Genomic DNA, 226,989 nt, shown 5'->3' with positions numbered 1-226,989 from the left:
TGATGGAGCTGCTGGTGCTGATCGACGCGCTCAAGCGCGCCAGCGCCCAGTCCGTCACCGCGGTGATCCCGTATTTCGGCTATTCGCGCCAGGACCGTCGCATGCGCTCCTCGCGCGTGCCGATCACCGCCAAGGTCGCAGCCAAGATGATCTGCGCGATGGAGGCCGACCGCGTGCTGACGGTCGACCTGCATGCCGACCAGATCCAGGGCTTCTTCGATGTGCCGGTGGACAACGTCTATGCCTCGCCGCTGCTGCTGGCCGATATCTGGCGCGCTTACGGCACCGACAACCTGATCGTGGTGTCGCCGGACGTGGGGGGCGTGGTGCGTGCGCGCGCCGTCGCCAAGCGCCTGGATGACGCCGATCTGGCCATCATCGACAAGCGCCGTCCGCGCGCCAACGTCGCCACCGTGATGAACATCATCGGCGACGTGCAGGGCAAGACCTGCGTGCTGGTGGACGACCTGGTCGATACCGCCGGCACCCTGTGTGCGGCTGCCGCTGCGCTCAAGCAGCGCGGTGCGCTCAAGGTGGTGGCCTACATCACCCACCCGGTGCTGTCCGGTCCGGCGGTGGACAACATCAACAGTTCGCAGCTCGACGAGCTGGTGGTCACCGACACGATCCCGTTGAACGAAGCGGCGCGGACCTGCCCCAAGATTCGTCAGCTGAGCGTGGCCGAACTGCTGGCCGAGACCATTCGCCGCATCGCCTTCGGCGAATCGGTCAGCTCGCTCTACGTCGACTGATCTCCCATTCGGTGCCCGGATCTCCCGGGTGCCGGTACCACGTCTCTCCTGGTCGCGGGTGAGACGCTTCATCGCCGCGAGGCGGTATTCCAAACTAGGTAGTGAAACAACATGGCAAAGACTCACGAAATCAAGGTCGAGCGCCGCGCAGACGAGGGGAAGGGTGCGAGCCGCCGCCTGCGTCACGCTGGCGTCATTCCGGCCATCGTCTACGGTGGCGAACTCGAGCCGGTCAGCATCCAGCTCAACCATGAGCAGATCTGGCTCGCCCAGCAGAACGAGTGGTTCTACTCGTCGATCCTGGACCTGAACCTCAATGGCGACGTGCAGCAGGTGCTGCTGCGTGACATGCAGCGCCATCCGTTCAAGCAGCTGATCATGCACATCGACTTCCAGCGCGTCAGCGCCAACGAGAAGCTCAGTGCCGCTGTGCCGCTGCACTTCATCAACGAAGCAACCTCGCCGGCCGGCAAGTCCAGCGAAGTGGTCGTCACCCACGAGCTCAACGAAGTCCAGGTGGTCTGCCTGCCGAAGGACCTGCCGGAGTTCATCGAAGTCGACCTCGGTGCCCTGGAAGTGGGCAACGTGATCCACCTGTCCGAGATCAAGCTGCCGGCCGGTGTTGAAATTCCGGAACTGAAGCTGGGCAAGGAACACGACGTTGCCGTGGTTGCTGCCAAGCACGTGCGCGTCGAGGAAGAAGACGCTGCCGGTGAAGAAGGCAGCGAAGGCGCAGAGACCAAGTAATCCGTTGGCCGATTCCTCGCAGCACGCGGGGAATCGGCTGCGGTCACTGGCATGTCTGCACTTCGTCTGATCGTCGGGCTGGGTAATCCAGGTCCCGAACACGCGCAAACCCGGCATAACGCCGGGTTTCGTTTCGTCGATGCCCTCGTCGAGCGCAGTGGCGCCCGCTGGGGCCTGGACAGCAAGCTGTTCGGCGAGGCGGCCAGGGTCGATATCGCGGGCCAGCCGGTCTGGCTGCTCAAGCCGGCGACGTTCATGAATCTCAGTGGTAAATCGATCACCGCCGCATTGCGGTTCTGGAAGATCGAGCCGGAGCAGATGCTCGTCGCCCACGACGAACTGGATCTGTCACCCGGCACGGCACGGCTCAAGTTCGATGGCGGACATGGCGGCCAGAACGGTCTGCGTGACACCATCCGCCTGCTCGGCCATGGCAAATTTCACCGCTTGCGCGTCGGCATCGGTCATCCCGGTCACAAGGACCGCGTGGTGCCCTGGGTGCTGGGACGGGCAGGGCGCGAGGACGATGTGGCGATCGGTCAGGCGATAGATGCGGCCATCGACGTGCTGCCGCTGGCAATGGATGGCAATTTCAACGAGGCGATGAAGCGCCTGCATACGGAAAAATAGAGAATGGGGAATCGGGAATGGGAGGAGTGTTGCTCTTGCCATTCTCGATTCCCGATTCTCCATTCACTGGAAAACCCATGGGTATCAAATGCGGCATCGTCGGCCTGCCCAACGTCGGCAAGTCGACCCTGTTCAACGCGCTGACCAAGGCGGGCATCGCTGCGGCCAATTTTCCGTTCTGCACCATCGAGCCCAACGTCGGCATCGTGCCGGTGCCCGATCAGCGCCTCAACCAGCTGGCCGAGATCGTCAAGCCACAGAAGCTGATTCCGACCGCGGTCGAGTTCGTCGACATCGCCGGCCTGGTGGCCGGTGCGGCGAGCGGTGAGGGCCTGGGCAACAAGTTCCTGGCGCACATCCGCGAAGTGGATGCGATCACCCACGTGGTGCGTTGCTTCGAGAACGATGACGTCATCCACGTCAACAACAAGGTCGACCCCATTTCCGATATCGAAACCATCGATACCGAGCTGGCGCTCGCCGACCTGGACAGCGTGGAAAAGGCGCTCAATCGCGCCGAGCGCAGTGCCAAGGGCGGCGACAAGGAGGCTGCGGCACGCAAGCCGGTGCTGGCCAAGCTGCAGGCGGCGCTGGCTGATGGAAAGTCGGGGCGTGCGGCCGGCCTGGATGAGGAAGAGAAGGCGCTGGTGCGCGATCTGTTCCTGCTCACGCTCAAGCCGGTGATGTACATCGCCAACGTGCTGGAGGACGGTTTCGAGAACAATCCGCACCTGGATGCCGTGCGCGCGCACGCTGCTGCCGAAGGTGCAGAAGTGGTGCCGGTCTCGGCCGCGATCGAAGAAGAGCTGTCCCAGCTGGACGACGAGGACCGCGATACCTTCCTGGCCGACCTCGGGCTGAGCGAACCTGGCTTGAATCGCGTCATTCGCGCCGCTTACACGCTGCTCGGCCTGCAGACCTACTTCACTGCAGGCGTCAAGGAAGTGCGCGCCTGGACGGTCAGGGCCGGCTCCACCGCGCCGCAGGCGGCGGCCGTCATTCACACCGATTTCGAGAAGGGCTTCATCCGCGCCGAGACCATCGGTTTCGATGATTTCATCAAGTATCGCGGCGAAGCCGGTGCGCGCGACGCGGGCCGCCTGCGCCTGGAAGGCAAGGAATATCGCGTCCAGGAAGGCGATGTGCTGCACTTCCGTTTCAACGTCTGATCCGATGCACGCGGCGTCGTTCGCCGCGTGCTGTCGGGTGTGACGAATAGTTCAAAATTTTTGTTGACACCAGGTGCGTCCCACAACAAAATAACGGGCTGCTTCACCCCGAACCGATTCGCTTCACCGCGCAACGGTCCGGTAGTAAAAGCTGGAGGGATACCCAAGCGGCCAACGGGGGCAGACTGTAAATCTGCTGGCTTACGCCTTCGGTGGTTCGAATCCACCTCCCTCCACCAGTTTCACGTTGTGGCATGCAGTTCCCGGCGCGGGAGTAGTTCAACGGTAGAACCTCAGCCTTCCAAGCTGATGGTGCGGGTTCGATTCCCGTCTCCCGCTCCATTGAACGCAAATGCATGGCATAATGCAAAACTCGCTCACGTAGCTCAGTCGGTAGAGCACCTCCTTGGTAAGGAGGAGGTCGAAGGTTCGATTCCTTTCGTGAGCACCATTACTCAATCGTCTTAACTCCAAACGATTACCGAGAACTTGCACCCATGGCAAAAGCTAAATTCGAGCGCACCAAGCCGCACGTGAACGTCGGCACCATCGGTCACGTCGACCATGGCAAGACCACGTTGACCGCCGCGCTGACCAAGATCGGTGCAGAGCGTTTCGGTGGCGAGTTCAAGGCGTATGACGCGATCGACGCAGCGCCGGAAGAAAAGGCGCGCGGCATCACGATTTCGACCGCGCACGTTGAATACGAATCCCCGATTCGCCACTACGCACACGTTGACTGCCCCGGCCACGCCGACTACGTCAAGAACATGATCACCGGTGCGGCGCAGATGGACGGCGCGATCCTGGTGTGTTCGGCCGCTGACGGCCCGATGCCGCAGACCCGTGAGCACATCCTGCTCTCGCGTCAGGTCGGTGTGCCGCACATCGTCGTGTTCCTGAACAAGGCCGACATGGTCGACGACGCCGAGCTGCTCGAGCTGGTCGAAATGGAAGTGCGCGAGCTGCTCAGCAAGTACGACTTCCCGGGCGACGACACCCCGATCATCCACGGTTCGGCCCGTCTGGCGCTGGACGGTGATCAGAGCGAGATCGGTGTGCCGGCCATCCTGAAGCTGGTCGATGCCCTGGACAGCTTCATTCCGGAGCCGACCCGTGACGTCGACCGTCCGTTCCTGATGCCGGTCGAAGACGTGTTCTCGATCTCCGGCCGCGGCACCGTGGTGACCGGTCGTATCGAGCGCGGCATCATCAAGGTGGGCGACGAAATCGAAATCGTCGGCATCCGCGACACGCAGAAGACCACGGTCACCGGCGTGGAGATGTTCCGCAAACTGCTGGACCAGGGCCAGGCAGGCGACAACGCCGGTCTGCTGCTGCGCGGCACCAAGCGTGACGACGTGGAGCGTGGCCAGGTGCTGTGCAAGCCGGGTTCGATCAAGCCGCACACCGAGTTCGAAGCCGAAGTCTACGTGCTGTCCAAGGACGAGGGTGGCCGTCACACCCCGTTCTTCAAGGGCTACCGTCCGCAGTTCTACTTCCGCACCACCGACATCACTGGCGCGTGCCAGCTGCCGGAAGGCGTGGAGATGGTGATGCCGGGCGACAACGTCAAGATGGTCGTGACCCTGATCAACCCGGTCGCGATGGACGAAGGTCTGCGCTTTGCAATCCGTGAAGGTGGCCGCACCGTCGGCGCCGGCGTGGTTGCCAAGGTCATCAAGTAAGCAGTGCCTGCAGTCGGCGGCGTTTGCCGCTGACGTAGCACGGAAGGGTCGGCGCAAGCCGGCCCTTTTTATTGCCCCTCGGCCTAGATTGATCTACCGGCATCCGGCCGCAGGTTCTGCGCTTGCGCGCTGAAATTTACGTCGCTATAATGCGCGGCTCGGTGTCCCTGGGTAGGGCGCTGGGTTACAGCGAAAAGAACGGCAGGACGCCGCTCGTGTTCGCCAGACCGGGAAGGTCGTGTTGCATGGAGCACTCAACAACTCATCCGTTGTTGACCGTGCTCTAGCTGCGCATTATACTTTTCCGTCTGGGCAGGCCGGTTTACCGGGCTGCCTCAGTTTTTGGGCGGAGGAAAGCCCTCGTCGGCAGGAAGTACGACGATTTCACCAACGCAGGAATATCGGGGCAGGTATCCCAGAGGCCTTGCCCGTCGCTCTTTTAACGAAGGAAGCTTCCGTCATGTCGGAACAAAAGATCCGGATTCGGTTGAAGGCGTTCGATCATCGTTTGATCGACCGTTCGGCCAGCGAGATCGTCGAAACGGCCAAGCGGACCGGCGCGCAAGTGCGTGGCCCGATCCCACTGCCGACCAAGATCGAACGTTACACCATCCTCGTATCCCCGCATGCCGACAAGGATGCGCGTGACCAATACGAAACCCGCACGCACAAGCGTGTGCTCGATATCGTCGACCCCAACGACAAGACCGTGGACGCGCTGATGAAGCTCGAACTCGCGGCTGGCGTCGACGTCCAGATCAAGCTCACCTGAGGACTACGACCATGACGAAGAAATATTCGTTGGGCTTCGTGGGCCGCAAGGCTGGTATGAGCCGCGTCTTCACTGAAGACGGTCGCTCGGTACCGGTCACGCTGATCGAAGCAACTCCGAACCGCATCGCGCAGATCAAGACCGTCGAAGTTGACGGCTACAGCGCCGTGCAGATTACCGTTGGCGCGCGTCGCGCCGCACTGGTCAACAAGCCGGCCGCCGGTCACTTCGCCAAGGCGAAGGTCGAAGCGGGTCGTGGCTTGTGGGAATTCCGCGTTGAAGATGCGCAGCTCGGCGATTTCGCCGTCGGCGGCGAAATCAAGGCGGACATCTTCGAGGTCGGCCAGAAGGTCGACGTCCAGGGCGTCACCAAGGGTAAGGGTTTCCAGGGCACCATCAAGCGCTACAACTTCCGTATGGGCGATGCAACTCACGGTAACTCGCTGTCGCATCGCGCGCCGGGTTCGTTGGGTCAGCGCCAGACCCCGGGTCGTGTTTTCCCGGGCAAGAAGATGTCGGGCCACATGGGCGCCGTGCAGCAAAGCACGCAGAACCTGGAAGTGGTCAAGGTCGACGTCGAGCGTGGTCTGATTGCTATCCGCGGCGCCGTGCCTGGCGCAGCTGGTGGCGACGTGATCGTCCGTCCGGCGAGCAAGGCATAAGGAGAGATGACGATGGAACTCGTTATCACGGGTAGCAACAACAAGGTCTCGGTCTCCGATGCCGTGTTCGGTCGCGAATTTAGCGAAGATCTGGTTCACCAGGTCGTCGTGGCTTATCGCAATGCCGGTCGCGCTGGTACCAAGGCACAGAAGACGCGTTCGGAAGTTGCGGGCACGACCAAGAAGTCGAAGAAGCAGAAGGGCGGCGGCGCGCGTCATGGCGCACTGACGGCTCCGATCTTCGTCGGCGGCGGCGTGACCTTTGCGGCCAAGCCGCGCAGCTTCGAGCAGAAGGTCAACCGCAAGATGTACCGCGCGGCCATCTGCGCGATCTTCTCCGAGTTGAACCGTCAGGGTCGTCTGATGATCGTCGACGCGTTCGACCTCGAAGCGACCAAGACCAAGGGTCTGATCGAGAAGCTGAAGGGACTGGATGTGGGCAAGCGCCCGCTGATCGTCACCGAAGAAGCCTCCGAGCACCTGTATCTGTCCGCCCGCAATCTGCCTTACGTGCAGGTGCGTGATGTGCAGGGTCTGGATCCGGTCGCACTGGTCGGGGCCGATACGGTCGTGATCACCGCCGATGCGGTCAAGAAGGTCGAGGAGTGGCTGGCATGAGCAGCAACGAAAAAATCTTCAGCGTGCTGCGTGCTCCGCGAGTCTCCGAAAAGACCGCGCGCCTGCAGGAAATCTCCAACCAGTATGTCTTCGAAGTTTCGAACGAAGCCACCAAGGCCGATGTAAAGGCCGCGGTTGAGCAGCTGTTCGACGTCAAGGTCAAGGCAGTCAACGTGGTCAACGTCAAGGGCAAGAGCAAGTCCTTCCGTAACCGTGCTGGCAGCCGTGGCAATTGGCGCAAGGCGTACGTCCGCCTGGTTGATGGTCAATCCATCGACGTAACGGCCAAGGCCTGAGGTCCATCCCATGCCATTGATGAAGTTCAAACCCACCTCTCCCGGCCGTCGTTCCGCCGTGCGCGTGGTTACTCCCGATCTGCACAAGGGCGCACCGCACGCGGCGCTGCTCGACTCGCAGAGCAAGTCCGGTGGTCGTAACCACCACGGCCGCATCACCGTGCGTCACGTCGGTGGTGGCCACAAGCAGCACTACCGCATCATCGACTTCAAGCGCAACAAGGAAGGCATTCCGGCGCGTGTGGAGCGGATCGAATACGATCCGAACCGTACCGCTCATATCGCCCTGCTGTGCTACGTCGATGGCGAGCGTCGCTACATCATCGCCCCGAAGGGCCTGAAGGCTGGCGACCAGGTCATTGCCGGTGCGAATGCGCCGATCAAGACCGGTAACACGCTGCCGCTGCGCAACATCCCGGTCGGTACGACGGTTCACGGTATCGAGCTGAAGCCGGGTAAGGGCGCTCAGATCGCACGTGCTGCCGGTGCAGCCGTCCAGCTGGTCGCTCGCGAAGGCATCTATGCCACGCTGCGTCTACGCTCGGGCGAAATGCGCAAGGTGCCGGTCGAATGCCGCGCCACCATCGGTGAAGTCGGCAACGACGAGCACAACCTCGAGAAGCTGGGCAAGGCCGGCGCCAAGCGTTGGCGCGGTGTTCGCCCGACCGTTCGCGGTGCGGCCATGAACCCGGTCGATCACCCGCACGGTGGTGGTGAAGCGAAGGCTGGTCAGGGTAATCCGCATCCGGTCACCCCGTGGGGTGTTCCGACCAAGGGTTACAAGACGCGCAAGAACAAGCGCACCCAGCAGTTCATCGTCCGCGATCGTAGGGGCTAATCGACCATGGCACGTTCACTTAAGAAGGGCCCGTTCGTCGATCACCACCTTGCAAAGAAGGTGGAGTCCGCTGCGGGTAGCAAGAAGCCGATCAAGACCTGGTCGCGCCGTTCGATGATCCTGCCCGAAATGGTAGGCATCACCATCGCCGTGCATAACGGCAAGAACCACATTCCGGTGCTCGTCAACGAGAATATGGTCGGCCACAAGCTCGGCGAATTTGCCGTCACCCGGACCTTCAAGGGTCACGGTGGCGACAAGAAGTCGAGCAGGTAAGGAGAGATGACGATGGAAGCGAAAGCAATCCTGCGCACCGCGCGCATCTCCCCGCAGAAGGCCCGCCTGGTCGCTGATCAGGTGCGTGGTTTGTCCGCCGAGCGTGCGGTCAATCTGCTGAAGTTCTCGGACAAGAAGGCTGCACACCTGATCAAAAAGGTGGTGGAGTCGGCTATTGCCAATGCCGAGAACAATCAGGGCGCGGATGTCGACGAGCTGAAGGTCAAGACCATCATGGTTGATGAAGGTCCCTCCCTGAAGCGTTTCATGGCGCGGGCGAAAGGCCGCGGTACCCGCATCCTCAAGCGCACCAGTCACATCACTGTGATTGTCGGCGCCGCCAAGTAAGCGGAAAGGAAAAGACCATGGGTCATAAAGTTCATCCGACTGGAATCCGTCTTGGTATCTCCAAAGACTGGAACTCCAAGTGGTACGCAAACAAGGGCGACTTCGCCGGTTACCTGGCAGCCGACCTGAAAGTGCGTGAAATGCTGCGCAAGAAGCTCGCGCAGGCAGGTGTCAGCAAGATCTTGATCGAGCGCCCTGCCAAAACCGCCCGCGTCACCATTCACACCGCCCGTCCGGGCGTGGTGATCGGCAAGCGTGGTGAGGATATTGAAAAGCTGCGTAAGGAAGTGAGCGAACTGATGGGCGTTCCGGCGCACATCAACGTCACCGAAGTGCGCAAGCCGGAGCTGGATGCGCAGCTGGTCGCCGAGTCGATCGCGCAGCAGCTCGAGCGTCGCATCATGTTCCGCCGCGCAATGAAGCGCTCGGTCGGTAACGCGATGCGCTTGAGTGCCCTGGGCATCAAGGTCAACGTGGCTGGCCGCCTCAACGGTGCAGAAATCGCCCGTTCGGAGTGGTACCGCGAAGGTCGCGTGCCGCTGCACACGCTACGTGCCGACATTGATTACGGTTTTGCCGAGGCGTCCACGACGTACGGCATCATCGGGATCAAGGTCTGGATCTATAAGGGCGAGGTTTTCGACTTCTCCCAGGTTGGCCAGGAAAAGCAGGACGACAGCCCGCGCAACGATCGTAACGATCGCGGCGACCGTGGTGACCGCCCGTCGCGCCCGGCTCGTGAAGCGAGGTAACGGCAATGTTGCAACCCAAGCGAACCAAATATCGCAAGATGCACAAGGGCCGTAATGACGGCCTGGCATGGAGCGGAAACGCCGTCAGCTTCGGCGAATACGGCCTCAAGGCCACGGCGCACGGTCAGCTGACTGCGCGCCAGATTGAAGCAGCACGCCGCACGATCAGCCGCCATGTCAAGAAGGGCGGCAAGATGTGGATCCGTGTGTTCCCCGACAAGCCGATCACCAAGAAGCCGATCGAAGTCCGCATGGGCTCCGGTAAGGGCAACGTGGAGTACTGGGTCGCGCAGATTCAGCCGGGCCGCATGATCTATGAAATCGAGGGGATTCCCGAAGAGACCGCACGTGAGGCATTCCGCCTTGCCGCTGCCAAGCTCTCGGTGACGACCACTTTCGTGACCCGGACGGTGCGCTGATGGATATCAAACAACTCCGCGAAAAGTCGGCTGACGAACTGAAGGCCCACCTGACCGACCTGCGTAAGGAGCAGTTCTCGCTCCGTATGCAGCAGGTCACCGGCCAGCTGCCGAAGACCCACGAAACCCGCCGGGTGCGCCGCGAGATTGCTCGCGTCAAGCACCTGCTCGGCAGCACCAAGTAAGGACGGCCGCGATGAGCGACAATAACGAAAAGCAAACGCTGCGCACGGTCGAAGGCCGTGTCGTCAGCAACAAGATGGACAAGACGGTCACCGTGTTGGTGGAGCGCCAGGTCAAGCATGCTCTGTACGGCAAGTACATCAAGCGCTCGACCAAGCTGCACGCACACGATGCCGACAATGCCTGCAATGAAGGCGATGTCGTGCGCGTAACCGAAATTGCTCCGATGTCCAAGACCAAGAACTGGCGGGTGGTGGAAATCGTCACCCGTTCGGCCGAATAAGGGAGATCTGAATCATGATCCAGATGCAGAGCTACCTCGATGTCGCCGACAATTCGGGTGCCAAGGAAGTGATGTGCATCAAGGTGCTGGGCGGCTCCAAGCGCCGCTACGCACACATCGGTGACATCATCAAGGTGACCGTCAAGGACGCCATTCCGCGTGGCAAGGTCAAGAAGGGCGAAGTCTACGACGCCGTCGTGGTGCGTACCCGCAAGGGTGTGCGCCGTCCCGACGGTTCGCTGATCCGCTTCGATGGCAATGCCGCTGTGCTGTTGAACAACAAGCAGGAGCCGATCGGGACCCGCATCTTCGGGCCGGTGACGCGCGAGCTGCGTTCCGAGAAGTTCATGAAGATCGTCTCGCTCGCTCCCGAAGTGCTGTGAGCGGAGGACATACACATGGCTAACCGTATCAAGAAGGGCGACCAGGTCGTCATCAACACCGGCAAGGACAAGGGTAAGCAGGGTGAAGTGGTGCGTGTGGACGGCGATCGCGTGATCGTCTCCAACGCCAACGTCATCAAGCGCCACACCAAGCCGAACCCGCAGGCGGGTGTCGCCGGCGGCGTGGTCGAGCGTGAAGCGTCGATCCATATCTCCAACGTCAATATCGTCAACCCGGCAACGGGCAAGGGCGAGCGCGTTGGCTTCAAGGTGCTGGAGGATGGACGCAAATTGCGTGTGTTCCGCTCCAGCGGTGAGGCGCTCGACGCCTGAGGAATGAGATCATGAACACTCGTCTCGAAAAGTTTTACAAGGAAAACGTGGTGCCGGCCCTGATGAAGGAATTCGGCTACACCAATCCGATGGAAGTGCCGAAGCTGGTCAAGGTCACGCTCAACATGGGTGTGGGCGAGGCGGCTACCAACAAGAAGATTCTGGAAAATGCGGTCGCCGACATGTCCAAGATCTCCGGCCAGAAGCCGGTGGTCACCAAGTCGCGCGTTTCGGTCGCATCGTTCAAGATTCGTGACGGTTGGCCGATCGGCTGCAAGACCACCTTGCGTCGCGCCAAGATGTACGAGTTCCTGGATCGCCTGATCAACATCTCGTTGCCGCGCGTGCGCGACTTCCGTGGTGTGTCCGGTCGCTCCTTCGACGGTCGTGGCAATTTCAACATGGGTGTGAAGGAACAGATCATCTTCCCGGAAATCGACTTCGACGCCGTCGACGCGATCCGCGGTATGGATATCGCCATCACCACCACCGCCAAGACGGATGCGGAAGCGAAGGCGCTGCTGGCAGCGTTCAAGTTCCCGTTCCGTAACTGACCATAGAGGACATCCGAAATGGCAAAGACCTCCATGATCCACCGCGACATCAAGCGCGCGAAGCTGGCCAAGAAGTTCGCCGGCAAGCGTGATGCGCTGAAGAAGATCCTCTCCAGTCAGGATGCGTCCTACGAAGAGAAGATCGATGCGTCGACCAAGTTGCAGAAGCTGCCGCGCGATTCGTCGCCGAGCCGCCACCGCAACCGTTGCGAGCTGTCGGGTCGTCCGCGCGGCGTCTACCGCAAGTTCGGTCTGGGTCGCAACATGCTGCGCAAGGCCACGATGAACGGCGACGTTCCGGGCCTGCGCAAGGCAAGCTGGTAACAGCAGCCGGCCGCTCGCGGCCGGTTTGAGCAGGATTGTTCTGTTCAACAAGGGAGTCCGACGCAAGTCGGGCTCTTTTGTCGTATACTTCCGCTTCTGTCTTGCCCGTGCGGGTATGACGTGGCGTCAAAGGTCCTGGCCCATCCCCAGGAAAACACAAGATTTTCGCGAAAGCGGATATCGGTGCACTCAAAGGTACTCATATGAGCATGACTGATCCCATCGCCGACCTGCTGGTTCGCATCAAGAATGCGGCCGCGGTTGGTAAGCAGACGGTGAAATTGCCGTCGTCCAAGATCAAGGTTGCGATCGCCCAGGTCCTGAAGGACGAGGGTTACATCACCGACCTGCGCGTTACGGCCACCGAAAACAACAAGTCGGAGCTGGAAATCGTGCTGAAGTATTTCGAAGGCCGCCCGGTCATCGAGACCCTGAAGCGTTTCTCGCGCTCGGGTCTGCGCCAGTACCGCGGCAAGACCGAGCTGCCCAAGGTCCTGGGTGGCCTGGGTATCGCCATCATCTCCACGTCGAAGGGCATCATGACCGATGCGCAGGCTCGCGAAGCCGGCGTTGGTGGTGAAGTCCTGTGCTTCGTGGCCTAAGGGAAGGAATCGAACATGTCCCGTGTAGCCAAGAAGCCTGTGTCCCTTCCGAAGGGTGTTGAGCTCAACGTCCAGCCTGAGCTGGTCAGCGTCAAGGGCCCGAAGGGCACCCTGACCCTGCCCAAGCCGGTGGGTGTGGAAATCTCCATCGATGGCGACGTCGCCACGCTGTCGGCCAATGATCCGTCGCAGATCGCCATCACCGGCACCGTGCGCGCCATCCTGGCCAATATGGTCAAGGGTGTGTCCGAAGGCTTCGAGCGCAAGCTCGAGCTGGTCGGCGTCGGTTACCGTGCCGCCATGCAGGGCAAGGATCTGAGCCTGGCGCTCGGCTTCTCGCACCCGTTGGTGTTCGTGGCGCCGGAAGGCATCACGCTGTCGACCCCGACCCAGACCGAAATTGTGGTCCAGGGTGCCGACAAGCAGCGCGTTGGCGAAGTCGCCGCCAAGATCCGCGGTTTCCGTCCGCCGGAGCCCTATAAGGGCAAGGGTGTGAAGTACGCCGGTGAAGTCATCATTCGCAAGGAAGCCAAGAAGGCGTAAGGCAGGTCCCTCTGCTAGGAGCCCGGCCATCCATGGCCGGACTTCTCAATGCACAGCCTGTCTTCCTTCAGCTTCCGTAGGACACTTATCATGAGCATCAACAAGAATATTGCCCGCCTGCGTCGTGCCAAATCGACCCGTGCACACATCCGTGAGCTGGGCGTCGCCCGTCTGTCGGTGCTGCGCACCGGTCAGCACCTGTACGCGCAGGTCTTCACTGCCGACGGCTCCAAGGTGATCGCTGCTGCGAACACCCTGCAGGCCGACGTCAAGGACGGCCTGAAGAACGGCAAGAACAGCGATGCGGCCGTCAAGGTCGGCAAGCTGATCGCCGAGCGCGCCAAGGCTGCTGGCATCGAGAAGGTCGCCTTCGACCGCTCGGGCTATCGCTATCATGGCCGCATCAAGGCGCTCGCCGACGCAGCTCGCGAAGGCGGCCTGCAGTTCTAAGTACTGCTGCGGATGTGGTCATTGATTACATTCGCGATACCGCCGGCAGGGAGATGCCGGACCGACCCGTTCTTTTGCAGCGGCATCGGGATCACCGCGTGACTCCACAACCATAAGCGGCTTCGAGCCGTACATACTCAATCAATCAAGGAATCAAGATGGCAGAAGAACGTGCACCGCGGGGTCGTGATCGCGACCGTAACCGCGAAGAGAAAGTCGACGATGGCATGATCGAAAAGCTGGTCGCGGTCAACCGCGTCAGCAAGACGGTCAAGGGCGGCCGCCAGTTCACCTTCACCGCGCTGACCGTGGTCGGCGATGGTCTGGGCAAGGTCGGTTTCGGTTATGGCAAGGCGCGCGAAGTGCCGGTTGCCATCCAGAAGTCGATGGAGCAGGCGCGCAAGAACCTGGCCACTGTCGATCTGAATAACGGCACCTTGTGGCATGCCGTCAAGTCGGGCCATGGCGCAGCACGCGTGTACATGCAGCCGGCTTCGGAAGGTACGGGCGTCATCGCAGGCGGCGCCATGCGCGCAGTGCTGGAAGCGGTCGGCGTCAAGAACGTGCTGGCCAAGGCTGTTGGTTCGCGTAATCCGATCAACCTGGTCCGTGCAACCCTGAAGGGTCTGTCGGAAGTGCAGTCGCCGGCGCGTGTTGCGGCCAAGCGCGGCAAGAAGGTGGAGGAGCTCAACCATGGCTAAGGACACCAACAAGACCGTGAAGGTGCGCCTGGTGCGTGGCCTGCGTGGAACCCAGTCGCGTCACCGTCTGTCGGTGCGTGCGTTGGGCCTGAATAAGCTCAACGATGTGCGTGAACTGAAGGACAGCCCGCAGGTGCGTGGCCTGATCAATACGGTTCACTACCTCGTCAAGGTTGAGGAGTAATCCCATGACTCTGCGTCTTAATGACCTCAAGCCCGCCGATGGCGCACGTACCGAGCGTACCCGCGTCGGTCGTGGTATCGGTTCCGGCCTCGGCAAGACCGCTGGTCGCGGTCACAAGGGTTCGTTCGCTCGTAAGGGTGGCGGGAAGATCAAGGCCGGCTTCGAAGGCGGCCAGACCCCGATGCAGCGTCGTCTGCCGAAGATCGGTTTCCGCTCCAAGATGGCGCGCGACACCGCTGAAGTGTTGTCGTATCAGCTGGACAAGCTGGACGCCGGTGATGTCGATTTCGCAGCGCTGCGTGCGGCCAATCTGGTCCCGAGCCGCGCCAAGAAGGCGAAGATCGTGCTGAAGGGCGAGCTGAGCAAGAAGTTCGTACTGAAGGGCGTTGCGGCAACCGCAGGCGCCAAGGCAGCAATCGAAGCTGCCGGCGGCAGCGTAGAGGAGTAATCGGCAGATGGCGCAGGCTGGCATTGGTAACCTCGGTGGCGGGCTCGGCAAGTTCACGGAACTTCGCCAGCGGCTGCTGTTCGTCCTCGGGGCATTGATCGTCTATCGCATCGGCTGCTATGTGCCGGTGCCGGGCGTGAATCCCGATGCCATGCTTTCGTTGATGCAGGCGCAGGGCGGCGGCATCGTGGACATGTTCAACATGTTCTCGGGCGGCGCCCTGCACCGTTTCAGTATTTTTGCGTTGAATGTGATGCCGTATATCTCGGCGTCGATCGTGATCCAGTTGGCCACGCACATCTTTCCCGCGCTCAAGGCGATGCAGAAAGAAGGTGAGTCCGGCCGACGCAAGATCACCCAGTATTCGCGTATCGGTGCGGTGCTGCTGGCAGTGGTGCAGGGCGGCAGTATCGCGCTGGCGCTGCAGAATCAGACCGCGCCGGGTGGCGCTCCCGTCGTGTATGCGCCGGGCATGGGTTTCGTGCTTACCGCGGTAATTGCGTTGACCGCCGGTACCATCTTCCTGATGTGGGTTGGCGAGCAGGTGACCGAGCGTGGCATCGGTAACGGTGTATCGCTGATCATCTTCGCGGGCATCGTGGCGGGCCTTCCGTCTGCTGCGATCCAGACGGTCGAGGCGTTCCGCGAAGGCAATCTGAGTTTCATCTCGCTGCTGTTGATCGTCATCACCATCCTGGCGTTTACGCTGTTCGTGGTGTTCGTCGAGCGCGGGCAGCGGCGGATCACGGTCAACTACGCGCGCCGCCAGGGCGGTCGCAATGCGTACATGAACCAGACCTCGTTCCTGCCGTTGAAGCTCAACATGGCCGGCGTGATCCCGCCGATCTTTGCATCCAGCATCCTGGCATTCCCGGCGACGCTGTCGATGTGGTCGGGTCAGGCGGCGTCGGGTAGCGGTGTGGGCTCGTGGTTGCAGAAGATCGCCAACGCGCTGGGTCCTGGCGAGCCGGTGCACATGCTGGTGTTTGCGGCGCTGATCATTGGTTTTGCATTCTTCTACACCGCGCTGGTGTTCAACTCGCAGGAAACTGCCGACAACCTCAAGAAGTCGGGCGCGTTGATTCCGGGCATCCGTCCGGGCAAGGCGACGGCCGACTATGTGGATGGCGTGCTGACCCGTCTGACCGCAGCCGGCTCGTTGTATCTGGTGATCGTCTGCCTACTGCCGGAAATCATGCGCACGCAGCTCGGCACTTCGTTCCATTTCGGCGGTACCTCGTTGCTGATTGCGGTGGTGGTGGTGATGGACTTCATTGCCCAGATCCAGGCGCACCTGATGTCGCATCAGTATGAGAGCTTGCTGAAGAAGGCCAACCTCAAGGGCGGCTCGCGCGGCGGTCTGGCGCGCGGTTAAGTGGTACACTAGATCTTCATTACGTGAAGACGGCCTGGTTCCCGGGCCACGATCTTCCGATCAGAAGGGCGGCTCGCGCGACGTCTCGCGCGCGGGTGTGACGGGGTGGTCCTGTGCGGGAGTAGCACAGGCGATTCGGAGAGGTTTTCTGGATCAACACCGTCCGGCGCCGGAGCGAGGGCACACTCCCCACGCCGGGTCCATGGAACCTCTGGTTCCACGGGCTTCAAAGCAATCCGAGGCCTTGCTATAATTCCGAGTTCACTTTTGATCCATCCTGCCGGATGGCGCCTGGGCGCTGTCGGGCCATCACTCAGTTGGAGAATCGCGTCATGGCGCGTATTGCAGGCGTCAACCTGCCAGCCCAGAAGCACGTCTGGGTCGGGTTGCAAAGCATCTACGGCATCGGCCGTACCCGTTCGAAGAAGCTCTGCGAATCCGCAGGCGTTACCTCGACCACGAAGATTCGTGATCTGTCCGAACCCGAAATCGAGCGCCTGCGCGCCGAAGTCGGCAAGTATGTCGTCGAAGGCGACCTGCGCCGCGAAATCGGTATCGCGATCAAGCGACTGATGGACCTGGGCTGCTATCGCGGTCTGCGCCATCGCCGTGGTCTCCCGCTGCGTGGTCAGCGCACCCGTACCAACGCCCGCACCCGTAAGGGTCCGCGCAAGGCGATCAGGAAGTAAGGGATAGATCATGGCCAAGCCAGCAGAAAAGAAAACGAAGAAGAAGATCAAGCGCGTCATCACTGACGGCGTCGCTCACGTCCACGCTTCGTTCAACAACACCATCGTCACCATCACCGATCGCCAGGGCAATGCACTGTCGTGGGCTACGTCCGGCGGCGCCGGTTTCCGTGGTTCGCGCAAGTCGACCCCGTTCGCTGCTCAGGTTGCCGCCGAAAAGGCTGGCCGCGCTGCGCTCGATTACGGCGTGAAGTCGCTGGAAGTACGTATCAAGGGTCCGGGTCCGGGCCGTGAGTCGGCCGTGCGTTCGTTGAACAACGTGGGCTACAAGATCACCAACATCATCGACGTGACGCCAATCCCGCACAACGGGTGCCGTCCGCCGAAGAAGCGTCGCGTCTAAAGGGAGCGATAAGAAATGGCTCGTTATATCGGTCCTACCTGTAAGCTCGCCCGCCGCGAAGGCGCCGACCTTTCCCTCAAGAGCCCGGCGCGTGCGCTGGACTCCAAGTGCAAGCTTGAGCAGAAGCCCGGCCAGCACGGCGCGGCTCGCAAGGGCAAGCTCTCCGACTACGCCACCCAGCTGCGTGAAAAGCAGAAGGTCAAGCGTATCTACGGTCTGCTGGAACGTCAGTTCCGCAACTACTACAAGAAGGCCTCGACCAAGAAGGGCAACACCGGCGAGAACCTGCTGCAGTTGTTGGAAACCCGTCTGGACAACGTGTGCTACCGCATGGGCTTTGCAGTCACCCGTCCGGCCGCGCGCCAGCTGGTGTCGCACCGTGGCGTGCTGGTCAATGGCAAGTCGGTGAATCTGGCCTCGTACCAGATCAAGGCTGGCGATGCGATCACGCTGTCGGAAAAGGCACAGAAGCAGCTCCGCGTGCAGGAAGCCCTGACCGTGGCTGAGCAGCACGACATGACGCCGTCGTGGGTTGAAGTCGATTCGAAGAAGTTCAGCGGCGTGTTCAAGGCCGTTCCGGATCGCGCTGACCTGCCTTCGGATATCAACGAAGCGCTGATCGTCGAGTTGTATTCGAAGTAATTCACATTGGAGAGCCTCCGGCATTGCCGGAGGTTCGCAGGAGACCCCGCAACATGACGGTTACCGCCAACCAGGTTCTGCGCCCCCGTGGTCCGCAGATCGAACGTCTTACCGACAACCGTGCCAAGGTCGTGATCGAACCCTTGGAGCGCGGTTACGGGCACACGCTGGGCAATGCCCTGCGTCGTGTGTTGTTGTCGTCGATCCCCGGTTTTGCGATCACCGAGGTCGAGATCGACGGCGTGCTGCACGAGTACACCACGGTCGAAGGTTTGCAGGAAGACGTGCTTGACGTCCTGCTGAACCTGAAGGATGTGGCCATTCGTATGCACAGTGGCGATAGCGCCACGCTGTCGTTGTCCAAGCAGGGTCCGGGCACGGTCACTGCGGCCGACATCAGGACCGATCACAACGTTGAGATCATCAACGGCGACCACGTGATCTGCCACCTGACCAAAGACACCGCACTGAACATGCGCCTGAAGATCGAGCGTGGGTTTGGCTACCAGCCGGCTGCTGCGCGTCGTCGTCCGGACGAGGAGACCCGTACCATCGGTCGCCTGATGCTGGATGCGTCGTTCTCGCCGGTGCGTCGCGTTGCTTACGCCGTGGAAGCTGCACGCGTCGAACAGCGTACCGACCTCGACAAGCTGGTCATCGATATCGAAACCAACGGCACGATCGATGCCGAGGAAGCCGTGCGCACCGCCGCCGACATCCTCAGCGATCAGCTGTCGGTGTTCGGCGATTTCACCCACCGCGATCGCGGTGCGGCCAAGCCGGCTGCCAGCGGCGTGGATCCGGTGCTGCTGCGCCCGATCGACGACCTCGAGCTGACCGTGCGTTCGGCCAACTGCCTGAAGGCCGAGAGCATCTACTACATCGGCGATCTGATCCAGAAGACCGAAGTGGAGCTGCTCAAGACCCCGAATCTGGGCAAGAAGTCGCTCACCGAAATCAAGGAAGTGCTGGCACAGCGCGGCCTTGCACTGGGCATGAAGCTGGAGAACTGGCCGCCGGCCGGCGTCGCCCAGCACGGCATGCTTGGTTAATGCATCAAGGCATGGGCGTCTTCGGGCGCCCATGCTGTTTTTTACATCGACGGGCCAGAGCCCGCGATGACATCCGGTCAAAGGACGTCCGGCTCGGACCAACCGCAGTCCATTCAACAGCGCCAGGATGGCGACAACGTCTCTCAAAGCAGTCTCAACATTCTTTAGGAAATCACACTCATGCGTCACCAGAAATCCGGCCGTAAGTTCAACCGCACCAGCGCGCACCGCGAAGCCATGTTCCGCAATATGGCCGCTTCGCTGTTCAAGCACGAGCTGATCAAGACCACCTTGCCGAAGGCCAAGGAACTGCGTCGCGTCGCCGAGCCGCTGATCACCATCGGCAAGGTCGATGGCGTTGCCAATCGTCGTCTGGCGTTTGCCCGCCTGCGCGACAAGGAAGCAGTGGGCAAGCTGTTCGTCGAACTGGGCCCGCGTTACGCGACCCGTCCCGGCGGCTACCTGCGCATCCTGAAGGCCGGCTTCCGTGCCGGTGACAATGCGCCGATGGCGTATGTCGAGCTGGTCGACCGTCCGGTCGTGGCAGAGGAAGTGGCCGAGTAATCGGATCGCACCTGCAGGATTCTCGAAAAGCCCGGCTGATGCCGGGCTTTTTGTTTGGCATGTACTTGGCATGTGCGGCAGGTGTCCGTCAGCGCGTTTAGGATGCTGCGCGAGGGGTATTGCCCTGCTCCGTACGTGGACTGCGGGCGCGTTTGGGGTGCGTGCCGTCGATCGCCAGAGCGCAGTGGCCGGATGCAGACTGAGTCGTCAGGCTGGCCTGCGGCGTTCTTCGCAGCATGCGACGGGGCACGTGGAGGCATGCGTGGTCACGGCCGCGGCGATGACTGATAATCGGGGCTCGAACCTAGGCAAGCAGTAACGATGAATCCATTTCGTTGGGGTTTTCGGGCGCAGTTTCTGTTGGGCTTTCTCGCGTGTGCAGGACTGCTGGCCTATGCGATCTATGTGCAGTTGCACCTTGGACTCGAACCATGCCCGCTGTGCATCTTCCAGCGCATCGCGTTTGCCGCCCTGGCCGTGTTCTTCCTGCTGGGCGCGTTGCACGGGCCGCGGCGCGCTGGGGCGCGCAAGGTCTACGGGGTGTTGAGCTTCATTGCGGCAGGCGTGGGCATGGGCATCGCGGCGCGGCATGTCTGGGTGCAGATCCGCCCCAAGGACATGATGTCGTCGTGCGGTCCGCCGCTCAGCTTCCTGAGCGAGACGATGGGGCCATTTGAAGTGTTCCGTACCGTGCTGACCGGCACTGGTGACTGCGGCAACATCGATTGGCGTTTTCTGGGCTTGAGCATGCCGATGTGGAGCATGGTCTGGTTTGTCTCGCTTGCGCTGTGGGCGCTGTATGCCGGCTTCAAGGCACGACGCAGCTCGGTTCACCACTGACGCGTGGTGTGCGGTTGAATGTATGGCGGTAGCGGCCGGAGCCTGGCGGCGGAGGCCTGCCACTGAACTGAAAACGCGGTAGCCCGTGGTTGCCCCGCGCTTTAGCACAGACGGTATTCAGCTCGGTGATCTGCGGGGCGGTAGCTTCGGCGACGATGGTGGCGGCCGAGACGGAGGACGGCAGGATGGAGGCGATGGGAGCGGAGAGCGTGCAGGGGGCAGGGCGGTCGCACGATTGACCAGTGGGAGGATGTGTAACCCTTAACCTTGTGCTCCAGAGCGGTGTTGGCGTAGATGGGAAGTCGTGCCCGCTGTGGGCGCTTTGCCTGCCGTTCAGTCGCGTCCGCCGTAGCGGTGCAGGTTCTGATAGCGACGGCGCCCGATGCTGGCGGCGGACTTCGCATCGCTGCTTTGCCTGACGCGCCCGGCTCTGCCACCATCACGGGCTGTCCAGGAGCCTCGTCATGAATCTTTCCGCCCCAACTTCCGTTTCCGATGCCGCTGCCTCGTCGTGGGCGCCCGGCAGCTGGCGCGGCAAACCTGCGCTGCAGCTGCCGGTGTATCCGGACCAGGGCGCGTTGCAGGCGGCCATGGACGAGTTGGGACAGCTGCCGCCGCTGGTGACCTCATGGGAGATCTTCGCGCTCAAGCGCCAGCTGGCCGAAGCCCAGGAAGGCAAGCGCTTCCTGCTGCAGGGCGGCGACTGTGCGGAAAATTTCAGCGATTGCGAATCGGGCACCATTTCCAATCGTCTCAAGGTGCTGCTGCAGATGAGCCTGGTGCTGGTGCACGGCCTGCGCCTGCCGGTGGTAAGGGTGGGCCGCTTTGCCGGGCAATACGCCAAGCCGCGCTCGGCCGATACCGAAACCCGTGATGGTGTGACCTTGCCGAGCTATCGCGGCGATGTGATCAATGCGCCTGCCTTCACCGAGGCGGCACGTGTGCCCGATCCGCGCCGCATGATCACCGCGCATTCGCGCTCGGCGATGACGATGAATTTCGTGCGCGCCTTGATCGACGGCGGCTTCGCCGACCTGCACCATCCCGAGTACTGGAATCTGGACTGGGTGGGCTATTCGCCGCTGGCCGCGGACTACCAGAAGATGGTGGCTTCGATCGGCGATGCGGTGCGCTTCATGGAGACCTTGTCCGGCTCGGAGGTGTACAACCTCAATCGCATCGACTTCTACACCTCGCACGAAGCGCTGCTGCTGCCGTACGAAGAAGGCCTGACCCGGCAGGTGCCGCGCCAGTGGGGCTGGTTCAACCTCAGCACACACTACCCGTGGATCGGCATGCGCACCGCGGCGCTGGATGGCGCGCACGTGGAGTACCTGCGCGGCGTGCGCAATCCGATCGCGATCAAGGTGGGGCCGTCGGTGCAGCCGGACCAACTGCTGCGCCTGATCGATGTGCTCAACCCCGAAGACGAGCCGGGACGTCTGAGCTTCATCCATCGCATGGGTGCGGCACAGATTGCCGAAAAACTGCCGCCGCTGCTGGACGCGGTCAAGCGTGACGGGCGCCGCGTGCTGTGGGTGTGCGATGCGATGCACGGCAATACCGAGAGCACCGGAAATGGCTACAAGACCCGGCGTTTCGACAATATCCGCAGCGAAGTGGAGACCTCGTTCGACCTGCATGCGGCAGCCGGCACGCGGCTGGGCGGCGTGCATCTGGAACTCACCGGCGAAGATGTCACCGAGTGCACCGGTGGCGCGCGCGAGTTGACCGAGCGCGATCTGGAGCGCGCGTACCGCTCCAGCGTGGATCCGCGGCTGAACTACGAACAGTCGCTGGAAATTGCGATGGCAATCGTGCGCAAGCAGCAACAGGTGGCGTCGCAACCGCTGGGCGCATGAGCGGCGTGTGCGCATGACGTGACGCTCATGCCGCTTGCGGCATGCTCTGGCAGCCATCCCTCTCTCCCCCCACAGGAGGAACGGTTTGACTGCCGATTGGAACGTCATCCGCGAATACGCAATCCCGCTTGGCGCCGCGCTGCTGGCCGGTGCTGGCACCTGGGCGCTGATGCTGTGGCTGTTTCGCCGCATGCAGGGCCGCGACTACCGCCGTGCGCGCATCATCCGCGTGATCACGCTGCCGGCGGCGTTCATCCTGCCGCTGTTGTTCCTGGGTGTTGCCACCGAGGCCACGCCGCTGACCGGCAAGGCGCTGGCGGCAGTGCAGCATCTGTTGCATGTCGGCATCGTCGGCTGCGTAACCTGGTTGCTGGTGCGCGCGGTGGCGGCCGGCGAAGCGGCGATCCTGCGCAGCAATCCGATCGAAGTCTCCGATAACCTTACCGCCCGACGCATCCAGACCCAGACGCGGGTGCTGAGCCGCGTCGTGATGGGCACGGTGATCCTGCTTGGCATTTCGGTAGTGCTGCTGGGCTTTGAGCAAGTACGCCAGATCGGCAAGACCTTGCTGGCCTCGGCCGGCATCATCGGGCTGGTGGCCGGTATTGCGGCAAAGCCGGTGTTCGGCAACCTGATCGCCGGATTGCAGATCGCGCTGACCCAGCCGATCCGTCTGGACGACGTGGTGATCGTCGAAGGCGAGTGGGGCCGTATCGAAGAGATCGGCAGTTCGTATGTGGTGGTGCGGATCTGGGATGAGCGGCGCATGGTGGTGCCGCTGACCTGGTTCATCGAAAACCCGTTCCAAAACTGGACGCGCGCCAGTGCGGACCTGCTCGGCACCGCGTTCCTCTGGCTGGATTACCGCACGCCGATCGCGGCGGTGCGCGCGGAACTGGAACGCATCTGTCAGAGCGAGCCGCTGTGGGATGGCCGCGTCTGCGTCACCCAGATCACCGATACCAGCGACAACACCATCCAGGTGCGATTGCTGGTAAGCGCGCGCAATTCCGGCGATGCGTTCGATCTGCGCTGCCTGGTGCGCGAACGCATGATCGACTTCCTGACCCGCGAGCACGCCTATGCGCTGCCCAGGATCCGCGCCGAGATTGCGGCGCAGGAAAAGCCGGTGTCGCGTGCCGCAGAACCGATCTCGCCAGAGAGCGTGCGTTCGCCGGGTGCGGAAGACGGCGAGCCTGCGGCATCGATCTAGCGTTGCCGGCAGACATGCCTAATCGCGTCGGTGTGCGTTGGCGGCCAAGCGGTTCCATGCTGCGCATCGGACGGACGACGGTGCGCAGCTGCCTGGGCGGCAAGAAGCGCGACAGCCGGGTGAGGCTGTCTCATGGCGTCGATGCCCATACCTCCGCCACGTTGCCTTGCGATGCGGTCAGTCGGCCGTCTTCGGTTGCGATGCGCCCGGTGCCGCCGGCGGTGCGCTCGGCGCGTAGCCGGGCGCGAACCGCGCGTGGCTGCGTTGCTCGTAGGCATAGGCCAGTTCGATCAGGCGCGGCTCGCTCCAGGCAGCGCCCATGAACAGCAGTCCGAGCGGCAAGCCTCGGGTCTGCCCCATCGGCACGCTCAGGCTTGGATACCCGGCCACTGCCGCGGCGCCGTAGCCGGCACCGGGAAAGGTGTCGCCCTTGCCGAGCGTGGTGACCCAGGCGGCGCCGGTGGTCGGCACGATCAGGGCGTCCAGACGGTCGGCCTTCAAGGCCGCGTCGATGCCTTGTTCGCCGGCGAGCCGTCTGGCGCTGGCACGCGCGCGCAGATAGCCCGGGTCCTCCAGGCTCGGGGCAGCCTGCGCCTGCTCGAACAACTCCTGGCCGAAGTAAGGCATTTCGCGCTGCGCATTGGCGCGATTGAAGGCAATCAGGGCCTCCAGATCCTTGACCGGCGCGGCATGGCTGCGCAGGTAGGCATTCAAGCCGGCCTTGAATTCGACCAGTAAGACCATCTGCTCAGCAGCATCCCACTTGCCATCCGTGACCAGGGCAGTCTCAACCACCGTGGCACCTGCCGCGCGCAAGGTCTGTACGGCGCGATCCAATGCGGCGGCGATCGCGGGATCCTCGCGCAGTGGATTGCGCAGCAGGCCCAGGCGCGCGCCGCGCAGGCCGTCGGGTTTGAGGTGGGCGAGATAGTCTGGAGTGGACGACGGCGCAGTGCGCGTGGCCGGGTCCTGCGGGTCGGGTGCGACGATGGCCTGCAGCAGCGCGGCCGCGTCGGCCACGCTGCGCGTCATCGGCCCGGCAGTGTCCTGGCTGGCCGAGATTGGAATGATGCCGTCGCGGCTGACCAGGCCCACCGTCGGCTTGAGTCCGACCAGGCCATTGACCGCGGCCGGGCAGGTGATGCTGCCATCGGTTTCGGTGCCGATGCCGAGCGTGGCCAGGCTGGCGGCGATCGCCGCGCCGGTGCCGGCGCTGGAGCCGCACGGGTTACGGTCCAGCGCATACGGATTGCGGGTCAGCCCGCCACGGGCGCTCCAGCCGGAACTGGACTGGGTGGAGCGGAAGTTGGCCCACTCGCTCAGGTTGGTCTTGCCCAGGATCACGGCGCCGGCGGCCCGCAGGCGCTGCACCAGGAAGGCGTCGCGTGTCGGGCGGAACCCGGCCAGGGCCAGCGAGCCGGCACTGTTGACCATGGGCAGCGCATCGATGTTGTCCTTGAGCAGCACCGGAATGCCATGCAGCGGCCCGCGCACGCGGCCGGCGCGGCGCTCTGCATCCAGCGTGCGCGCATCGGCTTCGGCCTGCGGATTGAGTTCGATCACGGCGTTGAGCTGCGGGCCGGCGCGGTCGATGCTGGCGATCCGCTGCAGATAGCCGCGCGTCAGCGCCAGGCTGGTGGTGCCGCCATCGCGCATGCGGGCCTGCAGGCCGGCGACATCGGCATCGACCAGATCGAGCGTAGTGGTAGACGGGGCGGCTGCGGCTGCCGGGCGTGCCGGGTCATCGGCATGCGCGCAGCTGCACAAGGCCAGCAACAGCGCAAAGGACAGGACGGTGGATCGCATGGATGGTCTTCCCCGGGAACTGTCCGCAGGCTAACGGCGCTGCGTCGGGGTGACAACGGATAAGACGTGCCCGCAGACGGGCAGGGCGGGTCAGCGGCGCCGACGCCGGACCAGATCGCGCGCCAATACGCCGACCACGATCAGATTGATCGCCAGCACGGCCCAGGCGGTCCAGCCGGGATGGCGGACGATGGCGTAGATATCGAAAGGCAGATAGATGGCCGCCGACAGGCAGCCCAGCACCGAGGCCCAGGCCCGGGCACGCCACAGGCCCCACGCTTCGACCACATGCAGCAGGCCATAGGCCAGCATGGCCGCGGCAGCCAGGTGTACGGCATCGGGGTTGATGGTCTTGAGCAACGACGGCAGTGCGCCGTGGTCGGGGTCCAGATTGAAACGGCGGATCAGCGTACTGACCGCATGCTGCAACGGAAGCGGGCCCAGAATTTCCAGGCCCGTCGCCGCCAGCAACGCAAGCGCGCCCTTGACCGCCTCCAGCAAGGCGATCGCGTGGAGGCCCGGATGCGCGCGCGCACCCGGGCTGTAGGGCGTGTTGCTCACGACAGTGGTCGTCAGTGCTTAGCCGGAACGGCCAGCGCGCTTACGGTCGCTTTCGGTCAGGAACTTCTTGCGCAGGCGGATTTCCTTCGGGGTGACTTCCACCAGCTCGTCGTCCTCGATGAAGTCCAGCGCCTGTTCCAGCGTGTACTTGATGGCCGGGGTCAGCTTGATCGCATCGTCCTTGCCAGACGCGCGCATGTTGGTCAGCGGCTTGGTCTTGATCGCGTTGACGGTCAGATCGTTGTCCTTGGAGTGGATACCGATCAGCTGGCCTTCGTACACGTTGTCGCCTTCAGCGGCGAACAGGCGGCCACGCTCTTCCAACGGCCCCAGTGCATAGGCCGGCGTTGCGCCCGGTGCATTGGCAATCATCACGCCGTTCTGGCGCTTGGCGATGGCGCCCTGTTCCTTCGGACCGTAATGGTCGAACACGTGGAACAGCAGGCCCGAGCCCTGGGTCAGGGTGCGGAATTCGTTCTGGAAGCCGATCAGGCCACGCGCCGGGATCATGTAATCCAGACGCACGCGGCCCTTGCCGTCCGGCTCCATGTTCTTCAGCTGGCCCTTGCGGGTGCCCAGCTTTTCCATCACGCCGCCCTGGTGCTGTTCTTCGATGTCCACCACCAGCTGTTCGATCGGCTCCATCAGCTTGCCGTCGATTTCCTTGATGATGACTTCCGGGCGCGACACGGCCAGCTCGTAGCCTTCGCGGCGCATGTTTTCGATCAGCACCGACAGGTGCAGTTCGCCACGGCCGGAGACCAGGAACTTGTCGGCGTCGGAGCCTTCCTCGACCTTCAGTGCCACGTTGTGCACCTTCTCGCGGTCCAGACGGTCGCGCAGCTGGCGGCTGGTCAGGAACTTGCCGCCGGACAGGTCCTTGTTGCCGGCGAATGGCGAGTTGTTGACCTGGAAGGTCATCGAGATGGTGGGCTCGTCCACGGTCAACGCCGGCAGCGATTCGGGGTGATCGAGCGCGCACACCGTGTCAGAAATGGTCAGCTCGGCAACGCCGGAGATGGCCACGATGTCGCCGGCCTCGGCGGTGTCCTGCTCGATGCGTTCCAGGCCCAAAAAGCCCAGCACCTGCAGCACCTTGCCCTGACGCTTCTTGCCTTCGCGGTCGATCACGCTGACCGGCATGTTCTTCTTCAGCACGCCGCGCTGGATGCGGCCGATGCCGATCACGCCGACGAAGTTGTTGTAGTCCAGCTGGCTGATGCGCATCTGGAACGGGCCGTCCGGGTCAACGTCCGGGGCCGACACGTGCTGCATGATCGCTTCGTACAGCGGGGTCATGTCGCCGTCGCGCACGTCCGAATCCAGGCTGGCGTAGCCGTTCAGTGCGGAGGTGTAGACGATCGGGAAGTCCAGCTGTTCGTCGGTGGCACCGAGCTTGTCGAACAGGTCGAACACCTGGTCGATCACCCAGTCCGGGCGTGCGCCGGGACGGTCGATCTTGTTGACCACCACGATCGGCTTGAAGCCCATCGCGAAGGCCTTCTGGGTCACGAAGCGGGTCTGCGGCATCGGGCCGTCCATCGCGTCGACCAGGATCAGCACCGAGTCCACCATCGACAGCACGCGCTCGACTTCGCCACCGAAGTCGGCGTGTCCCGGGGTGTCGACGATGTTGATGCGGTTGCCCTGCCAGGTGATGGCGGTGTTCTTGGCCAGGATCGTGATGCCACGTTCCTTTTCCTGGTCGTTGCTGTCCATCACGCGCTCAGCCAAGACGGTGCGTTCGGACAGGGTGCCGGACTGCTTCAGCAGGCAGTCGACGAGGGTGGTCTTGCCATGGTCGACGTGCGCGACGATGGCGATATTGCGGAGTTTTTCAATGGACATGCGGAAAGGGCCCCTGTCTGGCGCCAGTCTTGAGATGAGGTAAGCCCGACATTATAGCGGTTTCATTGCGCTGCCGTTGCCAATTGACCAAACTTGATTCAGATCGCCCATTCAGCCAGCGTGACGGGCCGGGGGATGTGGCAGGCAGGAGCGTTGGACCATGGTCGTATCCGCACGGTCGTCCACGCGCCCGGGTGTATCCTAACGGGCTGTTGATCACCCCAGAACCTGCAAGGATTTCCATGTCCCTGATCGCCACTTTCGACACGTCCCGCGGCCCGATCATCGTCGAGCTGTACCCGGAGAAGGCGCCGCTGACCGTTGCCAACTTCGTCAACCTGGCCAAGCGCGGCTTCTACAACGGCCTGAGCTTCCACCGCGTCATCGCCGACTTCATGATCCAGGGCGGCTGCCCGGAAGGGTCCGGTCGCGGCGGCCCGGGTTACCGGTTCGAAGACGAGACCAATAACGGCGTCGGCCACGAGCGCGGCGTGCTGTCCATGGCCAATGCCGGCCCCAACACCAACGGCAGCCAGTTCTTCATCACCCACACCGCCACGCCGTGGCTGGACGGCAAGCACACCGTGTTCGGCAAGGTCACCCAGGGCCTGGACGTGGTCGATAGCGTTGCGCAGGGCGACACCATCAACACCCTCACCATCGAAGGCGATACCGACGCCGTGCTGGCCGCCAAGGCCGACCGCGTTGCGGAGTGGAACAAGATCCTCGCCGCCTGATCGCATCCTGTCGAACGGCCGCCCTGTGCGGCCGTTTGCTTGTCAACGCGCGCCGCCAGGCCCTGGGCCCCGCCAGCGCGCCACCCCCACCAACGCTTTTTAGCAGAGGAAACACCCCATGAAAGCACCTGTTCGTGTTGCTGTGACCGGCGCCGCCGGCCAGATCGGCTATGCCCTGCTGTTCCGTATCGCCTCGGGCGAAATGCTGGGCAAGGATCAGCCGGTCATCCTGCAGTTGCTTGAACTGCCGCTCGAGAAGGCGCAGGCCGCCCTCAAGGGCGTGATGATGGAACTGGAAGATTGCGCGTTCCCGCTGCTGGCCGGCATGGTCGGTACCGACGACGCCGAAGTGGCGTTCAAGGACGTCGATGTCGCCCTGCTGGTGGGTTCGCGTCCGCGCGGCCCTGGCATGGAGCGCAAGGACCTGCTGCTGGCCAATGCGGAGATCTTCACCGCGCAGGGCGCGGCGTTGAACAAGGTCGCCAGGCGTGACGTCAAGGTGCTGGTGGTCGGCAACCCGGCCAACACCAATGCCTATATCGCGATGAAGTCGGCGCCGGACCTGGACCCGAAGAATTTCACCGCCATGCTGCGCCTGGACCATAACCGCGCGCTGAGCCAGCTCTCGGCCAAGCTCGGCAAGCCGGTCGGCGGCATCGAAAAGCTGGTGGTGTGGGGCAACCACAGCCCGACCATGTACCCGGACTACCGTTTCGCCACCGCTGACGGCGCCTCCATCGGCGATGCGATCAACGACCAGGAATGGAATGCATCCACCTTCATCCCGACCGTGGGCAAGCGCGGCGCGGCGATCATCGAAGCGCGTGGCCTGTCCTCGGCTGCGTCGGCTGCCAATGCTGCCATCGATCACGTGCGCGACTGGGTGCTGGGCAGCAACGGCAAGTGGGTCACCATGGGCGTGCCGTCGGACGGTTCCTACGGCATTCCGGAAGGCGTGATGTTCGGTTTCCCGGTCACCACCGAAAACGGCAAGTACACCATCGTCAAGGATCTGCCGATCGACGACTTCAGCCAGAAGTACATCGACAAGACCCTGGCCGAGCTGGAAGAAGAGCGCAGCGGCGTGTCGCACCTGCTGGGCTGAGTCATACGTGTGTCGCAAGTAAAAAACGCCGGGCACTGCCCGGCGTTTTTTTGTGGCCGCATGCCGCTGGTTTCGCCAAGCGATGCGATGCGCGGCGATGGCGCGCCTGAGGCGGGGTGCCTTGCGACGTGCATCTTCAGCGATGCACATCGCTGGCAGCCACGTCGCGTCACCAGGCAGCGGTGGCGTTTACGCCAGGCCTTCGGCCGACAGCGCAGCCTGCACATCGGCGTCGGCCTGCATGCGCTGGAAGAAGGCATCCAGTGCGCTCAGCCCGCTCAGATCCACGCCTGCCTTGTTGGCCCAACGCACCGTCACGAACAGATAGGCATCGGCTCCGGTATGGCTGTCGCCGGCCAGCCACTGGCGGTCTTGCAGATGTGCATCGACGCGGGTGTAGAGCGTGCGCAACTTGCTGCGTGCATCGTCTTGGCTGCGCGCAATCAAGGCCTCGTCCTGCAGATAGGCGGTGCTGCCGAAGATGGGCTTGAAGGCCGGATGCACATCGGCATTCGAAAAGGCGATCCAGCGGTTGATCTCGGCGCGGCTGCGCGCGCTGCCATCGCCGCCCAGGCCGGTAAGCGGGGCGATGTCGGCGATGTAGTTGAGGATGGCGGCATTCTGGGTCAAGGCCCAGTCGTCGACGACCAGCAGTGGCACCGCACCGGCCGGGTTCAGGCGCAGATACTCGGGCGACTTCATGGTGGCTGCATCGACCACGACCAGGTCGAAGGGCAGCCCGGACCAACGCAACACGATGTGATCTGCCAGCGAACAGGCGCCCGGCTTGGTGTAAAGCTTCATGGTCAATCCAATGAGGGACAGGTGCGCAAGCTTAGAGCAGCCAACAGAACGTAGCGAGCAGTCGTCAGGTAGCTGTGGACAGCGCGCTCGGAACCGAAGTACGCGTGGTACATGCCGATTCCGGGCGCCGACCGCCCCGCCTGACGGCTGCACAGTGGTGTTGTCAGCCCCTCTTAGGCGGCGTATGCCGCTGCCGTGCGGTCGTCCGGCCGGCAGCGAGCGTGGTGCGGGCGGCTGCGTGTGGCCATCGAATGCGCATGCAAGGCGAGCCAGGTGGCGCATGTAGGGCGCCGCCGGCTCGATGCGACGAGAGAAAGAGCTAGACGTCTTTGCTGCGGTGTCCTGCCAGGCGCGTGGGAGGTCGCGTGCTCGATCGAACGACATGCCTCGCCGATGCGGTGCGCGCGCCGATTTAAGTTCCAGCCAGCTACTACGAGGTGATCGGCGTAGCCTTTGCCGCGTCGCATTTTCTGGCGTTTCCCCTTGAACGACTCTGCTCCCACCACGCAATCACGCGCGGCGATTCCGCTTGTCCCCTCGTTGGGCGCCGCGCAGGTGCAGGCCCACTTGCCGCAGCAATCTCCACCGCTGGAACGTCGCGTGATCTGGATCGCCAGCCTGAGTGTGCTGCTGGCGTTCGTGGTGGCCGGCGTGGCGCAGGTGCTCACCGCGTTGATCGGACTGGTGACCAATCTTGCGTACTTCGGGCGCCTGCGCACCGAGATGGTCAGCCCGGCAGGACACGCACTGGGTGCCTTGGCCATTGCAGTGCCGGTGATCGGTGGAGTGATCGTCGGCATCATGGCCCGCTATGGCTCGCGCGCGATTCGCGGGCACGGCATTCCCGAAGCGATGGAACAGGTGTTGCGCAACGACACCCGCATTCCGCCGATCATGACCTGGCTCAAGCCGACATCGTCTGCGGTGGCGATCGGGACTGGCGGGCCGTTTGGTGCGGAAGGGCCGATCATCGCCACCGGTGGCGCGCTCGGTTCGCTGCTGGGGCAGCGGCTGCATGTCACTGCCGACGAGCGCAAGACCTTGCTTGCCGCAGGTGCAGCCGCAGGCATGGCCGCGATCTTTGCGACACCGATCGCAGCGGTGGTCCTGGCGATCGAATTGCTGCTGTTCGAACGCCGCGCGCGCTCGTTGATTCCGGTGGCATTGGCTGCGATGGTCGGCGCTGCGATGCATGCTGTGTTCGAAGGCAGCGGGCCGGTATTTCCGATGCCGGCATTGCCGCCGGCGATGCTGAGCGCGTTGTTCGCCTATGTCGCGATGGGCGCGCTGGTCGGTGCGATCAGCGTTGGGGTGACGCGTCTGACCTACGGCATCGAAGACGCGTTCGAGCGGATTCCGCTGCACTGGATGTGGTGGCCTGCGATTGGTGGCCTGGTCGTCGGCATTGTCGGCTATTGGGTGCCGCGCACGTTGGGTGTGGGCTACGACAACATCGTTCTCGTGCTGGGCGGCAGCGCGGGGCTGGGCACGATGCTGGTGCTGTGCGTTGCCAAGCTGGTGTCCTGGTCGGTGGCGCTGGGCAGCGGCACGTCCGGCGGCACGCTCGCACCGTTGTTCACCATCGGCGGCGCATTGGGTGGCGTGCTGGGGATCGCGTTGGCGACGTATGCGCCCGCCCTGGGCGTGGATCCGCGAATGGCGGCACTGGTGTGCATGGCGGCGATGTTTGCAGGCGCATCACGCGCATTTCTGGCGTCGGTGATCTTTGCCTTCGAAGCCACGCAGCAAACGCACGGGTTAGTGCCGTTGTTGGGTGCCTGCGCGGCGGCGTATCTGGTGTCGGGCCTGATGATGCAGCACACGATCATGACTGAAAAAATCGTGCGTCGCGGTGTTCGCGTTCCATCGGACTACAGTGCGGATCACCTGGATCAGATTGCCGTGCGTACCGTGTGCAGCCGCGACGTGGTGAGCCTGCATGAGACGCAAACCCTGCACGAGGTACGCCAGTGGTTGAGCAGTGGCGCAGCAGGCATCACCCATCACGGCTTCCCCGTGATCGGATCCGACGGTGCGCTGCGGGGCGTGCTCACACGCCGCGATCTGCTCGATTCCCGCCACGCAGACGACCTGCCGCTCTGCGCACTCGTGCAACGCGCCCCGGTGGTAATCGGTGAAGAGCATTCGTTGCGCGATGCCGCCGATCACATGAGCGATGCCGGGGTGGGGCGGTTGGTGGTCGTCGACGGGGCGCAAACATTGCGCGTGCTCGGTATCGTCACGCGCAGTGATCTACTGGCGGCGCACCGCGGACGCCTGCGTGCATCACGCGATATCACGTGCAGCGCGATGCAGTAAATCGTTATCCGTGGGAACGGCGGCAAACACTGCGTGCATGCGGGCGGCGGTAACGACACGCCGCAGCGCACTGCAAGGCAGGGATGTCGGTCAAGACGCAGTGCGCGGACGCAGCTTCTGCACGCGGTAGAACGTGTGGTCGCCGATGGTGGCAACCTGATAGGCGTTACGCCAGCTCGGGTTGGCGATTGCACTGGCGGCGAAGTGGCTCGCGCCTGGCACGATCTCCTTGCGCTGCCCCACGGGCAACGCCCAGTTGCGTTCCGCAGCCAGGGCCACGCCCAATGCCTTGTTCCAGGCATCGTCATTCTTCAACTGCGTACCCGGAGAGACGATGGTGGGTGCGAACTGCTTGCGCGCGGTCACCACCTGGCACATCGAGTCGCCCCACAGTCCGCTATCCAGCCGACGCAACGCAACTTCTGCAACGGCCTGCTGGCCACGCAAGGTCTGGTCGCGCGCTTCCAGGTAGACGGTGGTACTCAAACACAACGAATCTGCAGCAGGCTGCGGCAATAATTGCGACAGCCAGAGTATCCAAGCCAGTTTCATAGAACTCCTTGCTCCGTATGGGCCGATCCGCAGAGCGCCCAATGTGGGTGCACCAGTGCGAAGGGCTTGGCGTCATGGGGAGGCGACCTGTCACGGGCCGCCCGGTCTCCGGCGAAGAGAGATCTACCGGAGGTGCCCACCAAGTGGGTGGGTCAAAAAGTTGGCGCAAGGTAGGCGCCGATCACACAATCGTGGCTGAATGGGCGGGGTTGACGTGGCGTCAGCGCGGCCACGCCTACGTTGTGCAGGTGTCGGCTCACGCATCGCAACACGCTGCACGCTTCGCATCGGCAGAGCGACACGCGCGCTTTGCGAAACGGCGGGCGATGCAGCGCAGCACGATAGCGCGCGCTAATTTTTTAGTTCACGCGGCCTGCACGCAATGCGTGTTCGACAGCGAACACACATGCGCGTTTTCTGTCCCATGAGACCGTTGCAACCGCGATGTCATTGCGCACGGCGCACGACAAAAGCACTTACGTCGGCAAGGACGCGTTCCGGCATACAAGCAGAAGCCGCATGCGCTTGATCGTCAGATGCACAATGACCGAAGCTGCGCCACGGCATGAAGGCAGCTCTCGGCGCACTGGCGTCGTTCGAGTTGGGTTGTTTACAACGTGGCAGCGAGTCGGCTGGCCTGGTTGATGGCACGCTTGGCATCCAGTTCGGCGGCCACGTCTGCGCCGCCGATCAGATGCGGTTGCTGACCGTTGGCCTGCAGCGCGGCAAGCAATTCGCGCCGCGGCTCCTGACCGGCGCAGACCACCACCGTGCCCACGTCGAGCAGTTGCTCGCTGCCGTCCACGCGGATGCGCAGGCCGGCATCGTCCACCCCCAGGTACTCCACACCACCGAGCATCTTGACGCCTTTGGCCTTGAGCGTTGCGCGGTGGATCCAGCCGGTGGTCTTGCCCAGCCGCGCGCCGGGGCGCCCGGGGCTGCGCTGCAACAGCCAGACCTGGCGGGCAGGGCGCTCAGGCTGCGGTTTGCACAGCGCGCCGCGGGCCTCGAAGGTCGGATCCACGCCCCATTCGGCCATCCAGCGCTGTGGATCCAGCGATACCGACGCACCCTCGTGCACCAGGAATTCGCCGACATCGAAGCCGATTCCACCGGCTCCGATGATCGCCACCTTGCCGGCGGCGACGTGGCGGCCCAGCACCACGTCCAGATAGCTGACCACCATCGGATGATCGGCGCCGGGAAAGTCCACCTTGCGCGGCTCGATACCGGTTGCCAGCACCACCTCGTCGAAGTCCTTCAGGTCGTCTGCCTGCGCGCGCGTCTGCAGTCGCAGCTGCACGCCGGTGGCCTCGATGCGGTGGCTGAAATAGCGCAGCGTTTCAGTGAATTCTTCCTTGCCGGGAATGCGTTTTGCCACGTTGAACTGGCCGCCGATGGCGCTGCTCGCATCGAACAGCGTCACCCGGTGACCGCGTTCTGCCGCCACCGTCGCGCACGCCAGGCCCGCGGGTCCGGCGCCGACCACGGCGATGCGCTTGGGCGTGGCCGTGGGTGCGTAAACCAGCTCGGTTTCGTGCACGGCGCGCGGGTTGACCAGGCAGGTGGCCAGCTTGTTTTCGAATACATGGTCCAGGCACGCCTGATTGCAGGCGATACACGTATTGATGGTGTGCGATTGCCCGGCGCGCGCCTTGTTGGCCCACTGCGGGTCGGCCAGCAACGGCCGTGCCAGCGACACCATGTCCGCCGCGCCGTCGGCGAGGATGCGCTCGGCCACCTCCGGCATGTTGATGCGGTTGCTGGCCACCACCGGAATGCGCAGGTGCGGTTTGAGCTTGGCGGTCACGCTGGCGAATGCGGCGCGCGGAACCGAGGTGGCAATGGTCGGAATGCGCGCCTCGTGCCAGCCGATGCCGGAGTTGATGATGGTCGCGCCGGCCGCTTCGATCGCCTGCGCCTGTGCCAGGATTTCCTGCCACTGGTTGCCGTCCTCGACCAGGTCCACCAACGACAACCGGTAGATGATGATGAAGTCCTCTCCGCAGGCCTCGCGGATGCGGCGCACGATCTCCACGGCAAAGCGCATGCGTTTGGCTGCGTCGCCGCCCCAGGCGTCGCTGCGCTTGTTGGTACGCGCGGCGGTGAACTCGTTGATCAGATAGCCTTCCGATCCCATCACCTCCACGCCGTCGTAGCCGGCCTCGCGTGCCAGCCGCGCTGCGCGGGCATACGCGGCAATCTGCCGATCTACTGCCGATGCCGACAACGCGCGCGGGGTGAAGGGGTTGATCGGCGCCTGCAGTTTGGAAGGCGCCACTGACAACGGATGGTAGGCATAGCGCCCGGCGTGCAGCAGTTGCAGGCAGATCTTGGCGCCGTGCGCGTGCACCGCCCGGGTGACCTGGCGATGCGGGCGTACTTCCCAGGGCCACGACAGCTTGCCGCCGAAAGGTTTGAGCCAGCCCACCACGTTCGGCGAGAAACCGCCGGTCACGATCAGGCCGACACCGCCCTCGGCGCGCTCGGCAAAATACGCGGCCAGCTTGGGGAAATCGCGCGCGCGGTCTTCCAGCCCGGTGTGCATCGAGCCCATCAGGACCCGGTTGCGCAGTTGGGTGAAGCCCAGATCGAGCGGGGTGAACAGGTGCGGGAAGGCGGAAGGGCCGGTGGCGGGCGACATGAGATGGATACGCTGGCGTACGGAGTGCGCACGATGCCGTCAAACGGGCGTGGCGGCAAGCCCTGGTAGCGGATTTCGCTTCGCGACGGCACCGCAGGCACCATCGCGCCTTCCGTGCGCGCCACCGCCTTCTTGCGTACCGTCTGCCCATGCAGCCGCAGCGGGGCCAGATCCTGGCGCTCGTTGTCACCGGATGGCAGGCGTCGGCAGCGTGCCGCGCGTCCGCTGCCTCTGCCGTGCAAGCGGTGGCGTAGCCGCCGATGCGCTTACCAGCCGGCCAGCACCAGCTTGCCGATCGTGCTGCCGCTTTCCAGGCGCCGATGCGCCTGGCGCAGATTCTCGGCGTTGATCGGCGACAGCGTCTCGGTGTGCGTCGAGCGTAGCTCGCCGGCATCGATCAGGCTCGCGGCGCGGTTGAGGATGCGGTGCTGTTCCACCATGTCGCCGGTCGCATGGCGCGCCCGCGCGAACATGTGCTCCCAATGGATGCCGATGCACTTGGACTTGTAGGGGCCGCCAATGGTCAGCGCACCGCGCGGCTCCACGATCAGGCCGACATGTCCTTGCGGTGCCAGGACTTCGCCCAACTGCTGCCAGTAGCGGTCGGTATCGGCCAGGTTCAGCGCCGCGTCCACGGTCTGCAGGCCCAGTGCCTGTAACTGCGCGTGCAGCGGCCGATGGTGGTCGATCACATGATGAGCGCCCATTTGCCGGACCCATTCGATGCTCTCCGGGCGCGATGCAGTCGCAATCACCGTGAAGCCGGCGTGCCGTGCCAACTGGATCGCGATCGACCCAACGCCACCAGCACCGCCGGTGATCAACAGGTGCCGGCCGCGTTGACGCGCGCCGTCGAAGGCGAAGGGCATGCGCTGGAACAGCAGCTCCCAGGCCGTCAGGGTGGTCAGCGGCAATGCCGCTGCCTGCGCAAAGCTGAGCGAGGTCGGCTTGCAGCCGGCAATGCGTGCATCCACCCACTGGAACTGCGCGTTGCTACCCGGCCGGCCGACATCGCCGGCGTAATACACCTCATCGCCTATCGCAAAAGCGGTCACCTCCGGACCGACCGCTTCGATCACTCCGGCCGCGTCGTAGCCCAGGATCATCGGCTCGGGCAAGGCCTGCGGCGTGGACGCGCGTACCTTGGTGTCGACCGGATTCACGGAGATCGCCTCCACCCGTACCAATAAGTCATACCCCGAGGGCGCTCCGGGGCTTGGTAGCTCGATGTCAAGCAGCGATGCGGGGTCGTCGATCGGCAAGTATCTGGTGAGGGCGACGGCTTTCATCGGGGCGCTCCTGATGGGAAGTTCAGGGTGCGTTGTGAAGTCAGTGCGCTGCAACCACGCACCCCACAATTCAGCTCGCACGGGGCCTGGCGTTCACCTATGTGGTTTTCCTGCCACGCTGGGGCACCGGAAAGTGCCTTGCATGGAACCGTCTTCAATCGCCTCGATTCGGCTGATGTTCATGTGCTTCGATAAGCGAAAGTGAGCGCCGGGCCCTTTTCTTCATGAAACTGTATACGTAATATCGAGTGGGCTCGGCGGCCCTGGCGATTGCTTTCACATGTTATATGACCGTTAACGCGATCTTCACCGAGGCCGGCTTAATCTGCGCCCCGATGGCTCTGGATGTGACGAGCATCTTTACCAAGAACACCGCCTCTATCGGTTTTATCTCCCAAAGAAGGAGCTGTATAAATGAACAAGAAAATTCTCACTGCCGCGTTGCTCGGCGGTCTGGCAGTGGCCCAGGCTGCTTCCGCGCAGGAGTTCGATGACCGTTGGTACCTGACCGGTAGCGCTGGCTTCAACTTCCAGGACAGCGATCGCCTGACCAATGATGCTCCGTTCGTCACCCTGGGCCTGGGCAAGTTCGTCAGCCCGAACTGGTCGATCGACGGTGAACTGAACTATCAGAACCCGAACTTCGACGCCAACCAGGACCAGAACTGGAGCCAGTACGGCATCTCGTTCGACCTGCGTCGCCACTTCATCCAGGAAGGCCGCGGCTGGAACCCCTACCTGCTGTTCGGTCTGGGCTACCAGCGTTCGGAAGAAGAATTCGACGCGACCCCGAACCCGGTGTCGCCGGGCCAGCAGAAGGACGGCAACTTTGCCGCCAAGGCTGGTGTCGGTCTGCAGACCACCTTCGACAAGCGCGTCGCCGTGCGTGCTGAACTGGCCTACCGCGCCGACTTCAACGACCAGAGCGTTGCTGCTCCGCAGGAAGATTGGTTCGGCGACGTGCTGGCTTCGGTCGGCGTCGTGATCCCGCTGGGACCGGCTCCGTCGACCGCTCCGCCGCCGGCTCCGGCTCCGGTTGCTCCGAGCTGCGCCGATCTGGATGACGACGGTGACGGCGTCAACAACTGCGACGACAAGTGCCCGAACTCGCAGCCTGGCCAGACCATCGGTCCGGACGGTTGCCCGGTTCCTGTCTCGATCGACCTGAAGGGCGTGAACTTCGACTTCAACAAGTCGACCCTGCGTCCGGATGCCGTGTCGATCCTGAGCGAAGCGACCGAAATCCTGAAGCGTTACCCCGACCTGAAGGTCGAGGTTGCCGGTCACACCGACTCGAAGGGTACCGACGCGTACAACCAGAAGCTGTCCGAGCGTCGTGCGACCACCGTGTACGACTACCTGACCAAGAACGGCGTCGATGCGTCGCGTCTGGTTGGCCCGATCGGCTACGGCGAGAGCCGTCCGATTGCTCCGAACGCCAACCCGGATGGTTCCGACAATCCGGAAGGCCGTGCGAAGAACCGTCGTACCGAGCTGAACGTCCAGAACTAATCTGGCCGCTGGCTTGCTCCATACAAAACCCGGCCTCGTGCCGGGTTTTGTCTATGTGTGATCCGAAAACTCCCGAATTCAGCCGCAGCCGGACCGCCAGCTGTCTGCGTTGCCATCGATATGCGGTTCCTGTTGAAACAGCGTTCATCGCTGCCTACACTCGCCGCGTCGACACCATACTTTTACTGGAAGAACCACGATGCTGCGTACCGCTTCGGCAGGATTGCTCTGTCTCACCTTGATTCCCGCCGCCTACGCCGCACCGAACTGCGCCGGCAACACGGTCTCCCAGCCGCTGCCGTTGCCTGCCACCGTCATCGCGCCGGCCGCTGCCGAGTTCTATGCCCGCAGCGTGCAACTGGGCATGCCCACCGGCGTGCTGGCACAGCCGTACAGCAGTGATCAATCGGTCGACCGCGTGCTGCTGCGCCTGCGCGTGGAAGGCTGCCAGGACCTGGCCAAGGTCATTCCACCGGGCGGCACCGTCAACCCGAACGATCCGGCGGCCTACAAGGCCACGACCGCTTTCGACAACACGCCGTGGCGCTTTGACATGAGCCAGAACGGCAAGCGCATGACCGCCGAAGAATTCGATGCCTGGATGAAGGCGCGCGGCGTGCGCGTGGTCAAGGCGCGTCCGGTGGCCGCACCGGCGCCGGACGCGCCTGCTGCCGACGTCAAGCCGGTCGAAACCAAGTAAGCCGCACGGTCGGGACGGCATGACCCGGCGACCACCGCCGGCGACGTCCCGGCCTCGTCAGCGCGCCCCGGCGGCACCGGTGCGCGGCGTGCGTGCATCGGCTGCAGGTGCCGATCACTCTGCGCCACGCCATGGGCTGGCGCGGGTGTTGTCCAAGCTGGGTGTGTGTTCGCGCACCGAAGCGGCGCGCTGGATCGCCGATGGGCGGGTCAGCGTCGCCATGCGGGTGATCCGCGACCCCGAGTTTCCAATCCGCACCGACCAGCAGGCATCCATCACCGTCGATGGTCAGCCGCTGGCCGGGCCTGCGCGCCTGTACCTGATGCTCAACAAACCGCGCGGTGTGGTGACCACGGCCCGCGACGAGCAGGGCAGGGACACCGTTTACCGCTGCTTCGATGGCGCCGGTCTGCCGTGGATCGCGCCGGTGGGGCGGCTGGACAAGGCCAGCGAGGGGCTGCTGCTCTTCAGCAATGACCCGCAATGGGCTGCGGCAGTGACCGACCCGGGCAGCGGGCCAGACAAGACCTATCACGTGCAGATCGATTGCCGTCCGAGCGCCGAGCGGCTGGCGCAACTGCAGGCCGGGGTGGTCGACCCCGACCCGGACGGCGGCGGGGCGTTGCTGCGCGCCAAACAGGTGCGCTTGTTGCGCGAAGGCGAGCGCAATGCGTGGCTTGAAATCGTGCTGGACGAAGGCCGCAACCGGCAGATCCGCCGGCTGCTGGCGGCCGTGGATATCGGTGTGCTGCGGCTGGTGCGCGTGGCGATCGGTTCGCTGGCAATGGGGGCGCTGGGCAAGGGCGCCTGGCGCGAGCTCAGTGCGGCGGAAGTCCGGGCGCTGATGTCGGCTCCCGCCAGCGCGCCAGGCGCGCGCTGAGCAAGGCGCCGACCACTTCGACGGCGCGCGCATCGCCAGCACCGTTGGCGTCATGGCGCCGGCCCTTGGCGTGGTTGCAGCCGGCACAGGCCAGCGCGAGATTGCGTGCGTCATTGGGGGCGTCGCCGACCAGCGCGCAGAGCGCGGCGGCGGCGCGCCGGCCGAACCAGGCCTGCGGCACCACGTGTTCCAGGGTGGTGTGGCCGAGCGGCTCGCCGTCGGCACGGACCTGCAGGCGCCGCCGGCAATGCAGGCAGCGGGTTTCCCAGCGATCGGCAAGCCGCTGCGCCTGGGCATCGGTCTGCGCCGCGAGCAGGAGCCGTTGGCGCAGGACCGTGCGCATGCTCAGGACTTGATGACGTCCAGTTCGCGGCCGATCTTGATGAAGGCCTCGATGGCCTGATCCAGGTGCTCGCGGGTGTGTGCGGCGCTGATCTGGGTGCGGATGCGCGCCTGCCCCTTGGGCACCACCGGGAAGAAGAAGCCGATGGCGTAGATGCCTTCTTCGAGCAGGCGCTCGGCAAACTTCTGCGCCAATGGCGCGTCGTAGAGCATCACCGGGCTGATCGGGTGCACGCCGGGCTTGAGATCGAAGCCGGCCGCGGTCATGCGCTCACGGAAGTAGCGGGTGTTCTCCACCAGCTGCGTGCGCAGCTCGCCGGCCGCGTCCAGCATCTCGAACGCCTTGATGCCGGCGGCCACCACGTGCGGCGGCAGCGAGTTGGAAAACAGGTAGGGTCGCGAACGCTGGCGCAGCAGTTCGATCACTTCGCGCCTTGCGGTGGTGAAGCCGCCCAGTGCGCCGCCCATGGCCTTGCCCAGGGTGCCGGTGAAGATGTCGATCTGGTCCAGCACGCCCTTGACCTCGGCCGAGCCACGACCGCTGGCGCCCAGGAAGCCGGTGGCGTGGCATTCGTCGATGTGCACAAGCGCGTTGTACTTGCGGGCCAGGGCAGTGATCTCGTCCAGCGGGGCGATGAAGCCGTCCATCGAGAACACGCCGTCGCTGGTGATCAGCTTGGTCTTGCAGCCGGCCGCGTCGGCGGCCTGCAGTTGCGCTTCCAGGTCGGCCATGTCGCAGTTGGCGTAACGGAAACGCTTGGCCTTGCACAGGCGCACGCCGTCGATGATGGAGGCATGGTTGAGCGCGTCGGAAATGATCGCATCCGCTTCGCCGAGCAATGGTTCGAACAGGCCGCCGTTGGCGTCGAAGCAGGCCGCGTAAAGGATGGTGTCTTCGGTGCCGAAAAACTCGGCGATGGTGCGTTCCAGTTGCTTGTGCAGGTCCTGGGTGCCGCAGATGAAACGCACCGACGCCATGCCGAAGCCATGCGTGTCCAGCGCGTCCTTGGCGGCCTGGATGATGTCCGGGTGGTCGGCCAGGCCCAGGTAGTTGTTGGCGCAGAAGTTCAGCACGCTGCGGCCGTCTGCCAGGGTGATCCGGGCCGACTGCGGGCCGGTGATGATGCGCTCGGACTTGAACAGGCCCTGGGACTGGAGGGTCTCCAGTTCGGCGGCGTAGTGGGCGGTGAGCGCGGCAGGCGGACGGGTCATGGCGGTCGCTGTGGCAAAGAAAGAAGCGCAATGTTAACGATCACAATGGCATACCACTACGTCATGCAAAATCGGCATAAGCGGCGACGTGGATGTCATTTCACCGCCCGCGTGCCGCTGCGCAGCATGGCATGCTTGCTGTTCAGCTGCGCCCACCGGCCAGGAGATCGTTGTGACACACCCCCGTATCCGTCTTGCTTCCCTGTTCTGCACGCTGCTGGCGCTGGCCGGCCCGGCCGGCGCGCGCGATATCGGGCTGCTCAACGTGAGCTACGACCCCACCCGCGAGTTCTACCGCGACTACAACACCGCCTTCGCAGCCCAGTGGAAGCAGCAGCATCCGCAGGACACGGTGACCGTGGAAACCTCGCATGGCGGGTCGGGCAAACAGGCGCGGGCGGTCATCGACGGCATCGAAGCCGATGTGGTCACCCTGGCGCTGGCCTACGACGTGGACGCGATTGCCGAAAAGGCCAAGCTGATCGACAGCGATTGGGAAAAGCGGCTGCCGGACAACAGCGCCCCTTACACGTCGACGATCGTGTTCCTGGTGCGCAAGGGCAACCCGAAAAATATCCACGACTGGCCGGACCTGCTGCGCTCGGGCGTGGCGGTGGTGACGCCGAACCCGAAGACCTCCGGCGGTGCGCGCTGGAACTATCTGGCCGCCTGGGCCTATGCCGACCACATCTTCAAGGGCGACCGCGAGCGCATCCTGCGCTACATGCAGGCCCTGTTCCGTAACGTGCCGGTGCTCGATACCGGTGCACGCGGCGCCACCACCACCTTCGTCCAGCGCGGGATCGGCGATGTACTGCTGGCCTGGGAAAACGAGGCGCTGCTGGCGCGCGAGGAACTGGGCAAGGACAAGTTCGAGATCGTGGTACCGAAGCTGTCGATCCTGGCCGAGCCGTCGGTGGCGCTGGTGGACAAGAACGTGGACAAGCACGGCACCCGTGATGTGGCCGAGGCCTATCTCCGTTACCTGTATGCACCGGAAGGCCAGAAGCTGGCTGCCAAGCACTTCTATCGCCCGCGGCATCCGGAGTTCGCCGATCCGGCGGATGTGGCCCGCTTTCCCGACATCAAGCTGGTGACCATCCAGCAGGCCTTCGGCTCGTGGGACAAGGCACAGCAGGAACACTTTGCCGACGGCGGTCTGTTCGACCAGATCCAGGCCAAGAAGTAGCCATGCAGACATCGGTTGCATCCGGCACGGTGTCGCCATCGCGCCGGCGCGTGATGCCGGGGCTGGGCCTGAGTCTGGGCATCACCCTGACCTGGCTGGGCCTGATCGTGCTGATCCCGCTGCTGGGGATTTTCATCAAGACCAGTGGGCTGGGCTGGGAGGGGTTGTGGAAGGTCTGGAGCGAGCCGCGCGTGCTGTCGGCATTGCAGGTGAGCTTCGGCACCGCGTTTGCGGCCGGTGCCTTCAATGCGGTGATGGGCACCTGGGTGGCATGGGTGTTCGTGCGCTACAGCTTTCCGGGCAAGCGCTTGTTCGATGCGGTGATCGATCTGCCGTTCGCGTTGCCCACGGCAGTGGCCGGTATTGCGTTGACCGCGTTGTATGGCGGCAACGGCTGGGTCGGGCGTTGGCTGGAGGCGATCGGCATCAAGGTGGCCTACACTCAGCTGGGCATCGTGCTGGCGCTGGTATTCGTGGGCCTGCCGTTCGTGGTGCGGGTGGTGCAGCCGGTGCTGGCCGAAAGCGAGCGAGAGCTGGAAGCGGCTGCCGCCACGCTGGGCGCCTCGCGCTGGCAGACGGTGTGGCGGGTAGTGCTGCCGGGGCTGTGGCCTGCGGTGCTGACCGGCTTTGCGCTGGCGTTTGCGCGCGGGGTGGGTGAGTACGGCTCGGTGATCTTCATTGCCGGCAACCTGCCCAATGCCACCGAGATCGCGCCGCTGCTGATCACCATCCGGCTGGAAGAATTCGACTACGCCGGCGCCACCGCGATTGCGGCGGCCATGTTGCTGCTGTCGTTCGTGATCCTGCTGCTGGTCAATACGTTGCAGGCACGCCTGCTGCGCTATCAACGGAGGCCCGCATGAGCGATGCTGTCTCATCGTTGCCCTCCCTGTTGCAGACACGCACGATGACCGAGCAGGCGCGCCGCATCACCGACTCGGCCACCAACGAGCCGCGCTGGGTGCAGTGGTTGATGATCCTGGGCGCGTTGGCCTTCCTGCTGGCGTTCCTGCTGCTGCCGCTGGTGCTGGTGTTCGCCGAGGCGTTGCGTGGCGGCTGGGATACCTTCCTGCGCGCAGTGGTCGACCCGGATGCGTTGTCGGCGATCAAGCTGACGCTGATGGTGACCGCGATCGTGTTGCCGCTGAACCTGGTCTTTGGCGTCGCTGCGGCATGGGCCATCAGCAAGCATCAGTTCCGGGGCAAACGCCTGCTGGTCAGTTTGATCGACCTGCCGTTCTCGGTGTCGCCGGTGGTGGCGGGCCTGATCTTCGTGCTGATCTTCGGGCGCAGTGGCTGGGCCTGGCCGCTGATCGACGAAGGGTGGCGGGTGCAGCTGCCGGCGCTGGGCGAATTCGTGATCCAGCTGCCGCGGATCGTGTTCGCGTTGCCTGGCATCGTGTTGGCAACGACGTTCGTCACTTTCCCGTTCATCGCGCGCGAGCTGATGCCGCTGATGGAGCAGCAGGGCAGCGATGAAGAGCTGGCTGCACTGAGCCTGGGCGCGAGCGGCTGGCAGATGTTCTGGCGGGTGACCCTGCCCAATATCCGCTGGGGCCTGCTGTACGGCGTGCTGTTGTGCGCGGCGCGCGCGATGGGCGAGTTCGGCGCGGTATCGGTGGTGTCCGGGCATATTCGCGGGCGCACCAACACGCTGCCGCTGCACGTGGAAATTCTCTATAACGAATACGCCTACAGCGCCGCATTTGCCTGCGCCTCGCTGCTGGCCTTGACCGCGCTGCTGACGCTGGCGTTGAAGACATATCTGGAATGGCGGCACGGCGATGCGCTGGCCGCCAACCACCGCCATTGAGGTGACCATGGGCATCCGCATCCACCGCCTGCGCAAGCAGTTCGACACCTTCACCGCGCTGGACGACATCACCCTGGACGTGCGCCAGGGCGAGTTGCTGGCCCTGCTCGGTCCCTCCGGTTCGGGCAAGACCACCTTGCTGCGGATCATGGCCGGGCTGGAGCATGCCGATGGCGGGCAGGTGCTGTTCGGCGACGAAGACGCCACCCGCATGAGCGTGCAATCGCGCCGGGTCGGCTTCGTGTTCCAGCACTATGCGCTGTTCAAGCATATGGACGTGTTCGAGAACATCGCCTTCGGGCTGCGCGTGCGGCGTGGCAACGAGCGCTGGGCCGAAGTGCGCATCCGTGCACGCGTGGAAGAGCTGTTGGCGCTGGTGCAGTTGCAGGGCCTGGAGCAGCGCTATCCCACCCAGCTCTCCGGCGGCCAACGGCAGCGCGTGGCATTGGCGCGCGCGCTGGCGATCGAGCCGCGCGTGCTGCTGCTGGACGAGCCGTTCGGTGCGCTGGATGCGCAGGTGCGTCGCGACCTGCGCCGCTGGCTGCGCGAGCTGCACGAGCGCACCGGCCTGACCACGGTGTTCGTGACCCACGATCAGGAAGAGGCGCTGGAACTGGCCGACCGCGTGGCCATCCTCAACCGCGGCCGCATCGAGCAGCTCGACACGCCGGCGATGATCTACGACAAGCCGGCCTCCCCATTCGTGTATTCGTTCGTGGGGGCGGTGAACCGCATTCCCGGGGTGCTGGCGCAGGGGCAGATCCAGGTGGCCGGGCATGCGCTGCCCGCGGCCAATGCGGCCCTGGCCGCAGGTCCGGTCGAGGTGTACGTGCGTCCGGAAGACCTGGTCCCCGACGAGGCGGGCTGGCCGGCCAGGGTGGCCTGGTCGCAGCGCAGCGGCGCGCGTCTGCGCCTGCGCGCGACGCTGGAGCCGGCAGGCAACGAGGTGGAAGTGGAACTGCCGGCGTCGGCCGGAAGTTTTCAGCCAGGGCAGCAACTACGCCTGGCCGCGCGCCACTACGGCGTGTTTCCGGCCTGACCAGGCCGGCTGGTACCAGCCGGGAATCGGGATGGGCGATAGGGGATTGGAGCACGGCAGGGATTCTCTTCGCTGTGGCCAATCCCGAATCCCCAATCTCCACTCCCGTCCCATCAAGATTCGGCTCTGCCGGTCGATGAGACGGAGGCCTGATCGGCGTCATCGGCTTGTGCAGGATGTGCGCTGGATCCAGCGAGCGCGACGTTCATGTTGCGCTGCAATGACAGTTCGACTAAGAAGTCAGTGCAGCTCGCTTCGCGCCATCCGCCCGCCCATCGCTCCAGGAGATGCCCCATGAAGCAGACCCCGCTCGCCTGTTGTCTGTCGTTGCTGTTGTTGTCTGTCGTGCCGCTGGCACAAGCGCAGGAGGAAGACGCGACTGCCTCGCCACTCAGCGGGACCTTTGCGGTGACCAGCGACTACCTGTTCCGCGGTATCTCGCAGACCAACGAAGACCCGGCGTTCCAGGCCGGGCTGACCTACAAGTTGCCGTATGGCTTTTACGTCGGCACCTGGGGTTCCAATGTCGACTACGGCGCTGGCGATCCGGATTGGGAAGTGGACGGCTTCGTCGGCTACAACACCGACCTGAGCGCCAACTTCAACCTGGATGTGATGGTGAACCGCTATCAGTACCTGGGCGCGGGCGCATCCAACTACGCCGAGCTGATCACCAAGACCACATTCCTGAAAACCTACAGCCTGACCCTTGCCTACACCAACGATCTGTACGGCACCGACACGGACGGCTACTACTACGCGCTGGATGCCAATTGGGCATTGCCGCACAACTTCACCATCGGCGCCCATGCCGGGCACAGCATTTATACCGCCGCACTCAGCAAGGTGGACCACGACTACAACGATTTCGGCGTCAACGTGGGCAAGACCTTCGGCCCGCTGGGCTTGACCGTGGGTTATTACGACACCAGCGAAGCGGCCGAATTCGGTTTTGGCCGGCAGAATTCGCAGAACCACCTGGTGGCGACGGCGACGGTCACCTGGCCGTGATGGCGATGGACTAAACAGCGGCTCTGACGAGTCGGCTGTGAAGGGGTGAGGCGGCAAGAGTGGCTACGTGGATTCTTCGCCGCCTGTTTAAACGACGCTTTGCTTTAAATCTTGGTTGTTTTGTTTTGGCGTGATTGCATCGTGCGGATCGATCACCCGTAGAGCGGTTGATCTGTGTCTTGGCTGCAGGGCCCTTGCCCGCCCACCATCACGGGACACGCTGCAAGTACGTCCATGTAGCTCCGTGGCGGCATCCATGCCGCCAAGGGTCCCGCGACGGTGGGCGGGCAAGGACCAGTTGAGACGGTCCTTGCGTCGCGTTTTCAAAAAGCACCAGTAAACCGTCTGATGCGGGTTTCGTTCTTCAATGAAGCAATCAGCAAACTGGCGGCAGCGGTGTTTTGTTGTTCAATCAAGCAACCAGCAAGCCGTGTGACGCGGTGTTTTTTTTCAATAAAGTAACCAGCGAACTGTCTGGTGCGGTGTCCTCGCCGCTTGCGGGACCGTTGGCGGCATGGATGCCGCCATCGAGTCCCCATGGACGGGTTAACGGCGTGTCCCGAAGGCGGTGAGGGCACCGCGCACTCGACCGGCTGAGCTTTGTCTGCATCCTCGCCGACGTCGCGTGTATTGAAGCGCTCGCCTGCATCCAAGGATCACCCGCTGCGTTTTAAGCACTTCTGAAGACCGAAATACAAAAGGCGCCTCGCGGCGCCTTTTGCGTATCTGCACCATTAGCCAATCAATTCCAGCTCAACACAACCTTGCCGGCCTTGCCTTCTTCCATCAGGTCGAAGCCTTTCTGGAAATCGTCGATCGGCAACTGATGGGTCAGCACCTTGTGCAGCGGGAAACCCGACAGCACCAGCTGCGTCATCTTGTACCAGGTCTCGTACATCTTGCGGCCGTAGATGCCCTGCACGGTGAGACCCTTGAAGATGATCTTGTCCCAGTCGCAACCGGCGCCGCGCGGCATGATGCCGAGCATGGCGATCTTGCCGCCGTGGTACATGCAGTCGAGCATGTCGTTGAACGCGCGCGGGTTGCCGCTCATTTCCAGGCCCACGTCGAAGCCTTCCATGTGCAGGTCGGCCATGACGTCCTTGAGCGAGGTCTTGGAGACGTTGACCACGCGCGTGGCGCCCATGTCGGCGGCCAGTTTGAGGCGGAAGTCGTTGACGTCGGTGACCACCACGTTGCGCGCACCGATGTGCTTGCAGATGCCGGCGGCAATGATGCCGATCGGGCCGGCGCCGGTGATCAGCACGTCCTCGCCGATGACATCGAATTCCAGCGCGCAATGCGCGGCATTGCCGTACGGGTCGAAGAAGGCGGCCAGCTCGGACGGAATCTGGTCCGGAATTGGCCACAGGTTGGACGCCGGCATCACCATGTATTCGGCAAAGGCGCCGTTGACGTTGACGCCGATGCCGACCGTATTCGGGCACAGGTGCGGACGGCCGCCGCGGCAGTTGCGGCAGTGGCCGCAGACGATGTGGCCTTCGGCCGAGACGCGCTGGCCAACCTGGTAACCGGTGACCGCCGAACCGAGCTCGGCCACGCGGCCGACGAACTCATGGCCGATGGTCAGGCCGGGGGTGATGGTGCGCTGGCTCCACTCGTCCCACAGGTAGATATGCAGATCGGTACCGCAGATGGCGGTCTTTTCCAGCTTGATCAATACCTCGTTGGGGCCTGGCGTGGGCACGGGAACCTGTTCCAGCCAGATGCCTTTGTTCGCTTCGCGCTTGACCAGCGCCTTCATCGTCTGCGCCATCTGGCGGGGCCTGCTGAGTGAAAGATAAGCCGCCGATTATATGCGGGGGCCAGGCGTATGCATGTGGCGGTGCAGGAGCAATGGTCCCGGCGCAGTCCGGGTCGGGTGGTGGTGGTGATGGGTGGGGGGCAGACAGGATGCGTCTGTTGACGGGCGTTGCCCCCATCCGCCCTTCGGGCACCTTCCCCCGCAGGCGGGGGAAGGGCAGGGAAGTCGAGCGAGAGAGAAGTCGAGGTACAAGGGAGTCGAGCGACAGAGAAGTAGAGCTACAAGGAAGTCGAGCGACAGGGAAGTCGGCAAGCAGGGACGTCGACAAGGAGGAGGGGGCCGCTGTGCAAGACCGGCCACCGCTCGGGTAAGGCAGAGAGGAAAAGCGGAGAAGGCAAAAAGTAGATGAGGCCGAGAACGGCAGGGAAGACAGAAAGCAGGTGAGGCGAGATACGGATAAGCCGAGCAAGTGTGAACGTATGGGAACGGACGCTGCGGACCGGCTTGAGGCGTCAAGACGCTGCCGGCCTGCCTTCTCCCGCGCGCGGGAGAAGGTGGCGCGTAGCGCCGGATGAGGGCGCTTTCAGGCGGTGCAGCGCTACTTAAAACTTCACATCCAGGCTCATGAAGTACTGCCGTGGCGCACCCACCACCATGGTCTGGTTGTAGCCGTTCGGATCGGAGGCGACGTAGCCGTTGGTGCCGGTGCTGGCGAAGTAGCGCTTGTCGGTGAGGTTGGTGATGTTGAGGGCGAGCGCGACATTCTCGACCGGGCCCACGCGGCCGAAGTCGTAGCGTGCGCCGGCGTTGAACAGCCAGTACGACGGCACCTGCGAGTCGTTGAGGAAGGTGATGTAGCGCTTGTCGACGTACTTGCCGTCCAGGTCCAGGCGCAGGTTGCCAAGCTGGTAGCTGGCGCTGGAGGAGAACATCAGCGCCGGAATGCCGACCACGTCCTTGCCGGAGGTGGCGACCACGCCGTTGTTGAGGTAATCGTCCTGATAGCGCGAGCGGTTCCACGACAGCGAGTTCAACCAGCTCAGGCCTTCGACCGGGCGCCACATCAGCGCCAGATCCGCACCGGCGCTGTGCACCGCACCGACATTGCTCAGGATCGAGGCGCAGGTCTGCACCGCGGTGCACGGCGAGGTGGTCAGCAGGCGGTTGGAGAACTTGGTGAAGTAGGCGTCAGCCGAGAGCTGGAACTGCTCGTCCTGCAGGCGGTACCCCATCTGCACGGTTTGTGATTCTTCCGGCTCCAACGTGGAGCGGCTGCGGTCGAAGGCGGCCTGCGAGGTGGCGAACGGAGTGAAACCGAAGGCGGCGATGTTCTTGCTGTAGGACGCGTAGATGTCCTGGCGCTCGTCGAGTTTGTAGTTCACGCCCACCTGCGGCAGGAAGTTGTCTTCGGCGCGGATGCGGCCCTGCGCCAGTGCGGTGGTCGGCACCAGCGATTGCGCACGCGTAGTGGTGTCCAGCGCCTTTGCGCCGTAGTTCAGCGTCAAGCGGTCATCGAGCAGGCGCACGGTGTCCTGCAGGTACAGCATGCGCGTCTGGGTGGTGTAGCGCTGCTGGAAATCGCGGCGGAACGGGGTCTGTGCTTCGTAGACGTTGTACAGCGAGGTATAGCCCTCGTTGCCGAGCGCGAAGTAATTGCGGCCCTGCGTGGTGCGCGCGTTTTCCGCCCATGCACCGACTTCCAGATCGTGGTTGCCCCACGACCACTTCAAGGCGCTGGTGCCGCCAAAACGGTCCAGGCCATAGTCGGTGGTACGCATCGACACCGGAATCTGTGCCGAGGTGGCCACGTACGGCGTCACCCATTGCCCTTCGCCACGATTGGCGTGGTAGTAGCCGGTGGCATCGAGCGTTGCGCCACCGAACACGAAGGTGCCGGACAGGCCGGCAAGATTGTCGCGACGCAGGCCGCCGCCGGCGTAGTAGCTGGCATCGAGCCAGCTGTAATCGCTGGGCAACCCGGCCAGCGATTGCGGGTAACCGTTGGCCACGCCGCTGGTGGCGCCGGTGTTTTGATACGCGCGCGCCATCTGCACGGCGGTGGCCCAGTCCGGCTGCAGATAGTCGTAGTCCCAGCCCAATGCGCGCTGGCTGGTCAACGACAGATCCATGTAGTCGTATTCCTTGCGCCGCGAGGTATCCACGAACAGGCTCAGGCGGTTGCCGTCGCCCCACTGGTACACGGTCTTGAGGTTGGCCTGTTCGGAGGTCTGGTCGCCGAAGCCCTTCCACTTGTCGGTGCTGGCGTTGGCGTAGGACAGGTACGCCGACAAGCCGTTGCGTTCGCCGGTGTCGGCGCGCACGAAGGTGCGGCGCGTCGCATCGCTGCCCACCGTCTGCACCAGCCGCGCGCCGGGCGTGGTCTGCGGATCGGCCGAATAGAACTGCATGGTGCCGCCGAGATTGGTATTGGAGGCGGTGCCAAGCGCGCCGGCACCTTGCGCGATTTCCACCGAGCCAAGGTTTTCCGAAATGATGGCGCGGGTGATGTGCAGGCCGTTGGTGACGCCGTAACTCATGTTGCCCAGCGGGATGCCGTCGAGCGTGTAGCCCAGACGGCTCTGATCGAAGCCGTGCAGGGTGACCTGCGTGGACCACTCGTAAGTGCCGAACGGGTCGGCGGACTGGAATTGCACGCCGGGCAGTTTTTCGACGGCCTTGAAGGCGCTGCTGCCCGGTGTGAGTTGTTCGATGTCCTGGCGGCTGATGCGCTGCACCTGCCGCGTACTGCCCTGCGAGACCACGTTGATGGCGTCCAGCTGCGTTGCATTGCCTGTGGCATCGGCCGGCGTTACCGGTGCGTCGGCCACGCTGGCGGTCACCGGGTCGGCGGCCTGCGCCATGACGGGAAGCAGCGCGGCCAGTGCGAGCGCCAGCGGAGTGACATCAAAACGACGAGCGGAAGTCATGGGGGAATCCTGTTCGAGCACGGCTGAGGGCGGACGCGCGGTGCAACACCGGCGTTTCGCGACGCAGGGTGTCAACGGCTCATGAAACATTGATGACGGCGGCTGTCGCAAAACTGTCGCGCTTGCCCGCTATACACGTGTTCTGCAGCCGCATCGCGCGCTGCTTTACACGGGCTTCGCCAGGATTTTGGTCATGACGTCATCTGCTTCGCGCCGCGATTTCCTCAAGCGGGTTGCTGCACTCACTGCGGCCGGAGCGCTGCCTTCGTCGATCGGGCGCGCGCTGGCGCTGCCGGCCAATTCGCGTACCGGCACGTTGCGCGACATCGAGCATGTGGTGATCCTGATGCAGGAAAATCGCTCGTTCGATCATTACTTCGGCGCACTGCGTGGCGTGCGCGGATTCGGCGACCCGCATGCGTTGCAACTGCGCGACGGCAACCCGGTCTGGAGCCAGCCTGCGGCCGATGGACGGCGCCTGTTGCCGTTCGCGTTCGATTCGCACACCACCTGCGCGCCGCTGATCAAGAGCCTGGACCACTCCTGGAAAGCCGGCCACGGGCAGGACCCGGCACGCTGGGCCGAATACGACACCTGGGTGCCGTATAAGGGCGAGCTGACGATGGGGTATTTCCAGCGTCAGGACATCCCGTACTACCACGCGCTGGCCGACGCCTTCACCATCTGCGATGGCTATTTCTGCTCGATGCACGGGCCGACCAATCCCAACCGCATGTACCTGTTCACCGGCACCAGCGGCCTGAGCGTGGGCGACCTGCGCGCACAGGTGGCCGACAACGCCGACGATGGCAACTGGACTGCCGACATGGCGCGCGACAAACCCGGTTACGCGGCGATGGGCTGGACCACGTATGCGCAGCGGCTGCAGGCCGCCGGCATCGATTGGCGCGTGTATCAGGAATACGACAACTTCGGCTGCAACTCGCTGGCGTATTTTGCGCACTACCGCGGGCTCGATCGCGCCGACGAGCGCTATATGCGCGCACGTGCCTGCGTGCCCGGGTCCACCGCAGAAAACGCGCCCCACACCCAGGCCGATCACCTGATTGCGGCCATTGCAGCCGATGTGCAGGCCAATCGCCTGCCGCAGGTGTCGTGGATCATTCCGCCCACCGCGTATTGCGAGCATCCCGAAGCACCGCCGGCCTACGGCGAATCGCTGGTGGCGCGTTTGATCGATGCGCTGACCTCCAATCCGGAGGTCTGGGCCAAGACTGCGTTGATCATCAATTACGACGAGAACGACGGCTTCTTCGATCATGTGCCGGCACCGCTGCCGGCGCTGGATGCACGCATGGGGCGCAGCAATGTCGATGTGCGCGGCGAGTCGTATAACGGTGTGCCGGTCGGCCTGGGCATCCGCGTGCCGATGTTGGTGATCTCGCCTTGGACGCGGGGCGGCTGGGTCAATTCGCAGGTGTTCGACCACACCTCTGTGCTGCGCCTGCTGGAGCGTCGCTTCGGTGTGGCCGAGCCGAATATCAGCCCATGGCGTCGTGCGGTCAGCGGCGATCTCACCAGCGTGTTCGACTTCCGCAAGCCGGACGATTCGGCGCTGAGCGCCTTGCCCTCCATCGACGACTACCGTGCGCGCACGGCTGCGGTGCGCAACAAGCCGCTGCCGGCGCCACCGGCCACGGCGCGCATGCCGCGCCAGGAGCCGGGCCAACGTCCGGCACGCGCGTTGCCCTACGCCCTGCAGGTGCACGCGCGCGAGCACGCGGGCGATGCGCTGCAGCTGCAGTTCGTCAACACCGGCACCGCGGCGGCGGCCTTCAATGTCTACAGTGGCGCCGCCAGTGGCGGGCCCTGGTATTACACCGTGTTGCCGGGTACGCAGCTCGACGATGTGCCGGTGGGCGCTGCACCCGATGGCGCGTATGCCTTGCGCGTGCACGGGCCCAATGGATTTCTGCGCGAGTTTGCAGGCGTCGTGCGGCCCGCATCGGCGCAGCAGGCGGCGCCGTGGCTGGAAGCGCGGCAGGAGGGCGATGCGCTGGTGCTGGAGATCGGCAATGCCGGGCAGCAGGCCTGCACGCTGCAACTGCGCGCGCTGGACCACGGCGACTCCAGTCCACGCTCGCTGCAGCTGGCCGGTGGTCAACGCCAGACCATCCGGCTGGCGCTGGCGGCAAGCGATCACTGGTACGACGTGATGGTGGAGCAACCGGGTTCGGCATTTCGCCGCCGGCTGGCCGGTCATCTGGAAACCGGTCGGCCAAGTCGCAGCGATCCGGCGTTGGGACGCGCCTGAGCGGAGGCCTGCCGCTGCGTGCGTCAGCGGGCGTGGCGTGGCTTCCACGCTGGATGGCATGGCCGCCAAGGACACCCGCGCCGCCTCGTTCAACGCGCTCAAGCCGTTGCCGGCGGCGGTCAGGGCCAAGCGCTGCCGGGTTCGAAGACAAGCGCCCGGGCTCGGTGCCGGTCAACCTCGTGTCGGAGCTGGACATCAGTGGCGGCAGCGCCGGCGTGCCAGTAATGGATGCGCAGGGCAGTTGGTCGGTCTGGGGTTCGACGGCAACCGGGAGTCGGTGAGCAGCGACTGGACCTTCGACCCGGCGATGACCCGCTCGACCGCTGCACAAAGCGATCTGCGCTGGATCATGACCGCGGTGGCGCCCGCATTGCAGGTCCCGAAAGCGCCGGGTGTGCGCTGGGTTGGCCGGGCAGGGGGCGGGGAGCGGTTATGATGCGGTCCGGTTTCGCCGCAGCGAGCCGGCCCCTCCCCCAAGGAACTCTCAGCGCATGCGCATCCTGCTTGCTCGTCACGGCGAGACGCCGTGGAACGCCGAAGGCCGTTACCAGGGCCAGATCGATATTCCGCTGTCGCCGGTGGGCGAAGGGCAGGCACGTGCGCTGGGCGAACGGCTGCACACGCTGCAGATCGACCGCGCAGTGGCCTCGCCGCTGTCGCGCGCGCAGGCCACCGCCAAGGCTGCGTTGGGTGCATCGCGCGAAAGCCTGCTGCAGACCGATGCCGACCTGCAGGAAATCGCCCATGGCGAGTGGGAAGGTTTGCTGGCCAGCGAAATCAACGACAAGGATCCCGCCCGCCTACGTGCCTGGCGCGAAGAACCGGACACCGTGCTGATGCCGGGCGGCGAATCGTTGCGTCAGGTGCTGGACCGCAGCTGGCGCGGCCTTGCGCGTGCCGCCGACGGGCTGGGCGCCGACGACACCTTGCTGGTGGTCGCGCACGACGCGGTCAATCGCGTGATCCTGTGCAAGATCCTCGGCCTGCCGCTGTCCAAGCTGTGGAGCTTCCGCCAGGCGCCCACCACGCTCAACCTGCTCGAAGGCGACGATGTCGACCACCTCGAAGTGGTCCGCTTGAACGACTGCGCCCACCACACGCCGTTTTTCGGTGAGGCCAAGCATCGGGCGTTGTAACGTCTCGCAACGCAGCGTAGGTCTACCAGTACGGAGACGTATCATCATAGACAGCGCGACATATCAGTAATTTGGTAATGATGCGCCGTCCTGCCGGATGGCGTTATCTCGCTGCTTAAGCGATGGCGCAAACTCAAGATGGAAAATGGTCAGGCAGGCGATGACTCATTTGCGTCCAGAAGTAGCTCCGCGAACATCCAAGTTATTCGCCTGGAGCAAGGTCATATTGCTTTGTGCACCGATAGCTCTGGTGCCGCTGAGTCTGTTCGTCGATTTTGCACCCGCTCCATTTTTAAGGTCTGACCTTTGGTTCTGGCCGATGACGGCCCTAGGTGCTGTGCTGTGCGTGCTATTGCAGAGGAATGCACGTCGGCATGGGCGCGAGGGAATTTTCAATCAACACAGCCGGTTGTTTTCGGTATTCATGATAGGCGGCGCACCGATATTGTTGGGCTGTGTATGCTTGTTACTGTTGTGCAAGCTGTTGCCGTGGTTATTCACCCTGGCGGTGGGCGAATCATTCGAACACACATATGTGATGCAGACGCATTACCAACATGATCGAAAGCTTTGCGAGTACCGGTTAACTGGCGGACCGATGGAAGGTGCCGTGCCCAGCTATCTTTGTATCAACGCGTCTTCTTATCGGCGTCATCCGAAGCAACCGGTGCAGGTGCTGTTGACCGGTCAGCGGTCTGTGTTGGGTCTGCGGATCGAAGGCTTTTACGAAAAATAGCCACGCAAAGCCAGGATTGCAGCGGGGATAGCCCCTGGCGGGGTTGTCTTCCGTGTGGGAATACTGCCGCAGTTTCTTCATCGCGGCCAAACCATCGCTTCCCTGATCAACTGTGCGCTGCATTGGCGATAATGCCCTCCAATGCGCATGACATCAGGTAAATTCAGTGACTACCCCCACAGTACTCTCCGACTGGCTTGCCTACATCGAGCAGCAGCATCCCAGCGCCATCGACATGGGCCTGGAGCGCGTGCGCGAGGTTGCGGCGCGCCTGCAGATCGAAGCGCCCGCCAGGCACGTCATTGTCGTGGGTGGTACCAACGGCAAGGGCTCGACGGTGGCCTTCATCGAGGCGATCGGGCGCGCGGCCGGCTGGAAGGTGGGTGCCTACACCTCGCCGCATCTGCTGCGCTACAACGAACGCGTGCGCATCGACGGCAATGAGGCCAGCGACGCGCAGCTGGTCGAAGCGTTTGCTGCCGTCGAGGCGGTGCGCGGTGATACCACGCTGACCTATTTCGAATACGGCACGCTCGCCGCGCTGTGGCTGTTTCAGCAGTCCGCGCTGGAGTTGGCGGTGCTGGAAATCGGCCTGGGTGGGCGCCTGGATGCGGTCAACATCGTCGATTCGGACGTGGCGGTGATCACCACCGTGGATATCGACCACACCGACTGGCTGGGCGAGGATCGCGAGGCCATCGGCACCGAGAAGGCCGGCATCATCCGCGCCTGGAAACCGGTGGTGCTGGGCGAAATCGACCCGCCGTCCAGCGTGCTGCGACGCGCTTACCAATTGGGCGCCAATGCCATCCGTGCCGGCAGCGATTACTTCTTCGAGCCGATCGACGCCCGGCAATGGCGTTGGCGCGATGTGGCCGTGACCCTGGAGCTGCCGATGCCGGCCCTGCTGGCGCCGGTGCAGCTGGCCAATGCTGCCGCTGCGATCGCCGCGCTGCAGGCCTTGCCGGTGGACGTGCCCGCAGCGGCCTGGGCGCAGGGCATGACCGACGCGCAGGTGGTGGGGCGCCTGCAGCGCATGGACGTCGCCGGCGTGAAGGTGCTGCTGGATGTGGGGCACAACCCGCAGGCTGCACGCGCTCTGGGTCAGGCACTGGCTGCGCAGCCGATCGCCGGCGTCACCCATGCCGTCTATGCCGCGCTGGCGGACAAGGATGCGGTGGGCGTAGTGGAGGCAGTGGCGGCGCAGGTGGATCACTGGAGGCTGGCGGGGCTACAAGGCGTCCGCGCCCAATCGGCGCAGGCCTTGCAGCAGCGTCTGCAGGGCACGGCCGCGGCCCAGGCGGCGTGTCATGCCGATGTTGCGCATGCGCTACGCGCGGTGCTGGCCGCCGCCCGGCCCGGCGACCGTGTATTGGTCTTTGGCTCCTTTCTTACCGTTGCCGACGCGCTAACCGCACTTCGTTCAGCCCACTAGGGTCGGCGGGGTGGCGCCGGCCTTATAATCGCCGCGGCACCCCGCCACGCCGCCTTTAGCTCTCTTCTGTGGACACTGCTCTGAAACAGCGACTGATTGGCGCCATCGTTCTGGTGGCACTTGCCGTGATCTTCCTTCCGATGCTGGTCAAGGGCCCCGCGCCAGCCAGCGGCGTGGCCGATGTCCCGCTCGAAGCACCTGCCGCGCCCGGCAATGGCGAATTTGAAACCCGTGAATTGCCGCTGGTCACCCCGGGCAATGCACCGGCTGGTGGCGCCTTGGGCATGGCCGGTGCCCCCAGCGCGCCTGCAGCGGTGCAGGACAACCCGGACGCCGCCGATCTGGCCAACCCCTCCAGCGCGCCGTCGGCGCCAGAAGTGGCGGCCGGTAACTATGCGGTGAATTTTGGCGCGTATGCCACCAGCGCCGATGCCGATGCGGTCATTGCGCGGCTCAAGCAGGCGCAGTTGCCTGGCTTCAGCGAGAAGACCCAGATCGGTGGTCGCCCCGCCTGGCGCGTGCGCGTGGGGCCGTACGCCGATCAGGCCCAGGCCGAATCGGCCCGCCTGCAGGCAGTGAAGGTGCGTAGCGACGTCAATGCGCAAGTGGTGACGCTGGACGCGAATGCCGCCGCACCGGCGCCGGTCGCGACGCCGACGCCCGCGCCGGCTGCTAAACCGAGCAGCACCGTGGCCGCTGCCAGCGCGCCGGCTGCGCCAAAGACCGAGAGCCTTCCGCCGGAACCGGCCAAGCCGGTCGCAGCGGCACCCAAGCCGGCCGAAGCGCCCAAGCCGACACCCGCCCAGCCAGACGTTGCCAAGGCAGCGCCGGCCAAGCCAGAACCTGCCAAGCCAGAACCTGCCAAGCCCGAAGTTGCCAAGCCGGTCGCCGCTGCACCGACCGCGCCGCCAGCACCTGCCGCCAGCGGTGTCGGGTTTGCCGTGCAGCTGGGTGCATTCGGTCGCGCCGAAGATGCCGACGCGCTGCGCGACCGCGTGCGCGCCGCCGGCTTCAGCGCCTTCGTCGAACAGGTCCGTACCGACAAGGGCGCGCTCAACCGCGTGCGTGTCGGGCCGGTGGCCAATCGCGGCGACGCCGAGCAGTTGCGTGCGCAGGTCGCCGCCAAGGTCGGCATTTCCGGCATGGTGCGCCCGCATCCATAAACGCCTGCGCCGGCCGCAAGCAAGCGCGGCCGCTGCGTGTGTGGCAGCCGCTCGTACACTGCACGGCTGGCGCACTGCCCTGTGTCAGCTGGTTGCCTGCACCGTGCTGCGGGCAGCGGCTGGATTTCCAAACGCCTCGCACCCATGGAGGGGAAGGCCATGATCATCACGCCACGTTGCACAGGCGGCGAGCGCGCCGCGCGGAGACCTCGCCAATGATCGACATGGTGCTGGGCGTCATCATTCTGGTGTCGGCGCTGCTGGGCTTGCTGCGCGGCTTTGTCGCCATCGTGGTCGGCACCTTGTCGTGGCTGCTGGCCGGCTGGGCCACCTTTCTGTTCGGCGGCGCGGCGGCGCGCTGGCTGGCCGATGGCAAGCACCCCTCGGCCACCGAGTCGTTCGGTGGCTACGCCATGGTGTTTGTCGGCGTGCTGATCAGCGTGGCGGTGATCGGCATGGTCATTCGCGCCGGCGTGGACGCGGTCAAGCTTGGCGGCACCGACCGCATGCTCGGCTTCGGCCTGGGCGTGGTGCGCGGCGCGTTCTTGGCCAGCGTGCTGGTGCTGCTGATGGGCTTCACCCCGCTGCCGCGCGAGCCGTCCTGGCGCCAGTCGGTGCTGCTGCCCATGCTCCAGCCCGGTGCCGGCTGGATGCGCGCGCAACTGCCGGCCTGGCGGATGCCATCGATGGAGATGCCATCGATGGAACTCGGCAACTTGTCAACGGAGTTGGGGAAGTTGCCCTCGGCAGGCGATAATACGGACTTGGGCAAGGCACTTGGCGGTTCCGGCCTGAGCGACACCATCACGCGTGCGCTTGGCAAACCCGGCAAAGCTGCCAGCGACGGACGCGATCCGACGCAGGCAATGCCGGCCAATATCGATCCGGCGCAGGTTCGCGGCGGAGAAAGCGACCCGGCTCGGGTCGAATCCCAAGGCCAGGCACGGCCACCTTCACAGTAACGGCGCAAGCCGAAGCGGAGAACGCGCACCATGTGTGGCATCGTCGGTATTGTCGGCAACCAGAACGTCGCCGGGCAGCTGTATGACGGCCTGACCGTCCTGCAGCATCGTGGGCAGGACGCCGCAGGCATCGCCACCGCAGATGGCACGCGCCTGCGCGTGCAAAAAGCCAATGGCCTGGTGCGCGACGTCTTCGACGAAAAGAAGATGGCGGTGCTGGAAGGCCGCGTCGGCATCGCGCATTGCCGCTACCCGACCGCCGGTTCGGAAGGCATGGACGAGGCGCAGCCGTTCTACGTCAATTCGCCCTACGGCATTGCATTGGCGCACAACGGCAACCTGATCAACACCGAGGCCTTGCGCCAGCAGGTGTTCGAAGCCGACCGCCGCAACATCAATACCGATTCGGACAGCGAGGTGCTGCTGAACGTGTTCGCCTACGAGCTGGACGCGCAGCGCATGCTCACCCCCGAAGCGGCAATCCGCGCGGTGGCCGGCGTGCACCGCCGCTGCAAGGGCGGCTACGCGGTGGTCAGCGTGGTGCTGGGCCTGGGCCTGGTGGCGTTCCGCGACCCGCACGGCATCCGTCCGCTGGTGCTGGGCAAGCGCGAGCACGCCGAAGGCACCGAATACATCGTGTCCTCCGAATCGGCCGCGCTGGACATCCTGGGCTATCAGCGCGTGCGCGACGTGCGCCCGGGCGAAGCGCTGGTGATCACCGCGCGCGGCGAGCTGTTCTCGGAAGTGTGCGCTTCGCCGACCAACAATGCGCCGTGCATTTTCGAATACGTGTATTTCGCGCGTCCCGATTCGATGATCGACAACATCTCGGTGCACAAGGCGCGCATGCGCATGGGCCTGAAGCTGGGCGAAAAGATCCTGCGCCTGCGTCCGGACCACGACATCGACACCATCATTCCGATCCCGGACACCTCGCGCGATGTGGCGCTGGAAATGTCCAACGTGCTCGGCGTGAAATACCGCGAGGGGTTCGTCAAGAACCGTTACGTGGGCCGCACCTTCATCATGCCGGGGCAGGGCGAGCGGCAGAAGTCGGTGCGTCGCAAGCTCAATCCGATCCATCTGGAATTCCGCAACCGCGTGGTGCTGCTGGTGGACGATTCCATCGTGCGCGGCACTACCAGCCGGCAGATCGTGCAGATGGCGCGCGACGCTGGCGCACGCAAGGTGTATCTGGCCTCGGCCGCGCCGCCGGTGCGTTACCCCAACATCTACGGCATCGACATGCCGGCGGCAGAAGAGCTCATTGCGCATGGCCGCAGCGAGCTGGAAATCCAGGAATTTCTTGGCTGCGACTGGCTGATCTACCAGGATCTGGAAGACCTGGAAGTGGCCGTGCGCGAAGGCAATCCGGAGATCAAGCAGTTCGATTCCTCGTGCTTCAACGGCGAGTACATCACCGGCATCGAGCCGGGGTATTTCGAACGCATCCAGCAGCTGCGCTCGGACGATGCCAAGAAGCGTCGTCGCGCCTGAGTCATCGCGGTGGCGCGGCCGATTGGCCGCGCTGATGCTGCCAGCAGGCCGTGCAAGACAGCACGCCTGCGGGCGCTTGCTGGCGTACTGGGTGTCTGCTGCAAGCGGTCACTCGTGGCCGACGGCATGAGCATCGGTTCGTTCGAAAGCGCCGATCTCTTCTCTGCTGCGCGCCAGTGTCTGGACCAGGCCGACCCGCTGCAGAAAGTCGCACTGACCCAGCAGTACGCCGCGGCCTCTCGCGCAGGCCATCTCATGATCGATTCGGCGGCGCCTGCGCCCGAACCGATCCGCATGCCGGGGCGGCCGCCAACACCAATCCTGGTGCATCCACGCGAGCTGCCGCGACGCGGATTGGGAACACCGGAAGGGCGCGCCGCGTTCATCCATGCCATCGCCCATATCGAGCTCAACGCCATCGACCTGGCCTGGGATGCGGTGTATCGCTTTCGCGGGCTCCCCGAGGGGTTCTATGCCGATTGGGTGGCAGTTGCCGACGACGAATCGCGCCACTTCATGCTGCTGCGCGCGCGCCTGCAGGCGCATGCCCGCGACTATGGCGATTTTGCCGCGCATAACGGCTTGTGGGAAATGTGCGAGAAAACCGCGCACGACGGCCTGGCACGCATGGCCCTGGTGCCACGCGTGCTCGAAGCGCGTGGCCTGGACGTAACGCCGGCGATGATCGTCAAGCTGCGCTCGCTCGGCGATGCGGCAACCGCCGACGTGCTGGACATCATCCTGCGCGAAGAAGTGGCCCATGTCGCGGCCGGCTCGCGGTGGTACCGCTGGTATTGCGAACAGGCCGGCATCGAGCCGCGTGCGCGCTTCAAGGCCCTGTTGCGCGAGTACGCCGGCGGCTACCTGCATGGGCCGTTCAATATCCAGGCGCGGTTGCTCGCCGGGTTCGATGAGGATGAACTGGCCGATCTGGTAGAGCAGGCCGGCTGATCGCTGCGCCGATACGCAGACGAGACGGGGTGGCATGCGTGCCGACACCGCGCGGCCGACCGCGTGCACCGATCAGCCAGTGTCGCTGTCATTTGGTTTGACCGAACGCCAAGCGGTGCGCCGATCGTATCGCGCTGCCGTTGTCCCGCGCTGCGCATGCTCCAACGCAACGCCCCCGCACGCAGTGGGGGCAGCGTGCTGCCCAAATTCTGCACGTGTCCTCGCCGCTGCGTTCCCCCGGTGCCGCGACTCACACACCGGACTGTGCGCTGGTTCCTTCCATGTCGCCGCCGGAATCGCATCCAGTCATCGGCAAACATCACAAAACGGTAATTTTCCTTTGTAACAACTTGCAATCTGTCCTTTGGGGCGCGCCCTAATGACGTCCCGGGGGCAGGGGCCCGGTGTTTCGCATCCGTTACTTCCATGTCTTAGGAGAGAGAGACGATGAAGTCGAAGTCGATGTGCACCACGCTGGGCCTGGTGGCCATGTGCCTAGCCGGGTCGGCCGCCGCTGCCGGCAAGCCGCTGTACCAGACCGGCCCGGCGCTCAGCCGCAGCGCCACTGCCACCGCTGCAGCCGAACCTGCGCTGCAACGCCTGCTGACCGCCCCGTCCACTGCCAACGCACAGGTGGTCCAGCTCGACGCCGGCGCGGTGACCGCGACGGAAAAACTGCTGGAACTGCAGCTGGACGGCCAGACCATCACGGCCACCCAAGCCAAGGTGGATGCGCTGGAAGGCGGCGACAGCGTCTGGTACGGCAACCTCGGCCCGCGCGCCGGCACCCGCGCGCGCACGTTGTCGGGTGTGGACCCGTTGAACTCGGCCATCCTGGTGCGTAGCGGCGACACCGTCACCGGCACCATCCGCTACGCCGGCAAGCTGTATCGCCTGCGTCCGCTCGCCGATGGCCGCCACGTGCTGGTGCAGGTGGACGAGCAACGCATGCCGCAGGAGCATCCGGCCGAATACAGCCTGCTGCCGAAGTTCGACATGCCCAGCGACGGACGCGTCACTGCCGCCGCCGCATCGTCCGGCAGCCCGGCCACCATCCGCGTGCTGGTGGTCGCCACCAACAAGGCCGTTACTGCCTATGGCGGCAACATGCAGTCGCTGGTGCAGCTGGCGGTGGCCGAGGCCAACCAGGGCTACATCAACAGCAACGTGGGCATCACCTTGCAGCTGGCGCGCTACGAGACCACCAGCTACACCGAAACCGGCAACTTCACCACCGACCTGCAGCGCTTCCGTGTGACCAACGACGGCTACATGGACAGCATCCACACCAGCCGCAACACCTACACCGCCGACGTGGGCGTGATCGTGCTGGACAACAGCAGTTACTGCGGGCTGGCGTCGGGGATCGGCTCGACCGCTGCAAGCGCCTTCGCCTCGGTGTACTGGGATTGTGCCACCGGCTACTACAGCTTCGCGCATGAAATCGGGCATCTGCAGAGCGCACGCCACGATGCCACCAACGACCCGAGCACCTCGCCCTATGCGTACGGCCACGGCTACCGCTACGGCAACAGCTGGCGCACCATCATGGCCTACGACTGCACCAGCGGCTGCCCGCGGTTGAACTACTGGTCCAACCCCAACATCAGCTACAACGGCGTGCCGATGGGCAATGCCAGCACCGCCGACAATCAGCGCGTGCTGGTCAACACCAAGGCCACGATCGCCGGCTTCCGCTGATCCCGTTGCACGTTCACACGGCCCGGCACCGGCAGGTGCCGGGCCAATGCGCTACACCCGGGCGCGGTGATCGCGCAGACTAGACGCACCGCCGGCCGCTGCCGGCCACGTCCTGTCGAGCGGAGCCCTCATGTCCACTTTCCTGCGTTATGCGCTGCTGTGTCTGGTCGCACTGGCCGCTGCCGGCTGCCGCCAGCAACCGGCCGAGCCCGCCGCCACCGCACCCACGCCCACCGTGGAAACCCCGGCGCCGGCGACCAGCAACGATGCCCGGGCCCGCGCCCTGCATGTGCTCGAAGCGCGGTTGCAGAGCGACCACGCCTACCCGGATAACTGCATCAGCATCATCGACGAAGACGGCGATGCGCCGTCCACGGACGCCTTCGACTTTGCGGTGCGCGAGCGCCACGGCGACGGCTGCCCCGGTGACCCGCAGACCAGCCCGGTGCGTGACCGCTTCCGCGTCCAGGCCGATGGCACATTGCTCTGGTACGACGTGGTCAATGCCGATTTCGTCGACTACGCCGAGCGTGCACGTAGCACGCAATGATGTCGTGCACTCAAGTGGCTCGCGGCTCCACCGCCGAGCCGGGCTGGTTGAACAGCGTATAGCGCCCCGAACGCCCGATGCCTGCGCGCGCTGTCGCTGCGCCGCGTGGACTACAGCGCCAGCTGCTCCAGCGACACGCCATCGGCATCCACGCGCAGCACCGAACCTTGTTCGTACCAGTCGCCCAGCACGATGCGCGTGCAGGTCTGCCCGCCTGCCTGCAGCGTGTGGATCGCGGGACGGTGGGTGTGCCCGTGAATCATTCGATCCAGTCCGTAGCGGACAAAAGTGGCCTCCACCTCGGCCGGCGACACGTCGGTGACCGTCTCAAAGCGCGACTGGTCGCCTTGTTTGAGTTCGGCATGGCGTGCCTGGCTGGCTGCACGTGCCTGCTGCGCGAACGCCACGCGCGCGGCCAATGGCTGGGCCAGGAACTGCGCCTGGAACACCGGGTCGCGCGTCTGCGCGCGGAACGCCTGGTAGGCGGTGTCGTCGGTGCACAGCAGGTCGCCATGCATCAGCAGCGTCGTATGGCCGTACAGATCGATCACGCTGGGGTCGGGCAGGATGCGGAAGCCCGCGCGCTGCGCGTAGGTATCGCCGACCAGGAAGTCGCGGTTGCCCGCCATGAAGAACACCGGCACGCCGGCGTCAGCCACTGCATGCAGTGCCACCGCGACCGCATCGGCAGCGGTGGAAGGAGTGTCATCGCCGATCCAGGCTTCGAACAGATCGCCCAGGATGTACAGCGCGTCGCTGCCGGGCACCTGCGTGCGCAGGAAATCCAGAAACAGCTCGGTGATTGCCGGCCGGGCCGGGTCCAGGTGCAGGTCGGAAATGAACAGGGTCGTCATTGCGCCATTGTACGGCGGCAGGATGGGGCGGGAATGGGGAATGGGGAATGGGGAATCGGGAATCGGGAATCGGGAATCGGGAATCGGAGAAGCGGAGAAGCGGAGAAGCGGAGAAGCGGAGAAGCGGAGAAGCGGAGAAGCGGGAAGCGGGAAGCGGAGAATCGTTCGGCTGCGCAGCGATTGGTGTGCGAACGATTCTTGCAACTACGCCGGAGGCTGGCGATCGCCTTTTAGACATCCTGCAGGTCGCACGCCGTGGGACGTGTGCGTAGGTGGGCAGCTTTCTGTCAGCTCACCGCATACCTTCAGTGCAAGATCCCCTCTCCCTGCGGGAGAGGGGTAGGGGTGAGGGTACGGGGCGAAGCCACGCGCTGAAGTCGCAATTGCTGCGTCATGGCTCTTTTCGACTTGTGCGAAACACCAATCGACGGCAAATGAATGAGGCTTGCGCACGGACACTCATCCGCCCCTGCGGGGCACCTTCTCCCCCATGAAGGAGGACAATGTCCCGGCAAGAGAAAGCCGCGGCGCAGAAGCCTTGCTGCTTACTTGCCACCGTTCTGGTAACTGTCCGTTTGTCCTTACGCTTACCTGTCAGCAAGCCGCCCTCACGCAAACCGCCAGCGCTTACCCCAACATCGCCGGCAGCCCCCATAACGACAGGCTTGCCAGCAGCACGCCGATCGCCGTGGCCGCCAGCACATCGCTGGGGTAGTGCAGGCCCAGCACCACCCGCGACAGCGCCACGCCGGCCGAAAACGGCACCAGCAGCGGGGCAAGCCACGGGTAGTACGCCAGTGCCACGATGCTGAAGGACACCGCGTGCAAGGTATGGCCGGACGGAAAACTGAACTCGTCCAGCGGCGCCACCCACGCGCGAATGCGCACATCGGCCGCGTACGGGCGCGGGCGTCGGGTCCAGCGCTTGAGCGCCTTGTACAGCGTCAATGCCAGCACGCCGGTGGCGGCCATATGCGCCGAGGCGCGAACCCCGTCCATGCCGTCGAGCACCACCAGCAGGCCCATCAGGCTGTACCAGAACACGCCATCGCCCAGCCGGCTGATGGTGGCGAAGGCGCGCCGTACCGGGTGACGCCGGCACCAGTGATTGGCGCGCCGGCACCAGCGCGCTTCGTGGCCGCGCAAGACCTCAAGCCGCGTTGACGACATAACGCCCCCTTGCCGCAGTGATGCCCAGCAACAAGGCTTCGAAATCGGACACCACGTTGTCTGGATGCAGGCGTTTCATTGCCTGCGCTGCGGCCGTACCCAGGCGTTGGCGCAGTGCGTCGTCCTGGGTCAGCGCAACCGCGGCCTGGATGAATGCATTATCGGAGTCCACCGCTGCGCCGTTCTGGCCGCTGCGCAGATATTCGCGTGCGGCACCGTAGTCGAAGGCGACCGTCGCCACGCCGCTGGCCATCGCTTCCAGCGTCACGTTGCCGAAGGTCTCGCTGCGGCTGGGAAACAGAAACAGGTCGCCGCTGGCGAAGTGGCGCGCCAGCGCCTCGCCGCGCTGGATGCCGCAGAAGATGAAGTCGGGGTGCTCTTGCGCGATCTTCTCGCGCGCCGGACCATCGCCCACCCAGACGAAGCGCGCCTCGGGGCGGGCCCGCTGCAGCGTGCGAAATGCCTGGATCGCCAACGGCAGATTCTTTTCGTTGGCGATGCGTCCGACATAGATCGCCGCAAAGCCGTCGCCGTCGATGCCCCATTCGGCGCGCAGCGCGGGATCGCGACGGCGCGGATCGAACTGCTGGCTGTCCACGGCACGCGCCAGCAACTGCACGCGCGCAAAGCCGTCGTTGCGCAGAAACTGCAGCAGCTCGCGCGTGGGCACCAGCGTGGCATCGGCCTGGTTGTGGAAACGCCGCATCCAGCGCAGCGCGGTGCCCTGCAGCCAGGCCGCGCCGTAGTCGGGCAGGTATTCGTCAAAGCGGGTGTGGAAGCCCGAAGCGACCGGAATGCCCAGCCGGCGCGCCGCACGCATCGCCGACCAACCCAACGGGCCTTCCGTGGCCACGTAGATCGCATCCGGTTGCGTCGCGCGCCAATGGCGAATGAGGCGATGAGTGGCCGGCAACCCGAATTTCAGCCCCGGGTAGCGCGGCAGCGATGCGCCGCGCACCAGCAGCGCTGCGCTCGGTACGGTGTCGGCGCTCTGGCGTGGACGTACCACATCCACCTGGTGTCCGCGTGCGCGCAGACCGGTTTCCAGTCCGTGCACGGTCAGTGCAACACCGTTGACTTCGGGGGGATAGGTTTCGGTAACGATCGCGTAGCGCATGCCCGTTCTCCCGTTTTGACTAGCTTCCGGGCATGCGATGGCATGGATGTTGCGCCGATAAGACGTGGCGGTGACAGGCGACGGGAATCGGGAATCGGGAATCGGGAATTGGGAATCGTCGACCGCGGGAACTGACCCGCCTCGACTTCCGTCGTGAAGCCTACCGACGACAGATCAACGCTTTTGCGATTCCCGATTCCCGATTCTCCATTCCCACCTGGGGCCTCAGGTCACAAACGGTTTGAACGCGATCCCCAGGCCGGCCATGCTTTCGACTTCGCCGATCAGGTCGGCGCGCAGCAGCGGGCGTGAGTCGATCCAGCTTTGCGACAGGATCAACGACAGCCGCGTGTCGTCGGCGGTGAGTTCCAGGGTCGGAATCGGGTCCGATTCGTGCGCGCGGTGCAGCAACACCGCCAGCCGCAGCAGCGCGGCCTTGCGGCGGGTGGGCAACAGCAGGCGGTCGGGCAGGGCCTCGAACGCGGTCTTGGGCACGTTGCGCCGATGCGTGCGCACCAGCGAGGCCAGCACCTGCTGCTCCTGCCGCGAAAATCCGGCGATATCCGAGTGCTCCAGGATGTAGCTGCCGTGCACGTGGTACTGGCTGTGCGCAATGATCAGCCCCAGCTCGTGCAGGCGTGCGGCGCGGCGCAGCACCTGCGCATCGTCGCCGTCCAGTTGCCAGGATTCGCAGACCTGGTCGAACAGCCGGCAGGCAGTGGCTTCCACGCGCTGCGCCTGTACTTCATCGATGCCATAGCGCTGCACCAGCGAGGCCACCGAGCTGTCGCGCGGGTCGTTTTCGCCACCGCGGCCGAGCATGTCGTACAGGATGCCTTCGCGCATCGCTGCCTTGCTGACCATCAGCTTCTCCAGCCCCAGTGCCTGAAACGCGGCTTCCAGCACCAGGATGCCGCCGGCGATGATCGGGCGGCGCTCGGCAGCAAGGCCGGGCAACTGGATGTCTTCGATGCGTTTGGCCTTGAGTAGTTCATCGCGCAGCGCCGGCAACGCCTGCGCGGTGATCGCGCCCTTGGTCAGCTTCATCGCCGCGCAGATCTCGCCGATGGCCTTGTGCGTGCCGGACGAGCCGATCGCCTCATGCCAGCCCAGCGCCTTGTACTGGCCGGCGAACTGCTGGAACTCGGCGCCGATCTCGGTCAGCGCATCCTTCCATTTCTTCTTCGATAATTTGCCGCCGGGGAAAAACCGCCGCGTACTGGCAATGCAACCGGCCTGCAGGCTTTCGCGTTCCAGCGTCTGGAAGCCGCGGCCGATGATGAACTCGGTCGAGCCGCCGCCGATGTCGATCACCAACCGGCGTTGGTCGGGCTTGGGCGGCTGCGCATGCGCCACGCCCAGGTAGATCAGGCGCGCTTCCTCGCGCCCGCTGACCACTTCGATCGCATGGCCCAGCGCGGTCTCCGCCGGCATCAGGAAGGCCTGCGGCGAGCGCAGCTGACGCACCGTGTTGGTCGCCAGCGCACGCACGCGCAGCGAAGGAACTTCGCGGATGCGTTGACCGAAACGTGCCAGGCATTCGAGCGCGCGCTGGCGCGCCTCGTTGGACAGGCCACCCTTGCCATCCAGGCCGTCAGCCATGCGCACGGTCTCGCGCAGGCGGTCGACGACGCGCAGCTGACCCATCAGGTAGCGCGCAATGACCATGTGGAAGCTGTTGGAGCCTAGGTCGATGGCGGCGAGAAAATCGCCATCGCGCAGGGGCGGAATCGTGGGGGAGGGCATTGGCATGGCCGCATGGTAGCCGATGGGCCGTTGGCCACGTGAGAGGCCACGGCCGCGGCCTCTCAGATCCGGTCGAGCAGGGTCATCTGCGCCGAATGTGCCGGCTCGCCCGGTGCCGGCGTGCGCTTGTGGTACACGCCCTCGGCATCCAGTTCCCACGCGCTGACGTTGTCGTCCAGGTAGTTCTGCAGCACTTCGCGGTAGACACGCTTGGCCAGGTCCGGGTCCAGGATCGGGAAGCAGGTTTCCACACGGCGCAGCAGGTTGCGTTCCAGCCAGTCGGCACTGGCGCAGTACAACTCGGCCGCACCGTCATTGCCGAACCAGTACACCCGGCTATGTTCCAGGAACCGCCCTACGATCGAGCGCACGCGGATGTTGTCCGACACGCCAGGGACGCCGGGCCGCAGCGTGCAGGCGCCGCGCACGATCAGGTCGATCTGCACGCCGGCCTGCGAGGCGGCATAAAGTGCACGCACCACTTGCGGCTCGTTGAGCGCGTTCATCTTGGCGATGATGCGGCCGGGGCGGCCATTGCGGGCCAAGCGCGTCTCCCGTTCGATCCGCTTCAGCACGCCGGCATGCAGCGTAAACGGCGATTGCAGCAGCTGATCCAGCTTCATGCGCGGAGCAAGACCGGACAACTGCTGGAACAGCATGTGCACGTCGTTGCCGATCTCCGCATCAGCGGTGATCAGGCTGATGTCGGTGTACACGCGTGCGGTGCCGCTGTGGTAGTTGCCGGTGCCCAGGTGCACGTAGCGTTTGAGCTTGCGTCCCTCACGGCGCACGATCAGCAGCATCTTGGCGTGGGTCTTGAAACCGACGACGCCGTAGACCACCTGCACGCCGGCTTCCTGCAATTTGTCGGCCAGGCCCAGGTTGGCCTCTTCATCGAAGCGCGCGCGCAGCTCCACCACCACGGTGACGTCCTTGCCGTTGCGCGCGGCCAGAATCAATGCATCGACAATCAGCGAATCCTTGCCGGTGCGGTACAGCGTTTGCTTGATCGCCAGCACATTCGGGTCGACGGCGGCCTGACGGATCACATCCAGCACCGCGGTGAACGCATCGAAGGGGTGATGCAGCAACACATCGCCCTTGCTGACGATCTGGAAGATGCCCTCGCTGTCGCGCAAGGTGCGCGGATTGAACGCGGGGTACTTCAGCTCCGGGCGCTGCACCAGGTCGTAGACCTGGGTGACGCGGCTCAGATTGACCGGCCCGACGATGCGGTACACCGCGTTCTCGTTCAAACCGAAGTTCTGCAGCAGGGTGCGCATGATCGGCGCCGGGCAATCGTGCGCGATCTCCAGCCGCACGGCCGGCCGGTAGCCGCGCGTGACCAGCTCGTCACGCAGCGCAAGCGCGAGATTTTCGACTTCTTCCTCGTCCACCACCAGTTCGGAGTTGCGGGTGACGCGGAACTGGTACGAGCCCTTGACCTGCATTCCCGGGAACAGCTCGTCCACGAACTCGGACAGCACCGAGGACAGGAACACGAAGCTCTGCGCGCCTTCCGGGGACAGGCTGGCCGGCAACTGGATGATGCGCGGCAACGAGCGCGGCGCGCGCACGATGGCCAGATGACCGGCGCGCCCGAATGCGTCCTGGCCTTCCAGCACCACCACGATGTTCAAGGTCTTGTTGAGGATCTTCGGGAACGGGTGCGCCGGGTCCAGCCCCAGGGGCGACAGCACCGGCATGATCTCGTTGCGGAAGTAGGCACGCAGCCAGCGCTTCTGGCGGGAATTCCACGTCGAGCGACCGAGCACGGCCACGCCGGCATCTTCCATCGCCGGGCGCAGCACTTCATTCCATGCGTGGTACTGCTGCTCGACCAGCTTGGCCGCACGGTCGTGCACCGCGTTGAGGATGGCGGTCGGGCTCAGCCCGTCCGGGGCCGGCGGCAGGCCGAACTCCTGCGCATGCCGCACGGTGGCCGCGCGGATCTCGAAGAACTCGTCCAGATTGGTGCACGAGATGCACAAAAAGCGCAGCCGTTCCAGCAGCGGAACCTGCTCGTCCAGCGCCTGCGCCAGCACCCGGAAATTGAAATCCAGTTGCGACAGTTCCCGGTTGATGTACAGCGCCGGATCACGCAACGGATCGGTGGCGATGTCCTCGGACGGTGTGATGTCGTGCAGTTGTTTGGCGTGGCCCATGGAGTCGGTCATCAAGACGGAGATGGTGTGCGTGGTCGCCGCAAGCGCATCGCCCTGCGGCGCGGACAGGCTGTGTCGCGCAGCTGCAGCGCGGCCGGTGGCGACAGTCGCTCCCTACATATCACGCCGAGCGTGACAGTGGCAGGGAGTGCTCGCGCTGCACGATGCGTGCAGCGACGAAATGACACGAGAATTCGCTGCCGCGTCCCACTTCGCTTTCGATCTCCAGGCGCGCCTGGTGCAGGCCCAAGATGTGCTTGACGATCGACAGCCCCAGCCCGGTGCCGCCACTCTCGCGCGAGCGGCTGCTGGACACGCGATAGAAGCGCTCGGTGATGCGCGGCAGATGCGAGGCGGGGATGCCGTAACCGGTATCGCGCACCGCCAGCGCCGCGCCGTCGCCTTCGCGCACGAAGCGGATAGTCACCGTGCCGCCGCCGGGCGTGTAGCGCACCGCGTTGGTCACCAGGTTGGAAAACGCGCTGTGCAGTTCCTTGTTGGAGCCGAGCAGATCCACCCCGGCCTCGTCGATCACTTCCACCGTGTGCCGGCCCTGGCTATGCGCCTCGGCCTCGCGGCGCAGGGTGGAGAGCATCGGCGCCATCGCCACGTGTTCTTCGCCGAGCTCTTCCTGCGATTCCAGTCGCGACAGGGTCAGCAGGTCTTCCACCAGCTGCGCCATGCGCTGCGATTGCTTGCGCATCTCCGCCAGCATCGGTCCGGAGTCCGGGAAGTCTTCCGGGTCGAGCATGTCCAGGTAGCCGTGCACCACCGTCAACGGCGTGCGCAGCTCGTGCGAGACATTGGCTACGAAATCGCGGCGCACCTGCTCCAGGCGCAGCAGCTTGCTGACATCGCGCGCCACCAGCAGCCAGTAGTCGTCCGAGTACGGGATCAGGCGCAGGTTCAAGCGCAGGTCCGGGTCCACGGGCGAGGGCGCATCCAGCATCGGCTCGGCATTGCGGCCGGCCGCCAGCCAATGTGCCAGCGGCAGCGGTTGCAGGCGTTCCACCACCGACACGCCCATGTCGCCGGGATGATGCAGCCCAAGCAGGCCGCCCGCGGCCTTGTTGAACCACTGCACGCGCTGGCTGTTGCGGTCCACCACCACCACTGCGTCCGGCAACGCCTGCGCGGCGGCGCGGTAGGTGCGCAGCATGTCGATCAGGCGACGCTTGCGCCCGCGCATTTCGGCCTGGCTGCGATACAGCAGCCGGTCCAGCTCGTTCCAGGCGCCGACGCCGGCGGCCGGTTCGGCACGCTGGCGTGCGGTGAGCCGGCGCAGCACCTGACGCAGCCGCCAGTAATGCCAGGCCAGGACGCCCAATGCAGTGAGCGTCAGCGCCATCCATACATGCCCGATCAGCAGGCCGGCCACGACGGCCGCGCCCAGCAACAGCGCAAGGGTGCCGAGCGTCTTGAGCCAGGCGGAACGGATATGTTGGGGCATGGAAGGCGTGATCACGATGCGTCAGGTGGGCAACCGCCCCGGCCAGAGTGCGGCCGGGCGGCTTGGCGGCACGTCAGGTCGCCGAAGAAAAACGATAGCCCGAGCCACGCACGGTCTGCACCATGTTCTCAAGGCCGAACGGCTCCAGCGTCTTGCGCAGGCGGCGGATGTGCACGTCGATGGTGCGCTCTTCCACATACACGCTGCCGCCCCAGACATGGTCCAGCAGCTGGGTGCGCGTGTATACGCGCTCGGGGTGGGTCATGAAGAAATGCAGCAAACGATATTCGGTCGGGCCGATCGGCACCGGCGCATCGCCGGCGAACACGCGGTGCGCGGCGCCATCGATGCGCAGCCGGCCCACGGCCACGCTGCCGTCCTCGTCGTCCTCGCGGGTGCGCCGCATCACCGCACGGATCCGTGCCAGCAGCTCGCGTGCCGAAAACGGCTTGACCACGTAATCGTCGACGCCGGCTTCCAGGCCGCCGACGCGGTCGTTCTCTTCGCCGCGCGCGGTGAGCATGATGATCGGAATCTCGCGGGTCAGCTGCTCCTTGCGCCAGCGGCGGGCAAGATCCAGGCCGCTGGTGCCGGGCAGCATCCAGTCCAGCAGGATCAGGTCGGGCACGCGGTCGGCGATGGCGGTCTGCGCCTCGCGGGCGTCGCCGGCGTGGATGGGCTCGAACTCGCCCTTGCGCAGCGCGAACGCCACCATGTCGCGGATCGCGGGTTCGTCATCGACGATCAGAATGCGTTTCTGCACGCGGGGCTTACCGTCTGGCTTTGGTGATCGCCAGTAGACTACGGTTTTGTGACTCTAATGTGACATGCCGGGCGCAGGCTGCAGCCAGACTGCGATTCTGTGAAGCGGGCTGGGCTGATAGTGCGGCGGCGGCATAGACGGTTGCAGGATGCGGCGGTCGGGCCGGCTCGTCGCACCCCGGCGACATCAGCGCGTGGACAGGTCCGGGTCGCGGATGCCCTGACGGCGCAGCTCCAGCACCGTTGGCGTGATCGCGGCGATGCGGGCATCTACGCGCGCCCGTGTCACATAGTCCAGGTCCTTCTTCTTCAGTGCTTCCAGCTGGATCAGCGCCTGCTCCGGGCGCCCATTCAAGTAAGCAGACTCGGCATAGGCTTCGCTGGCGCGCAGATGGTCGCCGGCCAGCTCGCAGGCACGCGCATAGGTCTGCTGCAGCAGCGGGTCCTCGCCACTGCGGTACAGCAACGGTTCCAGCACCTGCCGCGCGCGCTGGCCGGACTCCTTGCTGGCCTGCTCGTTGAGCGCGCCGGCATAGGTCAGTGCCACCGCGCGGTTGCTCGGCAGTTGCTTGAGCAGCGCATCGAAGCGCGCATTGGCCGCTTCGCGCTGCCCCACGCGCGCCTGCGCCTCGCTCAGGCCCAGCGCCAGCCACAGGTTGTCCGGGTGCGTCTCGAGCAGGCTGGTCAGCTCGGCCACCGGCTCGCTGGGCCGGCCGCCGCTGTTGCGCAGCCGCGCCAGCGCCAGCCCGTAGCGCTGCGCATCGCTCAGGCCCTGCTTGGCGCTGCGGCGCAGGTTTTCGTACTCGCGAATGGCTGCGTCCGGGGTGCTTGCACTGAGCACGCGCAGGCGTTCCTTGGCCCAGTCGAAACCCTGCTGGTCGCCGCCGCGGCTGAGCGCATCCACCGGCAGCCGCAGCGTATAGGGAAGCAGTGCGTTGCCGTTGCGACTCAGCGGCTCCGACAGGCTCGGGTCTGCCGGGTCCACGCGTTCCTGGCGCGTTCCGCCCGGCACCGAGGTGGTCAGCACCACGGTGTTCTTCTTCATCTGCTCGGCGCGTGCCTTGGCCTCGCTGATGCGGGTGGTGGTGACCGGGTGGGTCTGCAGGAAGTCCGGGGCGCTGTAGCCGCCCTCGTTGGCACGCATCGCCACCGACATGCGCTCGAAGAAGCCGGCCATCGCGTCCACGTCGTAGCCGCTGCGCACCAGCGTGCGGATGCCCAGTCGGTCGGCCTCGGATTCGTTGGAGCGGGTGTAGTCGATCTGGCGTTGCTGCATCAGCCCCATCGCACCGGTGATGGTGGCCATGGTGGCATCGCCCTTGGAGTTGCCGCCGGCCTGCTGCGCGGCGACCACCGCGGCCAGCATGCCGAGCAGGATCGGGATCTGGTCGCGCTGGGCCCGCTCCACCCCGCGCAGCACATGCTGCTGGGTGACGTGGGCGATTTCGTGCGACAGCACCGCCGCCACCTCGTCCTCGCGCTCGGCGGTCAGCACCAGCCCGGCGTTGACCGCGATATAGCCGCCCAGGGTGGCGAACGCATTGATCTGGCGATCGCGCAACATGAAAAACGTAAACGGCTGCTGCGGTTGATCACTGTTGGCGCCCAGCCGGGTGCCCATGGTCTGCAGCCAATCGCCGATCAGCGGGTCGTCCAGCACGTAGTCGTAATTGCGCAGCTCGGCCAGCATCATCTTGCCGTACTCGGCCTGACGCGCCGGGGTCAGCAGCTCGCCGGCCGAGGAACCGATATCGGGCAGGCGGCTTTCCTGCGCGGGTGCCACGCCCACGGCGACGGCCAGCGTAAGGGCGGTGGCGAGCGGAAGCAGGCGCAAGTGGAACTCCCAGGTGATGCGCGGAGCATGCGGGCAGCGCAGCGCAGCGGCGTGAATCGGCAATTAATCCACAGTGTTGCGGTGACGACATGGAAATTCCAGTCGCCCGCTACCATGTGTCAGACCTCAGACCAACCACGGAGTTTCCCGTGAGCCAAGACCATACCGTGCAGGACGCCGCCGGCGGCCCACATATCACCCTGTATTCCACCGCCATCTGCCCGTATTGCGTGGCCGCCAAGAACTTCCTCAAGAGCAAGGGCCAGACCTGGACCGAGGTGCGCATCGACCTGGACCCGGCCGAGCGCAACAAGATGGTCGCCCTGGCCAAGCGCACCAGCGTGCCGCAGATCTTCGTCGGCGACGTCCATGTGGGCGGCTACGACGACATGATGGCCCTGCATCGCGCCGGCAAGCTCGAGCCGCTGCTGGCCGGCAGCACGGGCGGGCAGGCATGAGTGGTTCCGACGACGGCAGCGCCGACCGCCTGCGCGAGTTCACCGAATTCCGCCAACGCATGAATCAGCGCATCCTGGCCGAGCCCAACCAGGTGGTGCGGCGTTTCTTTGCGCTGGATACCCAGACCTACCAGGCCGGTGCGCTGGACGTGAAAACCAAGGAGCTGCTCGGGCTGGTGGCCTCGATGGTGCTGCGCTGTGACGACTGCATCAGCTACCACGTCGCACAGTGCAAAGAGGCTGGCGTGAGCCGCGAAGAGTTCTTCGAAACCTTCTCGGTCGGGCTGGTGGTCGGCGGCTCCATCGTGATCCCGCATCTGCGCCGCGCAGTGGATTTCCTCGACCAGCTCGAAGGCGGCGCGCAGGCGCCGGTGCAGCACGCGCACGAGTGAGGGGCCGAGCCGGGCGGCTGCATGCCGCTCGGGATTGGCGACTGACGACCGGGAATTGGGAATTCGTCAAAGGTACGTCGCGCGCCGCTGTCAGGGCGGCGCGTTGCGTTTGGGTGCTCGGCCGCCCCACGTCGACAGCATGCGTGGCCAGCGTGCCCGCGGCGGCGTACGCATTGGTTGGGGTCCGCTGTGCTGTCGAAGTACCGCGCAGGGTGGTCGGGTGCTCGGGGCGGGCAGGGGTTTGGCGGCAGGTTGACGCGTTGATGTCGGGGTCTCGGTAGGCGACAGTCTTCGCACAGCGGCCGGCACCTGTGGTTTGCGTCGTCGCGCATGCGCCCGCCAGGCAGCCTGGCCTGGCAAGGGTCGGAGGCGTCCGCATCCGTCGGCCGCGCAGCGACTGCCGCGCCCTGCCTGCGCCGTGCCTGCCGCTCTTAGACCAAGGTCGGTTTGGGCGCCTTCACCGGCATCGGGCATAATTGCCCGTGAAACCTCCTTGCGCCGATCTGCCGGGTTCGACGGCTGGCGCTCCCCCCTTCAAGTTCGGAAACCCAACGATATGACGCAGACAATCACGGTCATCCGCGGCGACGGTATTGGCCCGGAGATCATGGATGCCACGCTGTTCGTGCTCGATGCGCTGCAAGCTGGCCTGACCTACGAGTACGCCGACGCTGGCCTGGTCGCGCTGGAAAAGCACGGCGATCTGCTGCCCGAGTCCACCCTGGCGTCGATCACCAAGAACAAGGTGGCGCTGAAAAGCCCGCTGACCACGCCGGTCGGCGAAGGTTTCAGCTCGATCAACGTCGCCATGCGTCGCAAGTTCGACCTGTACGCCAACGTGCGTCCTGCCAAGTCGTTCCCGAACACCAAGTCGCGTTTCGCCGATGGCGTGGACCTGATCACCGTCCGCGAGAACACCGAAGGCGCCTACCTGAGCGAAGGCCAGACCGTGTCCGAGGATGGCGAGACCGCGTTCTCCGGCACCCGGATCACCCGCAAGGGCTCCGAGCGCATCGTGCGCTACGCCTTCGACCTGGCGCGCGCCACCGGCCGCAAGAAGGTCACCGCGGTGCACAAGGCCAACATCATCAAGTCGACCTCGGGCCTGTTCCTGAAGGTGGCACGTGACGTGGCCGCGCAGTACCCGGAAATCGAATTCCAGGAAATGATCGTCGACAACACCTGCATGCAGCTGGTGATGCGTCCGGAGCAGTTCGACATCATCGTGACCACCAACCTGTTCGGCGACATCATCTCCGACCTGTGTGCCGGTCTGGTCGGCGGCCTGGGTCTGGCCCCGGGCGCCAACATCGGTCTGGACGCGGCGATTTTCGAAGCCGTGCACGGCTCGGCGCCGGATATTGCAGGGCAGGGCAAGGCCAACCCGTGCGCGTTGCTGCTGGGTGCCGCGCAGATGCTGGACCACATCGGTCAGCCGCAGAACGCCGAGCGCCTGCGCGAAGCCATCGTGGCCACCCTGGAAGCCAAGGACTCGCTGACCCCCGACCTGGGCGGCACCGGCAACACCATGGGCTTTGCCAAGGCCATCGCCAGCCGCCTCTGAGCGCACTGGCAACGCCGCACAAAAAAGAAAGGGCGCCCAGGGCGCCCTTTCTTTTGCTTGGAGATGTCTGAAGCCACTCCATGTCATCGATCGCAGGAAACGCTCTTGCGATTCCCCAATCCCGATTCCCGATTCCCGGCTTAGTTCCGCGACTGCAGCTTCGACAGCAAGCGCAGGAACTCGATGTACAGCCACACCAGCGTGACCATCAGGCCGAACGCGCCGTACCACTCCATGTACTTGGGTGCGCCCTGCTCGACACCGCTCTCGATGAAGTCGAAATCCAGCACCAGGTTCAGTGCCGCCACCACCACCACGAACAGGCTGAAGCCGATGCCGACCAGGCCCGAGTCGTGGATGAAGGGAATCCGCACGCCGAAAAAGCCCAGGACAATCGTCGCCAGATACACCAGCGCAATGCCGCCGGTAGCCGCCACCACGCCCAGCTTGAAGTTCTCGGTTGCCTTGATCATGCCGCTGCGGTACGCGAACAGCAGCGCGAACATGGTGCCGAAGGTCAGCAGGACCGCCTGGAATACGATGCCGTTGAAGCGTGCTTCGTACACGGCCGAGATCGACCCCAGGAAGAAACCTTCCACCAGTGCGTACAGCGGCGCGGTGATCGGTGCCCAGGTCGGCTTGAAGCTGGTCGCCAGCGCGAACACCAGTCCGCCGATCGCACCGGCAATCATGTAGATACGTGCGGCCGGCAGCGGGACGCCGTCGGCGCCAAGCGATTGCGACCACGCGAACGCGGCGGTGAGGACCGCCATCAGCAACAGCAGGCCGGTCTTGTTGACCGTGCCGTTGAGTGTCATCGCCTGACCATCGCGGGTGACCACCGAGCCGGAGCCGAGGTCGAGGAACGTGGATTCCCGGAGGGCCGGGTTACCGCTACGCATGCGTGTTCTCCATGAAAGTAGGTGCTCGCCGAGTTGGCGAGCGTTGTTGCGAGGATACCGGATCGTCCAATTTACACAGGGTGATTGACAGCGAGGCCAATCGTTCCCAAAATAGCCGACCTTTCCAGCCTTCGGGATTGAAAGGTCCCGCCGGGGTATAGCGCAGTCTGGTAGCGCGCCTGCTTTGGGAGCAGGATGTCGGGGGTTCGAATCCCTCTACCCCGACCATTCCGAGCTCCTGGCGGCGTGGGAATGCGAAGTTCGGTCCGGGCGCCCGTAGCTCAACCGGATAGAGCACCGGCCTTCTAAGCCGGTGGTTACAGGTTCGAGTCCTGTCGGGCGCGCCATCGGCGGTACGGTAGGAAGCAGGTTTTCAGTGGTGGCTGTAGCTCAGCTGGTTAGAGTACTGGATTGTGATTCCAGATGTCGGGGGTTCGAGTCCCCTCAGCCACCCCACTGAATGCCAAGCAAGTGCAGGAAAGTTTGACCCGATGCGTCGCGGGGTGTTGCAACGAAGCAAAAACGCAAATACAATGTGCGACCAGTTTCAGGGCCGTTAGCTCAGTTGGTAGAGCAGTTGACTCTTAATCAATAGGTCCAAGGTTCGAATCCTTGACGGCCCACCAGACAGGCAGCCACTCAGCGCAAGTTGAGTGGCTGTTTTTCTTTGCGCAGATGCTTGTCGCAGACGCAGGCAATCTTGGCCTGCGTGGCATCCGGCGCGTCATTGCTGTGTGCAATGACTGCCGGCGCGTCGGGCGCCAAATCAGTGGCGCCCGGCTTTTTCATCCTGGCAACGGCATCGTCGCTGTGCAGACGGCGGCAATGCGCTGCGCGCCGTCCTGGTGTTGCGTGCGTCCCGGGCCGCTGTGCGCAAGCGCCTGCGCTCAGCGTTGCTTGTCCAGCAACTGCTGGCGCACGGCGATCATGCAGCTTTCCTTGCTGGCCAGATGTGCCAGGGCATCGTTGTCGGCGGGATCGCCGCTGCCCACATCCACCACCGAGACCTGAGTGCTGCCGCGGCGCTTGAAGGCGTCGATGGCGGTGCTCGCGTTCTTCAGTGGCACGGTGGCGTCATTGGAGGAGCCGCAGAGCAATGTGCGCGTCCGTGGCGTCCAGTCCAGCAGATCGTTGCGCACCAGGTCCTGGCGGAACCGGTTGTTGGGGTTACGCAGGAAGTCCTTGTAGAAGCTCGGCTGGAAATAGCTGCCGACCTTGTCGATCGTCGGCAACAGTCCGCCGACGGCCAGATCGATCAGATCGTTCTTGCCCGGGAAAAGGCCTTCGACTTTTCCCGCCCACGGGTCCTGGAACACCTGTGACGGCGAGAGGTAGACATTCTGGTAGGCGTGCTGCATGCCGACCAGGGCGTAGGTCACCAGCACCAGGCCGAACGTGCTTTCGCCAACGGCATTGCGTCCGCTCCAGCTGTCCAGGAAGGTCTGGCTCAATGCATACGGGCCGGAAATCGGCGCGCTGGCGGCCAGCTTGAACTCGTTGGGATAGTGCGCCTCGATTTCGCGCTGGGTTGCCATGGCGGCGTGACCACCTTGCGAGTAGCCCGACAGCATCACCTTGCCCGACAGCGGGGTGTTCAGCCGTGCCAGGACCTGGCGGGCGGCGCGCATCGCATCGATGGTCGCGCTGGCTTCGCTGTCCGCGTGCAGGTAGGGGTGGAATGGATAGGTGGACTTGCCCAGGCCCAAATAATCGGTGCTGACCACCACGTATCCCCGGCCGGCCAGTCGGGTAACGATCGGGTCATCGCCCTTTGCGTCACGAATCTCCTTGGCCTGCTCTGCGGCACGTTGCGGTTCGGTGCCTGGGTCCCAGCTCAGCAACGGATAGGGGCCTGTGCAGCTGGCACCACCTGGCACGAGCAATACGCCAGACGCCGTGGTCGGTTCGCCCTTCACGCCGACCGTTGCATAGGTGAACTCGGCCACCCTGACATCGCATTTGGGCAGGTCGCTGGCCTTGTCGTTGGGCAGCAATGCAGCAAGCGCGGTGCGGGTATAGCTGGTGAGGAAGTTGCTGTTGAGCAGGGTGCCACGCGCAGGCGATGCCATCGCGATCACGGGCAGGAAGGCCAGCGCAGTTCCAATGGCGGTGAACAGACGTGATGCATTGCGATTTCGTTTGTTTCCCATGGCGGATGTCCTGATGTGCGACCGCAGGTGAATGCGGCTGCGTGGGGGAGTGGTGGGACGCTTCAAGGTGTCGGCTGCGACAGTGGTGGCATGGATCGCATGCAATCGGCGCTTTGTCAGCGGGGTGTGTGGATCGAGGCAAACGCGGTGCCCTGATCGGCAGTGACGGCGTTGCGACAGGTAATGGATGGGTGCTGGCGAGGCCCTGACTGTTCAGGAGGCCAGACTATGGGCCTGTGGATCAGGGCCGCATTCCGCAACAACGAAGCGCGCACTCCCGGCGCGAATGCGCGAGGTGTCACGCACGCCTTTGCCTCTATCGATTCATCGGATGTTGGGCGCGGCTGCCTGGGTGCAGGCCTGCATCAGTGCGCCAGCGGCAGCCGCTTTCCGGGTGCAAGGGCCAGTCGGGACGAGTCGGCGTCACCAGACGGTTCGATCGCCATCCAGGCTGCGCGGCAAGTGACTGGCAAGGCTGCATCCGTCACAAAGTGGCTGGATGACTCTCAGCGCGAGCGCATGTCATCGTTGCAGACGTCCCGCCGACTTCTTGAAGTACATCCGCATGGTGCCGACATGGCCGAGGTAGTGCCGACGGGCGGCAGTAATCGGCCTGTGGCATCGGTGATGCGGTGCGCCGCATTACGCAACGGTTTACACCGGTATCTCACTTGCTTGCGGCGCAATGCAGTGCGCCGGCTCCCGCACCCGCCGATCAGATGCTAAGCCTGATCCACGCGTGGAAACGCAAGCAGGAAGCGCGCGCCTTCACCCGGCGCCGAAATGACTTCGACAAAACCGCCTGCCTGCCGCACGGCGCTGTAGACCTGCGCCAGGCCCAGGCCGGCGCCGCGGTCTGCACCCTTGGTGGTGAAGTAGGCTTCGAACAGCCGTGACTGCACCTGTTGATCCATCCCATGGCCATTATCGGCGACGGCGATGGTGACGTAGGCCCCGGCGGGTTTGGTCAGGCTTGCGTCGGCCTCGGTCACGCGTGCGTAGCCCGTCTCGACACGGATGATGCCGCCGCTGTCGCAGGCATCGCGCGCATTGATGACCAGGTTCAAGATCGCGCGTTCCACCGTGTGTCGGTCGACCATCGCGCAGCATCCGCCCGCATCGCTGTGCAATTGCAGCTGCAGGTCCGCGCCGATCACCTGCTCCAGCAGCGGGTTGAGCTGTTCGGCCAGGGCGGCCAGGTCGACCACTTCGGGGCTGTACGGATATTGGCGCGAAAACCCGACCAGGCGCTGCGCCATGACCGAGCCGTGTTGAAGCGCCGCATCGGCGACGGCGAGCAGCTTGGCATCCTGTGCATCGATCTGCCCGCGTTGCACCACCAGATCGATCGCCGACGTGGCGGCCTGCAGCACGTTGTTCAAGTCGTGCACCACGCCGGCAAGCAATTGACCAACTGCCTCGCCTTTCTGCGCCTGCTCGGAAATCTTCTCCGCAGCGCCCTGCGCGGCACGCGCGATATCCAGGTCGCCTTCGGTGCGCTCGTGCAGGTCGCGCAAGGTATGCAGCTCGGTCGACAGCGAATGCTCGCGCGTGCGTGCCAGCATCAGCGCGCCGGTGGAGAATTCACGCTCTGCCTTCAGGGTGCGGTCCAGCGTGTGGAAGGCCGCCTCCAGTGCCCGGCGGTCAGAGATGTTCTTGCTGACCGCCAGGATGGCTTCGACGTCGCCGAACTCATCGAACAACGGGCTGGTGACCACCTGCCAGGTCTGCCGGACGCCAACGAAATTGACGCAGGTCGCCTCGAACTCGTGCACCGCGCCGTCGATCGATGCTGCCATTGCCGCATCCACCAGGTGCACGGACTCCGCCGGCCATAACTCGCGCCATGGGCGGGAGAGCAACTGGTCCTGGTGGCTGGCGCCAAGGACGGTCAAGCCGTTGACGTTGACTGCCGTGATCCGCCCGTCGAGGTCGATCTCTTTGATGCAGTCTCGCGACAGTGCCACGATCTGCCGATACCGATCTCTCATCGCGGCGGTTGTCTCTCTCGGCTGATTAACGGAATTTTCGCAAACATTGCCGTCGCCGTGCGCAAGAACACGGCATTGCTTCATCCTGCAGCAGGGCGCCACGCTGAACCATTCACCGGACTCTAGCGTACTGGTAGATGTCGGGAGCGCTGCGAAGAGGGAGCCAACGGCCGCCAGGTAAGGTCAGAAATGGCGCCAGACCGCCCTGGACAGGCAGCAGCGCTTTTTCTTTGCCAGCATCCCTGCAACAATGGCGGGCGCGTACAGCATTGCGAAAGTGGCGGAATTGGTAGACGCACCAGATTTAGGTTCTGACGCCGCAAGGCGTGGGGGTTCGAGTCCCCCCTTTCGCACCAGTGCAGCGCGGCCGTGAGTGTTCCGGCCGCCGACGCCCATGTAGACCACAGGTTTTTCTCGCCAGGCGTGCCATTGCACGCATCCCGCTGGCAGCGGCCGCCGTTATCGGCGAAACTACAAGGCTCGGCGGCTTTCTCGCCATCCGTCAACCCGCCTCTTCCATCTCGTGCCGACGCCGTGCGCTGTCGGTGGCAGGAGTCAACATGCAAGCATCGATCGAATCCACCGGCAATCTGGAACGCCGCCTGACCTTCACCCTGCCGCAGGAGCGCCTGGAGACGCATGTCGGTGGCCGGCTGCGCGAACTTGCGCGGACCACCCGCATCAAGGGCTTTCGTCCCGGCAAGGTGCCGACCAAGGTCATCGAGCAGCGCTTCGGTCAGCAGGTGCGTGCCGAAGCGATGGAAGGCCTGCTGCGGGAGACCTTCGATTCGGCCGTGCGCGAGCACTCGCTGCGTCTGGCCGGCAACCCGCGGATCGACCAGGGCGAGAGCGACTTCGATTTCGTCGCCACCTTCGAAGTGGTGCCGGATTTCGGCGACATCGACGTGAGCCAGCTGTCGGTGGTGCGTCATACCGCCGAAGTGACCGATGCCGACATCGACCAGATGATCGAAAACCTGCGCCTGCAGCGCCGCACCTGGAACCCGGTCGAGCGCGGCGCGCAGGTCGGCGACCTGGTGGCGCTGGAGACCTGGTCGCAGGCCGGCGACGAGCGTCTGCCCGCCGAAGGCGTGGAGACCGGCAGCAGCGTGCTGGGCTCGGGCGTGATGTTCGACCAGATCGAAAAGGGCCTGGAAGGTCTGACCAAGGGTGAAGACAAGACCCTGACCATCGATTTCCCCGCCGAGTGGCGCGTGCCGCAGCTGGCCGGCAAGACCGTGCAGGTGCACGTCAAGGCGGTCGAGGTGTCCGAGCCGGTGCTGCCGGTAGTGGACAAGGAGTTCATCAAGAGCTTCGGCGTGAAGAGTGGCGATGCCGAGCAGTTCCGCGCCGACATCCGCACCAACCTGGAGCGCGAGCTTAAGGGCGCGCTGATGAACCGCCTGCGTCGCGAAGTCGGCGAGCAGCTGATTGCCGCCTATGCGCACGTCGAAATGCCGCCGCGTCTGGTCGAGAACGAAGCGCGTTCGATGCTGGCCCAGCAGGTTGAGCAGGTCCGTCGCAGCGGCCGCGATCCGGGCCAGGTGCCGGACGACGCGCATCAGGGCTTCATGGACGCGGCCGCCAAGCGCGTGCTGGTCGGTCTGCTGGTGGGCGAGGTGGCCCGTCGCAATGAACTGCGTCTGGAATCCAAGCGCGTCAGCGAAACGCTGCGTCTGATCGCCTCGACCTACGAAGAGCCCGAACAGGTCATTGAGATGTACCGCAACGACCCCCAGTTGATGGGTGGGCTGCAGAGCCGTGTGATGGAAGAGCAGGTGATCGACTGGATCGCCGAGCGCGCCCAGCACACCGAGCAGCCGCTGTCGTTCCAGGACGCCATTCGGGTCTGAGGCGGTAGCAAGAGAACCGCGCCCTGCCGTCGTCAGGGTGCGGATATCGAACACGGGCGTCGGCACAGGCCGCTGCCACAACAGGAAGACCGATGAGCATTGTGACCAAAGCCCTGAACCTGGTGCCCATGGTGGTCGAGCAGACCAGCCGTGGCGAGCGTGCGTACGACATCTACTCGCGTCTGCTGAAGGAGCGTCTGATCTTCCTGGTCGGTCCCATCGACGACCATATGGCCAACGTCATCGTGGCCCAGCTGCTGTTCCTGGAAGCGGACAACCCGGAAAAGGACATCAGCATCTACATCAATTCGCCCGGCGGCGTGGTCACGGCCGGCATGGCGATCTACGACACCATGCAGTACATCAAGCCGGACGTGAGCACCATCTGCGTCGGTCAGGCGGCCTCGATGGGCGCGCTGCTGCTGGCATCGGGTGCGGCCGGCAAGCGTTACGCGCTGCCGAATTCGCGCGTGATGATCCATCAGCCGCTGGGTGGTTTCCAGGGCCAGGCGACCGACATCGACATCCACGCCCGCGAAATCCTGACCCTGCGCTCGCGCCTGAACGAGATCCTGGCCAAGCACACCGGCCAGTCGCTGGAAACCATCGCGCGCGACACCGAGCGCGACAACTTCAAGAGTGCGGTCGACGCGCAGGCCTATGGTCTGGTCGATCAGGTGCTCGAGCGTCGTCCGGAAGAGTCGATCCAGCCGTCTTGATCGCCAGGTCGCTGAAATTGCAGGAAAAACCGGCAGGGTCGGGTGGGGCGAATGTCCTCCCGACCCTGTGCTATTCTCGAAATCGAACCCCCGTACATCGGGTGGGGTAACTGGGTAACAGAAGCATGAGCGAAGACCGCCAAGGTCGTTCCGGCGACAGCAACAAGATTCTCTACTGCTCGTTCTGCGGTAAGAGTCAGCATGAAGTCCGTAAGCTGATTGCCGGTCCCAGCGTGTTCATCTGCGATGAGTGCGTTGAGCTGTGCAACGACATCATCCGCGAGGAACTCGAAGAGAAGGCGCAGTCGGCACGTTCCAGCCTGCCCAAGCCGCGCGAGATTCTCGAGGTTCTCGATCAATACGTGATCGGGCAGTTGCGCGCCAAGCGCACGCTCGCGGTGGCGGTGTACAACCACTACAAGCGCATCGAGAGCCGCAGCAAGAACGACGACGTCGAGCTGGCGAAGTCCAACATCCTGCTGGTCGGTCCGACCGGGTCGGGCAAGACGCTGCTGGCCGAGACGCTGGCACGCCTGCTCAATGTGCCGTTCACGATCGCCGATGCCACCACGCTGACCGAGGCCGGCTATGTCGGCGAGGACGTGGAAAACATCATCCAGAAGCTGCTGCAGAAGTGCGACTACGACGTCGAGAAGGCGCAGCAGGGCATCGTCTATATCGACGAAATCGACAAGATCTCGCGCAAGAGCGAGAACCCGTCGATCACCCGTGACGTGTCCGGCGAAGGCGTGCAGCAGGCCCTGCTGAAGCTGATCGAAGGCACGGTTGCCTCGGTGCCGCCGCAGGGTGGCCGCAAGCATCCGCAGCAGGAATTCCTGCAGGTCGACACCAAGAACATCCTGTTCATTTGCGGCGGCGCGTTCGCCGGCCTGGACAAGGTGATTCAGCAGCGTTCCAACGACGCCGGCGGCATCGGCTTTGGTGCCAAGGTCAAGAGCAGCGAGCGCAAGCAGGAAGTCGGCAAGATCCTGGCAGAGGTCGAGCCGGAAGATCTGATCAAGTTCGGTCTAATCCCCGAGTTCGTCGGCCGCCTGCCGGTGGTCGCCACGCTTGAAGAGCTGGACGAGCCGGCGCTGATCAAGATCCTGACCGAGCCGAAGAACGCCATCACCAAGCAGTTCAAGAAGCTGTTCGACATGGAAGGCGTGGAACTGGAGTTCCGCGCGGATGCCTTGTCCGCGATCGCCAAGAAGGCGCTCAAGCGCAAGACCGGTGCCCGTGGCCTGCGCACCATCGTCGAATCGGTCCTGCTGGACACGATGTACGAGCTGCCCTCGCAGGAAAACGTCAGCAAGGTGGTGGTGGACGAGTCGGTGATCGAGCACAAATCCGAGCCGTATCTGATCTACCAGGCGCAACCGGCCCCGGCCAAGGCCGCATCCGGCGACTAAGCCCTGCGGCCGCGTTGCCCGGGCCTGGCCCCGCTCGCGGCTAAAGGCTTTCCGAGCGCTACTTGCAACACCTCGCCGATGGCCCCATAACGGGGCCATCGGCTTTTTTGTGCCTTTAAACCCCCATTCCTGCGGAGCGCCCCATGGCCCAGTCCCAATCAGAAGTTCTCGATCTGCCGGTGTTGCCGCTGCGCGACGTGGTGGTGTTTCCGCACATGGTGATCCCGCTGTTCGTCGGCCGTGACAAGTCGATGCGCGCGCTGGAAAAAGCCATGGAAGCGGACAAGCGCATCCTGCTGGTAGCGCAGAAGTCGGCCGAAACCGACGACCCGGCGGCCGGCGATCTGTATACCGTCGGCACCCTGGCGCAGGTGTTGCAGCTGCTCAAATTGCCCGACGGCACCATCAAGGTGCTGGTCGAAGGCCTGTCGCGCGTCACTGTCGACAAGGTCGTCGAGCAGGACGGCGCACTGCAGGGCCAAGGCACCGAGGTCGAAGCCAGCGATGCCCGTGAGCCGCGCGAGGTGGAAGCGATTGCGCGCTCGCTGATGTCGCTGTTCGAGCAGTACGTCAAGACCAACCGCAAGCTGCCGCCGGAACTGCTGCAGACCCTGGCCGGCATCGACGAGCCGGGGCGCCTGGCCGACACCATTGCCGCGCATATCGGTGTGCGCCTGGCCGACAAGCAGCGCCTGCTGGAGATCACCGATATCGGTGAGCGCCTGGAGCTGCTGGTTGGCCTGGTGGACGGCGAAATCGACGTGCAGCAGTTGGAGAAGCGCATCCGCGGCCGCGTCAAGTCGCAGATGGAAAAGAGCCAGCGCGAGTACTACCTCAATGAACAGATGAAGGCGATCCAGAAGGAACTGGGCGACCTAGACGACGCGCCGGGTGAGCTGGAAGAGCTTGCCCGCAAGATCGCCGAGGCAGGCATGCCCAAGCCGGTCGAGACCAAGGCCAAGGCCGAGCTCAACAAGCTCAAGCAGATGTCGCCCATGTCCGCCGAAGCGGCGGTGGTGCGCAACTACCTGGACTGGCTGCTGGGCGTGCCGTGGAAGAAGCGTACTAAAGTGCGCAAGGACCTCAAGGTCGCCGAAGACACGCTGGACGCCGACCATTACGGCCTGGACAAGGTCAAGGAGCGCATCCTTGAATACCTGGCTGTGCAGTCGCGCGTGAAGCAGATGAAGGGACCGATCCTGTGCCTGGTCGGGCCGCCGGGTGTGGGCAAGACCTCGCTCGGCCAATCGATCGCCAAGGCGACCAACCGCAAGTTCGTGCGCATGAGCCTGGGCGGCATCCGCGACGAGGCCGAGATCCGCGGCCACCGCCGGACCTATGTTGGCTCGATGCCGGGCCGTTTGGTGCAGAACCTCAACAAGGTCGGCAGCAAGAACCCGCTGTTCCTGCTGGACGAGATCGACAAGATGTCGATGGACTTCCGTGGCGATCCGTCGTCGGCATTGCTGGAAGTGCTGGATCCGGAGCAGAACAACTCCTTTAACGACCATTATCTGGAAGTGGATCTGGATCTGTCGGAGGTGATGTTCGTCGCCACCTCCAACTCGCTGAATATCCCGGGCCCGCTGCTGGACCGCATGGAAGTGATCCGCATCCCCGGCTACACCGAGGATGAAAAGCTCAATATCGCCATGCGGTATCTGGTGCCCAAGCAGATCAAGGCCAACGGTTTGAAGCCGGAAGAGATCGAGATCGGTGGCGATGCGATCCAGGATGTCGTGCGCTATTACACGCGTGAGTCGGGCGTGCGTAACCTTGAGCGGGAAATCGCCAAGATCTGCCGCAAGGTGGTCAAGGAAATCGCGCTGGCCGGCCCGCAGCCGGCGGGCAAGAAAGCCGTGGCCAAGAAGGGCAAGCCAAAGGCGCTGGTAACGGTTAGTTCGAAGAATCTCGACAAGTATCTGGGTGTGCGTCGTTTCGACTTCGGTCGCGCCGAAGAAGAAAACGAGATCGGCCTGGTGACCGGTCTGGCATGGACCGAAGTCGGCGGCGAGTTGCTGCAGGTCGAATCCACGCTGGTGCCGGGCAAGGGCAACCTGATCCTCACCGGTCAGCTTGGCAACGTCATGAAGGAATCGGCATCGGCTGCGTTGTCGGTGGTACGTTCGCGCGCCGAGCGGCTGGGCATCGACGTGGATTTCCTGCAGAAGCAGGACGTGCACGTGCACGTGCCCGACGGTGCCACCCCCAAGGATGGCCCGAGCGCGGGCATTGCGATGGTGACTTCGCTGGTGTCGATCCTGACCAAGGTGCCGATCCGTGCCGATGTGGCGATGACCGGCGAGATCACCCTGCGTGGCCGCGTCTCGGCGATCGGCGGGTTGAAGGAGAAGTTGCTGGCGGCATTGCGCGGCGGTATCCGCACCGTGTTGATCCCGGACGAGAACCGCAAGGATCTTGCCGACATCCCGGCCAACGTCACCCGCGATCTCAAAATCGTGCCGGTGAAGTGGATCGACGAAGTGCTGGACCTGGCGTTGGAGCGCCCGCTGGCACCGAAGAAGGCCGGCAAGGAAAAGGCGCGCAAGACCGCATCGCGCGTTGCCGTCCGCGGTAAGTCGCGCACCACTCCCGGCACGCGCGTCAAGCACTAACGCGCGCTGTCTAGGACATCCCGAAACAAGCCAAAACCCGCGTCGTTATTGGGTTTTGGCTTGCGTGCTGTTGGGGGCGCTGGTATAAATGCACGACTCGTGGGCGCGGCAAAATGTGATGCGTCACGCGATACCACTTGTGTCGGGTTCTTCGCTAACGGCAAGAGCGCCGATTGTCGATTCCGCGGCATCTGCCGCAAAGGGAGTTTCAAGAATGAATAAAACCGAATTGATCGATGGCGTTGCCGCTGCCGCTGACATCTCCAAGGCTGAAGCTGGCCGTGCTGTCGACGCGGTTGTGAGCGAAATCACCAAGGCGCTGAAGAAGGGCGACGCCGTCACCCTCGTTGGCTTCGGCACCTTCCAGGTCCGCGAGCGCGCTGAGCGTACCGGCCGCAATCCGAAGACGGGCGACAGCATCAAGATCGCCGCTTCGAAGAATCCTGCATTCAAGGCTGGCAAAGCCCTGAAGGATGCAGTAAACTAATCGACTCGCTAGGGTGCTTAGCTCAGCGGTAGAGCGTCTCCCTTACACGGAGAGGGTCGGGGGTTCGAAACCCTCAGCACCCACCACTAAGCACCAGGCAAAGTTTCAAGCGCGGAGCGGTAGTTCAGCTGGTTAGAATGCTGGCCTGTCACGCCGGAGGTCGCGGGTTCGAGTCCCGTCCGCTCCGCCAGTTACACCGAAGCCCCTGAGCGATTGGGGGCTTCGTTTTCTCCACAACATTCGCGCTGCGAATGCGGTGGGGGAAGATGTCCAAGTTTAAAGCGGAGCGGTAGTTCAGCTGGTTAGAATGCTGGCCTGTCACGCCGGAGGTCGCGGGTTCGAGTCCCGTCCGCTCCGCCAGTTATACCCAAGCCCTCGGCCTTGTGCCGGGGGCTTTTTTTATGGTGTCTGTCTCGCAGTGGGTTTGGCGGTTGCAGCGCTGCAGACAAATGGCCTGGGCATGGCGGAGCGGGTGCCATGTCTGTCCTTCTCTCCACCACGTCCAAGGCGCCACGGCTTCTGCGCCGGGATCCAGTTTATGCATCGCCGCGCTGCGGCAGCGGGCGTCGGGCTGGGTGCTTGGCGTCAGGCGGGTTACACTGCGCGGCTCGCCCACAGGCCGTGATTTGCCAATGCTGCAGAAACTTCGCGACAAGACGTCAGGCTGGATCGCTACCGCCATCCTGGGGTTGCTGATGATTCCGTTCCTGTTCGTCATCGACAACAGCTACCTGGGCGGCATTGGCGCCAACAACGTGGCCAAGGTGCAGGCGCCACCGACGTGGTGGAAATCGGCACCGTCATGGTGGCCGGTCTCGCTGCTGTGGCAGCACCATGAAATCAGCACGCAGGATTTCCGTGCACGCTTCGAGCAGGCGCGCATGCAGCAACGTCAGCGCCAGGGCGAGAATTTCGACCCGCGCACGTTCGAATCCCGCGAGAACAAGCTGCAGGTGCTCGACCAATTGGTCGACGAACAAGTGGTGCGTCTGGGCGCGGAAGATGCCGGCATCGTGATCGGCGATGCGACGGTGCGCGACTACATCACCAACATCCAGGCGTTCCAGGTCGACGGCAAGTTCAGCCCTGACCAGTATCGCGCTGCGCTGGCACAGGGCACGCCGCCGCGCACGCCTGCGCAGTTCGACGCGCTGGTACGCGACAGCCTGCAGCAGTCGGTGATCCCGCAGGCCGTGGCCGAATCGGGGTTTGCAACCAAGGCCGAGTTCGAGCGCCTGCTCAAGCTGATGGGTGAGACGCGCGATGTGGAGTTGGCAATGCTGCCGGCGCCGGCGGCCGATACCGCACCCGTCAGCGATGCGCAGGTCAAGCAGTGGTACGACACGCATGCGCAAGACTTCCGTCAGCCCGAGACGGTGACCATCGAATATGTCGAGCTCAATGCCGCCACGATGCCGCCTGCCACGGCAGCCGACGAGGCGACGTTGCGCAAGCGCTACGAGGAAGAGAAGGCGCGCTTCGTCGAGCCGGATCAGCGTCTGGCGTCGCATATCCTGATCAGTGCCGGCAGCGATGCTGCCGCGCAAAAGGCGGCCGAGGCGAAGGCGGCAAAGCTTGCAGCGGAAGCCAAGCAGCCAGGCGCCGATTTTGCGGCACTGGCCAAGGCCAACTCGCAGGACCCCGGTTCCAAGGCTGCCGGTGGCGACCTGGGTTGGGTCGAAAAGGGCACCATGGTCAAGCCATTCGAAGACGCACTGTTTTCGATGAAGGCGGGCGACGTGGTCGGGCCGGTCAAGAGCGAATTCGGTTACCACGTCATCCAGTTGCGTGAGGTCAAGGGTGGCCAGGGCAAGTCGTTCGAGCAGGTGCGTGACCAGCTGGCCGCCGAGCAGCTCAAGGCAGACGCCGACAAGGCATTTGCGGACGTGAGCGGCAAGCTGGTGGATCAGGTCTACAAGAACCCCACCGCGCTGGAGCCTGCGGCCAAGCAGGTCGGCCTGCCGGTGCAGACGCTGGGCCCGTTCTCGCGGACCACGGCCAGCGGCATTGCCGCCAACCCGGCGGTGCTGCGTTCGGCGTTCTCCGAAACGCTGGTGCAGGACGGCACGGTGAGCGACCCGATCACCATCGCGCCCAACCACAGCGTGGTGCTGCGTGTAACCAATCACACCGCCGAACAGGCGTTGCCGTTGGACAAGGTACGCGACAAGGTGATTGCCGCGGTCCACACCGATCGCACTGAAAAGGCGGCTGCTGCTGCGGCCGATGCGCTGCTGGCGCGCGTGCAGAAGGGCGAGACCCTGCAGGCACTGGCTGCAAGTGAGAAGCTGCAGGTGCAGCCGATCCCGGGGTTGCCGCGTACCGCGCCGATTCCGACGCCGGCTGCAAACCGCGCAATCTTCAGTGCCCCGCGTCCGACTGCAGGCAAGCCGTCGGCAGGGAAGGTGGAGCTCGATGGCGGTCGTTTCGCGGTCTTCGTCATCAGCAAGGCGACGCCGGGCGACCTCAAGCAGATGCCGGCCGAACAGCAGACGATGCTGCGCGAGCAGCTGAGCCAGATCGATGGCAACAATGCCGCCCAGGCCTATGTCAAAGAAATGCGCAAGCGGTACAAGATCCAGATCGAAGAAGCGCAGCTGTAAGGTCGCGCTTCCGAATGGTGTCAGGAACGAGCCCGGGTAACCGGGCTTTTTCTTTGCCTGTCACTGTGCTGTGCGAACAGTCCGAGGGTGCGGTGGTGTGCTCGCCTGTGCCAGCGCTTGGCGCATGCAGGGGCCCGCTGCCTGGATTCGGAAAGACGCTTCCAGGCAAGGCCGTTCAGTGGCAATGGCGCGCATGGCCCGCGCTCGGGCGGCGTTGCAAGCTATCCAGTGCAGGATTGCCGGCACGAGCGGCCGGCCGGGTCGTTACGCACTGCGCGTAGTGTCGTGCTTCTGCAAGAGCGTAATGGCTATGGCGGTTGGGGAGTTCGGCACCCGGAACGGTGGGGGCGCCCGACCGGTGCGCCCTCAGGGTGCGTCGTTGAACGACAGCACCATGCCCGGCTTCAGTACCGCGCGCTTGTCCAGACCATTGCTGGCAAGCAGGGTGGCCACGGTGATGCCGTAGCGGCGGGCAATGGCCCAGGCAGATTCGCCGTTGCGAACCGTGTGGGTCCGGGCGGGCGCGCTGGACGCCTTGGCTATCGCAGCACTGGTGGTGGCAGCGGCGCCGTTATCCGTTGCCATCATCGGAGTCGTCGAGGCGACGACGGCACCGCTGGATCCGGGTTGCGCGGGCGCTGCCGGAGCCAGGACATGGACGCCCCTGGGGGCCGCGCGCGCTCCTGCCACCGCAGGGTTCAGGCGAGCCAGCAACTGCGGCTCGATGGCACGTTGCCCTGCCCAGGTGTTGAGGCTGGTACCGGCGGGGAGTGCGTGCTCGGTCAATACCGGCACCTGGCGGTCCAGCGAGGTCAGTAACGTGCCCTGTTGTTGCGCGTGGTCCAGGACACAGGCCAGCGCATGCAGTTTTTCGACGTAGTCGTAGGTGACCTTGGACATGCCGGGCAGTTGCGACGGGCTGGCATTCTGGGCATTCACCCCGGCGCTGCGCATCGCCTGCAGCACGCGGTACTCGCCGGCGTTGTACGCCATCAGCGCCAGTCGCCAGTCGCCACCGAACATGCCGTACAAGGTCTTGAGATAGCGCACCGCCGCAGTGGTGGAATCCACCGCCGACAAGCGGCCATCGTATTGCGCGCCGACCGGTACATGGTGGTTACGTGCAGTGGTGGCGACAAACTGCCATAGGCCCGCAGGGCCGCTGCCGTTACGTGCACCGGGGCGATAACCGCTCTCGACGAAAGGAATCAGCGCGAATTCCGTCGGCATGTCGGCGGCGCGCAGTTCATCGACGACATAACCGAACAGCGGCAGGACATCCTGTGCATCGTCGGCCAGGCGGGCCGGGGCGCGTGAGAAGTGCTGCTCCCAGCGCGTGTCACTGTGTTCGCTGTCGCAGCCGGGATCGGCGCGGCCGTCCAGGAATGCCGAAAAGATCTCCCGCCCGTTACGCATGCTGGGGGCGGTGGGCGATGCGGTGGGGCCGTCTGTGGGTTTCAGGCGGGCTGCGTCGTTGGACGAGGCCGCCGCCGGTGCAGTGGCCGCAAACGCGGCCAGCACTGCCAACACCAACCGCCTCATGCGCGAAATTCGTCTTTCCAGCGCCGAAGTTCGGCGAATACATCTACTTCGGAGGATACCGCTGCAGTCACGCGCAGTGTGACTGCGGCGCGGATCTCGGGGCGGTTGGTGCGTAAAAACGGATTGGTGGCCAGTTCACTCTTGAGCGAAATCGGCAGGGTAGGACGGGCTGCATGACGCATGGCCTGGGCTTCCTGTTGACGGCGCTGCAAGGCAGCGTTGGTGGGATCGACATGCAGCGCAAAGGCCGCGTTAGCCAGGGTGTATTCGTGGCCACAACACACAAGCGTATCGCCGGGCAGGGAGGCCAGGCGCTGCAACGAGTCGAACATCTGAGGAGCGGTACCTTCGAACATCCGCCCACAGCCTAGGCTGAACAGGGTATCACCGCTGAACAGGTGGGTGTCCGTTGCAAACGCGATGTGGGTGCGGGTGTGGCCGGGAACCTCCAGCACCTCGAATGCCGTCCCCAGTAGCGCCAGGCGCTCGCCCTGACCAACCCGATGCGCGTTGCCGGGAATGCGCTCGTCGTCAGGCCCGAACACCTCCAGGTCCGGCCAGCGCTGCTGAAGCGTGGCCACGCCGCCGACATGATCGGCGTGATGGTGGGTCAACAGGATGGCCGTGGGTACCACGCCATCGTGCTGTGCGGCGGCGATGACCGGCTCGGCCTGACCGGGGTCGACAATGATGGCGCGGCCATCCGCGGCGACCAGCGCCCAGATGTAATTGTCATCGAATGCGGGCAGGGCGATCAGTCGCATAGAATTGGGACCATGCCTGCCCCGCCATTCTCCCGTCAAGCTGGTGTCTCATCCTGGTTTGATACGGGGGCAGGACGCGGCCTGCTCCAGTCCGAGCGTCGCCTGGCACTGGAGGCGCTGCAGACGCGTCCCTCCCAGCCGTGGTTGTGGCTGACGCCGACCAGGGATCTGCCACCACGCGAGTCGCTGGATGGGCGCGGGCTGCGCCTGTTCCGCAGTGCGGGGCGGTTCGCCGGCGATGCCCGCTGCGCCATGCCGTTCCCGCTGCCAACCGAAAGCCTGCAGGCCATCGTGGTGCAACATGCCGTGGTCGGCGGTGCGGCGGATTTCCTGAGCGAGTGCGAGCGGCTGTTGATGCCGGGTGGCCGGCTGTGGCTGTTTACGCTCAACCCGCTGAGCCCTTACCGGTTTCATTGGGCGCGCCGCGGCCCGGTGGCCTTGCGGCCGGATCGCTGGCGGCTGCTGGCGCAGCGCGCCGGCCTGCAATGCGTGGAAACAGAGCGCTACCTGGGGCCGATCTGGCGTGTCGGGCGCGGCTCCTCCGATCCTGGCCGCGCTCCGTGGCGCGCGGTGTATTTACTTGAAGTGGAAAAGCGCGCCTCGGCACCGATCGCGCCCACACCGATTGCGCTGCCGTCGCGTTGGCCGCAACCGGTGGCCACGATCTGACCTTCGCCTCATTGCAACTCTTGGAAACTGATGAAATCAATTGAAGTGCATACCGATGGCTCCTGCCTCGGCAACCCCGGGCCGGGTGGCTGGGCAGCGCTGCTGCGTTACAACGGCCGCGAAAAGGAACTGGCCGGCGGCGAAGCGGTGTCCACCAACAATCGGATGGAGCTGATGGCGGCGATCATGGCCCTGGAAACGTTGACCGAGCCGTGCCAGATCGTGCTGCATACCGATTCGCAATACGTGCGCCAGGGCATTACCGAATGGATGTCCGGCTGGGTGCGCCGCGGATGGAAAACTGCCGGCGGCGATCCGGTCAAGAACCGCGAGTTGTGGGAGCGGCTGCACGCGGCAACCCAGCGCCATCGCATCGATTGGCGCTGGGTGAAGGGGCACAATGGCGATCCGGACAACGAGCGCGTCGACGTGCTCGCCCGCAACCAGGCCATCGCCCAGCGCAGTGGCGCTGCAACTGCGTAAGAGGATTCATGCGTCAGATCATTCTCGATACAGAAACCACCGGCCTGGAATGGCGCAAGGGCAACCGCGTCGTCGAAATCGGTGCAGTGGAGCTGCTGGAGCGACGGCCCAGCGGCAACAATTTCCATCGCTATCTGAAGCCGGATTGCGACTTCGAGCCCGGGGCACAGGAAGTGACCGGGCTGACCCTGGAATTCCTGGCCGACAAGCCGCTCTTCAGCGACGTGGTGGAGGAGTTTCTCGCCTACATCGACGGTGCGGAGCTGGTCATCCACAACGCCGCATTCGACCTGGGCTTTCTGGATAACGAGCTCTCGCTGCTGGGCAGCGGTTATGGCCGCATCACCGATCGCGCCAGCGTGACCGATACCTTGATGATGGCGCGCGAGCGTTACCCGGGGCAGCGCAACTCACTGGATGCCTTGTGCAAGCGCCTGGGCGTGGACAACTCGCATCGCCAGCTGCACGGCGCCCTGCTCGATGCGCAGATCCTGGCCGATGTCTACATCGCGCTGACCTCCGGGCAGGAAGAGATCGGCTTTGCCAGCGCCGATGCCGGCCAACGCTCCGAGGACGGCAGCGGCATGATCACCTTCGACCCGGCCTTGTTGTTGCCGCGGCCGCGGGTCGTGGTCACCGCGTCGGAAACGCAGGCGCACGAAGCGCGCCTGGCGCAGTTGCGCAAGAAAGCCGGTCGTGCACTGTGGGATGCGCCGGTTGAGGAGGTTGCTGCGGCAGGCTAGGACGGCTGCGCCGGGGGCGTCTGCCGTCACGCGCTCGCGGCATACGCCATGGTGGGCCTGTGCCGGGTGCAGCACGGCGCTGTGTTAGGCGATCAGCGCCGACGTCCGAGGCCGACGGCGCGCAGCCTTGCTCAGTAGCTGCGCACCAGGATGGCGGTGATGTTGTCCGAGCCGCCGCCATCCAGTGCCGCGGCCACCAGGCATTCCACGCACTCCTGCGCGCTGCAGTCGGCCTGCGACAGGGTTGCGGCGATGGCGGCATCGTCCACTTCCTCGGTCAGGCCGTCGCTGCACAGCAGTAGCTGCATGCCGGATTTGAGTTCGCCCTGCATGGTGGCAACGTTGAGGTGCGCCGGGTCGGTGACGCCCAACGCCTGGGTCACCACATTGCGATGCGGATGCGCGCGCGCCTGCTCGCTTGTCAATGTGCCCTGGGCGATGAGTTCCTGCACATAACTGTGGTCCTGGCTCAACTGCGCCAGCCGGCCGTCGCGCCACAGATACGCGCGGCTGTCGCCGACCCAGGCCACTTCGAAGCGCTGGCCCAGCACGCGTGCGGCGACCACGGTGGTGCCCATCGGCAACGTGTCGTTGCAGCGGCGCGAGGTCTTGATGATTTCTTCGTCGGCGATGCGCACGGCCTGGGCGAGCGGGGTGCCGGCGCGGACTTCGCGCACGATGGTCTCGCGCGCCAGCGCACTGGCCACCTCGCCGCAGGCGTGACCGCCCATGCCGTCGGCCACCAGCCACAGCCCCAGCTCGCTGTCGCCGTAATAGGTGTCCTCGTTGAGGTCACGGCGCAGGCCGACGTGGGTGAGGTGTCCGAATTCGAGCATGGGGCCGGTCGCCAGGGAGAAGATGCGCCACCATCATCGCGGCCGGGACGGCCAGCAGCAACCGAGCCATTGCCGGTGCCGCAGCGCCGGTTCACGCCGGGCCGGCAGGCGGTGACACCGACGCTGGCCCAGGCCGCTTGTGGCCTGGCGCGTGTGCCCGTATGATGCACGGCCCCAGGACACTGGGGACCATCTGGAGAGGTGGCAGAGCGGTTGAATGTACCTGACTCGAAATCAGGCAGGCGTTTATAGCGCCTCGGGGGTTCGAATCCCCCCCTCTCCGCCAGATTCGCATCAGCCCCCGCAAGGGGGCTTTTGTTTATGTGTCGCAACCGGCTGTGGCTGCGATGACTACAATCCGCTCGATCCCCGTTGGAGGCCTGTCATGTCCGAGATCCTGGTGCCCGTGTCCTTTGGTGAGCTGCTCGACAAGATCGCGATCCTGCAGATCAAGTCCGAGCGCATGAGCGATGCGGCCAAGCTGGCGAATGTGCGCAACGAGCTGTCCGCGCTGGAAAACAGCTGGATGGCGCATCCGGCCGCCGGCCACGACATCGTGCGTCTGCGCGCCGAGCTCAAAGCCGTCAACGAGCGGCTGTGGGTGATCGAGGACGACATCCGGCTCAAGGAACAGGCGCAGACCTTCGACGACGGCTTCGTGCAGCTGGCACGCAGCGTGTACATCGAAAACGACGAGCGTGCGCGGATCAAGAAGCAGATCAATCTGGCGTTAGGCTCGTCGTATGTGGAAGAGAAGTCCTATCAGGATTACCGCGCAACCGGCGCCTGAGACGTGATCGGGTGATCACGCTGGCGTATGTCAGTGGGACCGCAGGGCTGGCGGTGCGTGTCCCGGCGACTGGCGATCAGGGCGTTGCCCATTGCCTCGCGGGACGATGAGATCGCTGTGTCGCGTTTGCGCGCCGCGCAGGCTCACCGCGCAACACGCCGGTGCGCGCGTGGCTGCAGCGGCCAATGCTCAACGCGGATGATCGGCGCGATAGCGTTCGAATGCGGCAATCGCATCGTCGACGGTGATCAGCGACATCACCTCGTCGAACTCGATCTTGGTGCCCCAGCGGAGCTGCTCGGCCGGTTTGCCCAGGTGTTTGCGCGCGGCCGCGTCGTAGCGGTCCACGCAATAGCGCACATCCGAGTAAGGCCCGCTACGTCTGGGGTTGCTGGCCGCGTGCAGGCCAAGCACCTTGGTGCCCATCGCGTTGGCGATGTGCATCGGCCCCGAATCGGGGGTGACCACCAGGTCTGCGCGGGCAAGCAGCGCAGGCAGCTGCTTGAGCGTGTCCTTGCCGACCAGGTCCAGCACCGGTGCACGCGTGGCGGCGACGATGGCGTCGGCCGTGCTGCTTTCCAGTGCACTGCGGCCGCCGCACAGCACGATGCGCCAGCCTTGCGCGGCCGCGTGATCGGCCAGCGCCGCGTGGCGCTCCGGGTACCAGTTACGTCGCACATGGCTGGAGCAGGGCGAAATCATCAGCACCGGGCGGCCGTCGTCGTCCCACTGCGCGCGAGCCCAGGCGTGCGCCTCGGCGGGAACCGGCAGGTCCCAGCGAACCTGCGTCTGGCGCAGGCCCAGCGGCTCGGCGAAGCTGCCGATGGCATCGAGTACGTGGATGCCCGGGCGGTCGGGGATGCGTTCGTTGACGAACAGCCCGTGCAGATCCTTGGAGCGGCTGCGGTCGTAGCCGATACGCCGGCGTGCCGGCACGAACGCCGACAACACGTTGGCGCGAAAGGCCACCTGCATTTGCAGCAAGGCGTCGAAGCGCCCCAGCGGCGCCAGTGACCGGCGTAATGCGCGCATGCCGGCCACGCCGCTGCGTTTGTCGTAGGCATGGAACTGCACGCCGGGCAGGCCGTCGAGCAGCTTGAGGCCCGCCTGGTCAATGATCCAGTGCAGCTGCGTCTGCGGGAAACCCACTTGCAGCGTGCGCACCAGTGGCACTACATGGGTGACATCGCCCAGGGCGGACAAGCGCAGCAGACACAGCGATGCAGGCGTTACAGCCATGGTGTTGTTAGACTCGATAGATGGTTTCTTTCGACGCCACCGAAGCACTGACGCCGTACCGCGAGGGCCGCGGGTACGGCGCCATTCTGTTCGACCGCGAACGGCTGCGGCAAGCCGACGCCGGGCTGTTTTCGCCGCAACGCTGGGGCGACAGGGCGCGGCCGGTCGGTGAGGGCGGCCGCGGCGGGGCCTGGTTTGTGGATGCGCCATTCGGCCGCAGCGTGTTGCGCCAGTACCTGCGTGGCGGCATGGCGGCGCGGGTGAGCCATGACCGGTATCTGTGGAAAGGTGCCGGACGCACGCGCAGCTTTGCCGAGTTCCGGCTGATGCGCGAACTGATCAAGCGCAAGTTGCCGGTGCCGCGTCCGCTGGCGGCCTGCTATCTGCGCGAAGGCCTGGGCTACCGCGCGGCCTTGTTGATGGAGCGGCTTGAAGATGTGCGCTCGCTGGCCGACCACGCGCAGGTGGCCGGGCGTGGCGCACCGTGGGAGGCCACCGGCCAACTGATTGCGCGGTTTCATCGCGCCGGGCTGGATCACGCCGATCTCAACGCGCACAACATTCTGTTCGATGCCGGCGGGCATGGCTGGTTGATCGATTTCGACCGCGGTGTGCTGCGTATTCCGGCCACCCGCTGGCGCGAGCGTAACCTCAAGCGGCTGCATCGTTCGCTGCTGAAGCTGCGCGGCAACCGTAGCCGCGAAGAGGTCGACAAGGATTACCAGCGGCTGCACCGCGCGTATGAGCTGGCCTGGGGCCGGGGCTACTGATGCATTGGGCGTTGCGGGTGCAAGGGGTCGGCAATGCGTCGGCGGTGGCGCTCGGTTCGCCGATGGCCACCATCGAGCGCGCCGGCGCGCCGTGGTTGACCATCGATTGCGGCAGCGAGGGGCTGACTGCCTATCAGGCCCATTACGGCCAGCTGCCGCAGGCGATCTTCATCACCCATGTGCACCTGGATCATGTCGGCGGGCTGGAGCGGGTGTTCGTCGACAGCTATTTCTCCGAGCGGCGCGGGCGCACGCGCCTGTATGTGCCCGCGCCGGTGGTGCCGCTGTTGCAGCGGCGCATTGCCGATTACCCGAACGTGCTGGCAGAAGGCGGGGCGAACTTCTGGGACGCATTCCAATTGGTGCCGGTCGGCGATGCCTTCTGGCACGACGGGGTACGGCTGGAAGTGTTCCCGGTACGCCACCACTGGCCCGAGACTGCTTACGGGCTGCGTCTGAAGGGCGCGCTGGTGTGGACCGGCGATACCCGGCCGATCCCGGAAATGCTGAAGCGTTACGCCGACGACAACGAGCTCATCGCGCATGACTGCGGTGTTCACGGGAACCCGTCGCATACTGGCGTGGACGATTTGGAGCGGGAATACCCGCAGGACCTGTTGAGCCGCATGCTGCTGTACCACTACGCCAGCGACGCCGATGCCGATGTGCTGCGCGCGCGCGGCCATCGTGTTGCCGTGCCTGGGCAGCATCTGGCACTGGCGGACTCGACCGCTGACACGGTGCGCTGATGGGCGCCCTGACCCTGCCCACCCTGGCCGGTGCGCCCATGCAGGACCGCTACGGTCGGCCGTTGCGCGACCTGCGCCTGTCGGTGATCGAGGCCTGCAACTTCCGCTGTGGCTATTGCATGCCGGCCGATCGCGTGCCGGACGACTATGGGTTCGATGCGCAGCAGCGCCTGAGCTTCGAGCAACTGGAAACCCTGGTGCGGGCCTTTGTTTCGGTGGGCGTGACTAAGGTCCGCCTGACCGGTGGCGAGCCACTGCTGCGGCGTGACCTGCCGGCCCTGGTCGCGCGTCTGACGGCGATCGACGGCATCGAGGATCTGGCATTGACCACCAATGGCGTCCTGCTCGCGCGCCAGGCTGTGGCGCTGCGCCAGGCCGGGCTGCGCCGCATCACGGTCAGCATGGATGCGTTGGAGCCGGCATTGTTCAGACGCATGAGCGGCGACCGCGGCGATATCGCCCAGGTGCTGGCCGGGATTGCGGTTGCCGAGCAGGCCGGCTTCACGCGGTTGAAGATCAATTGCGTGGTGCAGCGTGGCGTCAACGAGGATCAGGTGCTGCCGCTGGTGGAGCACTTCCGCGGTACCGGGCACGTGCTGCGCTTCATTGAATTCATGGACGTGGGGAGCTGCAACGGTTGGTCACCGGAGGCGGTGGTGAGCTCTGCGCAACTGCACGCGCGCATCCATGCACGCTGGCCGCTGGTGCCGCTGGATGCCAATTACACCGGCGAAGTTGCGCAGCGCCACGCATTTGCAGATGGCGCCGGCGAAGTGGGGTTCGTCAGTTCGGTCAGCGTCCCGTTCTGTGGCGACTGCCAGCGCGCGCGCGTTTCGGCAGACGGCCATCTGTACACCTGTCTGTTTGCCAGCCAGGGCCATGATCTGAAGCCAGCCTTGTCCGACGGCGAGCACGGGTTGGCGGACCACCTGCGTCAGCGCTGGAGCCTGCGTGGCGACCGCTACAGCGAGGTGCGTGCGGTGGCGGCGCCGCGTCGGGGTAAACCGGTGGAGATGTTTCTGATCGGCGGGTGAGTGCGGGCGTGCTCCTGGCGCTATGCGCGCCGCACGCGTGCTTGCGCGATTTGCTGATGCGCGCGCGTTGGCGCATTGCGCGGCACTGGCTGGACGTCACCGCGTCCGGGCGCCCTGCAGTCGCAGCGGACGATGTGCAGCGATCGCTGCGTCAAGTGCAGATTTCGCTGTCGATGACCGGGTCGACGGCGTTTAAAAACGTTGTTTTCTTGCAATCCTGCGCCGCTGGATCATCGGTCGACCGCCAGGCGACTGCCGGGTTGCGTGCTACCGCGCGTCGCGCGCTGGCGCAAGGATGCACATTGCTGACAGTTGCTGTTCCATCAAGGCGCCTCGTTCACCGAGAATGCCGCATCCTGCCTGCCTGTCACCGTGTAATTCTCCATGCCTCCCAAATCACGTTCCGCGCGCCTGACCCACCTGGACGATGCCGGGCTCCCCACGATGGTGGATGTCTCGGACAAGGCGGTCACCGCACGCAGCGCCACGGCCGCCAGCCGGGTGCGTTTTCCGGTTGCGGTCGCAGCCCAGTTGCGTGCCAGTGGCCTGCGCAGTGCCAAAGGTGGCATCGTAGAAACGGCAGTGATCGCCGGCACGATGGCGGTCAAGCGCACGCATGAGCTGATCCCGTTCTGCCATCCGTTGCCGATCGATGCCTGCCGTTTCGAGATCGATTGGGCTGGAGAGCAGGTGCTGGACATCCAGTGCACGGTCCGTTGCGTGCATCGCACCGGCGTGGAGATGGAGGCCCTGACCGGCGCCAGCGTTGCGGCGTTGACGGTGTATGACATGTGCAAGGCGCTGTCGCACGCCATGATCATCGGGCCGACCAGGTTGGTCTCCAAGCGTGGCGGCAAGCGCGACATCGGAGCGGCGCGATGACTGCCACGGTAACGGTGTTGTATTTCGCCAGCCTGCGCGAGGCGGCAGGGGTGGCCGACGAGCGCGTGCAGTCCAGTGCCCAGGACCTGCGGGGCCTGTATGCCGAGCTCGATGCACGGCACGGCCTGCGCTGGACGCCGGCGCAGTTGCGCGTCGCCGTCGATGGGGCGTTTGCGCGCTGGGAGGACGCGGTGCGCGACGGCAGCGAAGTGGTGTTCATTCCGCCAGTGTCGGGAGGTTGAACGTGAGCGAGCAGACAACCGCCGTATTTGCGCTGTCCGACATTGCGTTGCCGGTCGATCACTTGCGTGCAGGGATGGAACATCCGCACGCCGGCGCCTTCGCCAGTTTCGAGGGCTGGGTGCGCGACCACAATGAAGGCCGCGGCGTTGCCGGCTTGCGCTACGAAGCCTATGCCGCACTTGCCCAGGCCGAAGGCCAGCGCGTGCTCGATGAGGCAGTCAGCCGCTTCGCCATCGTGCAGGCGCAGTGCGTGCACCGTGTGGGTGAGCTGCGTATCGGCGAGATGGCGGTGTGGGTCGGTGTGAGTGCGGCGCATCGCGGCGCCGCGTTCGACGCCTGCCGTTACATCATCGACGAGGTCAAGGCGCGCGTGCCGATCTGGAAGCACGAGCATTACCTGGAAGGGGATGCGGGCTGGCTGCATCCGGAGGCGTAGGGGTGAAGGCAGCATAGTGGCGTGCCGAGTATTGCAAGTCTCATGCTGACGATGGCGCGCGGCTCGAGGGCGTCTGCCGCGCGCGTCAATGCGCTTGTGTAGTGCCCGGCCCCGCGCACGCCAGGTCGGTCCGCAACACGCCACTCCTTAGCGCAACTGCAGCTGGTCAGGAGCATGTACGTGTTGAAGCTCCGATGATGTGCCGCCCGCTGATCTAGGCGGGCGCGTTGAGCGACTCACGCTCAGCGGGCGTCGCAGCGCGTTGCATCAATCCGCGTCTTAGGCGCTTTGGCGCGCAGCTTCCTGGTGCGGGCGCTCGGCTGTCGCCAAGGCCGCCATCAGGGACGGACGAGGGGTTTGCATGCGGTGCGAAGCACGACACCGACGGCCTGCACGGCAACATCGCCAACAACAGCGCACTGATGTTCCTGCAGACGCCAATGGAACTGCAGAGCGTGGTCGCCGCGTGATGCAGGCAGGCGTACCGCTGTAGCGGCGACTGGCCGGCCCGGCGCGTGCTGGAGGTTGGGGTGGTGTCCCCGCCGGTTGACCTCGGCGCCCGCATCAATCGATACCGTTGCTGCCTTCCGGCCCTGGCGGGATTTTCGATCTAGCGTCGCGAGGGACCGACGGGGCCACCATAAGACGTGGGCCACTGGCGTGGCCCGGGATCTGCTGCGACGGTGTCATCGCGCACATCATGAAACTGGCGGAGAGAGGGGGATTCGAACCCCCGAAGCGCGGTTTAGACGCTTACACACTTTCCAGGCGTGCTCCTTCAACCACTCGGACACCTCTCCGTACCTGCACGACCGGGGCCTTACAGGGCCGCAAATTCTAGCGGTCGCCGGGCCATACCACAAGCTGAATCTTGCAGGCGCAGTCGATGAGACGGGCCGTGGCACAATATCGGCTCAGAACAAGCTGGTTGCCCGATGTCTTATCTCGTTCTCGCCCGCAAGTGGCGCCCGAAGCGTTTTGCTGAACTCGTGGGCCAGGAACACGTGGTCCGCGCGCTCAGTAACGCGCTCGACAGTGGGCGCGTGCACCACGCGTTCCTGTTCACCGGCACCCGCGGCGTGGGCAAGACCACGATTGCGCGCATCTTCGCCAAGTCGCTGAACTGCGAGACCGGCACCAGCGCCGACCCGTGCGGGACGTGCCCGGCCTGCCTGGACATCGATGCCGGCCGCTATATCGACCTGCTGGAAATCGACGCCGCATCCAACACCGGCGTGGACGACGTGCGCGAGGTGATCGAGAACGCCCAGTACATGCCCTCGCGCGGCAAGTTCAAGGTCTATCTGATCGACGAAGTGCACATGCTCTCCAAGGCGGCGTTTAATGCGTTGCTGAAGACGCTGGAAGAGCCGCCGGAGCATGTGAAGTTCCTGCTGGCCACCACCGACCCGCAAAAGCTGCCGGTGACCGTGCTGTCGCGCTGCCTGCAGTTCAACCTCAAGCGCCTGGACGAGGATCAGATCCAGGGGCAGATGACGCGCATTCTGGCGGCCGAAGAGATCGAATCGGATCCGTCGGCGATCGTGCAGCTGTCCAAGGCGGCCGATGGCTCGCTGCGCGATGGTTTGTCGCTGCTGGATCAGGCGATCGCCTACGCCGGCGGCGCGCTGCGCGAGGACGTGGTGCGCACCATGCTGGGCACGGTCGATCGCACCCAGGTCGGGGCGATGCTGCAATCGCTGGCCGATGGCGATGGCGCGCGCCTGCTGCAGGTGGTGGCCGCACTGGCTGAATTCTCGCCGGACTGGAGCGGCGTGCTGGAAGCCCTGGCCGAGGCACTGCACCGGGTGCAGGTGCAGCAGTTGGTGCCATCGGTGGCCTTTGTGGGCGATGGGATCGACCCGACCCCGTTTGCCGCGCAGCTGCGCCCGGAGGTGGTGCAGCTGTGGTACCAGATGGCGCTCAACGGGCGCCGCGATCTGTATCTGGCGCCAAGCCCGCGCGCCGGGTTCGAGATGGCGGTGCTGCGCATGCTGGCCTTCCGGCCCGCGGCGGCGGTGCCTGCCGGTAGCAGCGACGACGGCCGTGGGGCCAGTGCCGGCGGTGGCACATGCGTGCCGGGCGCAGGCGTGCAGGCCGCTGCGCCTGCTGCTGCGGCCGCAGCGCCTGCAGCGATGCCAGCAGCGGCGATGGAAGCAGTGGTTGCGCCAAACGTGGCAGTTGCCGCCGCTGCGCCAGCTGCCGTCGCGGCAGCGCCGGTGGTCTCGCTGGCTGCTTCGGCGGTTCCCGCGGGCGCTGCGCCTGCGCGCACTGACGACACCCCACCCTGGGCGGTGGACGACGCACCAGTGAGGACGCCTGCCGCAGTGACGGAGACCTCGGCTCCCGCATCCGGGGCGGCCATTGCCCCGTCGATCGCGTCGCCCTCGGTCATGGCCACGCCAGAAGCGGCCATGGCGCCTCCCCTGGACGCTGCGGACCCGGCAGCGGCAACCGAAGCGATGGCGGCGACACCGCCGTCGCACGTTGCAGCAGCATCCCCGGCGCCTTCCGCCGCTACGGCGGCGCCGATCGACGATGGCCGCATCGCCGATGCCGAGCAGTGGCTGGAACTGGTCACGCGCAGTGGCTTGAATGGCCCGTCGCGTCAGCTTGCTGCCAACGCGGCATTCATTGGCCATCGCGACGGCGTGCTGCGGCTGGCGCTGGCGCCGGGCTTCGAATACCTCAACTCTGAGCGCTCCATCGCCAACCTGGCTCAGGCATTGGCGCCGGTGCTGGGCGACACCCCGCGCATCGTGATCGAAACCGGCAACGCCGATGTCGAGACCTTGCACGAGCGGGCCAACCGCCAGAAAGGCGAGCGCCAGAGCGCAGCCGAAATCGCCTTCATGAACGACCCCAATGTGCAGCAGCTGATTCAGCAGCAGGGCGCGCGGGTCGTCCCCGATTCCATCCGCCCTTACGACGAGTAACGCCCCATGCGTGGAAACATTGCCCAATTGATGCAGCAGGCGCAGAAGATGCAGGAAAACCTGCAGCGCGCCCAGGAAGAACTGGCCAAGCTGGAAGTCACCGGCACCGCCGGCGGCGGCATGGTCAGCGTGACGCTGACCGGCGCCAAGGAGTGCCGCAAGGTGCGCATCGACCCGAGCATCCTGTCCGACCAGGAAATGGCCGAAGACCTGATCGCCGCTGCGTTCAACGACGCCTCCAACAAGATCGACGCCGAATCCAAGGACCGCATGGGCTCGGCCACCGCCGGCATGCAGCTGCCGCCCGGCATGAAGTTGCCGTTCTGAAAGGCGGGGAATCGGGAGTAGGGAATCGGGAATCGTAGAGCGAGCTGGCTTTGCTGTTGCGATTCCCCAATCCCGATTCCCGATTCCCGACCCGATGTCCACTCTGCTCGAACAACTGATCGAAGCCTTCCGGGTATTGCCCGGTGTGGGCCAGAAGTCGGCGCAGCGCATGGCCTACCACGTGCTCGAGCGCGAGCGCGAGGGCGGGCGGCGCCTGGCCGCGGCGCTGGGAAATGCGGTGGACAAGGTCGGGCATTGCGTGCAATGCCGTGATTTCACCGAGTCGGAAGTCTGCGCCATCTGCGCCAGCAGCAGCCGTGACCGCCAGCAGCTGTGCGTGGTCGAGTCGCCGGCCGATCGCCTGGCGATCGAGCACGCCACCGGCTACCGCGGTCTGTATTTCATTTTGCAGGGGCGCTTGTCGCCGCTGGATGGTATCGGCCCGCGCGAGCTGGGGCTGGACCGCCTCGGCGAGCGCCTGGCCGCTGGCGAAGTGACCGAAATGATCATCGCCACCAACGCCACCGTGGAAGGCGAGGCAACCGCGCATTACCTGGCGCAGTTGGCACGGCAGTACGCCGTGCGGCCCAGCCGGCTCGCCCAGGGCATGCCGCTGGGCGGTGAGCTGGAATACGTCGACCGCGGCACCCTGTCGCACGCCTTCGGCACCCGCAGTGAGGTGCTTTGAGGGCTGGGAATCGGGAATGGCGAATAGGGAATCGGAGAAGCAAAGTCGGAAGCACGCGCGGTAAGCTCTTGCGATTCCCCAATCCCGATTCCCTATTCCCATCCCATGACCGACACCATCTTCGGCAAAATCATTCGTCGCGAAATTCCGGCCACCATCGTTTATGAAGACGACGAGGTGCTGGGCTTCGAGGACATCGCACCGCAGGCGCCGGTGCATGTGCTGTTCATTCCCAAGCAGCACGCCATTCCCACCCTGGACGATGTGCCGCCGGAGCAGGCGCTGCTGGTCGGCAAGCTGGCCATTGCGGCGGCGGCCTACGCGCGTGCGCAGGGACTGGCGCAGGACGGTTACCGCATCGTGATGAACTGCCGCGAGCACGCGGGCCAGACCGTGTTCCATATCCATCTGCACCTGCTGGCCGGTGCGCCGCTGGGCCGCTTCGGCACCCCCTGACGGGACGTTGCCACCGATGTAACCGAACAGGTGGTCGAGCGGCAACGGCAGGCCAGGTTTGAGCATGGCCGGTCGTCGCTACTGCGGTCACGAGCCGATGCACACCAGTAGGCGCTCATGGCAGCCGTGTAGCCGCGCAGTCGCGATTCCGGCAGGCTTGTTGCGCCTGCGTAGCGCCGGGGCCGGCGAAATGGCGAAGTAATAATCCAGCCGAAACGCGCTGATGCAGGCGGCTTGACCCGCACCAACAAAAACGCCGCTCCTTCAGGAGCGGCGTTTTGCATCACGGCTGACTCAGCGATGGATTACCACCAACCGCGGCCCCAACCCCAGCCGCCGCCCCAGCGCGGACCCCACGGGTCGCCCCAGGGGCCGTACGGGTAGGCCGGAATCACGTCGACGTCGCGCACTTCCGGCCACAGGTAGACCACGTCGGCAGCCACCTTGGGCAGCTTGTAGTCGTACTCGCCGATCTTGGTGGTTTCATAACCTTCGATCTTGCCGATGAAGGTGACCTCGCGGCCCGGCTCGAACACGGCCGGATCATAGAAGCCCGAGCGGCATGCCAGGAAGCGGCCATCGCTGGCATCCACCGCATTGCGGTCCGGACGGCCACTGGCGTTGAGCGGACGCGAGATCAGCTCGAAGCAGGTCTGGCCCTGGGCGGGTTTGGTCTGAATGATCTTGCCGCCCCAGCGCACCGAGGTGCCCAGTTGCGCGCTGGCAGTGGAATCGCTCGGGCTGACCGTGGGGAACTGGCCCTGCAGCGGCTTGGGCGCGGTCGCGCAGGCTGCGAGCCCGAGCACAGCGACAATGGGGAACAGAAAACGGGTACTCATGAGGAAGCTCCGGTTCGCGGGCGATGCTGCAGCAGGTCTTTCAGGAGAGTGGCGCTGTCCGAATCAGCGCCAGCGTATCGCGCGGCAGCGAAACGTTGGCTGAGCGCCAACAGTGCCGTGTCCGGCTGCGAACGGGCGACGCGTTGCGCCCAGTCAATGGCCGGTTCGTGTGGTTCGCGGGCCAGGCCCAGCTTGCCGTAGCGGCGACTCAGCCGATGCCATGCGCGCAGTAGCGGGTCGCGTTCGCGCTCGCCGCGGGCCAGCAGCCAGCCCATCCAGGCTAGGGCACTGACGGCAAACACGCCGAAGATGGCAGCCAGTTGCGTGGGCTCCAGGCGGTCGATGCCGAACGGCTGCAGCAGGCGCTGCTGGCGGTCGGCATTGAACGACAGCACCAGGTCGTTCCAGCCGCGGCGCAGCCAGTCGCCGACCTGGCTCAGGCCGGCCCAGGTGCCGAGCTGGGCCAGGCCGGCGCCGCCATCGGTCTGCAGGCGATCTTCCAGCGTGTCGTAGATGCGTTCCGGCGCCACCGCGGCAGTCGGGTCCACGCGCACCCAGCCGCGGCCGGCCAGCCACACCTCGGTCCAGGCATGCGCATCCATGCGCCGCACCACCCAGTAGTTGCCCAGCCCGTTGTAGGTGCCGCCGGCATAGCCGGTGACCACGCGCGCCGGGATGCCGGCCGCACGCATCAGCACCACAAACGATGAGCTGAAGTGTTCGCAGAAACCGGCCTTTTGCTGGAACAGGAATTCATCCACGCTGTTGCGGCCGAGCAGCGGCGTATCCAGCGTGTAGGCGAATTCGCGGGTGATCCACCCCAGCGCGCGCTGCACCACCGCATCGTCGTTGCTGCCGGCCTCCGCGCGCCATTGCCGGGCCAGGGTGAGCGTGCGCGGATTGAAGCCTGGAGGCAGGGCGAGCGCGCGCTTGCGCAACTGGTCGGGCAGGTCGGTATCGAAACGGGTGGGCGGTGCCGATTGCAGCTCCCAGCGTGTCAGCGCGCTCAACGGGCGCTGCGCGAACAGTTCGTAATCGGGTGAGAGCTCGGCGTTGGCAACGCCCTGGGTCGGCAGGTCCAGCGACACCAGCTGGCGACGATCGGTGGGCTCGTAGTCCAGTCGGTAACGATAGGTTTGCGGGCCTGGGGTGACCGAGGCGGGCCGGCCGCGGCCGGTCCAGCGCGCGCGCTGCCAGGTACGGCCGTCGAAGTCCCACATCACCGGTCCGCGCCAGTAGCGTTGCTGCGGCGGTGGCGCCTTGCCGGTGAACTGCACGCGCAAGGCCGGGCTGTCGTCGGCCATCAGGTCGATCCATTCGCCCGGGGACATGTTGTCCGACAGGCCGGGCCGCGACAGTGCGCGCTCGGGCACGCCCCACAAGGGCGAACTCAGGCGCGGCAGCAGCCAGAAGGTGACCAGCGCCAGCGGCACGCCGATGGCGACCAGTTTGCCGATGCTGCGCAACTGCAGGCGCAGGCCGGGCGTGCCGGTGCGGTGCTCTTCGTCGGCCAGCCGCTGCATGCTGAGCAGGGCGCTGACCACCGCCAGCAGCGCCAGGCCCATCGTCGTCGGGCCCTGGTCGAGTAAGAAGGCCGCAAACGGCGCAAACAATGCAAAGCCCAGCAGGCTGCGCGCATCGCGCAGGGTGCGCAGTTCGGAGGCCTTGATCGCCAGCATCGCCGCCAGCACCGCACAGCCGGTGTCGCGCCCGAAACGCATACCAATTTGCCAATACACCGCCGCCAGCATCGCGATCACCAGCAGGACGCGCACCGGTGCCATCAGGGTGCCGCGCCAGCTCATCACGCCCACCAGCAGTGCGGCGATGGCGATGGTAGAGGCCAGCAACCCGGGCAGCTGCAGCAGCAACGGCGTGAGCGCCAGCCAGCTGGTGGCCAGCACCCAGCCACGGCTGGCCTGGGAAATGGGAAGGGCGGGCTCAGTCATGCGGCAGCAGCGCCAGCGCGCGCAGGCAGAGGTGATGGTGCGAAGGCCCCTGTGCAGGGCCCAGCGGAGGTTGGCCTGGCAGCAGCAACCGGTAGCGTCGCCCGTCGCGCTCTGCCAGGTTGACCCAGCGCGCCAGCCGCGCGATGCGGCGCTCGTAGGGCAGCGCGTGGAGGCTGCGCCAGTCCAGCGTCACTTCGATACCGAGCGGTTGTTCGTACTCGCGCACCAGCAAGGTGTCGCGCCGCGCCGAGTGCTTCCAGGAAATCGTGCGTGGCGCATCGCCTGCGCGGTACGGGCGCAACTGATGTAGTTCCTCGCCTTGCGCGTGCAGCCGGGTCTGGTTGGGCGACCCGGCGCCCTCGGGCAATGACGGTCCCTGTTCTTCGGGTCTGGGGTAGGCCAGCAGCGGCGTTTCCGGCCACACCCACGACCATGCCCGTACCAGCCCCAGCGGTTGGGTACTGGACAGGCGGATGCGTTCGATGTCCTGCCAGCCGCGGCGCTCGGTGGGCACCAGCAAGTCGATCTCGGCCATGTCGTGGTCGACCAGCGAACAGAAGCCGCTGCTGTCCAGATGATCCAGGCGCACACCGCGGCGTGCGCGGGTATCGCGGCGTGCCAGCGACACCCGCATGCGCAGCGGCTCGCCGGCCACCACCGGCTCGGCCGACACCGCCTCGATACGCAGCGCCGACAACTGCAGGTGCGCCATGATGCTGCTGGCGACCCCGGCGGTGGCCAGCAGCAGGGCCAGCAACAGCGCGGGGTTGTTGTTGTAGTTCAGCGCGCCCAGCAGCATCGCCAGCAACAGCGCGGTGACGAACAGTCCGAAGCGGGTGGGCAGCACATAGATGCGCCGCCGGTCCAGCACGATCGGCAAGGCTTCGGCTCCCCGCGGACGCGCCAGCAGGCTGAGCCGGCGGCCGATGCCGCGCAGTGGCGCACGCACCTGGGTCAGTCCACCGGCACGCTGTGCAGCAGTGCCTTGGCCAGCGCCGGCCCGGACGAGGATTCGGCCTCCGGCACCAGCCGGTGCCCGGCCACGGCGACAAACAGCGCCTGCACGTCTTCCGGCAGCACATGTTCGCGCCCTAGCAGCAGCGCGTAGGCCTTGGCGGCACGCAACAGCGCAATGCCGGCGCGCGGCGACAGCCCCACGCGCACCCCGGCGTGCTGACGGCTGCGCAGCAGCAAGGCCTGCACATAACCGATCAAGGCATCGCTGGTGTGGACCTGGCCGACCACTGCGCGCAGCGCCACCACGTCGGCGTCGCTGAGTTGCGGGGCGGCCTGGGCGATCAGCTCGCGTCGGTCGGTGCCCGACAGCAGCGCGCGCTCGGCATCGGCGCTGGGGTAGCCCAGGCTCAGCCGCAGCAGGAAGCGGTCCAGTTGCGAATCGGGTAGCGGGAACGTGCCGGACAGATCGACCGGGTTCTGCGTGGCGATCACGAAGAACGGCTCCGGCAACGCATGCGTCACGCCGTCCAGTGTCACCTGCTGCTCGGCCATGGCTTCGAGCAGCGAGCTTTGCGTGCGCGGCGGAGCGCGATTGATCTCATCGGCCAGCAGCACGTTGGTGAACACCGGGCCGGGATGGAACTGGAACTGGCGCGAGGCCGCGTCGTAGACCGACACCCCCAGCACATCGGCCGGCAGCAGGTCGGAGGTGAACTGCACGCGCTGGAAGCCCAGCCCCAGGCTGGACGCCATCGCGTGGGCCAGGGTGGTCTTGCCCAGGCCGGGCAGGTCCTCGATCAACAAATGTCCACCGGACAGCAGCGCCACGAACGCCAGCCGCACTTCCTGCGCCTTGCCCAGCAGCAGCGAATTGACCTGGTCTTGCGCGCGCCGCAGCGATTGACGCAGCGCATCGGTTAGCATTTCCGTGGAACGCAGCGGTGTCGACATCACAATTCCGTAGGTGAAAAGAAGAGTGCACAGGGCAATGCAGGGGGACCAACGCGCACATCGCACCTTCGTGATCCTGTGGACACTGGCGACGGCCGTCAAGCTATTGATCGCCGCACGCTTGCCGCTATTCGTGGACGAGGCGTTTTACTGGCAGGAAGGCCAGCATCTGGCCGCAGCCTATTCGGATCTGCCGGGCCTGACCGCCTGGCTGGCCCGGCTGGGCGTGGAGCTGGGCGGGCATCATCTGCTGGCCTTGCGGCTGCCGTTCCTGGCCATCGCCGCGCTGGTTCCCTGGTTGATCGCGCATATCGCCACGCGCTGGTTCGGCTCCACCCTGGGCTGGCAGGCCGGCAGCCTGACCCTGCTGATGCCGCTGTCGGCCACGCTGGGCATCCTGGCGGTGCCGGACGTGCCGATGGCCCTGGCAGCGGTGCTGTGCATGGACGCCGGCGCGCGCTTGCTGCGCGAGGTCGATGCCACCAGTGCGCTGGAGCTCGCCATTGGCCTGGTGATCGGCGCGCTCAGCCATTACCGCTTTGCCGGGGTGATTGGGGTGGGCTGCATCGCGCTGCTGTGCATTCCGCAGGGGCGCGCGGTGATGCGCGACCCGCGCATCTGGATGGCGCTGACGGTGGGTGCGGTGAGCTGGCTGCCGCTGCTGTTCTGGAACACCGATCATGACGAGGCCGGCCTGCGCTTCCAGTTGGTCGACCGGCACCCGTGGCGCTTTCAGATCACCGGGTTGTGGTTTCTGCTGATCCAGGCGGCACTGGTGACGCCGTTGCTGGCCTGGGCAATGGTCAAGGTGGGCCTGGCCGGCACGCGGACCGGGGGCGGTTCGCGCGCGCAGTGGCGTTACTTCGGTTTGCTGGGCGGCATTTCGACCGTGGCGATCTTCGTGCTGGGCTTCTTCAGCGATGCCGAGCGGATCAGCTTCCATTGGCCACTGCCGGGGTATCTGGCGCTGCTGGTGGCAGTGCCGGTGATCCTGATGCGCTGGCCGCATCCGCTGCGCCGTGCAGCGTGGCTGATCGCGCTGCTCGGCACGCTTGGTGCGTATGGCTATTACCTGGCCGTCTCGGTGCCGTCGATCCGCGCGCACGCGGCTGGCGAAAAATACTACCCCCGCAACTTTGCCGGCTGGAACGATCTGGCGCGCGCGGTCAAACGTCAGCTGGCGCAGATGCCGCCGGGCACGCGCGTGCTGGCAGAAAACTTCAAGGTCGGCGCCGAGCTCGGTTTCCAGTTGCACGACGCCAACATCGAGGTGCTGCGCGCCGACTTGAACGACAAGCACGGGCGCAGTGCGCAGTTGCTGCAGTGGGGGTTGCTCAGCGATGGCACGCGGGATGGGCCGCGATTGCTGGTGCTGTCGCCCAGCGATCAGCGTTACCGCGATCTGCTCGTGCGCTACCACGACATCTGCAAGATGGTCGGGCCATTGCCATCGCCCACCGTCGTCTCCACCGATCACGGCTATCAGCGCTTCCTGCTGCTTGCACTGCCGGCGCAGCGCGCGCCCGGGGCGTGCGTCACCCCGGCGATGGCCTGGATCGACACGCCGCTGCCGGACGCGGCGGTGTCCGGCCAGGTCCAGGTGCGCGGTTGGGCATTCAAGGACGGCGTCGGCCTGGCGACCGTGGAGCTGCTGCTGGACGGTCGCCCGGTCGCGCAGGTCGCTTACGGCAGCGTGCTGGACGTGCGCCCGTACTGGAAGATTTCCACCGACCCGCAGCACCCGAACGTCGGCTTCTCCGCCACCCTCGACACGCACGCGTTGCCGCCCGGCACGCATTGGTTGGGACTGCGCCTGCACGGCCGCGACGGCAGCGTCGAGGACTGGTGGGAGCAGCCCGTCACCGTTTCCGCACCCTAGATCGCCCAATGACGCAATCCTTGCCCGTTACCCATCCCGCACCGCTGTCCGGGATTCGAATCGCCGTGCTGGTGCCTTGCCATGACGAAGCGGCAACAGTGGCCGAGGTGGTCGGCGCGTTTGCTGCCGCCCTGCCGGGCGCGGTGATCTACGTGCTGGACAACAATTCCAGCGATGCCACCGCAGCAGTCGCCGCGGCGGCAGGTGCACAGGTGTGCCGCGTTGCACTGCAAGGCAAGGGCAACGTGGTGCGGCGTGGATTTGCCGACGTCGAAGCCGACATCTACGTGCTGGTCGACGGCGACGCCACCTACGACGCCGGTGCTGCGCCCGCGCTGGTGCGCAAGCTCATCGACGAGCGCCTGGACATGGTGGTCGGCGCGCGGCGCGATCAGCAGCAGGCCGCCTATCGCCCCGGCCATCGGCTGGGGAACGTGCTGCTGACGCGGTGCGCCGGGCTGCTGTTCGGGCGCAGCTTCGATGACATGCTGTCCGGGTACCGGGTGTTTTCGCGGCGCTATGTCAAATCCTTCGCGGCCCATGCCCATGGTTTCGAGACCGAAACCGAACTGGCCGTGCACGCTTTGCAGTTGCGCATGCCGGTGGCCGAGGTCGAAACCGCCTACGGCGTGCGCCCGGAAGGCTCGCAAAGCAAGTTGAATACCTGGCGCGACGGCTGGCGCATCCTCACCACGATCGCCAAGTTGTTCAAGGCCGAGCGGCCGCTGTTGTTTTTCTCGATCGGCTTTGCCCTCAGTGCCGCGTTGTCGATCGTGCTGGCGATTCCCCTGTTCAAAACGTACCTGCAGACCGGGCTGGTGCCGCGTTTTCCGACCGCGATCCTGTGTGTGGCGCTGATGCTGCTTGGCTTTCTGCTGCTGGCCTGCGGGCTGATCCTGGACACAGTCACGCGTGGTCGCGTCGAAGCCAAGCACCTGGCTTATCTGGCCGAGCCGTGCGTGGGCACGTTGGCGGCCACTTCGCAGGCCAGGGAAGCGCACTAATGGCGGCCATGCTCAACGCAACGTCGGTTGCGCGCCGCCAGCGCCTGTTGCATTGGGCAGACCGCCACTTCGGTTTTCATTCGCAGCGCCAGGTCGTTGCCCCGGTGATTGCGGTGGTGTCGATCGGGGCACTGCTGTCGCTCGGCCTGGGTCAGGATGCCAACTGGGATTTGCGCAACTACCACCTGTACATCGGCGACGCCTGGCTTAATCACCGCCTGGGCGTGGATCTGGCCCCGGCGCAGATGCAGAGCTATTTCAGCCCATTGCTCGATGCCCTGCATGCCGGGTTGATGTTGCATTTGCCCGGGCCGGTGGTCGGCGCAGTGCTGGGTGCGCTGCATGCGCTGGTATTCGTACCGGTGGCGGCCGTGGCGTGGCGCGTCCTGTCCAGCGCGCCCCGGCGCGCTCAGTGCGCGCCGTTGTTTGCGCTTGCCGGTATGTGCAGTGCGGTGTTCCTGTCCGAGCTCGGCGGCACCATGGGCGATACCGCCAGCGCGCTTCCGGTCCTGGCGGCATTGGCTGCGGTGTTGTGGGCGCAGGCCAGGGCGCGGCAGGGCATGCGCGTTGTGCTGTTGTGGGTGGTGGCCGGGGCACTGATCGGCCTGGCAGTGGCGCTCAAGCTCACCAATGCGCTTTACGCGCTGGCGCTGGCGCCGGCGGTGCTCTGCGATGGCGGGCAGCTGCGTTCGCGCGTGCTGGCACTGGCCGGGTTATCGGCAGTTGCGGCAGTGGTCGTAGCCCTGGTGGCCGGGCCCTGGTACTGGCAGGTCTGGCAACATCTGGACAACCCGCTGTTTCCGCAATTCAACGGCTTGTTCAAATCGCCGCTGGCCGCACCGGTGTCGATTGCCGATGTGCGCTGGTTGCCTCACAACCTGGGCGAACAGCTGATCTGGCCGCTGCTTTTCACGTTCAAGCCGCAGCGAATCGGCGACCTCGGTCTGGTGCAGGCAGGCTGGGCGGTGTTGTATGCGGTGGTGGTGCTCGCTGTTGGACGTCGCGTATTGCGCCGCCCGCCGCGCGAGCCGGGCACGCTGGATCGCTCCAGTGGTGTGTTGGTGGTCTTCTTCGCTGTTGCCTATGTGCTGTGGCAGGCGATCTTCAGCATTCATCGCTATCTGTTGGTGCTGGAACTGCTGGCGCCGCTGGTGCTGTGGATAATGTGCCGGCACGCCTTTGCAGCACAGGCCGATCGGAGGGCTGCCTGGTTGATCGGGGCATGCGCGCTGGTTGCCGTGGCGGGATGGAAGGACTGGGGCCACGAATCGTGGGCGCGCGACAGTTTCCAGGTCGAGCAGCCGACGATGGTCAATCCGGCTGCGTCCAGCGTGTTGCTGGTCGGCGACGAGCCGCAATCCTGGCGGGTGCCGCTGCTGCCAAGGCAGGCGCGCTATATCGGTGTGGCGACCAATATTTCCGAAACCGATCAGTACCGCCAGCGTGTCCGTACGCTGATTGCCGAGCGGTCGCGGCTGTACGCGATGTTGGGCGCCGCGCGCGACAAGCAGCAGGTGCGGATCGACCGGATGAACCGCTTGGTGAAACAGCTCGGCTGGGACACCCAGCCGCAGTGCACGCGGCTGCGCTGGCTGATTGCGCGGGGCCTGCGTGCCGAACTGCAGGCCCCGCAATCAGGGCGCTGCATGCTCACCGTACCCGAGGCCAAGGCGCTGGACATCGCGGTGGCCGATCGCGCGATACGCGAAGCTGCGCAGCAGCGTCTGACCGAGTACGGACTGACGCTGGATCCGGCACGCTGCCGCACCATGTCATCGCACGTCGGGCAGGCCGAGTACCCCTACCAGTTCTGCGAATTGGTGCGTCCGGATTGACTGTATGTAGTAACGACTCGCGGCCCAGCCAAGGGTGCGCGCTCGGCCTGGGTGTATGGCTTGTCGATCGCACGAATGATCTGCCAGGCGGGCGTAAGCCAGGCGCGCGGCACGCAGCATCGCTCTCTTTGTCTGACGCACTCTCAGGGAAGCGCAAACCCCGCCTGGCGCAGTAACCGCGCCAGCGCGATCAGCGGCAGCCCGACCAGGGCCGTGGGATCCTCAGAGCGAATCGCATCGAACAGGCTGATGCCCAGGCCTTCGCATTTGAAGCTGCCGGCACAATCCAGTGCGGGTTCGGCGGCCAGGTAACGCGCGATCGCGTCGGGCGTCAGCGGGCGAAGCTGGACTTCGGTCAGGTCCAGGGCGTGAAAGGCGCCCTCCGGGCCGATCAGGCTGACCGCGGTGTGGAAGCGCATCGTGCGCCCGGACATGGCGCTCAACTGCGCGCGTGCCTGGTCCACGGTGCCGGGCTTGCCCAGCGCCTGGCCGTCGAGGTCGGCCACCTGATCCGAGCCGATCACCCAGGCGTCGGGCGTGTGGGTCGCGATGGCGGCGGCCTTTTCGGCAGCCAGGCGGCTGGCCAGGGCGCTCGGAGCCTCACCCGGCTGCGCCCGCTCATCGACCTGCGGGCGTGCGGTGGTGAAGTCCAGTTGCAGGCGGCCAAGCAGCTCGCGCCGGTACACGGAAGTGGAGGCTAGGATCAGGCGTGGCATCATGGACGCTGCTGGAAACGGGCAGGGCAGTCTGCCAGTCTGCACCCGGTGCAGCACACTGAATGGGTGCATTTGACATGGCCACGGCGGGTCTTTAACATTCTGCGGCTTATGTCCGCGAACGTACCCGAAATGCTGGATGCTTGGCGGATGGTCGCAGCGCGCAGGCGCTTCGATGGCCGCATCCCGCTCTCTGCGATGACCCGTCTGCAGGGGAGTCTGGTCGATACCGAAGGCGAGTGTGTCTATTCGCTCCAGTTCGATCAGGACGCTCTGCTCAAGGTCGCCTATGTCGAACTCAGCATCGATGTCGAGCTGCCGCTGGCCTGCCAGCGCACCTTGCAGCGTTTTCTGTACCCGGTGCAGATCAGGCAGCGTCTCGGCCTGATCCGCGACGAGGACGAAGAAGCCGCGTTGCCGCCGGACTACGAAGCCTTGCTGGTGCCAGACGACGGCATGTTGCGGGCGGCGGACCTGGTGGAGGACGAACTGGTGCTGTCGGTGCCAGTGGTGCCGATGGCGCCGGGCAGCGAAGCGATCGATGCCGAATGGGTTCCGACCCAGGAAGAGCAAGACAAGGCCAGTCCGTTCGCGGCGCTGGCAGCGTTGAAGAAACAGTAACCGCCGCTGTTAAGGGCGGAAAGACAGGTCGACGCGGGCGTAGAGCGTGCTGTTCGACTCAACAGACAAGTTATCGAACTAAAGTTGGAGCAATCCCATGGCTGTGCAGAAATCCCGTGTCACCCCGTCCCGTCGCGGCCAGCGTCGTTCGCACGACGCCCTGACCGCCAAGCAGCTGTCGACCGACCCGACCAGCGGCGAGATCCATCTGCGCCACCACATCACCGCTGACGGTTACTACCGCGGCAAGAAGGTGATCGCGACCAAGTCGTCGGCCATTCAAGAAGATTGATTCGTGGCACCCGGCGCCGCTACGCGGCCGGGTGACTCTCGCTTCTTCCGGAGCCGCCGGTCACCGCGGCTCTTGCACCAGGAAACAGTATGAGCAAGCGGATCTATTCCAGAATCGCGGGCACGGGTAGCTATTTGCCCGAAAAGGTGTTGACCAACGACGACATGTCCAAGATCGTCGACACCAGCGATGAATGGATCTTCTCGCGCACTGGTATCCGTGAGCGTCACATCGTCGCCGACAACCAGACCACCAGCGATCTGGCGTATTTCGCCTCGCTGAAGGCGATGGAAGCGGCCGGCGTCACCGCCGACGAGATCGACCTGATCGTCATCGGCACCACCACCCCCGACCTGATCTTCCCGTCCACGGCCTGCCTGCTGCAGGCGCGGCTGGGCAATGTCGGGTGCGGGGCGATGGACGTCAACGCGGCCTGCTCGGGCTTTGTCTACGCGCTCAGCGTGGCCGACAAGTTCGTGCGCAGTGGCGACGCCAAGACCGTATTGGTAGTTGGCGCCGAGACCCTGACCCGCATCGTCGACTGGACCGACCGCACCACCTGCGTGCTGTTCGGCGACGGTGCCGGTGCGGTGATCCTCAAGGCCGATGAAGAAACCGGCATCCTCAGCACCCATCTGCATGCCGACGGCAGCAAGAAAGAGCTGCTGTGGGACCCGGTGGGCGTGTCGGTCGGCTTCGGCGAAGGCAAGAACGGCGGCGGCGCGTTGCTGATGAAGGGCAACGACGTGTTCAAGTACGCGGTCAAGGCGCTGGATTCGGTGGTCGATGAGACCCTGGCCGCCAACGGCTACGACAAGCACGACCTGGACTGGCTGATCCCGCATCAGGCCAACCTGCGCATCATCGAGGCCACCGCCAAGCGGCTGGACCTGCCGATGGAGCAGGTGGTGGTCACCGTGGATCGCCACGGCAATACCTCGTCGGCCTCGGTGCCGCTGGCGCTGGACGAAGCGGTCCGCTCGGGCCGCGTGCAGCGCGGCCAATTGCTGCTGCTGGAAGCCTTCGGTGGTGGATTTACCTGGGGCTCGGCGCTGCTGCGCTACTGAGTCCCGCAGGCCCGGCCGCGTCCGCCGGCTGGGTCTGACTGCGTCGAAGGACGGACCGTCATGGCAGAACCCATCGTCATCGCCGGCCAGCGTGTCTGGCTCAAGCAGTACCGCCGCAGCAATCGGGCGGTCTCGCTGGGCGCACTCAACTTTGTCGCACGCCGCTGGGGCCTGGATGCATTGCGTCCACCGCCGCACCGTGGCGGCGACGCCGCGCGCGACCTCGAAGCGCGCCGGCTCGGCGAGCTGCACGCGCAGTCGGTCAATGTGCCGCGCGTGGTCGGCTGTGGGCAGGCGGCCCTGATCCTGAGCGACAACGGCCGCTCGTTTGCCACCTGCCTGCGCGAAGCCGACGTGCCCGAGCGCGACCGCCTGGTGGCGCTGGCGGTGTCGGCCATGGTCCATGCGCATGGTCATGGCGCCTATTTCGGGCAGCCGTTGCCACGCAACATGACCTTCGATGGCCAGTCGGTCGGCTTTATCGATTTCGAAGAAGATCCACTGGAAGTGATGGACCTGACGCAGGCCCAGGCGCGCGACTGGCTGGTGTTCGGCTATGGCGTGGCCAAGTACTACCGCGGCCGGCGCGAGGTGCTGCAGCGCCTGCTGGCGCGCGCCTTCGATACCGCCGGCCCGGCGGTGGTCGAACATGCGCATACGGTCACCGGGCGCCTGCGGCGCGTTGCGCAGGTGGCGCGCGGCCTGGGCCGCTCGGCGAGCGCGCTGGGGCGGGCGATCCAGGCTATCCATGCGGCCAGTGCCTTCGGCGTGGTGTTGGTGCTGGTGCTGTGCGTGGACTGGTGTGCCGACGGCGAAATGGACCTGCTCGCAGCCTTGTTGTAAGCGTGCCGGCCGCTGCGTCGGTGCAGGCTTGCATACGCGGCAGTACAGACGCCAGGGCGATTTCGCACGTATCATCCCGGCTCGATTTTTGCAGGCAGCAGCGCGTGACCGAATCCACTCTCGCCTTCGTGTTTCCCGGCCAGGGCTCGCAGTCCTTAGGGATGCTGGCCGAACTGGCCGAACTGCATCCGCAGATCCGTGACACGTTTGCCGAAGCCTCCGAAGGCGCCGGTGTCGATTTGTGGGCCCTGTCCCAGGGTGGCCCGGAAGAAATGCTCAACCGCACCGAATACACCCAGCCGGCCTTGCTGGCCGCGGGCGTGGCGGTGTGGCGGTTGTGGACTGCCCAGCGCGGGCAGCGCCCGGCGCTGCTGGCCGGGCACAGCCTGGGCGAATACACCGCCCTGGTCGCCTCCGGCGCCTTGTCGCTGCACGACGGCGCGCACCTGGTGCGGCTGCGCGGCCAGTTCATGCAGGCCGCCGCGCCGGCCGGCGTTGGCGCGATGGCTGCGGTGCTTGGCGCCGACGACGCGTTGGTGCTGGAGGTCTGTGCCGAAGCGGCAGGCAGCCAGGTGGTGGTGCCGGCCAACTTCAATTCGCCCGGTCAGATCGTGATTGGTGGCGATGCCGCCGCGGTGGACCGCGCGCTGGCCTTGCTGGCCGAGCGCGGCGTGCGCAAGGCGGTCAAGCTGGCGGTGAGCGTGCCCTCGCATACGCCGCTGATGCGCGATGCCGCCAATCAGCTGGCTGAAGCCATGGCCGGGCTGAGCTGGCAGACGCCGCAGATCCCGGTGGTGCAGAACGTCGATGCGCGTGTGCACGAGGGCAGCGCCGCGATCCGCCAGGCGCTGGCCGAGCAGCTGTACCTGCCGGTGCAATGGACCGGGTGCGTGCAGGCGCTGGCCTCACAGGGCATCACGCGGATTGCCGAATGCGGCCCGGGCAAGGTGCTGAGCGGGCTGATCAAGCGCATCGACAAGAGCCTGGACGCGCGCCCGCTGGCCACGCCGGCCGACTATGCCGGCGCGCTCGACGCGTGGGCGCACTGATCCACTGCATATGCCGGTCGTGCCGGCCTCCCTCGACGTTCGCGGCCACGGTCACGACGTCCCCCTTCGAGGAACAGCATTCATGAGCAAGCCTCTGCAGGGCGAAATCGCCCTCGTCACCGGTGCCAGCCGCGGGATCGGTGCGGCCATTGCCGACACGCTGGCCGCCCAGGGCGCCACCGTCATCGGCACCGCCACGTCGGCCTCCGGCGCTGCGGCGATCGGCGAGCGCCTGGCCGCCCACGGCGGGCACGGTCGCGAACTCAACGTCACCGATGCAGCAGCGGTCGATGGCCTGATCGATGCGATCGGCAAGGAATTCGGTGCGATCTCGATCCTGGTCAACAACGCCGGCATCACCCGCGACAACCTGTTGATGCGGATGAAGGACGACGACTGGCAGGCGATCATCGACACCAACCTGACCAGCGTGTTCCGCACCTCCAAGGCGGTGATGCGCGGCATGATGAAGGCGCGCAAGGGCCGCATCGTCAATATCGCCTCGGTGGTCGGGGTGACCGGCAATCCGGGCCAGACCAACTACGCCGCGGCCAAGGCCGGCATCATTGCGTTCTCCAAGTCGCTGGCCAAGGAAATCGGCTCGCGCGGGGTCACCGTCAACGTGGTGGCGCCCGGTTTCATCGACACCGACATGACCAAGGCGCTGCCGGACGAGGCCAAGACCGCCTTGCTGCAGCAGATCGCACTGGGCCACCTGGGCGCCCCGGAAGACATCGCCAATGCGGTGGCATTCCTGGCTGGCCCGACCGCACGCTACATCACCGGCGAGACCCTGCACGTCAACGGCGGCATGTACATGCCGTGAGCGTGCGGCGCCGGGAGGCGCTAAGTGGCTGATCGGCCGGGACTTGTGATGCAATGCAAGGCTCGGGCGCTTCCACTACACTATCCAACGCGGCCATCGCAGCCCGATGGCGTTTTTTTGTACCACCACTACTCCATCTGGAGCGATATCCCCAATGAGCACCATCGAAGAACGCGTCAAGAAAATCGTCGTCGAACAACTCGGCGTCAAGGAAGAGGAAGTCACCACCAGCGCATCGTTCGTCGATGACCTGGGTGCCGACTCGCTGGACACCGTCGAGCTGGTGATGGCGCTGGAAGAAGAGTTCGAGTGCGAGATCCCGGACGAAGAGGCCGAGAAGATCACCTCGGTCCAGCAGGCGATCGACTACGTCAAGGCTCACGTCAAGAGCTGATGCGTTGTTCCTGACGGCGGTGGCGCGCATCATCACGCCGCTGCTGCGTCAGACATTCCATGGGGCCGCTGATGCGGCCCTGTGTTTTTAGGCGTCACCCGCAAACCGCAAGCACCGTTCGTTCCGTGGTGAGGAGATCTGCAATGAGTCGTCGTGTTGTCGTTACCGGCATGGGCATTGTGTCGCCGCTGGGCAATGATCTTGCCAGCAGCTGGGATGGAATCATCCACGGGCGCTCCGGCATTGGCCCGATCACGCAGATCGATGCCTCGCAGTTCACCACCAAGATCGCCGGCGAAATCAAGAATTTCGACCCCACGCTTTTTGTGTCCGCCAAGGACGTCAAGAAGATGGACTCGTTCATCCACTACGGTGTCGGCGCCTCGTTCATGGCGCTGGACGATTCCGGGCTGGAGATCGACGAAAGCAATGCCGAACGCATTGGTGCCATTCTCGGCTCCGGCATCGGCGGGCTGCTCGGTATCGAAGAGCAGACCATCAAATTCCACGAGGGCGGCGCGCGCAAGATCTCGCCGTTCTATGTGCCCAGCACCATCATCAACATGTTGCCGGGCCAGGTCAGTCTGATCAAAGGTCTGAAGGGCCCGACGTTCTCGGCCGTGTCCGCGTGTGCCACGTCCAACCACTCGATCGGCACCGCAATGCGCATGATCCAGTACGGCGATGCCGACGTGATGCTGGCCGGCGGCGCCGAGCGCGGCTCCTCGCCGAGTTCGGTCGGCGGTTTCTGCGCCATGAAGGCCATGTCCACCCGCAACGACGATCCCGCTGCGGCCTCGCGCCCGTGGGACAAGCAGCGCGACGGCTTCGTGCTGGGCGACGGTGCCGGTGTGCTGGTGCTGGAAGAGTACGAACACGCCAAGGCCCGTGGCGCACGCATCTACGCAGAGCTGGTCGGCTTCGGCGCCAGTTCCGACGCGTTCCACATGACCGCCCCCAGCGAAGACGGCGAAGGCGCGGCGCGCAGCATGGTGGCCGCCATGCGCGATGCCAAGCTCAATCCCGAGCAGATCGGCTATCTCAATGCGCACGGCACCTCCACGCCGCTGGGCGATCTGGCCGAAACCCTGGCGATGAAGCGCGCGCTGGGCGACCACGCCTACAAGACCATGGTCAGCTCGACCAAGTCGATGACCGGACACCTGCTCGGCGCGGCCGGCGGCGTGGAAGCGATCTTCTCGGTGATGGCGCTGCACACCGGCATCATTCCGCCGACCATCAACCTGGAAGAGCCCAGTGAAGGCTGCGACCTGGATTACGTGCCGAACGTGGCACGCGAGGTACAGGTGGATGCGGTGATGTCCAACGGCTTCGGCTTTGGCGGCACCAACGGCACGCTGGTGTTCAAGCGCGTCTGAGTCGATGCGCCGTTTTCTTCTCTGAAAACGGTGTGCGCTGCCTCAGCTGCTGTGCGTGTCGCTTCCGCGCGGCAGTCGCTGCTGACGTTTCCGATTGACAGCCGATCCATCTCATCGCGGACGCTGTGTTTACCGCAGCGGCGCGCGTCTGCACCTCACGCCACGCCGGACCGATGACGCTCACCCGATCACTGCATGCGGACATCGACCTGCTGGCGCTGCATCGGCTGGCACCGCAACGCTATCCGGCCCTGCTCGAATCCACTGCTTCCGGAACCGCCCACGGGCGCTGGGATGTGCTGCTGCTGGCAGAGGGCGCAAGCCTGCGGCTGGACGGCGATGGGCGCACCCGCGATGGCGATGGCCGGGTGCTCGAAGGCACGTTTCTGGACGCGCTGGATGCCGCCTGGCAGGCCGAGCGCGTGCCGCACGATACAACCAGCCCATGGCCGTTTCGCGGCGGCTGGGCGGTGCTGCTGGATTACGAACTGGCCGCGCAGGTCGAACCGATTCTGCAGCTGCCCGCCCGCGGCGATGGCATGCCGACTGCGCTGGCGTTGCGCGCGCCGGCAGCGGTGCTGCGCGACCGCGTGGAAGGGCGCTGCGTTGCGCTGGCCGAGCCGGGGCGTGAGGATCTACTGACCCGCATCGTCGAAGACATCGCTGCCTGCGCCGCATTGCCGCCGTTGCCTGCGTGGGTCGGGCCGGTGGTGGTGGACGAGGACACACCCGAGCGCTTCACCGACGCGGTGCAGCGGGTGCTGGATTACCTACGGGCCGGCGATGTGTTTCAGGCCAATATCTCGCGTGCATGGCAGGCCACATTCGCCCACTTGGTCGACCCGGCCGCGCTGCATGCGCGCCTGCGCGCGGCCAACCCTGCACCGTTTGCCGGCCTGTTCGTGGCGGCCGGGCGCGCGGTGGTGAGCTCCTCGCCCGAGCGGCTGGTGTCGGTGCAGGGCGATGCGGTGCAGACCCGCCCGATCGCTGGTACCCGCGCGCGCTTTGCCGGCGACGACGATGCAGCACGCATCCGCGAGCTGGTCGGGCATCCCAAGGAGCGCGCCGAGCACGTGATGCTGATCGATCTGGAGCGCAACGACCTGGGCCGCATCTGCGCGTCCGGCACCGTGGAGGTGGACGAGCTGATGGCCGTGGAGAGTTACGCGCACGTGCACCACATCGTCAGCAACGTGCGTGGCCGCCTGCGCGCCGGGGTGACCCCGGGCGCGGTGATCGCTGCGGTGTTTCCCGGCGGCACCATCACCGGTTGCCCCAAGGTGCGCTGCATGCAGATCATTGCCGAGCTCGAACAGACCGCGCGCGGCGCCTACACCGGTGCGTTCGGCTGGCTCAATCGCGATGGCGACATGGATCTGAATATCCTGATCCGCACGGCCGAGGTGGCCGGCGAGCAGGTGCGTTTCCGCACTGGCGCCGGGATCGTGGTGGACTCGGACCCGCAGCGCGAGCTGGACGAAACCCGCGCCAAGGCGCGTGGCGTATTGCGCGCGATCGAGCAGACATGAGCGCTTCAACGGGACATCACCGGCGCGCGGTATCCTGCGCGGCGCAGGGGCAATGACGAGGTGGGTGTGGCGGTGACTGGCAAACGCGGATGTCTGGCCGTGCTGGGCACGGTGTTGCTGCTTGCAGCGCTGCTGGCGATTGCCGCCGTGGTGGCGTGGCGGCATTACCTGCACTTCGCCGATACCCCCGTGAGTGCGAGCGCGCCCAGCGTGGTGATTGCGCCCGGCGATTCGCTCAAGGTCACGCTGCGCAAATTGCGCGCGGCCGGCCTGGAGCAGGGCACTGATCTGGAATGGCAGCTGCTCGCGCGCCAGGTGGATGCCGCCGGCAAGCTCAAGGTGGGCGAGTACGCATTGGCGCCGGCACTGTCGCCACGCGAGGTGCTGACGCGCATGCGCCAGGGGCGTGTGATCCAGTACCGTTTCACGATCGTGGAGGGCTGGAATTTCCGGCAGCTTCGCGCCGCACTCGCCACCGCCACGCCGCTGCAGCACTCCATCGACGCGCTGGACGATGCGGCGCTGATGGCGCGGCTGGGATTTGCCAAGCAGCATCCGGAAGGGCGATTCCTGCCGGAAACCTATGTGTATCAGCGCGGCGATAGCGACCTCGACGTGCTCAAGCGCGCACACGCCGCCATGGAAAAGGCATTGGCGCAGGCCTGGGAACAGCGCGCCCCGAACCTGCCGCTTAGCTCGCCGGAACAGGCATTGATCCTGGCATCGATCATCGAAAAGGAAACTGCCCTGGGCTCCGAGCGGCCGTTGATCGCGGGAGTGTTCCTGCGCCGCCTACAGCTGGGCATGAAGCTGCAGACCGACCCGACCGTGATCTACGGCATCGGCAGCAGCTACGACGGCAATATCCGCCGCCGCGACCTGACCACCGACACGCCATACAACACCTATACGCGCACCGGCCTGACGCCGACGCCGATTGCGATGCCGGGCCGCGAGGCGCTGCTGGCGGCGGTGCAGCCGGCACCCGGCGAGGCGCTGTATTTCGTGGCCGTCGGCGATGGCACCGGCGCGCACGCATTCTCGGCCACGCTGGCCGAACATAACGCGGCGGTGGCGCGCTACCTGCAGCGGCGCCGCCTGCCGAGCGCGCCGCAGACGGAGCCCACGCCATGACCGCCGCATTTTCGCCCTGGCAGCAACGCGCCTTCGACCAGACCGTAGCCGCACTGGATGCCGGACGGCTCGGGCACGGCTTGCTGATCTGCGGGCCGGAAGGGCTGGGCAAGCGCGCGGTCGCCCTGGCCCTGGCCGAGCACGTGCTGGCCAGCTCGCCGGACCCGGCACTGGCGCAGCGCACGCGGCAGTTGATCGCCGCCGGCACTCACCCGGACCTGCAGCTGGTGTCCTTCATTCCCAACCGTACCGGCGACAAGCTGCGTACCGAGATCGTCATCGAGCAGGTGCGCGAGATTTCGCAAAAGCTCGCGCTGACCCCGCAGTACGGCATCGCCCAGGTGGTGATCGTCGACCCGGCCGATGCGATCAATCGCGCCGCCTGCAACGCCTTGCTCAAGACGCTGGAAGAACCATCGCCCGGCCGCTATCTGTGGTTGATCAGTGCCCAGCCGGCGCGGTTGCCGGCGACCATCCGCAGCCGTTGCCAGCGCCTGGAATTCAAATTGCCGCCCGCGCACGAGGCACTGGCCTGGTTGCTGTCGCAAGGCGTCAGCGAGCGCGCTGCGCAGGAGGCCCTGGACGCCGCCCGCGGCCATCCCGGCCTTGCCGCGCAATGGCTGCGCGAAGACGGCCTGGCGGTGCGGCGTGCGGTGGCGCAGGACCTGGAGCAGATTGCCAGCGGCCGCGTCGGCGCGGTGGAGGTTGCGCAGCGCTGGACCAATGATGGCCAGGCCGATCAACGTCTGCGGCATGCCGCCGATCTGGCATTGGCGCAGGCCTCGGCCGGCTTGACCGATCCATCGCGGTTGCACAAGCTGGCGACCTGGTTCGACGCCGCCAACCGCACCCGCGACCTGCTGCGCACCACCGTCCGCGCCGACCTGGCAGTGACGGAATTGTTGCTGGCCTGGCGCGAGGGAGAGCGCCAGCCACGTTCTAGGGGAACTCGATGAGTGCAATGAATGCACGCCAAGGCATTTTGTCGCTGGCGTTGAAAGACAAGCCGGCGCTCTATAGCGCGTACATGCCGTTCGTGAAAGGTGGCGGCATCTTCGTGCCGACCCCCAAGCGCTACATGCTGGGCGACGAAGTCTTCCTGCTGCTGACCCTGCCCGATTCCAGCGAGCGCCTGCCGGTGGCCGGCAAGGTGATCTGGACTACGCCGGCCGGCGCCCAGGGCAACCGCGCTGCCGGCATCGGCGTGCAGTTCCCGGACGGCCCGGAAGGTGAGGCAGTGCGCAACAAGATCGAGACCCTGCTGGCAGGCCTGACGACCTCGGACAAACCGACGCATACGATGTGACGTGGTGCGGCGCGGTGCGGTTGCGTGCGTGATTGCCGTCGTATTGGCAGCGGGTCGTCGAAGGGGCGTATCGGGCGTTTGAATGGCGCCGAATCGATTATCGCCATGGCGCCGCCAGACCGCCGGCACGGCGCGCCCAGTCATTGGACCGGACGTTTTCGACCAGGTCCTCGCCGTCGCGGATGTAGCTGTTGACGATTGCCGCAGCTGCCCTATAATGTGCGGCTAGCGTCACCGGGCGGTTAGCTCAGCGGTAGAGCATTGCCTTCACACGGCAAGGGTCACAGGTTCGAACCCTGTACCGCCCACCATAGAAATCCTGCACTCCACGGGATTGGACGCGAAGAAAAAGCCGGCCATGTGCCGGTTTTTTTGTGTCTCGCCTCCCATGCGGGAGGCTCAAGGACGCAGCAACGCGCGGGACGTCATGGGTGACACCTGCTGCAGGCCGTAGCGGTGGGCGAATTCGATTGAATGCACGTTGCCGCTACGGGGAGTGATAGCGCACCTGGGCAATCAGCAGAACGTCGTTCCCGGTCTTGTAGACATGTCCGTTGGCGACCGGAGAGTCGAGTCTGCGCCCCCGTGATCGTGCTTTCCGGGTGGTCTGTCTCGTCGCTTGTGCCTGCTTGTTGCGGGCTCAGCAAGGACTTGCCATCCTGCGAGACCCCCGCGTTCAAGAAGGTATGGCGATGAAAGCACTGCTTGGAAGTGCCCTGATTGCGATGGCGCTGCTAACCGGCTGCGCGCGCGATGTTGGCGAGCAGTACGTGGGCAAGTGGGTCAATGTGAAGTCGCAGAAGAATGTGCTGAGCATCGAGCACAACGGCGAGAGCTTCATCATCCGCGACACCTCGCCGGAGATGTTCGGCAATGGGGTCAAGACCCGAAATTACCCGGCGTTGTTGACCAAGGGCGTGCTGCAGGTGTCCAGTGGCAATGGCACGGTCAACTATGCGATCGACGAGGCGAGCGGTCGTTTGAGCACCGGCGATACCGAGTACACGCGGGTCAAGTGAGCCTCTGCGCCTGGGCGTGCGCCTTGCAGTAGTCGCGTCCGTTCTCTAGGTAGCTTGCGCCTGCATCCAGCGCCACAGCGTCGTGCGCGAAACGCCGAGCGCCTGTGCGGCGAGGGCGCGATTGCCGTTTGCGCGATCGAGCGCCGCGCGGACGGCTGCAGCGGTGAGCTGCAGGCGGGACGCCGCCAGGTCGCTGCGTGCGGATGTCGCTGCGGTATCGCCAATCTGTGTGTCGAACAGTTCCGGTGCCCACCAATGCAGTTGCTCAAGGCTCAGGCTCTCGTGCGCCTGCGCCTTCCAGTGGATGCACAGGCGTTCGACCAGGTTGCGCAGCTCGCGCACGTTGCCGGGCCAGGTGTGTAGTTGCAGTCGTTGCAATGCAGCCTTCGACAGCGGCGAGGCGATATTGCCGAGTTGCTGGAAGTAATGCGCCAGCAGCAGCGCGATGTCGTCGGGGCGCTGACGCAAGGGGGGCAGCGCGATGCGTAACGCTGCCAGGCGGTAGAACAGGTCGCGACGGAATCGCCCTTGTTCGACCAGCGCGTGCAGCTCCTGCAGGCTGGCGGCCACCACACGCACGTCGATTGCGACGGGCAGGGTCGCGCCAACGCGCAACACTTCGCGTTCTTCCAATACGCGTAAGAGCCGTGTCTGCAACGGCATGGGCAATTCGCCGATTTCGTCGAGGAACAGCGTGCCATCCTGCGCGGCTTCGATCAGGCCGGTGTGCCCGCCGCGGCGGGCACCGGTGAAGGCGCCATCGCTGTAGCCGAACAGCTCTGCCTCCAGCAACGATTCGCTGATGGCCGCGCAATTGATTGCCACGAAACGGCCGCGTCGACGGCTGCCGGCATGCAGTTGTCGGGCGACCAATTCCTTGCCGGTGCCGGTTTCGCCGCTGATCAGGACGGTGCCGGCATGCGGGGCATACAGCTGCACCAAGGCACGCACCTGCGCCATGGCGGCTTCGTCGCCAAGCAGCGCATCGCTACGTCGGGGGCGCCTTGAGTGACTACGCGCGGAGGGCCGCTCCCGGCTCGATGCCGTGCCCAGTGCGATGGCCTGCTCCAGCGCCTGGCGCACCGACCCTGCCGAATACAGCAGCACGCCGGGCAGCCCGGCCTGTTCGGCGAAATCGATCGCCATGCCGGTGCCTACGATGACCTGGATACCGGCGGCGCGCAGGTCGGCAATGCAATCGCGCGCGTCCTCGGCAGTGACGAATCGGCGGTGTTCGATATCCAGGTCGAAACTGGTCTGGAATGCATGAAACGACGGGACGTCGCTGGCATGGGTCACCACGCCGATGCGCGGGGCAATGCGGCGCGCGCGCGCCAGTGCTTCCATCAGGTCGAACCCGGTCGCCTGGATTGGTGCCAGCGGCAATGCCAGGCGGCTGCGCAGATAGGCGGCGTTGGAGCCGCCGGCCACCAGGGCGTCGCAGCGTTCGCGGCGCAGTCGCTGGCCGATGACCTCCACCGCTTCGGCGAAGCCAAGGTTGATCTGCTCGATGCGCGCGCGCTGGTCGAACTCGGGGATGACGTCGGCGAGCAGGCCGGTCAGGCGGGATACGCTGACGGTCCAGATTACCGGCAGAGAGGTGTCTGCTGCGTCGGAGGTGCTGGAGGTGCGCGGGAAGTCGAGCTGTTTCGTCATGTTTCATGATGTTCCATCAGTTCCAAAACCGCAACAATGGCGTTTCCGGTTCGTAGCAGAATCAGACACTTGCGATTGGCACGACGTTTGCTGACCAGCTAACCATCTCATCCCGGGAACTGTCATGACGTCCTCCTATCCAGCCTCTGCCGGCACGCGCTTCCGCGCAGCGCTGGCTGCCGAGTCGCCGCTGCAGGTGATCGGTGCGATCAATGCCAACCACGCGCTACTGGCCCAGCGTGCGGGCTACCAGGCCATCTACCTGTCCGGCGGCGGCGTGGCGGCTGGCTCGCTGGGCTTGCCGGATCTGGGGATCAACACGCTGGAAGACGTGCTGATCGATGTGCGCCGCATCACCGACGTGTGCGAACTGCCGCTGCTGGTGGATGTGGATACCGGCTTCGGGCCGAGTGCCTTCAATATCGAGCGCACCATCAAGTCGCTGATCAAGGCCGGCGCGGCCGGTTGCCATATCGAAGACCAGGTTGGCGCCAAGCGTTGCGGGCATCGGCCGGGTAAGGAGATCGTGAGCCAGGGTGAGATGGTCGACCGGGTCAAGGCAGCAGCCGATGCCAAGACCGATCCAGCGTTTTTCTTGATTGCACGCACCGACGCCATCCAGATGGAAGGGGTGGATGCGGCGATCGAACGCGCCATCGCCTGCGTGGACGCGGGCGCCGACGGCATCTTTGCCGAGGCCGCCTACGACCTGGAGACCTACGCGCGCTTTGTCGATGCAGTGAAAGTGCCGGTGCTGGCCAACATCACCGAATTCGGCAAGACCCCGCTGTTCACGCGCGACCAACTTGCACAGGCCGGTGTGGCGATCCAGCTGTTCCCGCTGTCGGCGTTCCGTGCAGCCAACAAGGCCGCCGAGGCGGTCTATACGGCGATTCGACGCGATGGCCACCAGCAGGCCGTGCTGGAAACGATGCAGACCCGCGAAGAACTCTATGAGCGCATCGGCTATCACGGCTACGAACAGCGCCTGGACGCGTTGTTTGCGCGCAAGGGCGCATGATCGCCGCTTGCTGGGTCCATCTGGTCAATCCTTCGTGACATTGCAACACGCCACAGCTTGGGAGCTCATCGCATGAACGACACTGCCATTCCCGGTTTCAAGCCGAAAAAATCCGTCGCACTGTCAGGCACTGCCGCAGGCAACACCGCGCTGTGCACGGTGGGGCGCAGCGGCAACGATCTGCATTATCGCGGTTACGACATTCTGGACCTGGCCACCACCAGCGAGTTCGAGGAGATCGCCTACCTGCTGGTGCACGGCAAGTTGCCCAACAGCGGCGAGTTGCGCGGCTACAAGGCCAAGCTGCGCTCGTTGCGTGGTGTGCCGGCGGCGGTGAAAACCGCGCTGGAACAGCTGCCGCCATCCGCGCACCCGATGGATGTGATGCGCACCGGTGTGTCGGTGCTGGGCTGCCTGCAGCCGGAAAAGGACGATCACAACCATCCCGGTGCGCGCGATATCGCGGACAAGTTGATGGCCTCGCTCGGTTCGATGCTGCTGTACTGGTATCACTACAGCCACAACGGCAAGCGCATCGAGGTGGAGACCGACGACGACTCCATCGGTGGGCATTTCCTGCACCTGCTGCATGGTTTTGCGCCGAAGGATTCGTGGGTGCGCGCAATGCACACCAGCCTGATCCTGTACGCCGAGCACGAATTCAATGCCTCCACGTTTGCGAGCCGCGTGATTGCCGGTACCGGCAGCGATATGTACAGCGCCATTGCCGGTGGTATCGGCGCGTTGCGCGGTCCCAAGCATGGCGGCGCCAACGAGGTGGCCTTCGAGGTGCAGAAGCGCTACGACACGCCAGATGAAGCCGAGGCCGACATCAAGGCACGCGTGGAGCGCAAGGAAGTGGTGATCGGCTTCGGGCATCCGGTGTACACGGTGTCCGACCCGCGCAACAAGGTGATCAAGGACGTGGCGCGCGAGCTGTCCGAGGAGCAGGGCAGCCGCAAGATGTACGACATCGCCGAGCGTCTGGAAAGCGTGATGTGGGACATCAAGAAGATGTTCCCGAATCTGGACTGGTTTAGTGCGGTGAGCTACCACATGATGGGTGTGCCGACAGCGATGTTCACCCCGCTGTTCGTGCTGGCACGCACGGCGGGCTGGAGTGCGCACGTCATCGAGCAGCGCGTGGATGGCAAGATCATTCGGCCTTCGGCTAATTACACCGGGCCGGAAGATCAGGTGTTTGTGCCGTTGGATCAGCGCGTCTGAAAAGTGCCACTTGCGAGCTGCCCTCATCCGCCCTTCGGGCACCTTCTCCCGCGTTGCGGGAGAAGGGAGCGTGGCGAGTGGCACGTGGTGAGCAGGAATACGAGCAGCAACAGCAACAGCAACAGCAACAGCAACAGCAACAGCAACAGCAACAGCAACAGCAACAGCAACAGCAACAGCAACAGCAATAGACCCCGCCCGCCTTGTGATATCGCCAGCCATGAATAGCCAGTACCGCAAGCCCTTGCCGGGCACCGCGTTGGATTACTTCGATGCACGCGCCGCCGTGGATGCGTTGCAGCCCGGTGCATATGCAGGCTTGCCATACACCGCACGCGTGCACGCGGAAAATCTTGTGCGACGTGCCGAGCCGCAGATGCTGGAGGCGTATCTGCGCCAACTGATCGAGCGCAAGCGCGAGCTGGATTTCCCGTGGTTTCCGGCGCGTGTGGTCTGCCACGACATCCTGGGGCAGACCGCCTTGGTGGATCTTGCCGGACTGCGTGATGCCATTGCCGAGCAGGGCGGCGATCCGGCGCAGGTCAACCCAGTGGTGCCGGTGCAACTGATCGTCGATCACTCGTTGGCGGTGGAATACGCCGGCTTCGACAAGCAGGCCTTTGCCAAGAATCGCGGCGTGGAAGACCGTCGCAATGCCGATCGCTTCCATTTCATCGAATGGACCAAGCGCGCGTTCGAGAACATGGAAGTGATTCCGCCGGGCAACGGGATCATGCATCAGATCAACCTGGAGAAGATGTCGCCGGTGATCTACACGCTGGACGGCGTGGCGTTTCCGGATACCTGCGTGGGCACCGATAGCCACACCCCGCATGTGGATGCGTTGGGCGTCATCGCAGTGGGCGTGGGCGGCCTGGAAGCAGAAAACGTGATGTTGGGGCGCGCCTCGTGGATGCGCTTGCCGGACATCATCGGCGTGGAACTTACCGGGCGGCCGGCACCGGGAATGACCGCCACCGATATCGTGCTGGCCTTGACCGAATTCCTGCGCCAGCAACGCGTGGTGGGCGCCTATCTCGAATTCTATGGTGCAGGCGCCAGTGCGCTGACCATCGGCGACCGCGCCACCATTTCCAACATGACGCCGGAATTCGGGGCGACCGCGGCGATGTTCTACATCGACCAGCAGACCATCGACTACCTGCGGCTCACCGGTCGCGACGACGCGCAGGTGGCATTGGTGGAGAACTATGCTCGCCATACCGGGCTGTGGGCCGACGATCTGGCCACCGCACAGTATGAGCGCGTGCTGCAGTTCGATCTGTCCAGCGTGGTACGCAACATGGCCGGGCCCTCCAACCCGCACAAGCGCGTGGCCACCAGCGAGCTGGCTGCGCGCGGCATTGCCGGCGCCTGGGACGAGGTGCCGGGGCAGATGCCCGATGGCGCGGTGATCATTGCGGCAATCACCTCGTGCACCAACACCTCCAACCCGCGCAACGTCATCGCGGCCGGCTTGCTGGCACGCAATGCCAACGCGCGTGGCTTGACCCGCAAGCCGTGGGTGAAGAGTTCGCTGGCGCCGGGTTCCAAGGCAGTGCAGCTGTACCTGGAAGAAGCCGGTTTATTGAGCGAACTGGAACAGCTGGGCTTCGGCATCGTGGCGTTCGCCTGCACCACCTGCAATGGCATGAGCGGTGCGCTCGACCCAACCATCCAGCAGGAAATCATCGACCGCGATCTGTATGCCACGGCGGTGCTGTCGGGCAACCGCAATTTCGACGGGCGCATCCACCCGTATGCCAAGCAGGCGTTTCTCGCCTCGCCGCCGTTGGTAATCGCCTATGCAATTGCCGGCACGGTGCGCTTCGATATCGAAAAGGACGTGCTGGGCATCGGTGCAGACGGCGTCGCGGTAACGCTCAAGGATCTGTGGCCGAGCGATGCGGAGATCGACGCGGTGGTGGCGCGCAGCGTCAAGCCTGAGCACTTCCGTCGCGTGTACGAGCCGATGTTTCAGCGCAGCAGTGGGCAGGGCATCAGCGTGAGCCCGTTGTACGACTGGCGCCCGACCAGCACCTACATTCGCCGCCCGCCGTATTGGGAGGGCGCATTGGCTGGGGCACGCACCCTGCACGGCATGCGGCCGCTGGCCGTGCTCGGCGATAACATCACCACCGATCATCTGTCGCCGTCCAATGCGATCCAGGCCGGCAGTGCGGCTGGCGAGTACCTCGCGCACATGGGCGTGCCCGAGGAGGATTTCAATTCCTACGCCACCCATCGCGGCGACCATCTCACCGCGCAGCGCGCCACCTTCGCCAATCCCAAATTGATCAACGAAATGGCCGTGATCGATGGGCAGGTCACCGCAGGCTCGCTGGCGCGACTGGAGCCGGAAGGGCGGGTCATGCGCATGTGGGAGGCGATCGAAACCTACATGACCCGCAAGCAGCCGTTGATCATCGTCGCCGGTGCCGATTACGGGCAGGGCTCCTCGCGCGACTGGGCAGCCAAGGGCGTGCGTCTGGCCGGTGTGGAGGTGATCGTGGCCGAAGGCTTCGAACGGATCCACCGCACCAACTTGATCGGCATGGGCGTGCTACCGCTGGAGTTCAAGCCGGGCACCGATCGCAAGACGCTTGGTATCGATGGTAGCGAAACCTTCGACGTCACCGGCCAGCGCACGCCGGGTGCCACGCTGACACTCTCGATCCACCGGCGCAATGGCGAACAGCTGCAGGTACCGGTCACGTGCCGGCTGGATACTGCAGAGGAAGTGTCGATCTACGAAGCCGGTGGTGTGCTGCAGCGGTTTGCGCAGGATTTTCTGGAAGCCACGGCGGCCTGATTCCCCTGGTCTTCAAGGCCCTCAGGCCGCCGGCTTGCACCCGCCCGACCCGGCGCGCACACTTTGGCAATCTTTGCCATCAGGAGCTTGCATGGCCACCATGAACATCTCTTTGCCTGACGAACTCAAGCAGTTCGTCGATCAACAGGTGCTGGAGCATGCCTACGGCTCCAGCAGCGAATACCTGCGCGAACTGATCCGCAAACAACGCGATGTGGAACGGCTGCGTGGGTTGCTGCTGGACGGAGTCAACTCAGGTCCGGCGGTTGCGATGGAGCCGGATTTCTTCGAGGCAATGCGCGAGCGCGCGCAGGTACGCGCTGCTGGCAAGTGAAGCCGGCGCGCTGGCGTCCGTTGGCGCTGCGTGACGTGGATGAAGCCGCTGCGTGGTACGGCGAACAGGCTGGGCTCGCAGTGGAACTGGCGTTTACCGACGCGCTGGAAGTGGCGGTCAAAACGCTGATGCAGCACCCCGGTGTTGGTTCGAGCCGACATGCGGTACTGCTGAACCTGCAGCATCTGCGCGTGTGGCCGCTCAAGGGGTTTCCCTATTTGATTTTCTATATCGAACGCGATGCAGACATCGTCATCTGGCGTGTACTGCAGATGCAGCGCGATATTCCAGCATGGATGCGCGACGACACCTGAGTGGCTCGACGCCTTTCGCGCAGGGCCTTCGGCAATGCCGCAGATGGCGCATTGTTGCTGCACTGACGCTCAACCGAGATAGACCAACCCATGACCCATCTCCCCCAACTCCGTATCCCCGCCACCTACATGCGTGGGGGCACCAGCAAGGGCGTGTTTTTCCGTCTGCAGGATCTGCCCGAGGACGCACAGCACCCGGGCGCTGCACGCGACGCGCTGTTGCTGCGGGTGATCGGCAGCCCGGATCCGTATGCCAAGCAGATCGATGGCATGGGCGGGGCGACCTCGAGCACCAGCAAGAGCGTGATCGTCTCTGCCAGTACGCGTGATGGGCACGATGTGGACTATCTGTTCGGGCAGGTGTCCATCGATAGCGCGTTCGTGGATTGGAGTGGCAACTGCGGCAATCTGTCCGCAGCGGTGGGGCCATTTGCGATTGCCAGCGGATTGATCGACGCCACACGCGTTCCGCGCGATGGCATGGCCACGGTGCGGATCTGGCAGGCCAATATCGGCAAGACGATCGTGGCGCATGTGCCGATGACCGATGGGCTGGTGCAGGAAACCGGCGACTTCGAACTGGACGGGGTGACCTTTCCGGCGGCCGAGGTGCAGCTGGAATTTCTCGACCCGGCCGATGATGCCGAAGGCGAGGGTGGGGCGATGTTCCCCACGGGCAATTTCATCGATCGATTGGAGATTCCCGGGCTGGGCACGCTGGATGCCACGCTGATCAATGCGGGCATTCCGACCATCTTCGTCAACGCGCGCGATCTGGGCTACACCGGCACCGAGTTGCAGGAGGCCATCAATGGCGACCCGCGTGCGTTGATCATGTTCGAAACCTTGCGCGCGCATGGCGCGGTGCGGATGGGTTTGATTGCCAAGGTGGAGGACGCCGCGACGCGACAACACACGCCCAAGGTGGCCTTCGTGGCGCCGCCGGCCGACTACACCGCCTCCAGCGGCAAGCAGGTGCACGCGGCCGAGATCGATCTGCTGGTGCGTGCGATGTCGATGGGCAAATTGCACCACGCGATGATGGGCACCGCAGCGGTGGCGATCGGTACCGCTGCGGCGGTGCCGGGCACCTTGGTCAACCTGGCGGCCGGCGGCGCGGCCCGCTCGGCGGTGCGCTTCGGTCATCCGTCCGGCACCTTGCGCGTGGGCGCCGAGGCAACACAGGTCGATGGGCAGTGGCAGGTGACCAAGGCGCTGATGAGCCGCAGTGCGCGCGTGCTGATGGAGGGTTGGGTGCGGGTGCCCGGCGGCATCGCCGAAGGCGAGTGAGCAGAAGCTGGCACGGGTGGTGTGCTTGCGGCAGGTGCGCATGTTCGGGATGGACAACGCGGCTGCGTGGGTCTGCGCCGTAGTTGTCATGTCCAGGACCTCGGTGCGCCGTCCGGGTCGAGTGTCGCGATGGCGCGGGGGGGTGCGCTTGCGAATCGGTAAGGTGCTGGTGCAGGGGCGCGTCCCCTGACGTCTTGTCACGCCAGGGCGTGCTCCTAGCGATGCGGCTGGGTCGCGACTTGTGTAGGCGACCATGTGAATGCCGAAGTTGGCAGTTGCCGGCCACGGACCGCCTCTGAGACTGACAGGGCTCCGACGCACAAATTGCACGCCCGTGTTGCATTAATTAGAACGCCAATGCGAATTATGGAAACTTTTTCGTACGGGCTCTGCCATATTTGTGTAAATCGTGTTAATTCTGTTGCACCGCGGCATGCAGGCCAGGCCGCCCCGCCACCAGAATTTGGAGTGCTTCCCATGTCAGCCAGCCGGTCGCTCAAGATCAGCGCGCTTGCCGTTGCCGTCGTTTCGCTTCTTCCGTTTCACGCTGCTGCACAGCAGGCGCCCAGCGACGACGGTGTCGTGCGTCTGGATGCGGTCAAGGTCACGGTCGAGCGTCGCTCGGAAGACTCCAAGGATGTGCCGGTTTCCGCCAGCGTGCTGCGCCCGGAATTTCTCGATGCCATTTCCACCAGCGGCTCGGACATCCGCGTGCTGGCCGGCAAGGCGCCGAGCCTCAACATCGAATCGTCCAACGGCCGTGTGTTCCCGCGCGTGTATATCCGCGGCTACGGCAATACCGATTTCAACACCTACGCGTCGCAGCCGGTGTCGTTGATTTATGACGACGTGGTACAGGAAAACGCGTTTCTGAAGGGCTTCCCGATCTTCGATCTGGAAGGCCTGGAAGTACTGCGTGGCCCGCAGGGCACGCTGTTCGGCCGCAATACGCCGGCCGGCGTGGTCAAGTTCAACTCGGTCAAGCCGACCATCGGCGCCAATGACGGCTACGCCAGCCTGTCGTACGGCACCTACGGCACCATGACCCTGGAAAGCGGCCTGAGCATCGCGATGGGCGACCATTGGGCAGCGCGTCTGTCCACCTTGGGCCAGCGCCGCGACGATTGGGTGGAAAACCGCGACGGCCGCGATCTGGAAGGCTATACCGATTCGGCCGTGCGTCTGCAGCTGCTGTACCAGGCCAGCGACGATTTCAGCGCGTTGTTCAACGCGCATGCACGCCATCTGGACGGCACTGCGCGGCTGTTCCGCGCCAACATCATCCAGCCCGGCACCAATCAGCTGGTGGATGGCTTCGACGAAGAAAAATCCTTCATCGACGGCGCCAACACCCAGGAACTGCAGACCTACGGCGGCAGCGCCAACCTGACCTGGGACCTGGGCGATATCGCGCTGCACTCGATCACCGCGTACGAGGGCATCGGCAAGTATTACAGCCGCGGCGACATCGACGGCGGCTTCGGCGCGGTATTCGCACCGCCGTCCGGCCCGGGCGTGATTCCGTTCCCGGTGGAAACCGCCGGCGGCATCAAGAGCCTGGACCAGTACAGCCAGGAAGTGCGTGCCGAATCGCAGTACGAGGGCCCGCTCAACTGGCAGGCCGGCCTGTACTACTTCCACGACGATGTGGAAGGCGAAAACTATACCTACAACACCTTCAGCGGCGGCGACCTGGCCAGCTACCAGTTGACCCGCCAGCGCAATACCTCATGGGCGGCATTCGGCTCGCTGAACTATGCGGCCACCGACCGGTTGAACCTGCGCGCCGGCATCCGCTACACCTACGACAAGAAGACCTTCGACGTGCTGGCGCTGGACCGCGTCACCCTGGTCGAGCCGTCCAGTGGCGAGACCGATAACTCCAAGGTCACCGGCGATCTGGCGGCCACGTTCTCCATCAACGACGACGTCAACGTGTATGCCCGTGCGGCACGCGGTTTCCGCGGCGCCAGCTTCGGCGTGCCCTCGGGCACCGCGCCGCTGACCGTGGCCGAGCCGGAAACGGTGGATTCGTTCGAGATTGGCATCAAGTCGGACCTGTTCGACAACCGTGCGCGCCTGAGCTTCGACATCTACGATTTCCGGGTCAAGAACCAGCAGCTCACCGCAGTGGGCGGCGAGTCCAACGACGTGCGCCTGCTCAATGCCGACAAGACCAAGGCGCGCGGTGCCGAGTTCGACTTCGAAGCGTTGATCACCCAGAACCTGCGCGTCACCGCCGGCGGCGCCTACAACTGGACCCGCATCGACGACCCGAGCCTGTCGGTGGGCGTGTGCCGCACCTGCACCGTGACCGACCCGCTCAACGCGGCGGGCCGCGCACTGATCGACGGCAACGACCTGCCGCAGGCGGCCAAGTGGATGGCCAACGCGACGCTGCGTTACGGCATCCCGATGGGCAACGACGGCGAGCTGTTCTTCTACACCGATTGGTCCTACCGCAGCGAAGTGAACTTCTTCCTGTACGACTCCCGTGAGTTCACCGGCCAGCCGCTGGTCGAGGGCGGCGCCAAGATCGGCTACAACTGGGGCGCGGGTGCGTACGAGTTGTCGGTGTTCTGCCGCAACTGCACCAACCAGATCCGCGTGACCGGTGCGATCGACTTCAACAACCTCACCGGCTTCATCAACGACCCGCGCATCGTGGGCGCGCAGTTCCGCGCCAACTTCTGATCGGCGTCGTGGTGTAGCACTATCGAACCGCCGGCCAACATGCCGGCGGTTTTTTTATGGCGGCAGGAGTTGATGCATGCGGCGGATCATTCGAGATGCGTGGTTGGTTGCGGGGCTGTGGTGTGCGGCTGCCGTGGCGCAGGCACAGGCGGCTGCGGTGACGACGGCGCAGGCCATGCAATCGCCCACGGCCAGCGAGCTGCTGGTGGTCTCCACCGATATCGGTGACGACATCGACGATGCGTTTGCGCTGGGGCTGCTGTTGCGCAGCCCGCAGTTGCAGGTACTGGGTATCGCATCGGCATGGGGCGACACCACGTTGCGTGCGCAGCTGTTGCAGCGCTTGTTGCGGCAGGCCGGGCGCAGCGAGATTCCATTGGCGGTGGGGGCACGCACGACCAGCACCATTGCCTTCAGCCAGGCACGCTGGGCCGCCAAGGGACAGTTGCCCGGCAAGCTGCCGGATGCAGCGGCCATGATCCTGCAGCAGGCGCGCCGGCACCCGGGTGAGGTCACCTTGCTGGTGCTGGGGCCGATGACCGATGCAGCCTTGGCGCAGCAGCGCGACCCGGCCGGCTTTGCCAAGCTCAAGCGCATCGTGGCGATGGGCGGCTCGGTGCGGGTGGGTTACGGCAAGTCTGCCTATCGGCCGGCCAGCGCACCGGCGCCGGAGTACAACATCCTCTCCGATGTGCCGGCGGCGCAACGCGTGTTCGCGGCCGGCGTGCCGATCGTGTTGCTGCCGCTGGATGCTACGCAGATCACGCTGGAAGAACCCGAGCGTATCGCCTTGTTCGCGCATGGCGATGGACTCACCGATGCGCTCACCCAGCTGTACTACCAGTGGCGCAATACCGACCAGCCCTGGGCCAATGCCACGCCGACGGTGTTCGACGCGGTACCGGTCGCCTGGCTGCTGAGCCCGGCGCTGTGCCCGACCACGCCGCTGCATCTGGATGTGGATGCACAGGGCTATACCCGCGAAGGGCCAGGCATACCGAACGTGCAGGCGTGCCTGCGTCTGGACAAGCCGGCGTTCATTGCGTTGTACATGCGCCAGCTGCTGCGCTGAGACGCGTGCCGCGGCATTGCCAGCAAGGCGCTTGGGTAGGTGGTGTTGTCGGTCCTCCGCCGGGTCATTGGTCTGGGGCAGCGGCGTGAACCGCCCCTCATCCGCCCTTCGGGCACCTTCTCCCGTTGACGGGAGAAGGAACGTTTTGTGCTTCATGGCGTTGGTGGCACGGCTGGTGTGAGCGTTCGTAATGGTGTGAACCGCCCCTCATCCGCCCTTCGGGCACCTTCTCCCGCTGACGGGAGAAGGAACGGCTTGCGCTTCATGGTGTTGCTGGCACAGCTGGTGTGAGCGTTCGTAATGGCGTGAACCGCCCCTCATCCGCCCTTCGGGCACCTTCTCCCGTTGACGGGAGAAGGAACGTCTTGAGCTTCATGGTGTTGATGGCACGGCTGGCGAGCGATTCGTAATGGAGTGAACCGTCTCTCATCCATCCCATCGGGCACCTTATCCCATCAGCGGGAGGTGGAGAGATCGACGAGCTTTTTGGTGTTGCTGGCACCGCTCAAGTGTCGAAACAGCTTCCGCGGGTATGAGGCAGGCGAGCCGACGACAGGTATGTACGTCGCCTGCGTACGGCGACCCAACGCGCGGTGCCAAGCATTCACGCCGGCGGCCGAGACCTAGTCCATCCAGCCCTTGCACGCCCTTCTCCCGCGTGCGGGAGAAGGTGCCCGAAGGGCGGATGAGGGGCTGTTGAGGACATCCCCGCCTGTCCAGCACAGGCGCATCCAGTCTCCAGCTTGCCTGCTCGCAGCCCATCCAGCAGGCGCCAGGAGTCCTTACCCGAGGCCACTGCAAGACGCATGGCGCGCAACGCCAGGGGGGTATGCCTATGCTGCCGCGCAGCGCGTGCGGTTGGGTGCGTCGCTATACTGGTCGTCTCAGTCATGGGATAGCACTAATGGACAGCCGGGAATCAGGGATGAGGGCGTCGGGCACGCGGCGCATGTTGCTGTGGGTGGTACTGCTCACGGTGGCGATTGGCGCGGTGGCCTGCAAGCGCAACGAAAGCGGCCAGCTGCCTGCCGCCAGCGGCGAGGCGATCAAGGCCGACAAGCAGGCCATTACCGGCTTCGCGCTGGCGCGTGCCTATCCCGACCAGACCAGCGATGGGCTGTCGCTGGCGCTGGAATTCTCGCGGCCGTTGGTGGGCACGCAAGATTTCGATGCGGTGGTGCGCTTCGAAGAAAAGGTTGGTACCGGCGACAGCAGCTGGTCGCTGTCCGAAGACGGCAAGACGCTGCGCTACCCGTACGTGGAGGCTGCCAAGGACTACACGGTGCTGGTCGACGCCAATTTGCTGGCCGCCGACGGCAGCCGCCTGGGCAAGCCGCTCAAGCAGAAGGTCTATACCGGCGAACTCAAGCCTGTGGCCGGGTTCGCTTCGCAAGGTAGCGTGTTGCCGGCGCGCGAAAGCCGCGGCCTGCCGGTGGTGTCGGTCAACGTGCCGGAAGTGGACGTGGAGTTCCTGCGCGTGCGCGAGAAATCGCTGCCGGCGTTCTTCCAGCAGTTCCAGCGCGGCGGTCGTCGCGGCAGCTGGGATCTGGAAAGCGAATACAGCGGCAACGAGCCGCTGTCCAAGCTGGCCGACCCGGTCTACGTCAACCGCTTCATTCTTGGCGGCAAGCAGAACGAGCGTGTGCTGACCTACCTGCCCACGCAGGACATCAAGGAGCTGCAGGAGCCGGGCTTGTACTTCGCGGTGATGAAGCGTGCCGGCAGTTTCGAAAACGAATTCGATACCGCGTTTTTCACCGTCAGCGACATCGGCCTGCACACGCGCGCCTACAAGGACAAGCTGTTCGTGCACACCGCCTCGTTGCAGAGCGGCGAGCCGATCAAGAACGTGGAACTGCGCATCCTCGATGCCAAGGGCGAGTTGTTTCTCAAAGGTACGACCGACGGCAACGGCAACGCACTGCTCAACTACACGCTCGACGCCGGCCATGTGCTGACTGCGCGCAGCAAGACCGATGTGTCGTTGCTGCCATTCAATCAGCCGGCATTGGATCTGAGCGAGTTCGCCGTGGCCGGGCGCCAGAGCGCGTGGTTCGACGTGTTTGCCTGGGCAGGTCGCGATCTGTATCGCCCCGGTGAGACCATGCGGGTCTCGGCGATCCTGCGCGACAACGACGGCAAGCCCACCAAGCCGCAGCCGGTGTTCCTGCGCCTGAAACAACCGGACGGCAAGACGTTCCGCGAGACCAAACTGCAGCCCGGCGAGCAGGGCTATTTCGAGTTCACCCAGCAGATTCCGGCCGATGCGCCGACCGGCCGCTGGCAGGTGGAATTCCGCACCGACCCGGCCAGCAAGGACGCCGTGCAGGGCATGACCGTGCGTGTGGAAGAGTTCCTGCCCGAGCGCATGAAGCTGGACCTGGACAGCACGCAAAAGACCCTGGGCGCCGGGCAGCCGTTCAAGCTGGTGGCCAATGCCGCGTACTTGTACGGCGCGCCGGCCGACGGCAACCGCTTCACCGCCAAGCTGGCGGTCAGCGTGGAGCAGCATCCGCTCGAATCGTTGCCGGGCTGGTTCTTCGGCGACCCGACGCTGGAGCTGCCGCGCGAAGCCAAGGACGTGATCGATACTGAGTTCGGCAGCGACGGCATCCTGCGCGAAGACATCGCATTGCCGGCCGAGGCCAAGCCGGTCAGCACGATTGCGGCAGTGGTCTCCGGCAGCGTGTATGAAACCGGCGGGCGCACCGTCACCCGCACCCTCAAGCGGGTGCTGTGGCCGGCCAAGGCGTTGGTCGGCGTGCGCCCCTTGTTCGACGACGCCGATGGTGCCGACGCCAACAGCAATGCGCGTTTTGAAATCACCCGCGTGGATGCCGATGGCAAGCCGCAGCCGGCCAAGGGCCTGAAGGTCACCCTGGTGCGCGAGCTGCGCGACTACCACTGGAACTACACCGACAACCATTGGGATTACGACTTCACCCGCCGCTTCGAGAACAAGGACACGCGCACGCTGGACGTGGGCAGCGCCAATGCCAAGATCGATTTCCCGGTGGAGTGGGGCGAGTACCGCCTGGATGTGTTCGACCCGGCGAGCGGGCTGACCACGCGTTACCCGTTCCGTGCGGGCTGGAGCTGGAACGACGAAAACCGCGGCCTGGACGCGCGCCCGGACAAGGTCAAGCTGGCGCTGGACAAGACCGGCTACCGCGCCGGCGACACGCTCAAGGTGACGCTGACCCCGCCGCATGCCGGCAAGGGCGTGCTGCTGGTGGAAAGCGACAAGCTGCTGTACGTGCAGGACATCGACGTCAAGCCGGGCAGCACGTTTGAACTCCCGGTCACGGAAGCCTGGGAGCGGCACGACGTCTATGTCACCGCGCTGGTGTTCCGCGGCGGCACCGCGCCGAGCAAGATCACCCCCGCGCGTGCGGTGGGCGTGGCGCATGTGCCGATGGACCGCAAGGCACGGCGTGTGGCGGTGGGCTTGTCCGCACCCAAGCAGATGCGCCCCGAGCAACCCCTGCCGGTGACGGTGAGCGTGCCCGAGCTGGCCGGCAAGGCCGCGCACGTGACCATTTCGGCGGTGGACGTAGGCATCCTCAACATCACCCGTTTCCCGGTGCCCGACGCCAACGCGCAGTTCTTTGCGCAGCGCCGCCTGGGCACCGATGCCTATGACATCTACGGGCGGGTGATCGAAAGCTTCGAAGGCGCCAGCGGCAAGCTCAAGTTCGGCGGCGACATGGCACTGGAAGCCTTGCCGCAGGCCAAGCGCCCGACCGCACGCGTGCAGACCGTGGACCTGTTCTCCGGTTCGGTAACACTCGATGCCAAGGGCAACGCGCGGGTGCAACTACCGGTGCCGGATTTCAACGGCACCTTGCGGGTGTCGGCATTGGTGTACTCGGACACGCGTTACGGCAACCGCGACATGGAAACCATCGTGCGCGCGCCGATCCTGGCCGAAGCCAGCATGCCGCGGGTGATGGCCCCGGGCGACCGCAGCACGGTGACGCTGGATGTGCAGAACTTCACCGGCAAACCGGGCGAGTTCAACGTGCGCGTGGAGGGCATTGGCCCGCTCGCCATCGCCGAGGCGGCGCGCAGCGTCAAGCTGGGTGTGGACGCCAAGCAGACGCTGAGCTTTCCGCTGAGCGCCACCGAAGGCTACAGCGTGGCCAAGGTGCGCGTGCGCGTGGATGGCAATGGCTTCAAGGCCGACCGCAGCTACGAGCTGCCGGTACGCGCCGGCTGGCCGCAGGTATTGCGTACGCAGACCCGTGTGCTCGACCCGCTGGCGCCGATCACCCTGGACAGCAGCTTTGCCGATGGCCTGATGGCCGGCTCGGTGACCGCGCGCATGGTGGTCAGCCCGCTGCCGCCGATTCCGTTCGCCAGCGCCCTGCAAGGCGCGTTGGAGTACCCGTACGGCTGCGCCGAGCAGACCACCAGCAAGGGCTACGCGGCGCTGTTGCTCGACGATGCCACCGCCAGGGCGCTGGGGACCAAGGGGCTGGAAGCGGCCAAGCGCCGCGAGCGCATGGAAGGCGCGTTCGGCCGGCTGGCGTCGATGCAGATCGCCAGCGGGCATTTTTCGATGTGGGGCGACGATGGCTACGTCAACCCGGGGCTGACGCCGTACATCGCCGAGTTCCTGCTCGATGCCAAGGACGCCGGCTTTGCGGTGCCCGACAACGTGCTGCAGAAGGCGCTCAATCGTTTGAGCGAAGACCTGTTGTCCGGCGGCAACGAGTTCTATGGGCAGGACCGCCGCGACAACCTGAAGTTCGCCAATCAAGCCTGGTCGGGCTATGTCCTGGCGCGCGTCAATCGCGCCCCGCTGGGCACCTTGCGCGCGCTGTACGACAACCAGCGCGACAAGGCGCTGACCGGCCTGTCGCTGGTGCATCTGGGTGTGGCGTTGTCGCTGCAGGGCGACACCAAGCGCGGCGATGCGGCGATCAAGGCCGGCTTTGCCAAGGACAGCGGCGAGCGGCCGCCGTATTTCGGCGACTACGGCAGCGCGATTCGCGACGACGCGCTGATGATGGCGTTGCTGCACGAGCGCGGCTTGTCCAAGCCCGAGTACGACACCCGTGCGGTGGCCCTGGGGCGCGCGCTGGACGCACGTCGTGCCACCGGCTGGCTGTGGCTGAGCACGCAGGAACAGGTCGCCCTGGCGCGCCTGGGCAAGGCGCTGATGGTGGGGCAGGGCAAGCAGGTGTCCGGCACGCTGACGGTCGGCGGCGATGCACAGCAGATCGCCCCTGCACGTTTGTTCGGGCGCAGCTTCGACAGCGCCGCGCTGGCGCGTGGGGTGCAGTTCGCACCGCAGGGCGAAGCCCCGATGTATGCCAGCCTGGAAGTGGCCGGCATCCCGCGCAGCGCACCGGAGCCGGACACGCGCCATCTCAGCGTGGAGCGCAGCTGGTACACCACCGACGGCAAGCCGTGGACACCGCAGGCCTTGAAGGAAGGCGAGGCGTTGATCGTGCGCGTCACCATCACCGCCAACAGCAACATGCCCGACGCCTTGCTCACCGACCTGTTGCCGGCCGGGCTGGAGATCGAGAACTTCAATCTCGGCGATGCCAAACAATGGGCTGACGTGGTGGTGGACGGCATCGGCATCAGCGAGCGTTCCAGCGCCGCCGACGTCAAGCACGAAGAGTTCCGCGACGACCGCTATGTGGCCGCGCTGGCGCTGTCCTCGGGCAGCAAGGCGCAGGTGTACTACCTGGTGCGCGCAGTCTCGCCGGGTACGTACACGGTGCCGCCATCGCTGGTGGAAGACATGTACCGCCCCGAGCTGCGTGGCGTGGGCCGCAGCACGCCGGCCACGATGACGGTGGTGCAGCCGTAGGGCAAAAAGGTAGGAGCGCGCTCGCGCGCGATGAGGCTTTCCCAGGAATGCCCCATCGCGCGCAAGCGCGCTCCTACGTTCGGGAGTTCTCTCACCGACGCGGGCGTGCGACTCCCATTCAAGCGCTTGCTTAGGTGGAGCAGCATGCATCGATGATCAGCTCTATTTCCGCAGGACATCGCGCGCTTCGTCGTGGCCGACGCTCGCTTGAAAATTGCTGCTATCTACTCACCGTTACAACCTGTCAGCGGCGACGTGTGTTCGACGATTTCAGCTTGCTGCGTTGGCTTGCCGTGCGTTCATCGCCGCGCTACCGGAAGATGCCATGTTGCTTGCTTGGGTGCTGATGCCGGACCATGTCCACTGGCTGTTGCAGTTGGGAGATGTCACGCCGCTGGCGCGTACTGTGTCATGCATGAAGGCAGCAAGTACGCGTGCGGTCAACAGGCAACGGGAATTGCCCAGCGCGGTTTGGACGCGCGCCTACCACGACCGCGCCTTGCGCAAGGACGACGATCTGCGCATCGTGGCTCGCTACCTTATCGCCAATCCGCTGCGCGCCGGAATGGTTGAACGGGTCGGCGATTACCCATTTTTGGGACGCAATCTGGTTGCCGTAGGAGCGCGCCCGCGCGCGATTGGGCATCGCCGGGAAAGCCTCATCGCGCGCGAGCGCGCTCCTACGCCAGTAAAAACGCCGCTTCGCAGCAAGCGACATCACTGCGCACTGTCTTCTTGATGCGATGCGCGCGACACGCAAGAGTCATTTTTACGGGCTACGGTGGCGTGCTTTCTCATCGGCGCGGCGTGATTGCTGCGCGACTTACGGGATTCCATGCAGCGCTCCGATTCGTACCGTGTGCACCTGTCCGTTCTCGCCGTGGCCATCGCGGCCTGTTCGCCTGCCTCGCAGGCATCCGCCAACGAGCGCGCGGCGATTGCAGTCGGCGCCTCATCTCAAACGTCTTCTGCGGCGATGACCACGGCCACGAGCGCATCGGCGAGTGCAGTTACAGCGACAGCCGATAATGGCGAGGCAACCACGTCCGGCGCGGGGATTGCGACCGCACTGCAAGGTTCTTCGGTGTCAGCCGGTGCCTCTGCGGATTTCAGAGACCCTGCATCGTCGTCATCGATACAAGACGATGCAACCAACACCGACAGACCGCCCACCACCGCATCAGGCGTACAAACCCTCGATGCAATGCAGGTCACCGGCGTGCGCCGCGCCAATGCGGCGGCGGTGGAGAGCAAGCGTGCGGCGACCAACATCACCGATGTGATCAGCGCCACCGACGTACGCGCCTTGCCCGATAGCACCATCGTCGAAGCGTTGCGCCGCGTGCCTGGCCTGTCCGTGCTGCCGGCCACCGACAACGAGCATCCCCGCGATGAAGCCGCCACGCCGGTATTGCGTGGCCTGGGGCCGTCGTACAACAACGTCACCATCGACGGGCTCACCATCGCCTCGCCCGGTACGCCGAACGGGACGCTCGGTTCGATCACCCGCGGCGTCCGTCTGGATTTGCTGCCCGCCTCGATGGTCAGCGAGTTGCAGGTGGTCAAGACGTTCACCCCCGACCTGGATCCCAATGCCACCGGCGGTGCAATCAACCTCAAGACCCGCAGCGCATTCGAAAACGGCGGCAAGCCGTTCTTCAGCGCCGAAGCCGCGCTTGGCCACGCCAACGACGTGGGCAAGCCACGCGATCAGGACGAGCTGGGCTACCGGTTGAATGCCACCGGCAGCCGCACCTTTGGTAGCGAGCAGCAATATGGACTCACGGTGTCGGCCAACTACCAGACGCTCAGCAGCTATACCGAAACCCATATGACCACCGACACGGTGCATTACGGGTTCTACGACAACAACGGCATGCTGCAGACCGGCGCCAATCTCGGCAATGGCTGGGCAGTGCCGCAGCAGGACAAGTATTGGTACGTGCAAAACCAGCGCGACCGCTACGGCGTCACCGGCAAGTTCGAGATGCGACCCAGTGCCGCGCTCGAAGCGTATGCGATGGCCGGCTACTATTATTTCAAGGACGACATGGAGCGCAACGAGGTCATCATCGACCCGCGCAACCGCAACCAGGTGTTCAATCAGACTGCCACCTCCGGCAGTTATCCGGGTGGTGACATCGAGGTGGGTTACTCGAACCAGATCGTCACCACGCGCACCAAGGTCGCGCAGTTGGGCACCATCTGGCGGCCCACCGATCGGCAGCAGTTTTCCGCGCGCGGTGCGTGGTCGGATGCGACCTACGACGAGCCGATCCGCATGATCAAGTACGCCACCGGCATCACCCGTGCCGCGCCGGTGCCGGTGGGCCAGACCGGCAGTGGAGTGACCATCAATGCCACGCCAAATTATGCGTTCAACTACGACACCTCCGGTTTCGATCAACGCTTCGCGGTATCGCCGCAGGCGTACAACACCCTCGACAACTACAGCCTGTCGTACTGGCGCCCGGACTATAAGCGCACCGCGGCCGATCGCATCCTCACCGGACGGCTCGATTACGGCTTCAATCAAGGGGAAAGCGATCAGGGCGTCGGTTTCGCGGCGGGCGTGTCGTACACCACCGACAAGCCGTCCTACGATATCTTTCGTGTCGAATATCAGCCCAACACGACGGCGCCCGCGTTCGGCCTGGCCGATGTGGTCGGCACCGGCAGGGCGCCGATGCGCTACGCCGGTTTGAACCTGCTGAGCATCGACCCGAACAAGGCCAATCGCGTACTGGCCGCCACGCCGCTGAGCGCGTTCAATAGTACCGACCAACAGGCTTTCAGCAATCAGGACAACTTCACCCATACCGAAAAAACCTTCGGCAGCTACGGCCTGGTCAGCTATCGCAGCGACCGCTTCAACGTGCAGGCCGGCGTGCATTTCGACAGCACCAAGCTCGACACGGTCGGCCGCCAGCGGCAGCTGGATGCAGCAAGCAATCGCTACGTGTATGTCGATAACCCAACCAGTGCGGACTACGACTACCTGTTGCCGTCGGCCATCATGACCTATCACCTGACCGACGCACTGGACCTGCGCGCCGGTGCAAGCCGCACGCTGGGCCGCCCACCGTACGATGCCTATGCGGCGCGCACCTCGATCGGCTTCGTCAATACGGCAGATGCCGGTAATCCGAATGCGCAGGGCGTCACCGTCACCATCGGCAACCCGGACATCAAGCCGCGTGTGTCCAATAACCTGGACCTGTCGCTGGAATGGCGCCTTCCCGGCGACTTCGATGCATTCGCGTCCGCTGCCGTGTTCGACAAGCGCATACAGGACGAGATCTTTACGCTCTCGCGCACCGACAGCTTCACCTTCGATGGCACCACTTACGCGAATGCGTTGATCAGCACGCCGGCAAATGCGGCGAAAGCACGTATTCGCGGTGTGGAGCTCAACGGCATCGTCAATACGCTGGCGCCCATCGCGCCGTGGTTGAGCGGTGTCGGTTTCAGCGCCAATGTCGCGGTGCTCGATGGCAGCCTGGATGTGCCTTACAGTGTTGGCAGCGGCAGCAGCCTGACCCAGCGCGAGCGCAAACTCGACAATCTGGTCGGTCAGCCGGACTACACCGCCAATGCCACGCTGTTCTACAACACCGGCGGGCTGGAGTTGCGTGCGGCCTACAACCGGCAAGGCAAGGCATTGCGGTCCATCGTCAGCAATATCGATTGGCAGGACCTGTACTGGTCGCCGCGCTCGCAGCTGGATTTCACTGCCACCTATGCGGTCAGCAAGCAATTGAGCCTGATCGGCCAGGTCAGCAACATCACCCACAGCCGCATCACCAGCGTGACCGGCCCGGGGCAGAACCTGCTCAAGGACAGTTATTCGGTGCCCACCACCTACTGGGTGGGTCTGCGGTTTACGCCGGCGTTGTAAGCGCGATCAGTTTGCGTTGGCAACGTTGTAGAGCTGTGCCATCCCGCCGGAGTGCTGCCATCCAGAAGCGCATCACTACAACCTACACACTTCATCCGTATCTGCATCTACAGCGTCGAGCACGCCACGCGGCAATGCATCTGCGCCGCACACTGGTTTTGCAAGTCACCCGATTGGGAGTTGTTCGAATGACACCACGTTCCATTGCCATCCTCGCTGCCTTGCTGTGCGCTGCCGTGGTCACCACAGCGAGCGCAGCGCCTGCGGGCGTCGCCGCGATCCAGGCACGCCTGGCCAACCCGCAAGGCGGCATCGTGGTGGTGGCGCACCGCGGTTGTCATGCCGCCGCACCACAGCACGGCTTCACCGATACCGCACCGGAGAACTCGCTTGCGGCACTGGAGCGCTGCATCGCAATCGGTGCCGATGTGATGGAAACCGATGTGCGGCGCGCGGCCGATGGCACGCTGGTGATGCTGCACGATGCCACCGTGGACCGCACCACCGACGGCACCGGCAAGCTGTCCGAGCTCACGCTGAGCGACCTGCAAAAACTGCGCCTGCGCAGCGATGAAGGTGGCGCACAGGCACCGCTCACCGACCAGCGCGTAGTCACGCTCGACCAGATGCTTGCCAAGGCCAAAGGGCGCATCCTGCTCAACCTGGACGTCAAGGATGCGATCTATGTGCAAGTGATCGACGCGGTCGCGCGCGCCGGCATGCAGCATCAGGTGATCGTCAAGGCCGAGGCGGGCATCGCCACGCCACCGCTGGCAGCGATGGTGCCGTTCGACACCGTGTACTTCTTCCCGATCCTGATCAATGCACACGGCAACGCCGACCTGGCCGCCATTGCCACCGCGCAGACCCGCAATGCGCGTCCGATGGCGTTCGAGTTGCCCAAGATGGCCGCGGCGCAATTACCGGCATTGGTGGCGGTGAGCAAGGCACGCAACGTGCGGCTGATGGTCAATTCGCTGTGGGATGGCTTTATCGCCGGCTACGGTGGCGACGCCGATGCCGAGCGCAACCCGGACAAGGTGTGGGGCCGGATGTACCGCGATGGCGTGTCGATCATCCAGACCGATGCACCGGAAGCCTTGCTGCGCTATCGCGCCAGCTTGGAAAAGCGCTGAGCGGAAGCGACCAGGCGGCCGTCCCGCGCGGCGGCAACCAGGTGTAGCACGGCGCGCTGTGCATCAAACAACGCACGTCACGTCAACCGAACTGTATTTGTAGGCATTGCCATTGCCTGACGGCAATGCGTGCTGCTACCGATGGGCACCGACCACGCCCTTCGGTGTGAGTGGCCTGATCGTTGCAGGCACTTCATGCGGCGGCCACGGATAAGATCAGACGGTTGATCGCAAGGATATCCACCTGTCGCTCAGGGTTTTCGCCTGGCCTTTGGGCCAGTAGCTTGTCCGGCTGTCGTGCAGCTGATCGCGCCAAGACGCCGGGCCCGGGCCGCATAGCAGTGGCCGAAACGCATTTTGCCCTGCATGCTCTGCGCGATGGATGAACAGCCGCAGGCACAAACAGGGATGGATCGGACGCAGGCGCACCCGCAAGCGCCGAACCATCAGGCTCGCGACGGGCGCCGCTGGCTGCGGTGGCTGCGCTTGAGTGCGGCTGCCCTGCTGAGCGCCCTGCTGCTGCTGGACCTGGCCTTCCCGTTGCCGCTGCCTAAGTCGCGCGACACCTCCACCCTGGTGGTTGCGCGCGACGGCACGCCGTTACGTGCGTTTGCCGACCGCAATGGCGTGTGGCGCTATCCGGCCACGCCGCAGAGCGTATCGCCGCTGTATCTGCAGGCATTGCTCAATTACGAAGACCGCTGGTTCTGGCGCCATCCCGGCGTCAATCCGTGGGGGCTGCTGCGTGCCGGCGGGCAGTGGATTGGGCAGGGCCGCATCGTGTCCGGCGGCTCCACGCTGACCATGCAGGTGGCGCGCATTCTGGACCCGCACACGCGCACGCCATGGGGCAAGGCCAAGCAGCTGTTGCGCGCATTGCAGCTGGAAGCGCACCTGAGCAAGCGCGAGATTCTCAACCTGTACCTGGAACGCGCGCCCTACGGCGGCACCATCGAAGGCGTGGAAGCGGCCAGCTGGGCGTACCTGGGTAAACCGGCGAAAGCGTTGTCGCAGGCCGAAGCCGCGTTGCTGGCGGTGCTGCCGCAATCGCCCAGCCGGCTGCGCCCGGACCGTCACCCGGAAGCGGCGCAACGGGCGCGCGACAAGGTGCTCGATCGCATGGTGGAGCTGGGCGTGTGGTCGCGCGCGCAGGTGGACGATGCGCGCATCGAGCCGGTGGTCACGCGCTCGCTCAAGCCGCCGTTGCATGCAGCCCTGCTTGCCCAGCGCCTGCACAGCGCGCAGCCGCGCGCGGCGCGCATCGTAACCACGCTGGATGTGGAACTGCAGCGCACGCTGGAAGAGCGCGTGGCCACGTATTTTTCGCAGCTGCCCGAGCGCACCTCTGCAGCCTTGCTGGTGGTGGACAACGCCAGCATGGAAGCACGCGCCTATGTCGGCTCGGCTAGCTTCGGCGATCGTCAGCGGCTGGGGCATGTGGACATGGTGCAGGCCTGGCGCTCGCCTGGCTCCACCCTCAAGCCGTTCCTGTACGGCATGGCGCTGGACGATGGCCTGATCCACTCGGAGAGCCTGCTGGTAGACGCGCCGCAGAGCTTTGGCGATTACCGGCCGGGCAACTTCGATGCAGCATTCAATGGCCCGGTGAGCGCAGCCACTGCATTGCGCTTGTCGTTGAACGTGCCGGCAGTGGATCTGCTTGATCGCATCGGCCCGGCGCGCTTTGCCGCGCGATTGGGCAATGCCGGCATCGCCCTGCATTTTCCGCGTGGCAGTACGCCATCGCTGGCCGTGATCCTGGGCGGCACCGGCGCGCAATTGCAGGAACTGGTGGGTGCATTCGCCGCGCTCAATCGCGGCGGCATCGCCGGGCGTGTGCGCTATACGCCCGGCGATGCGCGCGTCGAGCGCCGGCTAATGTCGCCGGGCGCGGCCTGGATCGTGCGTGAGATCCTGCAGAGCAATCCGCGCCCTGGCTACGGCAGCGGCACCTTCGATACCGCAGCGCGTCCGGGCGTGGCGTGGAAGACCGGTACCAGCTACGGCTACCGCGATGCCTGGGCGATCGGTGGCACGCGGCGTTACACCGTGGGCGTGTGGGTGGGGCGGCCGGATGGCACGCCGTTGCCCGGCCAATACGGCGCGGTGACTGCGTTGCCGTTGATGTTCGAAGTCATCGATGCCTTGCCGCGCAGTGCCGGCGACAGTGCGCCTTTGCCGATGCCGGCCACGGTGCAGCCCGTGCAGATCTGCTGGCCGCTGGGTGGTGCTGCCGACCAGACGCCACCGCCCTTGTGCGCGCGCCGTGCCGACGCCTACACGCTCGACGGCGCGGTACCACCCACCTTTGCCGAGCGCGATGCACGCCTGTGGCAAAGCGGGCAACTGCAATTCGAGGTGGACGCGCGCAGCGGCCTGCGCTTGTCACAGGAGTGCACCCAGCCGCACGCGCGTGCGACGCGTGCATTGGCGCGCTGGCCGGCACTGGTGTCGCCCTGGCTCAGCGCCGCAGAACGTCACGCCGCGCAACTGCCACCATTGGCGCCGGACTGCCTGCCGGACGGGCGCATGACCGGCGGCGGTGTGCTGCGGATCGACGGCCTGACCGACCGCGCCACCCTGGCGCGCGCCAACGACACCGCACGCCCGGTGCGCCTGCAGCTGCGCGCACTGGGCAGCGAGGCGCGCATCGACTGGCTGCTGGACGGCCGCTGGATCGCGCAGACCAGCGGGCGCCAGGCATTCCAGCGCGACTTTGCCGAGACAGGTGCGCACACGCTGACCGCCATGGCCAGTGACGGCGCCTGGACGCAACTGCGGTTTCGTGTATTGCGCTGAGCGCCGTACCAGCGTGATCGATCGCTAGCTGACATATAGGAGCGCCTGGGCGCGATAGGCGTTACCGGGAAGGCCCGTCGCGCCCAAGGGCGCTCCTACGAGAAGCGGTAGCTATTGCAATTCTGCTGCATCGTTCGCTGATGACGTCTGCGCAACGTGGGCGGCACCCGATTCGTCCGTATCGCTGTTTTGGGGGGTAGCCCGGCCAACCCAATGTAGGAGCGCCCCTGGGCGCGATGGGCGTTACCGGTAAGGCCCGTCGCGCCCGGGGGCGCTCCTACGAGAAGCACTGCGTATCGATCTTGTGACTTGCTGACGCGGTTACGTCGTCGTGCGACATGCGCCGAAAACAGAAAGGGCGCACGTGGCGCCCTGTCTGTTTCGTTATCGAGGGGTGTCCACGTCATGCCGATGCAGTCATCCGGCATGACCTAGCGCATCGCGGTTGCAGGCACGTGCAAATGATCGACGTTGCCTGCGCTCCTAATGCATGCGGTGCGCAGCACCACACCGATCACCTCATTCGCCGATCCAGCCTTCCAGCATGTCGGCGAACTCGTCGGCGTGCTCTTCTTCCTGGGCCAGGATGCTTTCCAGGATGCGCTTGGTGGTGGTGTCCTTGTCGCCGATGAAATCAATCATCTCGCGGTAGCTGTCGATGGCGATGCGTTCGGCGATCAGGTTTTCCTTGACCATGTCGCGCAGGTCGGTGCCTTCCTTGTATTCGGCGTGCGAACGCTTGGTCAGCGTGTCCGGGTTGAGGTCGGGTTCGCCGCCCAGTTGCACGATGCGCTCGGCAAGCTTGTGCGCATGCGCCTGTTCCTGCTGCGCGTGCTCCAGGAATTCGCCCTTGACCGCATCGGCCAACATGCCCTTGGCCATGAAGTAATGGCGGTAGTAGCGCAAGGTGCACACGTATTCGGTGGCGAGCGCGGTGTTGAGCAACGCGATCACCTTTTCGCGATCGGCATGGTAGCTCTCCGTGATGGCGCCGTCTTCGATGCTCTGGCGTGCGCGGGCGCGCAGGGTGGCGGTATCGGTGATACCGGCGGGGGTGGTGCTGGCTGGCTGATCAGACATGGCTGGCCGTTTTCCTTCTGAGTGGACGGGGGACTTACGCTTCAATCGGGCAGGTGCTGCAGCACGTAATCGGCTGCAGACACCTTGAATTCGCCGGGCTCTTCGACGAACAAGGCCTTGACCACGCCGTCGTCGGCATACAACGCGTAGCGACGCGAACGCAGGCCCATGCCCGAGCCGCTCGCGTCGATTTCCAGGCCCAGTGCGCGGGCAAGTTCGGCATTGCCGTCGGGCAGCAGGTGCAGGCCGTCGGGTACCAACTGGCTGCGGCCCCAGGCCTGCATCACGAACGGGTCGTTGACGGCGGTGCACAGGACCTCGATACCGCGTTTGCGGAACGCTTCGAAGTGTTCCACGTAGCCCGGCAGGTGCTTGGCCGAACAGGTCGGCGTGAATGCGCCCGGCACCGCGAACAGCAGCACCTTGCGGCCGGCAAACAAGGTATGGGTGTCGACCGCCTCGATGCCTTCGCGCATGCGCTTGAGCACCACTTCGGGAATGCTGTCACCAACGGCGATGGTCATGGGGCTGTGCTCCTGTGGCTGAACGAATTCTAGAAAAGGGCAGGGGAAAGGCGCGTCAACGCGCTTGAAATCCGCAGCGCGACGCCTATCTGACGCACATGGCCGGCGCGGTACGCGCATGCCGCCGCCGCCGGCCCCTTACCCAACCTTTTGGAGGCTCGCAATGAACATCGTTCGTTATCCCCAGTGGCCCACCCACGCCCTGCAAAACGAGATCAAGCATGTGTTCGACCGCTTCTTCGAACAGAACGGCGACACCGACGAATCGGCGGTGGTGACCGCGCAGTGGGTGCCGCGTGTGGACATCAAGGAAGAGGCCAATCACTTCGTGCTGTATGCCGACCTGCCGGGGATCGACCCCAGCCAGATCGAGGTGCAGATGGACAAGGGCATCCTGTCGATCAAGGGCGAGCGCAAGGGCGAGTCCAGCACCGAGACCGAGCGCTTCTCGCGTATCGAGCGCCGCTACGGCAGCTTCCACCGCCGCTTCGCGCTGCCCGATAGCGCCGATGCCGACGGCATCACCGCAGCCGGGCATAACGGTGTGCTGGAAATCCGCATTCCCAAGCGTCCCGCGGCCACCCCGCGTCGCATTCAGGTGGGCAACGGGCAGGACACCAGTGGCAGCACCGTGCAGTAAGCGCGCGCAGCGTTGCGTTGAGGTAGTTGCCGGGTGAGTCGCCGGTTTGGTCTGAGCGCCGATGCGCCCAGCCTTCGGCCCTCCGGCGACCACCGCCCGTGCAGGTGGCGCACCGCTGCGAGGCAACGGACCCTGGAGCGATGTCACCTGACTTCGCTCCCCGGCGACGACCGCGCCGTAGAATAGGCGCGGTCGCCCGCCCGGCTGCGAAGAGATCGGCCAGCAACCCCGTTGCGTGACCGTCATGCGGGTGCGGCTGGTGTTGCAGTGGCGGGTACGGCATGTACCCGTCACGTTTCGCCAGCTGCGCCATCCATGGCTGTCCTACGGGAATGCCCGCCCTCGAACTGGCTCGTGGCCTCGGCTGCGGGCCGTTTTTTTTCCAGAGGTGATTAGATGGAATTCAAGGATTACTACGCAACGCTGGGCGTGGAGCCCAGCGCGGGCGATGCGGAAATCAAGACCGCCTATCGCCGGTTGGCGCGCAAGTACCACCCCGACGTCAGCAAGGAAGCCGGCGCCGAAGACAAGTTCAAGGCGATCAACGAAGCCTACGAGGCATTGCGCGACCCGGCCAAGCGCAAGGCTTACGATCAGTTGAAGGCGCAGGGGTATCGCCCGGGCGACGAGTTCCAGGCCCCGCCCAGCTATGGCGGCGGGCAGGGCTTCGACTATGAAGAGGTGTTCGGCAACGGCGGCGCCGGCGGCGGTTTCAGCGATTTCTTCGAGAGCCTGTTCGCCGGCCAGCGCGGTGGCCGTCCGCGCGGCCCGGGTGCCGGTGCGGGCGCAGGTGCCGGCCCACAGACGCGCGGCGACACCCGCGCCAAACTCGCGGTACCGCTGGAAGCCGTGCATTCGGGTGACAGCGTGCGCATCACCATCAACGGCAAGCAGCTGGACGTGCGCGTGCCCAAGGGCGTGCAGCCAGGCCAGGTGATCCGCCTGAGCGGGCAGGGCAACGGCGGCGGCAACCTGCTGCTGGAGATCGAGTACGCCGCCCACCCACAGTTCGAGGTGGACGGGCGCAACATTCTGTACACCCTGCAGGTCATGCCCTGGCAGGCAGCGCTGGGCACCACCATCAGCGTGCCGACCCTGGGCGGCTCGGTGGAACTGAAGGTGCCCGCCGACTCGGACGCCGGCCGCAAGTTGCGCCTGCGCGGCCGCGGCCTGCCGGGCACGACCCCGGGTGACCAGATCGTGGAGCTGGAGATCCTGGCCCCGGCTCCCACCGACGACGCGCAGAAGAAGGCGTACCGTAATCTCGCCAAGGCATTTGGCGAGACGGTGTGAGTGAACTGATCAGCGCCTGCTAGAAGAGCCCCTCTCCCTGCGGGAGAGGGGTTGGGGTGAGGGTACGTAGGTCAGCGATGCGGCAGTCGCCCTCGAACTGCGCCATCGAGCCGCAGCCGTACCCTCATCCGGCGCTGCGCGCCACCTTCTCCCGGTGGGAGAAGGGTGCACGTCCCTCTCCTCGTGGGGGAGAAGAAGGATAAGCACCTCTCCTGCGGGAGAGGGGTTGGGGTGAGGGTACGTAGGTCAGCAATGCGGCAGTCGACCTCGACCTGCGCCATCGAGCCGCAGCCGCACCTCATCCGGCGCTGCGCGCCACCTTCTCCCCCATGCAGGAGGGCAATGTCCCGATGGGAGAAGGGGATCAGCGTCGCTGTCCGTCGATTGCTGCGTTGAATCCAACCATGCCTTGGCCGACGTAGTACTCCAGCAGTCGCCTACAAAGAACGACTGCGCGTCAGTCCATCGCATGTCGCAACCTTCGCCAACCACCAACCACCAACCACCAACCACCAACCTGGCCCAGCTATCGAAAGCGCAGCCGGCGCACTACACTCGCCGCGCACACTAGGGGAAACACATGGCACGCATTTTGATCGTCGACGACTCGCCGTCGCAGCTGCTGGGGATTCAGCGCATCGTCGAGAAGCTCGGGCACGAGACCATCACCGCCACCGATGGCGCCGCCGGCGTGGAAGCGGCCAAGGAGTCGCTGCCGGATCTGGTGCTGATGGACGTGGTCATGCCCAACCTCAACGGCTTCCAGGCCACGCGCACGCTCAAGCGCGAGCCCACCACCCAGCACATCCCGGTGATCCTGGTGACCACCAAGGACCAGGACACCGACCGCATGTGGGGCATGCGCCAGGGCGCCCGCGCCTACATCACCAAGCCGTTTTCCGAAGACGAACTGCTGGAAGTGATGGAGCGCGTGTTCAACCAGAAGGACGAATCGCCGACGGCGTGATCGCCGGGTGCCGCGCCGCGTGTGCAGCCCCTGCGGCCGTTGCCGCACTACCGTGGCAGCCGGCGCCGCAGCTGCCGGCAGTGTCGGTGGCGGTTCCACATCAGCCAGCCGGCAAGGCTGCCGCCGGGCAAGGCAGGGCAGTTCAGCGCTGCGGTCAGCGCGTCCGTCCTCGCGCATGCCCGGTGAGACCGGCAGGTACTTGTGCTGGTCATCCATCAACAGGGCACCGGCGCGCCAGCGAGGTCCCTCGTCCCCCGCACATGCCATGCTGCACAGCAATGGGCCCCAATCCACCCAGCGGCTAAATCGCCGATGCACCGGACCGGGCCTTTCAAAACGGCCGGTCTGCCCCATCTAGTAGAATCGGCGAATCAAACAACACGGCGGCACTGCGGGACTGGCCCGCACAGCCCCTCGATCATGGAGCGTGCATGGCCTGGAACACACCCGGCAACAAGGGCGGAGACGGCCCGGATCCCAACCGTCGCAGGTCCTGGGGCCCGCGCGGTGGTGGCAACGGTGGCGGTTGGGGCAATCTGCCCGCCCCGCTGAAAGAGCTGTTCGACGGGGGTGTCGGGCGCTGGATCCTGGTCGCGGTGGTGCTGATGGTGCTGTTCTCCAGCTTCCAGCTCATCGGCGAGCAGCAGCGTGGCGTTGTGCTGCGCTTCGGCCAGTTCTCGCGCATCCTGCAGCCCGGCCCGAACTTCAAGCTGCCCTGGCCGATCGAGTCGGTGCGCAAGGTCAATGCCACCGAGATCAAGACCTTCAGCAACCAGGTGCCGGTGCTGACCCGCGACGAGAACATCGTCAACGTCTCGCTCAACGTGCAGTACCAGATCAGCGACCCGCGCAAATACCTGTTCGGTTCGCGCAATGCCGATCTGGTGCTGGAGCAGGCCGCGCAGAGTGCCGTGCGTGAGCAGGTGGGCCGCTCGGATCTCAATACCGTGCTCAACAATCGCGGCCCGCTTGCGATCGCCTCCAAGGACCGCTTGCAGGCGGCGCTGGATGCCTACAACACCGGCCTGGCCGTCACCGGTGTGACCCTGCCCGACGCGCGCCCGCCGGAAGAAGTGAAGCCGGCCTTCGACGAGGTCAACGGTGCCCAGCAGGTGCGCGAGCGCCTGATCAACGAAGCCCAGGCCTACGCCGCAAAGGTGGTACCGGAAGCACGCGGCCAGGGTGCACGCACCCGCACCGGTGCCGAAGGCTACAAGCAGGCGGTGATCTCCAAAGCCGAGGGCGACGCCGACCGCTTCACCCTGCTGCAGGAGCAGTACGCCGGCGCGCCTGAAGTCACGCGCAAGCGCCTGTGGCTGGAAACCGTGCAGAAGGTGCTGTCGGAGAACCGCAAGGTAATCGGCAGCGATGGCCGCCAGGTCATCTACGTACCGCTGCCGGCCGATGCCAACAAGGCGTCCGCGAGCAGCGGCAATACCGGCAATGGTGGCATGCCGTCGATGGTGCCGCAGGACGTGCTGTTGAATCCGCCGCAGAATTCCAGCAGCGAGGCCATCCGTAACCCGGAGCGCGGGCCGCGCCCGACCGGCCGTGAGGGAACCGAATAATGAAGAATTCGCTAGTCATCGGCCTGATCGTCGCCGTGTTGCTGACCCTGATGGGCTCGGTGTTCGTGGTGCGCGAAGACCAGACCGCCATGGTGCTCAACCTGGGCCGTGTGGTGCGCGCCGACCTCAAGCCCGGCCTGCACTTCAAGATTCCGGTGGTGGAATCGGTACGCGTGTTCGATCGCCGCTTCCAGGTGCTGGATACCGCCCCGGCGCGTTACTTCACCGCCGAGCAGAAAGACGTCAGCGTGGACTTCTTCGCCATCGGCTACATCTCCGATGTGCGGGCGTTCTATCGCGCTACCGGTGGCGAGGAGTCGGTGGCCAATTCGCGCCTGGCCCCGATCATCACCGATTCGCTGCGCAACCAGATCAACTCGCGCACGCTGCAGCAGCTGGTCTCCGGCGACCGCAGCGAATTGATCGCCAGCCAGCTCAAGGGCATCAATGGCGCCATCAAGGGCCTGGGGATGCAGATCACCGACCTGCGCATCAAGCAGATCGACCTGCCGACCGACAGCCAGGTGATCACCGACGTCTACGAGCGCATGCGCGCCCAGCGCAAGCAGGAAGCCAGCAAGCTGCGCGCAGAAGGCGAAGAGCAGGCCCTGACCATCCGTGCACAAGCCGATCGCGAAAGCACGATCATCAAGGCCGATGCCGAGCGCGATGCCCAGAAACTGCGCGGCGAAGGCGATGCCGACGCGGCCCGCATCTATGGCCAGGCCGGCGCAAAGGACCCCTCGTTCTACGCCTTCTACCGCAGCCTGGAGGCGTACCGCGAGTCCATGACCGACGGTAACGGCGTGGTCGTGCTCGATAAGAACGACCCGTTCCTGCAGTACCTCAAGAGCGATCGGTGATCGCTCTGTTTTGAAACAAAAACGCCCGCGTAACGCGGGCGTTTTTGCATGCGCCTGGTACTGCCGCGCAGGCAGACGCGCCCCCCACCGTAGGAGCGCACCCGGGCGCGACCGCTTTACCGGCAATGCCCGTCGCGCCCAGGTGCGCTCCTACGGTGTGGCATGTCGGGCTGCCGAACCGGGCACACTGCAGCTCCCACGTTGTCCTGGTGTTGCTGATGCACGAGTTCCTGTCCGCGTTATGCCTGATCGCCGTCATCGAAGGCCTGCTGCTGTTCGCCGCGCCCGCCGCCTGGAAGCGGATGGTCGAGCAGCTGTTCAGCCTGCCAACGGCCCAACTGCGTGCCATCGGCGGTGTGACCCTGGTGCTGGGCGCGATCGCGCTGTGGATCGTGCGTCACTGAGTGGGTGGTTCCGACCGCAACGGGCAGCGTAGGAGCGCACCGGGGCGCGACAGGCATTACCGGTGAAGCAGTCGCGCCCGGGTGCGCTCCTACGACCCGCGATGGGGGTTTGGGATTGCTAGGGGCCGGCAGCGCCCGGAACACCGCGCAACCGATGGCCAGCGGCAATCCGGCCAGCCCTCGATCCGCCGTTCGCCGGGGGTAGTGCACGCCACCGGAAACCCGGATAATGCACAAAAGCCGGCCGGGCACGCTCACACAGGGCACCTCGTTCGGCTTTTTCCGTGTCAGGGCTTTACGCGCCGCTGCAAGGCTCCCCGATGGAGCCGCGCGCCAGGCGACGCCGCCAGCCGTGAACCGGTCCCATCCCGCGGCCCCGATGGCCGCAGCAAAACTCAGGAGTTCACCCGTCATGGGTCAGTCAGTTGTCGTGCTCGGTGCCCAGTGGGGCGATGAAGGCAAAGGCAAGATCGTCGATCTGCTCACCGAAGAGATCGGTGCGGTGGTCCGCTTCCAGGGTGGCCACAACGCCGGCCACACGCTCGTCATCAATGGCAAGAAGACCGTCTTGCACCTGATTCCGTCCGGCATCCTGCGCGACGACGCGCTGTGCCTGATCGGCAATGGCGTGGTGATCTCCCCGGCCGCGCTGATCAAGGAGATCAGCGAGCTTGAAGGCGCCGGCGTGGAAGTGCGCTCGCGCCTGAAGATCTCTCCGGCTGCGCCGCTGATCATGCCGTACCACATCGCCCTGGACCAGGCGCGCGAGAAGGCCGCCGGCGGCAAGGCCATCGGCACCACCGGCCGCGGCATCGGCCCGGCATACGAAGACAAGGTGGCCCGTCGCGGTATCCGCATCGCCGACCTGCACTACCCGCCGCAGCTGGAAGAACTGCTGCGCACCGCGCTGGACTACCACAACTTCGTGCTGACCAAGTACCTGGGCGTGGAAGCGGTGGACTTCCAGAAGACCTTCGACGAGGCACTGGCTTTCGGCGATTACGTGCAGCCGATGAAGTCAGACGTGGCCGGCATCCTGCACGACCTGCGCAAGCAGGGCAAACGCGTGCTGTTCGAAGGCGCGCAGGGCGCTCTGCTGGACATCGACCACGGCACCTATCCGTATGTCACCAGCTCCAACACCACCGTCGGCGGCGCACTGGCCGGTACCGGCGTGGGCGCTGACGCCATCGACTACGTGCTGGGCATCGCCAAGGCCTACGCCACGCGCGTAGGCGGCGGCCCGTTCCCGACCGAGCTGGACGACGAAGTGGGCCAGGGCATCCGCGACCGCGGTGCCGAGTACGGCGCGTCCACCGGCCGCCCGCGTCGTTGCGGCTGGATGGACATCGTCGCGCTCAAGCGTGCGGTGGCCATCAACGGCATCTCGGGCCTGTGCATCACCAAGCTGGACGTGCTCGACGGCATGGAAAAGCTCAAGGTCTGCATTGCCTACGAATACCGCGGCAAGCGCACCGAATACGCCCCGTTGGACGCGCAGGGCTGGGAAGAGTGCACCCCGGTATACCTGGAGTTCCCCGGCTGGACCGAAAACACCCACGGCATCACCGAGTGGGACAAGCTGCCGGTGGCTGCACGCGCCTACCTGCGCGCGCTGGAAGAACTGGCCGGCTGCCCGATCAGCATCGTCTCCACCGGCCCGGACCGCGACCACACCATGGTGCTGCAGGACCCGTTCGCCTGATCGGTTGATCTCGCGTTGTCATACCCAACGGCCCGGCTTGTCCGGGCCGTTGGCGTTTTGAGGATGCAGGCGCGGTTGCTTCCGGGCGGGCCGGCAACGGCATGCGGTGTGACGACACGATGGTGTGACACACCTGTGCTACATTCGCGCGTACGAAATGCACACGCTTGAGGGTTTCATGAGCACCACAACCATCCGTCTTCCAGACGAGCTCAAGATGCGCGTTGCTGCGGCAGCGAAGCAGGGCGGCACGACCGCACATAATTTCATTCTGGAAGCGATCGCCGAAAAGGCGGAGTCGGTCGAACGTCGTGCCGATTTCGATGCGGTTGCCGAACAGCGTTATGCCGGCATCGTGGCGTCCGGGAAGACCATCGCCTGGGACGACATGCGTGGCTATCTGGAAAAGCGCATGGCTGGAGAGCCGGCAAAGCGTCCCACGGCCCGCAAATTAGCCCGGTAGCGTGGCGCGTATCGAACTGGCACCGGAGGTTGCACAGGATCTTGAGCGGATCTTCGACCACCTCCAGCGCCATGAAGCCGCACATGTCGCAGCACGCCTGCACGAGATCATCGCGGCAATCGATGTGCTGGAAACCAATCCGCTGATCGGCCGGCCGGCTGGTGGGGACAAGCGCGAACTGGTGATCGGTCGCGGCGCGCATGGCGATCTGGCGCTGTACTGCTATGTCGCGCAGATCGACACGGTGTTTGTGCTGGCCGTTCGCTCGCAACGTGAGGCGGGCTTTGCGGGGCCGTGATGTTCGCAGTTGCCCCATCGCCGTAGCCCGGCGTCCCTGTTATTCGATGCACTGCCACCCGACCCGCGCAAGCCGGTGCTGGAGATCGTCGCGCGCCACGCCGACGTTGCCAACCGGTATCGCCTGCACGCCATTGCCCAAGAAGCCGCCGCAATGCCTCGCCATCCGCCCAGCGCCGTTATCCGATGCGCATCGACGCACCCTCACGCTGCCGGTTGTCCATTTCCTGCTGCTGGCGCTGTGCCAACGCCTGCTGGCGGTCGGCACTGGTCACTTCCAGCTGCTGCAGCGACTGCTCCACCGGCGTCTGCACAGCCACATCGGTTGGCATGTGGGCGCGCAGGTGCGCCGGGTTGTTCAACTCGCCCTGCACCACAAACACGTTGCGGCCGGCCGGGCTGTTGGCGGTCTGGTGGCTCAGCACCACATGGTCGGCCCGCTCCAGATTGTTCTGGCGGGCCAGGGTCATCACGCTGGCGATCAGGCGCTCGCTGCTTTCGTCCGGCGTGCGCCCGGCGTGCGCATCGATCGCGCTTACGCCCGCACGCACCTGCTGTAGCAGTGCGTAGTCCCGGTGATCAGGGCCGATATCGGCCAGTTTGGTGGGCGCCTGCATCTGATTGGGCAGGCCCTCGGTCGATGCAGTGAACGGGCTGCGGGTGATGGAGCGGTACGGATCGTCTTCGTGGAACTGTGTGGCCTTCTGCTGACGCTCCAGACGCACGGCGCGGGCATCATCGAGTTCGGCGATACGGCCGGGACTGGTTTCTTCGCGCATGGACAGATGCCCGCCGCCTGCACTGACGTTCACCCACTTCTGTTCTTTTTCGAAGTACATCGCATAGAAGCTGTTGCTGCCGACCACATTGGGGTCGACGGCGGAGCGGCCCTCCAGCATCTGGATCGCTTCTGTAGTGCCGAGCTTGGTCAGGTACTCGCTGCCGGCCGCCAGTCCCATCTGCGCAAAGGTCTCGTAGCTCGTGTTCTTTATACGGGCAGCGCCGCGATACTCGTTGTCGAGCATGTTGGTCCAGATCTGTTCGAGCTTCTGGGGGCCGCTATTTTGCTCGGCTGCTTCTAAAAGGACGCGAGGTGTCCAGCAGTTGGGGTCGAGCTGGTGAAATTCGAATGCTCGATCATGTGCAGTCATCACATCCTTGCCGGGAAGGTTCAAGGCCAGGTCCGGGCGGCGCTGTTCCATCCAATGCATCCGCTGCGCCAAATCCTGTTTGACCAGCGTCTGCCCGAATACCTCCCATTGGCGCTCACTCAGTTCGGCATTGGCAAAGCGCGATCCGTTGTCGTGTTGTTGCCTGGCGTAATCCTGCGCATAACTGTTTGCCACTTGGCCTGGCAAGCTGTCATTGCGAACGACACCCAGTGCCAACGTTCCGTAGCCATCGGCACCTGGCAACTGGGAAAGATAGTTCCAGTAGAGTTCGCGGTTTCCATCTCTGGCATAGCTGGTCAGGACAGCCAAATCCTTCTTAGTCAATCCACTCATGATTCACTCCGGCAATGGGCGGATTACTGCACTTTGGTTCGCGCCAGTACATCCCGTACTGCGTCTTCCATGCGCGTCCAATCCTTCAGGAACGCTCTTTTGTAGGTCAACCTGATTGACAGCTTATTCTCGATATCCGAGAAATAATGAAAGCAACCGGCGGAAACTGCGCCATCCTCGTTGATGACCTGATCACCCTCCAGGCGCACGCCATCTCCTCGAAACTTCTTGCTGTCGCATTTGATAAATGTCGTCAGGTTGCCCTTTGGTCCGCGCGCGATATACCAGTCGTCTTCGTAGCCGGGGTTACGTGTTGGTGGTTTGCCATAGCGTGCTTCGTATTCTTTCGAAAATCCTGCCATCTTTGCTTCGTCAATGGTGTATAGCATTAGCCCCATGGTCTCGGTTTGGGCAATGCGTAAGTCCAGGCGATCTCTTGGATCTCGGCGTTCCACCGAACCGTCTTCAGTGATGGCCTCGTTGGACGACAGCCTCTCCAGCGATGTTTCGATGGGGGCGCGGTCGATGTAGTCGATCGACACGGAAATTTCTTTCCGGAAATCATTCGTACGCGGGTTGGCCCGTGCCCCGGGCGGGGTGGGGGTCATGCCTGGCCACTCGATGACAAGCGTGACGCCTTCGCCCGGCCATGGCGCGATCTGGCTGTCCAGGTAGTTGGCGGGGATGCGGAAGGTGTTCGGCCCAAGCTTTACGTCAACCGGAGCATCCGAATAGGTGTGCCCGTTGATGGTGCGGCCTGTAGTGACGTTGTCCGACATGGGGGAAGTCCTTTTGTGTTCGGGTGATGGCGTCCGTGCACAGGCACTGCCGGTCACAGCGACGGCGAGTGCAAGGGCCAGGCACCGGCCGGATGACATCATGTGCATTGGTCAATCCATTGCAGGGTTCGTCGCGAACTATAGGCAACTCAGGGTCAACACGACAGTAAGGTCCAGGCAGCCATTGCATGTGCAATGCGCCGCATGACATCCGAGTGCGATCACGCGCCGCCAGCAGGCTAATGCGCGTGGATCACGATGCTGGCGGTGCAACAGCAGCTCGCCATGCGCGTTGACGGAGGACGTTTGCGGCCATCCGTCAACGCGCATGGCGAGCTGCATTGCCATCAATGCAAACGTCGCCGCGTCATGCCCCGAATGCGCCGTCGATCGTATGCATCGCGCCAGTCACAAAGCTCGCTTCCGGGCCGGCAAGCCAGGCCACCATGCCGGCGACTTCCTCGGCGCGGCCGTGGCGCTTGATCGCCATGAAGCTGTGCATCAGGTCTTTCATCGGCCCGTGTTCCGGGTTGGCGTCGGTATCGATCGGGCCCGGTTGCACCACGTTGATGGTGATGCCACGCGGCCCGAAGTCGCGGGCCAGCCCGCGCGCCAGCCCTTGCAGCGCGGATTTGCTCAGCGCGTACGACGCCATGCCGGGCAGCGGCATGCGGTCGCCGTTGACCGAGCCGATCACGATGATGCGCCCGCCGGGCGGCATCTGCCGCGCGGCCTCCACGGCCGCGTGGTAGGGCGCGTGCACGTTGATGCGGAACAGCCGGTCCACCGCATCCGGATCCTGCTCCAGCGCATCGCCGAACAACGCAATGCCGGAGTTCACCACCAGCACATCAAGCGGCCCACTGCGCCGCACCGTGTCGATGACCGCATCGCGGTCCGCGCTATCGGCCAGCACCGTGCTGCTGCCGGTGTCGCTGGCCAGGCGCTGCGCCGCCTCGGCAGAGCCGGCATAGGTAAACGTCACCCGCGCGTCCTCGGCCACAAAGCGCCGCACGATGGCGGCCCCAATCCCCCGGCTGCCGCCGAGCACCAACACAGACTTGTCTTTGAACGCTGACATGCATCCACCTCGCAATTAATGTAGCGAGTAATACATAATATATTTCGTCTGCCGTCAAGGATTTTTTAACAATGGCTACAGAAACCTCCCGGGCCCGCGGCCGACCGCGCGCATTCGACCCGGATCAAGCGGTCGCCACCGCGCAACAGCTGTTCCATGCGCGCGGCTACGACGCACTAAGCGTGGCCGACCTCACCAAGGCGCTGGGCATCAACCCGCCCAGTTTCTACGCCGCCTTCGGCAGCAAGGCCGGCCTGTATGCGCGCATCCTCGACCGCTACGCGCAGACCGGCGCCATCCCGCTGCCGCAACTTCTGGACGCCAACCGCCCGCTGGCCGACGCCCTGGCCGATGTACTGGAGCACGCCGCCCGCTGCTACGCCGCGGACCCCGCTGCTACCGGCTGCCTGGTGTTGGAAGGCACGCGCAGCAACGACCCGCAGGCGCGCGAGGCCGCCTGCGGCTTTCATGTCGCCGCACAGGAGTTGATCCGCGCCCACATCGTCAAGCAGTGCCCGCACGACGCAGACCGGCTGGCGGATTTCGTCAGCACCACCATGGCCGGGCTGTCCGCCAGCGCCCGGCACGGGCAGAGTCTGGAGCGCCTGTTGGCGAGTGCGCGGTTGGCGGGGGAGGCGCTTCGGGTGGCGCTGCGGGGAATTGGGTGAGCGTGTCTGGCTTCCGCCGTTCAGCGATAGACCCTCGTTTAGTCAGGGCACTTAGCGACGACTGCTTGCAAAAACAGCTCGTTGGCTGGATATTCCATATTCCGGAATATGGAATAAGGCGAGCTTGGCCGTGGAACTGAAGCCCCAGGATCTGGTGGTGCTGTACAAGCAGGTTGCCCAGGCGGGCCAGGCCTGGACCTATGCATCCCTTGGAGAAGCGCTGGGCATGAGCGCCTCCCAGGTGCATCGCAGCGTCAAGCGCGCTGTGGCATCCGGCCTGGCGGTGGAAAAGAGCCGCGGCGAGTGGGAGACGGTGCGCACGGCGTTGCATGAGTTTGCGGTTCACGGCGTGCGTTATGCCTTTCCTGCGGCCATCGGGCCGCTAAGGCGCGGCATTCCTACGGCCTTTGGTGTGCCCCCACTGTCCACGGCGATTGCCAGCGCCCCAGGGGATGCACCGGTGTGGCCAAGCGCGCAGGGCACGGCCAAAGGCCCCAGCTTGTCGCCGTTGTCGTCCGGTGTGCCCAACGCTGCGCTGGCCGACCCTGGCTTGCACCAACTGTTGGCGCTGCAGGACGCCCTGCGTAGCGGGCGCGCCCGCGAGCGCGCGCTGGCAGCGCGCTATCTCAAACAATTGCTGGGACTTGGCGATGCGCTCTGATGATCCTAATTTGCCCCATTTGCTGGTGATAGCGGATGCACTGGGCGAACTTTGCGACCACGTGGTCTTCCTCGGCGGGGCAGTCGTTGGCCTGCTGGTATCGGATCCATTGGCGGAAAGCGTCCGCGCCACCTATGACGTCGATGCGGTGGTCAATCTTGATTGGGCCCGGTTCCGCGGTATCGAGGCGCGCGTGGAGTCGCAGGGCTTCGCGCGCGAGATGCAGAGCGGCGTCATCTGCCGCTGGGTACACCAAGCGTCAGGCGTCCTCTTCGACCTGATGCCGGTGGATAAAGACGTGCTTGGCTTCTCCAACCGCTGGTACGCCCATGCGGTAGAGACGGCCCAAGTGGTGGCATTGCGCGATCGCCTATACATCCGCGTGGTGACAGCGACAGCATTCGTCGCGACCAAGCTCGAAGGCTTCGCGACCCGAGGCAACAGCGACTTCCTTTCCAGCCACGATCTGGAGGACGTCCTCAATGTCGTCGATGGTCGTGCCGAGTTGGTGGAAGAGCTTGCCGTGAAGCATGCAGACCTTCGGCATTGGGTTGCCGACGTGTTCGAGGGGCTAGTGGATAACCTGGCGTTTGTGAACGCGTTGCCGGGATTGGTGGCCGAACCGGCGCGCGCAAGCATCGTGTTTCAGCATCTACGAACCATCGCATCAGCGTAGGTGCGACATCATCAGCTTCAGGCCTGCAAAGAAGCTTGAAGCGTCGGCGCTAGCTTGCGATATTGCATCGCAATTGCAACGCGCTGGGCCTGCCATGAAATCCGCATCTCTTCCGTCGTTCCGCGTGGACCCGGCATTGCGCGAAGCAGCCGAGGCGGTGTTGCAGAAGGGTGAGACGCTTTCCAGCTTAGTCGAGCACTCTGTGCGCGCCCAGGTGCAGCAGCGCCAGCAGCAGGAAACCTTCATTACACGCGGGCTGGCCTCGCGCGACAGCGCCAAGGCGTCTGACGAGTACATCGACGCGAAGGATGTGCTGGCCGGGCTGCAGTTCCAATTGGACAAGGCGCGCAATAGCTAAGCCAACGTGGGATTTTCCGTCCGCTTCACGCAGCAAGCGCGCGACGATCAACGCGAATTGACGTGCTCTGCGGGGCGGGCGTGCTGTTTACCTAAAAGATGAAGACTTCCTCGAATTCGGGATGCTTGACTCGCAGCCTTGCCGATAGCACGATCCCTGCATGGAGCCTCGGAACTCCTCGTACAGCGGCTCGCCACCTCCGACAACGGTGGTTTCGCTCGATTGGTACCTGCGAGAGATCAAATGACCGAGGCTCATCATCACTTGGATGCGAACGCTGGCTACTACCTGCCAGAACACGCGCAATACCGCTTGCAGCAACTACGCGACCACATGCGCTTTCTGGCGCGTTTGGCGCAGCCACGCACGCAGGCCGAAGAGCAGTTGCGGCAGCCGGCCATCTGCATGGACGAGCTGGCGTGCTGCCTGGAGCTGCTGGCCGAGCAGGTAACGCAGGCATTGGCGCAGGTGCAGTGGCCCGCGCGCCTGGAGCCTGATGCCTCTGACAACGCGCGTAATGACGCCGGAGAGGCCGCATGAGCCGGCCAGTGATGGCTTCGCCCCGCACTCGCAGGCGAGCAGGAGCCAATATGCAGCGTGATGCGTTTGCCTTCGGCATTACTGTGGAGCAGGTGGATGCGCTGGATCAGTTGTTGCTGACCATCGCCGCCCATGGCGATGTGATCGCTGCCGGCAACGCCGATCGGCTGGACCGCCGCACATTGCCCGTGTTGGGCAGCGCGATCTTTGATGCGGCCGGTGACATGCGCACCATCCTGGGCCAGTTGGAGCTTCAGCGGCTTTGATGGGCTGTGAGTGACGTCCGGACGCCTGTTATGGCGTAGCGCTGCTGTAATGGTGGTAGTTGTTCATTGGACGGTCTATGCAACCCATCGTGTCGAATTGAACAAGCGAATTCGAGTAATCGGGCCCGTAGTGGTGATGGTGTTGGCGTATAGCGGCGGGCTGTTGGGGACGGTCGATGTCAGCGTTCGCAAACTTGGCATCGGCATGTTGCCTGGAGTGCAGCTGCAATTGACCGAGCAAGGCTGCCAGATCGTCAAGGCGAGTTGGGGTGACGCACGCTGCGAGCGAGCGCAGCTAGAATCGTCAGTCTTTGTGCTGCCGGCAGTTGATGTGCTCACCCGATTGGGCTCGGACTTCTATGTGGCGCCGCCCGGCGGGCTTGCCGACGAACACAAGCCACGCTTCCTGATTCCTGCAAGTCAGGTGCTGAGTTGGAGCAGGATTGAGGCAGTCAAGAAGACGGACGCCGCCGCCGCAGCGGTGCCTGCCAAATGAGTGACGGCGCGTGCGTGCCGAACGTTGACGGCGTCTGAGCGATTGTGGCGTGTCGCTGCGCTAGATTGCCGAGTGCCGTAGGCAACCATCTGTATGTAGGGGTGGCAATTCGCTACACCGGCGCAGACTTCAAAATCCCCGACAAGCTCTCGCGCAAGATCAACTGCAGATGCATGCGGTTGAGTTCCATGCCGCTGGTCATGACGTTGTGCAGGCCGCCGCACATGGCGGCGACGGCGAAGACGCGGGCCTGGAATTCCTGTTCGCTGCTGGCCGGGTCGGCGTGGCCGCGGAGCAGGCGCTTGAGCAGGGCGCTGAGGTGTTCGATCAGCGATGCGCTCTGCCGGCGCATGAAGGCAGCCAGCACCGGGTCGCGCAGGGTGGCCAGGTGCAGTTCCAGGTCGATGCGGGTGCGCTTGATGTTGATTTCCTGCAGCAGCCAGTCTTCGAGCAGGCCGGCGATGAAATCCACCACGTGCACGTTGGCCGGGCGTTCCACCAGCCACATCTGGCGGATGGCGCGCATGTAGTTGCGCTCCAGCAATGCGCGCACCAGGGCGTCCTTATCTTCGAAGCGCTGCAGCAGGCTGCCGCAGGAGACCTTGGCGCGTTCGGCGATCAGCTCGAAGCTGGTGGCGCCCAGGCCAATCTCGTCGATGCATTGTTCGGTGGCGTCCAGCACCTCTTCCAGGCGCAGTTCTTCGCGCTCTTTCGCCGTGCGTAGCAGCAGAACGTTGGACATGGGGAGCAGGTAGGCGGGGGGCTGCAGTATAGCGGCGTTGCGTTAGTCATCCGTTGCGTTCGCTTGGCTGTAGGCCATTGGTCATGGGTGCGGCGTGCGCTGCGTTGCAGTTGCCGCAGATGCGGTGGTCGACCGGTTTTTCACGGACGCTGTGCGACACGTGCTGCTCGGTTGCAGGAGATGCATGTGAGTGAGAACAGTGCGGTTGCAGGGGTGTCGGCGCAGTGGCCGGCACGGTTGTGGGTGGTGCGGCATGGGCAGAGTGCGGGCAATGTGGCGCGCGACGTGGCCGAGGCCAATGGCGCCACGTTGATCGACCTGGAGCACCGCGATGCGGATGTGCCGTTGTCGGAATTGGGCGAGCGTCAGGCCGAGGCGTTGGGTGCATGGATGGCCGGGTTGCCCGAGCACGAGCGGCCGACCTTGATCTTGAGCTCCACCTATGTGCGCGCGCGGCAGACAGCTGCGGCGGTGGCGCGGGCGCTGGGCCAGCCGGACGCTGCGGTGAGCGTGGACGAGCGGCTGCGCGAGAAAGAGTTTGGCGTGCTCGACCGCTATACCACGGCTGGCATTCTGGCGACATTTCCCGAGCTGGCGGAGCAACGCAAGTTGGTGGGCAAGTTTTATTTCCGCCCGCCCGGTGGCGAGAGCTGGTGCGATGTGATCTTTCGCCTGCGCAGCATCGTTGGCGACTTGCAGCGCAACCATGTGGGCGCGCGCGTGTTGATCGTGGGGCACCAGGTCATCGTCAATTGCTTCCGTTACCTGATCGAGCGGATGGACGAGGCGACCATCCTGGGCATCGATCGCGAGGGCGATGTGCCCAACTGCGGGGTCACCGAATATGCCGCCGCGGCTGACGGGCAATCGCTGGAGTTGGTGCGGACCAAGTTCGTGTCGCCGGAGCTGGCACAGGAGCCGGTAACCACCGAATCCGACCGCCCGGCCGGAGCGCGCTGATGGCCGCCGCCCGCCTGCGCACGTTGAACGCTGCTGCACTGCGCGCGATGCCGCTGCCACCGCCCGGTGGCGACAAGGAGCAGCGTGGGCGCGTGTTGATCGTGGGCGGCTCGATGCGTGTGCCGGGTGCAGCCTTGTTGGCTGGCGAGGCGGCATTGCGTGCGGGCGCGGGCAAGTTGCAGATCGCCACGGCGGCGAGCGTGGCGCCCGGCATGGCGTTGGCGGTGCCGGAAGCCTTGGTGCTGGGGCTGGCGCAAAACGAGCAGGGCGAGATTACGCGTGGGCATCGTGCGCTGGAGGCGGCGTTGGCCGCGTGCGATGCGGCGGTGGTCGGGCCGGGCATGGCCTCTTCTGCGACAACCGCTGCGTTGGTAAAGCTTGCTGCGCAGAAGGCGGTGTGCACGCTGGTGCTGGATGCCGGCGCGTTGTCGCGCAACTTGCGTGCGCCGCCTAGCCGCCCGTTTGTGCTGACGCCGCATGCCGGTGAGATGGCGACGTTGGCTGGCGACGACAAGGCGGCGGTGGAGGCGGCGCCCGGTGAGTACGCGCTGGCATTTGCAAAGAAGATGCGCAGCGTGGTCATCGTCAAAGGCGCGGACAGTTTTATCGCCGGGCCAGACGGTGCCCTTTGGGTGCACCGTGGTGGTGTGCCGGGTTTGGGCACCTCCGGGTCGGGTGACACCCTGGCCGGGGTGATTGCAGGGTTTGCTGCGCGCGGCAGCGATGCGCTGACCGCGGCACTGTGGGGTGTGTTTGTGCATGCGGCTGCGGGTAAGCAGTTGGCGAAGCGGATCGGCACGGTGGGGTTTCTGGCACGTGAGATTCCGCCGGAAGTGCCGGGCATCCTGGATCGTTTGTCGCGCGGGTGATTTAGCCCCTCTTTCTGCGGGAGAGGGGTTGGGGTGAGGGTGCGGTTGCTGGGATTGGTGCGGATTGCAATCTTGTACTTCAGGTTGTTGGCGATGCATTGCATGCGTAGCTGGCACCGCTGCGTGTGCACGTACCCTCATCCGGCGCTGCGCGCCACCTTCTCCCAGAGGGAGAACGGGAGGCCGATGCGCGCTTGCGCTCGTTTGCTGTGCCATGTTGCGGCGCGCTGCTCGGTTAGGCTTGCGCGATCTACCTGGGAGGGTGCGCAGTGAAGCGAGCGATGACGTGGTCGGTGGTGGGAATGTTGGGGATGGGACTGGGCACGGTGGGCAGCGCGAGTGCCGTAGCCGCGGCCGTGGCACTTGCGGCGACCCCAGCAGCGTCAGATGCGAGCTCGCCAGCGACGCGCAGCGATGGCGCGTTGCGTATCTACACCAGCTCTCAAGGCGCCGCGCAACAGATGCGCGCCAGCACAGCGGCCGCTCCTGTTGCCGGCCATGCGTTGACCGAGAAAGAAAACTCCATCTTCGTCAACCCGCAGCGGCAGTTTCAGGAGTTGCTGGGGATTGGCGGGGCCATCACCGATTCCAGCGCAGAGACCTTTGCCAAGCTGCCCAAGCGTGCGCAACGCGCGCTGCTCACCGCCTACTACGATCCACAGAACGGCATTGGCTACACGTTGGCGCGCACCACCATCCACAGTTCGGACTTCAGTAGCGGCAGCTACACCTACATCAAAGAAGGCGATGCGGCGCTGAAAAGTTTTTCGGTCAAGCACGATGCCAGGTACCGCATCCCGATGTTGCGCCAGGCGATTGCCGCCGCAGGCGGTACGCTCACCACGTTTGCCAGCCCGTGGAGCGCGCCGGCCTTTATGAAAGACAGCAAGACCATGCTCAAGGGCGGCAAGCTGCTGCCGGAGTATGCGCAGGCCTGGGCGCGCTACTACACGCGGTTTATTGCGGCGTACGAGAAGGCGGGTATCCCGATCTGGGGCATCAGCCTGCAGAACGAACCGATGGCGGTGCAGACCTGGGAGTCGATGCTGTTTTCTGCCGAAGAAGAGCGCGATTTCCTGAAAAACCATCTCGGGCCGACCATGGCGAGCGCCGGCTATGGCGATCGCAAGATCATCGTGTGGGACCACAACCGCGACATGATGGTGCACCGCGCGCATGTGATCTTCGACGACCCGGAGGCGGCCAAATATGCCTGGGGTATGGGCTTCCACTGGTACGAAACCTGGGCGGGATTTGAGCCGATGGTGGAGAACGTGGCGGCGGTGGCGCAGGCCTACCCGGACAAGCATCTGCTGCTGACCGAGGCGGCGGTGGAAAAGTTTGATGCCGCCAAGTTGCAGTATTGGCCCAATGGCGAACGCTACGGCACCGCCATCATCAACGACCTCAATCATGGCGCGGTGGGATGGACCGACTGGAACATTCTGCTTGACCAACACGGCGGGCCCAATCACGTGGGCAATTACTGCTTTGCGCCGGTGCATGCAGATACGCGCACCGGTGAGGTCACGTATACGCCGAGCTATTGGTATATCGGCCACTTTTCCAAGTTCATTCGCCCAGGTGCGCGGCGGGTGAGTGCGGCAAGCAGCCGTAGTAATTTGATGACCACCGCATTTGCAAACCGCGATGGGGCACTGGCAACGGTGGTGATGAATGCCGGCGACGTGGCGATTCGCTACAACCTGTATGTGGGTGAAGCGTCGAGCGAGTTGGAGATACCGGCGCATGCGATTCAGACGGTGGTGTTGATGCAGTAGGTGGGGCGACGATAGCTGGTTTGGATCGCGAGCAAGCGTGCCCTCATCCGCCCTTCGGGCACCTTCTCCCGGTGGGAGAAGGGGACGCATCTCCATAGTTTAGAACGGCTAAAAAAACGACTGCGCTCACCGCCAGGCGGGCGCAGCCGGTGCGCGGATTCGGTATATGCCATTCATACACTGCATTTGCTTCGCGCCGTGCGCACCCGCCTGACGGCTGCTCGCCACCCTGTTGCGTGCCGCGCTTATTCCGGCGCGCGTCGCGGGTTGCCACTTCGCGGGCCTATATGCCGTCCACGGCCAGCGCTGCATGGATCAGTGCAAGATGACTTAGGCCTTGCGGCAGATTGCCCAAGGCTTCACCGGTGGCGGCATCCACCATCTCCGGCATCAGGTGGACGTCGTTGCCTTGCTGCTCCAGCAGGCACTCGAACAAGCGCCTGGCTTCCTGGCGATCGCCGAGCAGGCCGTAGGCTTCCACCATCCAGAAGGCACAGGCGGTAAAGCTGCCTTCGCGGGTTTGCATGCCGCTGTAGCGGTGCACCAGCGCGCCGGTGGCGAGTTCCTTGCGGATGGCATCGCGTGTGGCAATCATGCGCTCGCGGCGTGGGCCGCCCAGGCCGAAGCGCGATGCCAGCAGCAGGCTGGCATCAAGATCCTCGGTGCCGGCGTAAAACGTGTACGACTGCTTTGCGTCCGACCAGCAATGGGTGTCGATCCAATCGAGGATGCGCTGTTGTTCGCGCTCCCAACGCGGCAGCATGGCGCTGGACAAGTGCCCGGCCCTGGCAAGTTCGCTGGCGCGGCGCAATGCAAGCCAGCATTCCACCTTGGACATGGTGTAGTGCTCGTTGGCCTCCAGTTCCCAGAAGCCGGCGTCCTTGCGCATCCAGCTGTTGGCGCATTCGTTGCCGAGTTCGAACAGCTGGCGGGCAGTCTCCTGGTCCAGGATGTGGCCGGCATCCAGAAAGCGCGCGGCCATCTCGAAGATGTCGCCATACAGGCACAGCTGCAGTTGGTTATTGGCGGTGTTGCCCACGCGCACTGGGCGGGTGTTGCGGTAGCCGGGGATGTCGATCTCGCGTTCGTCCGGCACCAGGTCGCCATCGAGCGTGTAGCACGGCCGCACGCCGGGGCGGTGGCGGCGGATGGTGCGCATCAGCCAGCTGAAAGCGGCCTTGGCGTCGGCCAATGCGCCCACGCGCAAAAACGCCTTGGTGGTGTATGCCGCATCGCGCACCCAGGCGTAGCGGTAGTCCCAATTGCCGTTCTCGCCGATCTGCTCGGGCAACGAGGTAGTCACCGCCGCGGCAATTGCGCCGGTGGGCGAAAACCACAGGAACTTCAGTGCCAATGCCGAGCGGATCACCTCGTTGCGATAACCGTTGTCGTAGCGCAGGTTGCCGCTCCATTCGCGCCATTCTTCGTCGCTGCGGTCGATGCGCCCGTCGATATCGGCCAGCGACGGCACTGGCAGGGCATCGTCTTCGGCAGCCAGCAGGGCGACCACATGCGTCTCGCCCGCGCGTGCGCTGAGCGTTGCATGCACGCTGCGATCATCGCAGTGGGTGACATCGACGGCTGCGCTGTCGAAGCGCAGCATCGTCATCAACGGGCCGATGTGATGTACGCGGCCGTTGGGCGTTTCGCTTTGCCAGGGCGTTGCCTCGCCGGCGCGGGTGCCGGGGCGGTAAACCAGATCGAACAGCACCTCGCCGTCGATGCCTTCGATACGGCGTGCCAACTCCGACCACGGCAGGCGGCCGGCTTCGCCGCTATTGAGCGACTCGGTCAGGCGCGCGCTGCCGGTGTCGGTAGTAAAGATGGTTTCCAGGATATTGCTGCCGTCGCGATAGCGGCGGCTTACCTGCTGCAGGGTGCGCGGCGTCAAGGCGAAATAGCCGCCTGCGCCCGCATCGAGCAGGCGATCGAACAGTGGAGGTGAGTCCATCTTCGGCACGCACCACCAGTCGATGCTGCCGTCGGCGCCGCACAGGGCGACCGAACGCCCGTCGCCGACCGCTGCATAGGCAGCGATCGGCAAGGTGTCGCTGGCATCGCGTTTGAACTGCGCGTCGGGCCGGCTCAAGACAACAGCAGGCCGCCGGTGGCGCCGAACACTTCGCCGGTGACGTAGCTGGATTCCTGCGTGGCCAGGATGACGTAGAGCGGGGCCATTTCCACCGGCTGGCCGGCGCGCTTGAGTGGCGTTTCTGAGCCGAAATCCGGGATCTTTTCCGGCGGCTGGCCACCGCTGGGCTGCAACGGCGTCCATACCGGGCCGGGTGCGACCGCGTTGACGCGGATGCCTTTGTCCGCCACCTGCTGGGCCAGGCCCTTGGTGAAGTTGACGATGGCCGCCTTGGTGGAGGCGTAGTCGAGCAGGGTAGGCGAGGGCTGGTAGGACTGGATCGAGCCGGTGTTGATGATGGACGCGCCCGGCGGCAGATGCGGAATGGCCGCCTTGCACAGCCAGAACATCGCATACACGTTGGTCTTGAAGGTCGCGTCGAACTGCTCGGTGGTGATGTCGGCAATGTCCTTGATGGCGGTCTGCTTGCCGGCGATATTGACCAGCAGATCGAGCCCGCCCAGTTCGCTGACCGCACGTGCCACCAGCTCGTTGCAGAACGCTTCGTCCTTGAGGTCGCCGGGGATGGGGATCGCCTTGCGGCCTTCGGCCTTGATCAGTTCGACGACTTCGGCGGCGTCCTGTTCTTCTTCGGGCAGATAATTGAGCACGATGTCGGCGCCTTCGCGCGCATAGGCAATGGCGGTGGCACGGCCGATGCCGGAATCTGCGCCAGTGATCAGCGCCTTGCGGCCGAGCAGGCGGCCAAAGCCTTTATAGCTCTGCTCGCCGTGGTCGGCCTTGGGTTGCAGCGCATGGATGGTGCCGGGCGCGTCCTGGGTTTGCTCCGGGAACTGCGGCTGCGGGAATTGGGTCAGGGGGTTTTGCATTTCGTACTGGTTCTTCGCGCTGGACATGCACGGACTCCTGCAGTGGGGGATGGCGCGGTACGCGCGGACACAGCGCACCGATGCCGCCCAGTGTGGGAACGCCCTTGCTGTGCACGGGTGAAAAAAACTTGTGCATCATGTGAACGCGTGACGCGACGACGCCGTGTGCGCGTCACTCCAGGGTCACCTCGTCCATCTTTCACACAAGAGAATCTGTAGCCGTGCAACAACCTTGGTATGTCGGCGTCGATGGCGCGCGCAGTGGCTGGATCGCCGTGTGGGACAACGGCGACGTACTGGGATTTGCCTACTACCCAAGTGTGGCTGCACTGGCAGTGGCCCTGCCTGCGGTGGACGTGCTGGGCGTGGATATCCCAATCGGGCTGAGCGAGCACGCACCGCGCGTGGCGGATGCGCAGGCACGCCGATTCGTGGGCGGGCGGCGTGCGTGCAGCATCTTTGCTGCGCCGTTGCGCGGCATCTTGCAGGCACGCACCCAAGCGGAAGCCTCTGCGCTGCATCGCGTGCTGGATCATGAGAAGCAGCGTGGTTTTGGCGTGCAGTCGTTTGCGTTGCTGCCCAAGATCCGCGATTGGGACGACGCCCTGCGGGCAGACCCCGCATGGGCCGCACGTGTGTTCGAGGTGCATCCGGAAGTCTCGTTTGCGGCGCTTGCCGGCGGGCCGGGCCTGGCTGCAGCGAAGAAAAGCAGCGAAGGGCAGCGGCAACGCTGCCGGTTGCTAGGCGACCACTACGGCGCGGCGCGCGTTGCCTCGCTGCTGGAACGCGTGCCGCGTGCCTGCGCGCAGCCAGACGATGTGCTGGACGCCCTGGCGGCCTGCTGGAGTGCGCAGCGGATCGCGGCAGGCACCGCCGGCAGCCTGCCGGCGGTGGTCGAGCGCGACGCCTGCGGGCTGCGCATGGGCATCTACTTCTGAATCAGCGGGGCTGCGCCGACATCGAATACGGCCGCTGCGCTGGGTCCGTTGCCCACTGCTGATTCGGCGTGGCCTGCATGCGGAAGCGCAGCTCGCCGCCGGCCTGAATCTCCTGATGCGTGAGGTAGGCGCGGTTCAAGGCCTGGCCATTGAGCGTGGCGCTGCCGATATACGGGCGTGACGCGCTCAGGCCATCGGCGACGATGCTGAAGCGCTTGCCGTTGGGCAGGTTGAGCGTGGCGCGCGGCAGGAACGGGCGGCCGATGATGTATTGATTGCTGCCCGGCGCCACCGGATAAAAGCCCAGCGTGGTGAACACATACCAGGCCGACATCTGGCCAAGGTCGTCGTTGCCGGCTAAACCTTCGGGCCCGGCGTGATATTGGCTATCGACGATCTGGGTCAGGCGGGCCTGCGTGCGCCAGGGCTGGCCCGCATAGGCGTAGAGATAGGCCACGTGGTGGCTGGGTTCGTTGCCATGCGCATACCAGCCGATCAGCCCGGTGATGTCTTCCATGTGCTCGAACACCTTGGGGTCCACCTTGGCATCGAACACCGCATCCAGGCGCGCGAGCAATTTGTCCTCGCCGCCATGCGCAGCGGCCAGCCCGGCCACATCTTGCGGCACGTACCACGAGTACTGCCATGCATTGCCTTCGGTGTAGTCGCTGCCGTAGCCGCTGGCCGAAGGGTCGAACGGTTCGCGAAAATTGCCGGCGCGCGTGCGTGCGCGCATGTAGCCGGTGGCCGGGTCGAAGGCGTGTTTCCAATTGCCGGCGCGTTTGTTGAATTCGGCGGCGATCTCTGGCTTGCCGAGCGCCTGGGCCATGCGCGCGATGGTCCAATCGTCGAAGGCGTATTCCAGCGTCTTGGACGCCGCTTCGCCTTCTTCGTCGATGGGCACATAGCCGAGCTCGCGGTATTGCGCGATGCCGTCGTACGGGCCGTAGTCGGCGCTGACCACCATCGCCTGCAAGGCTTCGTTGGCGTCGAAACCGCCGATGCCCTTCATGTACGCATCGGCAATCACCGGCACCGCGTGGTAGCCGATCATGCACCAGGTTTCCAGGCCGTGGAATGCCCACACCGGCAGGATGCCGTACGGACTGTCGCGGCGTGCGGCGAGCAGGGAATTGACCATGTCGCTGCTGCGTTGCGGCGGCTGCACCAGCGTCAATAACGGGTGCAGAGCGCGATAGGTATCCCACAACGAGAACGTGGAATAGTTGGTCCAGCCGCTGGCTTGATGCACGGCGTTGTCCGGCCCGCGATAGTGCCCATCGCTGTCCATGAACAATGTGGGGCCGAGCAGCGTGTGATACAGCGCGGTGTAGAGCTGGGTGCGTTGTTGCGGCGTGCCTTGTGCATCGATCGCCGCCAGCGCCTGCGTCCATTGCGCACGTGCATCGGCGCGCACGCGGTCGAAATCGAAGCCCGGCACTTCCGCATCTAGATTGGCGATGGCGCCGGCTTCGCTGACCGGCGATAGCGCGACCTTCACCACCAGCGGCGTGCCGTCGTTGACGACATCGAACACGCCCACCAGTTGCCGGCCTTCGATCTGCGCGCGTTGCGCCGGGTTGTTCGCGCCGGGCGGCGGAAAGCCCTTGTACGCAATGTCCTGCTCGGTGTCGTGCAGTTGCGTGGCGGTGAGCGGGCGCGAAAACCGCATGGCGAAATACAGTTGCCGGCCGGGCGCCCAACCGCGCGTTTCACGAAAGCCGGTGACGGTGCCATCGCTGCGCACGCGCAACCGCGACCACTGCACCTTGCCTGGGTAGTCGTACAGGCTGGTGCGCAAATCGACCAGCACATGCGCCGGCGCGCCTTTCGGAAAGTGATAGCGATGCACGCCCACGCGCGCGCTGGCGGTGAGTTCGGCGCGGATGTTGCGGTCTTTCAGGGTGACCGCGTAATAGCCGGGTTGTGCCTGTTCGCTGCTGTGATCGAACTGCGCGGTGTAGCCGCTGCCAGGTGTGTTCGCATCGCCACGTTCGAGCTTGATCTCGCCCACCTGCGGCATCAGCAGGATGTCGCCCAGGTCCGAATACCCGGAGCCGGAAAAATGCGTATGCGAAAAGCCGACAATGGTGGTGTCGCTATGCCGATAACCCGCAGCCCAGCCATAGGCCTCCTTGCGCGGTTTGATCTGTGTGTCCGGGCTCAGCTGCACCATGCCGAACGGGACCGTGGCGCCGGGATAGGTGTGGCCTTCGCCACCGGTGCCGATGAATGGGTCTACGGCGGCAAAGGCAGACTCGGCCGTGCGGCCTGCCGCGTTGCCGGTGAAGGCCGCAAGACTGGCCAACAGCAGCAGCCAGCGCAGACGAGGAGATGCGATCAATCGATGCGGCATGCGAACGGCTACGGCGGATGCAGCGCCGGACCGTAGCACAGCGTCCTGGCGGGCCACAGGGGTGCGGTGCAGGCAGCGGTGCGCTGCCGGTTGGGTTCGCCACGCGACCAGACACCGGCCAGACTCCTTCAACCCAGACCGGCAGCGACGCCGTTGTAGGCAACGCTGCCGGCCGGGTATCCGCTGCACACGATAGGTGTCCACGTGCCAGCCAATCGTCTCTGCCGCCTGTCGCCTGCAATGCGTTGCCCAGCCATTGCGGCAGCAGGATGAGAGCGCCTCACCGTCGCCGCAGCGCCAGTACGGCCAGGGCCGCAAGCCCCGCTGCTGCCGCGCCGATCACCAGCGTGTTGCGGGGCGAGCGTGGATGCGCTGCCGCGCGCCTGCGGTAGCCGCCGTCGATGCCTCCTGCAATGGCCGGCGGGCCGAGCACATTGCCACTGGATTGCAGTACGCGTGGTGCCTGCGCGAAGTAACGCGTAAACACGCGATGGGTGAGGCGGGCCAGCAGATTGGGCGCCAGTGCGTGTGCGGCGCGCATTGCGTGCACGGGCGCGCCCAGTACGACGGTGGCGCGCGGGCGGTCGAGCAGGCGCAGCACCGCTGCAGCCACGGTGCGGGTGTCCAGCATCAGCGGCGGGCCGCCCAGACGCCGGCCCACGTAGTTGGCGCCGTGGGTGAGGCCGGGCGTGTCGACAAAATACGGGTACACGTCGCAGACATGGATGCGCGGGTAGTCGGCCAGCTCGGCACGCAGCGCTTCGGAAAACCCGCGCTGGCCGAACTTGCTGGCGCTATACGCTGCCGCATACGGCGTCGGTGCAAAGCCGCCGGAGGAAATCATGTTGACGAAAACGCCATGGCCCTGCGCGATGAAGATCGGGATCACCGCGTGCGCATCGTGCATGCGCCCCAGCAGGTTGGCGTGGATGACCGCAGCGCTGGCGTCGATCGGCACCTCGTGAAATTTGCCCACCGCGCCAACACCGACATTGCCAAACCACAGATCGATGCGGCCCAGGAAACTCTGTGCGGCGGTGGCCAGTGCCTTGACCTGGTCGGCATGCTTGACGTCGGTGGGCACCACCAGCACGGTGGCGCCGCGTGCGCGGCAGCGTTCGGCAACGGCCTGCAGGGCGTCTTCGCCGCGTGCAGCCAGCACCAGGCGCGCGCCGCGTTCGGCAAAGGCTTCGGCAGTGGCCTGGCCAATGCCGCTGGAGGCGCCGGAGATCACCACGTGGGCAGGAGAAGTGCGATGCATGCGAGAGCTCCACAACGTTGGACAGGCATGCTTGATCGCCCGGCGTGAACACGACGCGGCTGTTTGCGTACCGCTGCGTGAAGCTGAACTGGTCGGGTTGCTGCACGGCGTGACGCGGGCGTGGTGCTGAAATCGCCTGCGCCCGCCCGCATATGGCAGCGATGGATCTGTTCGACACTGCCGCCACGCCCTTGCAGGTGCTGGACGATGCCGAAGGCGGCGTGCGCTATTGGCCGCAGCTGCTTGCGCCGGCGCTGGCACAGGCGTGCTTCGATGCGCTGCGCGATGCAGCGGACTGGCGCAGCCAGCGGCGCGAGATGTACGACCGCGTGGTCGAGGTGCCGCGTCTGCTGGCCTCCTATCGGCTGGATGGCGCGTTGCCTGCCGGCTTGCCGTTGCACTGCCTGCTCGATGCGGTGCAGGCGGTGGTGCCCGCGCCGTACAACGCGGTGGGGCTGAACCTGTATCGCGACGGGCGCGACAGCGTGGCGATGCATCACGACACGCTGCAGACGCTGGTGGCGCCGTATCCGATTGCGCTGGTGTCACTGGGAACGCCGCGACGCATGAACCTGCGTGCCAACACTGGCCATGCACGCGCCATCGGCCTGGAGCTGGCGCCGGGCAGTCTGCTGGCGATGAGCCATGCCTCGCAGCGAACGCATACCCATGGCATTCCCAAGACCAGCCGCGCAGTGGGCGAACGCCTGAGTGTGGTGTTTCGCGTGCGCCCGGCCGAGCGCATGGCCGCAGGCCGGCATGGCCCGCACTGGGAGCCGCCGTCGCCGTGATGCGCGTGCAGATGTGATGGCCCGGTGGCGCTCGCCTGCGCAGGCAAGCGCCAGGACGCGGCCGTGCGCAATCGGCTGCCACCTCCGCTCGCGTGCGCTTGCGGCGCGTGTGCCGCGTGTCATGCGCTGCCGTGCCTATTTCGAGTGATTGCCATTGCCGTCACCACTGCGCATGCTTGCATGCAATCCCCCTTCAAACGCTGCCGATCCATGCCTCTGGACGAGACCCGCCACCATCAGATGTTTCCCGAGCTGGATGCGGGCCAGTTGGCAATCACGCGGCGCTTTGCCAGCGGGCCGGCGCAGCGGTTCGGCGCTGGCGAGGCCGTGTTCGAAGTGGGTGATGCGCACGCGCCGGTGTGGGTGGTGCTGGAAGGCGCCATCGAAGTGGTGCGCCGCGACGGCCTGGGCAACGAAAAACCGATCACGCTGCACACGCCCGGCCAGTTCACCGGCGAGGTGAGCCAGCTGGCCGGGCGCGCGTCGCTGGCGGCCGGGCGCGCCGGGCCGGACGGTTGCCTGGCGCTGCCGTTCGACACTGCACATCTGCGCGCGCTGATGATCAGCTCGGCCGAAGTGGGCGAAGTGGTGATGCGTGCGCTGATCCTGCGCCGGGTGGGGCTGATCGAAGGCGATGCCTCCGGCTCGGTGTTGATCGGCGAGCCGGACGACCCGCATCTGACCCGTTTGCAGGGCTTTCTGACCCGCAACGGCTACCCCAACACGGTGATGGATGTCTCCGACGACGACGGCCGCGCGCTGGTGGAGCGGCTGGGCATCCAGGAGCACGACCTGCCGGTGATGGTGTGCCCCAGTGGCCGCGTGCTGCGCCAGCCCAGCGATGCCGAGGCCGCGCATTGCCTTGGCATGACCCCGGACATCGACCCGGACAAGCGCTACGACGTGGCGATTGTGGGCGCCGGCCCTGCAGGTCTGGCGACGGCGGTGTACGCGGCCTCGGAGGGCTTGTCGGTGCTGGTGCTGGATCAGCGCGCCATCGGCGGGCAGGCAGGCGCCTCGGCGCGGATCGAAAATTATCTGGGCTTTCCTACCGGGATTTCCGGGCAGGCGCTGGCCGGGCGTGCGTACAACCAGGCGCTGAAGTTCGGCGCCGAGCTGGCCATCCCGCTCGAAGCCGCAACGCTGGAATGCGGGCGCGACGACGGTGCACTGCATCTGGACCTGGCCGATGGCAAACAGGTGCTGGCCAGCACCGTGGTGATCGCCTCCGGTGCGCGTTATCGACGCCCCGACATCGAAGGGCTGGAGCGCTTCGAAGGCCACGGCGTGTCGTACTGGGCCTCGCCGGTGGAAGCGCGCCTGTGCGAGGGCGGCGTGGTGGCGCTGGTGGGCGGCGGCAATTCTGCAGGGCAGGCGGTGGCGTTCCTGGCGCCGCGGGTCAAGGAATTGCACCTGATCATCCGCGGCGACGGGCTGGAAGCGTCGATGTCGCAGTACCTGATCGAGCGCATCGCTGCGTTGCCGAACGTGCAGCTGCATACCGGCACCGAAGTGGCCGCGCTGGACGGTGACCCCGATCGCGGCCTGCAGGCGGCCGTCCTGCGCACCCGCGCAGATGGTGCGACCACACGGGTGGAGTTGCGCCACCTGTTCCTGTTTGTCGGTGCCGACCCCAATACCGGTTGGCTGCAGAACTGCGTGGAAACCGACAAGCGCGGTTTTGTCATTACCGGCACCGCGCGCGGCGATGGCGTGCCGGCCTGCCTGCCGCTGGAAACCAATCGCCCGGGTGTATTCGCCATCGGCGATGTGCGGGCCGGCTCAGTCAAGCGCGTGGCTGCGGCGGTGGGCGAGGGCGCGGCGGTGGTGGCGCAGGTCCATCAATACCTGGCGCATCAGGCCAACCCGGTGCCGGTCTCTGAACTCGCCAGTGCTGGGGAATAGGGAATCGGGAATAGGGAATCGTGAAGCGGCTTGCGTGCCGGGGGATGTCTTCGGGTGCGGATGGTGTGTTGCGCTTGTGCCGATGGGGGCGCGATTGGCGCGCGCTTGCTTAGTGCGGCCAGTGCACCTGCGGTAGCGCGCCGATCTGCGGTCTGGCGAACAGGTAGCCTTGCTGCAGGTGGATGCCCATGTCGCGCAGGGCGCGGGATTCGTCGGGTTGTTCGATGCCTTCGGCGATGACGGTGATGCCGAGTTCTTCGCACATGCGGGTGACGTGCAGGACGATGGCCTGGCGGCTGCGGTTGGTGTCGACGCCGCGGATCAGGGCAATGTCGAGCTTGAGCAGGTCGGGCTGGAAGTCGGCCAGCAGGCCGAGCCCGGCGTAGCCGGCGCCGAAATCGTCGATGGCGGTCTTGAGGCCGCGGGCCTGGTAGGTGCGCAGGATGTCGAGCAGGTGGGCCGGGTCGGTGAGGTGCTCCTGCTCGCTCACCTCGAAGATGATGGCATCCAGCGGCCAGCCGTATTGTTCGGTAGCCGAGAGCGTGGCGCGCAGGCAATGCTCGGGGTTGTAGACCGCATTGGGCATGAAGTTGATTGACAGCAGCGTGGGGAGTGCGATCTGCGCGGCGCATTCGATCGCCTTGATGCGGCAGGCCTGGTCGAAGGCATAGCGGTTGCGCGCATCCACCGCCGCCAGGATGCTGCCGGCCGACTCGCCGTTGACCCCGCGCACCAGCGCTTCGCCGGCATAGAGGCTGCGCGTGGCGACATCGACGATGGGCTGGAACGCCATGGTGATGGCGGTGGGAAATTCCTGGCCGTCGCGGCAGGCGTTGCAAACAGGAATCTGGGTCATGGCGTGGTCCATCATGCGGCGTGGGTCGAGCCTAGTCCTATCGGCCGCAACAGCGCGTCATTGAGGGCGCACCGCCCATCGCAGCATCCTCACTGCGCGCGTGGTCGGGCTCGGCGATACTGTCACCATCGCTCGCATCGGACGCCCCATGACCGCTCTTACCGAACGCTACGCCCTGGCCGTGGACTACGCGCGCATTGCCCATGCCGGACAGGTGCGCAAGGGCACGCAGATTCCGTATCTGAGCCATCTGCTGGGCGTGTCGACACTGGTGCTGGAATGCGGTGGCGACGAAGAACAGGCCATTGCCGGCCTGCTGCATGACGTGGTGGAAGACTGCGGTGGCGGCCATGAGGCCTCGATCCGCGCGCAGTTCGGCGACGCCGTGGCCGACATCGTGATGGCCTGCACCGACGCCACCGCCGAAGACAAGGCCGAGGTGGACAACAGCGCGCGTGCGCGCAAGCGCGATTGGCGCGAACGCAAGCTGGCCTATCTGGAGCACCTGCGCAAGACGCCCGAGCGCGCGCTGCTGGTGTCCGGCTGCGACAAGCTCTATAACGCGCGCACCATCGTGCAGGACCTGGACAACCCGGCGGTGGGGCAGGACATCTTCAAGGTGTTCACCGCCGGCCGCGACGGCACGCTGTGGTACTACGCCGCGCTGGAAGAGATCTTCCGCAGCCGCAACGCCGCCACCGCACGCCTGTTCAGCGGCGTGGTCGCGCGGATGCAGGCATTGGCCGACCACGGCGAGCAGGCGCTGCCGGCGCACGCGCCGGGCTAAGCGCGGGCGCGCGCTGGTCGATCAGCACTGGGTGATCAGCACCGGCCGCAAGCGCTGACATCGGCTGCATGCCGCGCACGCTAGGCTGCGGCCTTGTCGATCTGGTTTTACCGTCATGTCCAACGCAATGTCTGCTTCTTCCGGCCTGGTGCGCGTGCGCGGTGCGCGCGAGCACAATCTTCAGCATGTGGATGTGGATATTCCACGCGATGCGCTGGTGGTGTTCACCGGCGTGTCCGGTTCGGGCAAGTCGTCGTTGGCATTCGGCACCATCTTTGCCGAGGCGCAGCGGCGCTATCTGGATTCCATCTCGCCCTATGCGCGGCGGCTGATCGACCAGGTCGGCGTGCCGGAGGTGGATTCCATCGATGGCCTGCCGCCGGCGGTGGCGTTGCAGCAGGCGCGCGGCGCACCGAGTGCGCGTTCGTCGGTGGGCAGCGTCACCACCATCTCCAACTCGTTGCGCATGCTGTACTCGCGTGCGGGCCAGTATCCGCCGGGGCAGGACATCATCTACGCGGACGGGTTTTCGCCGAACACGCCGGCCGGCGCCTGCCCCACCTGCCACGGCCTGGGCCGCATCTACGACGCCACCGAGGCGACCATGGTGCTGGACCGCAGCCTGAGCATCCGCGACCGCGCGGTGGCGGCCTGGCCGGGCGCCTGGCATGGGCAGAACCAGCGCGACATCCTCACCACGCTGGGGCACGACGTGGATGTGCCGTGGCACAGCCTGCCGAAGAAGACCCGCGACTGGATTCTCTACACCGACGAACAGCCGGTGGTGCCGGTGTATGCCGGCTACAGCCTGGCCGAGGTCAAGCGCGCCCTAAAACGCAAGGAAGAGCCCAGCTACATGGGCACCTTCACCAGTGCGCGCCGCTATGTGCTGCACACCTTTGCCACCACGCAGAGCGCACAGATGAAAAAGCGCGTGGCGCAGTATCTGATCAGCACGCAATGCCCGCAGTGCGATGGCAAGCGGCTGCGCCGCGAGGCGCTGTCGGTGACCTTTGCCGGGCTGGATATCGGCGAGCTGTCGCGCCGGCCGCTGGACGAGGTGGCCGAGTTGCTGCGCCCGGCCGCGCAGGCCGATGTGCGCACGCAAGGCAGCAGGAAGGGCGCTGCCAGTCACCCGGAGCAGGCGATTGCCGCGCAACGCATCGCTGCCGACCTGCGCGCGCGCATCGAAGTAGTGCAGGCGCTGGGGCTGGGGTATTTGAGCCTGGAACGCAGCACGCCCACGCTGTCGCCGGGCGAGCTGCAACGGCTGCGGCTTGCCACGCAGATCCGCTCGCAGTTGTTCGGCGTGGTGTACGTGATGGACGAGCCATCGGCGGGCCTGCATCCGGCCGATGCGCAAGCGCTGCTGGGTGCATTGGATCAGCTCAAGGCGGCCGGCAATTCGGTGTTCGTGGTCGAGCACGAGGTGGACGTGATCCGCCACGCCGACTGGATCGTGGATGTGGGCCCGGCCGCCGGCGTGCATGGCGGGCAGGTGCTCTACAGCGGCCCGCCTGCCGGATTGGAACAGGTGCAGGCCTCATCCACGCGGCGCTATCTGTTCGGCACGCCGCCACCGGTGCACAGCCGCGCGCGCGCGGCAACCGGCTGGCTGCAGCTGCGCGGCATCACCCGCAACAATGTGCGCGCGCTGGACGTGGATCTGCCGCTGGGCGTGTTCACCACCGTCACCGGTGTGTCCGGCTCGGGCAAGTCGTCGCTGGTGAGCCAGGCGTTGGTGGAACTGCTGGCGGCCCATCTGGGGCACACGCCGGCAGACGAAGACGAGGCACTGGACCCGCTGGAGCGCGGCACGCAGCTGCCGTTGGGTGGGGCGATCGTGGGCGGGCTGGAGCAGGTGCGCCGGCTGGTACGCGTGGACCAGAAGCCGATCGGCCGCACGCCACGCTCCAATCTGGCCACCTACACGGGCCTGTTCGACCCGGTGCGCAAGTTGTTTGCCGCCACGCCTACCGCCCGCCGCCGGCGCTACGACCCCGGGCAATTCTCCTTCAACGTTGCCAAGGGTCGTTGCGCCACCTGCGAAGGCGAGGGCTCGGTGTCGGTGGAATTGCTGTTCATGCCCAGCGTGTATGCGCCGTGCCCCACCTGCCACGGCGCACGCTACAACGCCAAGACCCTGGAGATCGAACTGCGCGGGCACACCATTGCGCAGGTGCTCGCGATGACGGTGGATCAGGCGGCCGACTTTTTTGCCGACGACACCAGCGTGGTGCGGCCGCTGCAGGTGTTGCGCGAAGTGGGGCTGGGGTATCTGCGCCTGGGCCAGCCGGCCACCGAACTCTCCGGCGGCGAGGCGCAGCGCATCAAGCTGGCGAGCGAGTTGCAGCGTGCGCAACGCCGCGACACCGTCTATGTGCTGGACGAACCCACCACCGGCCTGCATCCGGCCGACGTGGACACCTTGATGACCCAGCTGCAGGGCCTGGTGGACGCCGGCAACACGGTCATCGTGGTCGAGCACGACATGCGCGTGGCGGCCAGCAGCGACTGGGTGCTGGACATGGGGCCGGGCGCCGGTGGTGGCGGTGGCAGCGTGGTGGCGGCGGGGACACCGGCCCAGGTTGCGCGGCAGCGTGGCAGCCGCACGGCGCCGTTTCTGGCGCAGGTGCTGGCGGGGAAATAGGCAGGGCTGGCGCCGGTGGCCGGCATCGCAGGCTGCGTATGCCGGCGATGCAGCGCGCCGGATGCGCGTGCGCACTGCGCACCGCCGGTGTGGTCGCGCACGCTGGCGCCGACGTATCGCGTTGATGCCTTGCGTGGCCGCCGGCCGGCCGCTGCGTCAACAGCCGGCGCGTGTTGCGATGCCGCTGCCGCCGCTGCAGTGCCCGGGCTCTGCAATCAAGCGCAACGCAACGCGCAACGACTGCGGCGACATCGGCGCGCTCATCCCAGCAGTTCGAATCTGCCGCTCACGCCATCGGCTTCGGCCGACGGCGCGATCCACACATCGAACACACCGGGCTCCACGGTCGGCGTCATGGCCTGCCCGACAAACAGCAGGTGCTCGCGGCGCAGCTCGAACTGCACCTCGACGCTCGCGCCGGCCGGCACCCTGACCTTGCGGAAGCCCTTGAGCTCGCGCACCGGGCGGGTGACGCTGGCGGTGCGGTCGCGCACATACAGTTGCACCACTTCGTCTGCATCGCGGCTGCCGCGGTTGCCGATGCGCGCGCTGAGTTGCAGGCGGCTGGTGGCGGTCAGCTGTGGTGCGCTCAGGCGCAGGTCGCTGTAGTCGATGCGGCCGTAGGTCAGGCCATGGCCGAACGGAAACAACGCCGTATTCGGCACGTCGCGGTAATGCGTGGTGTACGGCTGCAGGGCAGCGGGGTCCAGATTGGGGCGGCCGCTGGGTGGATGTGCGTAGGTGTACGGCACCTGGCCTGCAGCATGCGGGAAACTCACCGGCAAGCGGCCGCTGGGTGCCTGCGCACCGAACAGGATGTCGGCCATCGCGTTGCCTGCCTCCGAGCCCAGGAACCATGTGATCAGGATCGCTGCGCTCTGCAGTGCCGGGCCTTGCAACGCCAGCGCTCGGCCGGTGCTAAGCAGCAACACGACGGGTGTGCCGGTGGCCGCCACCGCTGCCAGCAACTGCTGTTGCACGTCCGGCAGAATGATCTCGGTCCGCGATTGCGCCTCACCGGAGTAGGTCATCGGCTCGCCGACCGCCAGCAGGGCCACGTCGGCCGTGCGCGCGGCCGCCACGGCGGCCTGCACGCCGCCGGGCAGCGGCTGGTCGAAGCCGCACCCGTCCACCACCTGCAGCAGCTGCGGGTCGGCCATGGCACGCGCCACGGCCGCGGCCACGGTGTTGTTGCGGTCTTCCTGGTCGAACAGGCTCCATGGCCCGGCGTGGTTGACCCAGTCGCGCGCCATCGGCCCGATCAGCGCAATACGTTGCCCGCTGCGCTGCAGGGGCAGCAGCGCGCGTTCGTTCTTCAGCAGCACCACCGACTTGCAGGCGGCCTCGCGCGCCAGCGCCAGCGTGTCTGCCTGGCGCTGGCGCGGCTGCGCCCGTGCCGGCTGCAGGCGCCGGAACGGGTCGTCGAACAACCCCAATGCCGCCTTGAAACCCAGCACCCGGCGCACGGAGGCGTCCAGGCGCTGCATCGGCACCACGCCCGCGGCCACCAGCGCGGGCAGATGGCGCAGATACAGGCCGCTCTCCATGCTGATGTCCACGCCGGCCAGAAACGCCAGCCTTGCCGCGTCGCGGTCGTCGGCGGCCACGCCATGCGCCACCAGTTCCTGGTCGGCGGTGAAGTCGGACACCACCAGGCCGCGATACTGCAGGTCCTGCCGCAGCACCGTACCCAGCAACCAGGCGTTGGCGGTTGCCGGCACACCCGACAGCGCGTTGAACGCGGCCATGGTGGTCACGGCGCCGGCGTCGAAGGCGGCCTGGAACGGAGGCAGATACACCTCGCGCAACGTGCGCTCGGAGATGTCCACGCGGGCGTAGTCCAGGCCGCCTTCGGCCGCGCCATAGGCGGCAAAATGCTTGGGGCAGGCGGCAAGCGCATCGGCATGCGCCAGCCCGGCCTCGCCCTGGAAGCCACGCACGCGTGCCTGCGCAAACTGCTGCGCCAGCAGCACGTCTTCGCCGGCGCCTTCCACTCCGCGGCCCCAACGGGCATCGCGGGCGATATCCACCATCGGCGCGAATGTCCAGTCGATGCCGACCGCGCTGGCTTCCATCGCGGCGGCACGCGCGGTGCGTTGCGCCAGCTCCGGCTCGAAGCTGGCCGCTTCGCCCAGCGGCACCGGAAAGACCGTGGTGTAGCCATGGATCACGTCGGCGGCAAAGACCAATGGGATTTTCAGCCGGCTTTGCATGGCGGCCTGCTGCAACTGCCGATGCCAGCGCACGTTGGAGCCGTTGAAAACCCCGGTCAGCTGCCCGGCGCGCGCTGCCGCCAGCTGGGTGCGGCCGGCCGCGTCCTTGTGGATCGGGTTGGCGACGATGGCCTTGTCGATCTGTTCTGCCGAGCTGAAAAGACTGAGCTGGCCGGCCTTTTCCTCCAGCGTCATGCGTGCAATCAGGTCTTCGATGAAGGCCGGCCCGCGCGCAGGGGCGTGCGGCAGCGCCCAAGCGCTCGGGACCCGGCTGAGCACGGCCAGCGTGGCCGCACCGCGGAGCAACTGTCGACGGGTGGTGCGCGGTGCCATACGAGCCTTGCGGTGGGCGGAGGTCCGCTCACGCTACAGCAGCGCCGCGGCATTCGCGCCGGTGGCGTTCGCATTTGATGTGGCCGCTTCGGAGGAATTGGCCTGTGCAATGCGCAGTGCCAGCGATGTAGTCGCAAGACGCGACGGGCCCGACATCCTGCAATGTCGAGCCCGTGCGTTGCCGTCGTGGGCAAGCCGCGGATGGACGCATCCGCGGTAAACCGCTCAGTCCGCCATCACCTTGTCCGGCGTCATCGGCGTGCTGCGGATGCGTTTGCCGGTGGCGTGGAAGATCGCATTGCAGATGGCCGCCGACACGCCGACCTGCCCGATCTCGCCCACGCCCTTGGCGCCCAGGCTACTGACCACGCGGTCGTCTTCGTCGGCAAAGATCACCTCGATGTCGTGGATGTCGGCGTTGGCCGAAACGTGGTACAGCGCCAGGTCGTGATTCATGAAGCGCCCGAAACGATGGTCGGACTGGGTGTGTTCGTGCAGGGCCTGGCCGATGCCCCACACCACGCCGCCGATGATCTGGCTGCGCGCGGTGGTGGGGTTGAGGATGCGTCCCGCGGCAATCGCGCTGACCGCGCGCGTCACCCGCACCGTGCCCAGCTCCTCGTCCACCCGTACTTCCACGAAGACTGCGCCATGCGTGGCGCGGGTGTACTTGCGCTGCTTGAGCACGTTGGGCAGCAGCAGGAACTTGTCCTCGATCTGCTCCAGCTCGGCCGCGCGCAGCAACGCTGGTAGCGCAATCGCACTGCCGGCATCGCCACGCAAGGCAATGGCCCCATCGGCGAACACCACAGCGTCCTGCTTGACCCGCGCAAAGCGCGAGTCGGGCAAGGCCTGCGCCAACCGGAACAATTTGGTGCGCAATTTGCCGCAGACCCCATCCACGGCCGAACCCACCGTGCTGACGTGCGAGGAGCCGCCTTCGATCGGCGCGACGGGCAGGGTGGAATCGCCCAGCTGGAAGGTCACCTGTTCCAGCGGCAGGCCCAGCGCCTCGGCGGCGATCATCGCCATCACCGTGTAGGTGCCGGTGCCGATATCGCTGGCGGCGCTGCTCACCACCAGGCGGCCATCGGCATGCAGCACGGCGTGCGCACGTGCAAACATCTGCATGGCATCCCACTGCCCGGTGGCCATGCCCCAGCCAACCCACTCGCTGCCTTCCTTGCGCGCACGTGGTTGCATGGGGCGCTGCGCCCAACCAAAGCGTTCGGCGCCTTGCTGGTAGCACTCGCGCAGCGCCTTGGTGGAGAACGGCTTGTCGTCGGCCGGATTGACCTCGGCGTAATTCTTCAACCGCAACGCCAACGGGTCGATACCGACCTCGTAGGCCAGCTCGTCCATCGCCACTTCCAGCGCATGCACGCCGTGGGTGGCGCCGGGCGCGCGCATGTCCATCGGGCTGTACTGGTCCAGACTGACCAGGTTGTAGCCCAGATGCACGTTGTCGCAGGCGTACAGCTGGCCGCTCCAGTTGACCACCACCTCCACGTAATCCTCGATGCGCGAGGTTTCGGCGATGGCCTCGTGCCAGATCGCCCGCAATGTGCCGTCGCGGTCGGCGCCGAGCTTGAGCCGCTGCACGGTTTCCGGGCGATGGCCGAAGGTGAACATCTGTTGGCGGGTGAGCACCACCCGCACCGAGCGATCCAGCAGGATTGAGGCCATCACTGCCAATGCGAGCTGATATTGCGGGCGCAGGCCCGAACCGAAGGCGCCGCCCACATACGGGTTGCGCACGGTGACCTTGCGCTTGCTCAGGCCAAACACGTGCGACACATACCAACGGCTGTTCTGCGAGCCCTGGGTCTTGTCGTAGATGGTGAAGTGGCCGTCCGCCTCACGGATCACGGTGGAGGCGAACAATTCCATCGGATTGTGATGCTCCACGCCGCTGTAATAGTCGCCCTGCACCTGGCAGGCGGCATTGACGAACGCGGTGTCCGGCTCGCCCTTGTCCTTGGGCGGCGGCGAGAAGCCGGCCTTCATCGCCTTGGGCTTGTGCGCCCGGTCGAGATTGGTCATCAGATTGGTGTCGTGCGGCTCTTGGGCGTAGTCCACCCGCACCAGATGCGCGGCGTGACGCGCCGCTTCGAAGGTCTCGGCCACCACCAAGGCGATCGGCTGCCCGCTGTACAGCACGGTGTTGTCGTACAACGGGCGGAACGGCGAGCCGGCCGGTGCGGTCATGTCCTTGTAGAACAGGTCCATGCCGCGCATGTGCGGACGGTTTTCATGGGTGATGATGTCCAGCACGCCAGGTACCGCACGCGCGGCTGCCAGGTCGAAGCCGACGATGGTTCCCTTCGCGATGCTGCTGCTGACCACCACGCCATAGGCCAGGTCCGGCACCGGCCATTCGGCGGCATAGCGTGCCTGGCCGGTGACCTTTGCGCGCCCGTCGATGCGCGGGACACCGGTGCCGGTCGGGCGCAAGCCGGTGCCCTGGTCGGCAACCGGTGGCGTCAGTTCGGTGTTGGACAGGTCGGTGCTGCGTGCATTCATGACGATTCCTCCAGCGCGCTGGTGCGCCCGCGGTTGTCGATGGTGCCCTCGCGTGCGACCTCCAGTGCGCGCACGATGGCGCGGCGCGCCAGCGGCAGCTTGAAGCCGTTTTCGCCTTGCGACTGTGCGCCCTGCAGCAGCGCATCGGCCAGACGCGCGAAGGTCTCGGCGTTGGCGGGCAGGCCCACCAGCTGCGCTTCGGCATCGGGATTGCGCCATGGCTTGTGCGCCACGCCGCCGAGCGCGACGCGCACCTCGCCGATGCTGCCGTCCTCTGTCAGATCCAGCGCGGCGGCAACCGACACCAGCGCGAACGCATACGACAGGCGCTCGCGGATTTTGAGATAGGCGCTGTGGGCGACAAAGCGCTGCGCGTCGGGCAGGTCGATGTGCACGATCAACTCGTCCGGCGCCAGGGTGCTGTCCAGCTCCGGATGGTCGCCGGGCAGGCGATGGAAATCAGGGAAGGCAATGGCGCGTTCGCCCTGCGGGCCCTGCACATGCACCACCGCATTCAACGCGGCCAACGCCACGCACATGTCCGAAGGATGCGTGGCGATGCAGTGCGCGCTGGCGCCGAGAATGGCGTTGTACTTGGTGAGCCCGCCAATGGCCGAACAGCCGCTGCCGGGTGCGCGCTTGTTGCAGGGCGTGGCACGGTCATAGAAATACATGCAGCGCGTGCGCTGCAGCAGGTTGCCGCCATTGCTGGCCATGTTGCGGATCTGCGGCGAGGCACCGGCCAGGATGGCCGCGCTCAGCAACGGATAGCGCGTTTCCACCTCCGGGTGGTAGGCGGTATCGGCATTGCGTGCCAACGCACCCAGGCGCAGCCCGCCTTCCGGCAGCGTGGTGATGCTGTCCAGCGGCAAGCGGTTGATGTCGACCAGGCTGCTGGGCCGCATCAGCTGCAGCTTCATCAGGTCGGTGAGGTTGGTGCCGCCGGCAATCAACCGCACCGGCGCGTCTGCGGGTACCGGATGCGGATCATCCCCACGCGGCGCGATGGCGGTGAGCGCGGCATCGATGCTGTCCGGGCGCGCGTAGCTGAGCGGAATCATGCCGGCACCGTCCCGGGCGTCCACGGCGTGGTGGCGCTGTCGCGGCTGTCGCCGGGCTTGCCCAGGACCTCCATCACCGCATCGGTGATCTGCGGATAGGCACCGCAACGGCACAGATTGCCGCTCATCAGCTCGCGCACCTGATCGCGATCGTGCGCCTTGCCCTCGTTGATCAGGCCCACCGCGGAACACAGCTGGCCCGGCGTGCAGTAACCGCACTGGAAGGCATCGTGGTCGATGAAGGCGCGCTGCAACGGGTGCAATTGCTCGCCATCGGCCAGGCCTTCGATGGTGGTGATGTCGGCGCCGTCCTGCATCACCGCCAGGGTCAGGCAGCTGTTGATGCGGCGCCCGTCGACCAGCACCGTGCAGGCACCGCACTGGCCGTGGTCGCAGCCCTTCTTGCTTCCGGTCAGATCGAGCCGGTCGCGCAACAGATCGAGCAGGCTGACCCAGGCTTCGAGCTGGAGGTGATAGGGCTGGCCGTTGATGCGCAGATTCACCGGATAAGTCGGCGCAGGGGCAGTGGCGGTGGCCGGTGCCGTTTCATGGGCAGTGGCGGGCGTGGCATTCATGCGAACCCCGTGGCGATGGCTGAGGAGGGCCACCACCTTGACGACGAAGGGGTCAACGCAGAGTGACCACCTCCTCTATTCATTCGAGGTGATATCGCGCATCTGCAGCGCTGTGACGGTTGCACCCTTGTCGTGAAGGGCATGCTGATCCGCTGCGAGGTGGTGCAAGCCTTCGAACTGAATTCGTCAGCAATGCGGCGCGCTGCAACAGCTGCGTCCCAGCGGGTGCGACGCAGCGCCGGTATTCTGGTGACATGAACAAGCAGTGGCAGTCATGAGCCGGCGCGGCGGCAGTGCAGATCTTCCCTTGCATGGCGGACGCGTGCCGCAGTGGCTGGGGCAGCGGATGACGCGGCTGGGTGCGGTGATGTGCGAGGCCATCGTGCACAGCTATGGACGCGATGAGTTGTTGCGTCGGCTTGCGCATCCGTTCTGGTTTCAGTCGTTCGGTGCGGTGATGGGCATGGACTGGCATTCGTCCGGCATCACCACCAGCGTGATCGGCGCGCTCAAGCGTGGGATGACGCCTCTGGCTGGCGAGCTGGGCATCCATGTGTGTGGCGGGCGCGGCCGGCATTCGCGCGCCACACCGGCTGAGCTGCTGGCGGTGGGCGACGCGGTGGGGCTCGATGGCGCGGCGTTGGCGCAGGCCAGCCGGCTGGTGGCCAAGGTCGACAGCGCGGCAGTGCAGGACGGTTTCGACCTGTACCTGCACGGTTTCATCGTCAGCGATGACGGCCGCTGGGTGGTGGTGCAGCAGGGTATGCATGGGCAACGCAAGCAGGCGCGCCGGTATCACTGGCTCTCCGAGGGGCTGAGCAGTTTCGTGGATGCGCCGCATGCGGCCATCGACGGGGCGCATCAGGGCAGGATCGTCAATCTTGCAGATCAACGGGCCGCCGCCTCGCGTGAGGCGCAGGTGGAGTTGCTGCGCAGCACCGCGCCGGATCAGCTAGCGCGTGAATGGCAGCGGATTGCGGGTGTGGAAGCGCCTGTAGCGGCGCCCGCTGCGCAAGGCCCGGTGACTGGCGATCTGTTCGCCGGGCACGGTTGGGACCCGGCGCAGCAACCGCATCTGTCCATGCCCGAGCATCACGATGTGCGCAGCGAAAACGTGATCGTCCGGCGGCTGCACGCCAGCCTGGCCGCTGCCGCCGAAGCCGGCCCGCGCGATTTCACCGCATTGCTGCAAGTACCTGGCGTAGGTGCGCGGACCTTGCGTTCGCTGGCGATGGTGGCCGAAGTGGTGCATGGCACGCCATGCCGTTTCAGCGACCCGGCACGCTTTTCATTGGCTCATGGCGGCAAGGACCGCCATCCGTTTCCGGTGCCGACACGGGTGCTCGATCACACCATCGGCGTACTCAAGCAGGCGATGCAGCAGGCCAAACTGGGCAACGACGAACGCTTGCAGGCGATCGCACGGCTGGACGCGCAGGCGCGCCGGCTCGAAGCCAGCGCGCAAGGTCCCACGGTGGAGGAGTACATCGCACAGGAACGCCGCGATTCGCACCGTTACGGCGGGCGCAGCGTCTTCGGCTGGGAGCCGGCGCCGTCACCGTCCCAACCCGCTGCGCCAGTGCGTGCGCGTGCGGGGCAGCGGTGAGCACGCGGACACGCCGCGCCACGACGGTCGCCACCGACGGACGCTGCTTCACCTACGTGTTCCCGTGCCAATGGGAAGACCATTGCAAGATCGGTTTCTCGCGCGACCCGTTGGGGCGCATCGGCAGCCTGCACCCGCGCTGGTTCGATTTTTTCGATCTGGAGCGCGGGCTGTTGGTGGAAGCCGAACGTGAGCGCGATGCACGCGACCTGGAGCTGCAACTGCGCCGCCCGTTGCTTGCGCACAACGCGCCAGCGCCCCTGGCCATCCGTGCGACGGCAGGCGGGCATGCCGAGTGGTTTCGTGGCGTGAGCCAGGCGCTGGAGCTGACAGTGGCTGACCTGCAGACGCAGGGGTATCGCGTCTTTGTGCTGCGCGATTGGCTGCAGGCGGCGATGGCGCAGCGGATCGATCGCCTGTACGACTGGTCGGCCGTGCAGTTGAGCCCGGACGAACTGGATGGCCTGCTCGGCACCACGCCGCCGCAACGCGCGCTGCGCGATGTGCTCGATGGGTATCGTGCGCTGGATCTGCCGCTGCAGGCGCACCTGCCCGACCAGGTCTGGGCGTGGTACTGCCATCACCCATGAGCGCGTTGCCAGCGCGTTGACGCGTGGCGGCCCAGCATCGCGTCAATCCCGAGGAGATGCCCCATGCGCAGTGCACAGCTGACGTTGACCGATGCGTTCAAGGTGCTGTTTTCGGTGCGCCAGGTGCAGGCCGCCGAAATGGTGATCGCGCCGGGCGAGGGCGAAGGCGGGCCCGACAATCGTCACCGTGGCGCCGATCAATGGCTGTACGTGGTGGACGGCACCGGCGTGGCAGTGGTCGAAGGGCAGGCGCATGCACTGCAGGCCGGTTGCCTGATTGCCATCGAGCGCGGTGAAACGCACGAGATCCGCAACACCGGGCACACGCCATTGAAGACGGTCAACTTCTATCACCCACCCGCCTACGATGCGCAAGGTGAGCCGCTACCGGCTGGCGAAGCGTAGTGTGAGCTGAGCGCGGTGACGCATACATTCGCTGGCCGATGCGCTCAGTCTTGCCTAAGCCAGGCGCATGCACAGGCCTGGGGTGGCGCAGGCACGCTTCAACGTCAGGTGAGCATTGCGCCCACTGCATATTGACGCCGCGCTTGTTACATCGGGCTGCCATCCACAGCCCGGGAAGTGCCATGCCACAGACCAAGACGCGCCGCGCTGCCGACAAGGACAAGCGCGAAGGAAAATCGCCCAGTACCCAGGCCGGCGAATACGTCAAGGAAGAAATCGAACAGGTGCGCGAAGGCGCGCATGGAGTGAAGAGCACCAAGCAGGCCATCGCGATCGGGCTGTCCAAGGCGCGCCGCGATGGCGTGGATGTTGCACCGTCCGGTTCCGCGTCCAAAGCCACCAAGAAGAAATCCGCACAGGACAGCGCCGCTGCAACTTCCAAAAAGCCGGTGTCGCCCACACGCTCGGCCGGCGCCAAGAAAGCCTTGAAGACTGCCAGCAAAAACACCACCGCCAAGAAGACAGTGGGCAAGCAGGCCCTGTCCACGCAGGCCGCGGGCGCTGCCAAAAAGCGCACAGCCAGCGACCGTTCGGCAGCGGCAAAGAAAGCCGCAAGCACCAAGGGCCCGGCAGTGCGCAAGGCGGCCGCGAAGAAGGCAGCTGCAACGCGTAAGCGTGCGGAGTGAAAGCGCCTGCGCCAGGTGGCGACTTCAATGCCGATCGAGTTACGACGTGTGGATACTTGCGCATGCATGACAACACGGGCGTGTTGCTGCCACAGGCATGCTTTCAGCCGTAATGGCCTTGCGGTTCGTGCACGTGCGTGTCCGCGCGCAAACGCACGCGTGGCCGTAGCCATTGCGCAAATGTTGCTTCGCTCCACGCGCCATCGGCCAGGCCCATCATGGCAACGTATTTCTCTTCCTGCGAAGCGATGAGCTCCGCGCCGTTGAGCAGCAAAAAGACCCGGTAGCACACATGGGCAGTGCGTTTATTGCCATCGACGAACGGGTGGTTGCGCGCAAGCCCATAGGCCAGGCTGGCCGTCAGCTCCACCAGATCGGGCGGCGGATCACCGTAGGAGAACAGCTGTTGCGGGCGTGCCAGTGCCGAGGCCAGTAGCGCCTCGTCGCGCACTCCACTCGCGCCGCCGTGCTCGCTCAATTGACGTTCGTGGATCGCCAACGCAAGCGCATGCGTGATCCAGACCAGCATGCGCGTGTTCACTTGGCCAGCTTGTTCAACACTTGGCGATCCTCGCGCATCACCTGCTCGGCAACATCCATCTGCGCAGCCAATATGGGGTCGAATGCGGTCAGCTTGATGCCGTCTTGCGTTTCCAGTGCATAGAGTTCGTCGCCCTTGCCCAGGCGGAGGCGGGCCAGCAATTCCTTGGGCAGGATGACGCCGGCGGAATTGCCGATGGCAGTGATCTTGAGTTTCATGACAGCATCTCACGTTGGTACGTAAGTTATAACTCCAGCATCGCCCAGCCGCAAGCGGTGTGCTGAATCGGCTCAGCAAGCCAATCTCGCTTGCTGCGACTGATTGGTGTACAAATGTACACCTTGTCCCGTCCGGCTGCCGTTGCCATGCCCCCACTGTCTCCTCAACGCGCTGCGGTGCTGGCCTTTCTGCAAGAGCAGGCCCAGGCCGGCGTGTCGCCCAGCCTGGCCGAGATTGCGCAGGCCTTCGGGTTTGCCTCGCGCAACGCGGCGCAAAAGCATGTGCAGGCCCTGGCCGAGGCCGGGTTGATCGAGCTGCTGCCCAACCAGAAGCGCGGCATCCGCATGCCCGGCGGGGCCAGGCGCGATGCGGTGCTGGCCTTGCCGGTGCTGGGGCGGGTGGCGGCGGGTGTGCCGATCGGCGCAGACATCGGCCTGGAGCGTCAGCTCTGGCTGGATCGCGCGCTGTTCTCGCTACGCCCGGATTACCTGCTGAAAGTGCAGGGCGATTCGATGATCGACGACGGCATCCTGGATGGCGACCTGGTGGGCGTGCATCGCAGCAACGAGGCGCGCGATGGGCAGATCGTGGTGGCGCGGGTGGACGGCGAAATCACCATCAAGCGCCTGGAGCGTGGGCCCGAGCGCATCCGCCTGCTGCCGCGTAACCGCGCGCATGCGCCGATCGTGGTGGCGGCCGATGCCGACTTCGCGATCGAGGGACTGTACTGCGGCCTGATCCGGCAGGGCTGACATGAGCCAGGAGCCCGCGCGCACCAGACAACACGGCAATGCGGCGCTGGCGTTGCCGCTGGATGCCTTGCTGGCCGCGCGCACGGTGTGGCGGGCCGGCCATGGCACGGCCACCGCCAATGGCGGCGAAGCCACCGGGCATACCGCACTGGATGCGCTGCTACCCGACGGCGGCTGGCCGCGGCGTGCGCTGACCGAGTTGCTGTTGCCTGCCCACGGCGTGGGCGAAATCGCCTTGTTGTTGCCCACCCTGGCACGCATGACCGCTGCCAGCAGCCGGGTGGTGCTGGTAGCCCCGCCGTTCATTCCATATGCGCCGGCCTGGCAGGCGGGCGGGGTGGTGCTGGAACATCTGGAGGTGGTGCAGGCCGAGCCGCGCGACGCCTTGTGGGCGTTCGAACAATGCCTGCGCAGTGGCGCCTGCGCGGCGGTGCTGGGCTGGCCGCAGACCGGCGATGCGCGTGCATTGCGGCGGTTGCAGGTGGCGGCCGACAGCGGCAACTGCTGCGCGTTTGCGTTGCGCGATCGCCGCCATGCGGTCAATGCATCGCCGGCAGCCCTGCGGCTGGAATTTCTGCCCGAGCGCGATGCCTGGCAGGTGCGCAAATGCCGCGGCGGGCAGGTCCCGTCGCAGCCGTTGCGGCTGGCGCATTGAGCCGCGCGCATGTTGTGGGCCTGCATCTTATTGCCGCAGCTGGCACTGGACGCCGTTCTCCGGCGGCTTGAAGCGCCACACGCGCCGTTGGTACTGGTGCAGGGGCCGGCGCAGCTGCGCAGCCTGCATTCGGTCAATCTTGCCGCCGCGCAGGCGGGGCTCAAACCGGGCATGCGCTTGTCGGCGGCGCATGCCTTGATGGCGCAGGTACGCACGATCGATTACGAGGCGCACAACGAGGCGCGCACGCAGCGCTTTCTGGCCGCCTGGGCCTACCGGCACAGCTCGCTGGTAAGCCAGCAGTGGTCGCGCGCCATCGTGCTGGAAGCCGGCGCCAGCTTTCGCCTGTTCGGCCCCTGGCCACGGTTCGAGCGGCGCTTGCGTGACGAGCTGCAGGCGCTGGGCTTCCAGCACCGGCTTGCGCTGGCACCCACGCCGCGCGCCGCACGCGTGCTGGCCGGGCTGCGCGACGGCATGGTGGTAACGCACTTGCCGGCCCTGCACAGCACGCTCGACAAGGTGCCTGTGCGCCGCGCTGCATTGCCCGACGATACCGGCGAGCGCCTGCAGCACATGGGCGTGCGCACGCTCGCGGCGGTGCGCGGCCTGCCGCGCGACGGGCTGCGCCGGCGGTTTGGTGCGGGCCTGCTCGATCATCTGGATCGCCTCTATGGCCAAGTCGACGACCCGCTGGAGTGCTACGCGCCGCCAGACCACTTCGACCATCGCGTGGAGCTGGGCTACGAGGTGGAAACGCATCCGGCGCTGCTGTTTCCGCTGCGCCGGCTGATCGGCGACCTGTGCACGTACCTGTCCATTCGCGATGGCGGCGTACAGCGGTTTTTGCTGCGCCTGGAACACGAAGAGGGCGCCACCGATGTGGAGATCGGCCTGCTGACGCCGGAGCGTGCGCCTACGTTGCTGTTCGAGCTGGCGCGCAACCGGCTGGAGCGGGTGGAGATTCCGCGCCCGGTGGTGGCGATGCGCCTGCTGGCGCGGCAACTGCCGCCGTTCGTGCCGGCCATGCGCGACCTGTTCGATCAACGCGCGCAGCAATCGGTGGAGTGGCCGCAACTGCGCGAACGCCTGCGTGCGCGGTTGGGCGATGACGCGGTGTATCGCATCCTGCCGGCCGACGACCCGCGCCCGGAACGTGCCTGGCGTCGCGCCATCGGCGATGCGGTGCGCGAAACCGCTGCGCCGCCACGTCCGCCGCGTCCCACCTGGCTGCTGCCGCAGCCGGTGCCGCTGCACGACCCGCACCTGCGCATCGTGTCCGGGCCGGAGCGGCTGGAAAGCGGCTGGTGGGACGACGACGACGCGCGTCGCGATTATTACGTGGTGGAAACCGCCCGCGGCCGGCGCGGTTGGGTATTCGCCGCACCGGGCCGGGTGGATGGCTGGATGCTGCATGGGTGGTTCGCATGAGCGCGCACGCCCGTGCGGTATCGGAGCACGTGCAGCAGCCTGGCTGCTCATTGCGGCTGGGGCGCACGCGGCCGGTGCCACGGCTCCAAACAAAACGCGGCAGGACCTACTGCGATGCGATCTGCCGCGCACTGGAAATCTGCAGGGCGCAGCGCGCAGTTGAAGGCATCCGTGCATGAGCTGGGATGACGCCGTCGATGGCGTGGACCGCGACACGCCCGGCGGGCGCATGCCGCGCGCCTGGAATGTGGCCGCGCGGCTGCGTGCGGCCAACGACGACATCACCCATGCGCAGGTCGCCGATGGCTTGCCCGCGTATGCCGAGCTGCATTGCCTGTCGGATTTCTCGTTCCTGCGTGGCGCCTCCAGCGCAGAGCAGTTGTTCGTGCGCGCGCAACACTGCGGCTACAGCGCCTTGGCCATCACCGACGAATGCTCGCTGGCCGGCATCGTGCGTGGCCTGGAAGCGTCGCGTGCCACCGGCGTGCGGCTGATCGTCGGCAGCGAATTCACCCTCGTCGATGGCACCCGCTTCGTGCTGCTGGTGGAAAACGCGCAGGGCTATCCGCAGTTGTGTGCGCTGATCACCAGCGCGCGGCGTGCGGCAAGCAAGGGCGCGTATCGGTTGGGACGTGCCGAAGTGGAAGCGCAGTTTCGCGACGGTGTACCAGGTGTGTTTGCACTATGGTTGCCTGGTGCGCAGCCGCAGGCAGAACAGGGCGCCTGGCTGCAACAGGTGTTTGGCGAGCGCGCGTTTCTGGCGGTGGAACTGCATCGCGAACAGGACGATGCCGCACGCCTGCAGGCGCTGCAATCGCTTGCCCAGCAACTGGGCATGACCGCCTTGGCCAGCGGCGATGTGCATATGGCGCAACGCCGCGAGCGCATCGTGCAAGACACCCTGACCGCCATCCGCCACACCCTGCCGCTGGCCGAGTGCGGCGCGCATCTATTTCGCAATGGCGAGCGCCATCTGCGTATGCGGCGTGCGTTGGGAAATATCTACCCGGATGTACTATTGCAGGCCACAGTGGAGGTGGCGCAACGCTGCACCTTCGATATTTCCACGATCAGCTACACCTACCCTAAAGAACTGGTGCCGGAAGGGCATACGCCAACCAGTTATCTACGTCAGCTCACCGAAGCCGGCATTCGCAAGCGCTGGCCGGGAGGCATCTCGGCAAAGGTGCGCGAGGACATCGAAAAAGAGCTGGCGCTGATCGCGTTCAAGAAGTACGAAGCGTTCTTCCTCACCGTGCAGGATGTGGTGCGCTTCGCGCGCGATCAAAAAATTCTTTGCCAGGGCCGTGGCTCGTCGGCCAATTCGGCGGTGTGTTATGCGCTTGGCATCACCGCAGTCAACCCGGACGAGACGCGTTTGTTGATGGCGCGCTTTCTCTCCGAAAAACGCGATGAGCCGCCAGACATCGACGTGGATTTCGAACACGAACGCCGCGAGGAAGTGCTGCAGTACGTCTACAGAAAGTACGGCCGCGAACGTGCGGCGCTGGCGGCAACGGTGATCTGTTATCGCGGCAAAAGTGCGGTACGCGACGTGGCCAAGGCCTTCGGTCTGCCGCCGGATCAGATCGCGCTGCTGGCCAATTGCTACGGCTGGGGCAATGGCGAAACGCCGATGGAACAGCGCATCGAAGAAGCCGGGTTCGATCTGGCTAATCCGTTGATCAACAAGATTCTTGCAGTCACCGAGCACCTACGCGATCACCCGCGCCATCTCTCCCAGCATGTCGGAGGTTTCGTCATCTCCGACGAGCCGCTATCGCTGCTGGTACCGGTGGAAAACGCCGCCATGGCAGGGCGCACCATCATCCAGTGGGACAAGGACGATCTGGAAACCATGAAGCTGCTCAAGGTCGATTGCCTGGCGCTGGGCATGCTGACCTGCATCCGCAAGACACTGGACCTGGTGCGCGGCCACCGCGGGCGCGACTACAGCATCGCGACATTGCCCGGCGACGACGCGCCCACCTACAAGATGATCCAGCGCGCCGACACGGTCGGTGTCTTCCAGATCGAATCGCGCGCGCAGATGGCGATGCTGCCGCGGCTCAAACCTGCGGTGTTCTACGACCTGGTGATCGAAGTGGCGATCGTGCGGCCCGGCCCGATCCAGGGCGACATGGTGCATCCGTATCTGCGCAGGCGACAGGGCCGCGAAGAAGTGAACTATCCATCGCCGGAAGTGGAAGACATCCTCAAACCCACGCTGGGCGTGCCGTTGTTCCAGGAGCAGGTGATGGAACTGCTGATGCATGCCGCCGAGTACACCGAAAGCGAGGCAGACAATCTGCGCCGCTCCATGGCGGCCTGGCGGCGCGGCGGCGACATGGAGCAACATCGCACGCGCGTGCGCGAGCGCATGCAGAACAGAGGCTACGCCTCCACTTTCATCGACCAGATCTTCGAACAGATCAAGGGCTTCGGCTCCTACGGGTTTCCGCAAAGCCACGCCGCCTCGTTCGCCAAACTCGTCTATGCCAGCTGCTGGCTCAAACGCCACGAACCGGCCGCCTTCGCCTGCGGGCTGCTCAATTCGCAGCCGATGGGGTTTTATTCGGCCAGCCAGATCGTGCAGGACGCGCGCCGCGGCAGCCCGGAGCGCGAACGTGTGGAGGTGCTGCCGGTGGACGTGTTGCATAGCGACTGGGACAACACCCTGGTCGGTGGCCGGCCGTGGCGCAGCGACGCCGACCCGGGCGAACAGCCGGCGATCCGGCTGGGCATGCGGCAAGTTGCCGGGTTATCGGAAGTGGTGGCAAATCGCATTGTCGCTGCACGCACGCAACGGGTTTTCGCCGACATCGGCGACCTGTGCCTGCGCGCGGCACTCGACGAAAAAGCGCGCCTGGCCCTGGCCGAAGCCGGCGCCCTGCAGGGCCTGGTGGGCAACCGCAACGCCGCGCGCTGGGCGATGGCCGGCGTGGAAGCGCGGCGACCGTTGCTGCCGGGCAGCCCGGAAGAACGCCCGGTGGAGTTCGAAGCGCCGCGCGCGGGCGAAGAAATCCTGGCCGACTACCGCGCAGTCGGCCTGAGCTTGCGCCAGCACCCGATGGCGCTGCTGCGCCCGCAGATGCGCCAGCGGCGCATCCTGGGCCTGCGCGAATTGCAGGGACGCCGCCACGGCAGCGGCGTGCATGTGGCCGGCCTGGTCACCCAGCGTCAGCGCCCGGCTACCGCCAAGGGCACCATCTTCGTCACCCTGGAAGACGAGCACGGCATGATCAACGTCATCGTCTGGTCGCATTTGGCGCTGCGCCGCCGCCGCGCGCTGCTGGAATCGCGCCTGCTCGCGGTGCGCGGCCGCTGGGAACGCGTGGACGGCGTGGAGCACCTCATCGCCGGCGACCTGCACGACCTCAGCAACCTGCTCGGCGAGATGCAGCTGCCCTCGCGCGATTTTCATTGAGCGCTGCCCGCGTGCAGCAGGTATCGGCAGCGCAACACTCCATCGCGTCGATACGCCTGCCCGGATGCCTTCATTCGTGTACTGCAATGCAGGGTGGGTGACCACCTGTGGTGCCGATCACCCGCGCATCGCCGGTATCACAGGCGCCGAGCGACGCCGGGCAGGGCGGAGTTGTCGAGGTCGCTATCGGCGAAGACCCGCCTGAGGCCGGTCCACGCAGGCGTTGTGCACCACGAAACCCGGACGCGCATGAATACTGCCCTGCGTCGGTCACCGACAGCCAACCGGTCTGTGCTACACCATGCAGGCTGGCGCGGCCGCGCTGGCTTATCCCTTCACCCACGAGGCGATCATGAAGTTGGAGGCGCTGTTCGAGCAGTTGCATACCTTGCCCACGGTACCCAAGGTGGCGCAGGACCTGATCCGTCAATTCGACGATCCGCAGACCGATATCGATACATTGGCGCGCAGCATCGAGCGCGATCCGGTGATCGCCGCCAAGGTGCTGCGGCTGGCCAATTCGGCGCGCTTTCACGGCTTGCGCGATTCCACCAGCGTGGAAGACGCCGCGATGCGCCTGGGCTTCAATACGCTGCGCACCCTGGTGCTGGCCTCGGCGATGACTGGCGCCTTCCGCGCCGGCCCGGGCTTCGACCTCAAGGCATTCTGGCGGCACAGTTTCGAAGTGGCCGGCATCTGCCGCCTACTGGCGCGCCAGCACGGCCTGGACCCGGAAACCGCCTTTACCTGCGGCATGATGCACAACATCGGCGAGCTGCTGATCCAGTCCGGCGCCCCGGATTACGCCAGCCGCATCAACCACGACACCTCATCGGCCGGCCATGCCGCCGAAGAGACGCTGCAACTGGGCTTCGGCTACCCGGAAGTGGGCGCCGAGCTGGTGCGTCGCTGGCAGTTGCCAGCCGTGATCCAGGAAGCCATTGCCTACCAGGTCCGCCCCGCGGCCGCACCCGACGGCGCGCGCATGCCCTTGCTGGTCGCCCAGGCCGTGCAGGTCTCCGACGCCCTGCATGCCCATGGCGGCGACCCTGCGGCGGCACTGCAGGCGGTGCGTGGCCCGCTGATGGACGGCGTGGATCTGGACGCGTTGTTCGCCGCGCTGCCTGAGGTCATCGAGGCCGACCGCGCGTTTGCCGAGTTGCTGCACTGATCAGGGCGTGCCGCTGCGTCACTCCAGGCGCAGCGGCTCGAACGCGCAGTCCGCCGCGCTGCGGATGTCCTCGCTGCGGGAACAGGCATAGAACTGATCCTGCCCAGGCGCTGGCGCTTGATCGAGCTGCCAGCGGGATGGGTGCTGCAGGGTGACGATCAGGTTGCGTTGCGTATCCGGCGTCTGACGATCGAAGTAGGCCAGATCCACCTCCGTGCCACCGCGTAACGTGTAGCTGCAATTGACCAGCACTCCGGTGCTGGGCGCCGCTACGGCGAGGGTGCCGTAGTAGAGCGCTGATGAAAAATGCCCTGGACTGCCCGCGTTGGGTTGCAGCGTACTGGCCCACACGCCGCTTCCGGAGCCGATGTCGAGCCGGACAGGGGCGCGATAGCGTCCGGCCGCGTAGTGCACCGTTTCAGGTGCCGGGCATCGTGCCGCGTCCTGAGCAGGCTGCTTGCCGGATGCATCGGCGGCAGCGGGCCGCAACAGCATGCCGGCCAGAATCAACGGGGTCAGTGGACGGATCAAGTGTCGGACCTTTCGGCACGCGGCCGCGGTATGCGATGGAAGGCCGATGAAACAGGCTTGGCGGTCAGCGCACGCCGCATCGGCCGGAGCGGGGCGCACAGGCTCCTGTCAACGCGCTGCTGTGCAGGACGATAGCGAGCCCCACGCCCAGGCCGGCGCCGTGTGCGAATCCGTGGCGCCACGGGCGCATCGATCCACACAGGCTGCCGCCAGCTGGCGTCTCCATCGCGCCACGCAAGGCGTCGCCGCCGATGTCGTTGGTGCCGCACGCCATGCCTTGCACACTGTCACGCCGCGGCGCAGCTGGACGGAAACCTGCGTAGACGCTAGCGTGGTGCGGATTTTTTGCCTACAGGGGAACGCCCAATGCGCCATGACGCGCAGCCGCGCCAGCTCACTTTCCGCGCCGTCGTGCTGGCCATCGTGCTGGCGGTGGTGCTTTCGGCCGCCAACGCCTATCTCGGCCTGTTCGCCGGCCTGACCATTGCCACCGCCATTCCGGCAGCGGTGGTGTCGATGGGCGTGCTGCGCCTGCTCGGCGGCGGCACCATCCTGGAAAACAACATCGTCCAGACCGGCGCCTCGGCCGGTTCGTCGATCGCGGCGGGGGTGATCTTCACCATCCCGGCGCTGGTGATCATGGGCTACTGGCCGGACTTCAAGTACTGGTGGGTGCTGGGCATCGCCGGCATGGGCGGTCTGCTCGGCGTGCTGTTCTCGGTGCCGCTGCGGCGTTCGATGATCGTCGAAGACCCGCTGCCGTTCCCCGAAGGCAAGGCTGCGGCCGAGGTACTCAAGGCCGGTGAAAATCCTGGCCCGGGCCTGAAGATCCTGGCCGCCTCCGGCGCCATCGGCGCGCTGGTCAAGCTCGGTGCGGCCAGCGGCCTACGCGTGATCCCCGATACCTGGGCGCAGGCCACTTACCTGGGCAGCAGCCGCCTGGTTGGCTATATCGGCACCAACCTGTCGCCGGCGCTGCTGGGCGTGGGCTATATCGTCGGCCTGAATGTCGGCATCGTAGTGCTGTCCGGCTCGATCCTGTCCTGGCATATCGCCATCCCGCTGTATCAGCAGTTCTTCATGGGCAGCGATCCGGCGCTGGCGCAGAGCCTGGCCGGTGCGCCGGCCGCCGATGCGGCATTCGGCATCTGGGGCGCGAAGATCCGCTACCTCGGTGTCGGTGCGATGTTGATCGGCGGCGTGTGGACGCTGTTCTCGCTGCGCAAGTCGCTGTTTTCCGGCATCAAGAGCGGCTTTGCGGCTGCGCGCAAGAGCAGTGGCGGCGTGGTCGCCGAGACCGAGCGCGACCTGCCGATGAAGTGGATGCTGGTGGCGCTGGTGCTGTGCACGCTGCCGCTGCTGGGCCTGTACCAGGCCATCGTGCAGCAATGGCATGTGTCGATCCCGATGACTATCATCATGATCGTGGCCGGCTTCCTGTTCGTGTCGGTGTCCGGCTACCTGGCCGGGTTGATCGGTTCGTCCAACAACCCGGTTTCCGGCATCACCATCTCCACCATCCTGTTCGCATCGGCGGTGCTGGTGCTGCTGCTGGGCAAGAGCGGCCTAGTGCCGGTCGGCATCGGCGCTGCGCCGCTGGGCGCGGTGGCGGCCATCATGATCGGCGCAGTGGTGTGCTGCGCGGCGGCGGTGGGCGGTGACAACCTGCAGGATCTCAAGGCCGGCTATCTGGTTGGTGCCACGCCGTGGAAGCAGCAGTTGATGCTGGGCATCGGTGCGTTCTCGTGTGCGTTGATCATGGCGCCAGTGTTGAATCTGCTGGCCCAGGCGTATGGCATCGGCCCGGCCACGCCGCAACATCCCAATTCGCTGGGCGCGCCCCAGGCCACCTTGATGGCGTCGGTGGCCAAGGGACTGTTTGGCGGCCAGTTGCCGTGGACCATGATCGCAATCGGCGCCGGCGTCGGTGCGGCGATCATCGCGCTGGACGAATGGTTGAAGGCCACCGGCAAGCGCTTCCGCGTGCCGGTGCTGGCGGCGGCCATCGGTATCTATCTGCCGCTGGAACTGATGGTGCCGATCTTCATCGGTGGCCTGATCGCGCACCTGGTGGAGCGCTTCCACAACATCCGCGCCGACGACGAAGATGGCCGCGACCGCGTGCATCGTCCGGGCGTGCTGTTCGCCGCCGGCCTGATTACCGGCGAGGCGCTGATGGGCATCGCCATTGCCGTGCCGATCGTGCTGTCCAGCCGTGCCGATGTGCTGGCACTGCCGGCCGCCCTGCAGCTCAATCAATGGATCGGCCTGGCCATTCTCGCCCTGGTTGGCTGGCTGCTGTACCGCGTCGGCAAGCGCGGCGAACAGGCCGCCTGAGCCTGCGACAGACACGGCGCATGCGATGCATGCGCCGTCCTGGCAGGCGCGCAAGGCGACCTGCCCGCAGCGGATGTCGCTGCCATCATCTGCATCATCCCCACGCACCGCCGCTGCAAACTCCATCGACGGTCCCTGACGGCACCTCGTCGTCTGCGGCCTGTCTTTGCGCCGACTTTATGCCGGGTCCAGCGCTCATGCATAGCGCCTTTATGCCGCCGCTGCGTATCGTGCCGTCTCCCGCACGGATGATGCGCCACCACTGCCGCAAGCCTGGATCGACCCCGCTGATCTCCGCGCAATAAGCCATCGCGCCGCCGCTGCTGCCGACAAAAACGTTAGCCCAATCACACTGCGCTCCTTTCAAGGCACGGTTGCGGCCGCTTTTTGTCTGGCGAGCTCGACAGTTCGATAGGATCGACCAGACGTCGCCGTTTGGGCGGCGTGCGGTCGATCCACCTCTCCACGCGCATTCCCCCCACTCACTGCTGGCCTGTTGTGTCCTGGCCCAGCGCTCTGCCATGGAGTTACTGCAATGCTGACTGTTATTTCCGGTATTTCCGGTTCTTCTTCCCGCGCACCCCGCATCTCGCTGCTGACCATCGCCGTGGCCGGCATGCTGTGCGGCCTGGCCACTCAAGCGCAGGCGCAAGACGCCACCGAAGCGGCGCTCTGCACCGATCGGCCGACCAAGGCCAATTCCACCTGTACCGTGCCGACCGGCGCCTGGCAGCTGGAAACCGATATCGGCAGCTACACCCGCGACAGCCAGCCCGGCACACGCATCGAAACCTCGGTGTTTACCAATCCCACGCTCAAGTACGGCGTCAGCGACCGCATCGATCTGCAGCTCAACTGGGCACCACAACTGCAGGTCAAGACCACCGATCGCGCCACCGGCGCACGCAGCAGCCTGAGCGGCGGTGGCGACATCTATCTGCGCATGAAGGCGCGTTTCTACGAAAGCGACACCGCCACCGTGGCGGTCCTGCCGTTCGTCAAGGCGCCGACCGCCCGCACCGGCCTGGGCAACGACGAGTGGGAAGGCGGCGTCGCTCTGCCGATCAACTTTGCGTTGCCCAACAGCTTCTCGTTGACCTTCGGCCCGGAGCTCGACTGGTTGGCCGACAGCGATGGCAGCGGCAAGCACATCGCGGTGATCAATGCGATCAACCTGGCCCACCCGCTCACGCCGAAGCTGTCGATGGCGGTGGAGGTGTGGTCCTCGATCAACCGCGATCCTGCACAGACGGTCGAACAGTATTCGGCCGACATCGCCGCGACGTATCTGCTCAACCCGCTGTTGCAGCTGGACGTGGGCGCCAACTTCGGCCTCAACGACCGCACCCCGGACGCGCAGGTGTATGTGGGCATGTCGCACCGCTTCTGATGCGCATTGCCCGTGCCGCCCATAGGCGGCATGGGCAATGCGCGCGACGGCGTGCCGCGCCACTTCACGCCGCATGACGTCCTGCCTTTGCGCGTGCGCCGCAGCAACGCCTACCATCGGCGTTTTGCCGTTGCGGGAATTATCGATGAAGCTGCGTCACGCCGTATTGCCCTTGTGTTTGCTGGCCGCCTTGCCAGACCTTGCCGCCGCGCGCGGTTTCGATGTGCGCGACATGGTGGCGCTGGACCGGGTGTCCTCACCCACGCTCACGCCCGATGGCGGCAGCGTGCTGTTCGCCAAACGCCAGGCCAAGACCAGCAATGGCAAGCCGGCCACCAGCCTGTGGGTGCGCAATCTGCGCACGCGCGATCTGGCGCCACCCAAGCGGCTGACCCCGGAAGGCTGGAACGTCAACAGCCCGGCGTTGTCGCCCGATGGCAAGACGGTGTACTTCCTCAGCAGCAAGTCCGGCAGCCAGCAACTCTATGCGCAGCCGCTGGCCGGCGGCACCCCGCAGCAACTCACCGCCTTTGCGGTGGATGTGGACAGCTACAAGCTCTCGCCCGAGGGCAAGCGCATCGTCTTCAGTGCGGGCGTGTTCCAGGACTGCGGTTCGGACCTGGGCTGCACCAAGAAGCGGCTGGGCGAGCTCAAGAACAGCAAAGCCAGCGGCGTGGTGTACGACCAGCTCTTCGTGCGGCATTGGGACACCTGGAACGATGGCCGCCGCAATACCTTGTTCGTGGCCGACCTGCCAGCGGCAGGCGGCAAGGCCGTGGTCGGGGCGTCGGCCATCAGTGCCACGCTGGCCGGCGACGCGCCCTCCAAGCCGTTTGGCGGCAACGACGACTACACCTGGTCGCCCGATGGCAGCACCGTGGTGGCCAGTGTGCGCATCCCGCAGCCGCATGGCCCGGAAGCGGGCAAGAATGCCAAGGCCGGCGCCAAGCCCACCGGCAACGACGAGCCGTGGCAGACCAACTTCGATCTGTATCGCCTGGATGCCAGCGGCAAGTCTGCACCGGTCAACCTCACCGCGGCCAACCCGGCCTGGGATGCCGGCCCGGTGTTCAGCGCCGACGGCAAGACGCTGTACTACCGCGCCATGAAGCGCCCAGGGTTCGAGGCCGATCGCTTCGGCCTGATGGCGATGGACGTGGCCAGCGGCAAGACGCGCGAGATCGCGCCGAAGTGGGATCGCTCCGCCGGTGAGATCGTCTTGAGCGAGGACGGTACCAGCCTGTACACCAGCGCCGACGAGCTCGGCGAGCACCCGTTGTTCAAGATCGACATTGCCACCGGCACCACGACCAAGCTGGTCGGCGAGGGCGCGGTGCACGCACCGACGCTGGCCGGGACCACGCTGGCGTTTACCCGCAACTCGCTCAAGAGCGGCGACCAAATCTTCGTGAGCGACCTGCAGGGCCAGGGTTTGCGTGCGATCAGCCAGAGCGCCGGCGAGCAGCTGCCCGACGTGCAGTTCGGCGACTACGAGCAGTTCCAGTTCAAGGGCTGGAACAATGACACCGTCTACGGCTACGTGGTCAAGCCGTACAACTATCAGGAAGGCAAGACCTATCCGGTGGCGTTCCTGATCCACGGCGGGCCGCAGGGCAGCTTCGGCAATGGCTGGAGCAACCGCTGGAATCCGCAGACGTACGCCGGCCAGGGCTACGCGGTGGTGATGATCGACTTCCACGGCTCCACCGGCTATGGCCAGGAATTCACCGATGCGATCAGCCAGCACTGGGGCGACCGCCCGCTGGAAGACCTGCAAAAGGGCTGGGCCGCCGCGCAGAAGCAGTACGGCTTCCTCAATGGTGACAAGGCCTGCGCGCTGGGCGCCAGCTACGGCGGCTACATGGTCTATTGGATGGCGGGCAACTGGAATCAGCCGTGGAAATGCCTGGTCGACCACGACGGCGTGTTCGACAACCGCACCATGGGCTACGCCACCGAAGAACTATGGTTCAGCGAATGGGAAAACGGCGGCACGCCGTGGCAGAACCCGGCCGGCTACGAGAAGTTCAACCCGGTGCTGCACGTGGACAAGTGGAAGGTGCCGATGCTGGTCATCCACGGCCAGCAGGATTTCCGCATCCCGGTCGAACAGGGGCTGGCCGCGTTCACCGCGCTGCAGCGCAAGGGCATCGACTCCAAGTTCCTGTATTTCCCGGATGAGAACCACTGGGTGCTCAAGCCGGACAACAGCATCCTGTGGCACGACACCGTCAACGGCTGGTTGAAGCAGCACATCGGGCAATAAGCCGGCGATGCCGGCACGCCGCGCAATGCGGCGTGCCGGTCTGCATCGATGGGCACGCTGCAACGTTGGTTTACACACAGCAGCGCGACAAGTGTGCGCACGCAACCGCGACACATGCGGCTGCGTGCGCCAAGGTCGGCCCGCAGCATGCAGCGATCGCTGCTACAGGCGCATTGCTGTCGGGTTCGCTTACGGTCACACACGTTACGCCGAGACGAGCGCTGTCGGGTGCGCTTGCGGGCGCGCCAAACAGTGTCATGACGAAACGGCGGCTGATCGCGCACGGGCATCATCGCCCCGGCGTCATGTCGACGTGTCAAAATAGCGCTTCTTTAACTTTCCCAGTCCCTGCAGGATCGCAAGGATCTTCCGTATGCGCACGTTCGCCCGTCCCGTCCTGCTGGGCCTCGCCCTGATCTTCAGCCCTGCCTGGAGCGCCACGCCGCGGACGGCAGCTGGCGCACCTGCGCGTGTGCCGGCACCTGCGGCGCCCGTGGCCGCAGCGGAGGCGGCAGACAGCGAGCTGCTGGTGCCGCTGCCGGCAACACTGAAGTCGGGCATGAGCTACCGCGCGTTCTCGCAGGCGATTGCCGAACAGGGCTGGCAGCCGGTGGATCCGCTTGCAGCCGACAGCTGCATGGCGGCGGGCGACTGCGAAATCGAATTTGTGGCACCGGCTGCCGGCGCGCGTCTGCGCGTGCAGGTGGGGTCGCACTCGGGTGCGGCCGTGGTGCAGAGCTGGGCGGCGCGGCGCACGCCGGCCGATCGTCTGGGCGCGACGAGTGCTTCGCTCGACACCGCCAAGGCCGCTCCCGCTGCAGCCACGGCCACCGTGGCCGAAGAGCCGCGCTGACCTCCTGCAAGCCGTGCGGCCTGCGCGGCGTATCATGAAGCGGCGCGGCGATGCTGTTCGCCGAGATGGCTGCGTCGTTTTCTTGCCGCCGCGTCTTTCCTGCTCACGAGCCCACCGCCCTGCATGAAGAGCATCGATCCTGCCGATCTGGAAGCGTTGTTCGATGCCGTGCCGGACGTGCTGTTCTTCGTCAAGGATCGCGAGGGCCGCTATACCCACGTCAACCAGACCATGCTGCGGCGGCTTGGCCTGAAATCGCGCAAGGAGCTGATCGGCAAGCGCGTGGCCGAGGTATACCCGAGCGGCCTGGGTGCCAACTACGCCAACCAGGATGAGCAGGTGCTGGCCGGCGAGGTGATCGACAACCTGCTGGAGCTGCACCTGTTCGCCAACCGCGAACCGGGTTGGTGTCTCACCTGCAAACGCCCGCTGCTGGTGGATGGCAAGGTGCAGGGCATCATCGGCATCTCACGCGATCTCGGTCCGCAGGACGGGCACGAGTCGCAGTACGAAAAATTGCGGCTCGCACTGGCCTACCTCAACGCCAACTACGCGCAGAACGTGCGCATGCAGGCGCTGGTGGAAATCACCGGGTTTTCGATGTCCAAGCTGCAACGCTCGTTCCGCAAGGTGTTCCAGCTCACTCCGCAGCAGGTATTGGCAAAGTTGCGGCTGCAGATGGCCATGCATCTGCTGCACGGCGACAAGAGCCTGACCGAAATCGGCCACGCCTGCGGCTTCAGCGATCAAAGCGCGTTTGCGCGGCAATTCAAGCAGGCCGTGGGCATGACGCCGCGCGAGTATCGTGCGCTGGCGAATGCGCAACGGTTTGCTGTCGAAGCGGTGTAGAGCTGCAGACCACACGACTGCACCGCTGTGGAGTATGCGTGGCTAGTTCCAGCATCTCTCTTCCAATGTTCAACATCTAAACGATGGGTCGGTCGAGGGCGCGGTGCCCTCACCGCTCGCGGGACACGCCGTGAATCCGTCCGTGGAGGCTCGGTGGCGGCATCCATGCCGCCACACGGTCCCGCAATTCGCGAGGGCACCGCACCAGACAGTGTGCTGGCGACGTCGTTGAAGGACGAAAGCACCGCACCGGATAGTTGGCTGATGGTTTTGTTGAAGAGCGAAGAATCCACGCCACGCGACTTGCCGATCGCTTATCAAAGCGCTGCGCATCAACTAAACACCGCGCATCGACCATCTCCACTGGTCCTTGCCCGCCCACCGTCGCGGGACCCTTGGCGGCATGGATGCCGCCACGGAGCTTACATGGACGTACTTGCAGCGTGTCCTGCGATGGTGGGCGGGCAGGGGCCCTGCAGCAAAATGCAGAGCTAGCACTCCGCAGCTGATCTTCCGCGCTGTCAACGTACTTCATGGCGATCAGCATCGGCGTTCTGGTCTTGCTGGTTCAGTCAAACGCTGAGTCGATCGAGGGCGCGGTGCCCTCACCGCTTGCGGGACACGCCGCAAGTACGTCCCTGTAGGCTCGGTGGCGGCATCCATGCCGCCACACGGTCCCGCAATCGGCGAGGGCACCGCACCAGACAGTGTGCTGGTGACGTCGTTGAAGGACGAAAGCACCGCACCGGATAGTTGGCTGATGGTTTTGTTGAAGAGCGAAGAAGCCACACCACGCGACTTGCCGATCGCTTATCAAAGCGCTGCGCATCAACTAAACACCGCGCATCGACCATCTCCACTGGTCCTTGCCCGCCCACCGTCGCGGGACCCTTGGCGGCATGGATGCCGCCACGGAGCTTACAGGGACGTACTTGCAGCGTGTCCTGCGATGGTGGGCGGGCAAGGGCCCTGCAGCAAAATGCAGAGGTGGCACTCCGCAGCTGATCTTCCGCGCTGTCACGTACTCCATGGCGATCAGCATCAGCATCAGCGTCTTGCAGGTTCAGCCAAATGCGGCGTCGATCGAGGGCGCGGTGGCCTTGACCCATGCAATCAACAGCAAGCTCAACGCCTCCGGCGATGCATCTTCATCGCTGCCTTGCGGAAACAACTTGGGCGCGAAACGGCTACTGGAAAGCCGCCCGCGCCCAAGCCTGCATCTGCCAACCAGCCGCGATTACGCCAGCATGCGCACCTTCGGCTCGCGTGCCCACTGGCGGGTCTTTGCCGCCGCGATGAAGGCCTTGGTATCGGCGGCAGAAACGATGCCCGCGTCCTTGCCGACGTTGCCGGCCTTGAGCAGCAGTTGCGCACCGTCGTCGAAGGCGATCGCCTTCAGATGCGCCCAGGCGTTGCTGACGAAATCCAGCGCCGCCGATTCGTTGGTCAATGCCTTGGCCGCTTCCGACGACAGCAACACCGCCACCGCATCGAAGATGATCGACGGGGTGCCGGCCAGCTGGCCATCGGCCGCCAGTTGCTTGCCATCGCTGAGCTTGGCGCCACCCAGTTTGGGTGCCACGATCTTGACCGTGGCGCCGGCCGCTTCCGCCGCCTTGCGCACTGCCTTGATCGCCGCAGCATCCGAGCCGTCGTGGATCAGGATGCCGACCGTGCGGCCTTGCAGGGTGTCCTTCATCTTGCCGATCAGCTGCAACGCCGGCGACAACGGCATATCGGTGGGCGCAACGGCCGTCGGCGGCGCGGGTGGCAGCGTGGTCATGCCCATGCCGTCGGCCACGCGCTTGGCCAGGCTTTCATCGATGTGGCGCAGATGGCCGACAACAGCCTCGCGCACGTGCGCGGTTTCGACCTTGGACAGTTCAAACACCAGCGCCGATGCCACGTGTGCCTGCTCCGGTGCGGTCTGGCTGCGGAAGAACATGCGCGCCTGGCTGTAATGATCGGCAAAGCTGTCCGCACGCACGCGGCCCTTGGCGCCATCCTCGGCGGGCGTGGCGTGGCTGGGGAATCCACGCAGCGCCTCGCGCGGCGCATCTGCCTGCAGCGAGCTCGGTTCATAGGCCACGCGGCCCTTCGGCACGCCCATCTGCATGTGGCCATCGCGTTGGTTGTTGGCGAACGGGCACTTGGGTGCGTTGATCGGAATCTGGTGAAAATTCGGCCCGCCCAGGCGGCTCAGCTGGGTGTCCAGATACGAGAACAGCCGCCCCTGCAGCAGCGGATCGTTGCTGAAGTCGATGCCGGGCACGATGTTGGCCGGGCAGTACGCCACCTGCTCGGTCTCGGCAAAGAAGTTGTCCGGCCAGCGGTCCAATACCATGCGCCCGACGATCTGCAGCGGCACCAGTTCTTCCGGAATGACCTTGGTCGAATCCAGGTGGTCGAACGGGAATGCCTCGGCCTCGGCCTCGGTGAACAGCTGCACGCCCAATTCCCATTCCGGGAAGTCGCCGTTCTGGATCGCTTCGAACAGGTCGCGGCGCTGGAAGTCCGGGTCGGCGCCGGCGATCTTCACCGCCTCGTCCCAGATGGTCGATTGCAGGCCAAGCTTGGGACGCCAATGGAATTTGACGAAGGTGCTCTCGCCCTTCTCATTGAGGAAGCGGAAGCTGTGAATGCCGAAGCCTTCGATCATGCGCAGCGAGCGCGGAATGGTGCGGTCGCTCATCGCCCACATGATCATGTGCATCGATTCGGGCGTCAGCGAGATGAAGTCCCAGAAGGTGTCGTGCGCACTGGCGGCCTGCGGGAAGCCGCGGTCCGGCTCCATTTTCACCGCATGGATCAGGTCCGGGAACTTCATCGCGTCCTGGATGAAGAACACCGGGATGTTGTTGCCTACCAGATCCCAATTGCCTTCCTTGGTGTAGAACTTCACCGCGAACCCGCGCACATCGCGCGGCGTATCCACCGAGCCGGCGCCGCCTGCAACAGTAGAAAAGCGGGTAAACAACGGGGTTTTTTCGCCGACCTCGGTAAAGATCTTGGCGGTGGTGTATTGGCTCAGCGACTTGGTCAGCTCGAAGTAGCCGTGCGCGGCACTGCCACGTGCATGCACGATGCGCTCGGGGATACGCTCGTGATCGAAGTGGGTGATTTTTTCGCGCAGGATGAAATCTTCCAGCAACGTCGGGCCGCGTGGCGTTGCGCGCAGCGAGTTCTGGTTGTCGCCAACCGGGATGCCCTGGTTGGTGGTCAGTTGCGGATGGGTACCGCCGGCCTTCTGGTGCAACTCATCGCCAGTGCCGCGCGACACATCGGAGGTGGCGCTTGCAGGTGCGACGGCAGGAACCTGCGCGGATTTACTGGGGGACTTGGCCATGGGGACTCCACTCTGGCGGGCTTGGGATGCGGGCTGAGCAATAAAGCCTGGGAGTGGCGCTGTTAATTGCATGTGTCTGCATGCGAACGAATACTCACACGTGCAGTGAACATCGGACTGTGTCGCACTTGCATCCTGCACCGGTCACGCAAAGCGCGTCGCCGTGTAGCTGCGTAACAGCGAACGCGACCATTGCGTTGTCAGATCGGCGACGAAACGTCGTAAGCAGTCGGCACGTGGGTGCGGGCACGCGAAGGATCGGCAGTAGTTGAGTGGTGTATGCCACACCGAGCGCCGAGCACCGAGCGCGCCCGCACGCCGCGCGCGCGCTCGCTTTGTCCGCCGCTCTTAGAGCAGATCCAGCGGCTGCTTGCGCGTGGGTGGCGCAAAGGCGCGATCGAGCTCTGCAAGATCTTGCGCGTCCAGCTGCAGCGTGCACGCGGCGGCGTTGGCGCGCACATGTGCAGGCGTTCCGGATTCGGGAATGGCGATGACAGTGCCGCTACGGATGGCCCACGCAAGCGCCACTGCCGTTGCCGCCACACCGCGGCGCTGGCCGATCGCGTGCAGGACCAGGTGGTCCAGCAACGCGCGGCTGCCAAGTGGCGAATACGCCATCACCGTCACATCGTGCGCGGCGCACCACGGCAATAGATCGAATTCGATGCCACGGCTGCCAGCGTGATACAGCACCTGGTTGACCAGGCAATGCGAGCCGCCGTCGATCGCCCATAACTCTTCCATGTCATCGACATCGAAGTTCGACACGCCCCAATCGCGGATCTTGCCGGCGTCGCGCAGCGCTTCGAACGCGTCCACCACCTCGGCCAGGTTGCTGCCGCCGCGCCAGTGCAGCAGGTACAGGTCCAGCGTCCGCACCCCCAGCCGTTGCAGGCTGGCTTCGCAGGCACGCGCAATCCCGCGTGCGCTGGCATTGCTGGGCAGTACCTTGGACACCATGTAGGGCGGCTGCGCGCTGCTGATGGCCTGGCCGATCAATTGTTCCGAGCGGCCATTGCCATACATCTCGGCGGTGTCGATCAGCTGCATGCCCAATTGCTGCCCGAGTTGCAGCGCTTCGATCTCCTGATGCGGCGCATGCCGGCCCTGGCCCAGGTTCCAGGAGCCCAACCCTAATGCCGGCACGCTGCGCCCGTTGCGCAGGCGCACTTGCGCGCAGGTGGATGGAGAGGCTTCGGACATGGCTGGCTCCTGTCGCGTTGGAATGAAAGTGACGGCTGCGTTATACCGACGTCGCCGCGTCAGTGCGACGATGGCTGCAGCGATGTTGCCGCAGTGTCTGCATGCGCATCCCAGAACGCACAACGATGACGCTGCACGAAGTCCGGCGTTGCGCCGATCCTGTGCGGCGACAGCGTCAGCGGCGAATCGCCGTCGAAGCGCGGCCACTGCGGCCGCTTGCCGCCATTAGGATTGCCGGTGCGCGCGAACGCACCCCAGTAATCCTGCAGCGTATTGGAAAGTGCCTGCTGCGCCGGACTGAACTGCGCATCGCCGCTAAGCACCCACGGGCGCTGAAACAGATACACCAGTTCAGAGGCATGAAAGGCACCCAAGGCGGGCGAAAACGGCAGGCGCAACAAGCCATACGGTGCCTGCGGGTCGTCGAACTCGTACGCGTACACCGGCGCATGCGTACGCAAGGCCTGCCCGAGCCGACGCGTGGGACAGGCGAAGCCGCCATCGGTGACGATATCGGCGAATGCCTCCCAGCGCGATTGCGCGGCGACATCCGCGTAGTGCGCCAGGATCGGGCCAGGCGAGGCATGCATGCGCTGCACGCGCGCTGCATAGCCGCTGCGCAGGTTGAGCTTGCCGATGTAGGACAGCAGCTGCGCAAACAGACGTCCTTCGTCGCGATTGTTGCCGATCAGCACCGGCACCTGCGCATGCTGGCCGCTGGCAATTGCGGCGGCCGGCGGCAGCGGCAACACCTCGCCACCGGACATCGGCGCCCACGCATCGCTGCCGGTTAGCCCGCGTCGTTGTGGTTTTGCATCGGCCAGCGTGTCCGCAGGAAGCGCGCGCAGGCATGCGGCGATATCGCTGGTCTGCGCGCAGCCCAGACTCTGCGCCATGCGCGCGCCGCCGCTTTCTGCTTCGCGCTGCGGTACGCTGGAATCGCTCGCCAGGCAACTGCCGCTTTGCAGGATGGCGCGTTGAAACAAGCCGGCTGCACTGGGCGAGGCAAGCTGATAACAGATGCTCCACGCACCGGCCGATTCGCCGAACACGGTGACGTTGTGCGCGTCGCCGCCGAACGCTGCGATATTGCGTTGCACCCAGCGCAAGGCCGCCTGCTGATCAAGCAATGCATAAGCGCCTTCGCCTTCGCCACGCAGACGCGGGTGCGCGTAGAACCCGAACACACCCAGCCGGTAGTTGGGCGCCACCACGATGACGTCCTGCCGCGCGGCCAACGCGCTCAGGTCGTAGTCGACATTGCTGCCCAGCTCCAGCGCGCCGCCATAGATCCACACCATCACCGCGCGTGGATGCGCAGGTGCGGGGCCGGGCGGTGCGTAGACGTTGAGCGTGAGGCAATCTTCGGAAACATGCTTCTGTCCGAACCGATAGCGCGGCAGGCAGGCGGGCCCGGCCTGGGTGGCATCGCGGACCTGGGTCCATGCGGCCAACGGTTGCGGCGCGCGGAAGCGCAGTGCGCCCACCGGCGGCGCTGCAAACGGCACGCCCAAAAATGCCCGGCCTTGCGCACTGGCAACGCCACGCACCGGGCCGGTTGCGGTCTGCACCACCTCGGCACGCGCATCGGGCGCATGCACCAGCGCCGGCACCTCGCCAGGACGACGCGGTGCGCAGCCGACCAGCAGGCAGGCTGCCATCAACACGGCGCCAAGAGAGTTCAGTTCACGCATGCGCTAGGGTTCGCTGTGGGGGGAGAGCGTTCGCCATCATCCGCATGGCACGTGTAGGCCAGGCAAACGAGAGAGCGGTGTGCGCGCGCCGCGCTGCGGAGCGGATGGCGTAGCGTGAGCCGGCGCGTGCGCCGCATGGCCGTTCAATCGCGCTGTTGCGGGCATGCGTCGATTCTCAGCCCGACGTGGATGCTTTTGGCGATCAGATCCAGAGCGAGAGCCGCGCTGCAATCTGCCGACGCAGCATGCTTGCAGCCGGCAGCGAAACCGCAGTGCTGCGGCCGCCAGCTGAAGTACGCATCGCTCATTGGCGTCCGTGCGCAGCGCATTAAAAAAACCCGGCCGTGTGACCGGCCGGGTTTTCGGTTGACCGTCGCTGGTGTGCCGCTCAGGCTTCGGCGTCTTCCTTGTACGCGTCCACCGGGATGCAGGCGCACATCACGTTCTTGTCGCCATAGACGTTGTCCACGCGCGCCACCGGCGGCCAGTACTTCTGCTGCTTCAGGCTGGGCAGCGGGAAGGCGGCCAGTTCGCGCGGGTAGGCATGGGTCCACTCGCTGGCCGAGACCTGCGTGGCAGTGTGCGGGGCGTGCTTGAGCGGGTTGTCCTCGCGGTCCAGGCGGCCGTCTTCGATGGCGCGGATCTCTTCTCGGATCTGGATCATCGCGTCGATGAAGCGGTCCAGCTCATGCTGCGATTCGCTTTCGGTGGGTTCCACCATCAGCGTGCCGGCGACCGGGAAGCTCAACGTCGGCGCGTGGAAGCCGAAGTCGATCAACCGCTTGGCAATGTCTTCGGCGCCGATGCCGCTGGTCTTCTCCAGCGGGCGCACGTCGAGGATGCACTCATGCGCCACCAGCCCGTTGCGGCCGGTGTACAGCGTCTTGTAGTGCGGGGCCAGGCGCTTGGCGATGTAGTTGGCATTGAGCAGGGCCACCTGCGTGGCCTTGCGCAGGCCGGCGCTGCCCATCATGGTCACGTACATCCAGCTGATCGGCAGGATGGAGGCAGAGCCATAGCTGGCCGCGCTGACCATGCCCACATCGCCTTCGCCGCCCAGCGTGCGCGGCAAAAAGGGTGCGAGGTGCGACTTGACCGCACACGGGCCCACGCCCGGGCCGCCGCCGCCGTGCGGAATGCAGAAGGTCTTGTGCAGGTTCAAATGCGACACGTCCGAGCCCCACTTGCCGGGCTTGGCCACGCCGACCAGCGCGTTCATGTTGGCGCCGTCGGTGTAGACCTGGCCGCCATGCGCATGCACGGCTTCGCAGATCGCCACCACGTCTTCTTCGAACACGCCGTGGGTGGACGGGTAGGTGATCATCAGCGCAGCCAGGCGGTCGGAATATTTCTCCGCCTTGGCGCGGATGTCTTCGACATCGACGTTGCCGTTGGCATCGCACTTGGTGACCACCACGGTCATGCCGCACATCTGTGCGGAGGCCGGGTTGGTGCCGTGTGCGGATTCCGGGATCAGGCAGATGTCGCGATGCGCCTCACCGCGCGCGCGGTGATAGGCACGGATCGCCAGCAGGCCGGCGTACTCGCCCTGCGCGCCGGAATTGGGCTGCAGGCTTACCGCGTCGTAGCCGGTGCATTCGACCAGCATCGCTTCCAGCTCGTCGATCAGCTGCGCGTACCCGGCCGACTGTTCGGCCGGGGCTAGCGGATGGATCGCGCCGAACTCCGGCCAGGTCACCGGGATCATTTCGGCGGTGGCGTTGAGCTTCATGGTGCAGCTGCCCAGCGGGATCATGGTGCGATCCATCGCCAGGTCCTTGTCGGCCAGCGAACGCATGTAGCGCAGCAGTTCGTGCTCGCTGTGGTGGGTGTTGAACACCGGGTGGGTCAGGAACGGCGTCGTGCGCAGCAGGCCTGGCGGCAGTGCATCGGCGGTGGCGGCATCCAGCGCGTCCACATCGGCCGTGGCACCGAACAGCTGCGCCAGCGCGACCACGTCGGCGCGCGTTGTGGTTTCGTCCAGGCTGATGCCGACCGCTTCGCTGTCGATGGCGCGCAGGTTGATGCCGGCCGCACGCGCGCGGGCGTGGATGGCGTCGGCATCGATTGTCTTGACGTGCAGGGTGTCGAAGAAATGCTCGCCCACGGTGACGCCGGCGCTGCGCAGTGCGGCAGCCAGGATCGTCGCCAGGCGATGGGTGCGGCGCGCGATGCGGGTCAGGCCATCGGGGCCGTGGTAGACCGCGTACATCGACGCCATCACCGCCAGCAGCACCTGCGCGGTGCAGATATTGGAGGTGGCCTTCTCGCGGCGGATATGTTGCTCGCGGGTCTGCAGGGTCAAGCGATACGCCGGGTTGCCGGCGGCATCGATCGACACACCGATCAGGCGGCCCGGCATCGAACGCTTGTAGGCATCGCGGCAGGCCATGAAGGCCGCATGCGGGCCACCAAAGCCGAACGGCACGCCGAAGCGCTGCGAATTGCCGACCACGATGTCCGCGCCCCATTCGCCGGGGGCGGCGATCAGGGTGAGCGCAAGCAGGTCGGTGGCCACTGCGACCAGGCCGCCCTGTGCATGCACCGCCTCGGCCAGCGCGGCGTGATCGCCGATATGCCCGAAGCTGTCCGGGTACTGCAGCAGCACGCCGAAGCATTCGGCCTGCAGCGCTTCGTCCGGCGTACCCACGCGCAGCACGATGCCCAGCGGCTCGGCGCGCGTGCGCAGCAGTTCCTGCGTCTGCGGATGCACCGCGTCGTGCACGAAGAAGATGTCGGACTTCGATTTGGCCGAACGCTTGGCCAGCGTCATCGCTTCGGCCGCGGCGGTGGCTTCGTCCAGCAATGAGGCGTTGGCGATCTGCATGCCGGTCAGATCCGCGCACAGGGTCTGGAAGTTGATCAGCGCTTCCATGCGGCCCTGCGAGATCTCCGCCTGGTAGGGCGTGTACGCGGTGTACCAGGCCGGGTTTTCCAGGATGTTGCGCAGGATCACCTTGGGCGTATGGGTGCCGTAATAGCCCTGGCCGATGAAGGTGCGCTGCACCTGGTTCTTGCCGGCGATGGCGCGGATCTTGGCCAGCGCTTCTTCTTCGGTGATCGCATCGGGCAGTGCCAGCGCGGCCGG

General features: G+C 65.3%; 200 protein-coding genes, 14 tRNA genes, 2 other RNA genes and 3 pseudogenes (2 of these 219 only partly in view). 161 read left to right on the top strand and 58 right to left on the bottom strand.

Translation table 11 applies throughout. From position 1 onward, the window contains the following. From XnspCFBP7698_RS11675 to XnspCFBP7698_RS11490, 38 genes are all read left to right on the top strand, one after another. On the top strand, nt 1-752 hold the 3' portion of the coding sequence (locus XnspCFBP7698_RS11675) for a ribose-phosphate diphosphokinase (RefSeq protein ID WP_104580868.1). Its footprint begins 208 nt before the window's first position; 752 of the gene's 960 nt are visible here — the last part of the coding sequence; its start codon lies beyond the left edge, outside the window; the stop codon is at nt 750-752. A gap of 111 nt (nt 753-863) precedes the next feature. After that, nucleotides 864-1,499, top strand: a complete 636-nt coding sequence (locus tag XnspCFBP7698_RS11670; protein WP_046964355.1) for a 50S ribosomal protein L25/general stress protein Ctc — start codon at nt 864-866, stop codon at nt 1,497-1,499. A gap of 51 nt (nt 1,500-1,550) precedes the next feature. After that, nucleotides 1,551-2,129, top strand: a complete 579-nt coding sequence (pth, locus tag XnspCFBP7698_RS11665) for an aminoacyl-tRNA hydrolase (RefSeq protein WP_104580867.1) — start codon at nt 1,551-1,553, stop codon at nt 2,127-2,129. Nucleotides 2,130-2,206: 77 nt separating this feature from the next. Further along, on the top strand, nt 2,207-3,298 hold the full coding sequence (gene ychF, locus XnspCFBP7698_RS11660; RefSeq protein WP_047695375.1) for a redox-regulated ATPase YchF: 1,092 nt from the start codon (nt 2,207-2,209) through the stop codon (nt 3,296-3,298). Nucleotides 3,299-3,451: 153 nt separating this feature from the next. Then, nucleotides 3,452-3,537, top strand: a tRNA-Tyr gene (locus XnspCFBP7698_RS11655). 29 nt (nt 3,538-3,566) lie between these two features. Beyond that, nucleotides 3,567-3,640 (top strand) — tRNA-Gly (locus XnspCFBP7698_RS11650). 33 nt (nt 3,641-3,673) lie between these two features. Further along, nucleotides 3,674-3,749 (top strand) — tRNA-Thr (locus XnspCFBP7698_RS11645). A gap of 46 nt (nt 3,750-3,795) precedes the next feature. Next, complete coding sequence (gene tuf, locus XnspCFBP7698_RS11640; RefSeq protein WP_047695376.1) at nt 3,796-4,986, top strand: elongation factor Tu; 1,191 nt, start codon at nt 3,796-3,798, stop codon at nt 4,984-4,986. 460 nt (nt 4,987-5,446) lie between these two features. Next, nucleotides 5,447-5,758 (top strand): 30S ribosomal protein S10, encoded by a 312-nt coding sequence (gene rpsJ, locus XnspCFBP7698_RS11635; RefSeq protein ID WP_003486723.1) that lies wholly within the window; start codon nt 5,447-5,449, stop codon nt 5,756-5,758. Between the two features lie 11 nt (nt 5,759-5,769). Beyond that, a complete protein-coding gene (gene rplC, locus XnspCFBP7698_RS11630; protein ID WP_011036123.1) occupies nt 5,770-6,420 on the top strand; it encodes a 50S ribosomal protein L3 in 651 nt (216 codons plus the stop codon). A gap of 12 nt (nt 6,421-6,432) precedes the next feature. After that, on the top strand, nt 6,433-7,038 hold the full coding sequence (gene rplD / locus XnspCFBP7698_RS11625; protein ID WP_010371054.1) for a 50S ribosomal protein L4: 606 nt from the start codon (nt 6,433-6,435) through the stop codon (nt 7,036-7,038). After that, nucleotides 7,035-7,334, top strand: coding sequence for a 50S ribosomal protein L23 (gene rplW / locus XnspCFBP7698_RS11620; protein ID WP_002811694.1), 300 nt, complete (start codon nt 7,035-7,037; stop codon nt 7,332-7,334). Before rplD ends, rplW begins: the two co-directional genes overlap by 4 nt. Nucleotides 7,335-7,344: 10 nt before the next feature. Beyond that, nucleotides 7,345-8,172, top strand: coding sequence for a 50S ribosomal protein L2 (gene rplB / locus XnspCFBP7698_RS11615; protein ID WP_003486715.1), 828 nt, complete (start codon nt 7,345-7,347; stop codon nt 8,170-8,172). Between the two features lie 6 nt (nt 8,173-8,178). Next, entirely contained in the window at nt 8,179-8,448 is a 270-nt protein-coding gene (gene rpsS / locus XnspCFBP7698_RS11610; RefSeq protein WP_005993369.1) for a 30S ribosomal protein S19, read from the top strand. A 12-nt stretch (nt 8,449-8,460) separates the two neighbouring features. Continuing rightward, on the top strand, nt 8,461-8,796 hold the full coding sequence (rplV, locus tag XnspCFBP7698_RS11605; protein ID WP_002811686.1) for a 50S ribosomal protein L22: 336 nt from the start codon (nt 8,461-8,463) through the stop codon (nt 8,794-8,796). A 17-nt stretch (nt 8,797-8,813) separates the two neighbouring features. Next, nucleotides 8,814-9,548, top strand: coding sequence for a 30S ribosomal protein S3 (rpsC, locus tag XnspCFBP7698_RS11600; protein ID WP_039412819.1), 735 nt, complete (start codon nt 8,814-8,816; stop codon nt 9,546-9,548). A gap of 5 nt (nt 9,549-9,553) precedes the next feature. Beyond that, nucleotides 9,554-9,967 (top strand): 50S ribosomal protein L16, encoded by a 414-nt coding sequence (rplP, locus tag XnspCFBP7698_RS11595; RefSeq protein WP_003486706.1) that lies wholly within the window; start codon nt 9,554-9,556, stop codon nt 9,965-9,967. Then, nucleotides 9,967-10,152 carry a 50S ribosomal protein L29 gene (rpmC, locus tag XnspCFBP7698_RS11590; RefSeq protein WP_003486703.1) on the top strand — a complete coding sequence of 62 codons (186 nt, stop codon included), beginning with the start codon at nt 9,967-9,969 and terminating at the stop codon, nt 10,150-10,152. The genes rplP and rpmC overlap by 1 nt, the downstream gene beginning before the upstream one ends. 11 nt (nt 10,153-10,163) lie before the next feature. Further along, the gene (gene rpsQ / locus XnspCFBP7698_RS11585) at nt 10,164-10,433 is read left to right on the top strand and encodes a 30S ribosomal protein S17 (RefSeq protein WP_003486701.1); all 270 of its coding nucleotides are present in this window, start codon (nt 10,164-10,166) and stop codon (nt 10,431-10,433) included. A gap of 14 nt (nt 10,434-10,447) precedes the next feature. Then, nucleotides 10,448-10,816, top strand: coding sequence for a 50S ribosomal protein L14 (gene rplN, locus XnspCFBP7698_RS11580; protein ID WP_003486699.1), 369 nt, complete (start codon nt 10,448-10,450; stop codon nt 10,814-10,816). Nucleotides 10,817-10,831: 15 nt separating this feature from the next. Continuing rightward, nucleotides 10,832-11,149 carry a 50S ribosomal protein L24 gene (gene rplX / locus XnspCFBP7698_RS11575; protein WP_003486696.1) on the top strand — a complete coding sequence of 106 codons (318 nt, stop codon included), beginning with the start codon at nt 10,832-10,834 and terminating at the stop codon, nt 11,147-11,149. A gap of 11 nt (nt 11,150-11,160) precedes the next feature. Beyond that, entirely contained in the window at nt 11,161-11,703 is a 543-nt protein-coding gene (rplE, locus tag XnspCFBP7698_RS11570; protein ID WP_010371090.1) for a 50S ribosomal protein L5, read from the top strand. Between the two features lie 18 nt (nt 11,704-11,721). Then, entirely contained in the window at nt 11,722-12,027 is a 306-nt protein-coding gene (gene rpsN / locus XnspCFBP7698_RS11565; protein WP_005917137.1) for a 30S ribosomal protein S14, read from the top strand. Between the two features lie 203 nt (nt 12,028-12,230). Next, nucleotides 12,231-12,629: a 30S ribosomal protein S8 gene (gene rpsH / locus XnspCFBP7698_RS11560; protein ID WP_010371096.1), complete on the top strand. Its 399-nt coding sequence runs from the start codon at nt 12,231-12,233 to the stop codon at nt 12,627-12,629. Between the two features lie 15 nt (nt 12,630-12,644). Beyond that, nucleotides 12,645-13,172, top strand: coding sequence for a 50S ribosomal protein L6 (rplF, locus tag XnspCFBP7698_RS11555; RefSeq protein ID WP_104581683.1), 528 nt, complete (start codon nt 12,645-12,647; stop codon nt 13,170-13,172). A gap of 90 nt (nt 13,173-13,262) precedes the next feature. Continuing rightward, nucleotides 13,263-13,622: a 50S ribosomal protein L18 gene (gene rplR, locus XnspCFBP7698_RS11550; protein WP_005993383.1), complete on the top strand. Its 360-nt coding sequence runs from the start codon at nt 13,263-13,265 to the stop codon at nt 13,620-13,622. A 158-nt stretch (nt 13,623-13,780) separates the two neighbouring features. Beyond that, nucleotides 13,781-14,323 carry a 30S ribosomal protein S5 gene (gene rpsE, locus XnspCFBP7698_RS11545; protein ID WP_003486682.1) on the top strand — a complete coding sequence of 181 codons (543 nt, stop codon included), beginning with the start codon at nt 13,781-13,783 and terminating at the stop codon, nt 14,321-14,323. Continuing rightward, the gene (rpmD, locus tag XnspCFBP7698_RS11540) at nt 14,316-14,507 is read left to right on the top strand and encodes a 50S ribosomal protein L30 (RefSeq protein WP_003486678.1); all 192 of its coding nucleotides are present in this window, start codon (nt 14,316-14,318) and stop codon (nt 14,505-14,507) included. The genes rpsE and rpmD overlap by 8 nt, the downstream gene beginning before the upstream one ends. A 4-nt stretch (nt 14,508-14,511) precedes the next feature. Then, complete coding sequence (rplO, locus tag XnspCFBP7698_RS11535; protein ID WP_003486676.1) at nt 14,512-14,955, top strand: 50S ribosomal protein L15; 444 nt, start codon at nt 14,512-14,514, stop codon at nt 14,953-14,955. Between the two features lie 7 nt (nt 14,956-14,962). After that, nucleotides 14,963-16,330, top strand: coding sequence for a preprotein translocase subunit SecY (gene secY, locus XnspCFBP7698_RS11530; RefSeq protein ID WP_039412801.1), 1,368 nt, complete (start codon nt 14,963-14,965; stop codon nt 16,328-16,330). A gap of 332 nt (nt 16,331-16,662) precedes the next feature. Next, nucleotides 16,663-17,019, top strand: a complete 357-nt coding sequence (rpsM, locus tag XnspCFBP7698_RS11525; RefSeq protein WP_003486672.1) for a 30S ribosomal protein S13 — start codon at nt 16,663-16,665, stop codon at nt 17,017-17,019. A 10-nt stretch (nt 17,020-17,029) separates the two neighbouring features. Continuing rightward, on the top strand, nt 17,030-17,422 hold the full coding sequence (gene rpsK / locus XnspCFBP7698_RS11520) for a 30S ribosomal protein S11 (RefSeq protein ID WP_003486671.1): 393 nt from the start codon (nt 17,030-17,032) through the stop codon (nt 17,420-17,422). Nucleotides 17,423-17,437: 15 nt separating this feature from the next. Continuing rightward, nucleotides 17,438-18,064 (top strand): 30S ribosomal protein S4, encoded by a 627-nt coding sequence (rpsD, locus tag XnspCFBP7698_RS11515; protein WP_002811641.1) that lies wholly within the window; start codon nt 17,438-17,440, stop codon nt 18,062-18,064. Between the two features lie 53 nt (nt 18,065-18,117). Next, complete coding sequence (gene rpoA, locus XnspCFBP7698_RS11510) at nt 18,118-19,116, top strand: DNA-directed RNA polymerase subunit alpha (protein ID WP_002811635.1); 999 nt, start codon at nt 18,118-18,120, stop codon at nt 19,114-19,116. 180 nt (nt 19,117-19,296) lie between these two features. Then, nucleotides 19,297-19,680: a 50S ribosomal protein L17 gene (rplQ, locus tag XnspCFBP7698_RS11505; protein ID WP_003486665.1), complete on the top strand. Its 384-nt coding sequence runs from the start codon at nt 19,297-19,299 to the stop codon at nt 19,678-19,680. Nucleotides 19,681-20,001: 321 nt separating this feature from the next. After that, the gene (locus XnspCFBP7698_RS11500) at nt 20,002-20,520 is read left to right on the top strand and encodes a disulfide bond formation protein B (RefSeq protein WP_039413213.1); all 519 of its coding nucleotides are present in this window, start codon (nt 20,002-20,004) and stop codon (nt 20,518-20,520) included. A gap of 464 nt (nt 20,521-20,984) precedes the next feature. Next, a complete protein-coding gene (locus tag XnspCFBP7698_RS11495; RefSeq protein ID WP_104581682.1) occupies nt 20,985-22,382 on the top strand; it encodes a 3-deoxy-7-phosphoheptulonate synthase class II in 1,398 nt (465 codons plus the stop codon). A gap of 85 nt (nt 22,383-22,467) precedes the next feature. Next, the gene (locus XnspCFBP7698_RS11490; RefSeq protein ID WP_104581681.1) at nt 22,468-23,595 is read left to right on the top strand and encodes a mechanosensitive ion channel family protein; all 1,128 of its coding nucleotides are present in this window, start codon (nt 22,468-22,470) and stop codon (nt 23,593-23,595) included. Nucleotides 23,596-23,772: 177 nt separating this feature from the next. On the opposite strand, the gene XnspCFBP7698_RS11485 is transcribed toward XnspCFBP7698_RS11490, so the two are convergent. The 3 genes from XnspCFBP7698_RS11485 to typA all read right to left on the bottom strand — a co-directional run bounded on the left by XnspCFBP7698_RS11485 (nt 23,773) and on the right by typA (nt 27,810). After that, nucleotides 23,773-25,386: an amidase gene (locus XnspCFBP7698_RS11485; protein WP_104581687.1), complete on the bottom strand. Its 1,614-nt coding sequence runs from the start codon at nt 25,384-25,386 to the stop codon at nt 23,773-23,775. A 105-nt stretch (nt 25,387-25,491) separates the two neighbouring features. Continuing rightward, nucleotides 25,492-25,962 carry a DUF2127 domain-containing protein gene (locus XnspCFBP7698_RS11480; protein ID WP_104581680.1) on the bottom strand — a complete coding sequence of 157 codons (471 nt, stop codon included), beginning with the start codon at nt 25,960-25,962 and terminating at the stop codon, nt 25,492-25,494. 18 nt (nt 25,963-25,980) lie between these two features. Continuing rightward, nucleotides 25,981-27,810 (bottom strand): translational GTPase TypA, encoded by a 1,830-nt coding sequence (gene typA / locus XnspCFBP7698_RS11475; protein ID WP_047695380.1) that lies wholly within the window; start codon nt 27,808-27,810, stop codon nt 25,981-25,983. A 242-nt stretch (nt 27,811-28,052) separates the two neighbouring features. Here typA and XnspCFBP7698_RS11470 point away from each other — a divergent pair, with 242 nt between their 5' ends. Next, on the top strand, nt 28,053-28,547 hold the full coding sequence (locus XnspCFBP7698_RS11470; RefSeq protein ID WP_104581679.1) for a peptidylprolyl isomerase: 495 nt from the start codon (nt 28,053-28,055) through the stop codon (nt 28,545-28,547). 118 nt (nt 28,548-28,665) lie between these two features. Further along, the gene (locus tag XnspCFBP7698_RS11465; RefSeq protein ID WP_104581678.1) at nt 28,666-29,652 is read left to right on the top strand and encodes a malate dehydrogenase; all 987 of its coding nucleotides are present in this window, start codon (nt 28,666-28,668) and stop codon (nt 29,650-29,652) included. A gap of 189 nt (nt 29,653-29,841) precedes the next feature. Here XnspCFBP7698_RS11465 and XnspCFBP7698_RS11460 read toward each other — a convergent pair whose 3' ends face one another. Both XnspCFBP7698_RS11460 and XnspCFBP7698_RS11455 read right to left on the bottom strand, forming a co-directional pair. Next, nucleotides 29,842-30,456 (bottom strand): glutathione binding-like protein, encoded by a 615-nt coding sequence (locus XnspCFBP7698_RS11460; protein ID WP_039413192.1) that lies wholly within the window; start codon nt 30,454-30,456, stop codon nt 29,842-29,844. Between the two features lie 38 nt (nt 30,457-30,494). Beyond that, a non-coding RNA gene (locus tag XnspCFBP7698_RS11455) (sX9 sRNA) lies at nt 30,495-30,569 on the bottom strand. A 370-nt stretch (nt 30,570-30,939) separates the two neighbouring features. Here XnspCFBP7698_RS11455 and XnspCFBP7698_RS11450 point away from each other — a divergent pair. After that, nucleotides 30,940-32,775 carry a chloride channel protein gene (locus tag XnspCFBP7698_RS11450; RefSeq protein ID WP_233548958.1) on the top strand — a complete coding sequence of 612 codons (1,836 nt, stop codon included), beginning with the start codon at nt 30,940-30,942 and terminating at the stop codon, nt 32,773-32,775. A gap of 90 nt (nt 32,776-32,865) precedes the next feature. Here the strand turns inward: XnspCFBP7698_RS11450 and XnspCFBP7698_RS11445 are convergent, their stop codons facing one another. From XnspCFBP7698_RS11445 to XnspCFBP7698_RS11435, 3 genes are all read right to left on the bottom strand, one after another. Continuing rightward, nucleotides 32,866-33,327 (bottom strand): cell wall hydrolase, encoded by a 462-nt coding sequence (locus XnspCFBP7698_RS11445; RefSeq protein ID WP_104581677.1) that lies wholly within the window; start codon nt 33,325-33,327, stop codon nt 32,866-32,868. A 610-nt stretch (nt 33,328-33,937) separates the two neighbouring features. Continuing rightward, nucleotides 33,938-35,971: an NADPH-dependent 2,4-dienoyl-CoA reductase gene (locus tag XnspCFBP7698_RS11440; RefSeq protein WP_104581676.1), complete on the bottom strand. Its 2,034-nt coding sequence runs from the start codon at nt 35,969-35,971 to the stop codon at nt 33,938-33,940. 266 nt (nt 35,972-36,237) lie between these two features. After that, nucleotides 36,238-37,260, bottom strand: coding sequence for a zinc-binding alcohol dehydrogenase family protein (locus XnspCFBP7698_RS11435; protein ID WP_104581675.1), 1,023 nt, complete (start codon nt 37,258-37,260; stop codon nt 36,238-36,240). A gap of 414 nt (nt 37,261-37,674) precedes the next feature. Here XnspCFBP7698_RS11435 and XnspCFBP7698_RS11430 point away from each other — a divergent pair, with 414 nt between their 5' ends. The 3 genes from XnspCFBP7698_RS11430 to XnspCFBP7698_RS11420 all read left to right on the top strand — a co-directional run bounded on the left by XnspCFBP7698_RS11430 (nt 37,675) and on the right by XnspCFBP7698_RS11420 (nt 40,352). Then, nucleotides 37,675-38,772, top strand: a complete 1,098-nt coding sequence (locus XnspCFBP7698_RS11430) for an OmpA family protein (protein ID WP_029219243.1) — start codon at nt 37,675-37,677, stop codon at nt 38,770-38,772. Nucleotides 38,773-38,971: 199 nt separating this feature from the next. Then, nucleotides 38,972-39,472: a hypothetical protein gene (locus tag XnspCFBP7698_RS11425; protein ID WP_104581674.1), complete on the top strand. Its 501-nt coding sequence runs from the start codon at nt 38,972-38,974 to the stop codon at nt 39,470-39,472. Nucleotides 39,473-39,491: 19 nt separating this feature from the next. After that, nucleotides 39,492-40,352: a pseudouridine synthase gene (locus tag XnspCFBP7698_RS11420; protein ID WP_104581673.1), complete on the top strand. Its 861-nt coding sequence runs from the start codon at nt 39,492-39,494 to the stop codon at nt 40,350-40,352. Here the strand turns inward: XnspCFBP7698_RS11420 and XnspCFBP7698_RS11415 are convergent. After that, nucleotides 40,291-40,695, bottom strand: a complete 405-nt coding sequence (locus XnspCFBP7698_RS11415; protein ID WP_104581672.1) for an HNH endonuclease — start codon at nt 40,693-40,695, stop codon at nt 40,291-40,293. The two genes, XnspCFBP7698_RS11420 and XnspCFBP7698_RS11415, sit on opposite strands and share 62 nt — an antisense overlap. Before the next feature lie 2 nt (nt 40,696-40,697). Next, nucleotides 40,698-41,906, bottom strand: a complete 1,209-nt coding sequence (gene kbl / locus XnspCFBP7698_RS11410) for a glycine C-acetyltransferase (protein ID WP_047695385.1) — start codon at nt 41,904-41,906, stop codon at nt 40,698-40,700. Between the two features lie 92 nt (nt 41,907-41,998). Here kbl and XnspCFBP7698_RS11405 point away from each other — a divergent pair. From XnspCFBP7698_RS11405 to XnspCFBP7698_RS11385, 5 genes and pseudogenes are all read left to right on the top strand, one after another. Then, a pseudogene (locus XnspCFBP7698_RS11405) lies at nt 41,999-43,095 on the top strand (sulfate ABC transporter substrate-binding protein). Between the two features lie 2 nt (nt 43,096-43,097). Beyond that, the gene (gene cysT / locus XnspCFBP7698_RS11400; protein WP_104581671.1) at nt 43,098-43,958 is read left to right on the top strand and encodes a sulfate ABC transporter permease subunit CysT; all 861 of its coding nucleotides are present in this window, start codon (nt 43,098-43,100) and stop codon (nt 43,956-43,958) included. After that, entirely contained in the window at nt 43,955-44,908 is a 954-nt protein-coding gene (gene cysW, locus XnspCFBP7698_RS11395; protein ID WP_047695388.1) for a sulfate ABC transporter permease subunit CysW, read from the top strand. Before cysT ends, cysW begins: the two co-directional genes overlap by 4 nt. Before the next feature lie 7 nt (nt 44,909-44,915). Further along, nucleotides 44,916-45,947 carry a sulfate/molybdate ABC transporter ATP-binding protein gene (locus tag XnspCFBP7698_RS11390; protein WP_104581685.1) on the top strand — a complete coding sequence of 344 codons (1,032 nt, stop codon included), beginning with the start codon at nt 44,916-44,918 and terminating at the stop codon, nt 45,945-45,947. Nucleotides 45,948-46,241: 294 nt separating this feature from the next. Beyond that, nucleotides 46,242-46,958 carry a TorF family putative porin gene (locus XnspCFBP7698_RS11385; RefSeq protein WP_104581670.1) on the top strand — a complete coding sequence of 239 codons (717 nt, stop codon included), beginning with the start codon at nt 46,242-46,244 and terminating at the stop codon, nt 46,956-46,958. 742 nt (nt 46,959-47,700) lie between these two features. On the opposite strand, the gene tdh is transcribed toward XnspCFBP7698_RS11385, so the two are convergent. Beyond that, on the bottom strand, nt 47,701-48,735 hold the full coding sequence (tdh, locus tag XnspCFBP7698_RS11380; RefSeq protein WP_179455019.1) for an L-threonine 3-dehydrogenase: 1,035 nt from the start codon (nt 48,733-48,735) through the stop codon (nt 47,701-47,703). Between the two features lie 590 nt (nt 48,736-49,325). Continuing rightward, nucleotides 49,326-51,740, bottom strand: coding sequence for a TonB-dependent receptor (locus tag XnspCFBP7698_RS11375; RefSeq protein ID WP_104581069.1), 2,415 nt, complete (start codon nt 51,738-51,740; stop codon nt 49,326-49,328). Nucleotides 51,741-51,843: 103 nt separating this feature from the next. Here XnspCFBP7698_RS11375 and XnspCFBP7698_RS11370 point away from each other — a divergent pair, with 103 nt between their 5' ends. The 11 genes and pseudogenes from XnspCFBP7698_RS11370 to XnspCFBP7698_RS11320 all read left to right on the top strand — a co-directional run bounded on the left by XnspCFBP7698_RS11370 (nt 51,844) and on the right by XnspCFBP7698_RS11320 (nt 64,056). Further along, the gene (locus tag XnspCFBP7698_RS11370; RefSeq protein WP_104581070.1) at nt 51,844-53,925 is read left to right on the top strand and encodes a phospholipase C, phosphocholine-specific; all 2,082 of its coding nucleotides are present in this window, start codon (nt 51,844-51,846) and stop codon (nt 53,923-53,925) included. 43 nt (nt 53,926-53,968) lie between these two features. Beyond that, nucleotides 53,969-54,361: pseudogene (locus XnspCFBP7698_RS11365) on the top strand (S46 family peptidase); the annotation flags it as partial. Between the two features lie 55 nt (nt 54,362-54,416). Then, nucleotides 54,417-55,061: a histidine phosphatase family protein gene (locus tag XnspCFBP7698_RS11360; RefSeq protein WP_039412210.1), complete on the top strand. Its 645-nt coding sequence runs from the start codon at nt 54,417-54,419 to the stop codon at nt 55,059-55,061. A 250-nt stretch (nt 55,062-55,311) separates the two neighbouring features. Next, complete coding sequence (locus tag XnspCFBP7698_RS11355) at nt 55,312-55,797, top strand: hypothetical protein (RefSeq protein WP_233548957.1); 486 nt, start codon at nt 55,312-55,314, stop codon at nt 55,795-55,797. A gap of 166 nt (nt 55,798-55,963) precedes the next feature. Then, the gene (gene folC / locus XnspCFBP7698_RS11350) at nt 55,964-57,232 is read left to right on the top strand and encodes a bifunctional tetrahydrofolate synthase/dihydrofolate synthase (protein ID WP_104581072.1); all 1,269 of its coding nucleotides are present in this window, start codon (nt 55,964-55,966) and stop codon (nt 57,230-57,232) included. 68 nt (nt 57,233-57,300) lie between these two features. Then, nucleotides 57,301-58,395: an SPOR domain-containing protein gene (locus tag XnspCFBP7698_RS11345; RefSeq protein WP_104581073.1), complete on the top strand. Its 1,095-nt coding sequence runs from the start codon at nt 57,301-57,303 to the stop codon at nt 58,393-58,395. A gap of 215 nt (nt 58,396-58,610) precedes the next feature. Beyond that, nucleotides 58,611-59,357, top strand: a complete 747-nt coding sequence (locus XnspCFBP7698_RS11340) for a CvpA family protein (protein ID WP_104581074.1) — start codon at nt 58,611-58,613, stop codon at nt 59,355-59,357. 30 nt (nt 59,358-59,387) lie between these two features. Then, complete coding sequence (purF, locus tag XnspCFBP7698_RS11335; RefSeq protein WP_039412221.1) at nt 59,388-60,854, top strand: amidophosphoribosyltransferase; 1,467 nt, start codon at nt 59,388-59,390, stop codon at nt 60,852-60,854. Nucleotides 60,855-60,980: 126 nt separating this feature from the next. Continuing rightward, complete coding sequence (locus tag XnspCFBP7698_RS11330) at nt 60,981-61,805, top strand: ferritin-like domain-containing protein (RefSeq protein ID WP_123137483.1); 825 nt, start codon at nt 60,981-60,983, stop codon at nt 61,803-61,805. Between the two features lie 447 nt (nt 61,806-62,252). Further along, on the top strand, nt 62,253-63,506 hold the full coding sequence (locus XnspCFBP7698_RS11325) for a zinc-dependent metalloprotease (RefSeq protein WP_047695396.1): 1,254 nt from the start codon (nt 62,253-62,255) through the stop codon (nt 63,504-63,506). 130 nt (nt 63,507-63,636) lie between these two features. Continuing rightward, nucleotides 63,637-64,056 (top strand): hypothetical protein, encoded by a 420-nt coding sequence (locus XnspCFBP7698_RS11320; RefSeq protein ID WP_047695397.1) that lies wholly within the window; start codon nt 63,637-63,639, stop codon nt 64,054-64,056. Nucleotides 64,057-64,166: 110 nt separating this feature from the next. Here the strand turns inward: XnspCFBP7698_RS11320 and lpxH are convergent, their stop codons facing one another. The 8 genes from lpxH to XnspCFBP7698_RS11275 form a co-directional block, all read right to left on the bottom strand. Then, on the bottom strand, nt 64,167-64,910 hold the full coding sequence (lpxH, locus tag XnspCFBP7698_RS11315; RefSeq protein WP_104581150.1) for a UDP-2,3-diacylglucosamine diphosphatase: 744 nt from the start codon (nt 64,908-64,910) through the stop codon (nt 64,167-64,169). 627 nt (nt 64,911-65,537) lie between these two features. Continuing rightward, complete coding sequence (locus tag XnspCFBP7698_RS11305) at nt 65,538-66,080, bottom strand: phosphatase PAP2 family protein (protein ID WP_104581075.1); 543 nt, start codon at nt 66,078-66,080, stop codon at nt 65,538-65,540. Then, nucleotides 66,061-67,197, bottom strand: a complete 1,137-nt coding sequence (locus XnspCFBP7698_RS11300; protein ID WP_104581076.1) for a glycosyltransferase family 1 protein — start codon at nt 67,195-67,197, stop codon at nt 66,061-66,063. Before XnspCFBP7698_RS11300 ends, XnspCFBP7698_RS11305 begins: the two co-directional genes overlap by 20 nt. 225 nt (nt 67,198-67,422) lie before the next feature. Then, nucleotides 67,423-68,943 (bottom strand): exopolyphosphatase, encoded by a 1,521-nt coding sequence (gene ppx / locus XnspCFBP7698_RS11295; protein ID WP_179455073.1) that lies wholly within the window; start codon nt 68,941-68,943, stop codon nt 67,423-67,425. Nucleotides 68,944-69,005: 62 nt separating this feature from the next. Further along, nucleotides 69,006-71,108: a polyphosphate kinase 1 gene (gene ppk1 / locus XnspCFBP7698_RS11290; protein WP_039563912.1), complete on the bottom strand. Its 2,103-nt coding sequence runs from the start codon at nt 71,106-71,108 to the stop codon at nt 69,006-69,008. A gap of 121 nt (nt 71,109-71,229) precedes the next feature. Next, nucleotides 71,230-72,558 (bottom strand): phosphate regulon sensor histidine kinase PhoR, encoded by a 1,329-nt coding sequence (gene phoR / locus XnspCFBP7698_RS11285; RefSeq protein ID WP_166744006.1) that lies wholly within the window; start codon nt 72,556-72,558, stop codon nt 71,230-71,232. A gap of 73 nt (nt 72,559-72,631) precedes the next feature. Beyond that, a complete protein-coding gene (gene phoB / locus XnspCFBP7698_RS11280; RefSeq protein WP_002806631.1) occupies nt 72,632-73,321 on the bottom strand; it encodes a phosphate regulon transcriptional regulator PhoB in 690 nt (229 codons plus the stop codon). 186 nt (nt 73,322-73,507) lie between these two features. After that, nucleotides 73,508-75,154, bottom strand: coding sequence for a M48 family metalloprotease (locus XnspCFBP7698_RS11275; protein ID WP_104581151.1), 1,647 nt, complete (start codon nt 75,152-75,154; stop codon nt 73,508-73,510). Nucleotides 75,155-75,303: 149 nt separating this feature from the next. On the opposite strand from XnspCFBP7698_RS11275, the gene grxC reads away from it, so the two are divergent. From grxC to XnspCFBP7698_RS11260, 3 genes are all read left to right on the top strand, one after another. Next, nucleotides 75,304-75,612: a glutaredoxin 3 gene (grxC, locus tag XnspCFBP7698_RS11270; RefSeq protein ID WP_039412239.1), complete on the top strand. Its 309-nt coding sequence runs from the start codon at nt 75,304-75,306 to the stop codon at nt 75,610-75,612. Continuing rightward, on the top strand, nt 75,609-76,004 hold the full coding sequence (locus XnspCFBP7698_RS11265) for a carboxymuconolactone decarboxylase family protein (RefSeq protein ID WP_104581078.1): 396 nt from the start codon (nt 75,609-75,611) through the stop codon (nt 76,002-76,004). The genes grxC and XnspCFBP7698_RS11265 overlap by 4 nt, the downstream gene beginning before the upstream one ends. A gap of 556 nt (nt 76,005-76,560) precedes the next feature. Next, nucleotides 76,561-77,568, top strand: coding sequence for an isocitrate dehydrogenase (locus XnspCFBP7698_RS11260; protein WP_010368534.1), 1,008 nt, complete (start codon nt 76,561-76,563; stop codon nt 77,566-77,568). Between the two features lie 140 nt (nt 77,569-77,708). Here the strand turns inward: XnspCFBP7698_RS11260 and XnspCFBP7698_RS11255 are convergent, their stop codons facing one another. Beyond that, nucleotides 77,709-78,470: a Bax inhibitor-1/YccA family protein gene (locus XnspCFBP7698_RS11255; RefSeq protein WP_104581079.1), complete on the bottom strand. Its 762-nt coding sequence runs from the start codon at nt 78,468-78,470 to the stop codon at nt 77,709-77,711. A gap of 151 nt (nt 78,471-78,621) precedes the next feature. Here XnspCFBP7698_RS11255 and XnspCFBP7698_RS11250 point away from each other — a divergent pair. The 4 genes from XnspCFBP7698_RS11250 (at nt 78,622) to XnspCFBP7698_RS11235 (ending at nt 79,096) form a co-directional block, all read left to right on the top strand. Beyond that, nucleotides 78,622-78,698: transfer RNA gene (locus tag XnspCFBP7698_RS11250), tRNA-Pro, on the top strand. A 42-nt stretch (nt 78,699-78,740) separates the two neighbouring features. Then, nucleotides 78,741-78,817 (top strand) — tRNA-Arg (locus XnspCFBP7698_RS11245). A gap of 32 nt (nt 78,818-78,849) precedes the next feature. After that, nucleotides 78,850-78,926: transfer RNA gene (locus XnspCFBP7698_RS11240), tRNA-His, on the top strand. A gap of 94 nt (nt 78,927-79,020) precedes the next feature. Continuing rightward, a tRNA-Lys gene (locus XnspCFBP7698_RS11235) sits at nt 79,021-79,096 on the top strand. Nucleotides 79,097-79,109: 13 nt separating this feature from the next. On the opposite strand, the gene XnspCFBP7698_RS21555 is transcribed toward XnspCFBP7698_RS11235, so the two are convergent. The 3 genes from XnspCFBP7698_RS21555 to XnspCFBP7698_RS11225 all read right to left on the bottom strand — a co-directional run bounded on the left by XnspCFBP7698_RS21555 (nt 79,110) and on the right by XnspCFBP7698_RS11225 (nt 82,611). Beyond that, nucleotides 79,110-79,259, bottom strand: coding sequence for a hypothetical protein (locus XnspCFBP7698_RS21555; RefSeq protein ID WP_158255459.1), 150 nt, complete (start codon nt 79,257-79,259; stop codon nt 79,110-79,112). Between the two features lie 98 nt (nt 79,260-79,357). Beyond that, nucleotides 79,358-80,620: a lipase family protein gene (locus tag XnspCFBP7698_RS11230; protein ID WP_104581080.1), complete on the bottom strand. Its 1,263-nt coding sequence runs from the start codon at nt 80,618-80,620 to the stop codon at nt 79,358-79,360. A 722-nt stretch (nt 80,621-81,342) separates the two neighbouring features. Beyond that, on the bottom strand, nt 81,343-82,611 hold the full coding sequence (locus XnspCFBP7698_RS11225; RefSeq protein ID WP_104581081.1) for a PAS domain-containing sensor histidine kinase: 1,269 nt from the start codon (nt 82,609-82,611) through the stop codon (nt 81,343-81,345). 271 nt (nt 82,612-82,882) lie between these two features. Between XnspCFBP7698_RS11225 and XnspCFBP7698_RS11220 the strand changes: the two genes are divergently transcribed. The 10 genes from XnspCFBP7698_RS11220 (at nt 82,883) to XnspCFBP7698_RS11175 (ending at nt 92,300) form a co-directional block, all read left to right on the top strand. Beyond that, nucleotides 82,883-82,967: transfer RNA gene (locus tag XnspCFBP7698_RS11220), tRNA-Leu, on the top strand. 204 nt (nt 82,968-83,171) lie between these two features. Further along, nucleotides 83,172-84,464: a trigger factor gene (gene tig / locus XnspCFBP7698_RS11215; RefSeq protein WP_104581082.1), complete on the top strand. Its 1,293-nt coding sequence runs from the start codon at nt 83,172-83,174 to the stop codon at nt 84,462-84,464. A 92-nt stretch (nt 84,465-84,556) separates the two neighbouring features. Continuing rightward, entirely contained in the window at nt 84,557-85,183 is a 627-nt protein-coding gene (gene clpP / locus XnspCFBP7698_RS11210) for an ATP-dependent Clp endopeptidase proteolytic subunit ClpP (RefSeq protein ID WP_002806026.1), read from the top strand. Nucleotides 85,184-85,308: 125 nt separating this feature from the next. Continuing rightward, on the top strand, nt 85,309-86,595 hold the full coding sequence (gene clpX / locus XnspCFBP7698_RS11205) for an ATP-dependent Clp protease ATP-binding subunit ClpX (RefSeq protein ID WP_011257881.1): 1,287 nt from the start codon (nt 85,309-85,311) through the stop codon (nt 86,593-86,595). A 143-nt stretch (nt 86,596-86,738) separates the two neighbouring features. Further along, a complete protein-coding gene (gene lon / locus XnspCFBP7698_RS11200; protein WP_104581083.1) occupies nt 86,739-89,210 on the top strand; it encodes an endopeptidase La in 2,472 nt (823 codons plus the stop codon). Nucleotides 89,211-89,424: 214 nt separating this feature from the next. Next, on the top strand, nt 89,425-89,697 hold the full coding sequence (locus tag XnspCFBP7698_RS11195; RefSeq protein WP_002806049.1) for an HU family DNA-binding protein: 273 nt from the start codon (nt 89,425-89,427) through the stop codon (nt 89,695-89,697). Nucleotides 89,698-89,708: 11 nt separating this feature from the next. Next, nucleotides 89,709-89,783 (top strand) — tRNA-Val (locus tag XnspCFBP7698_RS11190). 27 nt (nt 89,784-89,810) lie between these two features. Continuing rightward, nucleotides 89,811-89,887, top strand: a tRNA-Asp gene (locus tag XnspCFBP7698_RS11185). A gap of 93 nt (nt 89,888-89,980) precedes the next feature. Beyond that, nucleotides 89,981-90,057: transfer RNA gene (locus tag XnspCFBP7698_RS11180), tRNA-Asp, on the top strand. A 272-nt stretch (nt 90,058-90,329) separates the two neighbouring features. Beyond that, the gene (locus XnspCFBP7698_RS11175; RefSeq protein WP_104581084.1) at nt 90,330-92,300 is read left to right on the top strand and encodes a peptidyl-prolyl cis-trans isomerase; all 1,971 of its coding nucleotides are present in this window, start codon (nt 90,330-90,332) and stop codon (nt 92,298-92,300) included. Nucleotides 92,301-92,666: 366 nt separating this feature from the next. Here XnspCFBP7698_RS11175 and XnspCFBP7698_RS11170 read toward each other — a convergent pair whose 3' ends face one another. Further along, nucleotides 92,667-93,842, bottom strand: coding sequence for a lytic transglycosylase domain-containing protein (locus tag XnspCFBP7698_RS11170; protein WP_104581085.1), 1,176 nt, complete (start codon nt 93,840-93,842; stop codon nt 92,667-92,669). Then, entirely contained in the window at nt 93,839-94,606 is a 768-nt protein-coding gene (gene gloB / locus XnspCFBP7698_RS11165; RefSeq protein ID WP_104581086.1) for a hydroxyacylglutathione hydrolase, read from the bottom strand. Before gloB ends, XnspCFBP7698_RS11170 begins: the two co-directional genes overlap by 4 nt. Before the next feature lie 12 nt (nt 94,607-94,618). Between gloB and XnspCFBP7698_RS11160 the strand changes: the two genes are divergently transcribed. The 3 genes from XnspCFBP7698_RS11160 to dnaQ are packed head-to-tail and all read left to right on the top strand — an operon-like array spanning nt 94,619 to nt 96,501. After that, nucleotides 94,619-95,275, top strand: a complete 657-nt coding sequence (locus XnspCFBP7698_RS11160; RefSeq protein ID WP_104581087.1) for a hypothetical protein — start codon at nt 94,619-94,621, stop codon at nt 95,273-95,275. 30 nt (nt 95,276-95,305) lie between these two features. Beyond that, nucleotides 95,306-95,758: a ribonuclease HI gene (gene rnhA, locus XnspCFBP7698_RS11155; RefSeq protein WP_104581088.1), complete on the top strand. Its 453-nt coding sequence runs from the start codon at nt 95,306-95,308 to the stop codon at nt 95,756-95,758. 8 nt (nt 95,759-95,766) lie between these two features. Beyond that, nucleotides 95,767-96,501 carry a DNA polymerase III subunit epsilon gene (gene dnaQ, locus XnspCFBP7698_RS11150; RefSeq protein ID WP_104581089.1) on the top strand — a complete coding sequence of 245 codons (735 nt, stop codon included), beginning with the start codon at nt 95,767-95,769 and terminating at the stop codon, nt 96,499-96,501. Between the two features lie 131 nt (nt 96,502-96,632). On the opposite strand, the gene XnspCFBP7698_RS11145 is transcribed toward dnaQ, so the two are convergent. Next, the gene (locus XnspCFBP7698_RS11145) at nt 96,633-97,337 is read right to left on the bottom strand and encodes a PP2C family serine/threonine-protein phosphatase (RefSeq protein WP_039404013.1); all 705 of its coding nucleotides are present in this window, start codon (nt 97,335-97,337) and stop codon (nt 96,633-96,635) included. A 195-nt stretch (nt 97,338-97,532) separates the two neighbouring features. Here XnspCFBP7698_RS11145 and XnspCFBP7698_RS11140 point away from each other — a divergent pair. Further along, nucleotides 97,533-97,623 (top strand) — tRNA-Ser (locus tag XnspCFBP7698_RS11140). 99 nt (nt 97,624-97,722) lie between these two features. Next, complete coding sequence (locus XnspCFBP7698_RS11135) at nt 97,723-98,127, top strand: DUF6165 family protein (protein WP_039404016.1); 405 nt, start codon at nt 97,723-97,725, stop codon at nt 98,125-98,127. Nucleotides 98,128-98,316: 189 nt separating this feature from the next. Here the strand turns inward: XnspCFBP7698_RS11135 and XnspCFBP7698_RS11130 are convergent, their stop codons facing one another. Beyond that, nucleotides 98,317-99,366, bottom strand: a complete 1,050-nt coding sequence (locus XnspCFBP7698_RS11130) for a glycosyltransferase family 9 protein (protein ID WP_123137426.1) — start codon at nt 99,364-99,366, stop codon at nt 98,317-98,319. A gap of 20 nt (nt 99,367-99,386) precedes the next feature. On the opposite strand from XnspCFBP7698_RS11130, the gene XnspCFBP7698_RS11125 reads away from it, so the two are divergent. From XnspCFBP7698_RS11125 to XnspCFBP7698_RS11100, 6 genes are all read left to right on the top strand, one after another. Continuing rightward, nucleotides 99,387-100,136 carry a 3-deoxy-D-manno-octulosonic acid kinase gene (locus XnspCFBP7698_RS11125; protein WP_047695414.1) on the top strand — a complete coding sequence of 250 codons (750 nt, stop codon included), beginning with the start codon at nt 99,387-99,389 and terminating at the stop codon, nt 100,134-100,136. Continuing rightward, nucleotides 100,136-100,885, top strand: a complete 750-nt coding sequence (locus XnspCFBP7698_RS11120) for an MBL fold metallo-hydrolase (protein ID WP_104581091.1) — start codon at nt 100,136-100,138, stop codon at nt 100,883-100,885. The genes XnspCFBP7698_RS11125 and XnspCFBP7698_RS11120 overlap by 1 nt, the downstream gene beginning before the upstream one ends. Then, nucleotides 100,885-101,919, top strand: coding sequence for a GTP 3',8-cyclase MoaA (moaA, locus tag XnspCFBP7698_RS11115; protein WP_104581092.1), 1,035 nt, complete (start codon nt 100,885-100,887; stop codon nt 101,917-101,919). The genes XnspCFBP7698_RS11120 and moaA overlap by 1 nt, the downstream gene beginning before the upstream one ends. Nucleotides 101,920-102,303: 384 nt before the next feature. Then, nucleotides 102,304-102,801 (top strand): cyclic pyranopterin monophosphate synthase MoaC, encoded by a 498-nt coding sequence (gene moaC / locus XnspCFBP7698_RS11110; protein ID WP_104581093.1) that lies wholly within the window; start codon nt 102,304-102,306, stop codon nt 102,799-102,801. Then, a complete protein-coding gene (moaD, locus tag XnspCFBP7698_RS11105) occupies nt 102,798-103,043 on the top strand; it encodes a molybdopterin converting factor subunit 1 (RefSeq protein WP_047695418.1) in 246 nt (81 codons plus the stop codon). The genes moaC and moaD overlap by 4 nt, the downstream gene beginning before the upstream one ends. After that, complete coding sequence (locus XnspCFBP7698_RS11100; RefSeq protein WP_104581094.1) at nt 103,040-103,480, top strand: molybdenum cofactor biosynthesis protein MoaE; 441 nt, start codon at nt 103,040-103,042, stop codon at nt 103,478-103,480. The genes moaD and XnspCFBP7698_RS11100 overlap by 4 nt, the downstream gene beginning before the upstream one ends. Nucleotides 103,481-104,016: 536 nt before the next feature. Here the strand turns inward: XnspCFBP7698_RS11100 and ffs are convergent. Then, an RNA gene (gene ffs / locus XnspCFBP7698_RS11095) (signal recognition particle sRNA small type) lies at nt 104,017-104,113 on the bottom strand. Between the two features lie 74 nt (nt 104,114-104,187). Next, nucleotides 104,188-104,280: transfer RNA gene (locus XnspCFBP7698_RS11090), tRNA-Ser, on the bottom strand. Between the two features lie 135 nt (nt 104,281-104,415). On the opposite strand from XnspCFBP7698_RS11090, the gene dnaX reads away from it, so the two are divergent. From dnaX to XnspCFBP7698_RS11070, 4 genes are all read left to right on the top strand, one after another. Next, a complete protein-coding gene (gene dnaX, locus XnspCFBP7698_RS11085; RefSeq protein WP_104581095.1) occupies nt 104,416-106,416 on the top strand; it encodes a DNA polymerase III subunit gamma/tau in 2,001 nt (666 codons plus the stop codon). Between the two features lie 6 nt (nt 106,417-106,422). After that, nucleotides 106,423-106,743 carry a YbaB/EbfC family nucleoid-associated protein gene (locus XnspCFBP7698_RS11080; protein WP_005913896.1) on the top strand — a complete coding sequence of 107 codons (321 nt, stop codon included), beginning with the start codon at nt 106,423-106,425 and terminating at the stop codon, nt 106,741-106,743. A 94-nt stretch (nt 106,744-106,837) separates the two neighbouring features. Continuing rightward, nucleotides 106,838-107,431 (top strand): recombination mediator RecR, encoded by a 594-nt coding sequence (gene recR / locus XnspCFBP7698_RS11075; protein WP_104581096.1) that lies wholly within the window; start codon nt 106,838-106,840, stop codon nt 107,429-107,431. 105 nt (nt 107,432-107,536) lie between these two features. Beyond that, entirely contained in the window at nt 107,537-107,887 is a 351-nt protein-coding gene (locus XnspCFBP7698_RS11070) for a histidine triad nucleotide-binding protein (protein ID WP_039404049.1), read from the top strand. 305 nt (nt 107,888-108,192) lie between these two features. On the opposite strand, the gene XnspCFBP7698_RS11065 is transcribed toward XnspCFBP7698_RS11070, so the two are convergent. The 4 genes from XnspCFBP7698_RS11065 to XnspCFBP7698_RS11050 are packed head-to-tail and all read right to left on the bottom strand — an operon-like array spanning nt 108,193 to nt 112,583. Continuing rightward, entirely contained in the window at nt 108,193-108,726 is a 534-nt protein-coding gene (locus XnspCFBP7698_RS11065) for a Slp family lipoprotein (RefSeq protein ID WP_039404052.1), read from the bottom strand. Continuing rightward, nucleotides 108,723-110,675: a DUF3488 and transglutaminase-like domain-containing protein gene (locus XnspCFBP7698_RS11060; protein WP_104581097.1), complete on the bottom strand. Its 1,953-nt coding sequence runs from the start codon at nt 110,673-110,675 to the stop codon at nt 108,723-108,725. The genes XnspCFBP7698_RS11065 and XnspCFBP7698_RS11060 overlap by 4 nt, the downstream gene beginning before the upstream one ends. Continuing rightward, nucleotides 110,668-111,624, bottom strand: a complete 957-nt coding sequence (locus XnspCFBP7698_RS11055) for a DUF58 domain-containing protein (protein WP_104581098.1) — start codon at nt 111,622-111,624, stop codon at nt 110,668-110,670. The genes XnspCFBP7698_RS11060 and XnspCFBP7698_RS11055 overlap by 8 nt, the downstream gene beginning before the upstream one ends. 5 nt (nt 111,625-111,629) lie before the next feature. After that, nucleotides 111,630-112,583 (bottom strand): MoxR family ATPase, encoded by a 954-nt coding sequence (locus XnspCFBP7698_RS11050; protein WP_039404058.1) that lies wholly within the window; start codon nt 112,581-112,583, stop codon nt 111,630-111,632. Between the two features lie 37 nt (nt 112,584-112,620). On the opposite strand from XnspCFBP7698_RS11050, the gene XnspCFBP7698_RS11045 reads away from it, so the two are divergent. From XnspCFBP7698_RS11045 to XnspCFBP7698_RS11035, 3 genes are read left to right on the top strand one after another with little or no spacing between them, the layout of a single operon-like run. Next, nucleotides 112,621-114,462: a glycosyltransferase family 39 protein gene (locus XnspCFBP7698_RS11045; RefSeq protein WP_146093255.1), complete on the top strand. Its 1,842-nt coding sequence runs from the start codon at nt 112,621-112,623 to the stop codon at nt 114,460-114,462. An 8-nt stretch (nt 114,463-114,470) separates the two neighbouring features. Then, nucleotides 114,471-115,466: a glycosyltransferase family 2 protein gene (locus tag XnspCFBP7698_RS11040; RefSeq protein WP_104581100.1), complete on the top strand. Its 996-nt coding sequence runs from the start codon at nt 114,471-114,473 to the stop codon at nt 115,464-115,466. Further along, entirely contained in the window at nt 115,466-117,301 is a 1,836-nt protein-coding gene (locus XnspCFBP7698_RS11035) for a glycosyltransferase 87 family protein (RefSeq protein ID WP_104581101.1), read from the top strand. The genes XnspCFBP7698_RS11040 and XnspCFBP7698_RS11035 overlap by 1 nt, the downstream gene beginning before the upstream one ends. 143 nt (nt 117,302-117,444) lie before the next feature. Here XnspCFBP7698_RS11035 and XnspCFBP7698_RS11030 read toward each other — a convergent pair whose 3' ends face one another. Continuing rightward, nucleotides 117,445-118,020 (bottom strand): nucleoside triphosphate pyrophosphatase, encoded by a 576-nt coding sequence (locus XnspCFBP7698_RS11030; RefSeq protein ID WP_104581102.1) that lies wholly within the window; start codon nt 118,018-118,020, stop codon nt 117,445-117,447. 108 nt (nt 118,021-118,128) lie between these two features. On the opposite strand from XnspCFBP7698_RS11030, the gene XnspCFBP7698_RS11025 reads away from it, so the two are divergent. The 14 genes from XnspCFBP7698_RS11025 to XnspCFBP7698_RS10960 all read left to right on the top strand — a co-directional run bounded on the left by XnspCFBP7698_RS11025 (nt 118,129) and on the right by XnspCFBP7698_RS10960 (nt 129,476). Beyond that, a complete protein-coding gene (locus XnspCFBP7698_RS11025) occupies nt 118,129-118,638 on the top strand; it encodes a YceD family protein (RefSeq protein ID WP_039564560.1) in 510 nt (169 codons plus the stop codon). A 97-nt stretch (nt 118,639-118,735) separates the two neighbouring features. After that, a complete protein-coding gene (gene rpmF / locus XnspCFBP7698_RS11020) occupies nt 118,736-118,930 on the top strand; it encodes a 50S ribosomal protein L32 (RefSeq protein ID WP_039404068.1) in 195 nt (64 codons plus the stop codon). Nucleotides 118,931-119,019: 89 nt separating this feature from the next. Further along, a complete protein-coding gene (locus tag XnspCFBP7698_RS11015) occupies nt 119,020-119,997 on the top strand; it encodes a beta-ketoacyl-ACP synthase III (protein WP_104581103.1) in 978 nt (325 codons plus the stop codon). Nucleotides 119,998-120,057: 60 nt separating this feature from the next. Further along, nucleotides 120,058-120,840, top strand: coding sequence for a serine/threonine protein phosphatase (locus XnspCFBP7698_RS11010; protein WP_104581104.1), 783 nt, complete (start codon nt 120,058-120,060; stop codon nt 120,838-120,840). A gap of 104 nt (nt 120,841-120,944) precedes the next feature. Next, nucleotides 120,945-121,889 carry an ACP S-malonyltransferase gene (fabD, locus tag XnspCFBP7698_RS11005; RefSeq protein WP_047695429.1) on the top strand — a complete coding sequence of 315 codons (945 nt, stop codon included), beginning with the start codon at nt 120,945-120,947 and terminating at the stop codon, nt 121,887-121,889. 82 nt (nt 121,890-121,971) lie between these two features. After that, nucleotides 121,972-122,715, top strand: coding sequence for a 3-oxoacyl-ACP reductase FabG (fabG, locus tag XnspCFBP7698_RS11000; RefSeq protein ID WP_039404078.1), 744 nt, complete (start codon nt 121,972-121,974; stop codon nt 122,713-122,715). Between the two features lie 154 nt (nt 122,716-122,869). After that, on the top strand, nt 122,870-123,109 hold the full coding sequence (gene acpP / locus XnspCFBP7698_RS10995) for an acyl carrier protein (RefSeq protein ID WP_002814322.1): 240 nt from the start codon (nt 122,870-122,872) through the stop codon (nt 123,107-123,109). 143 nt (nt 123,110-123,252) lie between these two features. After that, nucleotides 123,253-124,488, top strand: coding sequence for a beta-ketoacyl-ACP synthase II (fabF, locus tag XnspCFBP7698_RS10990; RefSeq protein WP_104581105.1), 1,236 nt, complete (start codon nt 123,253-123,255; stop codon nt 124,486-124,488). A gap of 173 nt (nt 124,489-124,661) precedes the next feature. Then, nucleotides 124,662-126,017 (top strand): aminodeoxychorismate synthase component I, encoded by a 1,356-nt coding sequence (locus tag XnspCFBP7698_RS10985; RefSeq protein ID WP_104581106.1) that lies wholly within the window; start codon nt 124,662-124,664, stop codon nt 126,015-126,017. A 60-nt stretch (nt 126,018-126,077) separates the two neighbouring features. Then, a complete protein-coding gene (gene mltG / locus XnspCFBP7698_RS10980; RefSeq protein ID WP_104581107.1) occupies nt 126,078-127,151 on the top strand; it encodes an endolytic transglycosylase MltG in 1,074 nt (357 codons plus the stop codon). Next, a complete protein-coding gene (locus XnspCFBP7698_RS10975) occupies nt 127,148-128,107 on the top strand; it encodes a DNA polymerase III subunit delta' (protein ID WP_104581108.1) in 960 nt (319 codons plus the stop codon). The genes mltG and XnspCFBP7698_RS10975 overlap by 4 nt, the downstream gene beginning before the upstream one ends. Next, nucleotides 128,104-128,457 (top strand): PilZ domain-containing protein, encoded by a 354-nt coding sequence (locus XnspCFBP7698_RS10970; protein WP_003483889.1) that lies wholly within the window; start codon nt 128,104-128,106, stop codon nt 128,455-128,457. The genes XnspCFBP7698_RS10975 and XnspCFBP7698_RS10970 overlap by 4 nt, the downstream gene beginning before the upstream one ends. Nucleotides 128,458-128,693: 236 nt before the next feature. Next, nucleotides 128,694-128,768 (top strand) — tRNA-Val (locus XnspCFBP7698_RS10965). 381 nt (nt 128,769-129,149) lie between these two features. After that, a complete protein-coding gene (locus XnspCFBP7698_RS10960) occupies nt 129,150-129,476 on the top strand; it encodes a hypothetical protein (protein ID WP_047695464.1) in 327 nt (108 codons plus the stop codon). 45 nt (nt 129,477-129,521) lie between these two features. On the opposite strand, the gene prpR is transcribed toward XnspCFBP7698_RS10960, so the two are convergent. Continuing rightward, entirely contained in the window at nt 129,522-131,132 is a 1,611-nt protein-coding gene (gene prpR / locus XnspCFBP7698_RS10955) for a propionate catabolism operon regulatory protein PrpR (protein WP_104581109.1), read from the bottom strand. Between the two features lie 124 nt (nt 131,133-131,256). Here prpR and prpB point away from each other — a divergent pair, with 124 nt between their 5' ends. The 13 genes and pseudogenes from prpB to pbpC all read left to right on the top strand — a co-directional run bounded on the left by prpB (nt 131,257) and on the right by pbpC (nt 155,556). Next, nucleotides 131,257-132,153 (top strand): methylisocitrate lyase, encoded by an 897-nt coding sequence (prpB, locus tag XnspCFBP7698_RS10950; protein ID WP_104581110.1) that lies wholly within the window; start codon nt 131,257-131,259, stop codon nt 132,151-132,153. Nucleotides 132,154-132,225: 72 nt separating this feature from the next. Further along, the gene (gene prpC / locus XnspCFBP7698_RS10945; protein WP_047695436.1) at nt 132,226-133,380 is read left to right on the top strand and encodes a 2-methylcitrate synthase; all 1,155 of its coding nucleotides are present in this window, start codon (nt 132,226-132,228) and stop codon (nt 133,378-133,380) included. Between the two features lie 220 nt (nt 133,381-133,600). After that, nucleotides 133,601-136,192 carry a Fe/S-dependent 2-methylisocitrate dehydratase AcnD gene (gene acnD / locus XnspCFBP7698_RS10940; RefSeq protein WP_104581111.1) on the top strand — a complete coding sequence of 864 codons (2,592 nt, stop codon included), beginning with the start codon at nt 133,601-133,603 and terminating at the stop codon, nt 136,190-136,192. Between the two features lie 91 nt (nt 136,193-136,283). After that, entirely contained in the window at nt 136,284-136,526 is a 243-nt protein-coding gene (locus XnspCFBP7698_RS10935; RefSeq protein ID WP_104581112.1) for a type II toxin-antitoxin system ParD family antitoxin, read from the top strand. Then, entirely contained in the window at nt 136,523-136,840 is a 318-nt protein-coding gene (locus XnspCFBP7698_RS10930) for a type II toxin-antitoxin system RelE/ParE family toxin (RefSeq protein WP_104581113.1), read from the top strand. The genes XnspCFBP7698_RS10935 and XnspCFBP7698_RS10930 overlap by 4 nt, the downstream gene beginning before the upstream one ends. Nucleotides 136,841-136,930: 90 nt before the next feature. Continuing rightward, on the top strand, nt 136,931-138,130 hold the full coding sequence (gene prpF, locus XnspCFBP7698_RS10925; protein WP_104581114.1) for a 2-methylaconitate cis-trans isomerase PrpF: 1,200 nt from the start codon (nt 136,931-136,933) through the stop codon (nt 138,128-138,130). Nucleotides 138,131-138,607: 477 nt separating this feature from the next. Next, nucleotides 138,608-140,824: a TonB-dependent receptor gene (locus tag XnspCFBP7698_RS10920; RefSeq protein ID WP_104581115.1), complete on the top strand. Its 2,217-nt coding sequence runs from the start codon at nt 138,608-138,610 to the stop codon at nt 140,822-140,824. Between the two features lie 76 nt (nt 140,825-140,900). After that, nucleotides 140,901-141,896 carry a nucleoside hydrolase gene (locus XnspCFBP7698_RS10915; protein ID WP_104581116.1) on the top strand — a complete coding sequence of 332 codons (996 nt, stop codon included), beginning with the start codon at nt 140,901-140,903 and terminating at the stop codon, nt 141,894-141,896. A gap of 925 nt (nt 141,897-142,821) precedes the next feature. Continuing rightward, nucleotides 142,822-147,723, top strand: coding sequence for an alpha-2-macroglobulin (locus XnspCFBP7698_RS10910; RefSeq protein ID WP_199680143.1), 4,902 nt, complete (start codon nt 142,822-142,824; stop codon nt 147,721-147,723). A gap of 152 nt (nt 147,724-147,875) precedes the next feature. Continuing rightward, nucleotides 147,876-148,343: pseudogene (locus tag XnspCFBP7698_RS10905) on the top strand (transposase). A gap of 215 nt (nt 148,344-148,558) precedes the next feature. Beyond that, a complete protein-coding gene (locus XnspCFBP7698_RS10900) occupies nt 148,559-151,621 on the top strand; it encodes a TonB-dependent receptor (protein ID WP_104581118.1) in 3,063 nt (1,020 codons plus the stop codon). A 188-nt stretch (nt 151,622-151,809) separates the two neighbouring features. Further along, the gene (locus XnspCFBP7698_RS10895) at nt 151,810-152,757 is read left to right on the top strand and encodes a glycerophosphodiester phosphodiesterase family protein (RefSeq protein WP_146093257.1); all 948 of its coding nucleotides are present in this window, start codon (nt 151,810-151,812) and stop codon (nt 152,755-152,757) included. Between the two features lie 408 nt (nt 152,758-153,165). Continuing rightward, nucleotides 153,166-155,556: a penicillin-binding protein 1C gene (gene pbpC, locus XnspCFBP7698_RS10885; RefSeq protein WP_199680142.1), complete on the top strand. Its 2,391-nt coding sequence runs from the start codon at nt 153,166-153,168 to the stop codon at nt 155,554-155,556. 519 nt (nt 155,557-156,075) lie between these two features. On the opposite strand, the gene XnspCFBP7698_RS10880 is transcribed toward pbpC, so the two are convergent. Together XnspCFBP7698_RS10880 and XnspCFBP7698_RS10875 are read right to left on the bottom strand one after the other, a co-directional pair. Further along, complete coding sequence (locus tag XnspCFBP7698_RS10880) at nt 156,076-156,636, bottom strand: ferritin-like domain-containing protein (protein ID WP_047695444.1); 561 nt, start codon at nt 156,634-156,636, stop codon at nt 156,076-156,078. A gap of 41 nt (nt 156,637-156,677) precedes the next feature. Beyond that, nucleotides 156,678-157,160, bottom strand: a complete 483-nt coding sequence (locus tag XnspCFBP7698_RS10875; protein ID WP_047695445.1) for a peroxiredoxin — start codon at nt 157,158-157,160, stop codon at nt 156,678-156,680. Between the two features lie 163 nt (nt 157,161-157,323). Between XnspCFBP7698_RS10875 and XnspCFBP7698_RS10870 the strand changes: the two genes are divergently transcribed. The 9 genes from XnspCFBP7698_RS10870 (at nt 157,324) to XnspCFBP7698_RS10830 (ending at nt 165,361) form a co-directional block, all read left to right on the top strand. Further along, nucleotides 157,324-157,800: an Hsp20/alpha crystallin family protein gene (locus XnspCFBP7698_RS10870; protein WP_047695446.1), complete on the top strand. Its 477-nt coding sequence runs from the start codon at nt 157,324-157,326 to the stop codon at nt 157,798-157,800. Between the two features lie 396 nt (nt 157,801-158,196). Then, nucleotides 158,197-159,093, top strand: a complete 897-nt coding sequence (locus XnspCFBP7698_RS10865; protein ID WP_039565242.1) for a DnaJ C-terminal domain-containing protein — start codon at nt 158,197-158,199, stop codon at nt 159,091-159,093. A 580-nt stretch (nt 159,094-159,673) separates the two neighbouring features. Further along, on the top strand, nt 159,674-160,060 hold the full coding sequence (pilH, locus tag XnspCFBP7698_RS10860) for a twitching motility response regulator PilH (RefSeq protein ID WP_039407238.1): 387 nt from the start codon (nt 159,674-159,676) through the stop codon (nt 160,058-160,060). A gap of 431 nt (nt 160,061-160,491) precedes the next feature. Beyond that, on the top strand, nt 160,492-161,628 hold the full coding sequence (gene hflK, locus XnspCFBP7698_RS10855) for an FtsH protease activity modulator HflK (protein WP_047695447.1): 1,137 nt from the start codon (nt 160,492-160,494) through the stop codon (nt 161,626-161,628). After that, nucleotides 161,628-162,491 carry a protease modulator HflC gene (locus tag XnspCFBP7698_RS10850; protein WP_047695448.1) on the top strand — a complete coding sequence of 288 codons (864 nt, stop codon included), beginning with the start codon at nt 161,628-161,630 and terminating at the stop codon, nt 162,489-162,491. Before hflK ends, XnspCFBP7698_RS10850 begins: the two co-directional genes overlap by 1 nt. 218 nt (nt 162,492-162,709) lie before the next feature. Continuing rightward, entirely contained in the window at nt 162,710-162,895 is a 186-nt protein-coding gene (locus XnspCFBP7698_RS10845; RefSeq protein WP_039407247.1) for a DUF2065 family protein, read from the top strand. A 412-nt stretch (nt 162,896-163,307) separates the two neighbouring features. Continuing rightward, on the top strand, nt 163,308-164,600 hold the full coding sequence (locus XnspCFBP7698_RS10840) for an adenylosuccinate synthase (protein WP_024938603.1): 1,293 nt from the start codon (nt 163,308-163,310) through the stop codon (nt 164,598-164,600). A 178-nt stretch (nt 164,601-164,778) separates the two neighbouring features. Continuing rightward, on the top strand, nt 164,779-165,063 hold the full coding sequence (locus tag XnspCFBP7698_RS10835) for a CopG family transcriptional regulator (RefSeq protein ID WP_104581120.1): 285 nt from the start codon (nt 164,779-164,781) through the stop codon (nt 165,061-165,063). A 1-nt stretch (nt 165,064) separates the two neighbouring features. Continuing rightward, nucleotides 165,065-165,361, top strand: a complete 297-nt coding sequence (locus tag XnspCFBP7698_RS10830) for a type II toxin-antitoxin system RelE/ParE family toxin (protein WP_104581121.1) — start codon at nt 165,065-165,067, stop codon at nt 165,359-165,361. Nucleotides 165,362-165,539: 178 nt separating this feature from the next. On the opposite strand, the gene XnspCFBP7698_RS10825 is transcribed toward XnspCFBP7698_RS10830, so the two are convergent. From XnspCFBP7698_RS10825 to bdcA, 3 genes are all read right to left on the bottom strand, one after another. Beyond that, the gene (locus XnspCFBP7698_RS10825) at nt 165,540-166,865 is read right to left on the bottom strand and encodes an XVIPCD domain-containing protein (RefSeq protein ID WP_199680141.1); all 1,326 of its coding nucleotides are present in this window, start codon (nt 166,863-166,865) and stop codon (nt 165,540-165,542) included. A gap of 23 nt (nt 166,866-166,888) precedes the next feature. After that, nucleotides 166,889-167,752: a hypothetical protein gene (locus tag XnspCFBP7698_RS10820; protein WP_104581122.1), complete on the bottom strand. Its 864-nt coding sequence runs from the start codon at nt 167,750-167,752 to the stop codon at nt 166,889-166,891. A gap of 259 nt (nt 167,753-168,011) precedes the next feature. After that, nucleotides 168,012-168,725: an SDR family oxidoreductase gene (gene bdcA, locus XnspCFBP7698_RS10815; RefSeq protein ID WP_104581123.1), complete on the bottom strand. Its 714-nt coding sequence runs from the start codon at nt 168,723-168,725 to the stop codon at nt 168,012-168,014. Nucleotides 168,726-168,796: 71 nt separating this feature from the next. On the opposite strand from bdcA, the gene XnspCFBP7698_RS10810 reads away from it, so the two are divergent. The 7 genes from XnspCFBP7698_RS10810 to XnspCFBP7698_RS10780 all read left to right on the top strand — a co-directional run bounded on the left by XnspCFBP7698_RS10810 (nt 168,797) and on the right by XnspCFBP7698_RS10780 (nt 172,390). Next, complete coding sequence (locus tag XnspCFBP7698_RS10810; RefSeq protein ID WP_104581124.1) at nt 168,797-169,393, top strand: TetR/AcrR family transcriptional regulator; 597 nt, start codon at nt 168,797-168,799, stop codon at nt 169,391-169,393. A gap of 130 nt (nt 169,394-169,523) precedes the next feature. After that, nucleotides 169,524-170,054 carry a hypothetical protein gene (locus XnspCFBP7698_RS10805; protein ID WP_104581155.1) on the top strand — a complete coding sequence of 177 codons (531 nt, stop codon included), beginning with the start codon at nt 169,524-169,526 and terminating at the stop codon, nt 170,052-170,054. Beyond that, entirely contained in the window at nt 170,044-170,730 is a 687-nt protein-coding gene (locus XnspCFBP7698_RS10800) for a hypothetical protein (protein WP_233548956.1), read from the top strand. Before XnspCFBP7698_RS10805 ends, XnspCFBP7698_RS10800 begins: the two co-directional genes overlap by 11 nt. Before the next feature lie 94 nt (nt 170,731-170,824). Further along, a complete protein-coding gene (locus XnspCFBP7698_RS10795) occupies nt 170,825-171,088 on the top strand; it encodes a YlcI/YnfO family protein (RefSeq protein ID WP_104581126.1) in 264 nt (87 codons plus the stop codon). A 243-nt stretch (nt 171,089-171,331) separates the two neighbouring features. After that, complete coding sequence (locus tag XnspCFBP7698_RS10790; protein ID WP_104581127.1) at nt 171,332-171,628, top strand: hypothetical protein; 297 nt, start codon at nt 171,332-171,334, stop codon at nt 171,626-171,628. Then, complete coding sequence (locus XnspCFBP7698_RS10785; protein ID WP_104581128.1) at nt 171,625-171,894, top strand: hypothetical protein; 270 nt, start codon at nt 171,625-171,627, stop codon at nt 171,892-171,894. The genes XnspCFBP7698_RS10790 and XnspCFBP7698_RS10785 overlap by 4 nt, the downstream gene beginning before the upstream one ends. A 97-nt stretch (nt 171,895-171,991) precedes the next feature. Beyond that, nucleotides 171,992-172,390 (top strand): hypothetical protein, encoded by a 399-nt coding sequence (locus XnspCFBP7698_RS10780; protein WP_147423593.1) that lies wholly within the window; start codon nt 171,992-171,994, stop codon nt 172,388-172,390. Between the two features lie 112 nt (nt 172,391-172,502). Here the strand turns inward: XnspCFBP7698_RS10780 and XnspCFBP7698_RS10775 are convergent, their stop codons facing one another. Then, a complete protein-coding gene (locus tag XnspCFBP7698_RS10775; protein WP_104581130.1) occupies nt 172,503-173,132 on the bottom strand; it encodes a TetR/AcrR family transcriptional regulator in 630 nt (209 codons plus the stop codon). A gap of 180 nt (nt 173,133-173,312) precedes the next feature. On the opposite strand from XnspCFBP7698_RS10775, the gene XnspCFBP7698_RS10770 reads away from it, so the two are divergent. The 3 genes from XnspCFBP7698_RS10770 to XnspCFBP7698_RS10760 all read left to right on the top strand — a co-directional run bounded on the left by XnspCFBP7698_RS10770 (nt 173,313) and on the right by XnspCFBP7698_RS10760 (nt 176,742). Continuing rightward, nucleotides 173,313-174,092 carry a histidine phosphatase family protein gene (locus tag XnspCFBP7698_RS10770; RefSeq protein WP_104581156.1) on the top strand — a complete coding sequence of 260 codons (780 nt, stop codon included), beginning with the start codon at nt 173,313-173,315 and terminating at the stop codon, nt 174,090-174,092. Then, nucleotides 174,092-174,961 carry an NAD(P)H-hydrate dehydratase gene (locus XnspCFBP7698_RS10765; RefSeq protein WP_104581131.1) on the top strand — a complete coding sequence of 290 codons (870 nt, stop codon included), beginning with the start codon at nt 174,092-174,094 and terminating at the stop codon, nt 174,959-174,961. Before XnspCFBP7698_RS10770 ends, XnspCFBP7698_RS10765 begins: the two co-directional genes overlap by 1 nt. A 302-nt stretch (nt 174,962-175,263) precedes the next feature. Then, nucleotides 175,264-176,742, top strand: a complete 1,479-nt coding sequence (locus tag XnspCFBP7698_RS10760; RefSeq protein WP_146093259.1) for a glycoside hydrolase family 30 protein — start codon at nt 175,264-175,266, stop codon at nt 176,740-176,742. Between the two features lie 283 nt (nt 176,743-177,025). On the opposite strand, the gene XnspCFBP7698_RS10750 is transcribed toward XnspCFBP7698_RS10760, so the two are convergent. Further along, nucleotides 177,026-178,831 carry a glycoside hydrolase family 15 protein gene (locus XnspCFBP7698_RS10750; RefSeq protein ID WP_104581132.1) on the bottom strand — a complete coding sequence of 602 codons (1,806 nt, stop codon included), beginning with the start codon at nt 178,829-178,831 and terminating at the stop codon, nt 177,026-177,028. Continuing rightward, the gene (locus tag XnspCFBP7698_RS10745; RefSeq protein ID WP_104581133.1) at nt 178,828-179,730 is read right to left on the bottom strand and encodes an SDR family oxidoreductase; all 903 of its coding nucleotides are present in this window, start codon (nt 179,728-179,730) and stop codon (nt 178,828-178,830) included. Before XnspCFBP7698_RS10745 ends, XnspCFBP7698_RS10750 begins: the two co-directional genes overlap by 4 nt. Before the next feature lie 194 nt (nt 179,731-179,924). Between XnspCFBP7698_RS10745 and XnspCFBP7698_RS10740 the strand changes: the two genes are divergently transcribed. Next, a complete protein-coding gene (locus XnspCFBP7698_RS10740) occupies nt 179,925-180,641 on the top strand; it encodes a DUF429 domain-containing protein (protein ID WP_104581134.1) in 717 nt (238 codons plus the stop codon). Between the two features lies 1 nt (nt 180,642). Here the strand turns inward: XnspCFBP7698_RS10740 and XnspCFBP7698_RS10735 are convergent, their stop codons facing one another. Next, nucleotides 180,643-182,997 carry a GH92 family glycosyl hydrolase gene (locus XnspCFBP7698_RS10735; RefSeq protein WP_104581135.1) on the bottom strand — a complete coding sequence of 785 codons (2,355 nt, stop codon included), beginning with the start codon at nt 182,995-182,997 and terminating at the stop codon, nt 180,643-180,645. 280 nt (nt 182,998-183,277) lie between these two features. Then, entirely contained in the window at nt 183,278-184,258 is a 981-nt protein-coding gene (locus XnspCFBP7698_RS10730; RefSeq protein ID WP_104581136.1) for an SDR family oxidoreductase, read from the bottom strand. On the opposite strand from XnspCFBP7698_RS10730, the gene XnspCFBP7698_RS21880 reads away from it, so the two are divergent. The 3 genes from XnspCFBP7698_RS21880 (at nt 184,206) to XnspCFBP7698_RS10715 (ending at nt 186,954) form a co-directional block, all read left to right on the top strand. Next, complete coding sequence (locus tag XnspCFBP7698_RS21880) at nt 184,206-184,388, top strand: hypothetical protein (protein ID WP_104581159.1); 183 nt, start codon at nt 184,206-184,208, stop codon at nt 184,386-184,388. The two genes, XnspCFBP7698_RS10730 and XnspCFBP7698_RS21880, sit on opposite strands and share 53 nt — an antisense overlap. Nucleotides 184,389-184,419: 31 nt before the next feature. Next, on the top strand, nt 184,420-185,049 hold the full coding sequence (locus XnspCFBP7698_RS10720) for an alpha-ketoglutarate-dependent dioxygenase AlkB (RefSeq protein WP_104581158.1): 630 nt from the start codon (nt 184,420-184,422) through the stop codon (nt 185,047-185,049). Nucleotides 185,050-185,259: 210 nt separating this feature from the next. Next, nucleotides 185,260-186,954 (top strand): FAD-dependent oxidoreductase, encoded by a 1,695-nt coding sequence (locus XnspCFBP7698_RS10715; RefSeq protein WP_047695850.1) that lies wholly within the window; start codon nt 185,260-185,262, stop codon nt 186,952-186,954. A 109-nt stretch (nt 186,955-187,063) separates the two neighbouring features. Here the strand turns inward: XnspCFBP7698_RS10715 and XnspCFBP7698_RS10710 are convergent, their stop codons facing one another. Then, nucleotides 187,064-187,810: an EAL domain-containing protein gene (locus XnspCFBP7698_RS10710; protein ID WP_104581160.1), complete on the bottom strand. Its 747-nt coding sequence runs from the start codon at nt 187,808-187,810 to the stop codon at nt 187,064-187,066. Nucleotides 187,811-187,958: 148 nt separating this feature from the next. On the opposite strand from XnspCFBP7698_RS10710, the gene XnspCFBP7698_RS10705 reads away from it, so the two are divergent. Both XnspCFBP7698_RS10705 and XnspCFBP7698_RS10700 read left to right on the top strand, forming a co-directional pair. Further along, nucleotides 187,959-188,597, top strand: a complete 639-nt coding sequence (locus tag XnspCFBP7698_RS10705; RefSeq protein WP_047695851.1) for an HD domain-containing protein — start codon at nt 187,959-187,961, stop codon at nt 188,595-188,597. A gap of 115 nt (nt 188,598-188,712) precedes the next feature. Beyond that, a complete protein-coding gene (locus tag XnspCFBP7698_RS10700; protein ID WP_104581138.1) occupies nt 188,713-191,247 on the top strand; it encodes an excinuclease ABC subunit UvrA in 2,535 nt (844 codons plus the stop codon). A gap of 260 nt (nt 191,248-191,507) precedes the next feature. Here the strand turns inward: XnspCFBP7698_RS10700 and XnspCFBP7698_RS10695 are convergent, their stop codons facing one another. From XnspCFBP7698_RS10695 to XnspCFBP7698_RS10680, 4 genes are all read right to left on the bottom strand, one after another. Next, a complete protein-coding gene (locus XnspCFBP7698_RS10695) occupies nt 191,508-193,793 on the bottom strand; it encodes a glycoside hydrolase family 3 N-terminal domain-containing protein (RefSeq protein WP_123137425.1) in 2,286 nt (761 codons plus the stop codon). A gap of 225 nt (nt 193,794-194,018) precedes the next feature. Continuing rightward, nucleotides 194,019-196,316, bottom strand: a complete 2,298-nt coding sequence (locus XnspCFBP7698_RS10690) for a xanthine dehydrogenase family protein molybdopterin-binding subunit (protein ID WP_123137424.1) — start codon at nt 196,314-196,316, stop codon at nt 194,019-194,021. Further along, nucleotides 196,313-197,401 carry a xanthine dehydrogenase family protein subunit M gene (locus XnspCFBP7698_RS10685; RefSeq protein WP_199680140.1) on the bottom strand — a complete coding sequence of 363 codons (1,089 nt, stop codon included), beginning with the start codon at nt 197,399-197,401 and terminating at the stop codon, nt 196,313-196,315. The genes XnspCFBP7698_RS10690 and XnspCFBP7698_RS10685 overlap by 4 nt, the downstream gene beginning before the upstream one ends. Beyond that, nucleotides 197,374-197,952 (bottom strand): (2Fe-2S)-binding protein, encoded by a 579-nt coding sequence (locus XnspCFBP7698_RS10680; RefSeq protein ID WP_104581140.1) that lies wholly within the window; start codon nt 197,950-197,952, stop codon nt 197,374-197,376. Before XnspCFBP7698_RS10680 ends, XnspCFBP7698_RS10685 begins: the two co-directional genes overlap by 28 nt. 274 nt (nt 197,953-198,226) lie before the next feature. Between XnspCFBP7698_RS10680 and XnspCFBP7698_RS10675 the strand changes: the two genes are divergently transcribed. The 4 genes from XnspCFBP7698_RS10675 to XnspCFBP7698_RS10660 all read left to right on the top strand — a co-directional run bounded on the left by XnspCFBP7698_RS10675 (nt 198,227) and on the right by XnspCFBP7698_RS10660 (nt 201,239). Beyond that, nucleotides 198,227-199,558: a DUF763 domain-containing protein gene (locus XnspCFBP7698_RS10675; RefSeq protein ID WP_123137423.1), complete on the top strand. Its 1,332-nt coding sequence runs from the start codon at nt 198,227-198,229 to the stop codon at nt 199,556-199,558. After that, nucleotides 199,555-200,148 (top strand): GIY-YIG nuclease family protein, encoded by a 594-nt coding sequence (locus tag XnspCFBP7698_RS10670; RefSeq protein WP_123137422.1) that lies wholly within the window; start codon nt 199,555-199,557, stop codon nt 200,146-200,148. The genes XnspCFBP7698_RS10675 and XnspCFBP7698_RS10670 overlap by 4 nt, the downstream gene beginning before the upstream one ends. Nucleotides 200,149-200,211: 63 nt before the next feature. Further along, complete coding sequence (locus XnspCFBP7698_RS10665) at nt 200,212-200,553, top strand: cupin domain-containing protein (protein ID WP_047694220.1); 342 nt, start codon at nt 200,212-200,214, stop codon at nt 200,551-200,553. Nucleotides 200,554-200,735: 182 nt separating this feature from the next. Beyond that, on the top strand, nt 200,736-201,239 hold the full coding sequence (locus XnspCFBP7698_RS10660; protein WP_123137421.1) for a DUF6496 domain-containing protein: 504 nt from the start codon (nt 200,736-200,738) through the stop codon (nt 201,237-201,239). 103 nt (nt 201,240-201,342) lie between these two features. On the opposite strand, the gene XnspCFBP7698_RS10655 is transcribed toward XnspCFBP7698_RS10660, so the two are convergent. Next, nucleotides 201,343-201,768, bottom strand: a complete 426-nt coding sequence (locus tag XnspCFBP7698_RS10655) for a type II toxin-antitoxin system death-on-curing family toxin (protein WP_029818875.1) — start codon at nt 201,766-201,768, stop codon at nt 201,343-201,345. Nucleotides 201,769-201,776: 8 nt separating this feature from the next. Then, nucleotides 201,777-201,998 carry an AbrB/MazE/SpoVT family DNA-binding domain-containing protein gene (locus tag XnspCFBP7698_RS10650; protein ID WP_123137420.1) on the bottom strand — a complete coding sequence of 74 codons (222 nt, stop codon included), beginning with the start codon at nt 201,996-201,998 and terminating at the stop codon, nt 201,777-201,779. Nucleotides 201,999-202,145: 147 nt separating this feature from the next. Between XnspCFBP7698_RS10650 and lexA the strand changes: the two genes are divergently transcribed. The 5 genes from lexA to XnspCFBP7698_RS10625 all read left to right on the top strand — a co-directional run bounded on the left by lexA (nt 202,146) and on the right by XnspCFBP7698_RS10625 (nt 209,432). After that, entirely contained in the window at nt 202,146-202,751 is a 606-nt protein-coding gene (gene lexA, locus XnspCFBP7698_RS10645; RefSeq protein ID WP_123137481.1) for a transcriptional repressor LexA, read from the top strand. Between the two features lies 1 nt (nt 202,752). Next, complete coding sequence (gene imuA / locus XnspCFBP7698_RS10640; protein ID WP_199680139.1) at nt 202,753-203,406, top strand: translesion DNA synthesis-associated protein ImuA; 654 nt, start codon at nt 202,753-202,755, stop codon at nt 203,404-203,406. A gap of 9 nt (nt 203,407-203,415) precedes the next feature. Next, a complete protein-coding gene (locus tag XnspCFBP7698_RS10635; protein WP_123137419.1) occupies nt 203,416-204,834 on the top strand; it encodes a DNA polymerase Y family protein in 1,419 nt (472 codons plus the stop codon). 175 nt (nt 204,835-205,009) lie between these two features. Then, on the top strand, nt 205,010-208,261 hold the full coding sequence (locus XnspCFBP7698_RS10630; RefSeq protein ID WP_199680138.1) for an error-prone DNA polymerase: 3,252 nt from the start codon (nt 205,010-205,012) through the stop codon (nt 208,259-208,261). 352 nt (nt 208,262-208,613) lie between these two features. After that, nucleotides 208,614-209,432, top strand: coding sequence for an HDOD domain-containing protein (locus tag XnspCFBP7698_RS10625; protein ID WP_047694267.1), 819 nt, complete (start codon nt 208,614-208,616; stop codon nt 209,430-209,432). A gap of 18 nt (nt 209,433-209,450) precedes the next feature. Here XnspCFBP7698_RS10625 and XnspCFBP7698_RS10620 read toward each other — a convergent pair whose 3' ends face one another. Continuing rightward, nucleotides 209,451-209,963 (bottom strand): DUF3757 domain-containing protein, encoded by a 513-nt coding sequence (locus tag XnspCFBP7698_RS10620; RefSeq protein ID WP_123137418.1) that lies wholly within the window; start codon nt 209,961-209,963, stop codon nt 209,451-209,453. A 366-nt stretch (nt 209,964-210,329) separates the two neighbouring features. On the opposite strand from XnspCFBP7698_RS10620, the gene XnspCFBP7698_RS10615 reads away from it, so the two are divergent. The 5 genes from XnspCFBP7698_RS10615 (at nt 210,330) to XnspCFBP7698_RS10590 (ending at nt 217,658) form a co-directional block, all read left to right on the top strand. After that, on the top strand, nt 210,330-212,300 hold the full coding sequence (locus XnspCFBP7698_RS10615; protein ID WP_047694232.1) for an oligopeptide transporter, OPT family: 1,971 nt from the start codon (nt 210,330-210,332) through the stop codon (nt 212,298-212,300). A gap of 535 nt (nt 212,301-212,835) precedes the next feature. Then, nucleotides 212,836-213,690 (top strand): transporter, encoded by an 855-nt coding sequence (locus tag XnspCFBP7698_RS10605; RefSeq protein ID WP_123137416.1) that lies wholly within the window; start codon nt 212,836-212,838, stop codon nt 213,688-213,690. Between the two features lie 145 nt (nt 213,691-213,835). Further along, on the top strand, nt 213,836-215,956 hold the full coding sequence (locus XnspCFBP7698_RS10600; protein ID WP_123137415.1) for a S9 family peptidase: 2,121 nt from the start codon (nt 213,836-213,838) through the stop codon (nt 215,954-215,956). A gap of 373 nt (nt 215,957-216,329) precedes the next feature. Continuing rightward, nucleotides 216,330-216,809: a hypothetical protein gene (locus tag XnspCFBP7698_RS10595; RefSeq protein ID WP_104581147.1), complete on the top strand. Its 480-nt coding sequence runs from the start codon at nt 216,330-216,332 to the stop codon at nt 216,807-216,809. Between the two features lie 123 nt (nt 216,810-216,932). After that, a complete protein-coding gene (locus XnspCFBP7698_RS10590) occupies nt 216,933-217,658 on the top strand; it encodes an AraC family transcriptional regulator (RefSeq protein ID WP_039413302.1) in 726 nt (241 codons plus the stop codon). A gap of 1,237 nt (nt 217,659-218,895) precedes the next feature. Here XnspCFBP7698_RS10590 and XnspCFBP7698_RS10580 read toward each other — a convergent pair. The 4 genes from XnspCFBP7698_RS10580 to gcvP all read right to left on the bottom strand — a co-directional run. Next, the gene (locus XnspCFBP7698_RS10580; RefSeq protein WP_104580978.1) at nt 218,896-221,004 is read right to left on the bottom strand and encodes a catalase; all 2,109 of its coding nucleotides are present in this window, start codon (nt 221,002-221,004) and stop codon (nt 218,896-218,898) included. Nucleotides 221,005-221,352: 348 nt separating this feature from the next. Then, complete coding sequence (locus tag XnspCFBP7698_RS10575; RefSeq protein ID WP_104580979.1) at nt 221,353-222,207, bottom strand: aldo/keto reductase; 855 nt, start codon at nt 222,205-222,207, stop codon at nt 221,353-221,355. Nucleotides 222,208-222,266: 59 nt separating this feature from the next. Further along, a complete protein-coding gene (locus tag XnspCFBP7698_RS10570) occupies nt 222,267-223,901 on the bottom strand; it encodes a carboxylesterase/lipase family protein (protein ID WP_104580980.1) in 1,635 nt (544 codons plus the stop codon). A gap of 388 nt (nt 223,902-224,289) precedes the next feature. Beyond that, nucleotides 224,290-226,989, bottom strand: the 3' portion of a protein-coding gene (gene gcvP / locus XnspCFBP7698_RS10565) for an aminomethyl-transferring glycine dehydrogenase (protein WP_199680136.1). Its footprint extends 174 nt past the window's final position; 2,700 of the gene's 2,874 nt are visible here — the last part of the coding sequence; its start codon lies beyond the right edge, outside the window — the gene reads right to left on this strand; its stop codon occupies nt 224,290-224,292.

Origin of the sequence: Xanthomonas sp. CFBP 7698 (assembly GCF_003600855.1) — a bacterium.
GTDB lineage: Bacteria > Pseudomonadota > Gammaproteobacteria > Xanthomonadales > Xanthomonadaceae > Xanthomonas > Xanthomonas cannabis.
This window is presented reverse-complemented; position numbering and strand designations above follow the sequence as displayed.

Coding starts and splice junctions, on each gene's coding strand:
- XnspCFBP7698_RS11670 (WP_046964355.1), top strand. CDS start 864: ATGGCAAAGACTCACGAAATCAAGGTCGAGCGCCGCGCAGACGAGGGG.
- pth (WP_104580867.1), top strand. CDS start 1,551: ATGTCTGCACTTCGTCTGATCGTCGGGCTGGGTAATCCAGGTCCCGAA.
- ychF (WP_047695375.1), top strand. CDS start 2,207: ATGGGTATCAAATGCGGCATCGTCGGCCTGCCCAACGTCGGCAAGTCG.
- tuf (WP_047695376.1), top strand. CDS start 3,796: ATGGCAAAAGCTAAATTCGAGCGCACCAAGCCGCACGTGAACGTCGGC.
- rpsJ (WP_003486723.1), top strand. CDS start 5,447: ATGTCGGAACAAAAGATCCGGATTCGGTTGAAGGCGTTCGATCATCGT.
- rplC (WP_011036123.1), top strand. CDS start 5,770: ATGACGAAGAAATATTCGTTGGGCTTCGTGGGCCGCAAGGCTGGTATG.
- rplD (WP_010371054.1), top strand. CDS start 6,433: ATGGAACTCGTTATCACGGGTAGCAACAACAAGGTCTCGGTCTCCGAT.
- rplW (WP_002811694.1), top strand. CDS start 7,035: ATGAGCAGCAACGAAAAAATCTTCAGCGTGCTGCGTGCTCCGCGAGTC.
- rplB (WP_003486715.1), top strand. CDS start 7,345: ATGCCATTGATGAAGTTCAAACCCACCTCTCCCGGCCGTCGTTCCGCC.
- rpsS (WP_005993369.1), top strand. CDS start 8,179: ATGGCACGTTCACTTAAGAAGGGCCCGTTCGTCGATCACCACCTTGCA.
- rplV (WP_002811686.1), top strand. CDS start 8,461: ATGGAAGCGAAAGCAATCCTGCGCACCGCGCGCATCTCCCCGCAGAAG.
- rpsC (WP_039412819.1), top strand. CDS start 8,814: ATGGGTCATAAAGTTCATCCGACTGGAATCCGTCTTGGTATCTCCAAA.
- rplP (WP_003486706.1), top strand. CDS start 9,554: ATGTTGCAACCCAAGCGAACCAAATATCGCAAGATGCACAAGGGCCGT.
- rpmC (WP_003486703.1), top strand. CDS start 9,967: ATGGATATCAAACAACTCCGCGAAAAGTCGGCTGACGAACTGAAGGCC.
- rpsQ (WP_003486701.1), top strand. CDS start 10,164: ATGAGCGACAATAACGAAAAGCAAACGCTGCGCACGGTCGAAGGCCGT.
- rplN (WP_003486699.1), top strand. CDS start 10,448: ATGATCCAGATGCAGAGCTACCTCGATGTCGCCGACAATTCGGGTGCC.
- rplX (WP_003486696.1), top strand. CDS start 10,832: ATGGCTAACCGTATCAAGAAGGGCGACCAGGTCGTCATCAACACCGGC.
- rplE (WP_010371090.1), top strand. CDS start 11,161: ATGAACACTCGTCTCGAAAAGTTTTACAAGGAAAACGTGGTGCCGGCC.
- rpsN (WP_005917137.1), top strand. CDS start 11,722: ATGGCAAAGACCTCCATGATCCACCGCGACATCAAGCGCGCGAAGCTG.
- rpsH (WP_010371096.1), top strand. CDS start 12,231: ATGAGCATGACTGATCCCATCGCCGACCTGCTGGTTCGCATCAAGAAT.
- rplF (WP_104581683.1), top strand. CDS start 12,645: ATGTCCCGTGTAGCCAAGAAGCCTGTGTCCCTTCCGAAGGGTGTTGAG.
- rplR (WP_005993383.1), top strand. CDS start 13,263: ATGAGCATCAACAAGAATATTGCCCGCCTGCGTCGTGCCAAATCGACC.
- rpsE (WP_003486682.1), top strand. CDS start 13,781: ATGGCAGAAGAACGTGCACCGCGGGGTCGTGATCGCGACCGTAACCGC.
- rpmD (WP_003486678.1), top strand. CDS start 14,316: ATGGCTAAGGACACCAACAAGACCGTGAAGGTGCGCCTGGTGCGTGGC.
- rplO (WP_003486676.1), top strand. CDS start 14,512: ATGACTCTGCGTCTTAATGACCTCAAGCCCGCCGATGGCGCACGTACC.
- secY (WP_039412801.1), top strand. CDS start 14,963: ATGGCGCAGGCTGGCATTGGTAACCTCGGTGGCGGGCTCGGCAAGTTC.
- rpsM (WP_003486672.1), top strand. CDS start 16,663: ATGGCGCGTATTGCAGGCGTCAACCTGCCAGCCCAGAAGCACGTCTGG.
- rpsK (WP_003486671.1), top strand. CDS start 17,030: ATGGCCAAGCCAGCAGAAAAGAAAACGAAGAAGAAGATCAAGCGCGTC.
- rpsD (WP_002811641.1), top strand. CDS start 17,438: ATGGCTCGTTATATCGGTCCTACCTGTAAGCTCGCCCGCCGCGAAGGC.
- rpoA (WP_002811635.1), top strand. CDS start 18,118: ATGACGGTTACCGCCAACCAGGTTCTGCGCCCCCGTGGTCCGCAGATC.
- rplQ (WP_003486665.1), top strand. CDS start 19,297: ATGCGTCACCAGAAATCCGGCCGTAAGTTCAACCGCACCAGCGCGCAC.
- XnspCFBP7698_RS11500 (WP_039413213.1), top strand. CDS start 20,002: ATGAATCCATTTCGTTGGGGTTTTCGGGCGCAGTTTCTGTTGGGCTTT.
- XnspCFBP7698_RS11495 (WP_104581682.1), top strand. CDS start 20,985: ATGAATCTTTCCGCCCCAACTTCCGTTTCCGATGCCGCTGCCTCGTCG.
- typA (WP_047695380.1), bottom strand. CDS start 27,810: ATGTCCATTGAAAAACTCCGCAATATCGCCATCGTCGCGCACGTCGAC.
- XnspCFBP7698_RS11470 (WP_104581679.1), top strand. CDS start 28,053: ATGTCCCTGATCGCCACTTTCGACACGTCCCGCGGCCCGATCATCGTC.
- XnspCFBP7698_RS11465 (WP_104581678.1), top strand. CDS start 28,666: ATGAAAGCACCTGTTCGTGTTGCTGTGACCGGCGCCGCCGGCCAGATC.
- XnspCFBP7698_RS11460 (WP_039413192.1), bottom strand. CDS start 30,456: ATGAAGCTTTACACCAAGCCGGGCGCCTGTTCGCTGGCAGATCACATC.
- XnspCFBP7698_RS11445 (WP_104581677.1), bottom strand. CDS start 33,327: ATGAAACTGGCTTGGATACTCTGGCTGTCGCAATTATTGCCGCAGCCT.
- XnspCFBP7698_RS11440 (WP_104581676.1), bottom strand. CDS start 35,971: ATGTCGCCCGCCACCGGCCCTTCCGCCTTCCCGCACCTGTTCACCCCG.
- XnspCFBP7698_RS11435 (WP_104581675.1), bottom strand. CDS start 37,260: ATGAAAGCCGTCGCCCTCACCAGATACTTGCCGATCGACGACCCCGCA.
- XnspCFBP7698_RS11430 (WP_029219243.1), top strand. CDS start 37,675: ATGAACAAGAAAATTCTCACTGCCGCGTTGCTCGGCGGTCTGGCAGTG.
- XnspCFBP7698_RS11425 (WP_104581674.1), top strand. CDS start 38,972: ATGCTGCGTACCGCTTCGGCAGGATTGCTCTGTCTCACCTTGATTCCC.
- XnspCFBP7698_RS11420 (WP_104581673.1), top strand. CDS start 39,492: ATGACCCGGCGACCACCGCCGGCGACGTCCCGGCCTCGTCAGCGCGCC.
- XnspCFBP7698_RS11415 (WP_104581672.1), bottom strand. CDS start 40,695: ATGCGCACGGTCCTGCGCCAACGGCTCCTGCTCGCGGCGCAGACCGAT.
- kbl (WP_047695385.1), bottom strand. CDS start 41,906: ATGACCCGTCCGCCTGCCGCGCTCACCGCCCACTACGCCGCCGAACTG.
- cysT (WP_104581671.1), top strand. CDS start 43,098: ATGCAGACATCGGTTGCATCCGGCACGGTGTCGCCATCGCGCCGGCGC.
- cysW (WP_047695388.1), top strand. CDS start 43,955: ATGAGCGATGCTGTCTCATCGTTGCCCTCCCTGTTGCAGACACGCACG.
- XnspCFBP7698_RS11390 (WP_104581685.1), top strand. CDS start 44,916: ATGGGCATCCGCATCCACCGCCTGCGCAAGCAGTTCGACACCTTCACC.
- XnspCFBP7698_RS11385 (WP_104581670.1), top strand. CDS start 46,242: ATGAAGCAGACCCCGCTCGCCTGTTGTCTGTCGTTGCTGTTGTTGTCT.
- tdh (WP_179455019.1), bottom strand. CDS start 48,735: ATGGCGCAGACGATGAAGGCGCTGGTCAAGCGCGAAGCGAACAAAGGC.
- XnspCFBP7698_RS11375 (WP_104581069.1), bottom strand. CDS start 51,740: ATGTTTCATGAGCCGTTGACACCCTGCGTCGCGAAACGCCGGTGTTGC.
- XnspCFBP7698_RS11370 (WP_104581070.1), top strand. CDS start 51,844: ATGACGTCATCTGCTTCGCGCCGCGATTTCCTCAAGCGGGTTGCTGCA.
- XnspCFBP7698_RS11360 (WP_039412210.1), top strand. CDS start 54,417: ATGCGCATCCTGCTTGCTCGTCACGGCGAGACGCCGTGGAACGCCGAA.
- XnspCFBP7698_RS11340 (WP_104581074.1), top strand. CDS start 58,611: ATGATCGACATGGTGCTGGGCGTCATCATTCTGGTGTCGGCGCTGCTG.
- purF (WP_039412221.1), top strand. CDS start 59,388: ATGTGTGGCATCGTCGGTATTGTCGGCAACCAGAACGTCGCCGGGCAG.
- XnspCFBP7698_RS11330 (WP_123137483.1), top strand. CDS start 60,981: ATGAGCATCGGTTCGTTCGAAAGCGCCGATCTCTTCTCTGCTGCGCGC.
- XnspCFBP7698_RS11325 (WP_047695396.1), top strand. CDS start 62,253: ATGAAGTCGAAGTCGATGTGCACCACGCTGGGCCTGGTGGCCATGTGC.
- XnspCFBP7698_RS11320 (WP_047695397.1), top strand. CDS start 63,637: ATGTCCACTTTCCTGCGTTATGCGCTGCTGTGTCTGGTCGCACTGGCC.
- lpxH (WP_104581150.1), bottom strand. CDS start 64,910: ATGACGACCCTGTTCATTTCCGACCTGCACCTGGACCCGGCCCGGCCG.
- XnspCFBP7698_RS11305 (WP_104581075.1), bottom strand. CDS start 66,080: ATGTCGTCAACGCGGCTTGAGGTCTTGCGCGGCCACGAAGCGCGCTGG.
- XnspCFBP7698_RS11300 (WP_104581076.1), bottom strand. CDS start 67,197: ATGCGCTACGCGATCGTTACCGAAACCTATCCCCCCGAAGTCAACGGT.
- ppx (WP_179455073.1), bottom strand. CDS start 68,943: ATGCCCTCCCCCACGATTCCGCCCCTGCGCGATGGCGATTTTCTCGCC.
- ppk1 (WP_039563912.1), bottom strand. CDS start 71,108: ATGGGCCACGCCAAACAACTGCACGACATCACACCGTCCGAGGACATC.
- phoR (WP_166744006.1), bottom strand. CDS start 72,558: ATGCCCCAACATATCCGTTCCGCCTGGCTCAAGACGCTCGGCACCCTT.
- XnspCFBP7698_RS11265 (WP_104581078.1), top strand. CDS start 75,609: ATGAGTGGTTCCGACGACGGCAGCGCCGACCGCCTGCGCGAGTTCACC.
- XnspCFBP7698_RS11260 (WP_010368534.1), top strand. CDS start 76,561: ATGACGCAGACAATCACGGTCATCCGCGGCGACGGTATTGGCCCGGAG.
- XnspCFBP7698_RS11255 (WP_104581079.1), bottom strand. CDS start 78,470: ATGCGTAGCGGTAACCCGGCCCTCCGGGAATCCACGTTCCTCGACCTC.
- XnspCFBP7698_RS21555 (WP_158255459.1), bottom strand. CDS start 79,259: ATGAAAAAGCCGGGCGCCACTGATTTGGCGCCCGACGCGCCGGCAGTC.
- XnspCFBP7698_RS11230 (WP_104581080.1), bottom strand. CDS start 80,620: ATGGGAAACAAACGAAATCGCAATGCATCACGTCTGTTCACCGCCATT.
- XnspCFBP7698_RS11225 (WP_104581081.1), bottom strand. CDS start 82,611: ATGAGAGATCGGTATCGGCAGATCGTGGCACTGTCGCGAGACTGCATC.
- tig (WP_104581082.1), top strand. CDS start 83,172: ATGCAAGCATCGATCGAATCCACCGGCAATCTGGAACGCCGCCTGACC.
- clpP (WP_002806026.1), top strand. CDS start 84,557: ATGAGCATTGTGACCAAAGCCCTGAACCTGGTGCCCATGGTGGTCGAG.
- clpX (WP_011257881.1), top strand. CDS start 85,309: ATGAGCGAAGACCGCCAAGGTCGTTCCGGCGACAGCAACAAGATTCTC.
- lon (WP_104581083.1), top strand. CDS start 86,739: ATGGCCCAGTCCCAATCAGAAGTTCTCGATCTGCCGGTGTTGCCGCTG.
- XnspCFBP7698_RS11195 (WP_002806049.1), top strand. CDS start 89,425: ATGAATAAAACCGAATTGATCGATGGCGTTGCCGCTGCCGCTGACATC.
- XnspCFBP7698_RS11175 (WP_104581084.1), top strand. CDS start 90,330: ATGCTGCAGAAACTTCGCGACAAGACGTCAGGCTGGATCGCTACCGCC.
- XnspCFBP7698_RS11170 (WP_104581085.1), bottom strand. CDS start 93,842: ATGAGGCGGTTGGTGTTGGCAGTGCTGGCCGCGTTTGCGGCCACTGCA.
- gloB (WP_104581086.1), bottom strand. CDS start 94,606: ATGCGACTGATCGCCCTGCCCGCATTCGATGACAATTACATCTGGGCG.
- XnspCFBP7698_RS11160 (WP_104581087.1), top strand. CDS start 94,619: ATGCCTGCCCCGCCATTCTCCCGTCAAGCTGGTGTCTCATCCTGGTTT.
- rnhA (WP_104581088.1), top strand. CDS start 95,306: ATGAAATCAATTGAAGTGCATACCGATGGCTCCTGCCTCGGCAACCCC.
- dnaQ (WP_104581089.1), top strand. CDS start 95,767: ATGCGTCAGATCATTCTCGATACAGAAACCACCGGCCTGGAATGGCGC.
- XnspCFBP7698_RS11145 (WP_039404013.1), bottom strand. CDS start 97,337: ATGCTCGAATTCGGACACCTCACCCACGTCGGCCTGCGCCGTGACCTC.
- XnspCFBP7698_RS11135 (WP_039404016.1), top strand. CDS start 97,723: ATGTCCGAGATCCTGGTGCCCGTGTCCTTTGGTGAGCTGCTCGACAAG.
- XnspCFBP7698_RS11130 (WP_123137426.1), bottom strand. CDS start 99,366: ATGGCTGTAACGCCTGCATCGCTGTGTCTGCTGCGCTTGTCCGCCCTG.
- XnspCFBP7698_RS11125 (WP_047695414.1), top strand. CDS start 99,387: ATGGTTTCTTTCGACGCCACCGAAGCACTGACGCCGTACCGCGAGGGC.
- XnspCFBP7698_RS11120 (WP_104581091.1), top strand. CDS start 100,136: ATGCATTGGGCGTTGCGGGTGCAAGGGGTCGGCAATGCGTCGGCGGTG.
- moaA (WP_104581092.1), top strand. CDS start 100,885: ATGGGCGCCCTGACCCTGCCCACCCTGGCCGGTGCGCCCATGCAGGAC.
- moaC (WP_104581093.1), top strand. CDS start 102,304: ATGCCTCCCAAATCACGTTCCGCGCGCCTGACCCACCTGGACGATGCC.
- moaD (WP_047695418.1), top strand. CDS start 102,798: ATGACTGCCACGGTAACGGTGTTGTATTTCGCCAGCCTGCGCGAGGCG.
- dnaX (WP_104581095.1), top strand. CDS start 104,416: ATGTCTTATCTCGTTCTCGCCCGCAAGTGGCGCCCGAAGCGTTTTGCT.
- XnspCFBP7698_RS11080 (WP_005913896.1), top strand. CDS start 106,423: ATGCGTGGAAACATTGCCCAATTGATGCAGCAGGCGCAGAAGATGCAG.
- recR (WP_104581096.1), top strand. CDS start 106,838: ATGTCCACTCTGCTCGAACAACTGATCGAAGCCTTCCGGGTATTGCCC.
- XnspCFBP7698_RS11070 (WP_039404049.1), top strand. CDS start 107,537: ATGACCGACACCATCTTCGGCAAAATCATTCGTCGCGAAATTCCGGCC.
- XnspCFBP7698_RS11065 (WP_039404052.1), bottom strand. CDS start 108,726: ATGAGTACCCGTTTTCTGTTCCCCATTGTCGCTGTGCTCGGGCTCGCA.
- XnspCFBP7698_RS11060 (WP_104581097.1), bottom strand. CDS start 110,675: ATGACTGAGCCCGCCCTTCCCATTTCCCAGGCCAGCCGTGGCTGGGTG.
- XnspCFBP7698_RS11050 (WP_039404058.1), bottom strand. CDS start 112,583: ATGTCGACACCGCTGCGTTCCACGGAAATGCTAACCGATGCGCTGCGT.
- XnspCFBP7698_RS11045 (WP_146093255.1), top strand. CDS start 112,621: ATGCAGGGGGACCAACGCGCACATCGCACCTTCGTGATCCTGTGGACA.
- XnspCFBP7698_RS11040 (WP_104581100.1), top strand. CDS start 114,471: ATGACGCAATCCTTGCCCGTTACCCATCCCGCACCGCTGTCCGGGATT.
- XnspCFBP7698_RS11035 (WP_104581101.1), top strand. CDS start 115,466: ATGGCGGCCATGCTCAACGCAACGTCGGTTGCGCGCCGCCAGCGCCTG.
- XnspCFBP7698_RS11030 (WP_104581102.1), bottom strand. CDS start 118,020: ATGATGCCACGCCTGATCCTAGCCTCCACTTCCGTGTACCGGCGCGAG.
- XnspCFBP7698_RS11025 (WP_039564560.1), top strand. CDS start 118,129: ATGTCCGCGAACGTACCCGAAATGCTGGATGCTTGGCGGATGGTCGCA.
- rpmF (WP_039404068.1), top strand. CDS start 118,736: ATGGCTGTGCAGAAATCCCGTGTCACCCCGTCCCGTCGCGGCCAGCGT.
- XnspCFBP7698_RS11015 (WP_104581103.1), top strand. CDS start 119,020: ATGAGCAAGCGGATCTATTCCAGAATCGCGGGCACGGGTAGCTATTTG.
- XnspCFBP7698_RS11010 (WP_104581104.1), top strand. CDS start 120,058: ATGGCAGAACCCATCGTCATCGCCGGCCAGCGTGTCTGGCTCAAGCAG.
- fabG (WP_039404078.1), top strand. CDS start 121,972: ATGAGCAAGCCTCTGCAGGGCGAAATCGCCCTCGTCACCGGTGCCAGC.
- acpP (WP_002814322.1), top strand. CDS start 122,870: ATGAGCACCATCGAAGAACGCGTCAAGAAAATCGTCGTCGAACAACTC.
- fabF (WP_104581105.1), top strand. CDS start 123,253: ATGAGTCGTCGTGTTGTCGTTACCGGCATGGGCATTGTGTCGCCGCTG.
- XnspCFBP7698_RS10985 (WP_104581106.1), top strand. CDS start 124,662: ATGACGCTCACCCGATCACTGCATGCGGACATCGACCTGCTGGCGCTG.
- XnspCFBP7698_RS10975 (WP_104581108.1), top strand. CDS start 127,148: ATGACCGCCGCATTTTCGCCCTGGCAGCAACGCGCCTTCGACCAGACC.
- XnspCFBP7698_RS10970 (WP_003483889.1), top strand. CDS start 128,104: ATGAGTGCAATGAATGCACGCCAAGGCATTTTGTCGCTGGCGTTGAAA.
- XnspCFBP7698_RS10960 (WP_047695464.1), top strand. CDS start 129,150: ATGAAAGCACTGCTTGGAAGTGCCCTGATTGCGATGGCGCTGCTAACC.
- prpR (WP_104581109.1), bottom strand. CDS start 131,132: ATGACGAAACAGCTCGACTTCCCGCGCACCTCCAGCACCTCCGACGCA.
- prpB (WP_104581110.1), top strand. CDS start 131,257: ATGACGTCCTCCTATCCAGCCTCTGCCGGCACGCGCTTCCGCGCAGCG.
- prpC (WP_047695436.1), top strand. CDS start 132,226: ATGAACGACACTGCCATTCCCGGTTTCAAGCCGAAAAAATCCGTCGCA.
- acnD (WP_104581111.1), top strand. CDS start 133,601: ATGAATAGCCAGTACCGCAAGCCCTTGCCGGGCACCGCGTTGGATTAC.
- XnspCFBP7698_RS10935 (WP_104581112.1), top strand. CDS start 136,284: ATGGCCACCATGAACATCTCTTTGCCTGACGAACTCAAGCAGTTCGTC.
- prpF (WP_104581114.1), top strand. CDS start 136,931: ATGACCCATCTCCCCCAACTCCGTATCCCCGCCACCTACATGCGTGGG.
- XnspCFBP7698_RS10920 (WP_104581115.1), top strand. CDS start 138,608: ATGTCAGCCAGCCGGTCGCTCAAGATCAGCGCGCTTGCCGTTGCCGTC.
- XnspCFBP7698_RS10915 (WP_104581116.1), top strand. CDS start 140,901: ATGCGGCGGATCATTCGAGATGCGTGGTTGGTTGCGGGGCTGTGGTGT.
- XnspCFBP7698_RS10910 (WP_199680143.1), top strand. CDS start 142,822: ATGAGGGCGTCGGGCACGCGGCGCATGTTGCTGTGGGTGGTACTGCTC.
- XnspCFBP7698_RS10900 (WP_104581118.1), top strand. CDS start 148,559: ATGCAGCGCTCCGATTCGTACCGTGTGCACCTGTCCGTTCTCGCCGTG.
- XnspCFBP7698_RS10895 (WP_146093257.1), top strand. CDS start 151,810: ATGACACCACGTTCCATTGCCATCCTCGCTGCCTTGCTGTGCGCTGCC.
- pbpC (WP_199680142.1), top strand. CDS start 153,166: ATGGATCGGACGCAGGCGCACCCGCAAGCGCCGAACCATCAGGCTCGC.
- XnspCFBP7698_RS10880 (WP_047695444.1), bottom strand. CDS start 156,636: ATGTCTGATCAGCCAGCCAGCACCACCCCCGCCGGTATCACCGATACC.
- XnspCFBP7698_RS10875 (WP_047695445.1), bottom strand. CDS start 157,160: ATGACCATCGCCGTTGGTGACAGCATTCCCGAAGTGGTGCTCAAGCGC.
- XnspCFBP7698_RS10870 (WP_047695446.1), top strand. CDS start 157,324: ATGAACATCGTTCGTTATCCCCAGTGGCCCACCCACGCCCTGCAAAAC.
- XnspCFBP7698_RS10865 (WP_039565242.1), top strand. CDS start 158,197: ATGGAATTCAAGGATTACTACGCAACGCTGGGCGTGGAGCCCAGCGCG.
- pilH (WP_039407238.1), top strand. CDS start 159,674: ATGGCACGCATTTTGATCGTCGACGACTCGCCGTCGCAGCTGCTGGGG.
- hflK (WP_047695447.1), top strand. CDS start 160,492: ATGGCCTGGAACACACCCGGCAACAAGGGCGGAGACGGCCCGGATCCC.
- XnspCFBP7698_RS10850 (WP_047695448.1), top strand. CDS start 161,628: ATGAAGAATTCGCTAGTCATCGGCCTGATCGTCGCCGTGTTGCTGACC.
- XnspCFBP7698_RS10845 (WP_039407247.1), top strand. CDS start 162,710: ATGCACGAGTTCCTGTCCGCGTTATGCCTGATCGCCGTCATCGAAGGC.
- XnspCFBP7698_RS10840 (WP_024938603.1), top strand. CDS start 163,308: ATGGGTCAGTCAGTTGTCGTGCTCGGTGCCCAGTGGGGCGATGAAGGC.
- XnspCFBP7698_RS10835 (WP_104581120.1), top strand. CDS start 164,779: ATGAGCACCACAACCATCCGTCTTCCAGACGAGCTCAAGATGCGCGTT.
- XnspCFBP7698_RS10825 (WP_199680141.1), bottom strand. CDS start 166,865: ATGAGTGGATTGACTAAGAAGGATTTGGCTGTCCTGACCAGCTATGCC.
- XnspCFBP7698_RS10820 (WP_104581122.1), bottom strand. CDS start 167,752: ATGCACATGATGTCATCCGGCCGGTGCCTGGCCCTTGCACTCGCCGTC.
- bdcA (WP_104581123.1), bottom strand. CDS start 168,725: ATGTCAGCGTTCAAAGACAAGTCTGTGTTGGTGCTCGGCGGCAGCCGG.
- XnspCFBP7698_RS10810 (WP_104581124.1), top strand. CDS start 168,797: ATGGCTACAGAAACCTCCCGGGCCCGCGGCCGACCGCGCGCATTCGAC.
- XnspCFBP7698_RS10800 (WP_233548956.1), top strand. CDS start 170,044: ATGCGCTCTGATGATCCTAATTTGCCCCATTTGCTGGTGATAGCGGAT.
- XnspCFBP7698_RS10795 (WP_104581126.1), top strand. CDS start 170,825: ATGAAATCCGCATCTCTTCCGTCGTTCCGCGTGGACCCGGCATTGCGC.
- XnspCFBP7698_RS10790 (WP_104581127.1), top strand. CDS start 171,332: ATGACCGAGGCTCATCATCACTTGGATGCGAACGCTGGCTACTACCTG.
- XnspCFBP7698_RS10785 (WP_104581128.1), top strand. CDS start 171,625: ATGAGCCGGCCAGTGATGGCTTCGCCCCGCACTCGCAGGCGAGCAGGA.
- XnspCFBP7698_RS10775 (WP_104581130.1), bottom strand. CDS start 173,132: ATGTCCAACGTTCTGCTGCTACGCACGGCGAAAGAGCGCGAAGAACTG.
- XnspCFBP7698_RS10770 (WP_104581156.1), top strand. CDS start 173,313: ATGCATGTGAGTGAGAACAGTGCGGTTGCAGGGGTGTCGGCGCAGTGG.
- XnspCFBP7698_RS10765 (WP_104581131.1), top strand. CDS start 174,092: ATGGCCGCCGCCCGCCTGCGCACGTTGAACGCTGCTGCACTGCGCGCG.
- XnspCFBP7698_RS10760 (WP_146093259.1), top strand. CDS start 175,264: ATGTTGGGGATGGGACTGGGCACGGTGGGCAGCGCGAGTGCCGTAGCC.
- XnspCFBP7698_RS10745 (WP_104581133.1), bottom strand. CDS start 179,730: ATGTCCAGCGCGAAGAACCAGTACGAAATGCAAAACCCCCTGACCCAA.
- XnspCFBP7698_RS10735 (WP_104581135.1), bottom strand. CDS start 182,997: ATGCCGCATCGATTGATCGCATCTCCTCGTCTGCGCTGGCTGCTGCTG.
- XnspCFBP7698_RS21880 (WP_104581159.1), top strand. CDS start 184,206: ATGCCGCTGGAGGCGCCGGAGATCACCACGTGGGCAGGAGAAGTGCGA.
- XnspCFBP7698_RS10730 (WP_104581136.1), bottom strand. CDS start 184,258: ATGCATCGCACTTCTCCTGCCCACGTGGTGATCTCCGGCGCCTCCAGC.
- XnspCFBP7698_RS10720 (WP_104581158.1), top strand. CDS start 184,420: ATGGATCTGTTCGACACTGCCGCCACGCCCTTGCAGGTGCTGGACGAT.
- XnspCFBP7698_RS10715 (WP_047695850.1), top strand. CDS start 185,260: ATGCCTCTGGACGAGACCCGCCACCATCAGATGTTTCCCGAGCTGGAT.
- XnspCFBP7698_RS10710 (WP_104581160.1), bottom strand. CDS start 187,810: ATGACCCAGATTCCTGTTTGCAACGCCTGCCGCGACGGCCAGGAATTT.
- XnspCFBP7698_RS10705 (WP_047695851.1), top strand. CDS start 187,959: ATGACCGCTCTTACCGAACGCTACGCCCTGGCCGTGGACTACGCGCGC.
- XnspCFBP7698_RS10700 (WP_104581138.1), top strand. CDS start 188,713: ATGTCCAACGCAATGTCTGCTTCTTCCGGCCTGGTGCGCGTGCGCGGT.
- XnspCFBP7698_RS10695 (WP_123137425.1), bottom strand. CDS start 193,793: ATGGCACCGCGCACCACCCGTCGACAGTTGCTCCGCGGTGCGGCCACG.
- XnspCFBP7698_RS10690 (WP_123137424.1), bottom strand. CDS start 196,316: ATGAATGCACGCAGCACCGACCTGTCCAACACCGAACTGACGCCACCG.
- XnspCFBP7698_RS10680 (WP_104581140.1), bottom strand. CDS start 197,952: ATGAATGCCACGCCCGCCACTGCCCATGAAACGGCACCGGCCACCGCC.
- XnspCFBP7698_RS10675 (WP_123137423.1), top strand. CDS start 198,227: ATGAGCCGGCGCGGCGGCAGTGCAGATCTTCCCTTGCATGGCGGACGC.
- XnspCFBP7698_RS10665 (WP_047694220.1), top strand. CDS start 200,212: ATGCGCAGTGCACAGCTGACGTTGACCGATGCGTTCAAGGTGCTGTTT.
- XnspCFBP7698_RS10660 (WP_123137421.1), top strand. CDS start 200,736: ATGCCACAGACCAAGACGCGCCGCGCTGCCGACAAGGACAAGCGCGAA.
- XnspCFBP7698_RS10655 (WP_029818875.1), bottom strand. CDS start 201,768: ATGCTGGTCTGGATCACGCATGCGCTTGCGTTGGCGATCCACGAACGT.
- XnspCFBP7698_RS10650 (WP_123137420.1), bottom strand. CDS start 201,998: ATGAAACTCAAGATCACTGCCATCGGCAATTCCGCCGGCGTCATCCTG.
- lexA (WP_123137481.1), top strand. CDS start 202,146: ATGCCCCCACTGTCTCCTCAACGCGCTGCGGTGCTGGCCTTTCTGCAA.
- imuA (WP_199680139.1), top strand. CDS start 202,753: ATGAGCCAGGAGCCCGCGCGCACCAGACAACACGGCAATGCGGCGCTG.
- XnspCFBP7698_RS10635 (WP_123137419.1), top strand. CDS start 203,416: ATGTTGTGGGCCTGCATCTTATTGCCGCAGCTGGCACTGGACGCCGTT.
- XnspCFBP7698_RS10630 (WP_199680138.1), top strand. CDS start 205,010: ATGAGCTGGGATGACGCCGTCGATGGCGTGGACCGCGACACGCCCGGC.
- XnspCFBP7698_RS10625 (WP_047694267.1), top strand. CDS start 208,614: ATGAAGTTGGAGGCGCTGTTCGAGCAGTTGCATACCTTGCCCACGGTA.
- XnspCFBP7698_RS10615 (WP_047694232.1), top strand. CDS start 210,330: ATGCGCCATGACGCGCAGCCGCGCCAGCTCACTTTCCGCGCCGTCGTG.
- XnspCFBP7698_RS10605 (WP_123137416.1), top strand. CDS start 212,836: ATGCTGACTGTTATTTCCGGTATTTCCGGTTCTTCTTCCCGCGCACCC.
- XnspCFBP7698_RS10600 (WP_123137415.1), top strand. CDS start 213,836: ATGAAGCTGCGTCACGCCGTATTGCCCTTGTGTTTGCTGGCCGCCTTG.
- XnspCFBP7698_RS10595 (WP_104581147.1), top strand. CDS start 216,330: ATGCGCACGTTCGCCCGTCCCGTCCTGCTGGGCCTCGCCCTGATCTTC.
- XnspCFBP7698_RS10590 (WP_039413302.1), top strand. CDS start 216,933: ATGAAGAGCATCGATCCTGCCGATCTGGAAGCGTTGTTCGATGCCGTG.
- XnspCFBP7698_RS10580 (WP_104580978.1), bottom strand. CDS start 221,004: ATGGCCAAGTCCCCCAGTAAATCCGCGCAGGTTCCTGCCGTCGCACCT.
- XnspCFBP7698_RS10575 (WP_104580979.1), bottom strand. CDS start 222,207: ATGTCCGAAGCCTCTCCATCCACCTGCGCGCAAGTGCGCCTGCGCAAC.
- XnspCFBP7698_RS10570 (WP_104580980.1), bottom strand. CDS start 223,901: ATGCGTGAACTGAACTCTCTTGGCGCCGTGTTGATGGCAGCCTGCCTG.